Consider the following 223,297-nt stretch of genomic DNA (forward strand, 5'->3'; position numbering starts at 1 on the left):
GCCGAAACCGGCGAGATTAACCAGCTGCTCGTCACGCTCGAAATCGGTGATCCAGTTGTTGAACAGCTGAACGGTGAAGAACGACGGACGGCTGGTGCCCAGGAAATCCTGCAGGTCCAGCTGCTTGTCGATGCGGAACATGGAGCGCACCAGGCTTTTCTCGGCAATGCCGCAGAAGCCCGGGAAGAAGCCACAAGCCTCGCCGGCACCCAGCCCGGCGGCACCGCCAGCAATACCAACGTTGTAGGGAGCATCCGGGATGTAAGCAATCTCGGTGCTGAACACCAGATCCGGACCCGCAAAATAGTTGTTCGCGGTCACACCAAAGATGTCGATGTAGGGATAGATAAACTCACCAGCCGCAGAAGGGTTGCCTTCATACTCGTACGGATTGGTCTGAAGGTCAGGCCGCCCCGGATTGGTGGCCGGATTGGGGTTCGCCACAGGATTGGGGTTAGGACCGTGGAACCAGGCCACCGAATAGCCCCAGTCGCCGGCCAATCCATTCCACCGCAGGCCGTAGGAGTCGTCATCCATGTCGGCTTCGGAGTGGTCGTAGTTGTAGGGTACGTTGGCGGCGAAGGGTGCGGAGGCAAACGTAATGCCCTTGTTCGGATTGTTGGCCCAGCGGCCCCCCTCCACATCGTAGCTATTGCCACGGTTTTCACCGTCGTTGAGCTGCCCGGGGATGTAAAGCAGCTGCAGGCTGCCATCGAGATCATCCACCCGCTGTACGAGGTTGACCAGATTCAGCGGCTTACGAAGCTCCTCGTTTTCAGGCTCGAGGAAAGACCGCCAGCGGAAGTCATAGCCATGCACCACATCCAGCAGCTGGAAGAAGTCGGTCTCGCCCCAGACCACCTGTTGACGACCGACTTTCAGGTTCGTGGTATCGGTAATATCACCCTGAATCCAGAGCTCACGGATCTCCTCATCGTCGTAAACGTCGTCGCGCAGATTCACCGAAGAGCCAGACGCACCGCCGGTTTGTGCCCACTCATCGGCAACCTCCTGCAGGTCCTTCAGATAGTCCGTCGGAGACTCCCGGGAGATGCGGCCGGTAAACTTGAAACGGGCGTTGCCAAAATCACGGAACAGGTTGAGCTTGCCGACGGTCCGCGCCATGGAGAGGTCGTAGCGATAGTCATCCCGCTGCTCGCCATCAAAGATATTGGGGCCCGGGCCGATCAGCGTGGGGTTCTCCAGATTCCACGAGAGATACTCGCGAATGTAGCCGGACACTTCCCAGTCTTTGGTCAACCAGTCCTCCTCACTTGCGAACACGGTTTGGGGAACGCCAGCCATCGTCGCAGCCACAATGCCAGCTGCCAGAAGCGTCTGCTTACGATAGCGCCCCTTCAACTCCAGGTTGTTTTTCGTTGTCATAGTTTTACCCATTTCATTGAGTGGATTGAGCTAGCGGCCCTGCGCCATGCTTGGCTTCGGTGCCGGAGGGGCGATCACCGAAAATGAACTTCGGCTGCAGCACCCGGACAAGGGATGGCATCACGAACAACGATGTGAACGCTGAGACGAGGAGCCAGAGCCCGATCAACGTGCCCATCTCCGCCTGGAATCGCAGCGAAGACAGGGACCAGAACAGAACGCCCGCGGCAAGCGTCACTGATGTGAGCAGCACACCGCGGCCGGCAGAAAACAGGGATTGACGAATGGCCTCGACGGGGTCGGCATCCGGCTCTTTCTCCAGATACTCTTTCACCGAATCGACGATGTAGAACGCGTAGTCGACTCCCAGGCCGATCCCCAGAGCGACCACCGGCAGGGTACTGATGCTCATGCCAATGCCCTGCCAGGCCATGAAGGCAAAGGTCACTACGTTGGAGATAAGCACCGGTACGATGAAGAAGATGCCGCTCGCCGAGGAACGGTAAACCGCGAGGCAGGACAGGATGACCACCAGCAATGCCAGGGCAATCGCTTCAATCTGGTCGGAAAGCAGAATCTCGTTCACTGCGGCAATGATCCCGAGCGACCCGCCCGCCAGCCGGACCTCGACACCATCCAGCGGGTTTGCCGCAATGAACTGCTTGATCTGATAGGTGGCCTGACGCAGCGTCTCGCCCTGACGATCCCGAAAGAACAGGATGACCGAGCCGTTCTTGAACAGCGGGTCGGCAAACTGGGCCAGGTCGTCCGGAGCCGCGCCCTGCATGTAGAAGCTGATCAGCTCACCGTTCTCGAGCTGGCTTGAACCCAGTTCCCGGTAGCGGGGATTACCCTCGTAGAGGTTCCGGCGAACATCCACCACAATGTCAGCCAGGGAAATGCTGCCCCCGACTTGCGGCAGCCGTTCCATCCGCCGCTGGAAACTCTGCATCCACGCCAGCACGTCCGGGCGCTTCAGGGCATCCCGTTCCTCGGCCTCCAGCACCACAAACATCTGCTCGGTGCCGGGATAGCTGGCGTTGATCAACGCGCTGTCCCGGTTAAACGAGGAATCCTCCCAGAGGATGGGCGAGCCGGTGGTGGCATCGCCGATGGTCAGGTCGGTGGCCTTGAACACCAGAAGGCCCACAGCCACCAGCGTCAACGGCAACACAAAGAAGCGGGCGCGGGTTTCTACCACTTTGACCGCCAGCCCGAGCACCGCATTCAGCAGGAACCGGAGGTTCAGGGGATGGGCATTGCGCAGCGGCGCCTTAACCCAGCTGAGCATCACCGGCGTCAGGATCACCGCCGAAAAGCCGATGGTCATCACCCAGATCGCACCGATGATCGATACTTTCTGCAGCAGCGGAATCGGGGTCAGCACCACACACAGGATGGCGCCCGCATCGGACACCAGCCCCAGCAGCCCGGGCCGGAACAGTTCCCGCATGGTCTGCTCCGCTGCTTTACGTGGGGCCACGCCCTCGCCGTCACACAGATCATCGAAACGGGTGATCAGCTGAACTGCGTGGCTGAAGCAGCGGGCGGTAATGATGAAGGCAACCACAATGACCAGTGGGTCGAAATTGAAGCCCAGAAGTACACCAATGCCCAGGGCCCAGATGGTGGACACCACGCCACTGAGCAACGGCAGCAGCGTACCGCGCCAGGTGCGGTTCAGCAGGAACAGCGCCAGCAGCATCGCACCGAGTGAAATCAGGGAGATGGCGACGGTCTCTTCCAGGAAGAAATCGACCCAGCCGTAGAGAATCGGCTCGCCCACCACATGATGGCTTACCTGGTCCTTGATCGGAGAAGCATCGAGAATGGCCTGCACCTGCGGGAAGATCTTGCTGTAGTCCACCAGGTGATCGTAGAAATCCATCTGGATCAGCGTGGACGACAGGTCAGGCTCCACGTAAATACCGTAGACAAGCGGGTTATTGAGAATAGCTTCGCGCAGTTCTTCGATGCCCTGGGCTGTTTCGGGGACATCCGGCCACATCAGAGGCACACTTTCTATGCCCATCGACGAGGCACTAACCGACTTCAGCTTGCGGGACGCCAGCGACACCACCTGAAACGGATTGACACCGCTGACCTTGGCCAGCTCGCGGGTGATGCGCTGAACTTCGGTCAGGATGGGACGAGTCATGATGTCGCCTGACTTCGCCTGTACGAGAATGGAAACCTTGTTACTCCCGCCAAAGGTCTCCTTGTAGGTTTCATGGACATCCACGTATTCGTGATCGCTGGGCACCATGTCGCTGAACACGGTCCGCACATCCATTTTCAGCAAGGTGAGCGCCATTAACAGCGTGCTGATCAGAATCAGGAAGGCGACCACACCGCGGTGACGGATGCAGAGTTCTGACAGGGAGCGTGCAAACTGACTAACCATGTCTATTTCTCCTCACCGCGGGTGGCAGGCCAGGTGTTCCAGTGTTCGCCATCCAGTTGACCGATCTCTTTACCGGCAACCACGACACCGTCGCTAGCCGGCAGCAGGCGAGCGACATACCCGGTGGTCCCGCTCTCGGGGGTCAGCAAGTTCCATTCGTCGCCATTGGCCGACTCCAGGAGCACTCCGCCATTGCCACCGGCAAGCCAGCGAGAGCCATCATGGATAACGTCGTAGAGGTGCTCAGAGGTGGGCGACGGGACCGATGTCCAGCTGTTTCCGCCATCGGTAGAGCGGAAAATCACGCCACCGTTGCCCACGATGACGCCGGTGCCATCAACAAACTCAACCGACCGGAGACTCTCGTAACCAAGCTCTTCCCCGGACCAGCTTTTGCCGTTGTCGTCGGACTGGTAGACGGTCCCGAATTCAGCCGTAATCCAGAGCACACCGGCGCCGTCCCGGGTGATGTCGTTCAGCCCCACATCGCCGTCGATACTCAGGTTCGTCCAGTCCTGCGCTTCGGCATTGCTGCGAAAGACCGCGCCCATCTCGCCAATGGCAAAGAACCCATCGCCCAGCCAGGCCACTTCGATCAGCTTTCCAGCAATGTCTGAAACCGGGAGTTGCGTCGATTCCCACTGCCCTTCGCCTTCCCGACGGAAGGTCCAGCCTTCGTTACCAACCGCCAGCACCAGGCCGTCGTCCGAGGTGGCAATCCCCTGAAGATTGATGTTGTGGGGCATGGAATGACGGGCCCAGGACGACGGGTCCGTGCCGCCTTCCAGCACAACCCCGTTGTTGCCCGCGAACCAGAAATGATCGGAACCGGTCGCGCTCACGTCGTAGAAAGTATCTCTCGACTCGGTGAGCGGCTGGGGCAGCGGCAGGGGCTCCACGGAGGGCTTTACGAAAGCGGCGGCGTAGGCCAGTCCGCTGACCACCGCCCAGGGCGCAACCTGCGCTGCGAATCCGAGCACCTTACCCACCATGGCCGGCCTCTCCATGCAGCTTCGCGAACTGCTGATCCAGCCATTTGAAACTCTTGCCGCCCAACGTCACGCCTGTCAGATCCTCGGCGAACTTGACGACCGGTACCAGGTCCAGCGGATCAATGCCGGCCTGGTAGCCCATGCTGTTCAGCAGCAGGACCACGTCCTCTGTCGCCACATTTCCGGTTGCGCCCGGCGAGAAGGGACACCCGCCCAGACCGCCGATGGATGCGTCAAATTCCCGCACACCCAGGTCCAGAGCCGCGGTGATATTCGCCAGGGCCATGCCCCGGGTATCGTGGAAATGACAGGACAGCTTTTCGGAAGGGACAAACGCGCTCAGTTCGCCCAGAACCGCCCGGACCTGAGCCGGATTCGCCGCGCCAATGGTGTCAGCGACAATGATTTTGCTGGCGCCGGCCTGCTGCATCTGGCGGCCATAGTCGGCAACCACACTGGGCGAAACCTGGCCTTCAAAGGGGCATTCATACGCGACAGCAAGATACGCTTGAACCTCAACCCCCTCACTCCGGCCGCGTTCCACAATGGCAGCGCACACCTGAGCCGTCTGATCGAGACTCATGCGAATGTTTTTCTGGTTCATAGTCTCGGTGACGGACAACACCACGTTCACTACCTGGGCGCCAGCCTCAACTGCCAGTTCATAGCCCTTCATGTTGGGCACCAGCCCCGCATACCGCACGGTGTCCGGATCCGGTAACTGTCCAAAGAGTTCGGCCGTTCCCGCCATTTGAGGGACTGCCTTCGGCGATACGAAACTGCCCGCCTCGACATTCCGCACACCAGCACGAACCATGGCGCGAATCAGGTCCAGACGCGCATCCGTTGTCAGGGTCTTACCCTGACTCTGGAGGCCGTCTCGCGGCCCCACTTCGTTGACTCGAATCTCGATGGACATTGCCTTACCCCACAATCTTCTTGGCTTTCAGATCAGCAATGCGCTGATCGTCGTACCCCATACTCCGGAGCACCTCTTCCGTGTGCTGGCCCAGTAACGGCGGCGCTGTGTAGCTGTCGGAGGAGTCAATGCTCAGCTTGATCGGGTTACCCGGCGCCTTGACGACACCGCCGCCGGCCTGGGGAATGTCCACCACCATGTTGCGGAACAGCACCTGGGGATCAGTCAGTGCGTCGGAGAATTTATTGACGGGCGCACAGGGAATCCGGGCGCTGGAGAGCAGATCAACCCAGTGCTGCGTAGTATTGGTCTGAAGCAGCTTAGTGAGGATGGTGTTGATCTTGTGTTTGTCGGCAAAACGCCCTGGCTGGGTTTTGTACTTCGGATCGCGGAATTCGTCGATATCCAGCAACTCGACCAGGTTGTCCCAGAAGCTGTCGAAGATGACCGCAATAATCACGAAGCCATCGCTGGTCTTGTAGGCGTCGTAAGGAACGTGAACGAAGTGGCCATTACCGATAGGCGTTGGATTATCGCCACTGAGCATGTGCATCGTGGCCATGTAGTTGAGCATGCTGATCTGACAATCGAGCATCGATATATCAACGTGCTGCCCATAGCCGTTAACCGCCCGGGAGTGCAGCGCAGCCAGCACGCCCATCACGGCAAACATACCGCCACCCAGATCGCCAATCGGGATGCCCGCCCGGGCCGGATGCTCCTCATCGTGGCCGGTGATCGACATGCCACCGCCAATACCCTGCACCACCTGGTCGAATGCCGGGCGCTTGAAATTCGGGCCGGCCTGGCCAAAACCCGTCACAGAGCAGGTGATAATGCGCGGATTAATGCGGGAAAGGTGCTCGTGATCGATCTTGAGCTTGCTGGGAACGCCGGCCGAGAAATTATCCAGCACAATGTCGGCATCCCTTACCAGGTCATAGAAGGTTTCCAGACCTTCCTCGGTTTTCAGGTCGATGCAGACGCTTTTCTTGTTGCGGTTAAGAGTGATGAAGTAGGCGCCCTGGCCGTTGTAGGAGTTTTTCGGATCACTGGCCAACAGGGCTCTGGTGCCCTCGCCTTTGAGCGGCTCTACCTTGATCGACTCGGCCCCCATATCGGCTAGCAGCATGCCCGCATAGGGGCCGGAAAGCATGTGCGTGAGATCGATAATTCGAACGCCTTCTAATGGTTTGGTCATTTTCGTCAGCACACTGTTGTTGGATGGAGTGTTATTGCCCAAATCATGTGGGCCTTTTCACTACGCATCGCAAAGGGAGTGCCAACTCAGCCAAAATCAGAAGGATCAAATTTTAACCATCTGTTTTTACAATGTTTTTCTGTAGGTGGAAACCGAAACACACAGAACAAGACAGCCGCAAACAGCGTTTCAACATGAAATACACACTTCAGGTTGAAATACTTTTTCATGGGAGATTTCAGAATGAAATAGCCACTGGGAAGTGGGGCGAAGTCAAGATTGCCTTCGCCCGCGGGGCAGGTCGGCCGCAGCCGAAACTTAAAGGGGAGGTATGGAGTCACCAGAAACGCACGCCTTCCACGTCTGGCGAGGGGCCGTTATCAGCCCCCTGAACGCTTCACCGTCCAGCCTTTTTCCTGCATGAGGGGCACCAGAATATCCCGCTGATCGCCCTGAATCTCCACGACACCGTCTTTCACCGTTCCACCGGTGCCGCACTTGGCTTTCAGGACTTTGACATAAGCCTTGAGTTCTTTGTCATCCATGGGGATGCCCGTCACCAAGGTCACGCCCTTGCCCTTCCGGCCCTTGGTTTCACGGCTTACCCGCACAATACCATCGCCCTTCGGCCTTTCGGGCTCGCCACAGGCGCATTCAGACACTGGGTTCTTACAGCCGGGGCACATACGGCCGTGCTCGGTGGAAAACACCAGTCCACCTTCATTTCGCTTCTTCATTCCGGTCCTCTGTTCTGCTCCGGTTTATGACTCAGGGGCCGGAGGGTACTGGGAAAACATTTCCGCGACCACCTCGTCGATCAGTTCGCGGCGTTCGTCGGACGACTGGAATTCCTTTAGATAACGGCGGCTGACGGCTCGCCAGACCACCTCATTGGCGGAGGTATCCACCAGTTCCAGGACCAGCTTGCCCTCTTTCACTTCCCGCACCGGCGGCGGTGCAGCCATGCCCCAGCCAAAGGGGCCGCGGCCAAACCCGATACCTACGCCAACACCCACCTGCTCCAGCCGCTCTTCTTCAACAATCTGCCAGTTCACCAGCAGGTCCGCCTCGGCTTCGGGCACCTGGCGCAGGGCTTCGCGTTTCATTTCCCGCTCCACAGCAGCACGAACACGGCTGCCATCCAGGGAAACGAACGAGCCTGCCCCGGCATTGGGCGCAAAAGCCCAGGTGCCATAACTGCCGAACATGGCGGTGTCCTTGTAGTCGGTTACCACGTTGGCCGTGCAACCGGCCAACGCCAGCAACAGGGCAGTGATCATCAGAAAACGCATGCAAGATCCTCCTTGTGGAGCTCACGTCCTTTCAGTATACGTCCGCCAGAGACCTACAGCTGTCCTTACGGGTCAGTTATCGAAATGGTAGTCCAATCGCTGGGCATCGCAGAACGCGGCAAAGGCATCGGCCTGCTCTTCCGGAACCTGCAGTTGCGCTGTGACCCGATTGCCATAGTCAACGGAGGCCACCTCGGCACCGTGGACCTCACACCAGTGCCTTACCGGCTGTTCGTCGGCGAACTGCATGGTCACGGTTACGGGCGCCATGGGCCGCTGGACCACACGGTCCACGGCCGACAGCACACTCTCGGCGGCACCGGCGTAGGCACGCACCAGACCGCCAGCGCCCAGTTTGATGCCGCCAAAGTAGCGGATCACCATCACCAGCACATCGCCCATGTCCTTGTGCTGAATAACATTAAGAATGGGCTTTCCGGCGGTGCCGGAGGGCTCGCCATCATCGCTCATGCCCGCCTCTGCGGCGGAGCCAGGCCGTCCCAGCTGATAAGCCCAGCAAACATGCCGGGCATCGGGATGATCGTTATGGGCCTCGTCCAGCCACGCCTTGACCTCCTCACGAGAGGAAACGGGCGCGATGCGGGCGATGAAGCGGCTTTTCTTCACTTCCGTTTCCCGCTCAAGGTATCCTGCGGGGACCGGGTAATCCTTGCTCATCAGTAGGTAAACCTTATGTCTGAAGACAGCGATCGTACCAGTCCGGGCGCAGCCAGCCCAGCCAGGATCCAGAAGGCCGCCTGCGGTATCCGGTTCGCAGACGATGAACTGCAGGAAGGCATCGATTTTTCCGGCGCCGAACGCCTAATGCCAGAGGACGACGCGGCACCGGACGAACCGGAATCAGGTGCCGATAAAGACCGGCAGGCGGATCGTCACCCGTAAGCCGCCCGAAGCGCCCCGATCGGCGCGGATTGAGCCATCGTGGGCCGCGACAATGTCCCGGGCAATGGCCAGGCCAAGACCCCAGCCCGGCCCCCCGCGGGATTTGTCGGCGCGGTAGAAGGGCTCGAACAGGTGCGGCAGGTGTTCGTCATCCACGCCCGGGCCTTCATCCTCGAAAGCGATCTCGAGAAATTGCCCCGATGTCCCGACACTCACCTGAACGGCATGCCCCGGCGAGGTGTGGTCAAGGGCATTCTGCAGGATGTTTTCAAACGCCCGGCGCAACAGTTCGCCATCGCCCAGCACAGAACTCTTGAGCAACTCTGGCCTGGCCGTGAGCTGACAGTCTACCCCCTGGTGTTCCGCATAGTCCGCCGCATCCCGGAGCACTTCGTTGATCAACGTCAGCAGCGCAACCGGCTCCCGCTCGATGTCATTGCCCTGCTCGGCCACCCGGTACAAGGTCAGGATCTGGGAGGTCATGGCCTCCAGCCGTTCGTTTTGTCGCAGAATACTGGCCATGAGTTGTTCGTCCTCACCGGCATCGATCGCCAACTCAATGGCAATTCGCTGGCGAGTCAGGGGCGTTCGAAGGTCGTGGGAGATATCCCTCAGCAAATGTTTCTGCCGTTCCAGCAGGGTGCACAGCTGGTCGGTCATGGCATTGAACGCCGTAGCCAGCTGGCCAACCTCATCGCCCCGCCCGGCAATATCCTCACTGACCCGAAGCTCGGTCCGCCCACCGGCGATTTGCCGTGCGGTCTGTTCCATGTGATTCATCGGGCGCGAAACCATACGGGCAATCCACCAGCACGCCAGGGTAATCAGTACGGCGGCCAGAGCCAGCTCGATGAAACGGAACACACCGGGGTCCAGCCAGCCTTCCCCTGAGGCCCGGGGCCAGGCCACCAGCTGATACCTTTCATTGATATCAATCAGTGCCGGTTTCTGGGGATACCAGCTGGACTCCATGCGTTCCCGCACGAAAGACGGCAGGCGCCGCTCCTTATCATCCAGATCAATCAGAATAAGGTGCAGATCCATCTGTTCGCCCTGTTCACGCAGAAAACGCCAGGGCGCCCATTTGCCGCTCTCCTCGCGAATCGCGATAGCTTCCAAGCCAAGGTCATGAAGCCCGGCCTGCCGCTCAATGGCTTGTCGCTCACGATCCAACAAAACCCGGCTCGCCAGATTACTGGCCACCACCGTCACGGCCATCGCCAGCCAGATCGACAGGAAAATCCGCCAGAACAGCGGCACGGACGGCAGCCATTTCATGCCAGCACCTTGTAGCTGTAACCCAGCCCCCGAACCGTCTCTATTCGTTCCTGCCCGTCCGGCCCCAGTTTCCGGCGGAGGTTACTGATGTGCATATCCAGGGTGCGGTCGTACGCCTCCAGACGTCGCCCAAGCGCCCACTGCATCAGGTCCGGTTTGCGCACCACACTGCCGGCGTGGGACAGCAGCACTTGCAGGACTTCGTACTCGGTGGCGGTAAGGTCCAGCGGTTGGTCGTTCTGCAGGATACGGCGGTGCTCCGGTTCCACCTTGAGGTCGCCATAGATCCGGGCAGCATTGACCTCGGCTCGCTGATCCCACGCCACACGACGCAACAGGGCTTGCAGCCGGGCCACCAGTTCCCGCGGATTGCAGGGCTTTGGAATGTAATCATCGGCGCCCACTTCAAAGCCGACGATACGGTCGGTTTCATCGCCTCGGGCGGTAAGCAGAACAACCGGCAAATGAGTGTCGGCGCGTAGTTCACGCAGCACTTCCAGGCCATTGATGTCCGGCAGCATGATATCCAGCACCACCAGATCACAGTTCTGCCCCCGGGCCAGGGCCAGCCCATCGTTACCGTTGGCCGCTTCACGAACCGTAAACCCCTGATTACTCAGATAACGGGCCAGCAGGCTCCGCAATTCCTCGTCATCTTCAACCAGCAACACCCGGTTCTGCATCTTGTGCCTCCTGAACAATGATCCCGAGTCTACCACGGCTGATTCAAGCCGCTGATTCCTGTCGCTTTCCTTTGCAGAACCTTTACATTTTCAGAACTTGCCGGCGTCTTCTGACCCAGAGTTCGTGATGAAAGCGAAGTTCTGACCTATGGTATGACCAAGGACACCCAAAAAAGCCTGTAACGGATGCCTGATACACAAACCCTCTCCCTGACTCTGGACACCTGCTACTCGGTGGAAGACATTCCACGGGCAGACTGGGATCGCCTGGCTGGCCAGGACAACCCGTTTTTGCGCTACGAGTTCTTTCAGGCTCTGGAGCGTTCCGGCTGTACCAGCCGCTCAACCGGCTGGGAGCCCAGCCACCTGATTTTCCGATTGGATGGAGAGATCGCCGGCCTTGCGCCCGCTTACCTGAAGACCCATTCCATGGGCGAGTATGTGTTCGACTGGTCCTGGGCCCAGGCCTATCACCAGCACGGACTGGATTATTACCCCAAGTTGCTGATGGCCATTCCGTTCACGCCGTCCCAGGGGCCGCGCCTGCTGCTTTCCCGGGAGCTTCGGGGGTTGCTGGACGCGCGCCAACTCCATGAGTTGTTCGACAACCTGATGCATCAACTGGGTGGCCACTCCTGGCACCTGCTGTTCCCGGATGCCCGGGACCGAAAGCTCCTGGGCTACCCACAGGAACTTCGCCGGCTCGGCTGTCAGTTTCACTGGCACAATCGCAAGTACGAAACCTTTGACGGTTTTCTGGAACAGCTTACCTCCCGCAAGCGCAAGTCCATCCGGCGCGAGCGCCGTCAGGTGGCTGAACAGGGCATTGTGTTCAGCCGTTTTCACGGCGAGGATATTCCGGATGATGTCATGGAGGCTTTTTACACGTTCTATCAGGCCACCTATCTCAAGCGCGGGCAGCGCCCCTATCTGAACCGGCAGTTTTTCGAACTGATTCGAGTCAACCTGCCCGAACATCTGCACCTGGTTATGGCCCGGAAAAACCGCGAATGGGTTGGCGGCGCCCTGTTCCTGACCAGTAAGAACACACTCTACGGGCGTTACTGGGGTTGCCTGGAAGAATACCCCCACCTGCACTTTGAAACCTGCTATTACCAGGGCATCGAACTGGCGATTGAACTCGGCCTGAGCCGCTTCGATGCAGGCGCCCAGGGCGAACACAAACTGGTAAGGGGATTTGAACCGCAGCTCACCCACTCCTGGCACGGCATCAGCCACCCGGGTTTCCGGGATGCCATCCGAACCTTTATCCGCGACGAAGCGGCCCAGGTGGACGCCTATTTTCAGGAATCGTTCAGCTTTTTGCCGTACAAACAACAGGATCAGGATTAACTTCTATACTGAAACCTTGACGAGGCTCAAACGGATTCTGACCGAATGGAAACGGACCCACTACTCAGTTTTCTGGAAGGTAACCAAACCGCGCTTATTCTTGCTGCCATTGCACTGCTGGTTGGCATTATCGCTCTGGTAATGGCCTTTACGCTGTCCCGCAGTGCCAATCGGGAAGCCGACTCCTTGCGCCAGCAGGCCCGCTCACTGGGGCGTGAACTGGAAGAACTCCGCATCGGTCAATTCTCAGGCGGCGGCCATCGCCCGCCTCCCACTCTGGGTGCCGATCCGGGAGCCGCCCGATATGACACGGAAAAAGAAGCCTACAGCAAAATATGGCCCCAGCTTTGGCAGTTACATGATCGCGTAGGCATTTTTATACGAGCCATCGAGAATGGAGAATCCGCCGGCGACCTGCGGCTCGATGCCCGCAACGCGGCGCTCGAAGCCCGCCAGTTAATGAACCTGAATCGTCCGTTCTGCAACGAGACGGTCGAAGAACTGGTGACCCGCCTGATTGATACCGAGATCAAGGTTCACCTCGCTGCCTGCCAGCATATGGATGTGTCAAAGGAAGTGTCTGACTCGTCCTCCGACCACGAACGCCGGGTACTGAAAGACAAATGCCAGGCCCTTTACGATGGCGAGGCCCGGGATCTGATGAACCGACTGGCGGATGCCATCCGAACCCGGGTGATCAACGTTAACTATCCATGATGCGGAAGCCGATCTTCAGCACCACCTGGTAGTGGCCGACCCTGGAGTCGACGATATGGCCGCGGGTTTCCACCACCTCGAACCACTCCATGTTGTGAATCGACTTGGCACACTCGCCCAGGGCGTTCTCTATGGCATCTTCGATGCTATTCTTGGACGAACCCACAATCTCCACTTTCTTGTACGTGTGGTGGTCAGTCATGATTGCTTCCTCCGGATTTGCTGAAAACAGCGTGGCTGAAGATACTCTTGAGCCTAGAAGACAAGCCCGGTGCCGGCAAACCAGGAGCCCTGGAACATATCAGTCCGATTTCTGATGAGTTGAAATGCTCATTGATCAGGCCCCTATACCAATGAGGCGCGGCACCCGATTCAGGTGCCACGCCCCTCTAGATTCCTGGATCGCCTGCAGCTTCCCTTTTTTGCCTGTCATGACTCACGTGCAGATAGCCTTGGCGTACAGGATATTCATCTTGATGGTCCAACTGGTTCCCTCTGGGACCCAAGCGATGAGTTTAAGCAGCGACTTCAAAACATCGGTTGGCTTCACCCCTACCGTCGCTGAGGCAGTTGCGTTGGCAACCCCGGCACCGGCGGATGCACCTCCCTCCGCCTCGATGGACACGTCCGGGATCAGATCAGCACTCTTTTTAAGGACCCAGGCACTCATGTTCAGGCTTTCCCGGATCAGTTCAAACTTCGGCTCGCTCTCTTCCACAGCCCACTCACACACCTCACCAGATGGCGCGCGGTTCAAGTTCCCGGAACTCACCGCCTGGAACCCATAGCGCGCTGGTTCCAGCAAAGGCGGCAGCGATGCCAGCATTTGGCGAATGTCACTTACTGTCGATTCCAGCTGCTGCATTTGCGCACCTACCGTTTGCCACATGAGGTACAGCGGGCGGGGTGGCACATAATCGATGACGACGCTCATACGTTGAAGGTTTTCCAGCAAGTCCTGGCGGCTGCTCAGGGCCGGAATCTCAGAAGCCAGATTCAGAAAATCGTTAAGGATGTATTTAATGCGACTACGGAAACCGGCACAGATCGCAGAACACCCAGAACCACCAGTGAAATACTCATACTCCGTCTGCATCTGCCTGATCATACCCATTGTCTGCTTCAGCTGATCCAGGACGTTCATATCTTTGATGTCCGCAAAGATATCGGGGGAACCGTTCTGAACCTTTTCAGCAATGGATTGGATCGGAGCCTTTTCCCGCACATTGGTTATCAGCGTACTCGTATTGGACTTCACGGTCTCAATCCGGGAAGAGAGACCTCCCCCCCAACGGGCATGGCCCAAAACAGGGGCGGCGAGAATAACAGCGGTTAAAGCACAAATAAGAGGCTTGCGGATTCGCGCGGTAGCGTTTGTTGGTTTCATGACCCTTTCTCCGTTCTTCTTGTACTGCTCGTATGGTTTGGTGATGCCGCTGCGGTGTTTCTCTGCAGTAGATTCACTTTACGAGGCAGGGCCGGGTGAAAACTGTTAAGGATTGGCGCGAAAAATGTGACTTATTCACACATCGCTGAAGCGAGTAAGGACACGGGAAAGGCCACAAACATGACGGTGGCAGCAGGCTGATAGTGGCACCTGACAGGCGGTTAGCTTTTGTTCATTACCTCGAACAGGCGGGCATCAGAATCACGCAGACGTCGGCAGATTTCGCGCCCCAGGTTCATCTGAATCAGTGTGAATTGTTCCAGGTTTTCCTGGTAGCAATCGAACAGTGCAGACAGGGGCAGTTCAATGGCAAGGCAAGGGGTATCCGCCCTGACGGTCGCACTGCGGGGCATCATTGCCATCAAAGCGATCTCGCCAAAACAGTCTCCAGCCGTTAGCTGATGCAGCGTGACCGGGTTTCCCTGCCAGTGTTTAATAATGCTGACGACTCCCGTTTCCAGCACATAAAGGGCATGGGCTTCATCATTTTCGCAGAAAAAATTCTCCCCAGCCGCTACCTCGATGACACGAGAACGTTCCAAAAGGAACGTCAGGGTCTCGTCGGAAACGCCACCAAACAAAGGCATGGCCTGGAGAAGCCGGATACGTTCAGTATTCATTGTCCAATTGAGTCAGGAATTGGTGCCTTTCGGACTCCGTGTCAAGTTCATCTGCCAGCATCTGCCGAAAGCTGCGTTCATCCAGCGCCCGTTCCACGGCGTTTTTAACCAGAAGGGTTCCGATGGGGCCAAGGGTGCCGCATAGCAGGCGTTCTGCCCGACGTACCAATGCGCCATCGAACGGAACCGGCACTCCGGCGCCAGGACTGGGCGCGAGTGTTAACGGGTGATCTGCTTCCGCCAGCATTCGATCAAGCTCTTCCAGAGTTTCTGCCTGCTGAGCCGCCTGCTGCACCAGAACTCGAGCCATGGGCCCCCACTCATCAGTCAACCGGGCAATTCGACTATTCAATGCTTCGGGCTCCCAGTCCGGGCGAGCTGGGTTTTCTCTGTCTGCAGTACCCAGGTCAACCGGGCTTGGCACATGATGGACAGCTAATGCGATCTCATAGACTTCGAACTCGCGGACGTGCTTATCCGCTCTTTTTCCACAGTAGGAAAACAGTTCCGCGTACTCCTGCCCAAGACAGCAAACAACTTCATAAAAAGAGCGAGAGACCAATATCTGGCCGGGACCGGCAAAATCCATAATGCGGGCTGCGGAGTTGATACCCTCTCCGAGAGTTGTTTTCTCGCCTTTCACATCGAATATGATTTTTATCGGACCCATATGTATGCCGGTTCGAATCTCATAGGGGACGGTGCTGTCGCCCTGTGCGCGCACGGCTTCGCGAAGATCCAGGGCAAAATAGAGCGCTGTTTCGGGCTCCAGCAAAAAGCACACAGCAGCGCCGTCCCCGCGATCCAGAAGAATATATTCGTCCCTTGGCCGATTAATCAGAAGCTTTCGGATCTGCTCATCCAGATGGGATTTGATGGCCATCTGTGCCTGCATATGGCGTTTGGTTGAAGCGACTACATCCAGGAAAACAACACAACACAGCCAAGTCCGGTTGTGATTGGCCATGGCTCAGCTTCGCTCCGAATCCAGCATGGCCATCGCCTTGTCGAGGCTTCGACGCATGCGGTTGAAGGACTTTGCCAATACCGACAGTTCATCCTTGCCATTGGTCTCAAACTCAGGCACTTCCATGTTGCCCTGACTAACTTCATTGGCAGTCTGCGACATTCGCTGAATAGGCCGTGTGACGAACACCCTGAGAAGCACATTAGCCAGCAGAATAATGACGCCACAGATGGCGGCCAGCATCACCATCAACAGTTGGGAAATAGACTGTGCTTTTGCAATCGGAACATCCGCTGGCACCGATACAATCTGCGCGCCAACGACTTTGCCCATCTCCCATCCAAACCCATTGTCATTGCCGTATCGTTCGATCATCGTCGCGGGAGCCGCCGACGGGAGTCCGTGGCAAGCCAAGCAACCTTCGTCGGTAACACGGATAGGCCGAGCCAGATACAGTGCCTGCCCTCCCGGGGTATCACGCATCCCGGAGAACTCCTCAAGGTCTGGCTTGTTCCTGAACATCCGGATGATGTCCGCTTCCCAGTCGAGTGCCCGGTCCCTGGGATTGGTTGGATTTGTCGAAGCCTCTTTGTAGCTGTATTCGGGATTGTTTTTGCGCAACTGCATGAAGCTCTGGGTGGCGGCATACGCAGGCACGATCTGAGGAGGGAAGGCTACTGTTAGCTGGGGCTTGAGCAGTGGCCGGATTTCACGCTCCGTGTAGCTTCGCAAGGCCATGGAACTGTCCATCATCAGGCCGGCCTGCGCGACCACCTCACGATAGGCATTGTCGTAGAGCGCACGATGGGTCATGGCACTGAACACCGCAAACCCGAGCCCCAGGACGCCAATGAGAATAAGATTGAACTTTGTGGTGATACCCATCACGTTCATCTTCCGTGAAACGAGCGAAGCCCCACCGGCAGGTACAGTTAACTCCATCACTTCTGAATTCAGCATAGGCCATTCTGATCAAAACATGAACGGCAGCAGGGATAGGCGGTTTCCCACGCCAAATGGCTTTCGTCTAAGCTCTACAGATGTCTGTCGAAACATTACGCACAGTTCCTTTATTCGCCACTGTTGACGACCATGATCTGAAGCAGTTAATGGCCGCATCGGTACGCCATACCTATGGCAAGAACAGCATCATCGTTACCGAGGGCGAGTTATCCCACTCGCTCTACGTGATCCTGCAAGGTGAAGTGATTGCGTATGTCAGTGACGAGGATGGAAACATCAATATCGTTAATCGTCTCAACGAGGGCGACTACTTTGGCGAGCTGTCTCTGATCGATGGAGGGCCGAGGTCCGCGTCCGTTGAAGCAGTGACCCAGTGCCAGATGCTGATTCTCTCACGCACCGATTTCCTCACGTACCTGGAGGCGAATCCCAAAGTAGCCATTCGTTTGCTCGAAGGTATGGGGCAGCGTATGCGCAACACAACGCTTCACGCCAAAGAGCTGGCGTTGATGGATGTGTTCGGGCGGATCGCGAGCGTGCTCCGGAAATCAGCCACCGAAGAGGACGGCGTTTTAATCACTCCGCCACTGACCCAACAGGCGATCGCCGACGAGGTAGGAGCATCCCGTGAAATGGTCAGTCGAATTCTCAAGGATTTGCGTATTGGAGGTTATATCGACACGATCGAAAAACGAATCGTGATCAAGAAGCGGATTCCTGACCGCTGGTAAGGGACCTGAATATCACGCCATTATGAGGCAACAAAGCAAGAACCCGCCTGCAAAAATGGTTGGATGAGCTAGCAACCCGACGCGGACTAACGAATACGGTAACCGGAACGCCTGAAAACTAGTTTTATCATGAAAAAAGTATCGAAAATCAGCCTCTGGCTACTGGCCGGAGTCGCACTGATCCTTTCAGGGCCACTGCTGATGGCCACCAGTGGCAGCCTGCAAGGTGCAGAAAGCTGGCAAACCGCCAGCCGGGAAAGTGCTGGCCTTGCGCCGGCACCAGAGGACTATGACGGTGCGGTCGTGCAGGTTTATGGCGCACGGGCCTGGAGTTGGCGGGGGTACTTTGCCGTGCACACCTGGATAGCCACCAAGAACCAGGGCGCCAGCGACTACCACGTTCACGAAGTGCTGGGCTGGCGCCACAAGGTGGTGAGGTCGCACCCGAGCGTGCCCGACCGCCACTGGTTCGGCGCCCGGCCGCAACTCTATGCAGACATCCGTGGTGAGGAGGCAGAGAAACTCATCCCCGCCATCTCCGACGCCGTCGAATCCTACCCCTACCCCACCGAATACAAAGCCTGGCCAGGTCCCAACAGCAACACCTTTGTCGCCTGGGTGATCCGCGAAGTACCCGGGCTTGATGTGGCGCTGCCCAACCACGCGATCGGCAAGGACTACCTGGGCGAAAACTGGGTTGCGGAAGTACCGGGTGGCGCGGGCTACCAACTGTCGGTTGGCGGCTACTTCGGCCTGCTGGCCGGCGTCCGGGAGGGGCTGGAGCTGAATGTGCTGGGCCTGTCACTGGGAGTAAACCCGATGGCGCTGGGCATCAAACTGCCGGGCATTGGCGAGCTGGCTCTGCGAAACCCGAATCCGATGGCAGAAGACAGCCAGTGATGGGGCATGCGGCCGTCTAAACACCAGAGGCAGTTTCAACATGAAAAAAGGGCCCCTTTGTTCTTATGGACCCCGTTGACCTGTATTCGAGCCGCGTCGCTACCTACACCAGGTTCGTAAATGTCGTCCGCTATCCGCAAGGTATCCGTGCGTACTTTCTGCGCGCCTCCTGGCTCCGGCCAGGCCTTCATGTGCTCGATGCCGGATGCGGCACTGGATTCGCGACGCTCGCACTCAGGGACGCGTTACTTAAGCGGCGAATGGTTCCCGGATCCTTCCACGCGTTCGATCTGACGCCGGCGATGATTGACCGCTTTCGCGCAATACTTCACAAGCGTGCTATCACGGACGTCGAACTTACACAGGCCGATGTTCTTGAATCAGAGACGTTGCCAGCGGAATGGACCAACTACGATCTGATCATTTCCGCCTCGATGTTCGAGTACCTTCCCCCGCACCGCGTGAGTGAAGGGTTTCAAAGACTGCGCTCGCGGCTGAACGAAGGTGGGCGATTCGTCCTTTTCATCACACGCCGAAACTGGCTTACACGCCCTCTTATCGGCCAGTGGTGGCAAGCGAACCTGTATAGCGAGAAGGAACTGAAAGAGGCACTGTACAAGGCTGGTTTCACTTCCCTGACGGTTTCCCGATTCCCTATCCAGTACCGATGGTTGTCGCTCTGGGGCTTCGTTATCGAAGCGACGACATAATTTGCCCCAGGCGGATATTTTCGCGAGATAAACGTAGAAACTTCACTCCGCTTCGAGAGTCCTACCAAGAGCGACAGGGGATCGATCTTTTGCCCGGGGAGGACACCAACATGATGCATTTCAAAAACCTCAACGAGGTCGTTGAATCGCTAAAAACAGATGAGTCGACTAAAAATGATCCTATCAAAAGGGTGTTCGTTTTCGATGGAGCGCATTTAACGGCGAATGTCGGGGTGGTTCGTGACAGTGGCAATGCCCTTCATACTCAAAATCACCACGATGAGATACTCGTTATCATCGAGGGCAACGTCGATTTCAAAGTTGGCGATGAGATAAAGCAAGTCAGTCAGGGAGACCTGGTCTTCATTCCACAACACACCCTCCACGGGCCAATATTGAAGGAGGGGCAAAGCTTCGCAGCACTGTCCGTGTTCGCCCCTTATTTTGACAGGTCGAAGAACAACATCGTGTGGGACAGGGATTCCGCTTAGCTGTCGTTGCTTGTGCGATTGACATCAAGTGATTTTGGATGGCGCGGCCATGTCACGCCAAGACAAGAAAATGAACCTAGCGAACCGAACGTACATAGCCGCTTGTAAGATGATTTACCGGCCGGTTTTCCGTCGATCAGCTCGACAGATTCTGAAGGGTCGGCTGTTTGATCTTACCCAGCCAGAAAAGGGACGGTGGCTTGAATCCGACATCAATGACTATCTCAGGCAAACATGGGCGCGTTCCGAACAGTTGATGCCAATGGCAGAACTCGACACTTTGCCAACCTATGGCAATCGTCAAACGGTCTTTCTGGCGGTAATCACGACCGCTGCCTATCAGGTGATGATAAGCCGTGGTGTGCCTTCGGAGTACGCCAGGACATTGGTGGCCGATGTAGGCTGGAAAGTTTATAACTGGATGCTAACGGCCGTATCCATACCTTTTCGTGTCACCAGCCGCGACCCTGCAATACGTATAGCAAGGACACTCCGAGCGCTCATGGTTTTCCCGTTCAGCGCGCCCGGACCTCCGGGGTATACGGTGAAAGCGTGGACCGAGGGAGGCAACACCTACACATACTGGACGCACTGCCCACCACAAACCTTTGTTCGTCGTGTGATTGAACGGCATGGTGATCATGGCGAACTGGATGCGTTCTTCCAGTCCTGGTGTCTATACGATTGGCCGGGGGCCGATGTCATTGCCAGCGATGGGCAACACGGGCATTACAGTCGTCCGCATACACTCTCAAGGGACGATTCGGTGTGCGACATGTGCTGGCATGGTTGTGCCCGGACGGGCGAGGCACCTGAAGCCTGAGGCAATGGGGTTAAAAAATGGGTTCGCCGGTGGCTTTGACCGCATAAAACAGACAGTCGCTCTTCGCAATCACCGGATTGGTAGTGATCATAAAGGCTTTGATCGCCTGGGCGGGGTAGATCTGTCCATCCTTGATGCGGAGCACCTGTTCCAGGTTCTCGGTCCGGTTGTGGCCGATGGCTGTGAGTATGCTGAGGCCCTTGTTACCAATCCAGCCCAGGGGCTCATCCGGGGAAACCACGCCAAAATTGCGGTGCTCAATGTCAGGAGGAAACGTCAGATCCGCATGGCCGGAGGGTTCAGGCCGGTATTCGATGGTCGCTTCAGGCGCGAGCTCCACCCGAATCGGATTTCGCAGTACAGCGACCTCCCATTCCGCCTTTTCCAGCGACAACACGTCCGGTTTTGAGGTGTACCGGACAAGCCCCTCATACGCCAGTTGATGAGCGTGTTCGTCCTGGGCGCCACCACACTCGATGGTTACCGTCGGTACCTCCTGCTCGGAATATTCCATCAACGCACCCAGGCGAAGGTCCGTCATGATCAGCCGGTCGGTAAAGAGCGAGGTCAGTGCCTGGTGAGCGGCGTCATTGGTAATGGTCACCGCAAAGGCAGGCCCCGTGCCTGAGGTGTTGTGCACATCCAGCAGGCACTCGGGCCTTGCATTGCGAAGCTCAGCCAGCATGGCCTGGGCGATGGCACCCTCTTCCCCCTCGAACGGTTCCTTGAAACACCGGTTCAGATCGAGCCCCTCGGGCAGCTGGCGCAGCGAAAACATGGGTGGAATCTTCGCGGGATATACCCCTCCCAGGACAAACAGCATGTTGACCTCGGGGGTGCGCTGTTCGAGCAGCCACCGGTGAAGCGCAAACAGGCCCGAAGGCTCATTACCGTGTAGAAGCGTTGCCATGGCCCGGGTGCGGGAACGATCACGACCGGCAACACGAACCACCGTGGGCTTGTTCAGTCGGTCCAGCCACTCAAGGGGGGAGCGGCCCAATGTGCGGGGCGACGGATTGTTCAGATAATCCAGTACGTTCAGATTGCTCACGTCAACAAAGACCATTCGTGCAGCGGCCGGTTTTCCTTCTGGTTGGCCATGTATATAGACAGCATGCTCCGGAACGCCTCATCGGGGGTCTGGGACACCTGGAATGACTCGGTGATATGGCGCTGCCAGCGGGCGCCAGACATGTTGGATTCAATCCGGCCCTCGATGATTCCCAGCAGGCGGTGTATTTCCGCCTCGTCCACATCGGTCTGTTTCAGGGCTTCCCGAGCCCGCGGCAGCAGTTCGCGGGCTACGGTTAACAACGGCGTGTCCTGCAACTGAACCTGATTCTTGTGTGGCCAGATGATCTCAGCGCCGATGCCGTACTTGGCGGCCCGATAGAAATTGTGCTCGGTGTAGTGGAAAGGGAGTATCGAGGTCAGGTGATGAATGTCATCGAGCACCGCCAACGCCGCCCCGATCACGAACAGCCCGTTCGCACACATATCAACGGCGGTGGGCCCTGCCGGCATGGAACGAATCTCGATGCGCAGATGCCCCCCTTCAGTGTGATCGTAGATGGCCCGGTTCCAGGGCCAGGTGGTGCCCTGGTGCAAGCGCAGCTCGGTTAGTTTGGGCACTTCCCCGCGGTCAATCACGGCCATCGGGTCTTCGTCCGACATCAGCGGAATGATGGGGGGATACAGCGATGCCGAAGCAGCGAACAACTCCCAGGCGCTCCTGGCCCAGCCGTTTCCATAATACACCCTGGGTGGGTGGCGCCAGGTTTTATGATTGGGGGATCGGCTGTCGATGGATTGCTTGAACAGCGCAATACGGGTTTCGTCCCATAAATGATGACCAAACAGGCTGGGGGAATTGCTGGACAGCGCGAGGGCAATCGGCGTGACGAGCTGGACCGCATTGAAATAATCGGCGAAGCGGTTAGCGGGCACCCGCCAATGCAGCTGAAACGAGGTATTGGCGCCCTCCATGTACACATCGTCGACCTCCAGATCAATGACATCGTTACCGCCGATGTGGATGCTGAACGGCTCACCTCGTTGCTCGATCAGCGCTTTGGATAACGCATGGTAGCGGGGTTCGTCCGTCATCACCTCCGGTCCCATATCGGCCTGGCGAAGCGTGGGCAAGATGCCGATTGGCACCAGTTCCCCGTCGAGTGATGCAGCGTGCTGGTTTATTCGTTGAATGGCCGACAGCAGCTCCTGCTCTGTCCGGGCGAACGGATCGCCTTTGAAAGCCTGGGGGCTGAGGTTGTATTCGAGATTGAAGCGGTTGAGTTCAACCGTCAGTTGGGGATCCTGAACCCTGGCCGCAATTTCCGTGTTGATAGGCTGAACCCGAAGATCCGGGTTGACGATGTAGAACTCGACCTCGGCACCAATGGAAGCCTTTCCCTCACCAAAGCCGGGCCGGTTCAGAAGACGAGTCAGTGCGCTGAGATCCGTCCGGACCTTGGCCGCAAAACGCTCAAACTCCTCCGCCGAAAACTCCGTTCTGTTAATCGACAGTCCCACGGTTACTTTGCCCCTCGCACTGACTTATCTTGATAGTAGTGGAAGGGACGCGCCATCCCAAAACCGTTAATCCGCGGATGACAAGGGCGGCGGGAAATCCAGGACACGGGTGTCTATCGATGCAGGCGGTTCACAAGAGCGGCCCTGATGCAGCAGGACCTGCTGCAATTCCAGAACCGAGTCGTACATCATTGCCTGAATTTCCAATAACGCCTTCATGGGACTACCAGCGACCCGCCGCTTGGCTTCAATCACGAACTGAAGTCCACGCAGCCGGGTCTGGTTGGCCTCGGAACTGCCGCGGATGCAGTCCTCAATCAGTTCGGATCGTAATTTTTCGAAGCCTTCCGGATCACGCTGAGCCAGGTCCTTGAGCTCATCAAATGATGGCAACTCCATAACTTTCCTCCTTCCCTGGATTCAAGTAACAGGTACTGCACCATTCCTGTCCAAGGCTCCGCTTTGGCAGAGATCAAGCGGAGACCACTCATTTCAGTTAAGTCCTGGCGGGTGACGAAATCAAGGGAGTTCAGTTTGAAGCGCGGGATTCCGCCCGCCTGATGTAGTAGTTGATGGAGAATGCGGTCGCACCGTCCAGGTCCTGGTCGCCATCCCGCACTTCGGCCAGTGCATCGGCGAAGCGCCAGTCGTTCCAGGAGGCCAGATCCCGTGCCGCCCAACCTGCCAGCAACGGATGGGTTTGAATCAGCAGCGCATAGCTGTCTGCAATTCGTTGCCGCAGACTGGAACGGTTACGGGCACCTTGTACCGACAGCGCTTTGACGACTTCCACCACGGCATCGGACTCGCGGTCGGCAGCGCCAAGATAATGCTGTTCCAGCCATTCGACGGCCTCTTCACCATCAATTTCGATCAGCGCCGTCGCCCACGCCGAAAGATTGAGTGTGATGCCGAGCTGCGCCCGGCTCTCCATGGCCTGGCGTATGATTTGCTCTTCCTCCGGCCGCGCATCCACACCCAGCAGCAGAATGTAGAGCGCATGCCACTCGATATACTTCAGGTTGCCCAGGAAACGATGAACCTGAGTGGCGGGCACGACACTGTCAGCCTCACGGATCGTATCGTAGGAAGACTGCCCGACTTCCAGATAGGCAAGTTTGTGAATACTTTCATCTTCGCTGGCAAGATACGGCACAAAGAACCTGGCCCGACTCTCCACTCGTGCCGTCCGGTTCCAGGCTGGCGCCCGCTTCACGATTTTCCTCACAATGTCCTGGTAGGCAGGGGTTGCGTAACCAGCCGATCGCCACTCGTTTTTCGAGGCGTCGAAGACCAATGCCACGGAGTCCCCGGGCCTGAGCGCCAGGCGTTTGCGTGTCGTACTTGGGAGGAACAGATCAATCGGTGGTGCTTCAACGTCATCTTTGAGTACTTCAACCACCGAGTACGAAAACGGCTTGTCCGGGTTTTCACGGGCAAAAACGACCACCTCGGCGTGCAGCAGCCGGTCGGTCGCGGTTTCCTCAGGATATGGAATGCAGACCATGCACGCTTCGACACGGCCCACCATGAGCGGCAGGCAGATCAGTGCCAGAGTGACAAAGTAAGGTGAGAGGCGACTCGCCCTCGGCATCACGGCGCTCCCTGGATGAAAGGACCTAATCGTGGCTAACAAAATGTGACTGAGACTGGACAGGCCCGCCTGAAAGAGAGAGCCTCGGGCCAAAACCAGTCACACCAAGTTTAGGCAGAAAATCCACTCCGGGTTCCCAGGGGAGACGTATATTTCTCATGAACACCGCACCGGGGCCCATCAGGGCTGTTCCAACCAATATCATTACCGGCTTTCTCGGCGTCGGAAAAACTTCCGCAATACTGAACTTGCTGAAGCACAAGCCTGAAGACGAGCGATGGGCCGTGCTGGTCAATGAATTCGGGGAGATTGGTGTCGATGGCAGTCTGTTTGAGGGCCAGCATGAACGGGACCAGGATGTCTTCATCCGCGAGGTGCCGGGTGGCTGCATGTGCTGTGCTTCCGGCCTGCCCATGCAAATTGCCCTGAACCAGCTGCTGGCCCGGGCGCAGCCGGACAGGTTGCTGGTTGAACCAACCGGTCTGGGTCATCCCATCGAAGTGCTACAGGTTCTGTCGGCGGACCATTACCGGGATGTCCTTACCCTGCAGAAAACCCTGACCCTGGTCGATGCCCGGAAGCTTGCGGATCCGCGCTATACGCAACACGAGACCTTTAACCAGCAGATTTCCATTGCCGATATCGTGATCGGCAATAAACGCGATCTGTACCAACCGGGTGATGAGGAGCGGCTGACCGAATACACCCGTATTCATGTCAGTGCAGAGACACCGACAGTGCTTACCGAGCACGGCATTATCGATATCGACTTACTGCACGGCGCGACACGCTCGCTGCGGACAGGCGAAACCCACCACCACGCCCATAAGCCTGCCGAACGGCTCTCGGAGGCCCCAATCCCGGATTGTGGTTATCTGAAGGCGCACAATCGTGGCGAAGGATACGAGAGCATCGGCTGGCGATTCTCGCCGGAAAAATCGTTCAATCACGACAAATTACTCGCCTTCCTGAAGGGGATCGACGCCGACCGTGTGAAAGCGGTGTTTATCACCGACAGTGGCGTTTTTGGCTACAACGCAACGTCTGACGCCTTAACAGAAACGCCTCTGGAAGATTGCCCGGAAAGCCGCATAGAGATTATCGGGGCGGGGCTGAGCGATAGCCTTGAAACGGAGCTCATGTCTTGCCTGTCGGATCGATAAACGACCCGTTTTACTGGCCCAACGACTGAAGGCTGTCCTCGGTTATTTGCTGCCTGAAAGTCCTGGGCGTCACCTCAAACCAATCCTTACAGGCCCGATTAAAGGCGGATTGTTCAGAGTAGCCCAATAGGCCGGCGATCTGACTGAGTTTCAGGTTGGGCTCCGCCAGGTACTGGCGGGCCAGTTTCTGTCGTTCCTCATTCAGCAGCTGCTCATAGGTCACCCCCTCCTGGCCCAGTCGTCGCTGAAGGGTTCGTTTGTGCATGTTCAGATGTGAAGCAATGGTTTCGCTGCTGCATTTACCCGTGGGTAACAGGGTGTTGACCAGGCGCGTCACATCCTCGGCCAGGGTCATGGCATTGGGGGCCTGCTGGGAGGCAAGGTACTGCTCAGCCAGCTGCCAGGTCTGGTGATCGGCGCTGGCCAGAGGGATATCGAACACATCAGGGCTCAGACAAAACCCACACCAGCTGTCGTTAAAATGGGGCGTACAATGAAAAACTTCCCGGTAGGCCGCTTCGGCACCGGCCCTCGGATGTTTGAAGTGTACGCTGAGGGGGTCAAAACACTCCCCGCACAGCAGCTTCATCGCGTGCATGGAGTTGGAGAGGCTGAGTTCGTAGGCCTGGGGGCGATAGCCGCCGGCATCGGCGTCATCGATGAGGAAGGCAAATCGAACACGTTGATCTTCACCGCTTCCCTCCACCGTTTTGCTCAGTCCCAACGCCGGGCTGTGCAAATGCAGGTAGCGTGCGATGCTGTTGATGGCATCGCCCACGGTATCGGCGCTGCGGGCAATGACGCTGACCGGCCCGAGAATATCCATACCCTGGTATTCCGCCAGTTTCAGACCAAACTCCGGGTAGTTGAGTTCACGGGCAGTGTCCTCGAGCAGTGCCGACAGATGCCGGTAGACGATGAACGAGCGGTCATCACGATGCTCCGACGGAGGAATGCGGTACTTGCCAAGCAACGGCAATGGGTCCCCGCCCCGCAGCCGGACCAGCTGGTCAAATCCTCTGAGATTGGTTGCCCGAATCAGATGGGTCACGATGCCTCCTGTCCCAATATGTCAAAAAAATGTCCCGATTCGTCAATCTTGTCAAGGGCCCCTTTGCCATAGTAAGCACTCATCCGTCGGAAAATTAACAAAAAGGAGACGACCATGAGTGCGGAGCACTACGACATCATCATCATCGGTGCCGGCCTTTCCGGGGTTGGCACGGCCTGCCGTATCGCCCAGCAGCACCCGGACAAAAGCCTGGCCATTCTCGAGCGCCGGGACCGGATGGGGGGCACCTGGGATCTGTTCCGCTACCCAGGCATCCGCTCTGACTCCGACATGGCCAGCTTCGGCTACAACTTCAAGCCGTGGTACTCCGACACGGTGCTGGCCAAGGGCCCGGACATTCGTAGCTATGTGGTGGAAACCGCACAGGAGTTCGGCCTTTACGACAAAGTGAAGTTCGGCCTCAAGCTGGACACCGCAGACTGGTCCAGCACAGACCAGCAATGGACAGTGTCTGCCCTGCACGAACCCAGCGGCAAAACCCGAACCTTTACCTGCAACTTCATCGTCAACTGTGCCGGCTACTACAACTTCGATCACGGTTACCGGCCGCACTTCGACGGTGAGGAATCCTTCAAGGGCGAAATACTCCACCCCCAGCAGTGGCCTGAAAATCTCGATTACACGGGCAAAAAAGTGGTGGTGATCGGCAGTGGCGCCACGGCCATCACTGTGGTGCCAGCCATGGCAGACAAAGCCGCCAAGGTGACCATGTTGCAGCGTTCCCCCAGCTACATCATGGCCATGCCCGACACGGATAAAATCTCCATGTTTCTGGGTAAGATACTGCCCAAACGCTGGGTCTTCCTGCTGGCCCGCAAGCGCAACATCCTGATCCAGCGCGCCCTGTACCTGGCCTGCCAGCGCTGGCCAGAGCGTGCCCGCAAGCTGCTGATCAACCACATGCACAAGCAGGCACCAAACGTCGATATCCGCCACTTCACCCCGGATTACATGCCCTGGGATCAACGACTGTGCGCAGCGCCGGACGGCGACTTTTTTGAAAGCCTGAAGTCCGGTAAAGCTGAGATGGTGACAGACCAAATCGAGCGTTTTGACGAAACCGGCATTGTGTTGAAGTCCGGTGATCACCTGGACGCCGACATCATCGTCGCCGCCACTGGCCTGGATGTTCAGTTGATGGGCGGGCTGAAGCTGGAAATGGATGGCGTGCCCGTGCCCCTGCCCCAGAAACTGAGCTACAAGAGCATCATGATCCAGGACGTGCCCAACTATGGCTGGATTTTCGGGTACACCAACGCCCCTTGGACACTGAAGTGCGACATCGGCGGTCAGTATTTGTGCCGGCTGTTCGAGCACATGGATGAACATGGCTTTACCGTGGCGACCGCGGTGGACGAGCACAACAGCTGGACGGACACTGGTGTGCTGGATAACTTCGCCCCCGGTTACATCCGTCGTGCCACCGACAGAATGCCACGCCAGGGCAAGGCGCCCCCCTGGCAGGTGACCATGCACTACGGCAAGGACAAGAAAATGCTGGTTGAGGACCCGGTGGACGATGGCGTGCTGGTATTCCAGACGGAGTCCGAGGCGGCCGCAAAGACCGACAGTGACCAGTGGGCGGCAACGGCATGACAAGGAATCCACAAAAACTCGATGGTCTCGCGAGGCCCGACGATGACAAGCCCCCGGTGCTGCTCGTGCATGGCATGTGGAGCACCGATGAGACGCTCCATGAGCTGCGTGACGCCTTCGCACAGGAGGGCTATCCGGTAACAGCCCTGCGCCTGCCTTACCATTGCCCCAAGGCCGAACACACTGAAGTCACCCGGGCGAAACTGGCACGAACCCGGGTTGAAGATTATGTGGAGTGCATCGTTAAGGCAGTGCAAAAGCTGCCAGCCCCCCCGATTCTGGTGGGGCATTCCATGGGGGCCTTGCTGGCGCAGCTGGCCGCCGCACAGGTGCCCTGTGAACGGCTGATTTTACTGTCATCGGCAGCACCGGCTGGCATCAATGGGTGGGGCCTATCGGTATTCCGTACGCTTGGGGTCAACTTGCTGCGCTTCCCAATGTGGGAACGCGTGACAGAGATTGGGCTGGAGAACGTCCGTTACGGCGTTGCCAACACCCAGAGCCCTGAGCTGCAGCAAGAGATCTACGACAGCACCACCTACGAATCGGGCATGGCCACGTTCCAGATCAGCATGGGGCCCATCCTTCGCAGCCGCTCGGCCGCTCACGTTCAGGTGGAGCGTATTCATTGCCCAGTACTGATCTTTGGTGGCACAGAGGATCGAATCACCCCAATTCGCGTTCAGCGCAGCATCGCGAAGCGTTTTGGGGATCAAGCCACGACAATCGAAATCAAAAGCTGCTGCCACTGGACGATTGGAGGAAAGCACTTCCCGCAGATCCGGGCATCCATGTTCCACTGGCTGGAGTCCGAGGCTGTCATCTGACAGCCCACTCTCCGGGCCATACAGCGAAAAATTTCATTGCGTTTCCTCCTCCTCGCCTAAACTCTACAAAACTGAACCTGAGCAGAATCAAGTTAGTTGTCTGACTCTGCCTCTGTCGCCCGTTGTTGAAATGACATGGAGCTGAGGGGCAAACATGAATCCACTAACCATCTGGTTTGTTGCACCGCTTACTTTGGCGCTCGCTTCTGCGGCCGGCGCTCAGGAACACTTCTCGGAGAAAAACCCCGACCAAGTGTACTCACCTTATCCGGAACAGACCTTCCCTAACACGGTCTATTTTGGCGACACCCACCTTCACACATCCTACTCAGTGGATGCCGGGATGGCAGGCAACACGGTCACACCGGAAGGCGCTTATCGCTTTGCTCTGGGTTACGAAGTCGAAAGCAGCACCGGCCTGCGGGCCAAGCTCAAACGGCCGCTGGATTTTCTGGTGGTGGCGGATCATGCGGAAAATCTCGGCCTGGCACCGCTGATCGATAAAAGCGCGCCGGTGGTTTTAGACAACCCGCAAGCCAAGCGATACCACGACATGGTGAAAGCCGGAAACGGCTACGAGGCCTTCCTGGACTGGCTGAGTTATCAGGGCCGAGCAGAAGACCCCATCAAGGATCCGTCCATGTCCCGCACCGCCTGGAACGAAATCATTGCGATGGCGGAAAAGTACAACCAGCCGGGCAGTTTCACCGCGATCATTGGCTTTGAGTGGACCACGAACGTCGACGGCAACAACCTCCATCGCAATGTCCTTTTCCGGGGCGGCAAGGAGGCGGCTTCCCAGATCGTGCCGTTCTCTCAGTATGACAGCCGGGACCCGGAGGACCTCTGGGCCTGGATGTCAGAGTATGAAAAGAAGACAGGCGACAGAGCCCTCGCCATTCCCCACAACGGCAATCTGTCGAACGGAATGATGTTCGCGGCAACGACGTAAACCACGCAGGAGCCGCTGGATGCCGACTATGCCGATCGCCGGAGTGAATGGGAGCCTATAGTCGAGGTTATCCAGCCCAAAGGTTACGGTGAAGCCCATCCGTTTCTCTCGCCAAACGATGAGTTCGCAGATTTTGCCTTGATCGACGGTACCAATCTAAACGGCACTGAAGCCAAAACCGACGACATGCTGCAGTACGAGTACGCCCGAGAAGCCCTGAAGAGAGGACTGGCCTATGAGGAAGAGCTGGGTGAGAACCCTTTCAAATTTGGGATGATTGGCAGTACCGATGCTCATGGTGGCCTGGCCTCCACGGAAGAGAACAACTGGTTCGGCAAAGCCAACATCGTGGAACCCAGCCCGGAGCGCTGGAAAGATGTGCTGATCAAGTCGCCGGTCGACGACAGCCTTTCCATCAGCGCACTCAACCTCAACGCCTCTGGTTTGGCGGCAGTGTGGGCCCGAGAGAACACCCGGGAAGCGATATGGGATGCGTTCAAGCGCCGCGAGGTCTATGCGACCTCCGGCACCCGGATCCGGGTAAGGGTCTTTGGAGGCTTCGATTTCACCGAGGACGATCTTTATAAGTCGAATTTAGCCGAACACGCCTACGAACTCGGGGTTCCAATGGGTGGTGATCTGTCAGAGGCACCCGCGGGTAAATCGCCCGGGTTCCTGGTACGAGCACTGCGCGATCCGGATGGTGCCAATCTGGACCGAATACAGGTCATCAAGGGCTGGCTGGACGCTGAAGGCAAAACCCAAGAGCGGATCTACGATATCGCCGTTTCCGGCGATCGCACGGTCAACAACCAGGGCCGGGCAGAAGAACCCGTTGGTAACACGGTTGATGTTGATGATGCGAGCTACGATAACTCGATTGGTTCAGCCACTCTCGGAGCCTACTGGGAAGATCCGGACTTCGATCCGGATCGGCGGGCCTTTTATTATGTGCGCGTGATCGAGATCCCGACACCGACCTTCCTGGCCTATGACCGGAAATTCTATGGCCTAAAGGATGAGATGCCCGAGGATGCAACTTACGTGTCTCAGGAGCGGGCCATTACCAGTCCGATCTGGTACACCCCTTAATCCTAGCCTTCATGCAGTGAAACAGACGCAGAGACCAGATCACATCAGATAACGCACCAGACCGGCCGCCGCGATACCCGCGGCGATCGCCGGCAGGGGCTTTTTCAAAGCCAGCATCATGATGGCCGTAACGGAGAGCGCCGCCAGCGCGCCGGCATCCCCCGCAAACGCCATGGGAACCACAATCGCAATCAGCACCGAGCTGGCCATGGTGTTAATGAAGCTTTCCACCCTTGGGCTGATACGCAGGTAGGACATGATAAACACGCCCCCGAAACGGGTGGCGATAGTGACGGCGGTCATGATGGCAATGAGCGCCAATGTGCCGGCGGCGGTGGTTTCGATGGTCACTCGGAGTCACCTCCCGCATCCGCTTTTACGGCCGCAGGCTTTTCCAGCCAGAAGTAACCCACCAGTCCTCCAGCCAATGCACCCGCCACCACATGCGTGTGCGGAGGCAGCCACTTCCATGCAGCCAAGGAAGCCGCAGCCGCCACGGCCCAGGCTGTCAGGGTCCGAACCGATTTCTGCTTGCCGCCCAGAGCCATGGCCAACAGGAAACAGCCCAGCACCATGTCCAGCCCCAGAGTTTGAGGATCTGCCAGCAAGCCACCGAAGTAAACGCCCAACCAGGTACCGACAATCCAGGCCAGCCAGAGCACAAGGCCGCCCCCAAGTATGACCTCCAGGTTACGACGGCCATTCTGGTAATCCTGGGCCGACACGGCCCAGTTGGCATCGGTTAACAACAGCAGCACGCCATAGCGCTTGCCGGGGCTCAGGTCTTTGAGCATGGGGTACAGGGAGGCCCCCATCAGCAGGTGACGGGAGTTGATGGCAAACACCACCGCTATCAACGGCAGCACTGAAACCTCGCCATTCCACATATCAATGGCCGCAAACTGGGAAGCCCCCGCAAACACCGCCGAACTCATCAACAGTGCTTCCAGCGGAAGAATTCCTTTCTGGGTGGCCGCAAGACCAAAGGCAGCACCGAACGCCACCACGAACAGAGAGATGGGAAAGAGGCGGACAAACTCCTGACCGATCCGATGCGGCTGGAGTTGATAGGAAAACAAGGATGCAGTCATCACGGGACGTTATGTGAGATCACGTAGGGAGCGAATAGGTAAATGCCGAACTTTATCCCGACTCGATGGAACCAAACGGAAAAAACCAGTTACAAAATCGTTCGCAAAAATTATTTTTCCGTTTAACAGTGAGTTACAAAGCCCGCCCCGGAACATCGACCAATTGATTAACTTTTGTTCGTTGACCTCGCCAAAAAAAGTGAATAGCTTGTCGATCGTCCGGCCCCAAAAGGGCAAACCCGGAACACCGGGTGGACCAATGAAATCAGTGAACCGGCCAAAAGCCGGAAGACAACAACAAGATAGCCACTCAAGTCGTGATCCGGCCAGGTGGAAAGGATTTCAGTCATGTCAAAAACAACAGTCCTCGTACGTCCTACGGGCAGCCCTGCGTCTGCAGCACGCTCCCGGTTCCAACCGTTTCCAATGGCCGTCCCGGCCACCAGCTCTTCGAGTATCGATCGCCCCCGGGCCTGTATTTCGATTTAACGGCTACCTGACCAAAGCCTGAACTCGAACCGAATTCGCATCCGGCGCACTCTGACTCTGCGCCCGTGCCCTCATTTTGTCTGGAAACGGTGAACACCATGCAAGAGAAACAACTGCGTAACGCCAGTCTGAGCGATGTCTGGGAAAAAGAATCCGGCGCCGTCTACATGAACGGCAGTCAGGCGCTGGCACGCCTGCCCCTGCTTCAGGCCCAGCTCGACAAGGCCAACGGCCAGAACACCGCCGGCTTCATCTCCGGTTATCGCGGCTCGCCACTGGGCGGCTTCGACAAGGTCCTCTGGACCGCGCGCGACTACCTCAAACAGAAGAACATCCACTTCCTGCCGGGCATCAACGAAGACCTCGGCGCGACCGCCGTGTGGGGTTCCCAGCAGGTGAATATTTTCGAAGGCGCCGAGTACGATGGCGTCTTTGGTCTGTGGTACGGCAAGGGCCCGGGCGTTGACCGCACCGGAGACGTTTTCAAGCACGCCAATGCTGCAGGCACTTCCCGCTTTGGCGGTGTTCTGGCGGTAGCGGGCGACGACCATGCTTGCAAATCCTCCACCCTGCCTCACCAGAGCGACTACGCCTTCATGGATGCGGGCATGCCGGTACTGAACCCGGCCGGCATCCAGGACATTCTGGACATGGGCCTGTATGGCTGGGCCATGTCCCGCTTCAGCGGCTGCTGGGTCGGCTTCAAGGCACTGGCTGAAAACATGGATTCCTCCATTTCCGCCAATCTGGACCTGAGTCGCATCGATATCAAAATCCCCCGGGATTTCCAGATGCCCGAAGGCGGCCTGAACTCCCGCTGGCCGGACAAGCCCATGCAGCAGGAAGAACGCCTGCACCGCTTCAAGCTGGAAGCGGCCAAGGCCTTCTGCCGCGCCAACCGCCTGGACAAAACCGTTCTGTCCGCCAGCCAGCCCAAGCTCGGCATTGTGACCACCGGCAAGGCCTATCTGGACGTTATCCAGGCGCTGGCCGACCTGGGTCTGGGTGAGCAGGAACGTGAGGCCATTGGCCTGTCCGTCTACAAGGTGGCCATGCCCTGGCCGCTGGAGCCAGAGGGTATTTACGAATTCGCGTCCGGCCTGGAAGAAATTCTGGTGGTTGAGGAGAAACGCGGCCTGATCGAGGACCAGCTCAAGACCCAGCTCTACAGCTGGCAGGACGCTCAGCGCCCGCTGGTAATCGGCAAGTGCAACGAGAAAGGCGAAGAGCTGCTGCCGGTGATTTCCGAACTGACGCCGGCCATGGTGGCCCGTGCCATCGCCTCCCGCCTGGGTGACCGCGTATGTAACGACCAGCTGCATCGTCGCCTGAACTTCCTGACCGAAAAGGAAAACAGCCTGGCCCAGCCGAAAGATCGTCTGGACCGGACACCGCACTTCTGCTCCGGCTGCCCCCACAACACCTCTACCCAAGTGCCTGAAGGCAGCCGTGCCCTCGGCGGTATTGGTTGCCATTACATGGCCACCTGGATGGAACGGGGCACCGACACCTTTACCCAGATGGGCGGTGAAGGCGTCACCTGGCTTGGCCAGGCGCCGTTCACCAAAGAAAAGCACGTGTTCCAGAACCTGGGTGACGGCACCTATTTCCACTCTGGCCTGCTGGCCATCCGTGCCGCGATCGCCTCCGGTTCCAACATCACCTACAAGATTCTGTACAACGATGCGGTGGCCATGACCGGCGGTCAGCCGGTGGACGGCACCCTGACGGTTCAGCAGATCAGCCACCAGCTCTACGGTGAAGGTGTTCGCCGCATTGCGGTGGTGAGCGACGAGCCGGACAAGTACCCGTCCCGGGCGGATTTTGCCGATCGCACCACCTTCCACCACCGGGATGACCTGGATGCACTCCAGCGCGAAATGCGTGAGATCGAGGGCTGCTCCGTCATCATCTACGACCAGACCTGTGCCGCTGAGAAGCGTCGTCGCCGCAAGCGCGGCACCATGGAGGATCCGGATCAGCGCGTGATGATCCACTCCGATGTGTGCGAAGGCTGTGGTGATTGCGGCATCCAGTCCAACTGCCTGTCCATCCTGCCGAAGGAAACCGGGGAAGGCCGCAAGCGCACCATCGACCAGTCCGCCTGTAACAAGGACTTCTCGTGTGTGCGGGGCTTCTGCCCCAGCTTCGTCACCGTCAAGGGCGGCAAGCTGAAGAAGCCGGCCGGTGTCAGCGCTGATGTGGATTTCCCGGAACTCCCTGAGCCGGTGGCCGTGGATGGCAACAACCCTTACGGCATCCTGCTGACCGGCGTGGGCGGTACCGGTGTGGTGACCGTCAGTGCCCTGCTGGGTATGGCCGCGCACCTGGAAGGCAAAGGCGTATCGGTGCTGGACCAGACTGGCCTGGCGCAGAAGTTCGGCGCTGTGGTCAGCCACATCCGAATCAGCGACAAGCAGGAAGACATCCACGCCGTGCGCATCCCGGCCGGCGAAGCCGACCTGATGCTGGCGTTCGACCTGATGGTTGCGGCTACTGACGATGCCCTGGCCAAGCTGGACAACCGTTTCTCCCGCTGCGTGGTCAACGTGGAAGAAGCCATGCCGGCGGCCTTCACCCGTAACCCGGACATCCAGTTCCCGGGCGAGTCCATGGAGCAGAGCATCCGCGAAGCCTGCCGCGAAGACGGCGGCCACTTCCTGGACGCCGGCAAGCTCGCCAAGGCCCTGATGGGTGACAACATGGCGGTGAACCTGTTCACCGTTGGCTTCGCTTACCAGAAAGGCCTGCTGCCATTGAGCGCCGCTTCTATTGAGCGGGCCGTTGAGTTGAACAACGCCGCCGTTGAAAAGAACAAGCAGGCGTTCCTGTGGGGCCGCCGGGCGGCTCACGATCTGGACCGGGTCAAAGAGCTGGCCTTCCCGAAGCCCAAGGGCGACGTGGTGCAGATCATGGAAACCACCGACCAGCTGATCCGTCGCAAGATGGACTTCCTGACCGAGTACCAGAACGCTGCGCTGGCCAAGCGCTACGAGAAGCTGGTGCGCCAGGCGGAAACCCGCATTGCCAAGCAGCTGGGGAGTGACCCGGTACTGCTGCGCACCATCGCGGAAAACTACGCCAAGGTGCTCGCCTACAAGGACGAGTACGAAGTCGCGCGCCTGTTCAGCAACGGCAGCCTGCGCAAACAACTGGCGGAAGAGTTCGAGGGTGACGTGGAACTGGAGTTCAACCTGGCTCCGCCCATCTTCAGCCGCGCCAAAAACGGCGAGCGCCCCAAGAAGATCAAGTTCGGCCCCTGGATGGAAAAAGTGTTTGCCCTGCTCGCCAGAGCAAAAGGTCTGCGCGGCACGCCGCTGGATCCGTTTGGCTACACCGCCGATCGCCGCCTGGAACGCAAACTCATTCGCGAATACGAAGCCGATGTCAGCTGGGTACTGAAGCACCTGAGCAAGGACCACGCCGACGCCGCCCGTGCCCTGGCCAACCTGCCCGCGAAGATCCGCGGCTATGGCCCGGTGAAGGAAAAAGCCTATGAGGCCACCCGCAAGGAGCGGTCCCAGCTGCGAGCGGAGCTGAACCCGAACGCACGGGAACATCAACAAATCGCAAACGCTGCGGTCTAACAACAAGAACCAGCCACCGCAGGCCCCACAAGGGTAGCGGTGGCATTACGAGAAAGGTGAAACGACATGAACGTATTCAGCCATCCCGAATTCGACAACCATGAGCATCTGTCCTTTTTCTGTGATCCGGAAACCGGACTGAAAGCCATCGTTGCCGTTCACAACACCTCTCGCGGCCCTGCCCTCGGCGGCTGCCGGATGTTCCCCTACGCCTCGGACGAGGAAGCCCTGCGCGACGTACTGCGTCTGTCCAAGGGCATGACCTACAAGTCCGCCCTGGCCAACCTGGACCTGGGCGGCGGCAAGTCCGTGATCATCGGCGACCCACGCAAGCACAAGACCGAAGCGCTGCTGGAAGCCATGGGCAAGCACCTGGACGGCCTTGGCGGCCAGTACATTGCCGCCGAAGATTCCGGCACCAGCGTCGCGGACCTGAAAGTCATGGGCCGTCACACCCGGCACGTGGCCGGCATCGTTGAGCGCACGGGCATCGATGGTCGCCCGTGCAACGGTGATCCGTCACCGGCGACCGCCTACGGTACCTTCATCGGCCTGAAGGCGGCGGTGAAGCACAAGCTTGGCCGTGACGACCTGAACGGTCTGAAAGTCGCCATTCAGGGTATCGGCAACGTGGGCTTCCGCCTGGCCAAGCATCTGGCCGAGGCCGGTGCCCAGCTGTGGGTGTACGACATCCATGAGGACAACATGAAGCGTGCGGTAGACGAACTGGGTGCCAAGCCGGCTGCGGCTGAGGACATCCTGACCCTGCCGGTGGACGTGATCGCGCCCTGTGCCATGGGTGCCGTCCTGAACGACAACAGCATCCCCGAGATCAAGGCCTCTGTGATCGCCGGTGCAGCCAACAACCTGCTGGAGCGTCCGGATCACGACCAGGCCCTGAAAGACCGTGGCATTCTGTATGCCCCGGATTACGCAATCAATGCCGGCGGCATTATCGATGTGTTCTACGAGCGCACTTCCGGCTCCGCCGAGAAGTCCCGCGCCCACGTGGAAACCATCGGTGACACCCTGGCGGAGATCTTCCGTCGCTCCGACGACAGCGGCCGCCCGACGGGCGCGATCGCCAATGAACTCGCTGAAGAGCGATTCAAGAAGCACGTTGCCCGTGTCAGCACCCTGCCCGAGCGCCTCGCTCGCGCAGGCTAATCACCGGTAACTAAATCTTTGAGGCTGTGTCCGTCACAGCCTCTGTTTCCCCCTACAAAAACAAGTACTAGCAGGAGACATTTATGTCCGTTTCACAATCCGGCAGCACTACCTATACCGGAGCGCAGGAAGGCGCCAATGCCGCGCGTGGCCTCTGGTCCTCACGCCTGGCCTTTATCCTGGCGGCCACCGGTTCCGCGGTAGGCCTTGGTAACATCTGGAAGTTCCCCTACATCACCGGTGAACACGGTGGCGGTGCGTTTGTCCTGGTTTATCTGCTCTGTATTGCGGTAGTCGGTATCCCCATCATGATGGGTGAAGTGCTGATTGGTCGCCGTGGCGGTCGCAGCCCGGTGAACAGCATTCGCTTGATCGCCGAGCGCGACAAACTCAACCCCATGTGGCGCATGATCGGTGCCGTGGGTGTACTCGCCGGCTTCCTGATCCTGTCCTTCTACTCCGTGATTGGCGGCTGGGCTGCCTCCTACGTTGGCACGGCGGCCAGCGGCCAGCTGGTGGGCCAGTCCGCGGACGCCATCGGCGCCATCTTCTCCGGCCTGCTGAGCGACCCGCTCACCCTGCTGATGTGGCATACCGTATTCATGGCGCTGGTCATGGTGGTGGTAGCCCGCGGCGTTCGTTCTGGTCTTGAGCGTGCTGTCAGCATCCTGATGCCCGGCCTGTTCGTGCTGCTGCTGATGGTGGTTGGCTATGCCATGACCACCGGTGAGTTTGGCCGTGCAGCGGCGTTCCTCTTCCAGCCGGACTTCTCCAAGCTGACCACCTCCGGTGTTCTGGTTGCCCTTGGCCACGCCTTCTTCACCCTCAGCCTGGGTATGGCGGTGATGATGGCCTACGGCTCTTACCTGCCGAAGAAAGTGTCCATCGCCAAGACCTCCATCACCGTGTCCATCATCGACACCGGTGTGGCGCTTCTGGCTGGCCTGGCGATCTTCCCGATCGTGTTCGCCAACGGCCTGGAGCCGGGCGCTGGTCCTGGCCTGATCTTCCAGACCCTGCCGCTGGCGTTTGGCCAGATGCCGATGGGCAGCCTGTTCGGCACCCTGTTCTTCGTGCTGCTGATCTTCGCCGCATGGACGTCTGGCATCTCCCTGCTGGAGCCGATTGTTGAGTGGCTGGAAGAGCAAAAAGGCATGAACCGCACCGTGAGCACCCTGGGTGCTGGCCTGGTGTGCTGGGCGCTGGGTATTGCGTCGATCCTGTCGCTGAACCTGTGGTCCGACTTCACACCGCTGGGCGCGTTCGCCATGTTCGAAGGCAAGACCATCTTCGACCTGCTCGACTTCTTCACCGCCAACATCCTGCTGCCGCTGGGTGGCCTGATGGTCGCTGTCTTCGTCGGCTGGGTCATGTCCAGCCAGGCTGTGAAGAACGAGCTGTCACTGTCCGAACCGATGTTCCGTCTGTGGTACACCACTGTTCGGTACTTCACCCCGGTCGCGGTTGCAGCGGTGTTTATCTACAACCTGCTGTAAGCCTCCCGGCCATGAAAAAGCCCGCTTTCGAGCGGGCTTTTTTGATTGGGCTGACGCGGTAAATGTTTCGGTTCGAATGGTCATGTCACCATCACGTCGCCGAGAACTGACTCAATAAATTGGCTGCTCGGGTCGCAAAGCGGGCATTCGGATCTGAGCGGCACAGTCACTTGTTAAATGGTCTTTCGGTATACAACCTCGTGAGCCTCATAACCACGTTTTTCGTAAAACCGCCGTGCAACCTCGTTCGCCCGCAATACCGACAACTTGATGATCGACAAGCTGAGCGACTTACAAAAACCCTCTGCCAGACTCAAGAGTTCGCTCGCAACGCCCGAACCTCGGTGAGTCTCTGCGACCACGAAATCAGTGACCAAACCAAATTGCCGATACTGCTCGTAAACGTGCTGCGTGCCCTCGTGCTCGTGGTCGAGAAACACCACGATAAGACCAACCACCCTCTCCGCATCTAAGGCTATGAATATCTTCCCAACCGCCCGAGCACAAGCCAAAACCAGATAGTCGAGCTGAGCCGCTGAAACCTCTGACGCAGGCGGACGATCATTGCTAATTGCTCGCTCATGCTCCTGCAACTGGCACATCAACTCTATTGCCGACAGCCTATATCTGGACTCGTACTCGGTATAAGTCATAACCACTTAACGCTGAACGCACCGGCGGCCGCTTTCAGGCTGTCCAAGTGCCGTGACTTGTTAGGAATCGGTTGCACAGAGTGCCACAACTTTTTTGAGTTTCATGTTTCGAAACACGCTCTCACTATGAGCGTAGGAATTCTTAACAGCAGAGACTTGAGCACTTCCCGCATTACTTTTAGAGGTGCCGGTTCCCTGAACTCCGACAGGAATTTGTACGCTCATTGCGACCTGCTGCTCGAATTCTGAGACAGACCTGAGCTCAATAAGAGGCGTAGTAGATGTCGGGCCAAGAGTTTCATCGCAAACTTCTGCAATGTAGGAAAGTATTCTCTCATTGCTGTTGTCTGCCTCATCGACATACGTAACCTGGACTCCCTCAGGTAGCGGTTCAGTGCGATAACCAAGAACGCCGTCGTACGATCTTGGCCCCATTGCACAACCCGAGACTAGAAGAGTGAGCACTATGAAGTGATGGATTCTCATGTTGATGACTTCCCTGTATTTAATCCCTAACGCCTGCATAAGCGGCGCCCGACTAGGGCGTCCGGTGGAGGCCCATCGGTCCGGAACGAATTTAATGCACTGGTTATGTGGTGGTTCACGTTGGCAGCCCCTCAAACTTCGGTACCTCCGCCAACCACTCATCCCAAACGGCTTTGCTGGATGAGAATATATGCGCCGTTGGCAACATCGTTAATTGAGAATCCAAACACCCTGCGGGAACAACGACTAAACCCGCGACTGGCGAATTCGGCAATGCTGAACCACACAACTTACAAAAGCTCCGGCTATGACGAGTACCTGGAAGCGTAAAGGAGGTCACGGTATCTGCACCCGATTGCCAGACCAATTTAGCAGAATGCGAGAATAAATTTGCCGCATGGGCCGAGCCCGTATCTTTTTGGCAATGCCGACAATGGCACAGGTAGAAGCTATCGAATTCACCTTTGACCTGAAAGCTCACCGTGCCGCACAGACAAGAACCGAAATGATCAGTCATCAGAACCTCTTCTGTGGCCTAGAGGTGAAATGCACCTAACGCTTGCATAAACGGCGCCCGACTAGGGCGTCCGGTGGAGGCCCATCGGGCCGGAACAGATTTAATGCACTTGTTAGAACAGTACTACCCATGACGAATGGGCGCTGTGAAGTAGGAAGAAATAACAAAGATCAGAAGCCCGAAAATTACAGAAGCCACCACGACCTCAGGGCTAAACCCGCCAAAGATCTTCCCCAAAAAATATCCACCTGTAGAGCCAATTCCAAAAGAAGCCCACATACTGGCCCCACCCTGTACCGAGATAGTTGATTTACAGTGAGGGCATTCGATGGCCTTCTGCTCGGATGGAGTAAGCCTCTGACGAATCAGATTGAAATACGGCAGGGTTTCAGAGCAATAGGGACAGGTTTTGATACTGCTACCTCACGTTCTAACGCCAGCCATAAGCGGCGCCCTGAAAAGGGCGTCCGGTGGAGGGCCATCGGCCCGAAACAACCTTAATGGCCTTGTTAGGTCCCATCCCGGAGACTCCCAATAAATGCTTTGAGCTCATCCCGGATATACCACGATCCGCCCAGCATTATGGCACCCGCTATTAATGAGAAATGGAATACAAGCAAAGCGAATGCCGCAAAGAAAGCCCAAAGAGCATACTTGGTCAAGTTCCTTACCCTTTCAGCCCCGAGGGCAGCTTCGATTTTCTTTGCCGGAGTTTGGTCCTCAATAAGGTAGGCGTGCGCAAATGTGAAACCAGCAAAAACTGGGAGAAGGCCAGCAAACAGACAAGTTGCGAGGAAAAGTAGAAGCGAATCAGATACAGGCTGGTTCGAGCTCAGCAAAGCCAAAAAGTAGGTCACGCATGCCCCTGTGAATGCGCCATACAGCCACTTTAGCTGTTCAACTTTATGCTTCATTACTCACTACTCCCTGTGAACCTAACAGCTTATTAGTTTGAATTCGCATTAAACCGCAACGCCATCGCCCCGTCCAAACCTAGATCACAGCGCCAATTCCTAATCTAATTCATAGAGATAGAGAAACACCAGGACGGATTTTCCGCCGTCCCGTCCTGCAAAAAATGTGCATCGCGCTAAACGTGCAAGCTCGTGCAAGTTAAAACCAAGCCCTAGAGATTTTTGCACATTAAAACATAGAGTTACAGAGACCCCTCGGGAAAAACGTGCACGCCCTGCAAATAAAACCGCACGAAATTGGCCGATTATGAGCGAATTACATTATACGCCCGGTAAAGCTACAGACGGGTTTGTGTGCCGAATTCGCTACTCAGAATCAGGTCTGCCGTTCGAGTTTTTGAAATCGTGAAGGAAGGAATTTCTGTCCGTCTCAGTGAAGAAAAACGGGGGCCCAGGGTGCAATGCGAATGTCCGCTTTTCTTTATTCAGTTCGAAAATGGAGGGACGGCCAAAATATGGTTACAAGAACACGAAGGAGGCTGCTGTCACGAAAGCGCAGGCAGTGACGCTTCCAGGGTCTCGGCAATGCGTGCATTAAGCTTGAGATCCGCCAGATCATCTGCCCGCGTCCGGCCAAGATTCAGCGTTGCGATGGGTTTTCCCCACTCCTTTGCGTACCGACAAAACCGAAATCCGGAGTACACCATCAACGAGGAACCCACGACCAGCAAACCGTCACTCTCGCGCAGACTATCGAGTGCGGCATCAACTCGCTGCTTCGGCACGAAATCCCCGAAGAACACCACGTCCGGTTTCAGGATGCCCGCGCACTGGGGGCAGTCTGCGGGTTTGAAATCGGAGAAGTCCACATCCAGGTCGGCATCCCCGTCTGGCGCGGTCGCGGCCTGGTACTGCCGGAAGCGCGGGTTGAGTGTGTCGCATTGGTTGTGCACCTCATCCCGGGAACACCGGAACCCGCACCCCATGCAGATCACCTCATCCGCCCGGCCGTGCAGGTCAACGACACCCTGGGTGCCCGCCTTCTGGTGCAGCCGGTCGACATTTTGTGTGACCACCAGGCTGGTGTGATTGAGCAGTTCCAGTTGGGCGATGTGGTGATGCGACGGGTTAGGCGAGGCATTGCGCATAACCGGCCAACCGATCAGGCTCCGGCCCCAGTAGCGCTGCCGGGTTTCAAAGCTTTCCATAAAGGCCTGGTGCTGCACCGGTTGCTTGCGTTTCCAGGCACCGTCGCCATCGCGGTAATCGGGGATGCCCGAATCGGTACTCACACCCGCCCCGGTAAGCACCAGTAGCCTGGGGTGCTTTCGAATGAAATCCACCAGCATGTCCCCGGCCTGTTCCGGCTCATGTTGCACCGGCACCTCATCGGTCTCCGGCAATCGCTGGCTGGTACTGAAAGGTCGGGTGCGATGGGTCATCACAGGCATAGGCCTCCCGGTTTTGTTAGCCCGGTTTTCGGGCCACGTATACGGTATTAAACGATTCCCTGTTCTGAAACGGATTAAAAAAGGTCACCACGTGGCAGGCCACATCGGTAAACACCTCCCGCAGAACTGCCATGAATTCCTCATCTTCCCCTTCGTTGGACCACATGGCAAAAATACCCTGGGGTTTGATCTGCCGGGCCATCTGGCGAATGTTGTTTACGGTATAGAAGCTGGCATTGGAATCGTGCAGCAGAGCCCGGGGTGAGTGATCGATGTCCAATAGAATGGCATCGAAGGTTTTTCCGGGCGACTCGGGATCGAAACCACCTTCTGCAGGTTCGGCTATCGCCAGATCAAAGAAGCTCCCATGCACGTAGCGGCTGCGGGCATCGGCGTTTATATCCTTTCCCAATGGCACCAGTTCCTTTTGGTGCCAGCGAATGACCGGCTCCAGGTACTCGACAATCAGCAGCTCCCCCACCCGTTCGTGCTTGAGCGCAGCCACGGCGGTATACCCAAGGCCCAGACCACCAACGACCACACTTAGGTTATCGCCCGGGGTTGCATTCAGGCCGATGTCGGACAGCGCCACTTCGGCGTCCACGAACATGCTGGACATCAGGAACTCTTCGCCGAGCTTCACTTCGAAAATATCCCGGTTACCGATCGCCGGAATCCGGCGCCGACGCAGGGTGATCTCTCCGATTTCGGAGGGCTGGCTGTCAATTTGCTCGAAAAGAAGTCCCAAAGTTGTGCCTCTATCTTGTCAGGGTGAAGGTGCGGCCGCTCGACCGATGCGGGTGTGGGTGGGTAGTCCGTGCCAAAACTGTGCGGAGCCATGGATGGCGGAGCTCAAGCGTCACAGGGATGTGCTTGAGCGGGTTTTGGCAGGGACTACCCACCCGCCCAACCCAGCCATCGAGTTACTCCGAAACCTTCAAACAACCGAGCAGGATATTCCGCATTTTCTCGGCGCCGAGATTTTCCATCAGCTCAATATTTCTCTCAGGGATCCCATCCACATCCGGGTAGCCATCAATGGCCGCCTCCAGACTGGCTTCCCGCAACAGGTGAAGCATCGGGTACGGAGACCGATTGGTGTAATTCTCCGCAGCTTCCGGTTCCGTTCCTTCGAACTGGTAGTCCGGGTGGAAACTGGCGATCTGGTATACGCCTTCCATCTCAAGGTACGCGAGTAGCCCGTCAGCCGCATCCAGGAATTCATTGTAGGGTCCGAATGCCTGCAATACATCCGGGTGGATCAGCAGGGTGGTTTCAATCTCCGGCTCATCGTCCAGGCGGCGAAGCTCAGCATGCAACGCCTGCAGCAACGCATCTTCATCACTGGCATCGGAAACCACAAATCGAACCCGGTTCCGGACCAGCTCGCGCTTGGCAAACGGACACAGGTTGTAGCCGACCACCACGTCTTCGACCCATTGTCGGGTTGCTGAAACTACGGCCGATTCGTTCAAATTCAAATCCCCTTTTTGCTGGTATTGGCCGGACCCAGATTGGACGAGCGAATAGTGCTGTCCAAAACTGTGCGGAGCCATGAATGGCGGAGCCCAAGCGTCACAGGGATGTGCTTGAGCGTGTTTTGGACAGCACTATTCGCTCGGCCACCCCCAAATTCATCTATCAAAAGTAACCCTGACTCCGCAGATAATCATCATAGGAACCACTAAAGTCCGTTACCCCGTCGGCTCTCAACTCAATAATTCGCGTCGCCAACGACGAAACAAACTCCCGGTCATGGCTCACAAAAATCAGCGTACCCGGGTAATTTTCCAGCGCGAGGTTCAGCGCCTCAATGGATTCCATATCCAGGTGGTTGGTCGGCTCGTCCATCAGCAACACATTCGGTTTCTGCAGGATCAGCTTGCCAAACAGCATGCGCCCCTGTTCACCACCGGAAAGAACCTGCACGGATTTGCCGATGTCATCACCGGAAAACAGCATACGACCCAAGGTGCCACGAACCAGCTGCTCACCGCCCTTGGTCCACTGGGCCATCCAGTCAGTCAGCGTTTCATCGGCAGCAAAATCCGCGGTGTGATCCTGGTTGAAGTATCCAACCTCGGCGCTGTCCGTCCATTTCACTTCCCCACTGTCTGGCTCATAGGCGCCCGCCAAGCACTGCAACAATGTGGTTTTGCCAATGCCGTTCGGGCCGATGATAGCAACCCGCTCGCCGGCCTCGATTTGAAGGTTCAGTTTGTTGAACAACGATTCGCCGTCGAAGCCCTTGCTCAGGTCCTTGAGCGTGACCGCCTGGCGATGCAGTTTCTTACCCTGTTCGAAACGGATAAACGGACTGACGCGGCTGGAGGGTTTCACCTCTTCCAGCTGGATTTTATCGATCTGGCGCGCCCGGGACGTGGCCTGCTTGGCCTTGGAGGCATTGGCCGAGAATCGGCTGACAAACTGCTGAAGCTCGGCAATCTGGGCCTTTTTCTTGGCGTTGTCCGCCAGCATACGCTCACGAGCCTGAGTTGCTGCAGTCATGTACTCATCGTAGTTACCTGGAAACAGGCGCAACTCGCCATAATCCAGGTCCGCCATGTGTGTACACACGCTATTCAGGAAGTGACGGTCGTGGGAGATGATAATCATGGTGCTGTTGCGCGACACCAGGATGTTCTCCAGCCAGCGAATCGTATTGATATCAAGGTGGTTCGTGGGCTCGTCCAGCAACAATACATCTGGGTCAGAGAACAGCGCCTGGGCCAGCAACACACGCAGTTTCCAGCCCGGTGCCAGGGCACTCATCGGCCCATTGTGCTCCTCCAGCGGAATATCCAGGCCGAGCAACAACTCACCCGCACGGGATTCGGCGGTGTAACCGTCCATTTCGGCGAACTGGACTTCGAGGTCGGCCACGGCCATGCCGTCTTCCTCGCTCATTTCAGCCAGGGAATAAATACGGTCCCGCTCATTTTTCACCCGCCAGAGCTCTTCGTGGCCCATAATCACGGTATCCATCACCGTGAACTCTTCATAGGCGAACTGGTCCTGGCGCAGCTTGCCCAGCCGGCTGTTCGGCTCCAGCATCACCTGGCCAGCGGAGGGTTCAAGATCGCCACCGAGGATTTTCATCAGCGTGGATTTTCCGCAGCCGTTGGCCCCAATGAGGCCGTAACGGTTGCCATTGCCAAACTTGGCAGACACATTTTCAAAGAGGGGCCTGGCCCCGAACTGCATGGTGATGTTGGCGGTGGAGATCAAGAAAAAACCTATAGGAGTAAAGGGCGGCCGTGCTTGAACAAACAGGCACCTGCGGGAAAAGGCGGCATTGTACAGGTTTGCGGTTTCAACCGTGAGACAGCAAAAGCACGGATAAAAAGAGCTTGCCTCGAAGCGAGGGGCACGGCAGCATTCCCGTTCCGAAGTACCCATACACAGAAAGGAGACCAACCATGGCACAGGCCACTGCACGTCACATTCTCGTAGACAGCGAAGCCAAATGCGAAGAACTGAAGAAAGCCATTGAAGGTGGTCAGGACTTCGCCGAAGTGGCGAAACAACACTCTTCCTGCCCGTCCGGCCGTAACGGCGGCGAACTGGGCAGCTTCGGCCCGGGCCAGATGGTTCCGGAGTTCGACAAGGCGGTGTTCAACAGCGAACTGAACACAGTGATCGGGCCGATCAAGACCCAATTCGGCTATCACCTGCTGGAAGTAACCAGCCGCAGCTAATGGAAGCGGTGTCTTCCCCGAACCGACCAGGCTGGCTGGGGCCTCGTTCCCTGGCCTTCCTGGTTGTTCTGATTGTTACTCCCTTACTGTTTTTCGGTGGCCCCGATTGGTTCAATGGCCCGTTCGGAAGCGCCGTCTGGAATCTGGGGCACATTGGTTTCTTCGGTCTGGTGACACTGGCCGCCCATCCCTGGCGACGGCTGAGCGGCTGGCAGTTATGGATTTTGCCAACGGTCGTGGTGCTGCTGATCGGTGGTGCTATTGAGGTAATCCAGTCGGATATGGGTCGCGAGGCCAGCTGGCACGATATGCTGCGAAACCTCATCGGCGTCTGGTTTGTGCTTGCCTGGCACCCTCTGCTGGATGAGAACAGATCAGCCAGTCCCACGACGCCGCCCGCCCTGATCATTGCCAGCACGCTGCTGCTTCTGTTCGAACTGGGAACCACTGCCGCTGTTGGCGTCCAGCAGTTTAAGGTCGCACACCAGTTACCACTGCTGTACGACTTCCGCCACGACGACCCCACTCCCTACTGGTACGGGGAATTAACACCATCCCAGGAACACGCCAGCCCCCATGGACAGAGCCTTCGGCTCGATTTTGACACCAAGCTTTACTCCGGCGGTTCGCTCAGTAACCTCCCTTCAGATTGGCGCGACTACGAGCAGCTGAGCATGACGCTGTTCAATCCCAACGCACATCCTCTTCAGATGACCCTGAGAATCAACGACTGGACTCACTCGCTTGGCAACAACGCCCACAGCGATCGGTACAACATCCGGTTGACACTGCAACCCGGTTCTCAAACCTTCACTATTGAGCTGGACGATATCGAAAAGGCACCGCGCACGCGGCGAATGGAAATGGACAACATATCCCAATTCAAGGTGTTCGTATCCCGGTTGCCTGAGCCTGCCACCATCTACATTCAGGACCTCAGGCTGGAGTAAGCGTCCACGGGTTGTCGGTCAGCACTTCCGTTCCCTGATCCGTGACCAGGATGGTTTCGCTGCAGCCAATCCCCCACTGACCGGGAATACGCAAACAGATAGGCAGATGGAAGACCATGCCCGGCTTGAACGTCGTATTGCCTCCACGGGCGATAAAACCGGACCCCTCGACCCAGGAAGGTGGGAACTGAGCCCCCACGGTGTATCCAAACACCCCGGAAAAAAACACCTTGTCGCCCAGCGGCGCCAGGGCCCTATCCGCAGCCTGCGCGGCTGACTCGAACGTGTTACCCGGTTTAACGGCCGTCAGAAGCGTGTCCACCACTTTACGGCATCCTTCGAACACCCGCTGCATCTCGGCCGAGGGTTTGCCTGCAATGACGGTTTGCATCATCGGTGCCGTGTACCGATGCCAGGCGGCACCAAATTCCAGGAACACGGGCTCGTCGGGTTCAATCGGGCAACGCTTGTGGTTGGTGTGAATCACGCTGCTGCGCATGCCCGTGGTCACGATGGGTTGCATGCTCATGAATTCACTGCCCGCATCCAGCAACGCCCGAGCCCCGGCAGCGGCCACTTCGTTATCGGTGATTCCCGGGCGAACGCTGGCAACCGCAGCCCTCAAGCCCTCCGCCGTTACGCTGGCACTGCGACGAAGGAAGGCAATCTCCCTCTCGGATTTGACGATCCGGACTTTTTTCACCAGCCCGCCAGCGTCCACGAAACGAACACCCGGCAACCGGGCTTTCAGCCCTTCCACAACCCCGAGGCGCAAAGAGCCGTGCCACGCATCGATACCAACGGTGTCCGCGGCGTCGCTCAACGCATCGATCAGGGGCAGCATCACTTCCCCAATGCCTTCCCAGCGGTAACCGGTCACATTGTCCACACGAGTGGTCACGATGGCCGGGCCCATCTCGATGGAAGGTACCTGAAGCAGCAGAGAGGAGGCGGTAACAACCAGCGCGATATGCACAGAAACTTCGAAGGTGCTGTAGCCGGTCAGGTAGAAGATATCGGAGCTGTCAGTCAGCAGGAGTGCATCGATGTCATCGGCTTCCATCAACTGACGGACGCGCGCAAGCCGATGATCATACTCCTCTGGCGGAAAGGGACATTCGCTTCCCCTGGACAGGAGAGTCAGAGCCTTCTGGTACGCGTTGAAATCCATGACAGCAACTCCACCGTTGCACATGTGTATAACATGGACCCAAATTCGGATCCGAACAAATTTTTGCTCAAATTCTTTCACCAATCCGTTGGTGTGAGTGGGTTGACAAGTTTCTGCAAACAGAGCCACTGATTCGGGCGATACAGTGGCTTTTCATACTACTGGCTGCCGCCCGTTGGCGAGAGCAGGCGAGCCATCTGCGCACTGACCGATTCAATCGGTTCCGAGATCGCCTGCTGGATGCTGCTTGCGACGGTCCGGGAGAAGGCGACCCCCGGTGGGCTTTCCAGGAAGTCCAGGTACAGATTCATTTCCTGGGCGCTGATGTCTTCATAGGTGTACAGGTAGCTATCGAAAACCTGCTGCCCAACCACACCCCGCAGAGTACTCCTCTGACTCTCAATGGCCTGGCGCAGTTCGTCCTGACTCATTGAATTCGGGCTGAGCGATACCATGGCGCTGGCCAGCCCGAGCTGCACAGCCATGGTGGTGTCCACCGCACTTTCTGTGGCGCGGGCCGCGCGGTCGTAGCGCTCGAACATCCGGCTGCGCTCGGTATTACGGTATTTCCGGCTCAATTCCGGCCCCTGAGCCTGAATGTCTTTCCAGACCGAGGGCGCGGAAGCGGCAATTTCAGCCTCGGCGATCTTCCGGGCGACCGGTGTTTCATACCAGCTATGAACCGAGGCCAGCTGTTCAGACGTCAGATTATTTTCCAGGTTCTCAACAATCTGCTGTTCGATGTCCGCATCCCGAAAACTGAGGCTGACCACCTGACCAATGGTCGCGGTGACCGCTGGTGGCAAGTGCCCAACCTGCGCGAGACCATCCTGAATGCCCTGCTTCAGCATTGCGGGGTATTGGGCCACGATATCGTCGATGGGTGACGCGGTCACAACCTGCTGGGCACTGGGTGCAGCCACGGCCTGGCCAGCAACAAATACCGCCGCATATAAAAGAGGTTTAATTAGAGCGCGAGGCTTCATAACACTATCATCCCATTTCATGCCTTACTTTGTTTATGGCACGAGATATGCCAAATCGGCAAGTGATCGCCGACATTGGGAGATGACAGTTTGGTAGGGAAGCGGTCCACAAAACGGCGCAGGCAGCGCGTCTCGCAATGGCGATCCCGGCTCACCTGGTTTGTCCTTCCGGTGGCCGGCGTACTCATTGGCATCTGGGCGACTATCCGTTTCAGCCTGTTTGCTCCGGCCCCGCCAGCGAATGCAGAACACCTGTGCGAAATCTTCCGGGAACACCCGGCCTGGTACGACTATGCCCGCAGTTCCCAGGACCGCTGGGGCACTCCGATCGCAACCCAGATGGCGTTCGTTTATTACGAATCGTCATTCCGCAGCCATGCCCAGCCACCCCGTAAACGTCTGTGGGGCTGGCTGCCCTGGTTCCGGATCAGTTCGGCTTACGGATACGCCCAGGCACTGGACCCGGCCTGGCAGGATTACCTCAGGGCAAATGACGGCAGCTGGTATGCGGTACGAACCGATATGGAATACGCGCTGGATTTCATCGGCTGGTACAACCACCTGACCAACCGACACCTGGACGTTGCCTATTCCGATCCCTATCAGCTGTACCTGGCCTACCACGAAGGCCGGGGTGGCTTCAGCCGACGCACCTTCGACGAAAAACCCGCCATTGTCGGGCTCGCCAAACGGGTCAGGAACCGGGCGTTCCGGTACGACAACCAGCTCAGTACCTGCGAGCAAGAATTCCAGTGCTGGCGCTGGTACCAGTTCTGGCCATTCTGCTCTGTGCCTGGCTAGCCGGTCTGCTCAGAACGACGCGCTGATCTCGATGGCGCCAGCGTGTTCCCGCAACCGCTCCACCAGGTACTCCATGACGAGCCGGACCCGGGCCATTTGCTGGGTGTCCTGATTCACGTGCAGCCACAGGTCCACGCTTTCCCCGTCCAGCGGATCGCTCAGTCGCCTCAGTTCCCGCGCGCTCTCCCCCAGATAACAGGGCAAGACGGCCAGTCCGGCGCCAGCTCTGGCAAGGGCCACCATGGACTGCAGGCTATTGCATCGAATCAGGGATTCCGCGTGTTTCAGGTTACGCCGGTACCAGCGTCCCGTAGCCAGCTGGGTAAAGGTTTCGTCCGGTATCAGCCAGCGAAAGTCTTCCGGACGACTCAGCATTTCGATATCGCGGTGCCGACGGCAATAACCGATCGAGCCGTACACCGCCGACTCAATCGCCGCGATTCGCTCGCCTGACAGCGTTTCCTGGGGGTCGTTTTCCGGCCGAACGGTAATGTCCGCCTCCCGGTGACTCAGGTTGGCAACGTCGTTATCGGTGAGTACTTCCAGCTCAATGCCTGGATAGTCCCGCACCAGTGCCGACAGAATCGGGGCCAGCAGCTCGTTGAGCAGGACATCCTCAGCAGCAACCCGGACTTTGCCCACCGGATCGTCCCCCTGCCCCACCAGCTTGCGCTCGAGGTTTTCCATGGCCACGGCGAGCTTTTCCGCCTCGCGGAAGGCGGTCTCCCCCACCGGCGTTAACTGAAACCCGTCCCGGCTGCGCTCAAAGAATTGCACCCCCATGGACTCCTCCACCTGATCGAGCCGACGAAGAACCGTGGTTTGGTGCACCCCCAGCAGTTGGCCCGCTTTAGCAAGGGTTCCGCCCTGGGCCAGGGCGCGAATAAATCTCAGATAATCCCAGTCCATCTTTCACTGCATTTTTGCAACATGAGTACGGATTTTAACTTATTTATGCTGCGAATTAGAAACTCTAGAATTCATCCCGCAGTTTAAGGTAGATCGCTAACTATTTCGCACCTACTTGGAGGAAAGCGTAATGACTAACAGATACAGTGTTACAGATCAGCCGCTTCCATCAGCGCTCCTCCACAACGGCGCTGAGACGCGGAGACAGTACACCCGCGCAGCCATCAAAGGACTGGTGCAACGGCTCAGCCGCAAGGCGCAGGCCGTTCAGACTCAGGCGGAAACCGCTATTGAGATGCCCGGAATGCAGGGCAGCGTGTAAGGAATGTTGGCCTGTAGTTGAAGATCAGGCCCGACAGGAAGAAATTCTAAGGCGCCGATGCCCCGATGGGACATCGGCGTTTTTCTTTGGAAATCAGCTTTCCCAGATGACCGTTTGGGACTGCTCGAACCAGTGGTCCATTTTCGGCGCGTAGTAGTCTTCGATGATATTACGCTTGATCTTCATGGTCGGCGTCAGCATGCCGTTTTCCATGGTCCACGGATCGTTCACGATGATCATGCGGGCAAGCTTCTCATGGGGCTCGCACTTCGCGTTGACCGCATCGAACACCTCACGCAGTTCCCGCTCCAGTTCCGCGCGGTCGCCACCGTTTGCCAGCTCCTCCCTCGCCTCATCCGACAGCAACACCAGCAGACAGGGCTGGGGCTGGTTGGCACCGGCGACACACGCCACTTCCACCTTGGGGTGATTGAAGCGGTTCTCGATGGGCACCGGAACCACGTATTTGCCCTTGGCGGTCTTGAACAGGTCCTTCACCCGCCCGGTGATTTTCAGGAAACCCTCCGAGTCGATTTCACCCATGTCACCGGTTCTCAGGTACCCGTCCTCGGTGATGTCTTCCTTGGTTTTCTCTTCATTCTTGTAGTAACCCAGCATCAGCCCCGGGCTCTTCACTTCAATCTCGCCGTTGTCCGCGATGCGGTGATCTACCCCCGGGTTCGCGAGCCCGACAGTTCCAACGCGGGTTCTGCCCGGCCGGTTGGCGTGGGAGTAAGCGAAGTTCTCGGACATGCCATACACCTCAAGCAGCTCGAGCCCGAGGTTCCGGTACCATTCGATGATCGGAGCAGACAGCGGTGCCGCTCCCGTGAGCGCTGCACGGCAATGATCCAGCCCCAGTTGCTTCAACACCTTCTTCTTGACCAGTGAGTTGAGCACCGGGATCTTGAACAGCACCTTCTGCTTCTTGGGAGGCAGCTTGGCACTCACACCCAGATAGAATTTCATCCACAGCCGCGGAACGGAGAAGAATACGGTCGGGCGAGCCCGTTGCAGGTCCTCCTGGAAGGTGTCCAGGGAGTTGGCAAAGTACAGGTGGAAGCCGTAGTACAGAACCTGCGTTTCCACAGCCGCCCGCTCGGCGACATGCGCAAGCGGCAGGTACGACAGCATGCGCTCACTTGAATCCACCGGGAAAATCTGCTGCAGGCCTTCGGCCACCGAAATCATAGTCCGGAAGCTGTGCATGACCCCTTTCGGGCGACCGGTGCTGCCCGAGGTATAGACCAGCGTTGCCAGCCTGTCCGGGTCCGGCAACTTCGGCTCCGCAGGCTCCGTCCTGGCCACAATCTCATCCCACTGTGGCGTATCCTGCCGGGGCGACATGGGCAGGGAGATGATCGGCAGGTCAGCCGGGAGATGCCCCTTAATGTCATTCCAGCCATCCGCCTTGCCATCGAGCTTGCCGAGGAACAGCAACGTTGCCTCGCTGTGATCCAGCACGTAGGCCGCAGTCTCGCCGTTGAGCGTCGGATACAGCGGCACAGAAACATGGCCGGCAGCCCAGATAGCCAGATCCGCCAGAATCCAGTGAGCGCTGTTCTTGCCCAGCAGTGCAATCTTGCTTTGGTCCGGGAAGTTCAGCCCATTCAGGTGCCCCGCCATTCTGGAGACCTGATCGGCCGCCTGTTTCCAGGTGATGTCCTCAACCCGACCATCCGGATAAGGCTGGGTCATGAACACGGTATCGGGGGTTTCCTTGGCCCAGTAGTAAAGGCAATGGAGGGAGGTCTGCTTGCGAGAATCCGTTGCCATCGATGGCTCCTTATTATTTTAGCGATTCAATCCTGAGGTTCGATTCTGTATTCATAGTAGCGGTATTCGGGAGTGCCTCAATAGCAACACACATCTGTCTGGCTGACAATATTTACCACCGGCGTGAACCAGTTCACAGAACCAGACCACCCCGTTCGGGGCTTTGCTCTAGATTGACACTGAAGGCAACGCGAATTGCTCGCCAATCGGAGGACTCCGTGAAATCATCATCCCGTTCTTTTCTGATTTTCCCCGCCTGGGGCATCATCCTGCTGGGTTCCGCTGCATTCCTCTATTGTGCGTCCGTGGGTCTGCTGGGGAACTGACTTCGGCAAGAAAAGGCCTGCGCAGCCGGTGCCCGGGCCTGTAACCCAACGCATCCTCCTGTAAACTAGTCGTTTTTCCAACGAACGGATGCGTCTGTATGTCTGAACTGGTGCTGTTTCACTACCCCATGTCTCCCTTTTCCGAAAAGGCGCGCGCCATGCTCGGCTACGCCGGCCTTGCCTGGCAATCGGTTCAGGTAGAGGAGATGCCGCCTCGCCCCGTTCTTGAGACCCTCGCCGGCGGTTACCGGAAAATCCCGGTCGCTCAGCTGGGCGCCGATGTGTTTTGCGATACACGAACCATCGCCACGGAAATTGCCCGCCTCGCTAATAAGCCGGAACTGTCGCTGAGCGAACAGCCCGAAAACGTACAGGCATTTGTCGAAAAGGTGGATCTGGAGATTTTTCTGGCCTGCGTGATCGCCTCCAGTGACGCACGGCTGATGATCAAGCTGGTCCGTGAAACCTCCCTGCTCCATACCCTCCGTTTCCTGAAGGACCGTGTGGCGATGGGCCGAAAGGCCAGGGTGCGCGCAATGGGAGCGGGCGAGGCCAAAAAAGTAGCTCGTGCCTTTATCGCCGATCTGGACGAGCAACTAACACAGGACTTTCTGTTCGGGAATCAGCCCTGTGTTGCCGACTTTTCCGCCTACCATTGCCTCTGGTACGCCTGCGACCTGGCCAACAAACCCTGGCTTCGCGATTACCCGAAAGTGGCGGACTGGATGGCGCGGATCAAGGCGTTTGGCCACGGCACACCGACTGAGATCACGCAGGATGACGCCGTTGAGCAGGCCCGCCAGGCAGAACCACGGGCCTTGCCAGCCGCGGTGGATACGCAGCACGCGGGGCAAACCGTCAGCATTGCGCCTACCGACTATGGCCGAGACCCGGTCATTGGAATACTGGTCTATTCAGGTGCCACCGAAACCGTTCTCGCCCGCGAGATGCCTGCCGTCGGCCGGGTCCACATCCATTTTCCGAAACAGGGCTTCCGGCTGAAGCCTGTCTGACATCAGCGCCGGAAGCGAGTCTCCAGCACCACCGCCGAGTTGGTGCGTTCAACCCCTTCCAGATTGCCAATTTCATCCAGTACCGCGCTCAGTTCCTCCAGGGACTGGGCCTGTACGATGGCAATCAGGTCGTACTCGCCGCTGACGGCGAACAGCTGAGCCACCTGGGAGATGTCCTCCAGCTCCAGGTTGGTTTTGGCTGTCAGCTTCTGCAGCACCTTGATGGACACATGGGCCTCGACCAGGTTTTCGGAAAACTCCCCACCCAGCATCACCGAATAGCCCCGAATCACCCCACTGGCCTCGAGTTTGGCAATGCGATTCTGCACTGTGGAGCGGGAGACATGCAGCTCCCGGGCAAGGTCACTGATGCTGGTTCGGGCGTTCTGACGCAACAGCATCAGTAGCTTCTGGTCCTGCTTACTAATCATTTTGATATCTCAACCTTTCAATTTGATCTAATTCTATCCCGATTCGCTCATTTTGCATCTGCAATTTGACACACCAAGTCATCATACTTTGTGCCAAATCAACACAGGAATTTCGGACATGCTGATTCGCCCGATTGCACATTCAGATCTGGACACGCTCTATCAGATCGCCGTTGAATCCGGCCCGGGCTTTACTTCCCTGATGCCGGACCGCGAGGCACTGACCCGCAAGATCGAGCACTCCGTTGCCAGTTTTAACCGGACGGTATCGACGCCCGAAAACGAGCATTACCTGTTCGTGCTGGAAGACGAAGTCACCGGCGAGATCATGGGCACCACCGGGATCGAGGCGGCCGTTGGCCACGACCACCCTCTGTACCATTTCCATCGCAATACGGTGACCCATCACTCCCGTGATCTAGGCCTGCGCCACAGCGTGGAAACCCTGTCCCGTTGTAACCATTACTCCGGCTGCTCCGAAATCTGCTCGCTGTATCTGCGCCCCGAATTCCGTCGCCCCAATGCCGGCAAACTGCTGTCCCGCGTTCGTTTCCTGTTTATGGGCCTGCACCCCGAGCGCTTTGCCGATACGGTGATTGCTGAAATGCGTGGCGTTTCCGATGACGAGGGCCGCTCGCCGTTCTGGGACTGGATGCAAGCGCATTTTGTCGATATGGAGTTTGCCGAGGTCACTCGTCTGATCAGTAGCGGCAATACCGATTTCATTGAAGAGCTGATGCCCTCGCATCCGCTCTATACCTGCCTGCTGAGCCCGGAAGCCCAGAGCGTGCTGAGTGAGGTTCATGAGAAAACCCGTCCGGCGCTGCATATGCTCAAGAGCGAGGGTTTCCGGCACAAGGGGTATGTAGACCTGTTTGATGGCGGCCCGACCGTCGAATGTAAGCTGTCGGGTATTCGCAGCGTGCAGGAATCTGAACACTGGTCGGTTGAAATTGACCGTGCGCCGACCAATGATTTCCAGAAGCGTAGCCGGACACAGTTTGATTCACCGCTGCTGGTGACCAATACCGAAACCGCCGGTTTCCGGGCAACGGTGCTGAATGACGCAATTACCCGGGCAGGTTCCCGAACCCTGTTTTTGACACCAGCCCAGGCCGAGCAGCTGAACCTTCAAAACGGCAGCGTTTGCCGGGTTCTGCCTCTGACCAGTCAATCCCGGACTATGCCGGCTCCAAAAGAACATACTCGTGCGGAGGTAAGTTATGCACACCAATCATAAAGATCTGTTTGAAAAACTGTGGGACAACTACAAATCGGTAACCCCGTCGGCGGAAGAAATCCATCGCATCCTGGGTGCCGAGGAAGGCCAGGCCATCGTGAACGATCACATTGCCCTGCGTACCTTCAACCTGGCGCCAGTAGGTCTGGACGCTCTGGCTGAGCATTTCACCAGCATCGGCTACAAGCCCTGCGGCGAATACCACTTCGAAGCCAAGAAGCTGTTTGCCCGCCACTTCGAGCATCCGGATCCGGAAGCGCCCAAGGTGTTTATCTCTGAACTGCTGGTGGAAGAATTCTCTCCGGAACTGCAGGCCATTGTGAAAGACATGGTTGCCCAGGTTAAGCCGGAAGACGTCACCGCCGACAACTTCCTGTACTCCGGCCGTCACTGGGACGTGGACTACGACACCTACCGCAAGCTGCTGGAAGAAAGCGAGTACGCGGCGTGGATGGCGGCGTGGGGCTACCGTTCCAACCACTTCACCGTCAGCATCAACCACCTGACCCAGTACAAGACGGTTCCGGAAGTGAACCAGCTGCTGAAGGACAACGGCTACACCGTGAACGCATCCGGTGGTGAGGTGAAAGGTTCCCCGGCCGACCTGCTGGAGCAGTCTTCCACCATGGCAGACCGCATTCCGGTTCAGTTCGCTGACCGCGAGGAAACCATTCCGAGCTGCTTCTACGAGTTCGCCCTGCGTTACCCGAAAGAAGACGGAACCCTGTACACCGGGTTCGTGGCGGCTTCCGCCGACAAGATCTTCGAGAGCACTAACGCGGCCTAAGTCGTAACAGTCTCCCGAAAACAGAACAGGGCTGGTTTATGACCAGCCCTGTTCGCCTTTCAGGGGGACGAATCTGACGCCCCCCAGATCCTCAGTCCGAAACTCTGTTTCCGATACCCGGGTCACCCGCCTCAGCGACTGAGAGGTATGCTCTGACCCCACCGGCACCACCAGGTGACCACCAATAGCCAGTTGCTGCTTCAACGCATCCGGCACTGCCGGCGCACCTGCCGCGACACAAATACCATCGAAAGGCGCTTTCTCCGGCCACCCCATGGTGCCGTCACCACAGCGCACGTCCACGTTATCGTAGCCTTCGGCTGCCAACACACGGGCCGCTTTTTCAGCCAGCGACTCAATACGCTCGATGCTGTAAACCCGCCCGGCGATAGACGCCATCACCGCAGCGGCATAGCCCGAGCCGGTGCCGATATCCAGCACAGTTTCCCCACCTTTCAAATCCAACGCATCCGCCATCAATGCAACAATATAGGGCTGGGAAATGGTTTGCCCTTCGCCAATGGGCAACGGGCCATCGTCATAGGCGCAGTCCCTGAGATCCGGTGGCACAAAACGCTCACGCGGCACACGCCGCATGGCCTCGATCACCAGCGGAGACAGAATGTCCCGACCCATAATCTGCTGGTCGACCATCCAGTTCCGTAGTCGGCTGTATTCTGCTTGCTCACTCATGAGGTATGCCCTCCCTATGAGTACCCAACACCAAGTGTTGGCCGCTGGAGGGCATGACACAAGTTCATATCAACCTACGCAGCAACGCTGAAAATCCCAACCGTGCTGACGATCAGTAACACCGTGCCCAGCACCCGGAAAAAGACCGGTGTTTCCGCCCGAAGCATGCGATCGTGAACCGCCAGGCCGATGACATGGCCTACCGCCGCGCAGGGCAACAACCAGAGGTGATGAATTAACTGCAGATCAACCCCCGCCCAGATGAACGCCGCCATCTTGATGGTCACCAGAATAAACCAGAGCGCGAACAGCGTATCCCTGAGCTTTTCCTTCGGCAGGTGCTGGGCGACCACGGCAATGATCAGGGGCGCCCCGATCAGCGATGTGCCGCTGATGTATCCGCCAAGCATCAGGAACAGGGTGTCCACCGACTTGCTGCCACTTCGGAATGGGCGATTGATGATGTACGAAATGGAGTACAGCGCCACGATGACGAAAATGATGGCGCTGAGTACCTTCGAAGGCAAGGTAATCAGCCCCAGCACCCCAATCAGTTTCGGCACAATCATGATGGCCAATATGCGCCGTAGGTATTGCCAGTCGACGGTGCTCTCTCTCGCCCCACGACCGGGCGTCTGACGGCCCGATTCATCGGTGGCTGGCTGCGTCTTGCGGTTATTGATCCATATGGTCAGGGAGGAAAACACCAGAAGATGGACCGAAATCAGCGGCAGGAAGACCAGCGGCTGATCCAGCACCAGCAACAGAAACGGCAGTGACAGCACCGCCCCGCCAAACCCCAGCCCGGATCGCACAAAGCCGCTCCAGACAAAGATCAGGCCTATCAAACCATACTGGACCATTGTCAGGTCAGACATCACTACTCCCTTCACCGATTAACGCCGAAACACCGCCGGCACCCTTGCGCTCCGATACATTCAGAGCTAGCATCAGACTACTGTACATTTAACCAGTACCGAGGCCCATGAAAACCCGTGGCACCAGCCTGAATCCCCACAACCGATACCAGCCACGAGTGATCGCACGCTCGCGAGATGGCGAATGGTACCAGTCGGAGGAGGACGAGCCGAATCCGGACTCGATCGCAACGGAAGTCATCGATGAACGGGTCCGCTCCATCATCAGCCGGAACCGCTCACCGGATGTGCCGTTTGACCAGTCCATCAACCCCTACCGGGGTTGCGAGCATGCCTGTATTTACTGCTTTGCCCGGCCTACCCACGCTTACTGGGACATGTCCCCGGGACTGGACTTTGAAACCCGGCTGATTGCCAAGCCGAACGCAGACCATCAGCTTCGCCGGGAACTGGACCGGCCTGGCTACACCCCTTCGCCCATCGCCCTGGGGGTGAACACCGACGCCTACCAGCCCATCGAGCGCGAACGGCGCATCACCCGTTCCCTGCTGGAAGTCATGCTGGAATACCGCCATCCGGTGTCCATCATCACCAAAGGGGCGCTGATCCTGAGGGACCTGGACCTGCTCTCCGAACTGGCCAGGCAGGGCCTGTGCTCAGTGCGCATCAGCCTGACCACACTGAGCAACGACCTGAAACGGCGTATGGAACCGCGCACCGCCGCACCGGCCACCCGCCTTAAGGTGATCCGGCAACTGGCCTCGGCCGGCGTGCCTACCGGCATTATCCTCGGGCCAGTGATTCCGTTCATCAATGACCACGAGATCGAAGAGATTCTGACCTCCGCCGCCTCGGCCGGCGCCACCCGGGCCAGCTGGATCATGCTCAGGCTGCCCCTGGAGCTGGACGAACTGTTCCAGGACTGGCTGCAACGGCATTTCCCGGACCGGGCCGAGCGGGTGCTGGGCCGGATTCGGGACCTACGGGGCGGAAAACACAACGACAGCCAGTTTGGCCGCCGGATGACCGGCACCGGCCCCTATGCCGAACTGATTCGCCAGCGTTTCAACAACCGGGCCCGCAAGCTCGGCTTTTCCCTACACGCCAGCGAGCCCTTGCGAACAGACCTGTTCCGCCGGCCCGGCGGGGAACAAATGGGGTTGTGGTGACATCCAAAGGGCACGCCCGTTTCTCAACTATGCTGTTTGTTCAGTAAAAAGCCGGAGATACTGCATGCCCGCATTCAAGATGCGCATACAAGCCCTACTGCTGAGCTTAAGCCTGTTAACCCTGAGCTGGGTTTCTCCATCGCTGGCAGCCAGTGAGGCTATCGTGTCCCGGGTGGAAGCACTGGATGCCGGTTTCCCGGTGGAAGTCCTTGGCAAGCCGCTGTTTGCCCGTGAAGCCCTGTCGCGTTTCTACAACGCCCGGGAATACCAGCCCGCCTGGCACTCGCCCATCGCCCGGCGGCAATTGATCGAGGCCGTGCATGCGGTCAGCCGGGAAGGCCTGTCGCCCGAGGATTACCACGTTACCCTCCTGACCGAGCTGGCATACGGAGACATACACCAGCACTCCCCCGAGCTGCAGGCGGACCTGGACATGCTGCTGTCCGATGCCTTCCTTCTGCTGGGTGCTCATCTTCTGGACGGCAAGGTGGATCCCCATACCCGTCAACCCGACTGGTCGGTTTCAGACCAGCAACCGCATCTTATCAAAAAGCTGGCCACCGCCCTGGCAACCAACGATGTGACCGGTGAGCTGGCGTCTCTCCGTCCAGACCACCCGGGCTACAGGCAACTGGTTGAAGCCCGGGCCGAGCTGACAAAGCTGCTGGGGAGACCCTGGCTGTCGATTCCCCCGGGCGACATTATCCGGCCCGGAGATTCCGACGACCGTCTGCTGGAAATTCGTCGGCGCCTGAGAGTGCTCACTGACCTGTCGGAGCGGGAGCAACGATCTCCTCCTGTGAATCTGGGCATGTACACCCCGGAGATGAAACCCGCCCTGATGACCTTCCAGGCCCGCCACGGGCTGGCACCGGACGGGCTGATTGGCCGGCACACACTGGAAGCCCTGAACATGCTGCCGATCGAGCGTGTACGACAAATCGACGCCAGCCTGGAACGGTGGCGCTGGCTGCCGCAGTCGCTGGGAGATCGTTATGTGCTGGTGAACATTGCCGGTTTCAGCCTGACCATGGTGGAGGACGGTCTGGATGCCTTCCAGCAGAAGGTCATCGTCGGCCAACCCTTCCGGCAGACGCCGGTGTTCAGTGATCGCATTCGCTACCTGGTCCTGAACCCGACCTGGACTATCCCCCGGAAGCTCGTCATTGCCGACCAGTTACCCAGGATCATTCGCGATCCCGGTTATCTGGATCGAATGGACATCCGGGTATACGAGGGCTGGGGCAGCAACCAGCGACAGGTAGACCCGGCAACCATTCCCTGGGCCGATCTGACCCCGGAGGAGTTTCCCTATCACCTGATCCAGCAACCCGGGCCCCAGAATGCCCTTGGGCGCATCAAGTTCATGTTCCCCAACCGCTACGCGGTCTACCTGCACGACACCCCGGGGCAGTCGCTGTTCGGCAGGATCGACCGGACCTTCAGTTCTGGCTGCATCCGGGTTGAGAGACCCTTTGAGCTGGCCGAGTGGCTGATGTCTGGCGATCCGGAATGGTCCCGGGGAACCCTGGATGAAGCCGTTACCGCCCAGAAAACCCAGACAGTGATGCTACCCACCCCGGTTCCGGTCTACATTGAATATTGGACGGCCTGGGTGGACAACGGCGGGCAGCTTCAGATCCGCAGCGACATCTACCACCGTGACAGCACACTGATCCGTGCACTGCGCCAGACACCCTCCGGCGACGGCCAACGAATGACGCCGGTTTACCTTGGCATGGCAAACGACCCGGGGGAGCACCCATGAAGCACCTCATCACAGCGCTGACCATCCTCCTGCTGCTGGCTGCCGGATGCCAGTCGCTGCCCGATAACGAGGAAGGCATCGAACGTAACGTGGTGTTCCTCAGCGCGGAACACTGTCTCAGCGAGGAGATCGAGGACCTGGACAAAATCCATTATGGTCCCTGCCTGAAGATCGTCGCTGTTGAGGGGCAGCCACCTCAACCCAGGGAAGACGGTTTTATCGAATTGCCGCCAGCCACACCGATCACCCTTACGGCTGGCTGTGTATACCGTCACGCCGATGGCACACCCATACCCCAGACCTTCGAGACCGTCGACATCGCCATTACCGAACGTACCTTTACCGAGGCCGGAGTGCGCTGGTACCTTCACGCCCACGAGCGGGCACAACGGGTGACAGGCTGTGAACCCACACTCTCACGATCCGTTTTCCCCACTTACAAAACCGACTGACACTCCGTCGCCAAGGACACTTTTTGCCAGGACGCCCCCAGCCAACATCCAGTGCCACCGTTTCTGTCGATCACACCATCCGGCTTCAGGACGGGCGCAACTTCGCCTACACCGATATGGGCGCAAGGGATGGCTACCCGGTCTTCTTCGGCCACGGGATGCCCGGATCGCGGCTGGAAGGCCGCTTCTTTCACCAGCGAGCAAGGCGCCACGGCTTTCGCATCATTACTCCGGACCGCCCCGGTATCGGGCTGTCGGACTTCCATCGGCGACGTTCGTTGCTGGACTACCCGGTTGATATCCTGCACCTGGCGAACGCTCTGGGGTTCAAGCGATTCAGCCACATTGGCTGGTCGAGCGGCGGCTCCCGGACCCTCGCCTGCGCCTTCGCCCTGCGCAGACGGATGGACCTGGGGGTGTGCCTGTCCGGCTACACCAGTTTCGACGAGTATCATCAACCCCAGCGTTTCGTGGAAGGTACGCGCTGGCCCGGCCCTCGCCTGGCACGGCTGAGCCCGGCACTGACCAAGGCCGCCGTTGGCGTCGCCGCCTGGATGTTCCGTCGCAGTCCCGGCCTGTACATGCGCGAAGCCGAGCAACTGGTCAGTGCGGAGGACCGGGAACTGCTGCGCCACTTCCTCCGTGGCAAGGTCTTCCGGCGGGATCAGATGGTGTGTCTGGCCAGCGGCGGCACAGCCATCGCCACCGATCTGCTGACCGAACTGGAAAGCTGGGGCTTCCGGCTGGCAGATGTCAGAATACCGATCATGATTTACCAGGGAGAGCAGGACCCGTTCATTCCCGTGGACTACGCCTGCCACCTGGCCAGCAAGCTGCCCATAGCATCCCTGAGGCTGCTGCCGGATGCCGGCCACCTCTACCCGCTGGCCGAGCACTTCCAGGACGAGCTGTTCAGCAGGATGTGGCATCACCTGACCAAGACAACAGAGATGTGAACGCATGACAAACCGAGTTGATATCCACTACTGCACCGGCTGCCGCTGGCTGCTTCGCTCCGCCTGGATGGCCCAGGAACTGCTGACCACCTTTGAAGGTACTCTGGACGAACTCACCCTGCACCCGGGAAGCGGAGGCATCTTTGAAGTGTGGGTAAACGACACGCGCATCTGGTCGCGCAAGGAGCAACGGGGCTTCCCGGAAATTACCCAGCTCAAGCAACTGGTACGGGACCAGATTGATCCGGATCGATCACTGGGCCATTCGGACAAGACCGGCAAGACGGCAGAAGAAGACGCAGGGAAAGCCTGAAAACCCCGCTGCCCCCAAACGCACGGGTGTCAACTCAACCGGTGCTGAACTGCCGCCCACAAATTGTCGTACCTGTTAATTGAGTTGGCCAAAGAGGCCAGGACGCAAGGAATGCGATCTACGGGAGGAAACCGCCCGTCCCGTTCGTCCTCACTTCCCTTGATTGAGCTAGCCATGACACGCAACCCCGCTGCCGATCACAGAAGACGCGCCCGACATGGCCACTGACGTCAGCATCATCTGGCAAGGCACCATGGCTAGCCTGGCTGCCGGGCTAGCCAGCGGCGTGGGTGCGATGGCGATTTTCTTCGTCAGGTCGGTGTCAGACAAGCTTCAGGACAGCATGCTGGCAGGGGCCGCCGGGGTCATGCTGGCAGCCTCGTTTTTCTCCCTGCTGCTGCCAGGGCTGGAGTACGGCGAGGCGCTACTCGGAACCACATGGGCGGCTGCGGCCGTGGTCATTTTCGGAGTAATGTCCGGCGCCTGGGTGCTGTATTACCTGCACCAGAAACTGCCACACGAACACTTCAGCCTCGGCCGCGAGGGCCCCCATGCGGAGCACATCCGCCGTATCTGGCTGTTTATCATTGCCATCACCCTGCACAATTTTCCGGAGGGTATGGCGGTGGGCGTCGGGTTTGCCGGCGGCGATGTGCGCAATGGCTATGTGCTGGCCACCGGTATCGGGCTTCAGAATATTCCGGAGGGGCTGGCCGTGGCCTTTTCCCTGCTGGCCATCAATTACTCGCGTGTGAAAGCCTTCACCATCGCGCTGATGACCGGCCTTGCCGAGCCCATCGGCGGACTGTTCGGCGCCACCATGGTGTGGATCGCCGAGCCCATCATGCCCTGGACCCTGGGCTTTGCTGCCGGCGCCATGCTGTTTATCATCAGCAATGAAATCATTCCCGAAACCCACCGCAACAGTTACAAGACGATTGCCACCTTCTCGTTGCTGACGGGCTTCGTGGTGATGATGTCGCTGGATGCCACCCTGGGTTAGATCTCGCCTGCCAGCCTGCAGATCTCCGGGTAGGTCCAGACCTGCCGGCCAACCACCGGATCGGCGGTGGTCGCCAGGCCGCAAACCTCATTGACCATGGCCCGGGCCACGGTGGCCGCTTCAATCCCCCGATATTGCACCAGCGGCCCCAGCAACGCGCGGTTGACCAGCGGCATGACTTTGATGCCCAGAGCTTCCGCAGTCCGGTGCTCCTGACGCTGCCCCAGCAATAAGCCAGGGTGGTAGATGGAGAGGTACGGATACCCCAGTTCGCGCACCGCGTCTTCCAGTTCCCCTTTCACCCGGTTGTAAAAAATCTTCGAGTTGGCCGAAGCGCCGACGGCGGACATCAGGATAAACGCCCTGGCACCGGCTGAACGACCCAGCCCGGCGGCCTTCAGGCTGTAACCAAAATCGACCTTGCGAAACTGTTCCTGCGAGCCGGCCTTCTTGATGGTGGTGCCAAGGCAGCACACGATGACATCCACATCAAACAATTCGGAGTGTGCCGCCAGGTCATCGAAATCCACCACCGGCTGGGTAAGCTTGGGGTGGTCTACGCCGGTTGGCCTTCGCACCGGTGCCACCACCTCGGCCACCTCGGACCGTTCAAGCAGGCCGTTGACGACCTTCCCACCGGTCAGGCCCGTCGCTCCCAGCACCAACACCCTCAATGGTTGTGTTTCGGCCATTATTCATCCTTTTTCTGATTGGTTGTTTCCAGACCCTGTCGGCGCCGATGGAGATCCCGCACCCGCTCCGCCAGTTGGGGATCAGGTCCCTCAACCGGTACTCCGGGCGCGATTTTCTGAATCGGAAGTGGCCGCACCGGCGGAGCACCCACACCCATCTCAGCCAGCCAGCGACTCAACTGTTCTGACGAACTGGCGTACACAATGCGCCCAAGCCCCACCCAGGCATGGGCGGCGGCACACATGGGACAATGCTCGCCGGAGGTATACACGGTCGCCGCGGCGCGCTGCTGAAACGTCAGATTCTCCGCCGACCACTGGGCAATGGCCAGCTCCGGATGCCGGGTATGATTACCACCGGCAACGTGATTGTGATCTTCAAACAGAATCTCGCCATCGGCCGAAACCAGCACCGAGCCAAAGGGTTCGTCCCCGCTCTCAAGGGCCTGCTCTGCCTGGGTGACGGCTCGTGCCAGCATGCTGCGGTCAAAGTCACTGATCATGGTTACGCCTTCGATCTACTCTTCGTTGAACAGGAACACCAGGGTGCCACCCCGGAGCACGCTACCATAATTGAGGTTGATGCCCACGGCGACGCTCTCGAAATAGCCGAACCAGCCGGGCAATTCCATCTGCCAGCCGCCGCCCACCTCGTAGTAATGGTTGTTGCCCAGCTGGCCATCGAGATCACCGCCCAGATCCACCCGATAGGCTTCCAGCCACAGGCTCTGGTCCCGCCAGAAGGGCAGCATGGAGGGGTCTTTGATACGCACACCCGCACGGCTGAACCAGGCTTCTGGCTGGGTATCGTGCGCGGGAATATCCGTGTCGTAGGTATCTCCGGCCAGATAATGGATATCCGCCGTCCAGTTCCAGATCGAATTGTTCCAGTAACTGAGATAACGCGTACCCAGCGCCGTTTCCGACATCAGCGCCTTGACCGAAATGTTGGTCACCAGGTTATCCAGTATGGGCCGGACATTACGAGAGGCGGGCGAGCGGAAATCTGTGTCGTTACGATACCGCATCCAGCGGCCCTCCAGCCTGGCACGCAGATGCCACCGAGGACGAAAAAAGTAGTCCCACAGGGCGTGAGCGCCCACCGAAAACACCCGATTGGTCACCCTGTCGACCGGGCTGTTCTCATCCTCCGCTACGATCAGCCGGCCCTCCTGCTTCACCTCCAGAAACGACAGGCTGCCACCCCAGGTCAGACTGGAGTTCCATTCCGGCAGCCCGGTTTCAACGGTGAGCGGCATCAACACATTCTGGATAGAACGTCGTAACTCAGAGGACTCCGCAGAGCCGAATTCGGGATCTTCCAGTTTAATAAAGTCGTTCGGATTAAAATCCCAGACACCGAACCGGAGCGTTTCACCGTTGGTCAGAAAGGATGCCAGCGAGAAGGTTTCGGCCAGCTCCGTGCGAACAATGTCTTCCAACTCATCGGCATGCACCGAAAACACAAGAAGGCTGATCAAGCACAGAACCGTCGTTTTCATAGGCTTGCTCTCGCTAGCGCGCCCAGTCTTGCAGGTACGCCAATCCAGACAACTGGCGCATCTGACCACGAATCCAGTTCACCCGCCCGACCACATAGGGAGATGGGCGAACCACGCTCAGCACGTTCGGATTGGGCAACACCGCCGCCAGGCGCGCGGACTGGTACGCCGAAAGCTGACTGGCCGGAATGCCGAAGTAGTGGCGACTGGCCGCCTCGGCCCCATAAATCCCGGGCCCAAATTCGGCGATGTTCAGATAAACCTCCAGTATGCGCTGCTTGGACCAGACCAGCTCGATCCCCAGCGCCAGGGCCGCCTCGAGTGCCTTGCGAACAAAACTGCGCCCACTCCAGAGAAACAGGTTCTTGGCGGTCTGCTGGGTTATGGTGCTGGCGCCCCGCAGCCCATCCCCTGCCCGGTAGTCACTCACTGCCTGCCGGATGGCGTCCAGGTCCACGCCCCAGTGCTGGGGAAATCGCTGATCCTCACTGGCGATCACGGCCAGCGACATCCAGGGGGATATTTTCTCGCCATCCACCCATTCCTGCTGCAACGGTGGGTCATGGTCACCCCACTGATAGGCAAGCATGAAGGCCGAGGTGGGCGGATCAACGAAGCGAAACAGCACCAGTACCCCGAGCACCAGCAACACCACCGCCAGGCAGGCGGACACCAGCCAGGTCAGTGTTTTTCTCAGCAGGGATTTACGTGCCACGGCGCCTCCCGTTGCCAATCTCGTCTATCATCAAACCCATGTAATCCAGTATGTCGTGCTTTTCGCCGCGAGTGCATTACCCGTGCTTCATCAGGCTGCATTCATCGGCATCGCGCAGCGGGTCGTATTTACGACTAACTGATGAGCAAGGCCCGTTCTATGGTTCAGCACCTGAAACACGCAGAGGGTGTCCGCCTTCTGCTCACCCCCAACCGCTCCCTGAGCTGGCGCGGCAATGTCCGTATCTGGCTGTGCGTGGTGGCGGTGACCGCCATCATCGCAACCGGCATGGCCCTGGCTGGCGCTTGGGTGATTATTCCCTTTGCCGGCGCCGAAGTGCTGGCGCTGGCTGCGGGCGTTTATCTGACGTCCAAAGCGTGCCAGCGCCAGGAAGTACTGACCATCAATGACGGCGACATTCGCCTGGAGAAGGGCCGGACCCGAAAGCTGTCTGAATGGACACTTCCATTACGCTACGCGCGCCTGCGAATGAACCCACCGGCGCACCCTTTCGCCCCCCCGAAGCTGGCACTCATTCACCGCGATGTCCACGTGTCGCTGGGTTCGTTCCTGAATCTGGAAGACACCGAAGCGCTGGTCAGTTTTCTGGAATCCCGAGGCCTGACCGTTGAGCGAAAACAACCGGAACCCGAGGGCGGGCTCTGGTTCTAGGATGCCGTTTTTCTCGGTGCTGTGCTCACCACGGTTTTCCCGATCACCCTGAGACAACGCGGCCGGCAAACCACCTGCAACGGGGTTTCCCCGGCCACATCACCATCGGCGGTCACGGTTTTGGCTTTCCCAGTCATGACACTGCAACGCTGCCCGGTCATCTGAACAACGGTACCCGTGCGGTCGCGCGAACGATTCAGGCGAACCGTTAAAAAAGCCAGCAGCAGTTGCCCGAGCGACCGGGGCTTGATGGCGACCATCGTGAGTTGACCGTCATTAGCGCTGGCTTCCGGAATCTCATTACCACCCCCGAAAAAGGCCCCGCTGGCGATGGCGACGGACAACCAGCGCCCCTCCACCTCGGATTTGTCACAACGGATCTCCGCCCGGAATCCGCGTGCAGCGTTCAGCCGGCGCAACAGCTCCAGACCATAACTGAAGCGCCCGAAGAGCTTCTTGCCGGCGCGTTCGGATTTTCGCACCGGCAGTGTGCCCAGGCCCACGTGCGCCACGTTGAGAAACAACCGGTCACCGAATTCAGCAACGTCCACCAGTTGCGACCTGCCCTCGGCAATCAGAGCGCACAGTGCATCGGGGTCCTGCGGCAATGCCAGGTTGCGGGCAAAATCGTTCGCCGTTCCCGACGGAAGAACGGCCAGCGTGGCGTCCTTTTCCAGGCATAGTTGTGCCCCGAAGTTCGCAGAGCCATCGCCCCCGGCCACCAAGAGGACATCGCCCCGGCAGACCAGATCCGTCCATGCCTGATCATCAAAACCCACCGGTCGAGGCTCGCTGATGCCGGCGCGTTCCAGGGCGGCCAGCCAGAAATCCTTGCCTCGTGCTCCATCGCCCGCTTTGGGGTTGGCGACCAGCCAATAGGTCATCAATGCAGCTCCCGCGCTTTCCTTCCGGTGAACATCGTCAGTTTCACTCACTCAACCATAAGCCACGAACGGGGCTTTCGCCCCTTACAAAGGCCGTTATGGAATTGACGGTCCTGAAGGGGCTGGGCACACTGCGGAAAAGCCAATAACAAATAACCAGACTCAGCGAGACCCACGCCATGGACTTCCTCCGCACCCCCGAGCACCGGTTTCACAACCTGCCCGATTACCCGTTTGACCCGCGCTATGTAGAGGTTGAAGGCCTGCGGATGCACTACGTGGACGAGGGGCCCGCCGATGCAAGGCCCATTCTGATGCTCCATGGCGAGCCTTCGTGGTCTTACCTGTACCGTCACATGATTGCGCTGTGTGTCGCCAAGGGGCACCGGGTAGTCGCCCCGGACCTGATCGGCTTCGGCAAATCGGACAAACCGACCGACATCAACGCCTACAGCTACCAGCGACACATGGACTGGATGCAGTCGTTCCTGGATCAGACGGAGCTGACCGACATTACCCTGGTGTGCCAGGACTGGGGTTCCCTGCTCGGGCTTCGGCTGGCAGCGGAGAATTCAGACCGGTTCCGCGCCATCGTGGTGGGCAATGGCATGCTGCCTACCGGCGACCAGAAGGTGCCACCGGTGTTCAAATTGTGGAAAGGCTTTGCCCTGAACACGCCGTGGTTTCCCGTGGCCCGAATCGTCAACCTGGGATCTGCCCGAACACTCACCAAAGATGAGATGCGGGCCTACGACGCCCCATTTCCGGACAAGACCTACAAGGCCGGCGCACGGGCCTTCCCCGCGCTGGTGCCGATCGCACCGGATGACCCGGCCGCGCCCGCGAATCGTGCAGCATGGAAGGTACTGGAAACGTGGGACAAACCCTTCCTGACAACCTTCAGTAGCGGCGACCCGATCACCCGGGGCGGTGATGCCTACATGCAGGGCCGAGTTCCGGGCGCGGAAGGCCAGCCACACACCACCCTCCAGGGCGGGCACTTTCTGCAGGAAGACTCACCGATGGCATTCTCGAACGCCATCATCGATCTGATGGCGCGCATGGACAGTTGAGCGCTGGCTCGGACACTAGACCAGGTGATTAATGAGGGGCCCTTAGTACCTGTCTCGTGTTGCTGCCATAACAATGACAAACGACCGTATTCGTTTCCATGAGTTCGCCATAGTAATTCCGGGTCACGTACCGCCGTGGAAACGAGCGCGATCAACGCGCCAGCACCGCTCGTCTGGCCTGACTGCGCCACGACGACCAGCTGTATAGCGCCAGCGCAATCCAGATCATGGTGAAGCTGGCCAGCTGGATCTGGCTGAGGGGTTCGCCAAACACCCACAGGGCGAGGAAGAACTGCAGCGTGGGGTTGATGTACATGAGAAAGCCCAGGGTCGCCAGGCGCAGCCGTCTTGCCGCGCCGGCAAACAGCAGCAGTGGAATGGCCGTGACGATGCCGCTGGCCATCAGCAAGGTGGCGTGGAGGGTGTCGCCGCCATAATGGGACTGACCGCTGGTACTGAGCCAGCTGAACGCCAGCAAACCCACCGGCAACAGCAACAGCGTCTCGACAAACAGGCCGGACAGCCCGTCCAGGGCCACCTGTTTGCGCAACAGACCATAAGTACCAAAGGTGAGCGCCAGCGCCAGCGCCATCCACGGCAGTTCACCCAGGGTGACCAGCTGAACCAGAATGGCCACGCCGGCCAGCCCCACCGCCACCACCTGCAACACGGCCATTCGCTCTCTGAGCACAAACAAGCCAAGCGCCACGTTCACCAGCGGCGTGAGGAAATAACCCAGGCTGGCCTGTAGCACATGGCGGGTTTCGACTGCGTAGATGTAAATGCCCCAGTTGGAGGCAATGAGCACCGCGCACGCCAGCACCCGCCACAGTTTGGCAGGCTCGGCCAGCGCCAGCTTTACCGGCCGCCAGCGCCTGAGTGCGGTGATCACCAGCGAGAGGAAGACACAGGACCAGATGATCCGGTGCACCAGAACCTCATACGCGGGAATGCCCTCAAACAAGGCAAAGAACAGCGGGAAACAGCCCCAGATCAGATAGGCAGACAATCCGTACCAGACGCCCCGGGTGACATCGTTCATGGCTTACCCCCGGCAACGGGTGTTTTCGGCGCAGGCCGGTTCTGGGTGACGACCAGCGCCACCCCCACAATGGCCACCAGACCTCCGGCCATGGCCAGGCCACCGAGTTGTTCGCCAAACAGAAGGTAGGCTTCAAACGCCGTCACCGGTGGCACCAGATAAAACAGACTGGCCACCTGCGATGCCGCGCCGCGGCGGATCAGCCACATCAGCAGCAGGATCGCACCGATGGATACCCCCAGCACCAGCCAGGCCATGGAGAGCTTCAGTTGCAGGCTCCACTCCACTTCCCGGGTTTCCAGCGCAAAGGCACCGATCGCAAAAAAGGTTGCCGCGGCGGCGTACTGGATAAACGTACCAGTCACCAGATCGGCGCCCGTGCCGAAGCGTTTCTGATACACGGTGCCCACGGAAATGCCGACCAGGGCAAACACCGCCCAGACGATGGCCCACAACGACAGGTCCACGCCGGTGTAGTCGGTGCCGTATTTCTCGAACAGCACCAGGGCGACACCAAACAGCCCCAACGCAAGCCCGATCCATTGCCGGAATGTCACCCGTTCCCGCAATACCATTACCGCCACCGCGGCCGTCACCAGGGGCTGGAGCCCGACAATCAGCGACACAATGCCAGAGGCCATGCCCGTGTATATCGCGTAGAACACGCCGCCCAGATAGCAGCCATGCACCAGCACCCCGGTCACCGCCAGGTGCCCCGCCGCCCGCCATCCCGGCCAGCGTGCATTCAGCAACCGGACCAGCATCGCCAGCAGACCGAGGGTGATCAGCATACGGATCAGCAACAGGGTGAATGGCTCCGCGTAGGGCAGGCCGTAATTGGCACCGATGAAGCCGGTGCTCCACAGCCAGACAAACAGGGCCGGAATGAGGTAGGACGAAACGACCGGATGCATGGGCAACAACCAGACTGAACAATGGATGAATGGCTGCAGGCTAAAGGTTAGCAGCCGAACGAAATAAGCCGGTCAGTATCGTTCAATCCAAAAGGTTCGGCAATCAGACCTGTGGCTGGTCAGACCAGATAGTGAGGCGGGGAACCGCTGTTGCCGTCCCCGGACCCGGTGCAACTGGCGTCTAGGAACCGCCAAGAATGGACTGCAGTTTCTGGGTCAGTTCGACTGCCTCAGCCCCCAGGGGCGTCAGATAACCGCCGTCTTTCTGGCTGATCAGACCCTTGGAAAACAGGTTTTCAGCCGCCTGAATGGTTTCGGGTGCGGCTGTGTGGGCATGTACCTTGATGCCCTCCTGAGTGGATGACGAGGGGAATTGGGCTAGAAGGTTCAGTTCGGACAGGTGATCGGCGGAGAACGGCATGGCAGAACCTCGTTTTATTGTGATGATTTCAGCATAGTCCATCGGCATCCGCGGATTCGCACTCATTATTGATTCAGCTCAGGGCTGAGAGTCGGGTCTCATTATCCAATACCCTATACTTCCCGTAGCCCACCGCACACGGACGACTGACTGGCATGGAAAACAACGGCTATTACCCCCAACAACTCCGCCATTTAAGCGGTTACCTGTCCGGTCTGGTCAAGGGCAGGCTGTGGCTGAAGGTGTTGATCGGCATGCTGATGGGGCTTGTCACCGGCACCCTGCTGGGGCCGTCCGTGGGTCTGGTGGAGCCTGCGACGGGCAGCCTGGTCGGCAACTGGCTCGCGTTTCCCGGCCAGCTGTTCCTGGCCACCATTCAGATGATTGTGATTCCGCTGGTCATTGCCTCGGTGGTGCGTGGTCTCGCCGCCAGCGAAGACCTGGCACAGTTACGAACGCTGGGCGTCCGGGTCACGATTTTCTTTGTCATTACGACGGCGGTTGCTGCCGTCATTGGCCTGTGGATCGGCGGTGTTATGAACCCGGGCGCCATGATGACCGGGCTGGCCGCCACCGCGCCCTCCCCGTCAGTCGCCGCCGCATCCGCCAGCTCTGACTTTCCGGACGTTCTGGAACTGCCGCAAACCCTGATCGGCCTGCTGCCGGGCAATCCGCTGGACGCCATGGTGGAAGGGCAAATGCTGCAGGTGGTGATTTTTTCCATCATTGTGGGTGTGGCGCTGGTCAGCATGGACCCAAAGAAATCCCGCCCGATGCTGGACCTGCTGGATTCCCTGCAACAGATCTGCATGACGGTAGTCGGCTGGGCCATGCGCCTGGCGCCCATCGCGGTGTTCGGACTGATGGCTCAACTGACCACCACCCTCGGTTTTCAGGCGATGCTAGGCATGGCCTCCTACGTGCTGACGGTCATCATCGGCCTGCTGCTGATGCTGGTTGTGTACATGCTGATCCTGAAGCTCGTTGTTGGTGACTCACCCAAACGGTTCCTGAAAGACACCCGGGATGTGCTGTTGCTGGCGTTTTCCACCTCCAGCTCCGCGGCAGTCATGCCACTTTCGATTCGCACCGCTGAGGACAAGCTCGGCGTTCGGCCGTCCGTATCCCAGTTCGTGATTCCACTCGGGGCCACGATCAACATGAACGGCACGGCGCTGTATCAGGCCGTCGCAACGGTGTTTCTGGCCCAGGTGTATGGCGTGGACTTGAGTGTCGGCAGCCTGGCCCTGGTGGTGGCCATGGCGGTAGGTGCCTCAGTGGGGTCCCCGGCCACGCCGGGTGTCGGCATCGTGATACTGGCGATGGTGCTTCAGACGGTGGGCGTACCTCCCAGCGGCATTGCATTGATCATGGGAGTGGACCGGATTCTGGACATGTGCCGTACTGCCATTAACGTTACCGGTGATCTCATCACCTGCCGCCTGATGGAGAACTGGTCCGGCACTCGCCTGGTTAGTGAACCGGAAGCCAGCACCCCGACGTAAGGACGACAACCCCAAGCCAGTTACGTTAGGCTGTGCAGCCAGGTTGTTAACGGGAGGTGCCATGACCAAGGTAAATATCGACATTGTTTCGGACATCGCATGCCCATGGTGCGCCATCGGCTACAAGCGGCTGGAAAAAGCCATGACCGAGTTGCAGGACGAACTGGAATTTGACGTCCAGTGGCGGGCGTTTGAGTTGAACCCGGACTCCTCAGGTGACGGCGAACCCATCCTGCCGGCACTGGCACGGAAGTACGGCCGAAGTGAAGAAGAAATGAAGGCCAACCAGGCCCAGATGACGGCGATTGCGGCGGAGTTAGGGCTTAACTTCGATAAGCTTCAGGAGCGTCACACCCGCAACACCTTCGACGCACACCGCCTGCTCAAGTGGGCCGCTGAACAAGGCGATCAGACCGCACTGAAACTGGCCTTTTTCGAGTCCTACTTCGGACGGGCAGAGAACATTTCGAACACTGACGTGCTGCTTGCCTGCGTTGAACAGGTAGGGCTGGACGCCGAAGAGGCAAAAGCCGTTCTGAGTTCCAATCGCTATGCAGACGCAGTGCGCGAGGAAGAGCTTCGCTACCAGCAGGCCGGGGTATCTGCGGTGCCCGCTTACATCATCAACCAGAAGTACCTGATCTCCGGTGCCCAGGAACCGACAGTGTTGATGGAAGCGTTGCGAGAAATCGCGGCTGAAAGCTAGCTTTCTGGTGGCCTTCTCCTAGAGTTACAACGTAGCTCCAGCAGGAGAAAAACCATGCTCTATTGGACGATAGTCTGTCTCGTTGTAGCAATAATCGCTGGTGTTCTGGGCTTTGGCGGTATCGCCGGCGCGGCGACAGAATTTGCGAAAATTCTGTTTTTTATTTTCATTGTTCTTCTGGTGATTTCCCTCATAGCGAACGTCGTTCGAGGGCGCGGACCAAAGGTTTAGTGAGTCACCACCGTTCGGGTCTTTGCATCAGTTGCAATCGACCCGAACGGGCTTAAAGTCTCGTCCGGTTAAAGCGCCATGTTCTTACCGGAACAAATCTGTTCAACGACCGCTTCGCAGACTTCATCCTGGCTTCGGCCCTCGCCTTTTATCGAGATATCCGCATATCGGCTGTACAGCGCAAACCGCTCGTCAAACAGGTCATCCAGTGACTGGTCCGGCCTGCGGGAAATACCCCGGGCGCTGTAATCTCCAATACGCTGGATCACCAGGTCCAAAGGAATATCCAAAAACACCACCACACCGTTGCCTTTCAGGCGCGCCATGGCCGCGTCACTGTAGACCGCGCTGCCGCCGGTGCTGATGATCTGGTGGTGCACATCCAGCTCCAGCAGCACTTCCTCCTCAATGTGGCGAAGCGCCTGGTAGCCATCTTCATCAACGATGTCCTGCAGGGTGCGCCCGGCCTTTTCCTGAATCAGCAGGTCAGTGTCTACAAAGCCCATACCAAGCCGCTTGGCCAGCAGAACCCCAACGGTGCTCTTGCCGCTGCCGGGCATACCGATGAGAACAATGTTTTGATTCGTCTTGAGGAAGGGCATGTTTACTCCGGGGAAATTGTTTGGCGGCCGATTGTAACAAGTCCGTCTAACCTTGGTCTGAAAACTATAATCAATGTCTCAAGGAGGACACCATGCTTCAGACAGCTTATCGTTTTCTACCCCATTTCTTTGCCGTGTCATTGGCGCTGATCCTGAGTTCGGCGGCAGCCGTCGCCGCCGAGGATCCGGTTTACACAGGCCTTCTCTCCAATACCGGCGCCGGCGGTTATGACGTTGTTAGTTACTTCGAGGATGGCGAGGCAACCGAAGGCTCCAGCAACCACTCAGCCGAATACCTGGGCGTCAGCTGGCGCTTTGCAAGTGCCGAACACAAGGCGAAGTTTGAGGCCGATCCTGATGCCTATGTACCCCAATACGGTGGCTATTGTGCCTGGGCGGTCAGCCAGGGTTACCTCGCCAAGGGCGACCCGGAGCACTGGACCGTCAAGGATGGCAAGCTGTACCTGAATTACAACCAGTCCGTTCAGGACCAGTGGCTGGAAGATACCGAGAACTTCATCCGCACGGCGAATGAGAACTGGCCGGCAGTACTCGAAAAGTAACAGTTTTCCGACAATCCGTGCGGTTTCAAGGCTGGCACAAAGCCGTATAATCCGGCAAAAAGAATGACGCTTTTTCTTTCAGTCAGCCTGCAGTAGCCGCACGGATAACGAATGACAACTGGCCAGACGCGATCAGCTTTTCCGCTTGCCACACTCACCTTTGTGACCTGTATGCTCACGGCTGCCGTGGCTCAGGCAGAGATTGCCCGCATCGTGCACCCCGATGGCACGGTCGAATTCACCAATGTTAAAAAGAGCCAGCCCCGCGCCTCGACCGGTAACGACACAGTGTATCGCTACAAGGATGACCACGGCGTTGTGGCCTACAGCAGCGTTCGCCCCAGCAGTGACCAGTTCGAAGTCATCCGGTTCTACTGCTATGCCTGCGATCCGGAATCCAGCGTCGACTGGCGCAGAACCCCTCTGTTCAAGCAACGCTATCGTGATGAAATCCTGACCGCGGCCCGCGAGTACGGCGTTGACCCTGCGTTGATCCGGGCCGTTATCCACGCCGAATCCGCGTTCAATGAAAAGGCGCTGTCTCCAGTGGGAGCTCAGGGGTTAATGCAATTGATGCCGGGTACGGCCCGGGAACTGGGCGTCGTGAATCCACTCGTTGCGTCCGAGAACATTCGCGGGGGTGCCAATTACCTGGCCAAAATGCTGCAGCGCTTCAACGGCGACATTCGCCTGGCAACCGCCGCATACAACGCCGGCCCCGGTGCGGTCTCCCGTTATCAGGGCGTGCCACCCTATGCGGAAACCAAGGCTTACGTGCATCGCGTTGGTATCCTGCACGAGCGCTACGCCGGCACGTTCTGATATCGGGCGTTACCCGAACGCCAGCCAGATCCCCACCGCGATCATCAGGCTTCCGGCCACCCGGTTTACCGTGCGAACACCATTGCCCTGACGCAACAATGCCCTCAAGCCACGCCCACCGTGGGCGTAGAGCTGCAAGCAGATGAATTCCAGCAGCAGAATAATCAGGATCAGCGCCGCCAACTGGGACGTCATCGGCAGACTGTTATCAATAAACGGCGGCAACAGGGCTACAAAGAAGGCCCACCCCTTGGGGTTGGCGATGGCCGTCACGAAGCCCTGAAACGCCAGTTGCCAGCGTGACAGGTCAACCGCCGACTGATCCTCCTCCGGCATCGCCATTCGACCTTTGGAAAACCACATCTGAATACCCAGCCAGGCCAGGTAGGCACCACCGGCATACTTGAACACGGCAAACGCGGTGGGGTATTTCAGCATGAAGGCCGCCACACCAATAGCCGCCGACGTTGCCACGATCGCCACCCCCAGCAGCTCACCGGCCATCATCCACAGGGCCCGGCGCACACCAATAGTGATACCCATGGACAGCGCCAGGGTCATGCACATACCGGGTGTAATGGACACCACAAAGAACGTGGGAATGAAGGCAGATAATAACGACCAGTTGAGTGACAACACAGCACGGCTCCGCAACGCTGGGTGGCGAGTACCCATAAAATTAGTATGAATGTACTACTTTGGATCGGTAGGATGCTCTCTATTGGACGAAAACTGCAAGCTTTTCAGGTGCTTTTTCGTTTCAACAGGAGATGTTCAACTACGCAAGGATAGCAGTATGCCCCGTAATACATGGCGTCAATTACCCGTTCTTCTTTTTACCGTTACCGTGCTGATTGCCTGCAGGGCCACCATCACCCCTGAGTGGGTCGCGACCTTTAACCCGAAAGCCAGTGAAGAGCCGGATCGTCTTGCCTGGTTCGACGACATGGCCGTCGACAGCTACGGCAACATCTTCGTTGCGGCCAGCACCATCAGAGCGTCCATGGAGCTTCACATCCACGACGTTGCGCTGGTGAAGTTTGATGCCTCCGGCAATCGAGTCTGGTCCCGAGTTCTGGACCTGTCCACCACTGGTTATGACAGTGACGACAGCCCTCTGAAGCTGGTATTGGATTCATCCGACAACAGCTACATGCTGCTGGAGCAGTTCCGGGTGGTCAGTGATCAGGAGTCGGCAAGCGGCAACTATCTGATCAGCTTCGACGCCAACGGCAATGAACGCTGGCGAAAGGACCTGGGGGAGAACACCGAGTACCGCACGCTGACCCTGGAAAACGACAAACTCTACGTCACGGGTGCCCAGACCCGGGTGTTCAACCTGGCCGGCAACCAGCTGCTTGCCATAGAACACCCCTACCATGTGGCCCGCTCCGTGGACGTGAACATGAACGGCGATATGGCTCTGGGTGGCGGCTCCGCCGTAACCCTTTTTAACGCCAGTGGCGCGCAGCTCTGGCACCAGCGAATTTCCGATCGGGACTGGGCCTTTGGCGAAACCCGTTTTACCCAGCAGGGTGATCTGGTTGCCATCAATGCGCTGGAAGATAATGGCGCGTCGCACTTGTCCCGTTTCTCCGCGAGCGGCCAGCTGCTGTGGTCCAGGTCTTTCTCGCCCGCTTACGAGAGCTACGGTTTGCCCGGCCGACCGGCGGTGTTCGAAGACAACCGTGGAGACCTCCTGCTGACGACATCCAATGAAGACGGCCATCGAATCGTCAAGCTCGATGCCGCAGGCCGGGTCATCTGGAACAAGCGGGAGAAGGGCATTGTCAGTGATGCGGAGCTGTCCAACGGCGAGCTGTTCATCGTGGGTGACGGCATGAACGCCAAATACGATTCCGATGGCAACCGGGTGGCAGAATCCAGCCTTCGGGAGTATGTGCAGATCACCACCGGCAGCGTCGCAATCAATGGCAACCGCCTGTACGCCGGCTACAGCGTCAACCAGGACGGCACCTTCGTGCTGCACCTTTCCCAATACCTCAACCAGTAGCCACGAATCTGACCGGCGCTTTCTACGAGGAAAGCACCGGCCAGGGTGTTTCGGTCAGCCCGGAAGCGTTTTCAGAAACGCCTGAAGAGCAACCGGATCGGTGACCGTCACCCGGCCGTACTCCAGTTTCAGCAGCCCGGCCTCTTCGTACTGCTTGATCGCTCCATGAACGCCCTGCCGGGTCATGCCCATCATGTTGGCGATGTGCTCCCGGGTGAGCTGAAACGTGACCGGATGGGACGTCAGCCCATCGGCGCCCTGAAGCTGTGCCAGGAACAACAGACGTCGGCCGATCCGGGTGGCAATGCCCTGCAGGGCGTCGTCCGCAATGATGGACATGACCGACCACAGCCGCTGACTGATCAGATCCAGCACCTTCGGATAGGCTTGCGGGTAGGTTTCCAGCAGCCGGCGAAACCCTTCACCCGGCAACTCCACCAGTCGGGTTTTCTCGTGGGCGGTGGCGCCATACACCCTGGGCATTCCCGGTGAAAAGACCGCATCGCCGATCCAGGCCGGGGCCCCGAAAATAATCAGCGTGGCCTCCCGGCCTTCCGAGTTCACCGAACTGATGCGCACCTGCCCCTGCGCGATCACACACAATGACGACTGCATGGAGCCCTTCTCATAGATGGGCTCGCCTTCGCCAAAGTTGCGCCAGCGGGCCATCATCTCGGCCTCCGCGAAGCCTTTATCGGGCAGGCCACCCAACAGCGGGCAGGCTCTTAAAACATCGCTTAATTCAGACATGATCAAAACCTACGAACACCTGAACCAAATGTAAACCATTTGACAGTGGATCGCTCCCTCCACGACCTAAACTGACGTCAGGAATCCCACAAGGGCAAACGAACAATGAAGGAGACCGCCATGTCTGAGCGTATCGAAATCCCCTCCAAGAAAGACCAGGTCAGTGCCGAAGAGTGGCAGCTGCGTGTGGACCTGGCTGCCGCCTATCGCCTGATTGCGATGTACGGCTGGGACGATCTGATTTTTACCCACATCTCCGTGCGCATCCCGGGACCGGACCACCAGTTCCTGATCAACCCCTACGGCATGATGTTCGATGAAATCACCGCATCCAGCCTGGTGCGCATCGACCAGGAAGGCAACAAGATCAACCCGGACGATTTCGATGTAAACCCAGCCGGTTTCACCATCCACAGCGCGGTTCATGCCGTTCGCGAAGACGCCGCCTGCGTGATGCACACCCATACCCGCGCAGGGGTTGCCGTTTCCGCCCAGTCGGAAGGGCTGCTTCCGCTGTCCCAGCAGAGCCTGTTCCCGCTCTCCAACCTGTCGTACCACGACTACGAAGGTGTGGCGCTGCGGGAAGATGAAAAGGCGCGCCTGCAGGCAGACCTGGGCACCAACAACTTCATGATCCTGCGCAACCATGGCCTGCTGACCACCGGTTCCAGCGTGGCCGATGCGTTCCTGGGCATGTATGTCCTGCAGACAGCCTGCGAAATCCAGATTCAGGCACTGTCGGGCAACCGGGAACTGACACCGGTACCTGCCGGTATTGTCGATACGATTCAGCAGCAGGCCTCGCAGGCAACTCGCGGCCTGGGTGGCAAACTGGCTTGGCCGGGACTGCTTCGCAAGCTGGACCGGGTGAACCCCGGCTACGAGAAGTAAAGGAGATTTCTGATGAGTGACGTTACTGCACCCCAGGCCACCTTCACCCACATGAAGGACGGCACCGCCGAAGACTGGAAGATCATTGCCGATTCCTTTGGAAAATTTGCCCAGACCCTGCCCGACCGCATCCTGGAACATCTCCAGCTGCTGAAGGGCGATTTTGGCGGCTTTCAGGTAGACAGGCTGACCCATTGCCTGCAAACCGCCACCCTGGCCCACCGGGATGGCAAAGATGACGAGTACGTCGTGTGCGCCCTGCTGCACGACATCGGTGACACCCTCGGTACCTATAACCATGCCGACGTTGCCGCCGTGCTGCTGGAACCATTCGTGAGCGACGCTAACCACTGGATGATCAAGCACCACGCCATCTTCCAGGGCTACCACTTCTTCCATTACCTGGGCATGGACCGTGACATGCGGAACGAATACAAAGAACATCCGCACTTCAAGCGGACAATCGAATTCGTCAGCAAGTACGACTCTCCGGCCTTTGATCCGGAGGCGGAAACCCTGCCTCTGTCCTACTTCGAACCAATGGTTCGCAAAGTGTTCGCAGAGCCAAGAAAGTCCCTGTACAAGGACGCTCACACCGACTGAGTGAACAACCGAAGGGGCAAAATGCCCCTTCGGATCTTTTTCCTTCATCCCCCACAAGCCCCACCAGCGGTCGACAGCCACCCCTGACCGGACTAGAGTTAAATCAGGTTGTGGGGCGTTTTATCACTGCACCCCACCAAGAGAACGATGCTCGGGGGGCCGCACCATGCCGGACTTAACACCAGAGCAACTCGAACAGGTCGCGCAGGAGTACGACCGACGCCTCACCCCAACACTGTTTGTTCCCTGGAATTTCCAGACCCTCGAACACGCTCACCTGAAACCGGGTTTCAACGTGCTCGATGTGGCCTGCGGCCCGGGCGAACTAACCCTCGGCGCTGCACGACAGGTCGCCCCAGACGGGCAAGTCATCGGTTATGACCTGAATCCGGGCATGCTCGCGGTAGCCCGCCGAAAATCCGCCGACATAACGTGGCAACAGGGTGACGCAGAAGTCCTTCCCTTCGACGACAACCAGTTTGATGCCGTGCTCTGCCAGTTCGGGCTGATGCTGCTTGAGCATCCGGCAACCGCGTTACGAGAAATGATTCGGGTGCTCAAACCCAAACACCATCTGGTGGTGACGGTGTTTGATGGTTTCGACCAGCAGCCGGTCTACCGGACCCTTTCTGAAATCTACACACAGGTCGTATCACCCGAAGTCGGCCATCTATTGGCGGCCCCCTTTTCACTCGGCGACCCGGACACGCTGGACGACCTCTTCACCCAGGCCGGCATTCACGATTACAGCAGGATACGCCTGATGGAGACGGCCCGATTCCCGAGCCTGACCGATCTGGTGCAGGCCGATATCCGGGGCTGGTTTCCGTTTGCCGGTGTGGCGCTGACGGACGAGCAGACCGAAGCGGTCATTCGAGAGGCCGAATCCGCGCTGTCTGCATATCAGCTTCCGGATGGCACCGTGGAGTTTAGCGTGCCGGCGCACATCATCACGGCAACCAAGGCGCTGGCACCGGACGATGGCGAACGTCTGGCGATCTAAGTTCGTTGTTTGACAGAAAACGACGGGGAAAGGTGTTGGTCACGGGAATGGGTCAGGAAGAGACCAGCCGGTATCCTGCCGAAGTCAGACGATTGGCCAAAGCCTCAATATGCGCCGGACTCACTTCGCAACAGCCTCCAACGAGGGTCGCGCCTTGCTCTACCCAGCGAAGCGCGTGCTCAGCGTAGGCGTCGGGACCGAGATCCGAGCGTGCCGTAAGGATATCCACGGTGCCGCCCGCTTGCAGCTTGGGCGCAGATTCGAAGCCATTGGCGTAACCGCCAAACGGAATGCCGAGCCCGGCCAGTTCGGCCATGGCGGTGGTGACTGCCTCGGGGGCCGAGCAATTGACCAGGACCCGCTCGGCACCGACAGCCGCGACCTCCCGGGCCGCCTCGACCAACGATTCGCCGGAGCGGAGGCGACTGCCGTCCTCGTCGTCCACGGTGAAAGCGGTCCACACCGGCAGATTGCTTTCCGCTGCGGCGACGGTCGCCATCCGCGCCTCCCGTGCCAGAGAGAGGGTCTCACAGATAAAACAATCGACGCCTTTGGCCTGGGCCGCCACGATGCGGCGATAATCCCGCAGGCAGGTGGCATCGTCAGGCACCAGTTCATAATGGTAACTCGCCACCAGCGGCGGCAGGCAGCCAGCAATGCGCACGTCCTTTCCGCTTTCTTCACGGGCCCGGGCGGCGGCGATGAGCGCCGCGGCCTGCAGCGGCTCGAACCAACCGGACTCACCATCGCGGGTCAGACGCTGCGGCGTGGCACTGTAGCTGTTGAGCGTGATGACACGGGCGCCCGCCTCGATGAATTCCCGATGGACGGTTTGAACCAGGTCCGGCTCATCCAGCATCACCTGAGCCGACCAGAGAGGCGAAACCGGGTGGCGACTGCGCCGCACAAACTCCTGTCCCATGCCTCCGTCCAACAGTACGATTTGCCGATTGTGAGCAGTCATCAAGTAGGGTTACCTGTCGTCATTGGGGAAACGGAGTCGATCGTTTTATAGCTGCCTGACTACACCTTCTTAACAAACTTGGCTGTCACCATCATTTCGCCCGCCCCCGGCAGTTTGCAGTCAAGTTCGTGATCCTTGCCTTCGACAATTCTTCGAATCACTGTCTTGGTGCCGATTTTCAGCACTTGCGAGCTGCCCTTTACCTTCAGGTCTTTGATCAAAGTGACTTTATCGCCCTCTTCCAGGACAGTCCCGTTGGCATCCCGGACAACGAATGCGTCTTCCGCAGCTACCTCCGATGGATTCCACTCGTGTGCGCATTCGGGGCAGACAAGATTCGATTGGTCTTCATACACGTACACGGATTGGCATTTGGGGCAAGGTGGAAGTGACATAGCGGTTGTTTCTCTCATCTCTGGGTACATGAATGTGTATGCGGCGCCTGCTGAAACTGAACGCCGCAGGCCCCGGTCTGCGGCTCAGTCGGGAAGATGCTCGCGGATAATCTCGTAGATGGCAGGCCGGTTCTCGGCGATTTCTTCCCGGGTCAGCCCTTCCAGCGAATGCGGGTACTTCAGCCACGCTTCGGTTTCATGCATATAGTAGTCCGGGATTCGGTCCGTCTGGTTCCGACTGGGCTTGTAATAGGGAACCGCAACACGAATGTCGGCCGGCGTATTGAGGCGGGCCCGGGTGCGCAGCTCGTTGATAATGGCTTCAATCGAGCGCCCGGTGTCGTAGACATCGTCCACGATCAGCAGGCGGTCCTCATGCCGTACGTTCTTGACCAGGTAGTTCAGACCAAATACCTTGACCTCCCGACTCTGCTCATCAATTCCGCTGTAGGACGACGTGCGGATGGCAATGTTGTCCGTGCTGATACCGTGGAAGTCGAGGAACTCCTGAACGGCGGTTCCGATGGGGGCTCCGCCACGCCACACGGCAATCATGAAGGTAGGCCGGAATCCGCTGGCAACGATGTTGGCAGCCAGACGATAGGAGTCCTCCAGAAGTCCCTGCGCGGTCAGATACTGTTTCTTGCTCATGTGCCGATGGGTCTCTCACGAGTCGCAATTTCGGGGCGATCGGGTATATTCTCGCTCCAGTGCCCACTTGGCAACCGTCAGACGAAAAAAGGGGCAACCAGGATTAGCATGAACAAACACTATCTGGAAGAAGAAGACTTGATCCTCGATGCCTTCAGGCTGGGCGTAGAGATATTCAAGAGTGGTTTCCGCCCCACCTTTATCGTGGGTCTGTGGCGCGGGGGCAGCTCCATCGGCATCTACGTCCAGGAATGCCTGCAGACACTTGGCGTCCAGACAGACCACATCGCCGTACGCACGTCCTACCGGGGGCAACCCTACTACCACAACATGGTGGCCTCTCCGAACACGGAAATCCGGGTGCACGGCACCCAGTACCTGCTGGAAAACCTGAACGCGGACGACGGTCTGCTGATTGTGGATGACGTCTTCAGCACGGGCCTGAACATCAAGGCTGTGATCGACAAGCTGGAGCGCAACTGCAAGCGCAACATGGCCCGGGAGCTGAAAGTCGCCACTCTGTGGCAGCGTCCCGCGTACAACCAAACCAACCTGCAGCCTGATTACTGCCTGCACCGCACCGATGACTGGCTGGTGTTTCCTTACGAGTTGAATGGCCTGACCATGGAGGAGATTCGGGAACACAAGCCCTTTGTGGAGCCGATACTGGATACCTGCAAAAAACGCCCGGGGGCATAACCACCGGGCGTTTTTTTATCTGCCGACTGAGCTTATTCGGCAGCCGCAATCAGGCTGGCGTTACCACCGGCTGCGGTGGTGTCCACACACAGGTGACGCTCAATCACGAAGCGCTGATCCAGCTTGTGCTCGGTTATCAACGGCAGCAGAGCACCATCACGCTTGGACAGGGCCAGACGATATTCCCGCAGCAGGGACTGATCCGCACAGCTCACCACCGCTTCGAAACCGCTCGCCTGCGTCAGCGCATCCGATGCCAGCAAGCCCTCGGCGCCCGTGATCGGCAGGCCAGCCCTGGCGGCATCCTTCACAGCACCTTCGATACCGGACGCAATGACCACCACCTGGTTGCCCTGTGACAGGGCCGTGCCGGCCTGCTCAAGAGCTGTTGCCCGATCCGGACCAAGACACAGGACCACACCACGCGCGTGGTTAGACAAACGGTTCAGCTCACCGGTCGGCCCGGGCAACTCTTCCTTGTGCGCGTCCAGCGGGGCCGGAACAGCGCCAAAAATCGGCTTGATCAGAGCTTCGCGAGCCTCCGGCCTCGGTGCCTTCATGGCCCCTACCTGATCAATCAGCTTTTGCAGCTTGCTCGCGCCAATGCTCTTGGCGCCGGTGTCGGCTGAAACCACGGTCGTTTCGCCCTTCATAAAGCGACGAACGTACTGAGGACCACCCGCTTTCGGGCCTGTGCCAGACAACCCCTCACCACCAAACGGCTGGGAGCCGACGATGGCACCGATCTGGTTCCGGTTGATGTAGGTGTTACCGACCTTGATGCGGCTGGCCACGTGCTCGACCCGGCGATCCACCCGGCTGTGCATACCAAAGGTCAGGCCGTAGCCCTTGGCATTGATGCTATCAACCACCTTGTCCAGATCCTTGGCTTCGAAGGTGGCCACGTGCAGTACCGGACCGAAGATCTCCTCTTCCAGCTCTTCGATACCGGACACCTTCAGCACCGCCGGCGACACAAACAGGCCGTTATCGGGCACCGGCAGTTTCTTCAGCAGTTTGCCCTGATCCTCGAACTTTTTGCAGTGGTCGACGATCTTCTTGCGAGCGGTTTCATCAATGACCGGGCCCACGTCTGTGGACAACAGCCACGGGTCACCGATGCCCAGCTCCTCCATGGCGCCGTAAAGCATTTCCAGCAGGTGATCGGCGATGTCCTTCTGCACATACAGCATGCGCAGGGCGGAACAGCGCTGGCCCGCACTCTGGAAGGAGGACGCCAGGACATCACGCACCACCTGCTCCGGCAGCGCGGTGGAGTCGACGATCATGGCGTTCAGACCACCGGTTTCGGCCACCAGTGGCGCATCCGGCGCCATGTTTTCAGACATGACCTTGTTGATGCGCTGGGCCGTCGCAGTGGAGCCGGTGAAGCACACACCGGTCACCCGGGAGTCGGAAGTCAGTGCCGCACCCACAGTGGCACCGGTGCCCGGTACCAGCTGGATGGCGTCTTTCGGGATACCCGCTTCGTACATCAGCTCAACCGCCCGGTAGGCGATCAGCGCGGTCTGCTCGGCCGGCTTGGCCAGCACGGTGTTACCCACCGCCAGGTTGGCCAGGATCTGGCCGGTGAAGATGGCCAGCGGGAAGTTCCACGGTGAAATACAGCAGATAACGCCGCGGGCTTCACCGTCATCTTTGTAGCGAACACATTCGTCGGCATAGAACTGGGCAAAGTCTACCGCCTCGCGAATCTCAGCCACGGCATCCAGCAGGGACTTGCCAGCTTCCCGGGTGGTCAGGGCAAAGAGTTCGTGGGCGTGTTCTTCATACAGGTCACCAACCTTGCGAACACAGGCGGCGCGTTCTTCGGCGGACACTCCAGACCAGCCTTTAAAGCCGTCCTGTGCAGCCTTGATCGCAGTATCCACATCGGCGTCGGAAGCCTGGGTCATGTGGCCCACCAGGTCGTCCGGGTTGGCCGGGTTACGAACCACCTGAACCTCGCCACCGGCAACCTCACCGGCGATCAGCGGGCCACCTTTCCAGCGATGATCCTTGAAGGCACCACGGCCGGCTTCGACCTCTTCCACGGTAACCGGGTCAGTAATGTCCCAGCCCTTGGAGTTGCGACGCTTGTCGCCAAACAGCTTGAACGGATGAACGATCGCCTTGCTGGAAATGTTGTCCCCCATCGCCACGACCACATCAATGGGATCCTTGGCGATTTCCTCCGGCGTAATGCTGGTGTCGACAATCTGGTTCACGAAGGAACTGTTGGCCCCGTTTTCCAGCAGTCGGCGAACCAGGTACGCCAGCAGATCTTTGTGGGGGCCAACCGGTGCATAGATCCGGCAGGGAACACCACTGACAGCGATCACCTCATCGTGCAGGGACTCGCCCATCCCGTGCAGGCGCTGAAACTCGTAGTTCTTCACGCCCTTGGCGTTCGCCAGCTCCAGGATGGCGGACACCGAGTGCGCGTTGTGGGTGGCGAACTGCGGGTAGATGCGGTCGGCCATGTTGAGCAACTGGGTTGCGCAGGACATGTAGGACACGTCACTGCAGGCCTTGCGGGTAAAGACCGGAAATCCGTCCAGACCCATCACCTGGGAGCGTTTGATCTCGGCATCCCAGTAGGCGCCTTTGACCAGGCGCACCATGATCTTGCGGTCGTACTTCTCGGACAGGGCATACAACCAGTCCAGAACAAAGGAGGCTCGCTTGCCGTAGGCCTGCACCACCACACCGAAGCCATCCCAGCCGGCCAGTTCGGGATCGGAAACCAGTGCTTCGATGATGTCCAGTGACAGGTCCAGCCGGTCCTGTTCCTCGGCGTCAATATTGAAGCCCATGTTAGCGGCTTTGGCCTTGCGCACCAGATCGCGGGCACGGGGCACCAACTCATTCATGACCCGCTCTTTATTGCCGTACTCGTAGCGAGCCAGCAAGGCGGACAGCTTGACGGAGATACCGGCGTTCTTGCGAACATCGTCCTTGCAGGATTTGGCGATGCTTTCGATCGCCTTGGAGTAGGCGTCGTAGTAACGCTTGGCATCGTCGTCGGTGCGAGCCGCTTCGCCCAGCATGTCGTAGGAGTAGGTGTAGCCCTTGGCGGTGTATTCCCGAGCTTCTTCCTGGGCTTCTTCAATATCGCGACCGAGCACGAACTGACGGCCCATCTCCTTCATGGCCTGACCTGCCACGGTGCGGATCACCGGTTCACCGAAGCGCTTGAGCAGCTTGCGCAGGGTGTCGCCGACACCACCACGCTCTGAATCTTTCAGCAGGTTGCTGGTCATCAACAGCGCAATGGTGGCGGTGTTGATCAGCTGGGACGAGGCCTTGCCAATGTGGCTGCCCCAAGCCCCGGAGGTGATCTTGTCTTCGATCAGGTCATTGATGGTCATGCTGTCCGGAACCCGCAGGAGGGCCTCGGCCAGACACATCAGGGCAACACCTTCTTTGGTGGTGAGACCGTACTGTGCGAGGAACTTTTCCATGATCGTGGGCTTGGCGTTCTTGCGAACACTGCGTACCAGGTCGGCCGCACGTTTGGAAATAGCGTCGCGCTCGGCTTGAGACAGTTCCGCGCCAGCAATCAGTTCATGAATGACCTTGTGCTCGTCAGCAAGGTAATAATCACGAACCGCCTGACGGCTGTCTTCAAGAGCAGGAATTTCTGATCGCTGCGGTCTCATAGTCTCACCCTCTTATATGTTATTCGTCTGCCGGAAATTCTACCGGGATGAACAAAGACGATTTTCCTATTAGAGCCTCCAAAACGTGACAAAAGGTCGTTTTACAGCGCCTGGAATTTATTTTATTTCTTGATCTTACTCATTTTAGGCGTTTTACCTTCAAGGCACTCCGGTACCGGACCTTTCTACAACTTACACGAATCAGGGTACTCCTCATGATAGTGGTCAAAGCAAGAACTTTCAGGGGCTCTCGGACTGTACCGCGCCAATATTGAAGTCATTTCGACCATGGTATACAGATAGACAGGACAATTGGTTATAGTTTCAGGGCTAACCAGTCATTCATTTCATTGAGAACCCGAGCTATGGTCGAACTGGACCGAATTGATCACTCGATCATTCGTGAATTGCAGAAAAATGCCCGAATAACAGTGACCGAGCTGGCTTCCCGGGTGGGGCTATCCAAAACCCCGTGCCAGGTCAGAATGCGCAGGCTGGAAGAGAATGGCTACATCACCGGCTACACGGCACTGGTTAACCAGAGCAAGCTCGGGCAGTCACACATTGCGTTTGCCCAGGTAACACTTGGGGACACCAGCAGTGCCGCATTGTCTGCCTTTAATGACGCCGTGCGAAAAATCTCGGCGGTGGAGCAGTGCCACATGATAGCCAGCCACTTCGATTACCTGCTGAAGGTTCGCACCAGGGATATGGCCGAATACCGAAAGGTGTTTGGCGAACAGATTTCCGCCCTGCCCCACGTGCAACAAACCAGCACCTTTGTGGTGATGGAGAACGTTAAAGACGCGGGTATCTGAGCCTCAACCGGCGGTTAGCTGTTCCCGGGTTTTCAGTCGCCCTTCCCGGCGAATGCCCGCGTTACTGAAGCGGCGTTTCTGCGCGTCCGTTTCCGGAATCACCTGGGGTACATCCACAGGCTTGCCGATCTCATCCAGCGCCACGAAGGTGAAATAGGCCGACAGAATATGGCGGACCTCGCCGGTGTAGCTGTTTTCCGCCTCGACCCGGGCACCGATTTCCATCGATGATCCCCAACTGCGGTTCAGGGAAAGATTGAACAGCAGGGTATCGTTTCCCTTGGCCGGTGCGCGGAAGTGGATGGAATCCACCGCTGCGGTCACACACACATGGGCCGAGTGCCTCTCTGCCACCACTAACGCCAGCCGGTCACACTTCGCCATGATCATTCCGCCAAACACCGTGTTGTGGGAATTCATGTCGTTGGGAAACACCTTGTAGACGTGCTGCTCCACCGCAGAGGCGGACACCGGCTTGGCGGGACGATCGGGCATGCTTTCATCTCCATCTGAAAGGAATTCAGGCGTACTGTACCGCAACTCCGCGCCTGGCGCCGCTCCGGCAAAATCTGGTCTAAGCTGAATTAGGCTCCGACGCCGTTCTTCGGAACCACTCACACACGCTACCGGACACGCGCCACCTGCCTCGGAGAACTTTCTATGGCCGCTTCCTCTAGCCTGAGCAGTCTCATAGGGCGTTGGATTTTTGCCGCAGCACTCGTCTTCGGCACCTATAACCCCACACAGTATTCCTATATTTCCTGGGCCTTTGGCCCGGATGCCACCATGGGGCCCGTTATTGCCATCGTGGGCATTATTCTGCTGATTGGCTGGATCGTATTCCTTCGCGCAACCTTCCTGTCACTGGGCTGGCTGGGGATTTCCCTGGGGGCAGCACTGCTGGGCTGCCTGGTATGGCTGATGGTGGATATGGGCTGGCTCAGCCTGGAAGGCGAAGGCACGATGACCTGGGTGATCCTGCTGGTTATCTCTGTGCTGCTGGCCTTTGGCTTGTCCTGGTCGCACATTCGCCGGCGCCTGACTGGCCAGGTAGATGTGGATGATGTCGAGGATGGGCGGGGATAATCCTGCCCACCAGCGCTTAGCCAGAAACAACCAGACCTAGCCCGAAGGCGATGGCGAGGACGCCGATGGTTTTCCCCCACCATTCACCGTGGGGCACCAGCTTTTCCAGCAGCACCACACCGGCAATGGCCGCGATCACGGTAAGGTCCATCACACCGCCTGCAAATAACAGCAGCATTAATGCCCCGCAACACCCCACACAGAAGGCACCATGCCGGAGCCCCATCGTGAACGCCCCCTTCACACCCGGTTGCCAGTAACAGGTAATGAACAGAAGGGGTCCACGGCATCGTTTCAGGCAGGCCTGCTTGAATGAGGAAAGCTGGTAAATTCCTGCGGCCATCAGCAGCGCCCCGCTGAACAAAACGCTCTGACTGCGCATCATGGGGCTAAGCAATGCCCACTCTTCCAACAACCACTGAAGGAGCGTCGCGGCCAGGCTAAACAGTGCCCAAACCAGAACATAGCCCCCCGTGAACGCAATCGTTCCTCGCACCGCAGGAAGGTGGTTTTTACGTACGACTTGCCGGTACAAAAGCACCATCGGCGCTGCGCTCGGCATCATCATGGCCACCATCATGATGCTCCACATCACGAACATCAGGGCAAAATACCCCAGCGTCCAGTGATGGAACGCTATCATCGAACCCGATGACATACCCTCCATGTCCGACGCCATGCCGATCAAATACAGCCAGGCCAGTGCAGCAATGGCCAGTAATCCAGCCAGGGTCAGCAAGCTTCCCCGCAGCCATTCCCCTGAGAACGCCCCGTGTCTAGCGCGCATCCCATTGTCCCGGGTCAGTGATAGACGCCGGTCGGCCCGATATCCAGATGCGCCAGGTGACTGTGGCTGGCACTCAACTCCATGGGCACATCCGCATGAGCACTCGTTTTTCCTGTCGCCACTTCAGCCACTGCGTATTCAAAGCCCCTGGGCAGATCGATCCGCGCTCTATGCTCTGAACCATCTATCGGACTGAGTATCGGGCTGGCACTGGCCTCGATCAGGTCAGCGACACGCACCGTGGCATGCCGGCCTTCAACGTCACAACTGATTTCAATGGGGCAAAACACCGGGTCGTGCATCGTGGTGAGCGTGCTTGCGAACACGTTGAAGAACGTCGCGCCTGGCTCGGATGTTTCGCCAGACAAAATAGCCATGAGTGCTTCACGCTGCTCCGGAGTCGCCCGTTCATCCACAAAAGCCTGAGCGGTGCCGTTACCCTCGTGAATGGCACCCGGCCACTTCAGTGTCATCGCAAAAGCCAATCCATCCAGCCGGGTGTCGCCAAAATAACCATCTTCGATTTTGACTGCGGCAAACGCCTCACAGTCACCATGACTTGGCCGCCCCATAAATTGGCATGGGCAGCCGAGGTCGCAGTTGCAGTTCACATACTCCAACCCCTTGAGTCGCCAATCTACCTTTTCCATCGCTGCAGCTCCTCTTCCGCATCGCAGCCTCTGTATTAAGAATAAAACAGGCGGGTCAGAGCGTTAGATCAATAAAGAGCCAAAATACATCGAATATTCGTCAGGAGCTTAAAACTCCGGACGGAAGCAGAAAAGAAGAGGAATTGTCCGGTGAACAGTGTCAGGCCTGCCCATCCAGCCTTCGGCTAACCCAGGCGTGGTACCACCGGGCAAGGGCCGGCCGGATCACCGGCAAACCGATCAGCCAGGCCAGCGGTTTGAGCACCGGCACCCGTGACATCAGCAGAATGTAGGCATCCATTTCCCGGTGGATCTGCCCTTCAGCATCCTTGACGTGCAGTTCACGCAGGGCACTGTCAGGGTCGATGCCCTGCTGACGCAACAGGGCGTCCTGGCCGGTGATGTCCAGCCACTCCACCGAATCGCCGCCTTTGCCGGCCAGCTTCTCGTACCAGCGTCGGTCCTTGATGCAGGCCGGGCAGGACCCATCGTAAAACACCACCAGTTTGTCGTTGTTCCTGCCCATCATTGCCCTCCAGTCGGATAAGATCAGGCCCGACTCAGGAACTTGCGCTCTTCCACGTTTACCTTGATTCGGTCACCTGTGGAAATGTGTTCCGGCACCTGAACCACCAGGCCGGTAGACAGTGTGGCCGGCTTGGTACGGGCCGTTGCGGAACCGCCCTTGATGGATGGGTCGGTCTCGGTAATTTCCAACTCCACCGTCGGCGGCAGGGCCAGGGAGACCGGAGAGTCATTGAGCAAAATAGCCATGAGGCCTTCGGTGTCTTCGCTGATGAACAACAACTCGTCCTCAATGGCCTCCTTGTTCAGGCTGTACTGGGAATAGTCTTCGCTGTCCATGAACACATACTCCTCACCATCAGTGTAGGAGAAGGTCACCGGGCGGCGCACCAGATCCGCCAGGTTCAGCATGTCGGAGTCCTTGAAGGTATGATCCACCTTGTTGTTGGTAACCACATCGTACATCCGCATCCGGTACAGGCTGCCTCCGGCGCGCCCCTGAGGCACCGAGCGCTCAATGTCCTTGACGAAATACACGCGTCCTTCAAATTCCACCGCTGAATTCTTTTTGATCTCACTTGCTTTTGGCATGACTTGAAACTCCGGGTTGACTCTTAATACCGTGCTCCGGGACAGGAACGCCCGCCCCCATAAAAACGATGTGCTGGTATACCATGAAGTTTATCAGCATGCGATAACACAGCTTGATCCGGCAGCACCTGCGCGCCAGCACATCAGTAAACCCTCCCTCGATTGGCGATTTCAGCCAACTTTGTGTCATAAACGCCAATACCAATCCTTGGGCCGCCGTGCGAATCTTTTAACCATCTTATTCAAAACACGCCGTCGCCCTCTGCCCCATTGAGCATGCGAATTGGCAGCCTTTACTACGGAGTGATTCGATGTCCTTGGTTAACGTTGAGCAACGCGGGCACATCCTGCTCATGGGCCTGAACCGGCCGGAAAAAATGAATGCCATGAACCGCGCCATGTACCATGAGATTGCCGCGGCCTATCACCACCTGCAGACAACAGACGACCTGCGAGTTGGCCTGCTGTACGCAGAGGGCGACCACTTCACCAGCGGCTTGCAGCTGGATGACTGGGCTGGCGTTTTTGCCAACGGCAAGGGCATAGAACCAAACGACGGTGAACTGGACCCGTTCAACGTTGTGGGCGACGCCCTGACCAAACCTGTGGTCTTTGCCACTCAGGGTATCTGCTTCACCTGCGGTGTCGAATTGATGCTGAATACCGACATCCGGGTGGCGGCCAAGGGCACCCGATTTGCCCAGCTGGAAGTAAAGCGAGGCATTTTCCCCTGTGGTGGCGCCACGATTCGGATGCAACGGGAGATCGGCTGGGGCAACGCCCAGCGCTACCTGCTCACCGGGGACGAATGGAATGCAGAACAGGCCTACCAGTGGGGCTTGATTCAGGAGCTGGTGGAGCCTGGCGAACAGTTCAGCACGGCATTGGCCATCGCGGAAAAAATTGCCAAAGCGGCTCCCCTGGGGGTCAGTGGCAGCCTCGCTTCCTCGAAGCTCGCCATTCAGCAAGGCGAGATGACCGCCAAAGAGCACCTCTTTACCTCCCTGCAACCGGTGATGGCCAGCGAGGACGTCAAGGAAGGGATCCAGTCGTTCCTCGAACGTCGAGAGGCCGTGTTCAAAGGTCGCTGACTCCACCCGACCGACTGGCGTTGAGGCTCCGGAAGGAGTAAAAGGGCCTAATCAATTCGAGCAACAGAAAACGGGCCGCGACGTTAGTCGTCTGGCGCGCGTTCCTGTGGATATGCTCAGATAGGCCCTGCCATTGCCAATTTAAGGAGTCATTCATGCAACACATTGTCCGGGGCGTGCTGGATTTCCGCCAGAACGTCTATCCGAAGCGTAAAGACCTGTTCGGAGCGCTTGCCGATGGGCAAAACCCGGACGTGCTGTTCATCACCTGTTCGGACTCACGCATTGACCCCAACCTGGTCACGGGGACCAACCCGGGCGACCTGTTCATCTGCCGGAACGCCGGTAACATCATCCCGCCCCACAGCAATGAGACCGGTGGAATGACCGCGTCCATCGAGTACGCCGTTGCCGTGCTGCAGGTTCGCCACATTATCATCTGCGGCCATACCGATTGCGGGGCGGTGAAAGGGGCTATGAACATCTCGGCGCTCAAGGGCCTGCCCCACGTCAAGGAGTGGCTGGGGCATTGCCGATCGGCCATGGAGATTGTCCGTGAACGCAATAATGTGCCTACTGAATTCAGTCTGGACAGTCAGTACCTGAACGAGGCAATCGAGGAAAACGTGCTGCAACAGGTCCAGCACCTGCGCACCCACCCGGTGGTCGCGGTGAAACTGGCCATGCAGAAGGTCCAGATTCACGGCTGGGTTTACAACATCAAAACCGGTGATATCCGTTGCTGCGGCCGTGACAGTATGGATTTTAAGAGCTTCGACGAATTCTATGCCGAGGAAATCGCTAGGCTTTCTTTGGAATCCTGATTGTCTCACATGCCAGCACTGGCGTCGGCCACATGCACTGCCGGACCGTCAGGCTCGGAGAACCGTTTCCCTGTGGCGACATTCCCTAGCCTGAGAGCATCGCAATAAACATAAAGTCCGTTTGGGTCGGCGCCTCCCCCAGCGTCCAGGTGGACACCCTGAATGAGTTCGCATCGAGGCTCTCAACCACCGCAGTGCACAACGGAGTCATGGGGGTGACCACAACATGCAAATCCCTGTCAGGGGACGACAGGTTCAGGTTGTGGTTGATCACATAAATCTCGGTCTGAGACTGTTTGTCGACGGTCCAACCCGGAATGTCGGCCAGGGGAGCTGGTGAATCAAACCCATCACCAGCATTCACTTTTGCGGAGAATAATGAAACCGCGCTCATAGCAAGCTCCCGTTATCTCTGGTCAATCTTCAAGCGACGGACGCCTAAACTCACCGCTGGCAGGTCATAGCCAGTTAGCGATCGCATACTTTTACTGGCTTGACGTACCCATACTAGAACAATTCCAGAGACAGACAGGAAAAACTCTGCCAAATCAAAAAGAAGTGTAGGGTTTGGCGGCACTGGGAAACTGGATCTCCCCCGAAAAGACTTTCTCAAAGAAGCTGATGACACGGCGCCAGCTATCTTCCGAGGCCTCTTCGTCATACCTGGCCCGCATGGGTGAAACGGCTGCGAGCTTCTCGAAAACGAACCCCGGGTGCTGATTCATGTAGGAGTGGCCGACACCTTCATAGGTCTTGATGTCGTGAGGGACCCCAAGGCGGTCAAGATGGCTCGCCAGTCGCTCGCCATGACTGCCATACACCAGGTCAGTCTTGCCCCAACCACCCACAGCGGGACAAATGCCTTGCAGTTTCTCGTGGTCCTTCGGGATTTCGCCATAGAAAGGCGCCACCACCTGCACCGGTGCCTGGACTGCGTAGAGCACGGCAAACCGCCCCCCCATGCAGAATCCCATCACGCCAACCTGGGTCACCAGTTCTTCCGGTTGATTCAGCAACCACTGCCTGCAGGCTTCCAGTTGTTCAAAGGCCTCCCCCTTGCCCATCTCATGGGCCTTGAGAGTCTTGACCACGCAAAGGGGCTTGCTGCCCGGCAGGTCGTAGAGGTCCGGCACCAGCACGGGATAACCGTTCGCGGCCAGGCGGTGGCCGATCCGCTCAATATCATCGGTGTACCCGAAGATATCGTGGATAGCGATAATGCCTGCCTGATGGGGATTTGCGTTCTTCGGGCAAAACCAGTGGGCCCGCATTCGATGCCCTGAAGGCAGTGGAATTTCAACCTGTCGATCCATTGGGGGAAACCCTCCCTGGCCGGATTGCCGTCACAATAAGGGGCCATGATCACACAGCGCCAATTCGCTGGTGTATGGCCCTTTCTGTTTGCGGATGCGGGCAGATCGACCAGCCCTCGGGGCTCTCAGGCCACCGATTGTTCAAACTCCTGAGCCGAAAGCTGCCACTCCTCTCCTTCATAATAGGCCTTAACCCGGGGATTCATAATCCAGAACCAGAGTGGTGGTATCAGAGCCATAACATACATACCCGCGTAACCGGTCGGCAGCTGCGGAGAACCCTCGTAATGCCGCAGGACCTGGTAGCGACGAGTCGGGAACGCATGGTGGTCGGAATGGCGCTGCAGGTGAAACAGACCCAGGTTGGTGATCAGGTAGTTGCTGTTCCATGAGTGGGCCGGCGTGGTGCGCTCATAGCCTCCGTTTGGCAGCTTCCGCCGATGAAGGCCGTAGTGCTCGATGTAATTGATGATTTCCAGGGTGGTGAAGCTCATCCAGCTCACCCCAAGGTAAAACACCAGACCAGCCCAACCGAAGATCAGCAAGGCCGCCACGGCAAATCCAACGCTCACCGCGTTCCACCAGATCAGCTCATTGCGCCAATGCAAAGCCGGCAGCCCCAGTGTTTTCAGCCGCTTGGCCTCCAGCTTCCAGGCGTTCCGTACGTTGCCCAGATAAGCGCGCGGCAGGAAATGGTAGAGGCTCTGGCCGAAGCGAGCAGAGGAGGCATCGTCCGATGTGGAGACCGTGACGTGATGCCCCCGGACATGCTCCACTTTGAAGCCGGCATAGCATACGGAAGCGTAGAGGAGGCCACCAGCCCAGTTCTCCAGCCTGCTGCGGCGGTGAATCAGTTCATGCCCGACGTTAATGGACAAAATGGCGCTGATAATCCCGCATGACAGAATCCAGCCAATCTGCCCGGCCAACGAAAACTGCTCCGTGGTCACGAAGACCCAGGCTCCGAAAGCCAGCACGGCCAACTGGGTGGGGACCGCCAAGAGCGTGAGCAGCGAGTACCAACGCTGCCCAGCCAGGCGTTCAACCTCATCCTCCTGAGGGTTCGAGGAGTCCTTGCCCACCAGATGATCGACCACCGGGATAATCCCGAAGATGACGAACAGGGGCCACCAGGCGTACAGATTCCAGTTTCCATTCTCCTGCATCATCTGCCAGGCGTTATAGGGCAACATCGCGACGAAAAACACGAGCAGGAACATGACTTTCTTGAGGGCAATCATTACCCGAGGCGGTATCCGTTCAAACATGGCGGTCTCCCTTTTTCACGCCAAACCGGTTATTTCGCCTACTGTGCGACGGTTCCTGAATCTGTGCAGGTCAGCAATTGACAGTTGGCTGTCATTTTCAGACACTGATCAGATAATCAACAAGAATATGAACACATGAAACCGGGTATCCCCCACACACCAACCTCGACTCGATACGTTCACCTCCTCTGTGAGCAACTGGAGCGAGATAACCTGTCAACAGCCAGGTTATTGGCCGGCACAGGGCTGCACCCCGAAGACCTGCGGGTATCTAACGGGTGGGTCAGCCATCACGCACTGGATCGCTTTCTGGGCAACGTTGAACAGCTTGCCAACGAGCCGCTACCGGGCGTCCGACTGGGACATCACCTGAACGTAAGTGCTCACGGTGCCGCCGGCTATGCGGGCCTGACGGCAGCAAACGCTGAACAAGCCATTGCGGTAGCGGTTCGTTTTTTTCCATTAATCACCGCTCTGGCGGTGCTGCGGCTTGAACGCCGGGGCGACCGATCCTATCTGTTCATCTCTCCGGCAACGGGCATTTCAGAGCGGACGGAAAAGTTCGTGGTGCACACCCTTCTCGCCAGTTTCGATGTGATGGGGAGTTTTCTGGTGGGTAATCTGGGCTTACATGCGAGCCTGGCATTCCCCGAAGAACCAGCCCTGAAACAGCGGCTTGGCCCCTCGGTTGAAAAGATCGAGTTTGGGCAACCGCAACATTACCTGTCACTGCCAACGGAGAAACTCGCCATTCCCTTTGCCCTGGCCGATCAGGCAGCACACAGTCAGGCACTGGCCCAATGTCAGGAAGACATGGAACAACTGCAGCGACACCGGGGATTGGCGGGACTGGTGATGCAACGACTGCAGAACGGTGGGCCCGCGCTGCCCAGCCAGCAAAGCATTGCAGCCGATCTGGGCATGTCCTCAAGGACACTGCACCGCCGGTTGCTAAAGGATGGCATTAGCTTTCGGGAACTGGTGCTGCGCGAGCGTATGGATAGGGCCAGGCACTACCTGGCCCATGAACAACTCAGCGTGACCGAAACGGCCTACCGGCTGGGTTATCAGGACTCCGCAAACTTCACCCGCGCGTTTCGGCAGGCGACCGGGCAAACCCCTACGCAGTATGCAAAATCTGGTCAGCCGGGAACTGCTCCATCAACTCCCGGACATCGGCAATAAACTGGTCGACGCGCTCGTGGGTCGTCGCCCAGGAACACATCAGGCGCGCCGCCCCACCGATAAAGTTGTAGAACCGCCAGCCCCTGGCGCGCAGGGCTTCCTGAACCGGCTCCGGCATCTCCACGAAAAGACCGTTCGCCTGGCGGGGGTATCGGAAGGCAACTCCCGGGATATCTTTCAAACCGTTAGCGAGCCGCGCGGCACAAGCGTTGGCATGGCGGGCATTATCCAGCCAGGTGTCGTTCTCCAGCAGGCCGCACCAGGGGGCAGAAATGTAGCGCATCTTGGACGCCAACTGGCCTGCCTGCTTGCAGCGCCATTCAAAGTCCTCCGCCAGCGACCGGTTGAAGAAAACCACCGCTTCGCCCATCGCCAGGCCATTCTTGGTGCCGGAGAAACACAGAACATCCACACCGGCCTTCCAGGTGATGTCCGCCGGGTGCACATCCAGCGCTGCAACCGCGTTGGCAAAACGCGCCCCATCCATGTGGATATTCAGCCGGTGCTTATCCGCAACGGATTTGATCACCTTCAGCTCTTCCGGGGTGTAGATGGTGCCTACCTCGGTGGCCTGGGTGAGGCTCAGGGCTTTTGGTTTGGGGTAGTGAATATCCGTGCGCTTGGTCACGAGGTGCTCAATGCTCTCGGGCGTCAGCTTTCCCTCCGGGCCCTGCCCCAGAAGCAGCTTGGATCCGTTCGACGCGAACTCCGGTCCACCGCATTCGTCGGTTTCAATGTGCGCCAACTCATGGCAGATGACGCTGTGGAAAGACTGGCCGATGGACGCCAGCGACAGAGAATTCGCGGCAGTTCCGTTAAACACGAAATAGACTTCGCAGTCGGTATCAAACAATGCCCGCAAAGAGTCCGCCGCGCGCAGCGTCCAGCTGTCTTCACCGTAGGCCGGCTCAGGCTTTGCGTTGGCGGCCTCCATCGCCTTCCATGCCTGTGGACAAACTCCGCTGTAATTATCACTGGCGAACTGCTCGAACTGGGACACGACGTGGCTCCTCGTTAGTATAAAAAAGAACCGGATTCTCCAGCCTTGGCTAACAGCCGTCAATTACCAGAAAAGCCGAGAACTCTGGGCCTGGATACCTGCAACTTCAAAATAGTCGCTGTAACAGGAGGTTGCCTGCACCCAGTGTAATAACAATATTTCGACCACAGCCCGATAGATACATGCCTTATACTCGCAAAGACCCAAGACACTACACGCAGGACGCTGTGTCCATGAGCAGACCCCGCCAATCAAGTCTTACCAAGCGCCTGTTTCCGGCCTTCTTTGGCCTCGTTGCTCTGGTCGGCGCCTATCTTCTTATGCAAAACGGCCTGAGCCAGCTGGCTGAAGCCCGCCAGATGGAACGCCTGCCCTACACCCCCCTGGCAGGCGTGACCCGGGGGGCCTATATGGTGAGGGGGCAAGTGGAGGACGCAGGCAGTACGGTAAAAACGCCCTACACCGGAACACCTGCGGTGTATTTCCGCTATGCGCTTGAAGAGGAATACCGGGACAGCGACGGTGATCGGCGCACCCGAACCCTGGACTCGGGACAAAAAGCCGTTCCGTTTCTGATGCGCGACAACACCGGCAGTATCACCATCGCACCGGATTCTGTGAGCGATCTCCAATGGCGAATCAAACGCTCCTTCCAGCGCCGGGAAGGAGATCGGATCTACTCGGAATGGGCCCTTTCTCCGGGCGATACGGTCAATGTGCTCGGGCGATATGACAGCGCCAATCAGCAGTTGGTATTTTCGGGTCTTGAGCCCTTTAACCTGTCGCCACAAATATCCAGCCGACCCTTTGACATTGCAGGAGGTGACCGGCTGTTAGACGTCGCCATAAGGGTTTCGGCCGCGACCGGGTTACTCGCGCTGGGCGTGGCGCTTTTGCTGACCTTCGCACGGGTACACCGGTTCTGGGTATTCGTTGTGACAATGCTCGTTGCCGTGACGGGCACGCTCTCGGTGATGGGTGCAGCCAAGCTCAGCAAAGAATGGTCGTCGGTCGCCACGCTGTATCAGGCACGTCAACAAGGTGCCCAAGCCGCCCCCGACAACCTGCCCGCCCGGGCGGATGTGGCAGCGCTTAAGCAGTTGATTCGACGAAACACCAGTGGCTGGCTCGACAACTGGATGTACCAGCGAACAACCGCATCTTCGTCTACAGAAGTCGCGCTCGATGCCGCAACACAGACGCTCACGCAACAACTGGTTCACTCAAAGCCCCAGACCCGTTATCAGCACACCTGGATTGGCTGGGGACTCAGCGTGGCCGCTGCAGTGGCAGCCCTACTCTTGCTTATTGCCGCCATACGAAAGGTCAAATTCAAGCGTCTGATCGAAGCGGTTCCGACCAGCAGCACGGCGGGACTGAGTTATGGCTTGGCGGAAGTAGAAGGAGCCGTCACCCCCCACGAGACATTTGGCACGTTAACCGCCCCTCTCAGAAACGAACCCTGCGTGGCCTTCAACTACCGGATTGAAGAAAAACGGGGCTCGGATAAAGACAACCAGTGGCGGACCATCGAACATAAGCACAAACACCTTCCTTTCTGGCTTGAGGACACCTACGGACGGGCCCTGATTGATCCGGATGGGGCCAAGATCGCCTTTCCCGAACGACACTCGGAAACACGGGGCAACCAGCGTCACACGGTGCGCCTGCTTCCTCCCGGCTCCCGTTTGTTTTGCCTCGGTTTTGCCGGCCTGAATCACGAACACCCCGAACGTCTCACCCTGCAGGCAGACAAAGACAGCCCTTTCCTGCTCAGCGCAAAAACCGAAGCTGAGATCGTCGAAAGCAGCGGTTCCAAAGGTTTCCTGATCACCGCGGTTGCCCTGGCACTGGCGCTGTTCTCCGCCACTTCCCTGCTGGCCGCCGATGGCAACTTCAGCCCGGGCAACCTGCTCGCGGCAGCGGTGGTGGTGCCCGCAATGCTCTGCCTCTATCTGGGCATCCTGCATTACAACGACATGATTTTTCTGAAAAGGCGCGTGGACCGTGCCGAAGCCAATATCGACACTATTTTGCAGCAGCGTTATGACCTGTGGCCAAGCCTCGAAACAGCAGTTAAGGCTTTGCTGGCTCACGAAAAGCATCTGCAGAAAACGCTGGCCAGCTTGAGAGCCGCCAATCCATCGGATCTGGCGGGGACTCAGCAAACGGGTAATCGACTGGCGGAGGAGAAACAGTTTACTGACGCGCTGCAGGCCCGGATCGAGGATTATCCGGACCTGAAGAGCCACCCCGTGGTCAGCCGTTTCATGGACATCATGGCAGAGACGGAAAACTACCTGGCCCTGCTGCGCAACAGCCAGACGGACAGCGCAACCCTTTACAATACCCGGATTCAGTCGTTTCCTGACCTTATCCTTGCCAGGCTGTTCGGGTTTCGGGAGGTTGCGCCGCTGGGGAAAACAACCGACTCAGCCTGACAGCCCCAGATGCTCTGCGTCTTTCTCGATACAGCGATCAAGCAGGGCAAGATACTCTGCCTTGGCCTTGACCTTGGTTTCACTGTGGGCTCGCATATTCAGCTGCTTGAACTGCTGTGCCAGTTCGTTGGCACGAGTCATCAGGTCCGATGCAGGTACCACTTCGTCCAGGAATCCGGCGGCAACGGCTCCTTCCGGGCTGTAGATCTCCGCATTCACCACCGAACGATAGAAATGGGCCGGCGCCAGGCGATGACGGGCGATCTCAATACCGGCGTGGTGCATGGTCATACCGATAGCCACTTCGTTCAGACCCAGCTTGAACGGCCCTTCGGTGCCGATGCGGTAATCCACAGACAGCAGAACGAACGCCCCCTTGGCAATGGCATGTCCATTACAGGCAGCAATCACCGGCAGCGGGAAAGCGGCCAGGCGGCGAGTAAAGGTCGAGCCAACAGTCACCAGTGCGGTCGCCGCTTCCGGCCCTTTCTGCATTTCTTTGAGGTCGTAGCCTCCGGAAAAAATTCCGGCCTGCCCCGTCAGGATCACGACGGCTTTGTCCTGCTCGGCTCGGTCCAGTGCGCCATTAAGGGCTTCAAACACTTCATGGCTCAACGCATTCGCCTTGCCATTTGAAATAGTGACAGTGGCCACACCATCGTTCAGTTCATAGGTTACAAGCTCGCTCACCAGCCGCTCCTTATTCTGTTGTTCGGTTAAACCGGACGAACTGTGCCAGCTTCCTGAGCCTGAGGCCATACTTTGTGCAGACTGGGGATAAAACCAAACCAGAATTTTGCCCACAAAAACTGTGGATAACTCTGTGAGCACCGGCGGGAAAGGAGGGACGAAGCGCCTGTTATCAAGCCTCCGCCCAAAGTGACTGGAAAACAACCAGGTCAGAAAGCGATCGAAAATCAGTTTTCACCGTGTGGAGAAAAACGGGTCTGCGCCCAGACCAGCCAGGCCACGGTGAAACTGCAAGAATACGAGTGGACTGGTCGAGGCTTTCCATGGCAGACAATGAGATCGGGACTATTCTCTGAATCAGGCCACATTCGCCAGCACAGAGGTCAGCCATGGTTCTCGATCTGCCGAAATTACCCGAACTGAAAATCGACACGGACCACCGGGTGCCCGCAGCCTGGGATTTCGATACCAGTGTTAGTCTGGTGCTACTGGTTCCTGAATCTGACCGCAAAGCCTTGCTGAGGGCTCCGTGGGGAGATTTCCTGACCCTTCGGCTGACGGATTTCCCCACGTCCACCAACCCAGTTTTCCTGAGTGGCCCTAGAGGCCACCGCACAGCAATCCTGTTTGTCCCGGACACGAAAACGACCTTTAGCTACGGCACCCTGGCCCGTAAAACTCTCGGCCCACTGGTTAAGGAACGTGCCATCACCGTCAATGTGATTTCGCTGTTCGCCGACGTCGAAAAAGTCAGCACCATGGCCGATGCTCTGGTCGCCTCAGGCATGGCTCATCTGTTTCAGCTTCCAAGAATGACCGGCAAGGCAGCGGATCCCATGGCACTGCGGGCGATGAACTTCTATGGCAATTTCGATGACGCCGACTTTTCTACAACCAGAGCAACGGCCGAGGGCAACAACCTGGCTCGCTGGCTCACCCAGTTGCCCGGCAACTACCTGACTCCCGGGCTCTACCAGCAATACGCGGAAACGCTTGCAACAAGAGAAGGTTGGGCCACCCGGTTTTATGGCATCGACGAACTCAAAGAACTGGGCGCCGGCGCGTTTCTCTCGGTGGTTCAGGCAAGCCCCACACCGGACGCTGGCATCCTGCACCTGCAGTACCGACCACCCGGAGTTGATGCCCCCCCTCTGGCGCTGGCCGGAAAGGGTGTCTGCTTCGATACCGGTGGCAGCGACCTGAAAGTGAGTGGTCACATGCGTGGCATGAACGGCGACATGCAGGGCAGCGCGGTGGCACTGGGCACCCTGCTCGCGTTGACCAGGCTGAAATTTCCCCACCCGGTTGACTGCTGGCTGGCGCTGGCCGAAAACCACATTGGTCCAAAGGCCGTCAAGAGCAATGATGTGGTCACCGCCATGAACGGCACCACGATCGAAATCGTGAACACCGATGCCGAGGGCCGCATGGTACTGGCCGATACCCTCGCCCTCGCCTCCCGCTCAAAACCACGGGCAATACTAAACTACGCCACACTGACAGGCTCCTGCGTTTCTGCCCTCGGGCAACGGGTCGCCGGGGGCTTTAGCAATCGACGTGACTGGATCGAGCCCATCATCCAGGCGGGCGAACGCTGTGGAGAACGAGTCTGGCCATTCCCATTCGAAACCGATTATGACGAGGACCTGGAGTCCGACCTTGCCGATACCTTGCAATGCCGGGTGGAAGGAGCGGGCGACCATATCTACGCCGCGCGTTTCTTAAGTAAGTTCGTGGACGGCAACATCGGTTGGCTGCATGTCGATATTGCCCCGACAGGTTCTCACAAAGGAGGTCTGGGCGTTATTCCCACTGAGGTTCAAGGATTTGGGGTTCGTTTTGGTGTGGAGTGGCTCAAGCGGATTGCTGAGTCATAAGCAAATGTTACTTTCCCACAAAAACTGTGGATAACGTTGTGAGCACAGGCTTGAAAGGCGCCTCCTGCCCCCGTCATTCAAGCCCTCTCCGAGAGTGGCGATATTTTGATCGTGCAGGCGCTTATGTATTGTTCGGTGCGATATCGTCGTTCGCCTGTCGAGCTGACTAATCTTTTCGGCGCTGACTGTAAGCGACCTTAAAATCAGAGAACCATCTAAAAACAAGCCTTAAACCGGACCTATTAATCTGCAAGAAACTTATCCAGAGCAAACCTTCTGCCCGCACCATGTTGGCGCGGCCACTTACACACATAATCTGTGGATAACTTTGTGAGCACAGCTTTGAAAGGTGCCCTCTTGCCCTGTAAATCAAGCCTTCCCACACTGTGGCGATATTTTGATCGCCGAATTGCCTATACGCGCCCGTCTGGTGAAGCTTTATTAGGCAAAACTAATGGGGTGATTATCAATCGATACGCTTATCATGTCCTGCCGTCCGAAAACACCTGCAATACCAGAGCGATAATAAAAATTTTATAGGGAACTCGGGGCAGAAATTATCCCCCTCGCTCAAACTCTGCCACAGCCTCGAGATATTCCCTCAGAAAGACGTTAATGAGCACGGCTGCGTAGCTGACGACCAAGATAAAAACCGCCATTCCTGCACCAAAAATAAACGTTGCAACTAGATGCCCCAAGTTACTTGATTTTTCTGGATCCAGAAAACCGCTGATGGCGGTACCAACGAGTATGACGAAAGCACCCCAGCGTATGGCCTTTAGCTTTGTCTCGGTGGGGATAGATAGACTTCTCCGGAACATGATCGTTGTAATAGCGGTTACGAACAGGAGGCCGAGCATGACATTACCAATGATGCCCTCAAACACCACCCAGCCATCAATGCTGTTTGATCCGATCTCACTGGCCTCTGTACTGACAACAACTGAGCGCCCCTCTCTCATCGGGGCCAATTCATCGACGCCGAGATCAATCAACGCCTCAAACACGGTCCGAGTGATGTCACTGGAGTACAAATCCAGAACCATCAAACCAAAGACACTCCAGCCAACCATGGAAAAGACAGTCACCGAATGTGCTACGTATTGAAGAACGAATCGCAACACAAACCTTTCAGAGGGAGAACTCGGAACCCTTAAATCGATACTAGCCAAAATACTCCACCATCCATTCGCACAGTTTTTTCACACTCACGTCCCCCAGTGCAATGCCCTGAAAGTTATCTCCTACCTCTTCCTCAATGGTGATGAACTGGTAAAGCAGTACGCCCGGCTGTTCGTCGTGCAGGATCAGGGTAATGCGGCGACGGGTTCGCAGGCAGTCAATGGTGATGACATCCGCCGGGATGCCTGAATTACGCATACCACGGCGCACTTCCACCACCGGGTTAATATGCTCATGGGCAGCCTGAATGCTGGCATGAGCATCGCTGACCATATCGGACAGGGACTTGAGAGGATCTTCAGACATTGGACTGGCCTTTATTGGAATTGTCAGGATGCCGGCTGAACCACCCCGGACTGGGGCATCAGACAATTCATCATATTGATCGACAGGTCTCGGAACATCTTTTCGGAGGCAATGATCTCAGGGAAACGGTCGTAGACGGCCCGGCGACAGGATGAGGTTCTACTTTCACTTTGCTGCATACAAGCCTCCCGCGCATCGGAGCTTTCCGTGGTTTGTTCGCACAGCGATGGGATCTGATCGACCACATAATCCACAACCACGCCGCGCTCGGCAGGATTGGCCGGGAGGTTCTGAAAACGGCTCGCATCCAGCGGTTCAGACGGCGACTGAGATTGTTCCCACAGAACAAACGCAAGGGCAGCTGTGACCAGAATGATCGTGACTTTGGGGAATTTCATGGAATAGCTTCCGTAGCTGGCAATGGCCCGAGATCATATCGGTTCATGCACCATGACTCAAAAGCGGCCTCACAACCGTACCAGCTCGTCGTCCTCGTATTCCCGGTCCGCACCGAGCACCATCCGGGCTTCATCATCCCTGCGCTTGAGCAACCCTGGCAATCCCTTGTTTTCCCACAGTCGCTTCATCGCTTTGATTTCATCCGCTATCGCCTTGTAATCCTGTTTCACTACCCAGGCTTGAATCGCCTTCATTTCGCGCCGGTGACTCCCGGACATCCTGGTTCCCCGGTTATACACCAGCGACAAAAGCGCGGCCTGGGCATCGGGAAAAAGCTTCTCAACGCCTGGGTAGGCCCGCGCGGTGTTTTTCGCGTAGCGGGGCAAGGTGCACTGATAGAAAACCCGCTCCGCCGCATCCAGGGGGATATCCAGATCACCGAGATTCTTTACAACGGATTTCGCGGAACTGCCCTTCAGCCCGCAAACCACGAGCAACTGTTCCAGAGTCGCGTCACCAATCATGCCTGCCCAATCGTTGCGGACCTGGTTGGCCGTGTTGTATCCAAGGTCATAACCAATACCGATGGTCACGCCGGACTGGCCACCGGGATGCACCGGCGAGCAAAGAAACTTCCGGTAATAAGCCTCCGAGCTGATTTCATGCTTGACCAGAAACTTGAGCCCCTGTTGCGATACGACAAGGGATTCACCGGCCTCCCGATCAACTGCTTTTGGCGGGGCAAATAACCGGTTTTCCAGGGCGGTCAGAGTTTCCACACCGATAACGCCATCCGGGGTAATCCCAAGGTGCCGCTGAATACGTTGAATGCGAGGCTTGAGGTACGCCGCCATGGTTGCCCTCCTGGAGCTCATCGTCTGAAGGTCGACGGGCCTTTCATTTGCAGAATTCCCGACACTGCCCAATACTCCGGGATTAAGTGAAGCTGCGGATCAGGCTGTACTGTCGCTTCGGGACACCGAATGAGGCCTACACCATGAAACCGCTACGCTCCTTTGTCCTGACCGCGCTTACTCCGTTTCTAGGCGCGGCCATCATGCCATCGACTGCGTTCGCAGAAGACACTGAAAACAATGGATTCCCTGACAAGATAATGCTTCAAGTCGGTGCATTTTCCGTGTTCGACTCCTCTACCAGCCTCACCGCCAACGGCGTCCAAACAGGCCTGGGCACCACCATCGATTTTGAACGGGACCTGGATGGTGATACCCGCGTCACCACCCCTTTTTTCGATGCTTATTATCGATTTAACGACCGACACCGTATCGAGCTGGGCACCTTTCAACTGGATCGAAAAGGCAGCCAGACCATCACCCGCGAAATCAAATTCCTCGACCGCACTTTCAGCGCCACGGCCCAAGTAAACAGCCGAATCAAAAATAACTTCTACAAGATTGCCTATGCCTACAGTTTTTACCACCTGGACAAAGTGGAACTGGCCATCTCAGCAGGCTTCAACGTCCTTGATTACGAAGCGGAACTGAAGGGGTCGGGCAACCGTGTCGCCGAAACAGCCTCAACGACTGCCCCTATGCCGATTTTCGGCTTTCGAATGGACTATGCCGTAACCCCCGCTTGACCACCCGAGTTCGAATGGACAGTTTCTATTTTGATTTCAGAGATGAAATTCGCGGCTCTCTTCTGGAGCTGCAGGTTGGCGCGGAATATCGGTTGCTGGAAAGCTTTTCCATCGGAGCTTCCTTGTCCCGGCTCGCCATAGACGTTGACGTGAACGACGACGATCTGAATGGCACCGTGAAAGACCTGTATCGGGGAGCCCGGCTCTACGGCGCCTTCTTTTTCTGAGCATTCACTACGTTCTTTGCCCCTCAAGCGGGCGGATCGGTCTTGGGAGCCCCCGTCAGGTCCGGCCGTTTCATCAATTCGAAGCCGCCCTGGAGCAGAACGGACCTGAGCTTCGGGTCCGTCTGCTGCACGACGCCCATGGCAAACGCCGTCATGGCGCATTCCATCGGGTGCTCACGGATGATGGCCCGCACCGAATCGACGGACAGTCCACTTCTGTCACCGCTCGTTTTTTTGGTCTTCGAAGACGATCTTGGTGCAATCAACCCCCAGAAGAACAACACCAGAATCAACCCACAGCTCCCCCCCACTATCGCCATAGCTTCGGTGTTACCCACCAGCGGCGTCAGCGCCTGTACCGAAGCTTGAACAAGCAGGTAGAAGGAGGTGATCAGAAGTGCGCACAGAAGAATGACAGCGACGATCAGCCCGACAACCCCTGCAATGATTTTTCGAACGGCATTCTTGAGTACCGTGGAGTCGATCATGAGGCTAACGATCGAGCAACTTGCCAACCAGAACGCCAATCAGAAACATAATGATGACGCTCAGCAAAGGCCGCTCTTCAATCTTCCGTTCTACGTCGCTAATGGCTTTGTCACCGGCATTCTTGGCACGGTCAACGGCGTCGCTCCCTTTCTGCCGAACCTGATCAAAAGCCGCCTGGCTTTCCCGTCGGATTTCATCACGCAGACTACTGATGTTGCCTTTCTGGTCCTCTGTCACCGCCCGTGTGAGTTTTGCAAAATCGTCACGAAGTTCCTGCAAATCCTGTTTTACCTGGTTGTATTCGTCCTGACCGGATTTCGCTTGCATTTGTCTGCCTCCTCTCGTTTGAAGTCACTACCAATGAGGTACAGCCAAACCGGGAGCCCGAATCCGAGTGCGACTCAACCAGTCACCATCATCGAATGAGCTTAGCACATTGGCACCGAACCGCCGGCTGGGGCGACACGCAAACCATCACCCCGCGCATTGCGCGAATAGCCACTAGACTCACTAACGACACTGCCAACAACAAGAGTGTTTTCGCTCATGGAATCAAACGGACGAAACGGCCAAAGCAACGCAAAGAGCCCAGAACCTGACAGCAGGAATCCACCCCTGCTGGAGGCCGTTAACATTCGAAGCGTTGCGCTGCTTGTTGTGGCCAGCATCGTTACCCTGTACTTCATAGAGTGGGCCAAGGCGGTGCTTCTGCCACTGGTGGTGGCGATACTCATCAGCTTTACGCTGGACCCACTGGTATCAGGCCTCAGCCGTCTCAGGATTCCCCGCCCTCTGGGCGCGGCCATTGTCCTGACGTTGCTGGTAAGCATCGTCGGGTTCGCCAGCATTCCCCTGAAAAACGAAGCCATCACCATGCTCGACCGTATTCCAGCAGCTTTCGACAAGTTCCAGCGAAAGCAGCTGAATACACCAGACGAGGAAAGCATCGTCGAGAAGGCACAGAAAGTTGCCAAGGAAATCAAGGACACCGCATCAAACGGGTCTGAGGAGTCCGCTCGCCCTCCAGTGGGTGTCACTCGGGTTCAGCAAGTGGAAAAGCCGTTTGATATCCAGCAATACGTCATCGAAAGCACACCGGCAGCGCTGGTGCTGATTTCACAGCTTTTCTCGGTGCTGTTTCTGGTCTACTTCCTGCTGTCCGCCGGATCGCTCTACAAACGGAAAGTGGTCAAAATATCCGGACCCTCCATCGCCCGCATGCGCAAGGCGGAGCGGATCATAGCGGATGTCCACCGGCAGGTGCGTCGGTTCCTGTTCGTGACCGTACTCAGTGGCCTGGTAGTCGGTATTGCCACATGGCTGGCCTTCCTGTCAGTGAATCTCGATCAGGCGGCACTCTGGGGCGTGCTGGCCGGGATAGCCAGCGGCATTCCCTACCTCGGTCCCTTCCTGGTATTTCTGGGGTCGGGCCTTGCCGCATTTGTGCAATTCGGCGAACTGAACATGGCCGTTATCGTTGGCGGCCTCTCCCTGATCATCAGCAGCCTGCAGGGCTACTTTTTGACGCCCTGGCTGACCAGTTTCATTACCAGTCTCAATGCGGTGACCATTTTTGTCGGGCTGTTGTTCTGGGGCTGGTTGTGGGGGCCGGTCGGCCTGATCGTTGCCACACCGATTCTGATGATCACCAAGTCGATTTGCGATCACGTCGCGAACCTCCGTGTCCTGGGAGCGATACTCGGAAAATAGCGTCGCCGTCACTGACAACCCAACAAAAATAAGCTCAAATAGATTGGCAATACGTCTGGACGACCCGGTGGTCTCAACTTCTGAGACCAATGACGCACGGAAGACCTGTGAAGAAACTATTCCTGATCAGCAGCATCGCTTTGATACTGGCACTCTGTATCAGCCTGGCGATCAAGCCGGTGCCCATCGAGCAACGGCTGATACAGGTTCATGCCGGCGATGTGCTGGAAGACTTTCCGGAGTTGGACGAGCAGCCCGTCGAGGTTCAAGCGTTTCTTATAGATATCGCCGACGACCGCTTGCTGCTCCTGAAAGCCGAGGCGGCCTTGATGCGCTACCCGGAGATGGCCCGCTCGCTCTTCCCGCTTTACGGCTCCGAACCAGAGTTCCAGAACATCCTGAGGCGCTACGGAGAGCATGCCCTACCGCCGATTCAGTACTTTGTGAACCACCCCATCCGCTCGATTGAATGGATGCGGGACGCCGCGGAGCAGTATGAAGCGATCAAACGTTTCTTCTACGGAGAACCCGATACTGAAGTGTCTGAGGAGCAAGCAGTTACCTTCAGCGAACCAATGCCCCCGCAAGAGCGTGGCTGGTACGCGGTGAATTTCATTCAGAGCGAAGGCCATGACTTCATTGGTCAGTTTAAGGTGGATGCTCAGGGCAATACCCACTGGATTGCAACCGAACGAGTGCTGGAGGGGCTGAACCAGTTTTTCACCAGCGGCATTCGGGATCTTGAAATCAAATACCGGGCGGAAGAAGCCATCTCTGCCGGTGATATCGGTTGGGCCTCGGTGGATGTACTGCTATTTGCCAGCGCAACCAAGGTTCTACGTTTAGGCCGCGCAACTGCGGTGACCACCCGTGGCGCCAGCCGGAGCACCCGTACCGCTGCCCTCACTACCCGCGCAAGCCAGAGCGCGCGGTGGGTGCTGAGCAGTGCCCGATACGCCAAATGGCCAGCGATCATCGGGGCCGGGTACCTGGTGCTATCCCACCCCAGCATCATCAACGATCTGTTTGCGGAACTGGCGGAAGTCTTCAATGTGCCGGCCCTGGCATTTCAGATCGTCGGCTGGTTCCTGCTGCTGCTACCCGCCATCTATCTGGCCCGATGGATGCTCTGGTTGCTTGCTCCCCTGCTCTCCGGAGCGCTCAGGCTGACCCAACACCTGATCACTGTACTCAGTGGACGAAATCACCGAGCAGTGGCGGCTGACCCCAGGAAGTGAAACCTGTGTGATGGCCAGATCATTCAAACACGTCATGCAACGCCAGTGCCGAGAAATCCGGTTCTACCCCCAGGCCCGGCCGATCACTCAGGCTCATCCGGCCACCGGCAACCTCCGGCGCACCTGTGGCCAGCTGTGACGTGTTGTAGTTATGCAGATCCGTGGTGTTCAGTAATGCCTGCGCTGGCGTGCTGGCTGCCAGGTGAGCGTAGGCAGCGGTCGCTATGCCGCTGCCCCAGGCATCTTCGATGGTCATGGGAATACCGGCATCCGCGCAGACATCCCGTATAACCCGTGACCGGGTCAGGCCACCAAACTTGCTGACCTTCAGGGCCATGGCATCCATGGCGTCATCCCGTATCGCCCGCTGAACATCCGCCAGCGAATTCAGCCCTTCATCCAGCTTGATGGGGTGCCGGGAGCGCCGCCGTACCGACAGACATTCGTCATAACCGCGGCAAGGTTGTTCCAGGAAGACATCGATATCCTCGACCGCCCTGGAGAACCGCAGTGCCTGATCCCGACGCCACGCGGCGTTTACATCGCCAACCCAGAGTTCGTCCGGCTGTTTGAGCCGGCCAAGCCCTTGCATCAGCGCGATGTCCGCCTCAACCTCATGTCCCAGCTTGATCTGGATATGCCGAAAGCCCTCTGCACGGTATTGATGTAAAGAAGCCTCCATTTCCCCGGGTTCCGCCAGGGGCACGATCCGGTGCAACGGCATAGACGGGTTCAACAGGCCACCCAGCAGGGTGTACACCGGTAACCCCGCTGCCTTACCCAGCAGATCCCAGCACGCGATATCAATCGCCGCCTTGGCAACGGCGTGACCGGTCAGCGCCTGATCCATTCGCTCGTTGATGCGGGCAACCTGCCGTGGATCTTGCCCAATGACGGTGGGGGCCAGTACCTCGAGACATGAGGGCAGCCCCTCCGAAAACGCTGCCATGTAATTCGGACCGCAGGGGCACACTTCCCCGTATCCCGCCAGACCGGTATCGGTCTCCAGGGCCACGACTGTCGCGGTGAACACCGTATGGGATCGCCCACCCGCGAACGCGTAGGCCTTGCCGGCGTATTCCAGCTCTGCTGTGTATACCGCCATGGACTCGACACGCATAGTTGGGGTCTCCTGAAAACCAAAATTCCATCTTCAGCATAGCGCGGACTTGGCAGGGGAAGGGAACCACCTTCACACGCGGGTCACATTCTCGGGAATTCCTGAATACAAGCTGGCAACCAGCTATCTGGCGTGTCGAGACACTGGAAGAACCGGCGTGATAATCCGGTGGCTTTCTGGCAGCGAGAGAAGCTGGTATCCACCTTCATCTGCCGATAGGTGTCCAGAAGATAGTCCGGACCATCATTGCTGTTGCTGTTGCTGTTGCTGTTGCTGTTGCTGTTTACGAGGCGGCTTTCAATTCGTGGATTGATCCATTGATACGCCCTTCTCGTTGCTTGCTCACAATTGAGCGTTCCGACATCAGGCACATCCGGCTGGACCTCTGCGCACTCCGTTTTGCCGTTCTCGAACGTGCACTTCGCCTTCCAGGACATGCTTGTCTGCGTGTTTGAAGGTGCACGGCTGGTGGAATCTGTCCGGGTTAACCGGGTCTCTGATTTGGTGGATGCGCCGGGGGGCGTCACATCAACCAGGTTGTCAGTCACCCTTGCCGATGGGCAAGGACGATCGGTAAACATCAACTCCCCGTCCTCTCCAACACACTTGTAAACCGCAGCCTGCGCTATTTCGGCTTCACCGAGACAGAGAACGAAAAGTACAACGGGTGCCAGCGAAGAGCGAGACAACGACTGCTTTCGAGCCACGGAAGGCGCGAAAAAAGAAATCAGGAAGCCAGTAACGATCACCTGAAGGGCGAAAACAAGATCCATTTGTTGTCCTCTATATCCGTAAAATCCATCTCTACTGCACTGTACTGTAAAGCAAAAAATGAAACCCTCCCCCATCTGGACAAGTAAAAATTTGCAAAAAGCGAGAGTCGGGGCCGCGGTAAAACGCTTCGCAAGAGGCGGCCATAGACTAACTTGAGGTTATTAAGCTCAAACAAAGTTCGGATCCAGAACAAACACTCATGTTCCAGCCCCACCCGATCACTGGATGAGCCACGAAAAAGGAGGGAAGCATGCCCCGCATACAGCCCGCCAGACTGGGCTTCCTCTACCCCGGCCACGCGGCCGAAGATGACTTTCCCCTGATGGGTACCATGATCGAACCGCCAGCCGAGGTTCATCTGGTCCACACCGGGTTTCTGGAAGACGCCCACACGGTCGAAGCGCTGAGCGAAATGGGCAGCGTGAGCCGGCTGTTACAGGGCGCAACGTCCCTCGAAGGCTTCGGCATCGAATCGGTGATGTGGACATCCACCAGCGCAAGTTTCGTTCTGGGACTGGATGGAATCCGCCAGCAGATCGACGCTTTGGAAAAGCAGCTCGGGGTGCCGGCATCCACAACCGCCATGGCGTTTGCCCGGGCCGTGAAAGCGGTTGATGCCAAGCGCGTCGCCATCGCTGCCACCTACCCGGAAGATGTGGCGCTTCTGTTTTGCCAGTTCCTCAATCATTTCGATATCGATGTGGTTCACCATTCGAGTCGGGGAATTGTGACCGCCGTTGAGGTGGGAACTCTTGGGAAAGAGGACGTCATCGAACTCGCGTTCCAGAATACCCCCAGAGAGGTTGATGCCCTTCTTATTCCCGACACCGCCCTGCACTCTGTCGCCTGGCTGGCGGAACTTGAAGAAATCACGGACACCACGGTGCTCACCGCCAATCAGGTGAGTTTCTGGGAAGCCCTTCGGTTATGCGGGAAACTGACACCACAGCCAAGGTTGGGTACATTATTTGAAGAGATACCCTGAGCACCCAACAGGAAACCATGGAATTCACCTTTCTGGGCACATCCGCCGGTACGCCGACACGGTCGCGAAACGTGACGGGGCTGGCTTTGTGCCGGTCTGGCCCCAAGCCATGGTATCTGGTGGACTGCGGTGAAGGCACCCAGCACCAGTTGTTGCGTACCCGCTACTCGGTGATGCAGCTACGGGCGATCTTCATTACCCATATTCACGGTGACCATACCTTCGGCCTGCCAGGGCTACTCACCAGCGCCTCCATGCTTGGCCGTACTGAACCGTTGGATATTATTGCCCCCACCCAGGTTCAGCGCCTGATCCATGCTGTAATCAACAGCAGTGATTCCAGCCTCAGTTATTCCCTGAACTTTATTGACTCCGAAGCACCCGACTTTTACTGGCAGGACGACTATTTCAGCGTCACCAATGTGGCCCTGTCCCACCGCGTACCCTGCCGTGCCTACAAGTTCACCGAGCGCCATCTGGAGCGCCAGCTCCTTCAGGCAGAATTGAGGCAGGACGGAATCGAGCCAGGACCGAGCTGGGGCGAATTGCAGAAAGGCAATGACGTGCTGCTCGATGACGGGCGGTTGATCAGAAGCGACGATTACACACACCTCCCCCGCACGGCACGCCGACTCATCGTCGCGGGCGACAACGACACCCCCGAACTGCTGGCAGAGGCCGCCAGGGACAGCCATGTGCTGGTCCACGAATCCACCTACACCCAGGAAGTGGCCGACCGGGTCGGCCCCTGGCCACAACACAGCTCAGCCGAACAGGTAGCCCGCTTTGCCCAGCAGGTAAAGCTGCCCAACCTGGTGCTCACCCACTTCAGTTCCCGTTACCAGTCCGGCCCGGTTGGCACGCCCCACATCAGCCAGGTAGCAGCCGAAGCCATGCAGCACTACCAGGGCAACCTGTTTCTTGCGCGTGATTTCGAGACTTATCGGCTGGAGAAGGATCTTTCCCTGGTGCCCTTGAGTGAAGGCACCTGATCCGCCCGAACGGGCTTAAAGCGGAGACCTGCGGGCAAATTCAGAAAGCGGTTTGCCTCACCGCAGGGTCATCAGTGCCGACGCAGCATTAAAAACACCACGACCGACAGCAGGATCAATGCTATCGAGGAGGGCTCAGCAATGGATACAGGCCCTACCTGCCCCCGAATCTCACCCGAGGGATGGGCTTCAGTATGCACGTTGGCGTACAAGCTTCCGGTGTTCAGCGCATCGATAAAAAGGCTAAACGCCCCCGTCAAGGTTCCAACGAGGTCCGCCTCTTCCAGGGTGCCGGTTGCAAGTGGCCCATTCACCACACCACCGGGAACAGCAGACGCCAATAAATTCGCGACTACGCCGCCGTTCTGGCCGGTCGGCGCCAGGTGCAGGTGTGCCGCAATCACGTCACTGAGGCCCGATACGTCAACCCGATAGTCCAACCGGGTCTGCGTAGCATCGAGTTCGAAACTGGCTACACCAGAAGCTTGCGTTTGTACCGGCGGCACTTCGTTTTCCCCGGCAAGGGTAGCTGTGTAGATGGCCGAGGCGTAGACCGACGCAACCGAAAAGACGAGCAGTAGGGCCGCAAACAGATACCTCAACAGCATCAGACCTCCTCCAACGAATGGACGAACCATTCTGGTTATCAACACACCAACTCTAGTCGCTCTCGATGAATCTTCCATGCTTCAGGAGGAAAGCCTTAGATCAATCTGATTGGCTCTTACCATCCGTCATTCCCTTTGATGACGGCCAGACTGGGCGACTGGCTGACTCACAAAGCCGTGATGATGAAAGAAGCAGATGGATATGCCTTACGACAGCTGTCGCCTATAGGTTGTTTTCCTTATAAAAAAAGCTGGTCATTCACAACCAACAGGGGTACAGTGGTCGCCGTTGGAAAGAGTTAGCAAAGCAGTTCACGAATAAGACGTTTGGCAGTAATAGTACCCGTCCTGTTTTTGATCCCGCGTGTTTCTTAGTTTCCGCACCCGGTTGCATGCCCGGCACAAGTCTGGCCTGCAATTCATTAAAAAATTGATTCAGGAATATCTAATATGTCTACTGTTACTGGCACCGTTAAGTTCTTCAACGAAACTAAAGGTTTTGGCTTCATCACTCGCGAAGGCGGCCCTGACGTATTCGTTCACTACAGCGCTATTCAAGGCGGCGGATTCAAGACCCTGGCTGAAGGCCAGCAGGTTGAGTTCACCGTAACTCAGGGCCAGAAAGGTCCTCAGGCGGAGAACGTTGTCGCTCTGTAATTCAGACGACTAACGTTTCGTAAAAAAGGCAGCTTCGGCTGCCTTTTTTTGTTCAAGCTTTCAGCAGTGAGCGGAAGAGAATGTTCCGTGAACCCTTCCCACCCAGGAACAGTCTCTGACAGTGCGGTTCCAGAACGCATCCCTGCCACCGAAAACGCCCAATTTGCAACTATTCGGATTGCCTGTTCGAGGACGTCCCAAGATGTAATAAGAACTTCCGTTGACTGAGTCCGCTCCTCATGTGATCGTCAAGAAATTACCCAAACTTATTTCATCAGAATCCAAGGAGTACTCGATGAGCCTTTCCCCCTTTCATCTGGCGATCCCCGTATACGATCTGGTAGCCGCCCGGCAGTTCTATAACGATGTCTTCGGGTTGGAGGAAGGCCGCTCCAGCGACCACTGGGTTGATTTCAATTTCTTCGGCCATCAACTGGTTATTCACGAGCATCCGAAGACAGCCTCCCAGAAAGCCGCGCACACTAACCCGGTCGACGGGCACGATGTTCCTGTTCCCCATTTCGGCGTAATCCTCGAGTGGAACCAGTGGCAAGCGCTCGCAGAGCGTCTGAAATCACTGGGAACAAAATTTGTGATCGAGCCCTATGTTCGCTTCGAAGGGCAGGTGGGGGAACAGGCAACGATGTTCTTGTTCGATCCCTGCGGTAACGCGCTTGAATTCAAGGCGTTCAAGGACATGAACGAGCTTTTCAGGAAGGACTGATCCGCTCATCCACGGCCTGCGAAGCAATTTATCGGCGGCGGAGCGCTCAAATTGTCGGTGTTTAGAATGGCGCCGGAACATAGGCTCCAGCTAGAAAGCCGGCCCGGACAGCACTTCCTGCAAATCCCGCTTCAGTTCCTCCGGCTCGGTGATCCAGAGCTCGATTTGCGCACCGGGAAACACCCCGATATCAATGCCATCCCGGGTTAATCCCGGTACCCATTTCTTGAAAAAGTCCGGCAGGGAAATCGCTTTTGGCGACAAATCCCCTGCCCCTTCTGCGTAATCGGCGGCAAACGCATCGCTGGGCCAGACCGGCAAATACGCCACGCGATCTTCTTCAGAGACAATCTTCAGAAACTGACTGGCCTCATTGACCAGAATCCAGATTTCCCGTTCTTCCGCCACTGCATCCAGAAAGTAGTCGTAGCGTTCTTCGCCATCCATGCCAAGCACATGATCGGACGGATGTTCACTCATAGTGACTTTGCTCCACTGCGACACGCTTCAAACGGCGTGTCTGTATTTTGGTAAATGAGTTTGCCGGGTAATGGTTCCATCAGCCGGAACGCCCCTTCAGAAGCTTGGGCCGCCATAATGCCGTGCACAAAACGAGCGCAAAGGCCGCCAGCACAAACACCTTGTTCACAAACCAGTTAGTGCGCCAGATGGACCACTCCGGGTCAGCAAGAAACCGGGTGAACAGGGTAACGATAATCAGGATCGCGACAACCGACATACCGATTGCCAGAACCCGCGTGTATCTCGGTTGCCTGAGCAGGCTCCACGCCAGCCAGAGGTGGGCGAGCGGCCACAGATCCCAGTAGATATAGGTTGACCAGACTTCCCCGGCGGCCCATGCAAAACCCATCGGGAACAGGTATTTGATGAACAATGTCCAGGCCACGAGGATCAGAAACAAGTGCGCCAGAAAACTGATCCAGGGGCTCGGTGCGCTTTCGGGGGAGGTCATCATAACAGCAGTCCTGCCGTCCTGGTGAGCTGAAATATGTCCTGCGGTCACGCCTGCCAGACTATTAAAAAATGAGTGTTAACCCGCCGGTAATAAGGGCAAACAAGAGGGACAAGCCAATCACGGTTTTCCAGGGGAAAGGCGGTGGCGGCGGTTCGACCGCCAGCTGCTCTTCCAGGTAGTTTTTCAGCAGCCGGGTGTTGCGGGTATTCGCCTTGAACACCGCATCAAAGCCATCCCCCACCACCGGCAACAGGCCACCAAAAAAGTCGATGGCCATGTTGCGCAACATACGCAGCTTCACGTTTTTGCTGGCACCGGCACGCTGCGCCTCAATCAAAACGTAACTTGCCAGCGCCAGACCAGCCACATCACCCACCACTGGCACCAGACCAATCACCGCCTCGGCACCAATAGTGGTGTTGGTGAACGGTATTCGGATACTGCTGTCGGTAAAGCGGCTGAATTTTTCCAGCCGGGCCAGCGTTGCCCGTTGTTGCGCTTCAAGCTCTGACATAAATACTCCGCGATCCATCATGGGAAGCTTTGTTGTATCACAACACCGAATGACACTCGTACCTTGCCTTAACTGTGATAGTGTATTTTGCTAAAGATAACCTTGGGACACGAACGTCAGGTGTGCATGGGGCAACGGACTGGCTCAAAAATGCCGCATTCCAGAACTCTAGCAGGACCGTGCCATGATGTATTTCGCCCACGAGATGAGCCGCGCCGCGCTGATGCCCCTGCGCATGCTGACCGGTGCCCAGAGCCAGCTGCTTCGGCATCCGGACAGTCCCTTGTCCAATATCCCGGGAGCACGCAGCATCGCGTCCGCCTCCGAGGTCTTCGGAGACCTTACCCGACGTTATCCAAAACCTGCCTTCAACCTGAACTCGACCGTCTGTGATGACAAACGGGTTGATGTGCAGGAAGTCATCGTCAAGCGCCACCCCTTTGCCCAGCTCAAGCATTTTAAACGCAGCACGGAGCGCCCGGATGACCCGAAACTGCTGATCGTTGCGCCGTTATCCGGGCACTTCGCTTCGCTGCTGAGAGGCACTGTCGAAGCCATGCTGCCGGATCATGATGTGTACATTACCGACTGGCGGGACGCCTGTCGCGTTCCAGTGACCATGGGCGACTTTGGCCTCGATGACTACATCGACTACGTCATCGATTTCATGGAACACCTTGGGCCGGATACCCACGTACTGGCCGTGTGCCAACCTGTGGTACCGGTGCTCGCAGCCACCGCCCTTATGGCGGAAGACGGCCATCCGGCAACACCCAGCTCTCTTGCATTGATGAGCGGTCCCATTGACGCTCGTATTGATCCCACCGAGCCCTGCAAGCTGGCCACCAAGCACAGCCTGGGCTGGTTCAAGCGTAACCTGGTTCATCCGGTGCCCGCGCCCTACCCCGGGGCGATGCGCAAGGTGTATCCGGGTTTTTTGCAGCTGGCCGGGTTCATAAACATGAACTTCGACCGCCACCTTGGCGCCTATCGTGAGCTGTTCAAATCGCTGCGCGCAGGTGACCATGACAGGATCAGCCGCCATCGGGAATTTTACGACGAGTACCTGGCGGTGATGGACCTGCCAGCCACCTATTACCTCGATACCATTCAGCGCGTGTTCCAGGAATTCCATCTGGCCCGGGGCTGCTTGCGGCACCGGGGCCGCCCGGTGAACCCGGCCGCCATCCGCAACACCGCCCTGATGACCATCGAGGGGGCAAAGGACGACATCTCCAGCCCCGGGCAAACCCGGGCCGCCCACGACCTATGTATAAATGTGCCCAGCGCCCGAAGGGTCCATCATATCCAGCAGGGTGCAGGCCACTACGGTGTGTTCAACGGACGCCACTGGCGGGAGGAAATTTCTCCAAAATTACGGACTTTCATCCGTTCTGCCTGACAACCCGGGGCTGGGCCGGTTTCTTGTGAGCCCACCGAAGCGCTGCTAACTTCAGAGTGATCATTTAACACGAAAAATGATTACCCGGCAGACAGTCACATGATTCAAGGAGAGTATCATGCAAGACCTCAAAGGTAAGGTCGCCATCGTTACAGGCGCCTCTCGTGGTATCGGCCGACACATCGCCCTCCAACTCGCCCAGCGTGGCGCGGATGTTGCCATCAACTACCGATCGCGTCAGTCGGAAGGGGACGAAGTTGCCAGGGAGATTGAAGCACTGGGCGTCCGCTCCCTGGCCATCCAGGCGGACCTCTCGAAGATGCCGGAAGCCCGCAGCCTGGTAGATCAGGTCTATGACACCTGGGGCCGCATCGACATTCTGGTCAACAACGCCGGCATCACCCGTGACAAGTCCATGAAGAAACTCACGGATGATGACTGGAATGACGTGCTAGATACCAATCTCGGAAGCGTCTACGCCACCTGCTCCGAAGTGCTGAAAATCATGATGGAACAGAACTTCGGCCGGATCATCAATATCACCTCGTTCGTCGGTCAGGCCGGTAACTTCGGGCAGGCCAACTACGCGGCCAGCAAGGGCGGCATTATCGCGTTCACCAAGACCCTCGCACTGGAAATGGCCAGGTACAACATCACCGTCAATGCCATTGCCCCGGGGTTCACCGAAACCGAGATGCTTGAGCAGGTGCCTGAAAACATCCGCGAACAGATCATTGCCCGTATTCCCATGGGTCGCTTTGGCCAGCCGGAGGAAATTGCCCGCGCGGTGGTGTTCCTCGCAGCGGAAGGCGACTACATCACCGGCCAGCAGATCAACGTGAACGGCGGTGTCTACATGTAGTAAGGGGGTCGGTAACCCCGAAGCGGAGCGTGTGAGCATGTCCAAACAACCGGTAAAGACCACATCCGCGTCAGAGTTTGAGCCCAACGTCGTGCGACGCTCTGTCGCGCGGGCCGGGGCTCATGCCGGCCACCTGATCAAACGCTCCATCATGCGCCGGCTACGCGGCGCACCGCCCAATCCGGCCAGCACCAAAAGCCTGGTCACCCCCTTCGCAGTACTGACAGGCAAGCTCGCCACCCAGCCCGACACACTGCTGTTCGCCCAGATGCGCCTGGCCCGGGACGCGAGCAACTTCTGGATGAGTTTGCTGACCAGCAGCATCGGCAACAAGCCACTGCAGGTGGCGGAACCCGAACCCGGAGACGGGCGGTTTCGCGACCAGGCCTGGAACGAAACCATGGCCTTCAACGCCATCAAACAGGCCTACCTGCTATACAACCGCTGGCTCATGGACACCATTGATGATGTTCGGGGGCTGGACGATCACACCCGGCACAAACTGCACTTTTTCATCGGACAGATGACCGATGCCATGGCCCCGAGCAACTTCATCCTGAGCAACCCGGAGGTACTGCGTGCCACCCTCAAGACCCGGGGCAGGAACCTGCTTCGTGGCATGGCCAATCTGCTGAGAGACCTGGATGAGGGAGAGGGCCCGATGCCTTTCCGCATGTCCGACCCGGATGCGTTTGCCGTGGGTGACAACCTGGCCAACACACCGGGGGACATTATCTTCCAGAACGATCTGATGCAGCTCATCCAATACCGGCCAACCACCGAATCGGTGCACCGCCGGCCCTTGCTGGTCATCCCGCCGTGGATCAACAAGTACTACATTCTGGATCTGGGCGAGCGAAAGTCGTTCATCCGCTACTGGGTCGAACAGGGCCACACGGTCTTTGTCGTTTCCTGGGTGAACCCCGGCCCGGAACTGGCCAACAAGGGCTTTGAAGACTATATGCTCGAGGGGCCGGTCGCCGCCATGGACGCCATCGAACGCGCTACCGGCGAGCGAGAGGTCAACACCGTGGGCTACTGCATTGGTGGCACCCTGCTGGGTTGCACGCTGGCCTGGCTGGCCGCGCGGGGCGATGATCGGGTCAAGAGCGCGACCTTCCTCAACAGCCTGATGGATTTCTCGGACGTCGGGGACCTGAAGGTGTTTATCGACGAAGACGCCATCCGGTCCATCGAAAAGGCCATGGACAAGCAGGGCTACCTTGATGGCTCTTCTATGGCCATCGCCTTCAACATGCTCAGGGCCAACAGTCTGATCTGGTCTTTTTACATCAACAATTACCTGCTCGGACGGGATACTGCCCCTTTCGACCTGCTTTACTGGAACTGCGACACCACCCGCATGCCCGCCGCCATGCACAGTTTTTACCTGCGCAACATGTACCTGGAAAACCGGCTGAAAGAGCCGGGCGGAATTGAACTGGCGGGCACCCCGATTGATCTGGGCAAGGTGACGATTCCCTGTTACTTTGCCTCGGCTATTGAGGACCACATCGCGCCCTGGACCTCCTGCTACCGGGGCTCCCGAAACCTGGGCGGGCCGGTGCGATTTGTTCTCGGCGGCTCCGGGCACATTGCGGGTATCATCAACCCGCCGGACAAGAAAAAGTACGGATACCGGGTGAACGAGGACACGGATCTGGATACCGAGTCCTGGCTCAAAGGAGCGAAGCAGTTTGAGGGTTCCTGGTGGCCCGACTGGGTCGAATGGGCCGAGGCCTTTGGCGGTGGCGAGGTGAAAGCTCGAACCGCAGAGCAAGGTCATCTGCCGGTGATTGAGCCGGCACCCGGTGCCTATGTTAAGAACCTGCCGGCACCGCCTGCGCCGGCGATCAGAAAACGCCCTCAGCGCGAGCGCAAAAAAGCGACCACCCAGAAAGCGGCGCCAGCAAAAGTAACCCAGTAGGTGCCGCTATCTGGATGTCAACGATACTCAGGCCCGGGCACGAACGATCCGGAACAGGGCTTCCGGCGCGGCTCGTTTGATCCAGAGCGCGGCCATTTCCTTGCCCTTGCCCACCGGGATTTCCCGCTTTTTCGCCTGAAGGCCTTTGAACACCACCTCGGCGCACTCGGTCACGTCCATACCGCCGGCGATATCCTCATCCACTTTGCCGAAAGCTGAGCCATCGCCAGCCAGGGCGTTGCGAGAGATATCCGTTCGAATAAAACCAGGCACAATCGTGGACACATGAATACCCTGGCCTTCCACCTCGGCCCGCAGGGCGTCAAAGAAGCCCATGACCGCATGCTTGGCAGCACAGTAACCCGTGCGCTGGGGGACACCAACCTTGCCGGCCACACTGGCTGTTACCGCTAGATGCCCGGAGCCCCGCTCCAGCATGTGGGGCAACACTGCCTTGGTCAGCGCGATCTGCCCCATCACATCCACATCCATCAGTTTCTGGTACACCGCCATGTCGGTGTCCTTGCACAGGGAGCGTTGGGAAACGCCGGCGTTGTTCACCAGCAAATCAATGGTGCCAAAGGTATCCAGCACCGTCTGAACCGCCGCGGGCAAGGAAACCCAGTCGGTTACGTCCAGGGGTAGCACCAGCACGCTGTCTTCCGACAGGCCGGCATCACAGCAAAGACCGGCCACCCGTTCCAGTTCCTCTTTGCGTCGGGCGGAGAGCACGACACGGGCACCATCCCTTGCGTATTGAATGGCCAGGGCTTCGCCGATGCCAGAGGAGGCGCCGGTAATCCAGACGGTTTGAGCGGGCATATTAGTTCCTTGTTTGTTGTTTAACGTATCAAAGCAAACGAGCTATCCATCGCAATGAAGGTTACGGAGAGCGCGATGAGAAAAGGGTAACAGATAACCTGTCTGCCCTGATATTTCAAGCACTTAAAGCAGAGCGAGCAACCATGTCAGATAAGCCCTCACTTCAATCCCTGCTGGACACCGTGCCCCAGTGCGGGCGCGTCGAGTGGATCGGCATCCGCCCGGCCCGGGGCGAGGCGATGACCACCCTCAACCAGGTAGCCGTCACTCCCGGCAAGGGCCTTGAAGGTGACCGCTTCAAAGGCCGGGAAACCAGTAAGCGGCAGGTGACCCTGATTCAGCAAGAGCACCTGCACGCCATCGCCTCCTGCCTGCAACGTGAGGCTATCCCGCCAGAAGTGTTCCGGCGCAACATTGTGGTCTCGGGTCTGAATCTTCTGGCACTGAAAGGGAAACGCTTCCGGGTCGGCAGCGTGGTGCTGGAATACACCGGCCTGTGCCATCCCTGCAGCAAGATGGAGACGGCCCTGGGGCCAGGCGGCTACAACGCCATGCGGGGGCACGGCGGTATCACAGCCCGCGTGGTGGAAGGGGGTGAACTGGCCATTGGTGACGCCGTGCAGATGTGCCTCTGACGCATTGCAGGCCAGTGCGCCAGCGAGACCGGTAAAGCTCGCCCTAGAGCTTTACCATCAACTTGCCCTTGTTGTCCCCGGTCAGGAACAACCCCAGCCCGCTCATGGCCGATTCCAGGCCCTCCAGCACATGCGCACGGTATTTGATCTGTCCCTTCTGAACGTAGGGGGTGAGTTTGGCCTGCAGTTCTTTGGTTTTGTCCCAGTGATCCGGCATGGTAAAGCCCTGTATCGACAAGCGCTTCTTGATGATGCGCATCCAGTTGGGACCGGGGCGCGGATTTGCCGAGGTGTAATCCGCAATAAGGCCGCACACCACGATGCGACCATGAGCATTCATTCGCTCAAACACATAATCCAGGATTGGGCCACCGGTGTTCTCGAAATACACATCGATACCGTCCGGAGCCAATTCATCCAGCTTTGCCCCCAGATCATCGGTCTTGTAATTCACCGCACCGTCAAAGCCGAGTTCATTGACAATCCAGTCCGCCTTTTCGTCCGTGCCGACCACACCAATAACCCTGAGTCCATCGGCCTTGGCCAACTGCCCGACGATGGAACCGACAGAGCCGGCAGCACCGGACACGACCAGCGTCTCCCCCGCCCTGGGATAGCCATAGCCATACAGCCCCTGCGTGGCAGTCAGCCCCGGCAGGGCAAAGACCGCAAGAACCATTTCCGGTGGCAACGATTTGTCCACCTTGTTCACGCCCGTGCCATCGGTCAGAACCATCTCCTGCCAGCCAAACAGCCCCATGACCTGATCACCCTCGTTGAAGTCCGGGTGCCTGGAAGCGATCACCTCGCCAATGCCCGATGAGCGCATGACATCGCCAAGCTCGACCCGGGGAATGTAGCTGTCGGTGTCCTCACTCATCCAGCCCATCATGGCCGGATCCAGGGACATATAGGTTTGCCGGATCAGAAACTCGCCCTCAGCAGGCTCTGGAACGGTTTTCTCCTCCACCTCGAACAGCTCCGGCCCGATGGATCCTGCAGGCCGCTTCACCAGCTTGATTGCCTTGTAGGTACTCATGTCAGATATCTCCTGTAATCGAGGATGGAATCGCCGCTTAACGTAACCTGCGCGCCTGCCTGCATACAGGCAAACGGCAGAGCGTGAACCCTCAGCCTAGCAGGCGCAGCTTCGCTTCGTTGATACGGGCAGCCAGATAGTTGCTGCCGCCGTGATCGGGATGGACTTTTTGCATCATCCGTCGATGGGCCTGGATGATCTCTTCCCGGCTGGCACCGGGCTCCAGACCAAGAATATCCAGCGCTTCGCTTTCCGTCAGATTCGCGCTGCCATTACCTCTGTCAGTGGACCCGCCCTCTTCCGTGCCTCCGCCGCTCCCGGCGTCATCGTCAGCGCGCCAGGAGTCACCGAACCGCCGATCGAGATAGGTTTCCAGAAGTCGGGCGGAGTCCTCATCCTGCGTGCGGCAGTACCTGAGCAACTCCAGAAATTCGCTTTCGCTCAGTTCCGCCAGCACCCTGCCGGCCATGGGGCCCTTCAGGATCTTGCCGGTCATGGATCCGGAGTCGTGATCCAGGGTCATTTCAAGAATGTCGCTGGAAACCTGCGACTGTCGGCCGGTTTTTGCCTGACCATTGTCATCGGATGCCAGACTCGCCAACCACGAGGAAAACATTTTTCTCAGCAGGGGATACAGTAACGCCAGCAGGGCAAACACGAAATGCAGACGACCGGTCGCGGCCAGCAATACCACGATGAAGGTGCCAACCACCAACGTCAGTTTCATGATGGCCGGCTTGCGCTGACTGGCCGGCATGCTGCGCAGCCAGACCCAGGCAATAAATCCCAGGCCAATTAGCAGTAACGTCAGTGGCACTCACACTCCTTGGTCTTGGTCGGTCATCAATGGATGGGCAACAGCGTTATCGGATTTGCCGGGTCAGACGTTTGACCTCTGCAGAGCTGCGGCTGGAAAAATCCTCCAGCGCCTTGGCACCCCCGGAAGCATAGACCGCCACTGCGGCCATAAGATCCTTCAGAACCTGAGGGCTGTTGCGGTCAAACGGAGCATAGGCTCCCCCAGAAAGCTTGCTCACTTGCTGAAACACCGCTCGGGCATGGGGATCGCCGCCTTCGTGAAACATGAACACCGGCGTTCTCAGCATACCCAGCTCTCCCGCGCTGTGGCACAGCTCATCCACCGGTTCCTCGCAACAATCCCCGATAAACACCACTGCTCTGACCGGCTCAACGCGGGTTTCTTTCACCGCATGGGCAAGAACACGGCTGATCTGGGTGCGGCCGCCCCGACAGGAAACCCCGTTCATCAGGTTCAGCAACTGGCCGGTCTCGGTCACAAAACCCGTTGCTTTGAATTCACGGAAGCCCCGGTAGTAGGCGAGCTGAATAGCGAGCCCTCCCAGATCACGGGTGGCCAGGAACAGCTCACTCTGCAAGTGGCAGGCCTGATCCCAGGTTGCCTCGCGACTGGCGGTGGCATCCAGGGCAAAGATCAGTCGCCCCCGACTTCCGCCGCCGGCCTGCGTGGGCAGGTTGCGAACCTGTTGGATAAACTGATCAATAGATTGTTTATCGGATCTGGTGCGAAGCTCTTTGTCGGACATAGGCGTCTGGAATCCGTTTGGGCTGACCACGTTATGGCTACAAGCGTAGGGCAAAGACCATGCAATTCACAGGGTGGCGGACTTGCTCGCATCTGTCTCAAGGTGTTCTTTTGCTCACCGCCCTGGCTCTGCCGGTAGCCGCTCACACGTCTGACGACTTTTATCTGCTGTACCGCCAGTGGCAGCCCTACGACTGGCCGGTCGATGAGCCCTCGGCAACCGAAGTCACCCGCTCCCAGCGAGGCGTTGGCTGGCGCAGGGAGGTTACCCGGGGAGACATTGGGCTTGACTACGATTACCAGCCCCTGCGCATCCGCACCGGAGAACCGGCCCACAATGGTCATCTGCACCGACTGACTGTCGATGGCCAGTGGCAGCACCGGCGCTTTCGCGTGCAGGCCAGGGCTGGCGTCGCCGGCACCTCCAACATGTTCAAATACAGGGACTTTCACAGCGACGTGATCACCGGGCGAGTTGCCTTGTTACGGTCCGTCGGCCGGCACTCGCCGGTGAGTCTGGGGATTGGCGGCGATCACCGCTTCGGGTCCTTCCGGTGGCTGCCCAGACTGCGTTGGGAAGATACCAGCAAGACCGGTCACTGGCTGGTGGACCTCCCGGTTTTGCTGCGCTGGCAGGGCCCCGGGAACCGCTGGGTGTTCCGGGTAGGACGAGACGGTGATCGCTGGGCCACGCTCGACAAAGCACGGGCGGTGGAGAGCTCGCTCTATCTGCGGGAATGGCGAGCCGAACTGAGCTACCGGATCCGCCCGGGCAGGGATGCATGGCCAGCCCTGGAGCTTGGGATTGGCGCGAGCGCGGATACCCGCGTTCGCTATCAGGACCTGCAGGCGGGTACCCAGGATGTCCGATTGGGGGATGCCCTTCTGGGCAGTATCAAGCTCAACTGGTAGGCCGAGACATCCATTGCGGATGAACGACCGGGTCGGTTATCGACCTGCCAACACCGCCCGAACCTTTTTGCTCAACTGCCCCATATCAACCCGGCCGGTGACCTGGGGGCGCAGCTCGTTCATCACGCGTCCCATGTCCTGCATGCCCTGGGCGTCGGTGGCGCTGATGGCTGAACGAATCAGCCCTTCCAGCTCCTCATCACTGAGGGCCGCCGGCATGAACTCTTCAATGATCGCCATTTCCGCCCGTTCCTTATCGGCCAGTTCCTGGCGTCCGGCATCGTCGTACTGGCTGGCTGCATCACGGCGCTGCTTAAGCATTTTGTCCAGCACCTTCAGCACGTCGTCGTCCCCCAGCTCCCGCCGCTCATCAACCTCAATCTGTTTCACCGCAGCCTGTGCCATCCGCAGCGTGACAAGTCGATCTTTCTCCTTGTTCCGCATGGCATTTTTTACCGCGTTATTCAGCTGTTCCTTAAGTGTTGTGTCTGTCATGGTGGGCCTCCCGTTGCATGAATGAATAGCCCTGTAGAATGCAGTAAATAAGATTAATTACAAGGCAATACCACCATGATCGATTTCCGCAGCGGACATCATTGCCCGCCCTTCCATTGCCATGCGCGAGGCCAGCGCCGCAGCAGGCAACAGCGTCTATGCCGAACATTGCTTTTCTGAGGATTTCGTTCCGAAAGTGAAGGCAATCGATGGGCCACACTCGATGAGGCCCGGGAGGTTGAAGACACGCAGTGTCTGCAGGAGTGGAGAATGAAGCTGCCCCACCGGGGCAGCCATCAAATGGCCAGATAGTCCTGCCGAAGCTGCTCGTTCTCCAGAACCTCACTCGCAAGACCGTCAAACACCACCTGACCGGACTCCAGAATGACTGCCCGGTCCGCCAGCTTCAGTGCTGCAATCGCGTTTTGCTCGACGATGACGGTAGTCATCCCCAGCGACTTGATTTCTTTCAGCGTACGTTCGATTTCCTGCACTATGATGGGAGCCAGCCCCTCGTATGGCTCGTCCAGCAGTAATAGCTTGATATCCCGGGCCAGCGCCCGACCGATGGCCAGCATTTGCTGCTCACCGCCCGACAGGGTGGTGCCCTCCTGATTACGCCGCTCGCCCAGGCGGGGAAACAGCTCGAAGATCCGATCAATGGACCAGCCGGAAGGCGGTGCCAGCTGAGCCAGCTTCAGGTTCTCCAAAACGCTCAGGCCGGGAATGATGCGACGATCTTCGGGAACCAGAGACAAGCCACTCTGAGCCGCCTGGTAGGCTTTCATTGAGTGCAAGGGCTGATGATCCAGCCAGATTTCGCCATGAGTAACCATGGGAGAATCCGCCCGGGCGATGGCTCGCAGGGTCGAGGTTTTCCCAGCCCCGTTTCGGCCGAGCAACGCGAGGATTTCCCCCTCATGGATATTCATCGTTACGCCCTGGACGATGTAGCTTTCTCCGTAATAGGCGTGCAGGTCCCAAACCGAAAAATAGGCAGGTTTTGCTGATTCGGAGCTGGACTGATGAGTAACATGGGTCGCCGATTGTTCCGCCATTATTTCCATTCCTTCGCTGTAAGCACGATATTCACTCCGACTCCGCCGTGCCCAGATAGGCTTCCTGAACCTCGGGGTGGCCTTTGATCTTGTCAGGGTAATCTTCCACAATCACATGCCCCTGTGACAGCACGCTGATCCGGTCAGCCAGGCTGAACACGACGTGCATATCATGCTCGATGACGACGAACGTGATGTTGTGGGCCTCATTGATGGTTTTCAGCAAATCAATGGTGTTATTGGTGTCGGATCGCGACATACCGGCCGTCGGCTCATCCAGCAGCAACAGTTTGGGCTGCTGGACCAGACACATCGCCATCTCAAGCCTTCGTTTGTTGCCACGAGACATAGCAGACGCGGTGTGGTGACGCTCATCAATCAACCCCACATCCTGGAGTATCTTCTCGGCCTGCTCGCGTATGGAGGTCTCCCTGGCCAGGGACTTGAAGGGCGAGAGATGAAACGCGCCGTCCCGATGTGCAAAGGCCGGAATCATCACGTTTTCCAGAATGCTTAACTCGGAGAACACCTCCGGCGTCTGGAACACACGGCTGATGCCCGCCTGGTTGATCTGGTACGGAGCCAGCCCCAGCAGGCTTTTGTTGTTGAACATGACCGTGCCGGTGTCTGGCAACAGCTTGCCGATAAAGCAGTTCAACAACGTGGACTTGCCCGCACCGTTCGGTCCGATGATGGCATGGACGGTGTTCTGTTGAATTGACAGATTGACGTCATCCAACGCCAGAAGACCGCCGAAGTGCTTGCTAACACCCTTTACTTCGAGTATCCCCACGATTAAGACTCCCTCGTGTTGACGGAACGGTGCGACACTTCTTCAGCCGGGGTGACGCCATCCGCGGGGCCGGTGTCACTCTGAGAGGCGCCGGTTTTACGGGACTGCCACAACCGCACAACCAGATTCATCAACCGACCAGCACCTTCCACCAGGCCACCGGGCAGAAAAATCACCACCAGCATGAAAATCAACCCCAGGGAGATATGCCAGCCGCTGCCCAGGAATGGCGAAACCACAGCGACCAGTACATCCGTCACGCCCTCTGGTAATGCCGAGAACCACCCCTCAACCACGGATTCGTTAATGCGGCTGAAAATGTTCTCGAAGTACTTGATGATGCCGGCACCGAGTACCGGCCCAATTAACGTCCCGGCGCCCCCCATAATGGTCATCAGTACCACCTCACCCGAGGCGGTCCATTGCATGCGCTCTGCCCCCGCGAGAGGATCCATACAGACGAGCAAGGCACCCGCCAGCCCCGCATACATGCCGGAGATGACAAAAGCCGTCAGCGCATAGGGCCGGGAGTTGAAGCCCGTATAGTTAAGCCGGGTCTGATTGCTTTTGATCGCCCTCAGCATCATCCCGAACGGCGACCGGAATATGCGCAACGACAGGTAGAACATGCCTATCAGTATCAGCGCGCTGACATAAAACCCGACGTTAAACTGCAAATCCATTCCGAGAAACGGCACGACCGCCGTATCGGACATTTCAAACCCGAATAAAGAGGGCGATGCCACCTGGCCGGACTCACTGGCGCCATCCAGAATCCGGGGGTCATCGAGCTCGAGTTGCAGCCCGGTTTCGCCGTTGGTGATGGGGGTCAATACCGAGTAGGCCAGGTTATAAGACATCTGAGCGAACGCCAGCGTCAGGATCGAAAAATAGATCCCGGACCGCCGCAACGAGATATACCCTATCAATAGCGCGAACAGGCCCGACACCACGACAGAAAAAATAATAGCGGGCACGATGTTGACGCTGAGCAACTTCAGCATCCAGATCGCGGAGTAGCTGCCTACGCCCAAAAACGCTGCATGGCCAAATGACAGGTAGCCGGTCAAGCCAAACAGGATGTTGAAACCAATGGCAAAGATGCCGTAGATGACGAACCGCTGCATCAGGTCCGGGTAACCGGCCCCCACCGGCGCCAGAATCAGCGGCCCGGCCAGCACCAGAATGGTGAATACAATCATCAGAGTTCGGTCGCTGGTATGTGGCGTTTTCAACATAACATCAAGTCTCCATTACGCCTTTGCGCCCCATGAGTCCACGGGGACGGGTCAGCAGAATAATGACTGCCACCAGGTAGATGATGACCTGATCAATCGAAAATCCGAACAGGAAAGCTTTCACCTCCGGCATGGAAGCGAAGCTCTGCAGAATGCCCAGCAGAAAACCCGCCGCCACCGCACCAGCCAGCGAGCCCATACCGCCAACGACCACCACCACAAAGCACAACACGAGGAAGTCCATGCCCATGTGGTAATTTGGCGACAGGATCGGGGTATACATCACGCCCGCCAAACCGGTGACAACAGCAGCCAGACCAAACATCGCCGTAAACCGTTTGTCGATATCGATACCCAGTAAACCAACGGTTTCCCGATCGGCCATGCCAGCCCGCACCACCATGCCGAAGGTGGTGTAGCGCAAAAACGCAAAAATACCGCCGATAACGACGACCGCGAACAGAAAATACACCATCCGCCAGATTGGATAGAGCACGGAATTTTCCGTCATACCGATCAACGCCCCGACATCAATGGAGCCGACAAAGGCCTCCGGTGCCGGCTGGGGAATCGGGTTGGCACCGTAAACGGACTTGATCACCTCCTGCAGCACAATGGCCAAGCCGAAGGTAACCAGGATCTGATCCGCATGGGGGCGCTTGTAGAAGTGCTTTATCAGGCCGCGCTCCATCACGATGCCAAGCAACAGCATCACCGGAATAGCAAACAGAATGGACCAGAACACCGAGTAATCGATCATCATCGCGCCGAAATCACCGAACCAGAGCTCGACATACGGAGTCTCGATTTCCAGTGGGGTACCCCAGGGACTCACTTCGGTCTCGGAAATCGTAACTTTCTCGTAGGACAACAGATTGTTGAATGTGACTGTGCAGAATGCACCAATCATGAAGAGAGCGCCGTGGGCGAAATTCACCACGCCCAGGGTGCCAAATATCAAGGTCAGCCCCAACGCGATCAATGCATAGGCACTGCCCTTATCGAGCCCATTCAGTATTTGCAGAAGGATGGCATCCATCGGTATTTACCTTGTCTAACAACAGGCGTCTGTAGTGGGACAGACATAACAAGACCGGGCTGTCGGAGAGGCGCACTGGCCGGGGACGGCCAGTGCGCTACTTAACAGAGGAAGCCCAGGTGCCTGAAATCAGGCGCCTGGATTACACTTGCCGAGTGAGCCACCGGCAAACATCGGATGGTCTGGCTCGTAGGTGACCTTGTCTGCAGAGGTCACATTGACTACCTCTAGCAGGTCAAACTCCGACGATGGATTTTCCTTACCTCGAACCACGAGTACATCCTTGAAGCACTGATGGTCCTCGGCGCGATAGAGCGTCTTGCCATTGCCCAGGCCGTCAAACTCATAGCCTTCCAGCGCCTCTACGATGGCACAGGGGTTGAAGCTGCCCGCTCGTTCGGCGGCATCGGCGTACAACAGGGTTTGCACATAACAGGTATGCGCAGCCTGCGACGGGGGCTGGCCATACTCTTTACCAAAGGATTCGACAAACGCCTTCGAGCCCTCATCCTGCAACGACCAATGCCAGTTGGTAGACCCGAAAATGCCTTTCACGGAGTCTCCGGCACCACGAGCCATGAGGCGGGAATACAGCGGTACAACAATTTCGAATTGCTTGCCGTTGACCATCTTCTCACGAAGGCCGAATTGAACCGCATTGGTCAATGAGTTCACCATGTTGCCGCCATAGTGATTCAGGATCAGCACGTCCGCTCCGGAGTTGGTCACTGGCGCAATGTAGGACGAGAAATCCGTTGCCGACAGAGGCGTACGAACGGTATTCACGGTTTCCCAGCCGAGCTCTTCAGTCGCCGCCATCATGGACTGTTCCTGAGTCCAGCCCCAGGTGTAGTCCGCAGTCAGATGGTAGGCTTTGCGATCATTCCCATAGTGCTCGGACAACACCGGCGCCAGCGCCGCAGCCGACATGTAGGCGTTGAAGAAATGTCGGAAACCGTTGGCTTTTCTATCTTTGCCGGTGGTGTCGTTGGAGTGGGTCAGACCGGCCATGAAAATGACACCCGCGTCCTGGCAAAGCGACTGAACAGCAACTGCGACCCCGGAAGAAGAGCCGCCGGTAATCATGATGGCACCGTCTTTTTCAATCATTGCACGGGCAGACGCACGAGCCGCGTCCGATTTGGTCTGGGTGTCGCCAGTGACGTATTCGACCTTCCGGCCGAGAATACCGGTGCCTTTGAGCACCTGCGATGAAAACGTCTTCAGCATGCCACCGTCGCCTTCACCGTTAAGATGCTTGACGGCCAGTTTGTAGGCACGCAACTCATCGGCACCCTCATCGGCATAAGGCCCGGATTGAGGAACGTTGAATCCAAGTACCACGCTGCCTGAACCGGGTTCGTTGGTATAGGCACTGGCGGCTCTGGTAAAGATTGTTGGGGCAACAAGTCCAGCGCCGAGAACAGCGCTGCCTTGGAGGAACTTTCGGCGGTTCAGATAATAATTTGACATGTGCTTCTCCTTGGATTGTTCTTGTTCTTTCCTAGCTGAACACCACTGACGCTTTTTTAAACAGGTGTCCCCATAGATTCAAGTTCACAGAGGTTGGTCAAATAAGCAACAAAAGCTCACCAAATTTACAACCAATGTCTAATAGCGAGGGATCGCCAATTCACACTTTCAATCGATTGAAAATGCAAGCTATGTGACGCCTGGAACTTCAGGTCCGTGTCCATCCTGTCTCCCGGCTTCCCTCCGGCCCCCTGCCCTGTAGAATGCAGCAAATCAGATCCATTACATGGCAGTACTCTCATGCTTGATTTTCGCAGTGACACCGTTACCCGGCCTTCCCGAGAAATGCGCAATGCGATGGCCCACGCCGAGGTCGGGGATGATGTCTATGGTGACGACCCGACCGTGAACAGCCTGCAGGCCTTTGCCGCCGAGCGGTTCGGTTTCGAAGCCGCCCTGTTTACCGCAACCGGAACCCAGGCCAACCTGCTGGCGATCATGAGTCACTGTGGCCGGGGCGACGAATACCTGTGCGGCCAGTCGGCCCACAATTACCGCTATGAGGGCGGTGGCGCCGCGGTGCTGGGCAGCGTGCAACCGCAGCCGATCGAGAACGAGCCGGACGGAAGTATCTGCCTCGACAAGGCCCGCGCTGCCATCAAAGCCGATGACTTTCATTTCGCGGTGACTCGCCTGCTCTCTCTGGAAAACACCATTGGCGGCCAGGCACTGTCCCTCGACTATCAGCGTGATGCCCGTGCCTTCTGTGACAGGCACGGACTGCTGCTGCACCTGGACGGCGCCCGGGTATTCAACGCCGCAGTGACATCCAACTGCGACGTGACCGAGATCACCCGACACTACGATTCAGTCAGCGTGTGCCTATCGAAAGGCCTGGGCGCGCCGGCCGGGTCACTTCTGCTGGGCTCGAAAGCTTTTATCGACCGCGCGACACGTCTGCGCAAGATGGTGGGTGGCGGCATGCGCCAGGCAGGCATTCTGGCGGCGGCCGGGCGAATTGCGCTGGAGCAGGGTCCACTCCGTCTGCAGGACGACCATGAAAACGCTGCTTATATGAGCACTGGCCTTTCGGAGATTCCGGAGCTGGAGGTTAACCCAGCCAGCACCCAGACCAATATTGTCTATGCCCGCTGCCGGGCCGGCAGAGCCGGACAGCTGCGCGATTACCTCGCCGAGCGCAACATCCTGATCAATGCCGGTGACCCGATCCGCTTCGTCACCCATCTGGATGTGAACCGGCAGGATGTCGACACGCTGATTGATACCGTCCGCCGGTTCTACCGCGCCTAGTCACGATCAAGCACTACGCAGCTGAGTGCCGCCCCTGGGCTCAAACGAACGTCAGCGGGCGGTATCGGCGGGCTCAGGCAGTGCCTCCTCGTCAATGCCAGGACGCTCTTCGTCGTCTGTGTCATAGGTATATGGTTCGCCTTCCTCATCCTGCAACTGGTAGTCGTACGCTGCCTGGAGGCCCGTTTCTTCCTCCTCAGGCTCGTCCGTGCCGAAGTCGATGTAATGGGGATAAAGCGGTGACAGAAGCGCCACCACAATGCCAATAACGGAAAAGGTCGCAAACGCACTGCTGTACCCCAGGTTGTCCACCAGCGTACCCACCAGGGGGGAACCTGATGCCTGCCCCAGCGACACCGCCATGAACGGCAGAACGGGTCCCATGGACAACCGCCCGGGCAATAACCGAATGCCCGTCATCAGGTACAGCCCGGTCAGGCTCATATAGGCCAGACCAAACACCAGTGCCGAAAACGCCGCCAGTACAATCTGTCCGGGCGTTGCCGCCAGCAAGGCCAGGCTGGCGGCCAGCATCATCAGCATCAGCGCCTGGGTTATTGGCGGGTTGTTTCGATCCGCCAGGTCAGCCACCACCGCGCCTCCCAACCCGGCAATCCCCACCGCCAGCCAGAGCCAACCGGTTTCGCTGTCGGGCAGTTCGCCCAGGTTCACCACCAGATCGGGCGCAAAGATCCAGTACGCGGAGGAAATGAATCCCATGACGAAGGCGAACAGTGACAGTCTGAGAAGACGCCACCACTGCAGGGCGCTGATCGGTGCTGGTGGTGCCGCGTCCGATGGCATCACCCGGGAGACCGATGGAATGATAAACCAGGCTGCAATCACGCCGATGAAGGCCAGCGCCGCAAACGCCAGGTAGGCGGAGCGCCAGATACCGGCCATGAACAGAACCGCCGGCACCGCCAGGGCAACCCCCACGCTGGTACCGGCGTTCATGATGGAGCTGACCCGCCCATGCACGGAACGATCCACCAGCACCTGCATCGCGGCCGACAGAGCCGGCATCATCAGCCCGGTGCAGATACCGCAGGCAAACACTCCCAGACCGAGGGAAACCGCACCGGTCGACTGACTGATCAGCGCCAGCCCGGCAACGCCAAAGCCACCGGACAGCACCGCCGCGTTGCGTGCCCCCAGGCGAATCGCCAACCAGGGCGCCACCAGTGACGCCAGCAGAAAGCTGATGAGTGGCAAGGCACCAATGATACCGATCAGGTAGGGCGTCAATTCCAGGTCATTTCGGATAGGAGGGACGAACAGACCGAAGGCGAAACGGGCCAGGCCAAAACTGATCGCGGTCAGCGCCGCTCCAAACAGGGCAAATCCGATGTTTGAAACCGACTTCACGATGTCGCCTCCGGGGCTGGGTATTTGTATTCCAGTCTCCCGAGACTAGAAGCTGCAGACTCTCACTTCAAACACGCTGGGCTGGAGCGCCCGTCCGAAGCTTTGGCAGGCCGCATTGTCGGCACCGACACTCCAGAGCCTAGCCAAAGTAGTGGTGCAGCAACTGTAACACCAGGATCAACATAATCATTGGAATGAACCAGCGCGTAAGATGGCCGTAGTTCTTCGGTTCGCCACCCTTGGCTGCAAACTTTTCCAGCAAAGGAATAATGACGATCAGCGTCAGAAACAAAATCGCCAGAATCGTCAGCAAGGTACCCATGGCCAGCCCTCCCTACCGTCGGCCCGGAATTCAGTCTGACAGTAAAGCTGCATTGGTCCCCCGTCAAAAATGCGTGCAGTTTGCCGGGCATTTTTTTGCGCTTCTGCGGCATCGTTCCTTGAATTCCGGGGGCTTACCAAGCAGCCTGTCCGCAACACCAGCAGTAGACTGACATACCCCACTATGGACACCGCATTACTGGTTTCGGGGCTGATCTTCAGCGCCATTGGCATCGGATACTTTGTTTACGGACGGCGCCAGGACAACATGGCCGCGCGCTGGAGCGGCCTTGCGCTGGTTCTCTATCCCTACCTGATGACCGATGTCTACACCATGGTGGCCGTGGGCATCAGCCTTATGTTGATTCCAAGGTTTGTCGACCTGTAGGAATATTTTAGAATTGAATCAAGGTGCTTTTCTTCGCAATGGCAAAAGGCTCTCGAACATGACGTTCAATCCGTTTAATACCCGAATTGGTCTGGCGCTAGGCGGCGGTGCCGCCAGGGGTATTGCTCACATTGGCGTGTTGAAGGCCTTCGAAGAAGAGCAGATTCCGATCCATTGTATTGCGGGCACCAGCTCAGGCGCGCTGGTCGCCAGTTACTACGCCTTTGGCCGCCCGATCGACTCGATCCTCTCCATCGGTTCGACCCTCAACCTGTCCAAAATCACCAAATTCACCCTTGAGCGTGGTGGCCTGTTCAGTACCAAGCCGATCCGGGAAATGATCCTTCGGGACCTCGGGGATTGCCGCATCGAAGACGCCCATATTCCCCTGGCGATCTGCGCCACGGATATCGAAACCGGAGAGCAGCTGATCTTTCGCAAGGGAAATCTGGCGGACGCTGTCTGTGCCTCCATGGCCGTGCCGGGGTTGTATGTTCCGGTTGAAATCGACGGCCGGACACTGGTGGACGGCGGACTGGTCGAGAACGTTCCGATTTCGCCGTTGGCGGGCATGGGCGCAGGCATCACCGTGGCCGTGGACCTGAGTCACGTCAGCCGGTACCCGAAGCCGGAAGACACCTTCGATGTCATCAGCAACGCCATTAACATCGGCATCGACTTCAACACCCGCAAGCAGCTTAAAAAGGCTGACATCGCCGTACCGCTGGATTTGAGCCGCTACAGCCTGACCAACAATGCCAAATGCGTGGATGACCTGGTCATGGAAGGCTACTACCCGATGAAGAAAAGGATCGGTCGGCTGCTCTGGTACAAGCGAATGAATGTCTTTATCAATCTGGTCAGAACGGCAAAAGACCTGCTGCCGCTTAAAGTGCCGGAGATCATCAAGGACCTGAAACGCCAGGCCCAAGCGGTTCGTCATCGTAGCTGAACGGACTGCGTATATCGAAAAGACCTCAAGCAACCCCAAAATGTGTAATCAGCTCATCGCAACTGCAGTCGATGATACTGACGTTACGGAAGCCCATGTGCTTCAGGGCCGCGGCAGACAGCGCGGCGCGTCCTCCGGTGGCACAGTGCAGGAGGATGAGGCGGTCCGGATCCGTAGTGTGATCGGTGATCTTCATTTCCAGCACACCGCGGGGAATATTGATCGTGCCGGCGGCACGCTTCTCGGCCACTTCACCCGGCTCACGCACATCAATCACCAGCGCATTGCTGCTTTCGGAAAGCAGGTCTTTGGCCGCCTGGGGTGTAAGGCAATGCAGGGAGGACTTGGTGTCTGCGACGATTTCCTGCAGGTTTTTCAAACTCATGATGCGTTACTCCTGTTTGACCGGTGGTCCGGCCATGTCAATTAGGGTCTAATGAGCCAGACATTCACTTGCCGATAAATACGCGCACTATGCCCGTTGTTGCACCACCCCCGCAAATGATCTCAGAAGCAGAAATAGCGCTGGCTATCCGCTCAGGCGTGGAGCGCTACTTCGATGATTGCAGGGCGAGGGTTCCCGGGTTTATCGACCGCCATTTCCGCCTCCCCGGAGCAATCGCCACCAACCAGAAGGCACTGGGCTGGGATCTGCTGCGGGCACCGGTCAACCTGCTCTGGGCTCCGGTGTACGCCCTGGCATGCCTGATAAAAATCCTGACACGTGGGCAACCCGGCATGAAATGGCTGTCGAGACTGGCCGCTCTTGCACCGGCCGGGTTCACTACCCGGGTGCAGCAGCACATCTCTGACCTGATTCTGGTAGAACTGCTGAACAACGATCAGCAAGACCAATTGCTGGAGCGTTATCTGATTGAGGCGCTGGAAGAAGTCTACGACCGCCATACCCGTGAGCCGGTGGATCATCAGCAATTCAGCTCGCTGGTTGAACCTCTGGTGTCGGACGCACTGAGTCAGTACCGGGTGACCCGTACAGCCTCTGCAGACATCACCAACAGCATCTCATGCACCGTACTGGGGGCATTTGCCTTCCAGAAGTTTACCCCCGGCGGGATTGGCATCGGCATGGTGCTCTCCGCCATGGTGGCGAAAGCCTTGGCAGCCCGGGACTTCATCCTGGGCGAAACCATCGGTGGCTGGTATTACGACCTGTTTCCTCCCGAGCCGTCATTCCTCACAACCGCCCTGACGGTCGTCGGAGTCATGGCAGTTCTGGCGGTATTTGCCGCCTTTTCCGGCATGATCACCGATCCGATTCAGGCGGCCGTCGGTTTGCATCGCCGCCGCCTGAACAAGCTGCTGGATCACCTTCAGCAAGACTTCGCAAAAAACACCCAAAGCAGCTTCCGCCCGAAAGACCAGTTCGTTGCGCGGGTTATGGATGCTTTTGACATGATCCGCTCGGGATTGCTGTAGGCAGCTGCCTCCGCCCTCGCTTTTCTATCTAAAAAAGCGACTCAAAGCACACGGAAAGTGAACCGAACAATCATTTGCAGCCTACCCTTCTAACTACCCCATTCATTCGATGCAAAGGGAGTTCTGCATGATTACCGTTCACCACCTCAACAATTCCCGTTCACAGCGAGTGCTCTGGATGCTGGAAGAATTGGGGGTGCCTTACGAGATCCAGCGTTACGAACGTGATCCTAAAACCATGCTGGCGCCCGAGAGCCTCAAGAAGGTCCACCCGCTGGGCAAATCCCCGGTGATCACCGACGGAGATCTGACCGTGGCCGAATCGGGCGCCATTATCGAATACCTGGCCCACACCTATGGCAAAGACACCATGCTGCCACCCAGTGGCAATCAGGCCTGGCTGGATTACACCTACTGGCTGCATTACGCTGAGGGTTCACTGATGCCGCCGCTAGTGATGCGCCTGGTTTTTGAAAAGGTGAAAACCAGTCCGATGCCGTTCTTCATCAAACCCGTGGCCAAGGGTATTTCCGATAAAACCAACCAGATGTTCATCGGCCCCATGATCAAAACCCATCTGGACTTTATCGAGTCCCATCTTGCTGAAAACACCTGGTTCCTTGGGGACAACCTGAGCGGGGCGGATATCCAGATGAGTTTTCCGCTGGAAGCGTCCGTAGCCCGAGGCATCGTCGGCGACAGCAGGCCTCACATCACCGCCTGGGTCGAACAGGTGCATGCACGGCCAGCGTACAGGCGGGCCCTTGAGAAAGGCGGCGACTATGAGTTTGCCTGAGCAGCCCCTTGGCACACCGTGAACACCAACCCGCAGCGTCCAGTCGCTGGCGCCTGCGCCCCCGGGAGATCCCCTTCCGGCGCCGCCTGACCCGGGCTGCCGTCGCATTAATCTATCGTCGGACAGACCACGGCGGCACTGAGTTGCTGTTCATCCAGCGCGCCCGCCGGGAAGGCGATCCCTGGTCCGGCGACATGGCCTTCCCTGGCGGCCGCCTGCAACCGGAGGACGCCACGCCCCGCGCGGCCGCCGAACGGGAAACCCTGGAGGAAACCGGTATTGACCTGGTGCGTCATGGCCGTTTCCAGGCCCGCCTCTCTGACCTGCTGACCCGTCACCACAGCCGCTGGCGTCCCATGGTGGTCACGCCCTACGTTTACGAATGGAAAGGGCCAAAAGCCGTTACGCTCAACCATGAAGTCGAGACATTGGTCTGGGTTCCTCTCGACTACCTGGCGGACAAAGAGAACCAGAGTAAACGTCCCTGGCGCACGCCGCTGGGTACCCTGAATATGCCCTGTTGTCGATATCAGGAGTACTGCATCTGGGGGCTGAGCTATAGCATGTTGCAGGAGTTACTCGCGCAACCTCTTACGCAACCCCGGCAGTAACCCCTTCTTTCCCCGCTTATCTGCTACGTTTTTAGAGACAATGCTCGCGCTTCGACGGGAGGCAGGTTTTGGACAAACCTGAACGCTGGTCGCAGAAGGTGACCGATTCCAGCGATGCCCTGGAGCTGGAGAGTGGCGTCTTTACCCTTGACGATCCCCGGGATATCGCACGTTCCCTCAAGCGGTCCGCTGAACAGAGCAAACGCCGTAAATCCGATCCCTACCGGTCGGCCATGTCGATGCTGACGTTCTATATCAATCGAGCTGGCAAGCAACTTTCGGCCGAACAAAAGGAACGGCTCGAGGCGGCCAAGGACGAATTGCGCGTCCTTTTCGGAAAACCTCGCAAAGGGCCTGTCCCAGCGCCAAGGACGGATTCCAGACAATGAAACTCACAAGGAAGGGTATGATTGGCCTACTCGTAACAGGCTTCTATGCCATGGGCATCATCATGGCGCTGCATGCGGCCCTGACCACACGGACATCAACGGGTGCGGTGGCCTGGACCCTGTCCCTCGTTACTATGCCATTCGTCGCGGTTCCCGCGTACGCAGTGTTCGGCCGGAACCAGTTCGAGGGCATGGCCGATGCCTACGAAGAGAGGGCCAATGAGATCGACCCGATCCTGGATGGGTATCGCGAGTTGCTCGGCCCGTGGACGGTACCCAGGAGTGAGGCACCGTCCTGGTATAACGTCGTTCACCAACTGGCAGAGTTTGGCCTGGTCCGAGGCAACACGGTGGAATTGCTGATCAATGGGGAGGCCACCTTCGACAGCATCCTCAGGGGCATCGCCGAGGCAGAGCGGTATATTCTGTTCCAGTTCTACATGATCCACGACGATGGACTGGGAAGGCGGGTGAAAGACGCACTGGCCGAGCGAGCGCGGGCGGGCGTCAAGGTTATGGTGCTCTACGACGAAGTGGGCAGTTCCCGCCTGACCGAAGCCTACCTGGCCGATATGCAGGCCGCCGGTATTCAGGTCAGCTCATTCAAACCCAACCAGGGTGTCGGGAACCGGTTCCAGCTCAACTTTCGCAATCACCGGAAAATGGTGGTGGTCGATGGTCGCACAGCCTGGGTCGGTGGCCACAATGTGGGAGACGAATATCTGGGGCTGGACCCGGACTTCAGCCCCTGGCGCGATACCCACGTCAAAATCGAAGGGCCGGCCGCGATACAGGTCCAGCTGACGATCCTCTGGGACTGGTACTGGGCCACCCGGGAACTTCCGGAACTGGTATGGACGCCGACACCTGTCACCAACGCTGACCAGCAGGTGATGATCCTGCCCACTGCCCCAATCGGCCATCTGGAAAAAGCCAGCCTGTTTTTTGTCTCCGCACTGAGCGCTGCCCGCGAGCGAATCTGGCTGTCCGCCCCCTATTTCGTGCCCGACGAAGCCGTCATGAAAGCGCTGCAACTGGCCGCCCTCCGGGGCGTCGACGTGCGGATCATCACCACCGGCAAGCCCGACAGTTGGCCCGTCTACCTGGCAGCTTTCCACTACATCGAGGAACTGCGCGGACTCGGCATTCGCTTCTACGCCTACCAGCCCGGGTTCCTCCACGAAAAGGTAGCGCTGATTGACGATCGCATCTCCAGTGTCGGCACCCACAACTTCGACAACCGGTCCTTCCGCCTCAACTTTGAGGTGGCCGCGGTGATTGTCGATGAGGGATTCGCCCAGCAAATGGAAGCCATGTTCGAGCAGGACTTCGACCACGCCGAGCCGATCGACCCGGAGAGTCTGGAAGATCGCCCGCTCTGGTGGCGGCTCGGGGTGAAACTATCGAGGCTGGCCGCCCCGGTGCTGTAAGTGAAAAAGTGGTGTAAGCAACTGAAATCCTGCCATATTAAAGGTATGGCAGTCTGATTTCCGGAGCCAATCTTATGCCGATAGCGGAAAGCGTGAGCCAATGACCTACCGCCAACTCGTCCTCACCGGAGTATTCGGGCTTCTGGCCTTTGCGCTCTGGGCGAGCCCTGAGTTCAAGCAGATTGCTGCCGGGGTTGCGATCTTCCTGTTTGGCATGCTCTCGCTGGAGAACGGGTTCCGGCAGTTCACCGGTGGGCTGTTGGAACGGTTGCTGCAGGGGACAACCGATACGATTCCGAAAAGCCTCGGTTTCGGCATTGTCAGCACCGCCATCATGCAATCCAGTTCTCTGGTGTCGGTGATTACCATTTCCTTCCTGAGTGCCGGCCTGCTGCCCCTGATCACCGGCATCGGCATCATTTTCGGAGCCAACCTGGGCACCACAACCGGCGCCTGGCTGTTCGCCACCATCGGCATGAAGATGAGTCTATCGGCCTTTGCGCTGCCGATGCTGGTGTTCGGTGTTGTGATGAATTTCCAGCATTACCGCACCCTGAAAGCCTCCGGCGCGATTCTGGCCGGCCTGGGGTTCCTGTTTCTTGGCATTGACTTCATGAAGGCGGGGTTCGAGGGCTACCAGTCGGCGGTGGACCTGCGGGAATACGCCATGACGGGCGTTACCGGACTGCTGGTGTATACCGGGCTCGGCATCCTGGCAACAGTCATCATGCAATCAAGCCACGCAACGCTGGCCCTCACCCTGGCGGGCATTACCACGGGCCAGATCACCTACGAGAACGCCCTGGCACTGGCCATTGGCGCCAACATCGGCACCACGGTGACCGCCGTGATCGGTGGTCTTGGCGCGAACATCGCGGGTAAACGCCTGGCCGGCGCCCACCTGCTGTTCAACGTAGCAACAGCGGCCATTGCGCTGATCCTGATCGAGCCCCTGCGCTGGACCGTCGACAGCCTCTCGGCGCTTATGTCGATCGCTGACGATGACTACACGGTCAAGCTCGCCCTGTTCCACACCCTGTTCAACTGTCTCGGTGTTGCCGTCATGCTGCCACTGATCTCTCAACTGGCGCGAGCACTGGAGCGCTGGTTGCCGGAAAAAGCAGAAGAGGCTGCAGCCAGACCCAAGTACCTGAACCGCGCCGCGATGGACTCTGCCGATAGCGCCAATGCCGCGGTTCGCCGGGAAGTCTGGCACCTGTTTGACCAGGCCTTCATTATCCTCGCCCACGGTCTGCATCTGCACCGCGAACATATTTGCACCAGCGATGACCTCGAAGGGATGATTAACAATAGCCGGGAGCGTATCGATATCGACATGGACCTGGTCTACCGGCAGCGCGTCAAAGAACTCTACAACGCCATACTGGATTTCATCTCCGGCCGGATGACGCGCATGTCGCCCGCCAGTTCAACCGAATCACTCTATCGCCTGCAACACGCCGCCGCCGAGATGGTCGAAGCCATCAAGCATGTGAAACACCTGCGTAAAAACCTGACAACGTACATGGCGTGTAATAATCCTGCCATTCGTCATGAGTACAACGACTTGCGGCTGCGGGTGGCCATGGTGCTCCGCGAAACCCATCGGATTTACGAGGGCCAGTTTGAAGACCCCAGCACGGCCTTGCTTGAGCTTGACGAGATCGCCATGGGTGCCCGGGTAGACCGGGAATCCATGGTTGCGCGGGTCACAAAGCTTCTGGGCACCAAGCGAATCGATTCGGCGATGGCGACATCCCTTCTCAACGATTCGGCCTATGCCAGCGAAACCGTCGATGCGATTCTGACCGCGACCCGTGAGCTGCTTACGGCCCTGGATGTGGACGCAGCACGAACCACCGAGGCACTGTCGGTGAGTGATGAGGGCCAGGCCGGTGTCACACTCTGATGCACCATGAGCGACGATGATTCAAACCTGAAGGAGCCGGACAATGGGATTCAAGGATCTGGTAGCAAAGCTCGACGATATTCTGGGTGAACACGACAAGGGGCTCTCTCCCAAACTGGAAGAGCTGGAGCGCCTGGAAGAGGCACTGGAGAGAAAGCAGGCGAAATACCGGGACCGGCTGAGTTCCGGCACTTTAGAGGAAACACCTGCCCAGACCGAGGTTCGTCTGCGCGTGGTCGAGGCTCAGCTGGCCAAGCTGCGTGAACTGGTGAAGGAAATCAGCGACAGTGCCAAAGGCCACAACGATAACAGTTGACGACACCCCCGGCCCTGCGCATCAGGGCAGCAGCATCCCCCGGATGGTAAAGAACAGAATAGCCGCCAACACCCCCGATAACGGCACCGTAATCAACCAGGCAGCCACAATCTTCAACACGGCTGAGCGCTTGACGAGTTCCTGCCGGTAAACCTTTTTCAGGCCCTTTCGTTCGCTTTTCGAGATCGGCGTGGGGGTACCGCTTTTACTTTTTAGATTTTTGAGAATAGTTCCCTTCTCTTCGAACGAAGCTGCTTCGAATTCCTCAAGTATGCGCTCTACGACGGCCCGATCTTTTCCGGCATGGTGCGCCTCGATCTCATCAATTTTCTTGCGGTAGGTGGTCTTTAGATGCTCCCGCAGAAAGCCGACACCGAAGACACCGCCAATGGCGATATGGGTCGAACTTACCGGAAGCCCCAGCTGACTGGCGATGATGACCGTAATCGCCGCCGCCATGGCAATGCAAAAGGCACGCATCCGGTCGAGTTCCGTGATCTCCGACCCTACGGTGCGAATAAGCTTGGGGCCGAACAATGCCAGGCCGAGCGCAATCCCAAGTGCACCTACCAACATCACCCAGGTAGGGATCGCCGCCTTCGTCGCGACGCCGCCTTGCAAGACAGCTTCATTGATCGCAGCCAGCGGGCCGACTGCGTTTGCGACATCGTTTGCCCCGTGAGCGAAACTCAACAATGCGGCAGAAAATATAAGTGGGAAAGTGAAGAGGCTGTCGACGCCCGCTTTACTGTTTTCGACCTCGGAGGGAAGGCGGGCGATAAACCATTTGGTCAGACGCCATACGAGGATACCGCCGATCGCGCCGATAAAGACCGCAGGCAGTAACCCGATATCAACAACCTTGCCCAACCCCTTTATCACCAGATAGGTGGCGAACGCCCAGGCCATCATGGCAACGAACAGGGGTACGTTGTATTTGGCGGCCTCAGCAATGTCACGCTGGTAGGTTATGCGGCGTTTTATCAGATACAGGGTCAGTGCAGCGATGGCCCCACCCAGAACCGGCGATATCACCCAACTGGCGACGATCTGACCAAACTGCCCCCAATCCACGATGTCCGTGCCACCGGCTGCGATACCCGCGCCCATGACACCGCCGACGATGGAGTGGGTCGTGGACACAGGCGCGCCCACGTATGTCGCCGCATTCAGCCAAAGCGCCGCGGCAAGTAGCGCAGCAATCATCAACCAGATGAACGTATTGGAGTCCCCGATCAGTGCCGGATCGATAATCCCCTTCTTGATGGTGCTGACCACATCGCCGCCGGCAATCAGGGCGCCGCTCGCCTCAAAGATCGCCGCTATGGCGATGGCACCAGCCAAAGTGAGCGCTTTGGAACCGACTGCAGGCCCCACATTATTGGCAACATCGTTGGCGCCGATGTTCATCGCCATGTAGCCGCCAATCATGGCTGCCGCCACAAGAATGACCATGTTCGGAGTATCCGCCCCGATCGAGCGGACATACAACATGATCCCCACAAGGAATAATACCGCCAGACCAAAGCGGAAAACCTCGGCGCGGCCATAGCGGGTTGCTCGTTCTATGGCATTGATTTGTTCTAATTCCATAAGTCTGCCGCCATCCAGTTCTTAATTGGTGACAGCCTCCGAGCCAGTGTAAAGAAGGTCACCATTTCACAGCCCAATACACTGTAGTCCAAAGCCACAGGTTTTGGGTGCCAGAGCCCTGACGGCGCCATCCGAATGATATGAATCAAGAAATGCAGCACTTGTGGAAGGGAAAGAACCACCCCGTTTCACAAACGGGTAGGTATTAAACGAATAATTGAAAACTTTGCTATGCAGTGCCCGTTAATTAGCGTACTGTCTCGTTCGTTGGAAACGATTTAGCTAAGCATCTCACGAATAAGACCTTTTGTGTTGACACACCTTTTGTCCTGTTTTTGATCCTGCCCGTTGTTTTATTTCCCGCATATCGCTGATCACCGATCACAACGATCTTTTGACGGCACAATGATGATTAATTTCAGGATATTTATTATGTCTACAGTTACTGGCAACGTTAAATTCTTCAGTGAAGAAAAAGGTTTTGGTTTTATCACTCGTGAAAGCGGCCCGGACGTTTTCGTTCACTACAGCGCTATTCAAGGTGGCGGTTTCAAAACTCTGGCCGAAGGCCAAGAAGTTGAATTTACCGTGACCCAGGGCCAGAAAGGCCCGCAGGCAGAGAACGTTATTGGTCTGTAATTAGCAGCCAAAACGTGAAGAAAAAGGCAGCCTCTGGCTGCCTTTTTTTATGCCACTTGATTTTATAACCCTGAATCCGAGAAGCCATGTTCGAGCAGGGTTGACGAAACCGCCAACGCAGGCCTCAATAAAGACGACATCATTGAGAGCAGGATGCGGGCATGAAATGGATCATACTGATTATTATCATCGTGGCTTTAGCCTACTGGCTTAACCGGGGTCGTCTCAAGAACAACGTCGAAGACCCTGAGCTGAAAACCTTTGAGAAAAAGAATTACTACCTCACACCGGACGACAACTCATCAGATGACGACTCGTCTTCTGGTAACAGTAACCCGCGGCATTGAATCGGCTGCCTGTGATTTAAACCTATGCCTACCGAATTACCCTTTTCTCAAGCGTGCGAGAACAACAAAGACCCGATCCTGACCAGGCTGCGTGAGATTTTCGATACGCCGGGAACGGTGCTGGAGGTGGGCTCGGGGACCGGGCAGCATGCGGTGCATTTTGCAAAAGCCCTGCCCCATCTGCAGTGGCAACCCACCGACCATCCGGATGCTGCTGGTCTGTGCCGCCCCAGGCTGGAACAAGCTTCGCTACCCAATATCCTGCCAGTGATGGAGCTGGACGTCAGTACGGCTGACTGGCCCATTGAATCCTTCACCTGGGCGTTCTCAGCGAACACCGTCCACATCATGGCATGGCGAGAAGTCGAAGAGATGTTCCGCCGTATCGGTGAGCGCTTGTCTGCAGACGGGGCCTTTTGCCTTTATGGCCCTTTCAATAACGACGGTCAGTATTCCAGCGACAGCAACCGACAGTTTGACCAGCATCTGCGAGCCCGGGCACCTCATATGGGCATCCGGGATTTGCGAGATCTTCGCGAATTGGCAGAAGCGGTGGGGCTGACTCTAGCGGCAAACCACGCCATGCCAGCCAACAACCGGTTGCTGGTGTTTCAGCGAATACCTGTCGACTGCAACCACTGACTGATCTGCGCCTGGTTCATGGCTCCACTCTGACGGGCCACTTCCCGGCCATTCTGAAACAGAATCATGGTCGGTATGCTGCGAATCCCATACTGACCGGCCGGGCCCTGGGCCTGCTCGGTGTTCAGCTTGGCAAAGCGCACTTTGCCCTGCCACGCCCTTGCCGCTTGCTCGAACTGGGGCGCCATGGCCTGGCAGGGGCCACACCAGCTGGCCCAGAAGTCCACCAGCACCGGCACATCACTGCGCCCGGTATGGGCCGCAAAGTTTTGCCCCGACAGCTCCAGAACCTTATCCGGCCAAAGCGGTTGTTTGCAGGCACCGCAGTTACCACCAGCGGATAGCTTGTCCGCTGGCACACGATTCACTTTATGGCAGTGGGGACACACCAGGTGTCGAACGTCCGTCATGGAGATTTTCCTGTGCTGAGCTGTTTGAAAGAAACATCAGGGCATAAGGAAAGAAATCAAGCTGCAGCGTTCATGAAGTAGCAATCAGGAAGACTTTGCGGCTTGCGGAACCGATGTGGTCTAATTTGGCCAGACTGCAACCGGCTTAAGCCACTGACTGGAACCCTCCGTAATGATCGTACGTGATCGCCCCGGTGCCCTGGCACTGATGCTGGCCTGGAAAGGGTCTGTTGTTCCTCACATTTTGCCGCACATTCTTCTGACCGCAGCGTTTGCGTTCATCGTTACCTGGTTCTCCCGCCATGACCACCTCGGTGGCATTGTCGAATACACACTGCTGCCATTCACCATCATCGGTATTGCCCTGTCCATCTTTCTGAGCGTACGAAATACCGCCACGTACGATCGCTGGTGGGAGGCACGAAAGCATTGGGGCAATATGGTCACTGAGATCCGGAGCCTGGCCAGAGCGGCTGGCATTTACCTTCAGAAGGAGCCGCGACGGGAGCTACTGATAAGAAGCCTGGCGCACGTCCACCTGCTGCGGGGCCAGCTGCGCGGCGAAGATATCAGCGCCGATCTGCCGGCATCGTTGTCACCAGACTTGATAAAACACGCCTTGAACACCCGCAATCCGGCGGAGTTCATGCTTCAGAGAGCCGGAGACATCGTCGCCACAGCACACAAGGCAGGCGATGTGGACTCGGTGGCAGCCGCCTCGCTGGACAAGCACCTGCATGGTCTGGCCAGCATCCAGGCAGCGTCAGAACGAATCGCGAACACGCCAATGCCTTTCGCCTATACCCTGCTGGTACACCGTACCGCTTATATCTACTGTTACCTGCTGCCGTTCGGTCTGGTGGATGCTGCTGGCTGGTTTACGCCGGTTTTCACTGCAATTGTGGCCTACACCTTCTTTGGGTTGGATCGCCTGTCAGAACAGCTTGAGTTTCCATTCGGCCGTGAAGCCAATGATCTACCGCTGGATTCCCTCTGCCGGGTACATGACATCAGCGTTGCTGAAGCCCTGGGTGACACCGCACCCGAGCCTATGCAGCCAGTGGATTATTTATTGCAGTAGAGCGGCGCCTGACACGTCAGCGCTGACGCCGATCTTTATAGGGAATGCCGGATCCTGATAAGGACAGATTAATCCGTCAGAGATAATACCCATCTGACGGTCCGTCAGGACTTTTGACGTTCGCTGAACACGGGCAACCTAGCCTAGAGCCGCTCAATCGCCTTGAGCAGGGACCGGAAAGCCTTGGTGAAGCTGCGCTCAGCCACCCGGTCCATCACCCGGCCAAGCAATGGAACCTTCACATGTCCTTCAGAAATCCAGATTACCCGAGTTTTGTCACCTTCCGGCTGTAAAACGATTTCCCCTCGTGTGTGATCAACGGAGAACGGCTTCGATTGTTCGATGCGATAGTCCATTCTACTGGGCCGATCGAACCGGATAATGCGCTCGGTCAATTCAAGCTTACCCGCGCCAATAATCCGCAGGGCTCCGGTGCCATTTTTCTCATCCTGGCCTTCTTCCACCAGCACCGATTTGCCCACCCCCGGAAACCGCTCATAGCGAGCGTGATCGGAGATAGCCTCAAACACCGTGTCGATATCCCTGGCCAGCACCTGCTCTACATGAATGCGAAACATAAGCTCTCCTCAATTTCGATCCTGCTATCACTTCGGGTCAGCCGAAAACAATCGCATATTTAAAGCATGCTAGGATGCTCTTTCACAATCGCAGATAAGGAAAGCTCAAGGAAGATGAATAACAACTATAAGATTGCCCTTCTGATCGACTGTGACAATGTCAGCCATCAGTCTATCGAAGGAGTGCTTCAGGAGCTTGCCAAGTACGGTGCTGTCAATGTTCGCCATGCCCATGGAAACTGGAATGGTCCGCAACTGAGCGGCTGGATTGAAAAACTGCACGCTAATGCCATCCGGCCAGTTCAGCAATTTGCCTACACTACCGGCAAAAACGCCACCGATGCATCAATGATCATCGACGCCATGGATTTGCTCTACAGTGGAAACGTAGATGCCTTCGCGCTCATGACGAGTGACTCCGACTTTACTCCGTTAGTCATGCGCATTCTTGAAGCTGGTCTTCCGGTCTTCGGCTTCGGCGAGCGCAAGACCCCGATGCCATTTGTGAATGCCTGCTCTCAGTTCATTTACACAGAGAATTTGCGCGAAGACAGCGAGGAACTTGAGAATCTCAACGACGGGGCAACTCCCAAGCCAACTGTTGAAAAAAAGCGAGGACGCAACGAACTACGGGGCGATTCTGTCTTGGTAAGAACTTTTAGAACGGCTGTAGAACAAACTGCTGATGATGATGGCTGGGCACATCTCGGCAAAGTGGGTCAGTACATTTCGAATAACAGCTCCTTTTCCCCAGTGAACTACGGATATAAAAAATTGAGCGACCTCATCCGCGCCAGTGAATTGTTCGAGATGAGCGTTCGAGACAAGAACGTGTTTTACATCAAGAGCCCCGAGAAATAGTTCAGTCCAGGCGTTTCCCAGTTGGGCAGGTGTAATATTTGAGAAATGAATTTTCCAGATAAACGCTTCACCAACGAGCCCGATTCATGACCATCGACCGTGAACGCCTCGCGGCCCTCGCCGCGGAACCCCATTTCTACCGGGGCAAGTATCGAAATCGGGAGCGGGTGCCCCGCCGTGGCCTGGGGGATCTCCTGCGCTGGCAAATGGCACCGGGTCGCCGCTTCCCGAAGGGTAAACGCTACACGCTGCTGCGGCCGGATGGTCACTTGCTGATAGACCCGCCGGCACAGCCACAGCTGGTCTGGCTGGGGCATGCCTCATTCCTGTTTCAGTATCGGGGCCTGAACGTTTTGACCGACCCGGTGTTATCAGAGCGCGCCAGTCCCTTCCGACTGGTCGGTCCTAAGCGTTACACCCCGCCTGCCCTGACGGTATCGGAAATGCCACCGATCCACCTGGTACTGATTTCCCACAATCACTACGACCATCTCGACGAAGCAACGGTGCGCCAGTTGCACCGACGGTTCGGAGATAAGCTTCGCTTCTGCATTCCCATGGGCCTTCGGCGCTGGTTCGAAAAGCGTGGCATCCACAACCTGGTGGAACTGGACTGGTGGCAGTCGGCATCCCTTTCCGCCAACAACGAAGTGTTCTGCCTGCCCGCCCAGCACTTCAGCGGGCGAACCGCAACCGACACAAACACCTCGCTCTGGTGCAGCTGGCTCCTGGACATGGATAGCTTCCGGTTCTATTTCGGCGGTGATACCGGTTACGGAAGGGTGTTTCAGGACATTGGCGAACTGTTTGCGCCCATTGATCTGGCGCTTCTTCCCATCGGCGCGTATGACCCGCGCTGGTTCATGGCCCCGGTGCACGTAGCGCCGGAGGAAGCCGTCAAAATTCACCAGGACATCGGCGCCCGCCAGTCAGTTGCCATGCACTGGGGCACCTTCGTGCTGACCGATGAACCGATGGACGAACCACCGCGGCGACTGCGGATGGCGCTGGAAAACCAAGGCCTCGGCGAGTCGGTGTTCCGGGTGATGCAGCATGGTGAGGTGTGGTCTCCGTCATGAGTCCTGTCGATACCAGATCGGCGTGGCCTGCGACTGTGGCTCGCTATCACGCCCAGGCCAGAGTTACGATAATGATAACTTGAGGATGAAGGATTTCGCGGGCAATGGAGGCAACTGAAGCAATGAAACACAATCGGACAAGGAAGGTATGGCTGCTTGCCGTTGCCGCGATGGGGGTGTCCGGATGCATGGACGCCAACAACGCCCATTTCGGCATTGAGAACATGCCTTCAAACTTCAGCAGCGAAGGGGAGCGCCTTTATTTCACCGGCACATCGAGTTCCGGTGAGCGGATCATCCCGGTTGGTGGGCACCATCACATGCAGATGCACGGAGGCAGTTGTGCCACCTGTCACGGTGCTGACAAAGAAGGCGGCGCGATCATGTGGCCACGGTTCTGGGTTGTGGCTCCGGCGTTAACTCATGGGGCATTAGAGAAAGAGCACAACGACGGCCACGACCATGCATCCTACGACGAATCATCGCTTAAAAGCGCCATCGTGAAAGGCATTGGTCCAGATGGAAAGCCACTGCACGATACGATGCCACGGTGGCGAATGTCGGAAGAAAGCCTGGATGCGCTGGTTCACTACCTGCTTGGTGGACACTCTCACTAAGCCGCAGGGTGAGAGTGCAGACAAACCAGCATCAGAACGGAACTGGCGCGGCGGGTCCAAGGAATCAAAAGAGATCAAACCGCCAGTTCGATAATCTCTCCCACCACCCCCTCCTCGCTCACTGCCAGCCGCCCCACCGTGATCGGCAGGGTGAAACGCCGTGGCCCGGCACCACCGGGGTTGAAGTACAGCACATCGCCGACCCATTCATTGCGGGGCTTGTGGGAATGGCCGGCGATCACCACCCGGAATCGGCCTTGCGGATCGAAATCTAGGCTTTTGACGTCGTGGAGCAGGTAGAAGGCGTGGCCGAGGAATTCCAGTTCCTGAACATCGGGCAGCTCCGACGCACGGCCGGTTTTATCGATATTGCCGCGAATGGCAATCACCGGGGCGATGGCCTCCAGCGCGTCCAGAACCTCGTCCCGCCCGACGTCACCGGCGTGCAGGATCAGCTCCGAGCCTTTCAGTGCCTCGAGGGCTTCGGGGCGCATTTTGCTGTGGGTGTCTGCGATGACGCCGATGAGCATGCCTGCGCCCCTTCATCTCTCAGTGGTGATGACCACCCGGCCCATGGGCGTGGCCGTGGGCGATCTCTTCGGGATCAGCATCGCGGACGTCGATGATCTCAATATCGAAGGTCAGGGTTTTGCCGGCCATCGGATGGTTGGTGTCGACATCGGCAAACTTGTGGCCGACCTTGGCGACGACCACATGGCGCGGGCCCTGCTCAGTTTGCACCTGGGCAATCATGCCCGGCTTCCAGCGCTTGGCGCCCATCAGATGCTTGATGGGCACGCGCTGAATGGCACCTTCCTTGCGCGGACCGTAGGCTTTGTCCGGGGTGACGGTAACGCTGAAGGTATCCCCGGCATCACGGCCTTCAATAGCCTCTTCCACCCCCGGGATAACGCCGCCGTGGCCATGGAGGTAGGCGTTGGGTTCACCACCGTGGGAGTCTTCAATGGCGTTGCCCTGTTCATCACGAACACTGTAGTGAAACAAGACCACCTGATTCTTTTCGATTGGCATAAATGTTCTCTGCAACGGTTGAAAGTACGCCATTATAGCCAGCAGTAGCGCTGACTGCAGGAGCAAAAAAAGATACTACCTACCCCTGCCAATACGCCTTGCTGCGCTCATCCATCGGAAAGAAATGCTCGATCCGCAAATTCTGGGCGGTGACATCCAGAGGCGTACCGATGGTTGCGATGGTGGAAAAGATATTGAGCTGCTGATCCCCAAGATTCAGGGTAAAGGGAATTGCCGGGTAGTCCAGGTGTTCCACCACATGGTTTTTCCAGTGTTGCGGGACGCCGGGCACCGTCAGGGCCTGGTCCAGCAACCGGTTGGGCTGGTCCCGGAAGGGGCCGGCGAGGTGCTCATGGTAGACCCGCTGCAACATGTGGCAGGCGATGTTCTCCCAGTCGCCCACGAAGGGCTTGATGCCCGCTTCATCAAGCAACGCCAACAGAAAATTTGGCCTTGCCGGCAACTGAGCGCCCAGCTGCACCATTCTTAACATCAAAGCCTGCATGGCCTCGTTGGCCATCACCAGATTGTACTCGTGGTCGAACACCACCGCCGGGTATGGCAGGTGCCCCTTCAGCAGGTGCTCAAGGGCCTCCCTGATCATGGCCATGCCAGGCGCGCTCAGATCCTGATGGGAGTAAACCTGGCTGTAACCCGCCGCCGACAGCAGCCGGTTGGTCCCGGCCAGATCCGTTTTCAGCATTTGCGCCAGATGCAGCACCATGCCTTTGCTGGGCTGGCTGCGGCCGGTTTCCAGAAAACTGATGTGCTTCGCCGACACCTCGCACGCCAGGGCAAAATCCATCTGGCTCAGGCGTTTCCCCTGCCGCATTTCTCTGAACAACGTACCGAAGGCGCTCATTGGGTTTCCTGTTTATTCCGAGTATTCCGTCATTATTGCTGTCGAGAGTAAGGCGCACCATTACCTCACAGGTAATTGAGCCTATCACCGCCCGGGTAGAAGCTTTGTAGCGTAGTCCCAAACATTGCGAAATCCGATTGAGGTGACCCTATGAAAAACTTCATCCGCCAATTCAGTCTGAAACAAATCATCCTGAGCGATATTTTCCTCTCCACGCCCCTGGCGCTGGCCCTTATTCTGGCTGCTGAGCCCATCGCCCATTGGGCGGGCGGCCCCGGCGCCACCTTCTACCTCGTGGTCGGTGTTGTGATGCTGCTGTGGTGCGTGGATATGGCCGCCATGGCCATGAATACACGGTGGCGGGAGAAATACTACAACCTGATGATTGCTGTGGATGTGACCTGGGCTCTGGTGGCCCTGGGACTGATGGTGTGGTTTGCCCCAACTCTGCAGCCGCTGGGCTGGGTACTGTTCGCCCTGAACGTACTGGTACCGCTGGACATGGCGTGGATGAAACGGGTTGCCGCCAGCAAGCCGCAGCAGCCTGCCTTCAGTTAGGAGCACGCTCTCCCGGCTGTTCGTGTGTGGCTGCGCGAACCCCGCCGGACACACTTTCCAAACGGCCCGCCTGCCCCCTGGCGGGTCAAACCTTTAATACGCCTTTCGATAATTGCCCTGATAATCAAACATCCGTTCCTGCACCTGCCAGTAATGCTTCTGCTTGCGGGCAATCACAAAATCCGGTGCCGACAACAAAGCCTGCAGCTCCAGAACTTCCTCCGCCTTGCTGAACTCTTTCGGCACCTGGCTGTTGGCGAAACGACGCCCGAACAGTTTGTTAAACACGGTGCGCTGTGCCGGTTTGCTGAAATCAAACGACTCGCTAAGTTCTTCTCCGTCCTCGCCGTGGTAGGTGATCTTCAACTTGCTGCCAGCGACACCCAGAGTAATGCCCGCGCAGCGGATCACCATGGCGTTCTTGAGTTTCAGGGCGTCACGCAGTTGATCGTCCGGGTCGATGATGGCCTGGTGGCACTGGTGGCAGTTGCGGGCCGCGATGTCATTCTCGCCGCCGCAGTGGGGGCACTCCTTGAAGCGAAAACGGTAATCGCACTGTTCCGGGCGCTGCTTCTGCCCTGCAGCCCCCTCCTCTTCCGCAGGCTCCAACAGGCCCTGGCAGCGACGCCCGTAGTGTTCGATCACCCGGCCGTCGCTGTCGGTCTTGCCCCAGAAGATGTTGGCAAAGCCACAGCCCGGGCAGAACACCTGCACCGGCTCGCTGTCCGGATTTGGTTTCGGCTCCCCCACCTCCGGATGATGCAGGTTCACACTGTTGCCCGCGTAATCAATCACCAGGCAATCCTGCTTGCCATCGTCCAGACGAAGGCCGCGGCCCACGATCTGCTGATACAGGCTGACCGACTGGGTGGGGCGAAGAATGGCGATAAAGTCCACGTGGGGCGCATCGAAGCCGGTGGTGAGCACGGACACATTCACCAGATACTTCAACTGCCGCTGTTTGAAGCGCTGGATCAGAAAATCCCGATCTTTCAGATCGGTGGCGCCAGTTACCAGGGCGGTCTGATGCTCCGGCAGATAGCCGGTGATCTCCCGGGCATGCTCCACCGTGGCCGCAAAGATCATCACCCCCTGGCGTTCGGCGGCCAGTTCCATCACCTGCTCGATGATAGCGCGGGTGACCCGCTTGTGTTTGCTCAGCAGCTGGTTAACGTCCTTCTCGGCATACTCGCCAAAGCGGTCCTGAGCCAGCGCGGAGAAGTCGTATTGCGCCACCGCCGCGTTCACCAGCTCGGGTTTTGTGAGATAGCCCCGGTTGATCATGTAGCTCAGCGGCAGTTCATAAATGCAGTGCAAAAAGGGCTTGTCTTCTTCGCTGCGAACAAAGCCCCGGTAGTGATAGCGATAGATCCAGCCCATGGCCAGCCGGTATGGCGTGGCGGTGAGCCCGAGTACTTTAAGGGCATCATTCTGTTGCCGCAGCAGCTCGATGATCCGTTGGTACTGACTGGTGTCCTCACCACTGACCCGATGGCACTCATCGATGATCACCAGCGAGTATTCATCCCGGAACTGATCCAAGTTCGCCGCCACGGACTGCACACTGGCAAAGGTGACCTGGTGCCGGCTTTCCTTGCGCTTCAGCCCGGCGGAGAAGATGCCACCGGCTAAACCGTAACTCTCGTATTTGGCGTGGTTCTGCTCCACCAGCTCCTTGACGTGAGTCAGCACCAGAATCTTGCGCCGGGCAAGGCGGGCGAGCTCGGCAATGACCAGGCTTTTTCCTGCGCCGGTTGGCAGCACGATGACGGCAGACTCATCGGATTGGAGGAAGTGCCTGAGCGTAGCTTCGACGGCTTCTTGCTGGTAGGGACGGAGTTTGAAGTGGGCGTTCATTTGCAGAGCTAAATCGCTATCCGGATGAAAAGGCGGCCATACTAGCAAAAACCGGTGCCATTACCGGTGCGCCCCCATAAATCCGGCGCAGGCATCATCAGGAACGGCGCGGGTCGCGCGTCTCTTCATTAAGCCAGGTACCACAGTGTTTGCAATATTTGGCGTCGACTTCATGTCGATGTTTACCGCATCCCGGGCAGGCTTCATCAGAGTAACGCTCCTCACGCAGGGCGCGAATCACTTCCGCGGAAAACACCCCAACGGGAAGCGCAATGATCGAGTAACCCGTCAGCATGATCATCATGGAAATGAACTGACCCAAGGCCGTCACCGGCGCTATATCGCCATAGCCCACGGTTGTCAGTGTCACGATTCCCCAATAGATCGATGTGGGAATACTGGTGAAACCTGCCTCAGCCGGCTCGATCAGATAGAGCAAAGAAGAGAAGATGGTCACGACTATCAGCACAGCAAACAGAAAAAGCAGGATCTGGTGCCGGCTGCGAATCAAGGCATCCAGCAGCAGGCGGCCCTCGCCAACTACTGTCATCATTTCCAGTACCCGGAACAGACGCAGAGTCCGAAGCAGACGCACTACGACGAGAGTCTGCGCACCTGGAAACAACAGCGCCAGCCAGGTAGGTAAGACGGCCAGGACATCGATAACACCGAAAAAGCTCTTCAGGTAAAGCTTCGGTTTCTCCAGGCAATAGATGCGCAGAGCCAGCTCAACGGTGAAGAGCAGCGTTATGCCCCACTCCACACCATAAAAAATCTCACCGAAGCGGGCGTGATATTCCGGGACACTGTCCAGGAGGATAATCCCGACACTGAGGAATATCAGGAACGCCAAAAAAATATCAAAGCCCTTGGCCAAGCGGGTATCGGATTCGAAAATGACCTGAAACAGGCGGGTTTTAATTCCCAGACCACCAGGCTTTATCGTCGCCATCCAAGCTCCCTCGCCAGGCGTCTCCGAAAATCGAACATCCTCCGATTACGTTTAACTCAGGGCCACTCATTCTGCAAATCACCCTCTCACGATCGGCAGTCCGTTCTGCATCATTAAATTCTCAAAAGCATGACTGGTTTAATCTCCAGCGCCTGCCGGGCGAACTCGGCATCCGGCCACACCAACAACCAGCCCAAAACCGCGAGATTGAGAATTACGTTGAACCAAAATGCCGCCTGAAAGGAGGTCTTTCGGGTTTTATGGCGAAAGAATTGCTGGCCCACCAGCGCCCCCGGCCAGCCACACAGTAGTTCGAACAGATGCAACCGCCCCTCGGGTACCCGCCGGTTGCCGCGTTCTGCGGCCCCTTTGTCGACCGCATACATCAAGAAAGTAACCAGGCTCATCGCGCCATAGGCGACCGGCAAAAGCAGCGGCACATACCCCAGGATATATAAAACCGAGATCGCCCCTCCTACTGCGGCTGCAATCAACAGAGCGACCCAAACGCCAGTCGCTAATGCTGCGCGGTGTCGGACCACCCCGGCGTATTGGAAACTGGCTGCCCTTAACCGGCCCTTCTCGTCTTTTGTTTGCGCGTAAACCACCTTGTCTCCGGCCGAAGGCCTGCCCCGCCCCTGATAGGCGCTGATGTGGGCAAATAAACGCTTACCTTCGTTTTCCGGAGTTATAAAGCCGAAACCCTTGGCATCGTTCCATGAGGAGAGTAAGCCTTTCTGATTCACGTAATGCTTCCCTGAAAAGTCTGTTTTGGCGCCTTGCAGAAAAAAAGCTGCCCCGGTTTACCTTTAGCTCCAACGCGGCACCGACCGCTTCCCGCTGGTAAGCGCGCAGTTTGAACGGAACATTTATCTTCATACAAAGACCGGATCTTCCGTCATTCTACGGCTGACTTACAGATACCGGCCGCCCGCACCAATCACCACCACGATCAGTCCAAGAATCAGGTTGATCCCCACCAGCTTGCGGATCTGCCCTACCTGCCGCCCGCCCTCTTGAGGATCCTGATTGGCAACGGCCTGTTTCAGCCGCCTGAAGGGGGCAAAATAGACATGAAAATAGAGCAGCATCATCACAATCCCCAATCCCTGCATGACATGAATGTGCCAGCCGGCACCCGCCATGTCACCGAATACGTTGAAGACCATCCAGTAACCGGTTACCAGCAACAGGATCACAGCCGCCCACACCCACCGGAAAAACCGGGAAAGGGTGCGGCACCACAGCACGCCCCGCTGCGACGTATCAATCACTTCAACCACCGCTGGCCGCATGGCCATGTAGGCGAAAAACATACCGCCAACCCAAATAACGGCGGCGAGAACATGCAGTGCAATGGCCAGACTCATAAAGCGCCCCTCTGAAAACGTGTGGGGTGAGCATAAGCTTCAGCCACATCAAAACCAACTCCTGTAGACGGACTGACAGGTAAACTGATGCACCCTGACCCATCTATCCTGTCTGTTGGCTCGTGAGTGTTGGATCCCAACGAAAACGAAAGATCATGCCGAATTGATACACATCAAATAAAAGGGCCAAATCATTGGCCCCCCGCGTTGCTGTCTTGACGGAGAGCGAGGGCAGAACTATCCCAAACACCGGAAACTCTGAAAAAGGTAACCCCGCCGAAATTCGGGTGCACAAAGCCAAGGGGCTTCCCTCCCTACCAGCCCTATCGAGAAAGCCAGCCAAGCCGCCAAAAAGTTTCCGGTCAACCAACAAGAAGTGGTTGCACGGTAGGGCGGCAAGCGCACATCTAACTACACTGCCCTCACAAGGACACCGATGTAGGCCTCCGCTGCAACCGGCCAACAGCACAAATGGGCGGGCTTGCACGCCCAGGTTTTCAGGGGATTCAGCCATGATTACCAGGCGTCGTTTCCTACAAGGCAGTACCCTCACCACATTGGGGCTCGCTTTACCTTTCAATCCCTTCCTTCAGCGAGCACATGCGATCGCATATCTTTCCAATGTCGGACCGCTGAGCGATCCCGCCCTGCAGCCCAAGTTTATCGACCTGGCACCGAACGCACTCGATCCCGGTTTTCTTTTCAAGGACCTCAACGACAACGGGGGGCCCGCCCAACAACCGAACTTCAGTTTACGCGCAAGGGAAACCGTGCAGGAGACCGGGCTTATCAACCCGAAGAATGGCAAACGGCTAAAAACCAAGGTCTGGGGCTATGGCGCTGACACCGTGTCCTGGCCGGGGCAGACGTTTCAGGTGAAGAGCGTCTCGGCCGGTGGAGCCCCTGAGACCGTTGTTCGATGGGAGAACGAACTCAATGGAGGGCAGCACCTTCTCCCGGTGGATACCAGCCTGCACTGGTGCTACTCGCTCCATGGTGCGGGTTCGGCCAACGGTGTCGATTACCGGCAGTTCAATATCAAAAAGAATGGGGTGCCCATCATTACGCACCTCCATGGTGGGAAAAGCGACTTCCAGTTCGATGGCAACCCGGAGTTCTTCTTCAGCCCTGATGGAAACGTCAAGGGCCCGCAGTGGGACTTCGTGCCGGGCGGCTTTACCAACACCTTCCGTTATGACAATAACGTCCGCGCCGGGAACCTGTGGTACCACGATCATGCGCTCGGGATTACACGGCTTAACGTGTATGCGGGCCTGGCGGGGTTCTACTTTGTGCGGGATGAGTACGATACGGGCCAGGCCAACAACCTGCTGGGCCTGCCAGCCTTCCCCTACGAACTGGCGTATGCCATCCAGGATCGAATGTTCACGGAAAAAGGCGATCTGTTCTATCCGGCTTTCCCGGGCGACCCTTTCTACGATGACTTCATCACCGGTGAGGGCGCCATTCTGCCACCCGATCTGTTTCCCGGCGGCGGGCCAACGGCGCTTGCGGAGTTCTTCGGCGATCACATGGTGGTTAATGGCAAAATCTGGCCGAAGACCAACGTCGAGCCGCGACACTACCGCCTGCGCCTGCTCAACGGCTGTGACTCGCGGTTTGTGGCGATCCGTTTCCGGGTTGCAGCCTCACCAGGGGCGACAGACCTGAATGGCGCCAGCGCTCCCCTGCCCTTCTACGTGATCGGCAGCGACCAGGGCCTGGCCTCCAGTGCCAGCATGACCGACACACTGGTGATAGAGCCGGGCGGGCGTTATGACGTTATCGTCGATTTCTCCGGACTGGAGGACGCCCGGATTATCATGGAGAACATCGGTGGAGACGCACCCTTCGGTGGTGACCTTGGCGAAGACCTCGCGCCGGAGGACCTCTTCCCGGACCGCCAGACTGACCGCATCATGGCGTTCGACGTGGTCCTTCCGTTCAATAATGCCATCGCCGACAGTTTTGATCCGGTGACGTTCGACGGCTGGGCGGCAGACCTGGGGTTCGGTCCACCTCCAGTGAACCCTGGAGCAACGATTCGCAGGGTCGCCCTGTTCGAGGGGCTGGACGAATTCGGCCGGTTGCAGCCGCTGCTGGGAATCGTAGACCAGGACAGTACCGCGACGGCGTTCACCTGGTTCCAGCCGACGACCGAAGTCCCGGCACTCAGTTCAACCGAGGTGTGGGAGATCTACAACTTCACCGGCGATGCCCACCCCATTCACCTGCATTTGGTGAATTTCAATATTCTCGGGCGTAACGAGATCAGCTTCACCGAAGGTGCCCCGGTGCCAGTGCTTCAGCACAACGGAACGCTCGGACAGGTAGCCGGAATATCGGGGGTCACCGAGGGTGGCGCCGTTGGCCTGGGGCCAACCGACGGGTACGTGGAAAACGCGCCCAAGGACATGGTCACGGCCCTGCCAGGCCAGGTCACGCGCATCAGCGCGACCTTTGAAAAGCCGGGGCGCTATGTCTGGCACTGCCACATCCTGTCCCACGAGGACCATGAGATGATGAGGGTGATGCAAGTCAGTTGACCCACTGAGATGATCGGGACAGATCCGATTTCTGAAAGCGGGATCTGTCCCGGTTTTCTCATCACCCGTCGTAAACCTGTCGCTGTTCAATCCGCCACGACAGGAGTAAATTTGAGTTTGTAAGCTGCGCATGCAGAGCCAGCAACTGGCAGTTCGTATTCAGCTTCTGACCCGAATAAACATGCCGGCTCCACCACCACTGGAGTCATGTCATGAACACACTCTCTCGTTTAACACTCGCTGTTTCTCTAGGTTTTATCCCCCCCGCAGTCGCACATCAGGACACCATGAATGATGGTCATGCCCATAGCGCCGGGGATGACGTCGGCACCGTCGATTTTCAGGCCGACTGTGATGACGATGTGCGCGCTGACGTCGATCACGCACTCGGCCTGATACATCACATGATGTACACCCAGGCCCGCGCCGAGTTCGACGCCATTACCCAGGCCGATCCCGACTGTGCCATGGCCCACTGGGGTGTCGCCATGTCGCTGTTCCAGCCGCTATGGGGCACCACTCCCAGTACTGACGATATCACCCTCGGTCGCCAGGAAATCCAGCAAGCCCGAGACGCTGCCGAAGAGGATCGTGAACGGCTGCTGATAGATGCCACCGCCGCGTTCTTCGAGCCGGATACCGACCAGGTCAACGAGCGGCTGGCCGGCTGGATTGAGGGTATGGAGCAGGCCTATCAAGCCTTCCCGGAGGACGCCAACGTCGCTACCCTTTATGCCTTGTCCCGCCTGACGCTGGCGCGGTCCGCTGAAGACCGCAAGACACTGCACAACGAAGCGGAAAAGGTACTGCGTGCGACCTGGGAGACCGAGCCCACCCATCCCGGGGCCGTGCATTACTCCATACACGCCACGGATGCCGATGGCCGCGCTGGCAACGCCACTGAAATCGTGGATTCCTATGCCGGGATAGCCCCCAGCGTTCCCCATGCTCTGCACATGCCGTCTCACATTTACGTGCGGCTCGGTGACTGGCCCCGGATGATTGAATGGAACAGCCAGTCCGCAGACGTGGCGGTCGATCACCAGGTCGATGGCGCCACATCCTTCCACTATATTCATGCCCTTGATTATCTGGTGTATGGCCACCTCCAGCGGGGTGAAGACAGCGCTGCACACAGTGTCTGGGAGTCGGCCCAGGCCAACGGACCACACCAGCCCAATTTCCCCGGGGCATTCCACCTGGCATCCATCCCCGCACGGTTGGCCGTTGAAGAACACGATTGGGAAGCGGCCGCCGCCATTACCCCCCGTGCTGACGACTACATTGGCTGGGACACGTTCCCCTGGCCCGAAGCTCTGAGCTGGTTTGCACGCGGGCTTGGGGCCGTCCACACCGGCGATCTGGAAACCGCCCGCGAGGCTGAACAGCGGCTGGAGACCCTGGCGGAAGCCGCCCGGTCCGCTCCCGATCCGCGTTTCCCGACCTACATTGAGGTGGACCTGAGGATCCTTGCCGGTTGGATTGCCAAGGCAGAGGGTGAACCCGACCGAGCCATCGAACTGATGCGGTCCGCCGGAGAGCTGGAAGCCACCGTAGAGAAGCATCCGGTCAGCCCCGGAACCCTGCTCCCGCCCTACGAGGCGCTTGGCGATCTGCTACTCGCCCTGGATCGCCCGGCCGAGGCCCTCACCGCTTATCAGCAGTCCGATCGCACCTGGCCGAATCGGTATAACACCCTGGAAGGAGCGGCCCGTGCGGCCAAGTTGGCCGGCGATACCGGAGCCGCCGAGCAGTGGTCCCGTCGACTGGTAGAGACAGCCCCGGAATCAGAGCGCGACTCTATGAAACAAATACAAAAAACGGCGGAGAGAAGCTAGAAGACTATGAGGGTGTTGGCCTGGTAATTGATCTGAGCGAAGGGACAGTGAAACGCCGGTTCTTTCCGGGCCAAAGCTCTCGTACTTGACGTGCTCCTGCTCCATCAGAAGATCAGTCCCGCTTTTCCCTATATCACCGTTCCAGCAAGCATGCTAAAAGACTGCTCCCGGCAATAGCTTGGGGCTTCTCTCCATCAGGAACTCAGCATGTCAGATAAATTTTTCTACAAAGGTCGGCAGGACGCTCGCCAGCATCACACCGCTTACGGCGGTTTTGAGACAAACGCCAGCAAAAAAAGTGGCAGTAAAAAATACCCGCTGAATCTGGTGGTTACCAGTGAGGCTCGCAAGCAGGAAGTTGAAGCACAAGTCGCCGAGGCGAAGCTGTATGCCAATCTATCCGTTGATACCCGCGAGGGCGCCGTTGAATCCATCAACGAACTCACCGCTATCCTGAACAAGGGCGGAACGGTCACCACCGTAAAACCACCCTCCCGGAACGATTTATGTCACTGTGGTAGTGGAATCAAATTCAAGAAGTGCTGTGGCTAACGACAACCGGTGTGCAGAGGACAATGGCTATGATTGTTTGTGGGGTGGAACTGACTGGCAGCGATGCAGTGGTGTGTTTGCTGAATATGGACAGAGGGCAGTTCAACCTGCCGGAGTGCAAGGTTCGCAAAGTGTCACTGCCGAAAAATCATGGCCGTGACGATCTGAAGCAATTCCAGACGACCTTTGCGGAGTTGATGGCCGAGTACGGAGTCACCTGTGTCGCGATAAAAGAACGGATGCAAAAAGGCAAATTTGCCGGCGGCGCCATCAGCTTCAAAATGGAAGCGGCCATTCAACTAATCAACAGTGCTGAGCTTACGGTCACCTTGCTGTCACCCCAACTGATCAAGTCCACCCTGGCATCCAACCCGCTGCCCATTGCGTTTGCCGATACGGGATTGAAGGTTTTTCAGGAAACGGCCTTTATCGCCGCCTATGTAGGACAGTTGCAAGGTGGTGCCGGCTCTAACTGAGAACGGAAATTCCGTCGATCTCAGTCACCGTTTTGGCATCCGCCCGCTCGATGATTTTCAGAAGGGCGGATTGAATGGTTTCATCTTCCCGGGCGTCCCCACCACTCACAAACCTTTGTTTCTGAGGCTCTGCGCCCTCTTTCTCGGTAAAATAAATAACGACTTCAGTGGCTGAGTCTGGCGTCTTACCAAAGTACTCCAGCGCAACTAACGGATAGCCGTGAAAGCCTTTCTTAACCTGCTTTGCAATACGCTTTTTTGCTTTATCCAATTGCATCATAAAGGCCTGTCGCTGGGATTGTTCTCAGAGTGCCACATGAACGACAGTTCAACAACTTATGCTCGTTTTGCTTACGCACATCGAAATTCTCAGCGATAAAAAAGCTGCACAGTCTCCCGTACAGCCTTCATTCTTTGGCAATAAGGAAAGGCTTTGCGCTCAGTCCTCGTTTCGCTCACTCACCTTCCGGTAGGCTGTCAGCACAATCGCACCAACGATCCCGGCCGCAAATATATACTCAACGTGCAGTACGTTACCAATAGCCTCATGCCCTGAATGTGCGAGCACGTTTGCAGAAGCTAATAGCAGTCCAGCACTGGCACCAATCTTTTGAATTCTTCTCATGTTTGTCTCTCCGTGAACGGTTTAAACCAAAACTGTTTGATCAGGCGGAAGCGGCCACTTTCTCAGGCCGGCGTTCCGGCAGCATGCCTCGCTCCAAAATAAAGCTGATGATGGTGTCCAGCCCTACGCCGTCGTACAGGTTGGTGAACACGAAGGGGCGTTCGCCACGCATTTTTTTGGAGTCCCGCTCCATCACTTCCAGGGAGGCGTGAACCTGTTCGGCGATATCGATCTTGTTGATGATCAGCAGGTCGGATTTGGTGATGCCCGGGCCGCCTTTGCGGGGGATTTTGTCGCCGGCGGAGACGTCGATCACGTACAGAGTGAGGTCGGACAGTTCGGGGCTGAAGGTGGCGGAGAGGTTGTCGCCGCCGGATTCCACCAGCACCAATTCCAGGCCCGGGTGGCGGGACTGGAGGTCGTCGATGGCTGCCAGGTTCATGGAGGCGTCTTCGCGGATGGCGGTGTGTGGGCAGCCGCCGGTTTCTACACCGAGGATGCGGTCTGCCGGCAGGGCTTCGTGGCGCAGCAGGAAGTCGGCGTCTTCACGGGTGTAGATGTCGTTGGTGACCACGGCGATGTTGTAGTGATCCCGCAGGGCTTTACACAGCTGGCGCAGGAGGGCTGTCTTGCCGGAACCGACGGGGCCGCCGACGCCTACTCGCAAACAATGTGTCATGGTTAACTCCTTTTCGTCGTTGTTTCTCTTGTCTCTATCACTCCGAGCACAGCGGCAATCGGGGAGTCCCTTCCGAGACTCGCTCAAGCACATCCCTGTGGCGCTCGAGCTCCGCCATCCATGGCTCCGCACGGTCCCGAAAGGGACTCCCCGCTCACCGCTCCATGCTTCAGAGTGGCGTTCAATCTGTTACTAGCTTCGGAACAATCTCGAATACTGGGTTTCATGTAACGCACTGCCGAGGGCTAACCCGGGCAGCACCGGTCCTAATTCGTCGTCTTCCAGGCTCAGGGCCTTGTCCACTGCGGTGACTAGTTTGGGCCGCAGTTGTTCGGTTAACCGCTGGGCGGCGGTGTGGCCCACGGGCATGGCCTTGCACGCCACCGCCAGCTGGTTTTCGAGCCAGGCCCAGGCGAAGCCCAGCAGGGTCTGGCGAACGGGTACGCCCCGGCTGTAGGCCGCCCACGCGAACATCGTGGGGTAACCGGGTTCCGCTGGCAGTGTGGCGTTGCCTTGTTCCGGTTCGGGCAGCAGGTTCAGGCTGCCGAGCAGGCGTACCAGCGCGCCGCCGAGGCGGACGTCTTCGTCGCTTAGTTCAGCGGTTTCCCGGGTGGCGTGGAGCCACTGGTTCCACTGGGCGATGCTCTCGCTGTCCGCCTCACTCCAGGCTCTCTGGAGCCGGGCCAGAAGAGGTAGTTCGCATCGGGTCAGGCCGTCTTCCAGCACGCCTTCCAACCAGTCGCCCAGTTCGGCTTCGGTGGTTACCCACTGCAGCTCGAAGGCGCTTTCCAGGCCCTGGGACCAGGCGAAGGCGCCGATGGGCAGTGCCGGGCTGACCAGTTGCAGCAGGCCCAGCAGGGCCAGGTCGCCGGAGGCCGGATCAGTGGGTGTGACCATGGTGATGCCCGTGGTTGTGGCTATGACCGTGACTATCACTGTGTCCGTGGGTATGGCCGTGGGAATGTCCCTGCCCTGCCTGGGCGTAGGCGCCGGGTTCTGGATCGAACTGGGCGGTGTGGTGGGTGAGTTTGGCCCCCTGGCGCTCGGCCAGTTCTTCCAGTACGTGATCTGGTGGGAAGCGTACCCAGCCGCCTTTGTCGTCGTGGCCGATGGCAAGGGTGACGTGGCGGTTGCCCAGGTGATAGCACAGGCGCGCCAGCGGCAGGCCAGCTTCGATTCGGGCGGTCACCACCGGTTCTTCAGCAGCACGGATGCGGATGATCTCGCCGGTTTTGGCTTGCAGCAGGTCGCCGTCCCGCAGTACCTGGCCCCGTTCCAGAAACAGGCCCACGTCCAGGTTGGTGACGGTGGTGGCACGCAGCCGGCCCCGGATGCGCAGCTCGTAGGGCAGGATGAGGCTATCGTGGATTTCGGTGCTGTCTACGTCGTTGATGCGTTGTGTCAGTTCCAACATGTTGTTTTTCTCCTTCGTCCCGGCTCAGAACAAGTGGTAACGCTGGGCCAGGGGTAGTTCTGTGGCGGGCTCGCAGGTGAGCAGCTCGCCATCGGCGTGTACTTCGTAGGTTTGCGGGTCCACAGTCAGGTGTGGGCACGCGTCGTTCAGTTTCATGTCGCTCTTGCGCACTTCGCGCACGCCTTTGCAGGCGGACAAAGGGCTGTCCAACCCCAGTTCCTTGCCAATGTCGGCATCCAGCGCGGCCTGGCTAACAAACGTCAGGCGGGTGGCGCTGGCGGCTTTGCCGAAGGCACCAAACATCGGGCGGTAGTGAACCGGTTGCGGTGTGGGGATGGAGGCATTCGGGTCACCCATGGGGGCGGCGGCGATCATGCCGCCTTTGATGATGCAGGCCGGCTTCACGCCGAAGAACGCGGGGCTCCACAAGCACAGGTCCGCCAGCTTGCCCACTTCCACCGAGCCCACTTCATGCGCCAGGCCGTGGGTGATGGCGGAGTTGATGGTGTACTTGGCGATGTAGCGCTTGGCGCGGAAGTTGTCAGCACCCAGTTCTTCGTCTTCCGGCAACAGGCCGCGCTGGACTTTCATTTTGTGGGCGGTTTGCCAGGTACGGCAGACCACTTCGCCCACCCGGCCCATGGCCTGGGAGTCGGAGGAAATCATGGAGATCACGCCCATGTCGTGCAGGATGTCCTCGGCGGCGATGGTTTCCCGGCGGATGCGGGAATCGGCGAAGGCGACGTCTTCCGGGATGTTCGGGTCCAGGTGGTGGCACACCATCAGCATGTCGAGGTGCTCGTCCACGGTGTTGATGGTGTAGGGCCGTGTCGGGTTGGTGGACGACGGCAGCACGTAATCCTTCGAGCAGGCGGTGATAATATCCGGCGCGTGTCCGCCGCCGGCACCTTCGGTGTGGAAGGTGTGGATGCAGCGGCCCTTGAAGGCGGCCAGGGTGTCTTCCACGAAGCCGGATTCGTTCAGGGTGTCGGTGTGAATGGCCACCTGCACGTCGTACTGGTCGGCAACGGTGAGGCAGTTGTCGATGGCCGCCGGGGTGGTTCCCCAGTCTTCGTGCAGCTTGAGGCCGATGACGCCAGCTTTGATCTGGTCTTCAAGCGCATCCGGCAGCGAGGTGTTGCCCTTGCCAAGGAAGCCGATGTTCATGGGCAGCTCATCCACGGCTTGCAGCATTTTGCCAATGTGCCAGGCACCCGGAGTACAGGTAGTGGCGTTGGTGCCGGTGGCCGGGCCGGTGCCGCCGCCGAGCATGGTGGTGATGCCGCTCATCAGGGCTTCTTCAACCTGCTGGGGGCAGATGAAGTGAATGTGGGGGTCGATGCCACCGGCGGTGAGGATTTTGCCTTCACCAGCGATAACTTCGGTGCCTGGGCCGATAACAATGTGGACGTCTGGCTGGGTGTCCGGGTTGCCGGCTTTGCCGATGGCGGCGATGCGGCCCTTCTGGATGCCCACGTCGGCTTTGACGATGCCCCACCAGTCGAGGATGAGGGCGTTGGTGATGACGGTGTCCATCACGGTGTCGTCGTTGCGCTGGCTCTGGCCCATGCCGTCGCGGATGACTTTGCCGCCGCCGAATTTTACTTCGTCGCCGTAGTGGGTGTAGTCCTGCTCGACTTCAATCCACAGTTCGGTGTCGCCCAGGCGCACCCGGTCGCCCACGGTGGGGCCGTACATGTCGGCGTAGGCTTGTCTGCTGATTTTCATGCTTTCCCTCATTTTCCTTTTGGGAGCAAGAGCCAGCGGGACTGGCCTTCCGAAACACGCTCAAGCACATCCATGTGGCGCTTGAGCTTCACCATCCATGGCTCAGCACAGTTTCGGAAGGCCACTCCCACTCACTCCCCAAATTCCGATTTAGCTGTCCAGTTTTCCCATGACTTCGCCGCGGAAGCCGTAGATTTCGCGGCCGCCAGCGAAGGGAATCAGGGTGACTTCGCGGGTCTGGCCCGGTTCGAAACGGATGGCCGTTCCGGCTGCGATGTCCAGCCGCAGGCCACGGGCCTTGGCGCGGTCAAAGTCGAGCGCCGGGTTGGCTTCGGCAAAGTGGTAGTGGGAACCGATCTGCACGGGGCGGTCGCCGGTGTTGGCCACTTCGATGGTGGTGCGTTCGCGGCCGGCGCAGAGTTCGATGTCGCCGTCCTGGATCTGGTATTCGCCGGGAATCATCTCAGCCACTCCTCAAACAATAGGGTTATGAACCGTCACGAGTTTCGTGCCGTCGGGGAATGTCGCTTCCACCTGCACTTCGTGGATCATGTCGGCTACGCCGTCCATGACGTCATCCCGGGTGAGGATTTCGGTGCCGGAGCTCATCAGTTCGGCCACGGAGCGGCCTTCGCGGGCGCCTTCCATGATTTCGGCGCTGATCAGGGCGATGGCTTCCGGGTAGTTCAGCTTCAGGCCTTTGGCCTTGCGGCGTTCGGCGAGCAGTGCTGCGGTGAACAGCAGCAGCTTGTCTTTGTCTCTGGGCGTTAGCTCCATTGCTCTACTCCGTTGTTTGTTCTTTTAAATGCGAATAACTCACAGGATCGAGAGAAGTGGGCAGGTTCGTCCATTCGGGACCATCGGCAGCATGGATGCTGCCGCTGAGCTTACATGGACGTATTCACAGCGTGTCCCGGAGGGACGTACCTGCCCGCTTCCCACTCCTAAAGTCACGTCAGCCAAATCCTTGGTATATGCGCTTCCAGCCCCGTAAGGCGCGGCCGCAGGATTTCCCAGGCCTGCTGACACAGGGCCCAGGCTTCGTTTCGTTCGTTGCCGAGATAACGCAACAGCACCACGCCCCGGCGCCGGGTAATCGCCCAGCGGTGATTCTCGGGCAGAGCCTCGCGCACCGCTTCGATGGCTTCGACTTCGTCTTCCAGCCCCACTGCCCAAAGCGTGGCCTGTACGGTGGCGCCACCCTGCCCCCATTTGCCGGCGAAACGCGGATGGTTGGGGTCAAGGGGCTGGCGCTCCAGCCACAGGGGCTGGCCGTCCATGGTCAGGCGGAATTGCTGTTCCAGGTGGCCAGACACAAACGGCAGGCGGCTGGCCGGGCGACCCAGGGCGAGGATTTCCCAGCCCAGTGTGCGGGCGCCCGTTTTCAATTCGATGGTGGTACTTTGCTCACCCCGGGAACCGTCAAAGGCCAGGGTTTCCTGGGGCAGGTATTCGAGAATGGCGTCTTTAGCCACGGTTAACTTGGTGTGCTGGCCCCAGGCCACGCCGTGGCTGTCAGCCTTGTAGAGCTTGGCGGCGGCGGGGGTGGTCAGCAGGGCGTGGGCACCCTCGCCTACCTCGGCTTCGATGCGCAGAACGTCGCCACTGACCAGACCACCGGGCGGGTGCAGCAGGTACACGTGGCAACAGCCTTCCGGGCCTTCCGGGTAGAACGGGCGCTGAACCCGCAACGGCCCATGATGGTGCCGGCGGGTCAGGCGGGTAACGTTCCGTTCGCCCTCTTCCCGGGCAATAAACCCCAGGGACAGGGACGCGGCCCATTGCCGGTCGGTATCGAAGCGATGGCCCGAATCGTTGGCGGCTTCCTGGTTGCCGATGGGTTGAAACGCGGTCATACGGTCAGGTGTTTTTTGATGAGTTCATCGGACAGCTCGGTAATCTCGCCCTGGGCTACCGGGCGGCCTCGGTCGAGGATCGCAAAGCGGTCGGCGTATTTGCGGGCAAACGGCAGTTTCTGCTCCACCAGCAGCACCGTCAGGCCGTCCTCGTCGATCAGCTTACGGATGACTTCACCGATCTGGGCGACGATGTTGGGCTGAATGCCTTCACCGGGTTCGTCCAGAATCAGCAGGCGGGGTTCAATCACCAGAGCCCGGCCAATGGCCAGTTGCTGTTGCTGGCCGCCCGAGAGGTCACCGCCGCGGCGGTTTTTCATTTCTTTGAGCACGGGAAAGAGTTCGTACACCCGCTCCGGGATTTTCTTGCTGCCGTCGGCGCGAACCGCCAGGCCGGTGCGCAGGTTTTCTTCCACAGTCAGCAACGGGAATATCTGCCGGCCCTGGGGTACGTAGCCGATGCCTAGGCGCGGGCGGTCTTCCATTTTGCGGTTGGTGAGTTCCACATCCTGGGCGAATTCGATGGAGCCGCTTTTCGGGGTTTCTTCACCCATGATGCATTTCATCAGGGTGGTCTTGCCCACTCCATTCCGGCCCATCACGCAGGTGCATTTGCCCTGGGGCACATCCAGATACAGATCCCAGAGGGTATGGCTTTCGCCGTAGAAATGGTTTAACTGGTCGATCTTCAGCATCAGGCTTCCTCCCCCAGATACACCTTGACGACTTCCGGGTCATTGGAGACCTGATCCATGGTGCCTTCCGCCAGCACACTGCCCTGGTGCAACACCGTCACCTTACGGGCGATGGAGCGGACGAAGCCCATGTCGTGCTCAACCACCACCACCGATTGCTTGCCGGCCAAGCTGGTGAGCAGTTCGGCAGTGCGTTCCATTTCCTGTTCGGTCATACCCGCCACCGGCTCGTCCACCAGCAACAGGCGGGGCTTCTGCATCAGCAGCATGCCGATTTCCAACCACTGTTTCTGGCCGTGGGAGAGAATGCCTGCTTCACGATCACGCAGCGGAGCCAGCCCAATCAGGGTCAGCACTTCGTCGATGCGATCACGCTGTTCGCCGGCCAGCTTCGAGGTGAGTGTCGGTAGTACCCGTTTGTCGGTAGCCATCGCCAGTTCAAGGTTTTCGAACACGGTGAGGGCTTCGAACACGGTAGGCTTCTGGAATTTGCGGCCGATGCCGAGGCTGGCGATGTCCGGCTCGTTCATCCTGAGCAGGTTATGACGACTGCCAAACCAGACTGAGCCAGTATCCGGGCGGGTTTTACCGGTGATGATGTCCATCATGGTGGTTTTGCCCGCGCCGTTGGGGCCGATAATGCAGCGCAGTTCGCCGTCGTCGATGGTGAGGTTCAGGTTATTGATGGCCTTGAAGCCATCGAAACTGACGCTGACGTCTTCCAGGTACAGAATGCCGCCATGCCGGACGTCCACCGGGGAATGCTCTGGCACCAGGAATTCGAACACCCGGTCCCGGTTGGTCATTTCCTGGAAAATACTCATGCGGTGGCCTCCTGCGCTGCGCCTGACGCATCCTTATCGTCGCTGTCATCCCGGCGGTCTGCTTTCTTTCGTTTGCTGAGCAGACCCGCAATACCTTTGGGCAGGAACACGGTCACGAGCACAAACAACCCGCCCAGGGCGAACAGCCAAGCATCCGGCATGACTCCAGTAAAGACGGTCTTGGCGTAGTTCACCAGCAACGCGCCGATCACCGCACCATACAGCGTTGCCCGGCCACCCAACGCGACCCACACCACAATCTCAATGGAGAACAGGGGCGAGAACTCGCTCGGGTTGATAATGCCCACCTGAGGCACGTACAGGGCACCGGCCACACCCGCCAGCATCGCGGAGATGACAAACACGAACAGCTGCACCCGCTCGACCCGGTAGCCGAGGAAGCGGGTTCTGGCTTCGGCATCCCGGCAGGCGACACTGACTCGCCCCAGCTTGCTGGTGACGATGGCGCGGCAGATCACGTAACCGATGGCGAGGGCGATACCGCTTGCGATGAACAAGCCGAGCCGCGTGGCGTTGGTGCGCAGGTCAAAGCCGAGGATGTCTTTGAAGTCGGTCAGGCCGTTGTTGCCGCCAAAGCCCATTTCGTTGCGGAAGAAGGCCAGCATCAGGGCAAAGGTGAGCGCCTGGGTGATGATGGAGAGATACACCCCGGTGACCCGGGAGCGGAAGGCCAGGAAGCCGAACACCAGCGCCAGCAGGCCCGGGGCCAGCAGCACCATGATGAAGGCGAACCAGGCCATGTCGAAGCCGTGCCAGTACCAGGGCAACTCCTGCCAGTTCAGGAACACCATGAAGTCCGGCAGGATCGGATCGCCGTACACGCCCCGGTCGCCGATCTGGCGCATCAGGTACATGCCCATGGCGTAGCCGCCGAGGGCGAAGAAGGCACCGTGCCCCAGGCTGAGGATACCCAGGTAACCCCAGACCAGATCCACCGCCACCGCCAGCAGCGCGTAGCAGAGGTATTTACCCAACAGCGTGACGGTGTAGGAGCTGACGTACAGGGCGCTGTCCTTGGGCATGGTGAGGTGCAGCACCGTCACCACCGCCAGCGCTGCGAACAGAACGCCAAGGAAGATTTGCGTGGAGCGTTCCTGGAAAGGTTTAGTTAGCCACATAGCGGTGTCCCTTCTGGCTAATTATTTGATTCGCTGAGCCTCTGGGCACCTTGAGAGCAAGGCGCAGGGGCGAAGATTTGGTGGTTCCAAATCGAGACATTGCAACGCCGCTATCGAGGTGCACAGTGGCTCCCGCTAGCGCCTCGCAGTGGATTAAATAATTGGCTAGATGGGACACCTTATCCCTCCGCCGCACGGCCTTTCTGGGGAAAGAGTCCCCGGGGCCGCTTCTGGATGAACAGGATGATCAGGACCAGCACCATAATCTTGGCCAGCACGGCGCCCGCCCAGGGCTCCAGCAGCTGGTTGATGGTGCCCAGGGAAAGGCCCGCCAGCAAGGTGCCCCACAGGTTTCCGACACCGCCGAACACCACCACCATGAACGAATCGATGATGTAGCTCTGGCCCAGGTTCGGGCCGACGTTGGTGATCTGCGACAGCGCCACGCCTGCCAATCCGGCGACGCCAGAACCCAGTCCGAAGGTCAGGATGTCCACGCGGGTGGCGCGGATGCCCATAGACCGAGCCATAGCCCGATTCTGGGTGACGGCCCGCACTTCCAGGCCGAGGCGGGTTTTACGCATGATCAGCATCAGGCCGGCGAATACCACCAGCGCAAAGCCAATGACGTACATGCGGTTGAGGGTCAGGGACAGGGCTTCGTTGATCATCACCGAACCGCTCATCCAGTCGGGGGTGACCACGGTGCGGTTGAGCGGGGAAATCACGGTGCGGACAAGCTGCTGCAGGATCAGGCTAATGCCGAATGTCGCCAGCAGGGTTTCCAGCGGGCGGCCTTTGAGATGCTGGATCACCGACCGTTCGATGGCGATGCCAGCCATGGCCGCCACCAGGAAACCGGCGGGAATCGACAGAATCAGCGCAAGGCCCGGCTGGCCCGGCAACAGTTGCTGCATGCCCCAGGTGGTGTAGGCTCCCAGCATGATGAGTTCGCCGTGGGCCATATTGATCACGCCCATGACCCCGAAGGTAATAGCCAGGCCGATGGCCGCCAGCACCAGCACCGAACCCAGCGACAGACCGAAATACAGGGTTTCGGCCGCCCGGTTCAGTTTGAGTTTCTGTTCGATACTTTTCAGCGCGATCTTAGCCGCTGAAACCAGCTGCGGGTCGTCGCTGCGTGTGGCCTGCTGCAGCGCCGCTCGGGCCTCGGAGTTGAGGCTGCCGGACAATACCGCCACAGCGGCCACGTCGCCCAGCTCTTCCACCTGATAGATGGCCAGTGCTTCTGTCAGCGCCGCCTGAACCGATCCACTCTCTTCAGCTTCGATCAGCTCCGGAAGGCGCTCGGCCAGGGAGCCGTCCACGCTGCCTTTAAGGGCGCGGGCGGCGGATAAACGTTTGCCCTTGTCGGGACTTTTCAGGTCAATGACTGACAGGATGCCTTCCAGCTCATTCCGCAGTGAGTTATTGACCCGAATGGTGTCGATGTCGCGGCGGGACAATTCACCCAGATTCTCGCCGGTCAGGGCGCTGGCGACGGTCCAGTTCCGGCCACGATTCTTGAGAACGATGATGAAGTCGCCGCTCGATTCAATGCGGCCCAGTTTGTTGGCCGCGAAGGCTTCAAGCCAGCCTCGGGCACGCTCATCGCCGCTGCCGGCGATTTGATTGATCACGTCCTTTTTAGCGGCGAAGGAGGATTCCGCCAGTTGCGTCAGCAGCTGCTGGGCCTCCGAATCCTCCACTTGCGCGGAAACCAGACCGGGAGCGAATAAGAACCAGACAAGCAGAAGCTGACTGAGCCATCGGATGATGCCCATGGGTTGCGTCCTGTCCATGAGAGTTGGAGGGGCTGAGTTGCGAACGGGGCCAAAGCCCCGCCCGCAGTCAGGTCAGGCTTCGGCTATTAGTTGGAAGCAACGTCAGCCTTGCCGCCACAAGTGCCGGTAACCACATTGAAGTTTCCGCACTCGAGAGGCTTGCGCCAGTCACTGATCAGGTCCTTGGAGTCTGGCAGGAAGTCAGACCAGGCATCGCCGGCAACGGTGGATGGAGTTTCCCAGACGACGGAGAACTGACCGTTATCCTGAATCTCACCAATCAGCACCGGCTTGGTGATGTGGTGGTTCGGCATCATGGTGGCGTAACCACCGGTCAGGTTCGGTACGGCAACACCGATGATGGCGTCTTTCACCGCGTCTACGTCTGCAGTACCGGCCTTCTTGACCGCTTCGATGTACATGTTGAAGCCGATGTAGTGCGCTTCCATCGGGTCGTTGGTCACGGCGTCCTCTTTGCCGGTGTAATCAACCCAGGCATCGATGAAGTCGTAGTTGGCATCCGCATCCACGCTCATGAAGTAGTTCCAGGCGGCCAGGTGCCCCACCAGAGGACCGGTATCGATACCGGACAGCTCCTGCTCGCCTACCGAGAACGCAACAACCGGGATGTCAGCGGCGTCGATGCCCTGGTTACCCAGTTCGCGGTAGAAAGGCACGTTGGCGTCACCGTTGATGGTAGACACCACCGCAGTCTTCTTGCCGGCGCTACCGAACTTCTTGATGTCGGACACGATGGACTGCCAGTTGGAGTGACCGAACGGCGTGTAGTTGATCATGATGTCGTCCGCGGCCACGCCCTTGTCCTTCAGGTAGGTCTCAAGGATCTTGTTGGTGGTACGTGGGTAGACGTAGTCGGTACCGGCCAGCACCCAGCGCTCAACGCCGATATCGTTCATCAGGTAATCCACGGCAGGAATGGCTTGCTGGTTGGGCGCGGCACCGGTGTAAAACACATTTTCGGAGGATTCTTCACCCTCGTACTGAACCGGGTAGAACAGCAGGCCGTTCAGCTCTTCAACCACAGGAAGAACGGACTTGCGAGATACAGACGTCCAGTTACCGAAGATAACGTCTACTTCTTCTTTTTCCAGCAATTCACGGGCTTTCTCGGCGAACAGCGGCCAGTTGGAGGCCGGGTCTACAACGACCGGCTCAAGCTGACGTCCCAGAACACCACCAGCTTCGTTCTGTTTTTCGATCAGCATCAGCATGGTGTCCTTCAATGTGGACTCACTGATGGCCATGGTGCCTGACAGGGAGTGCAGAATACCCACCTTGATGGGATCTTCAGCAGCAACAGAGTGCATAGACACTGACAGAGCCAGTGCCGAGAGACCTACCTTCACGTGTTTTTTGATGTTCATTGTGCGTCATCCTTCCAGTGGTTGTCGTGAGATTGTTAGTTCTTCTTTAACGCACACCGAAGACTGCATTAGCCGTTCCACATTTAAAATTTCACATTAATTTTCATAAGCTTAACTGGTATACAAGGCTGTATTCACCGCCTCAGAACCATTTTCCATACCCTGTAGCGCACCAAAACCGGATAAAAAGTAACCGCATGCGCCCTATTGGTGCGCCAGTATTCTGCCTGCCCCATCACCAATCCTGTAAACCAATGAAAAACATAGAGATAAAACACAAATCACTGGTGGCATGAGCTTTGCGGACCGAAGGTAGAGATCCAGTCAGCTCGCCCAATCACGACCTCACGTCACGGAGAAACCGTGCAATGCCAAATGACACGGACGCAAGAAGGGGCAGTATGTCGGAGCAGGTCTATGACGGCCTGAAAGCTGATTTCTTCGCTTTTCGGCTGATGCCAGGGGACCGGTTCAGTGAAGGCGAAGTGGCCACCCGACTGCATGCCAGCCGAACGCCGGTGCGGGAAGCCCTGTACCGGCTTCAGCGGGAAGGCTACGTTGAGGTGTTGTTCCGGAGTGGCTGGCGGGTCAGGCCATTCGACCCGCAGCAACTGGACGAACTGTTCGAACTGAGGCTCACCATCGAACTGGCGGCGCTGGAAAAACTCTGCTCTGGGCCGAAGATGGGCACGCCACTCCGCGCACTGCTGCGGTTTCATGCCCACACAACGGCTTCCGAACGACCCGGACCTGACGGACGGCCGGACACCTGCTTTCACCGCGCACTGGTCACGTCAGCGGGTAACCGGGAAATGATCCGTATTCACGGCGAAGTCACGGAGCGGTTGCGCCTGGCACTCACCCTTGGGCTGAGTCAGTGCGGCGACACCAGCGACCGGACCACGACTCATTCCGATATTCTCTCTGCCCTGCTCAACAGGGATACCGAGCTTGCCCGAACACGCCTGACCCAACACATCCGCGACGCGCAAAGGCGGGTTCAGGAGACTTTCAAAACAAACGATTCCAGAAACTCCGCTGAGCCACCGCTTCAGAACGAATCCCGCTGGAGAGCCCGAAAATACTGAACTCCCGTTCATTTTTGGTACGCAGTATCACCTACAAAACCGTAGGAAATATCGCACAACGCCCCAAGCGTTTTTCCGATGCTGCGCGGGTAATTGCCAGGACTAGAATGGAAAGCGTCAAGGATGACACGCCAGCAAGGAACGTTGGCTCAAGGATGAGAGTTCCAGGTACTGGAGCCGCCCCATGGACCGGGGTTACAGGGAAGATAGCAAGGATGAAGTGCTCAGGACGAGCGCACGCCTGAAGGACCAGGCAGGGGTCAGCCACGGGGCGCAGGATCACACGGATGATGATCCTGCCCGTGCACCCTCCCCACCAAGAGCACTTTCCCGCACCGGCCTTCCGGAACACCAGACTAAAGACGATCTCAACCAGCACTCGAGCACATCGCCCGGTCGTGCGTCCTGACTTCACTCTCAACCCTTAATGATGACAGGAACGTCCGATCATGAAACGCTTACCCATTCTCGCCACTCTGGTTCTGCTACTCAGCCTGCTGACTTCGTTTGCCCACGCCAATCCGGCGGCCATCAATATCAACACCGCCGACGTCGCCACCCTGGTGGAACTGAACGGCATCGGCCCCAGCAAGGCGGAAGCCATCGTGGCCTATCGTGAAGCCAACGGTCCATTCTCCAGCCCTGAAGAGCTTGCAAAAGTGAAAGGCATTGGCGAGCGGACGCTTGAGAAGAATGCGGATCTGATTACTGTGGAGTCAGCTGAGTAACTGCTTCTCGGGGCAGTGCCACGGGTGCTGCCCCGGTTCCCCTCTGACCTGAAATAACCCCCTAACCGAAAGTCGCCTGGCAACACACCGATCCCCACCCTATCATTGATTGAAAACTCTCAGTGACTCAAGCGGTTGTGCCATGGCTGATCCCATCAAGGTTTACCCTTCCAGGCCGGAAAAGGTCTATTTTTTCGGAACCTGCCTGATCGATATGTTCTATCCGGACGCCGGTATGGCCGGCATCCAGCTTCTGGAGCGCGAAGGTATCGAGGTTATCTTCCCACAGGACCAGACCTGTTGTGGGCAGCCCGCGTTCACGTCCGGCTATCACGACGAAGCCCGCAGCGTGGCACGAGCGCAACTGGAGCTTTTTCCCGAAGACTGGCCCATTGTCGTGCCGTCCGGCTCCTGTGGCGGCATGATACGCAAACACTACCCTGACCTGTTCAAGGACACCCCGGATGAACTCAAGGCCGCCGAAGTGGCCGGCCGGGTCTGGGAATTGACCGACTTTCTTCTGAATGTCTGCCATGTCAAGCTGGACGACCTTGGAGAACCCACCACTGTGGCCATGCACACCTCCTGTTCCGCCCGTCGGGAAATGGGTGTTGCCGAGGTCGGGCCCGCACTGCTTGGGCAACTGAACAACGTCACGCTGGTGGAGCAGGTACGGGCCGAAGAGTGCTGTGGTTTCGGCGGTACCTTCGCGGTTCGGCACCCGGAGATCTCCGGCGCCATGGTGGAGGAAAAGGTCGAAGCGCTGGTTGATACCGGTGCCCGAGCCTTTGTCACCACCGACTGCGGCTGCTTGATGAATATCAACGGCTTTGCGGAAAAGAACCGACACCCTATCGCGGGTAAGCACATCCTCAGTTTTCTCTGGGAGCGCACGAACGAGAACAAAGGAGGCGGGCTATGAGCGAGGCCACCCAGCACCCGCACATCGATGTAAAGGAATTTCACCCCAGAGCCCACGAGGCCTTGCATAACCCGCAGATTCGCCAGAACTTCCGCAAGGCGATGGATGGCCTGATGTCCAAACGCAAGGCCGCGTTTGAAGGCTGGGATCTGGAAACTCTGAGAGAACTCGGTGCCAACGTGCGCCTGCGGGCACTGGCCAATTTGCCGGACCTGCTGGAACAGCTGGAGCAGAAGCTGACAGAGAACGGTATTAAGGTGCACTGGGCCCTGGATGGCGATGAAGCCTGCCGCATCGTCCGGGATATCTGCGTTGCGCGGGACGCCAAGACTGTCATCAAGGGTAAATCCATGGTGTCCGAGGAAATGGAACTCAACCATTTTCTGGAACGCGAGGGCATCGAAGCGCTGGAGTCGGATCTGGGTGAGTACATCGTTCAGCTGGCGAACGAAACACCGTCCCATATCATCATGCCGGCCATCCACAAGAACACCGGGGAAATCTCCGAACTCATGCATGAGAAGACGGGCACCGATCTGTCTCATGATGTCGAGTACCTGACCGCGGCGGCCCGTCAGCAGCTGCGCGAGAAATTCATGAATGCCGACGTCGGCGTTTCCGGCGTGAACTTCGCGGTAGCGGAAACCGGCACCCTGTGCCTGGTGGAGAACGAGGGCAATGGCCGGATGACCACCACGGTGCCGCGCTGCCACATCGCCGTGACCGGCATCGAAAAGGTGGTGCCCAATCTGGAGGACGTCTCCGCCCTGCTGGCCCTGTTGACCCGCTCCGCGACCGGGCAGCACATTACCACCTACTTCAACATGATTTCCGGGCCCCGAAAGGCCGATGAGCTCGATGGCCCGGAAGAGGTGCACCTGGTGCTGGTGGATAACGGTCGCTCCTCTATCTATCAGGACGACGAACTGCTCGATACCCTGCGCTGCATCCGCTGCGGGGCCTGCATGAATCATTGTCCGGTCTACACCCGGGTCGGCGGGCATACTTATGGCACCACCTACCCTGGCCCCATCGGCAAGATTCTGATGCCACACCTGATCGGCCTTGATGAAGGCCGGCATCTACCCAGCGCCTCCAGCCTGTGCGGAGCATGCGGTGAAGTCTGCCCGGTGAAAATTCCAATCCCGGATTTGCTGGTGCGCCTGCGGCGGGAATCCGTCGATGGCGACAAACTGCACCCGGCCAAGGTACGAGGGCACGGATCCAAACGGACACCGCTGGAAGCCGCAATCTGGAAGTGCTGGAGCTGGATGCACAGCCGCCCGGGCCTCTACCGTACGGGCACCCGTCTGGCCTCCCGTTTCCGGAAACTGCAACCGGGACGCGCCGGTGCCTGGACCGATTTCCGCACGGCCCCCAAACTGGCGGGCAAAACCCTCCATGAACAACTCAGGGAGCGCGGCAAGTGAGTTCACGAGAGACGATCCTGCAACGCCTGAGAAACCGAACCGGCGGCGAATTGGTGGCCCCCGTCAGCGACTTTTCCGTTCTGGAGAGGCCGAACTGGAGCACCGAGGAGCGCATCGAACGCTTCGAAAGAACCATCGAATCGGTGCATGGTGAGGTGCACCGATGCACACGGGAAAACTGGATTGACCGGGTGGCAGAAATCCTGTCAGCACGAAAGGCCCGCAACCTGCTCATTTCCAGCCAGCACCAGATCGGCCGGGAGTTGCGCGCCGTGGCAGAACGGGACGACCTGCCCAACCTGCTGATCTATGACGAACCCATTGATAGCTGGCAGCCTGCGCTGTTCAACGACGTGGACGCCGGCATCACCTCCACCCGCGGTGGCATTGCCGAGACCGGTTCGCTGATTCTGTGGCCCACGCCGGATGAACCTCGCCTGATGAGTCTGGTGCCGCCCATTCACATTGCCGTGCTGGAGGCCAGCAAACTCTATACAACCCTGTACGAAGCCATGCATGCCCAAAACTGGAAAACGGGCATGCCAACCAACGCTCTGCTAATATCCGGCCCTTCGAAAACGGCGGACATCGAGCAGACGCTCGCTTACGGTGTTCATGGCCCCAAAGAGCTGATTGTGTTGGTTATTGAATGATTCAAGGCGCCCTGCTGATTGCCCTGGCAGCCCTGCTCTGGGCAACCACTGGCATCGTCGCAAAATTCCTGTTCACCGGCACCGAGCTGCAGCCCATCACGTTGGGTTTTCTCCGGCTGGTGGTGGCTCTGCCATTTTTCTGGCTGCTGATGCAGCGGGAGCGAAAACGCCTGGCTGCCACATCCGGCGCATCCCACAGCCCGACTCTAAAGACCCTTTTGCCCTTGGCTGCGCTCGGGCTGTTCCAAGCGTTCTACCAGAGCAGCTACCTGCTGGCTGTTGATCTTACGGGTGCCGGAATAGCCACGCTTATCGCCCTGTGCCTGCCGCCCGTGCTGGTTGCCATACTGGCGGCCCCATTGCTGGGCGAGAAACCAGGCTTACTCACCATCCTTTCTCTGATGGCTGCGATTGCCGGCACAGCCATGCTGGTGCTCAGCGATATGGAAACCACTGGCTCCCTGCGCCTGGCCGGTATTCTGATGGCTCTGTTGGCGGCCGCGGTCTATACCGGCTTTACCCTGACCAGTCGCTACAGTGCCGCTGGTACACCCGCCTTTACCACGGCATTCTTCTGCTTTGCGACCGCATCACTCATTCTGTTGCCGGTGGTCGCCGGTACCGGCGGGTTTGACGGCCTCAACACCCTGGGCCTGCATCATTGGCTGATGGTGGTCTACATCGGCATCGTTCCGACCTGCATCGGCTACGTCAGTTTCTTTTCCGGCATGAGAACCACCCCGGCCACTCTGTCCAGCATCATTGTCACGCTGGAACCACTGTTCGTGGCGCTCATGGCTTGGGTATTCCTGAGTGAAGTGCTGGGGCCGACCGGGCTGGCCGGCGCCCTGATTCTGACGGTGGCGGTAATTGTTGCCTCACGCTATGGCAACAGTCCCGGCACCCGCAGCAATGCCGATGCCGGAAACAAAGCCAGGGAGGCTTAGCTATCCTTACTCTGCTTCTGCATCATGTTCGGCTGGAGGATTTCGATCCAGTAGCCGTCTGGGTCCCTGATAAACGCCAGCCCCCTCATCTTTCCATCATCGGGTTTCTTCACAAACTCAACGCCGAGTTCTTCAAAGCGCTCGCACGCAGCATACACATCCGGCACGGCGATACCGATATGGCCGAAGCCCTGCGGCTCGTCGTTGCCATTATGGTAGCTGAAGTCATTATCTTCTTCCGTACCCCAGTTGTGTGTCAGTTCGAGCATAGCTTCACGGCCGAAGGTGTAGGTGGTGCGGTAATCGTCGTCCGTCGGCACCTGCGCGGCCTGGCGGTCATCCAGATAAGCCAGGAAGTAGAGGGAGAACTTCATCTCGGGGAAGTCGAGCTTGCGAACCAGACGCATGCCCAGAACCCGAGTGTAGAAATCCATGGAGCGCTCGGGATCCTTGATGCGCATCATGGTCTGGTTGAAAACGAAACCTTCCGTCTCGGGAACCGGTGCTTCATGCAACCCCGGGGCTTGCTCAAAATGCTTGGGCATGACGTTGTCCCTTTCAAATGAACTTGAGCCTTGTACCTGTGTGCATGACCGGGCAATTTCAAGGGCAAAAAAAGACCCCACGGCCAGAGACGCACCGGTGGGGTCGGAGAGCCGGCTGTTACCCCGGCGGCTTCAGAGACGCTCTTCTGAAGTCTGGAACGATGGTTTCGGCAATCAGGAAGCCAGTTGATGCTCCTCGCCGCGATAATAGGCTTCCACCCTTGGATTCATGATGCGCTTCCACAGCGGTGGGATCATTGCTACCACAATCATCGCGGCGTAGCCGGCGGGTAGCTGGGGCGCAATGTCGTGGTGGCGGAGCACCTGGTACCGACGCTTGGCAAAGGCGTGATGATCACTGTGGCGCTGCAGATGGAACAGGAACACATTGGTCAGGAAGTAATTGCTGTTCCAACTGTGCTCCGGCGTGGTGCGCTCGTAGCGGCCATTGTCCAGCATACGACGGTGCAGGCCGTAGTGTTCGAGGTAATTCACGATCTCCAGCAGGGTAAAGGCGACAAAACTCTGCCCCAGGAAAAAGGCCGCACCCAGCCAGCCAAAGGCGACAGTGAACGCCACACACCCCATCAGGCTGATGCCATACAACCAGATGAGTTCGTTGCGCCAGGACAGGGCCTTGTGACCCTTGCGCTTCAGACGTTCAGCCTCCAGCTTCCAGGCATTGATGAAGTTGCGCACATAGGCTTGCGGCAGGAAGCTGTACAGGGACTGGTTATAGCGTGACGACGAGGCGTCTTCAGGAGTAGACACATGAACATGGTGGCCACGCACGTGTTCCACCTTGAAACCGCCGTAGCAGACCAGCGACAACATAAAGCCGCCAATACGGCTTTCAAGCTTGCTGTCCTTGTGGATCAGCTCGTGAGCCACATTTATACCCAGCCCGCCAACAATACCCACAGACAGCACCCAGCCAATGCCACCCGCCACGCTGAACGTGCCGGAGGCAAGCTCCAGCATGCTCCAGACCAGCAGCACCACGAAAGCGGCAACCCAGCCCAGGGTGACAACCCGGTAGAACAACGCCTTGTTCATGGCCGGGACATCGACGTCTTCATCCGGATTCAGGGAATCCTTGCCAAGAATCATATCCAGCACAGGGATGATGCCAAACACCACCACTGGCACGCCCCAGGAAAACAGGTTCACCAGATCCGTTGCCTGACCGGCGGCCAACAACAGGGGGGGCAGCACCAGAGGAACCATGGCAATCAGGTAACTGAACTTCTTCAATGTCAGCAGCACCTTCCGGCGAGCAGCTTCCGGACTGACGGCTAGTTGTCGGGTACTCATTTCGCTCTCTCCTTGGCAGTCAAACGGCGGCACAGTTGCCGCTTCTGGTTTTTGAATTATTGTCCTACAATACATCAGTCGTCAACATGGCCGGGAGAATTTTTTTGCGTTCTTGAGAACCCTCTTGGAATCAACGCGTTGCAGATTGCCTTTGTAGAGGCTGTGATACACTCATGCGCATATCAACAGAGCCCTACCCGCCTGCGTGGCAGAGCGGAGTGTGGTTTTCACCTGGTCAGAGAACAGCGATGGATTTTCAGGTACCCAACACACTGGCCGAGCAGATAGCCAATTACCTTGCCGAACGAATCATGACCGGCCAGATTCCTCCCGGTAAACGCATTCAGGAGGTGACCCTGGCTGCCGAGCTCAATGTCAGCAGAGCCTCCGTCAAAGAGGCGTTGTACACGCTGGAGCGCTGGCACCTGGTGGATATCACGCCGCGAAAAGGCGCCGCAGCCACACAACTGGATGCCGAACATGCCTCCGAGTTGTACGACGTGTATATGCACCTTCTGATGATGCTGGCTGCCCGGCTGTGCGAACGCTGGCAGGAGTCGGATAAGGTCCTTCTGTTGAAGGCGGTGGAAACCGTTCTGGCAAAAATCCGCCAACCCGACATCCCGACAACGGCCGTCGTCGAAGCCAGCTTCGGTGTCATGGAGGCCTGCTGCCAGGTGGTCAACAACCCCTATCTCACCGAAGCGCTCTCGAACTTCAAGCCAGCGGTCAGCCGCACCTATTTCCTGGGCGCCGACCGCTACCGTCAGGATCTGGAAAAAACCGGCAAATTCTTCGACCAGTTACCCCAGGCCATCCTGGCGCGGGACAGCGCCCGGGCACAGGAACTGATTCGGGAGTTTGCGGAACACCAGAAAGTACTGATCCGACACGCGCTGGCCTGATAAGAGGCATCGTGAGGGCCAACTCCACCCGGCAGAGGTCGTACCACTCTATCCAGGCGTCCGACCGGTTTCGCCTTACCGCCCTGATCGGTTTAGACTGAAAACACGTACACAAAACGCGACTTCACGATCGGAGAAAAGCGGTGAGCCAGATCCCTGTTGGTATCAGCACCTGCCTGCTGGGCAAAGAGGTTCGACACGATGGCGGGCACAAACACTCCCGCTACTGTACCCAGGTATTGTCCAAACACTTTGAATTCCGTTCCATCTGCCCGGAGCTGGAAGCGGGTCTGGGCGTGCCTCGCCCCGCCATTCACCTGCGGGAATACGACGATGGTCTGCGGCTGATTGAAAGCAAGGGCACGGCGGACCACACCGAGGCCATGAACACGTTTATCGAACGCATCATGCCGAGCCTGTCCGACCTGCGCGGCTACATCCTGATGGCGAAATCTCCCAGCTGTGGCATGGAGCGCATCAAGGTTCACAACGAGGAAGGCCGGGTCACCCGACGGGATGGTCGGGGACTGTTCGCCGAAGCGTTGATGAAGGCCTACCCGTTGATGCCGGTGGAAGAAGAAGGGCGGCTGCACGATGACATGCTGCGTGAAAACTTCATCGAGCGGGTGTTTGCCTACGATGACTGGATGCAAAACGTGGCGGGCGACAACCTGACCCCCAAGGCGCTGATCGAATTCCACACCCGGCACAAGTTTCAGTTGCTGGCTCACTCAGAGAAAATTTACCGGCAACTGGGCCCCCTTCTCTCGGATCTCAAGTCCTCCCCCCTGGAAGACACCGCCGACCAGTACCTGCAATTGTTCATGGAAGCGATGAGTCAGAAAGTCAGCCGGGGTTCCCACACCAACGCCATGCAACACCTCATGGGTTACTTGCGAGATTCGTTGGGTGATGAAGAACGCAAAGTCCTGATTGAACAGATGGAAGCCTACCGTCGGGGCGAGGTGCCTCTGGTGGTTCCCATGACGCTCCTCAGGATGGCACAGCGGCGGGAGCCCGTAGATTACCTGAACGTACAGCAGTACCTGACGCCCTACCCGGATGAGCTGGGGCTTCGTAACAAGGTCTGAATCAGTAGGTGTAGAGCACTGACAGCGCAGTGACCGTGTCGGTCCGCTCGGCATCGTCTGGCGGGTTCGACACATGCTTTACCCGATAGGAAAGCTTTAGCGCAAGATTACCAACGACCGTCGTTTGTAGAGACGTTTCGGACTCGGTGATGGTGTTGGTTTCTTCCAGACCAACTTCAGTAGCCAACTTCTGCCGGAACAGGGAACGGTCTGAAATTTCGTACGCCAACTCCGCCGCGAAACGGGCAATGGCCGACTCTTCTTCATCGGTGCCATCGGGCTCGGGCTCATCCAGCCGGTTATACCGGTAACCGAGACCGGTTGACACGCTCAGGAACGACACGTCTCCCACTTCCCAGATCCGGTTACCGTAACCGGCGGTAACGGATGTTTCGAAGGCATAGCCTGAGAAACGATCGTCTTCCCAGGCACCACGGAGAAACCAGTACTGCTGTTCATCGAATTTGTAGTTGGTTTCCCCCTGCGCCCGGTACTGCTCCGCGGTGGTCTCATCCTCGGCTTCGATGTGACGGGCCGTGAACTCACCGGTGTTGCGCCAGCGCCTGAATTCCCGTGTTAGCCCGATACGGCCACTGATATTCCGTTCATCGGTGTTGCCGGTGGCCACCAGAACCCCGAGTTCAAATTCGGCCTGCAGGCCCGGGTTATTCTGGGCCTGAACCAGAGGAGCCACGCTCAACAAGAGCGCAGCGACTGCCGTTTTCAGTTTCACGAAGCCTTCTCCCTGGCCGGGCGGTTTCAGGCTTCCGCTGTGTTACGGGCCTGCTCTCCCGCCTGGCTTTTTTGTGCCTGACGCTCACGCTCCGCCTTCTTTCGGGCTTTGCGTTCAGCAATGATCCGGGCGGCCTCACCACCAACGTGAACCTCGCCACGCTGCTCCGCAAGGCGCATCTGGTGTTCGCGTTCCTTGAAGCGTGCCTTCTGTTCCTCGGTCAGCGAATCGATACACTGGTGACAGCTGACACCCTGCTCGTATTCCGGACGTTGCTTGTCGTCTTCGGTAATGGGTCGCCGGCAGGCATGGCACTGGTCATAGTCACCGCGTTCCAGCCGGTGATTCACGGTCACCCGGTCATCAAACACGAAGCACTCACCATGCCACAGAGTGTTTTCCTCCGGCACTTCTTCCAGGTACTTCAGAATGCCACCCTTCAGGTGATAGACCTCTTCGAAGCCCTGCTCCTTCAGGTACGCCGTCGACTTCTCGCAACGAATGCCCCCGGTGCAGAACATGGCCACCTTCTTGTGCTTGGCCGGATCCAGGTTTTCCTTTACGTAGTCGGGGAACTCGCGGAAGGTATCAGTCGCCGGGTTGACCGCATTCTGGAAGGTGCCGATTTCCACCTCGTACTGGTTTCGGGTGTCGATCAGAACCACCTCTGGGTCAGAAATCAGGTTGTTCCAGTCCTTCGGATCAACGTAGGTGCCTACCACGCGCTTCGGGTCAATGCCCTCAACCCCCATGGTGACGATCTCTTTCTTCAGCTTCACTTTGGTGCGCTTGAACGGCTGGATGTCCACAAAGGACTCTTTGTAGTCCACACCTTTGAAGCGCTCATCGGCGGCCAACCAGGCTTTTACGGCATCGATACCGTCACGGCTGCCAGCGATGGTTCCGTTGATGCCTTCACGGGCCAGCAACAGGGTGCCTCGGACATCGTGCCCCAGCATAGTGTCCAGAAGGGACTGGCGAAGGTCGGCGTAATTATTCAGATCTACGAACTTGTAAAGTGCGCAGACAACAACGTCATGACTCATTAACTTCTCCTGCGGGCCGGATCGTAAATCCGGAGCATGGTTTTTGACTATAGCTCTTCAGAAAGACCGAGAGGGCGCAAATTTTAACCAACTTTGCGCCCTGTTCAAGTGCGGGGTGTCCGAAGCGTGGGTAACGGCGCTCAACGCCTGGATGCCAGCTCCCGCTCGACAACGGCAGACATCTGGCCCCAGCCGGGACGTGTCAGCAGGATATTATCGACCAGGACACTGGGGGTACTGGTCAGGCGGAGCTGCATGGCAACGCGGCGGCTCTGTTCAATGTCTTCGAGGTGCAACGCGGTATTCATACAGCGTTCGAACCGGCGCTCCTCCAGCCCCAGATCGACGGCATAGCGGGTGAATGTCGCCACAGGGTCACCGGAGCCACTCCACTCAGTCTGCGCATCAAACAGGCGATCGTGCATGGCCCAGTAGGCGTCCTGATCCCCCGCGCACCGGGCTGCCATGGCTGCCGGCATGGCATTGGCGTGCTGCTTCAGGGGCAGGTCGTAGAACACGAACCGCACCTTGCCGGCGTCAACGTATTCCTCCTTCAGCCGGCGGGCTGCCTCGGAAAACCGACCGCAGGCCGGGCACTGATAGTCGGCAAACTCACGAACCACCACCGGGGCATCTTCGGCGCCCACGGATATACCGAACCGATCCAGTTCGGCGGGAAAGGGATCAGCGTTGGCAGCCGCCACCGGTAACCCTTCTGCGTCGGGTTGCGGTGGGGCTGTCACAAAAAACAGTCCAATGACGACGGCCGCCGCCAGCGCAACAGCGGCACCAATCCAGACAGCCTTACCACGCTTGCCCCGCGGCGCATTGGATCCGGAGGTTTTCCGGCGCTTGGCTTCTCCCATTACGAACTCCTTCCTGTCTGTTTGTAATTCATTCCCGGCTAGAAAACAGCTTTGTCTCGCGCGCACTCGGCACAGAGGGGTTGCCTGTCGGCCGGCTCCCACAGTTTACCAATCTGCTGAACGGCTGTATCGGAACAATACACCCGCTTCTATGGGTCCGGAAGCATACTGATCGTCCGGAAGCATGAACTTTTTGCCAACGCTAACGTACGTTTTTTTGGATAGGTAACCGACGGAGTGAACGTGCATGCTGGGATTTCTGAAGCGAGCCCCGAAGAAGAAACTGCAAAAAGACTACGAGTACACCCTGGGCAAAGCCATGCACGCCCAGCGCAACGGGGATCTGCGAACCCACGGCACGCTGATGGAAGAGGCCGAGAAAATCTACGAAGAAATCAGAAAGCTCGAGAAATCAGGTTAACGTCACAGGGAATCAGTCCTTCTCCGGCGCACCCGAGAAGTGGCGCAACTGGCGGCGAAGCGCCGTGATCTCCCGGCGCATCTCATCCACTTCATCCAACAGGTCGAGCGACATCGCCAGCCCGGGCAGGTTCATCTTGAGATCCCGTTGCAGCCGAATCGCCTTGCGAAGCCGCATCAAGGCGGCTTGATCAAACAGCCAGCGGGCCCTCCCGGCATCATCGGCAAGATTAACCGGCTCGATAATGCCGTAACTCACCATCTTCAACACCAACTCCCCGTGGCATTCCCCCTGCTCGCAGATTTCACGGAACGTGAAGCGAATCTGAGGATCGGTGATCTCGACCACCAGCACGTCGTCATCTCTGCTCATGCGATCACTCCCTGTCTAGACGTGCAGCTTGCTGCGTGGATTGAATGCTTTTTCGGATTCGGCCAACTTCTCGTATAGCTTTTCAGCCTCCGGATTGTGCTGCTCGGGCATTACGATCTGCAGCACAACGATCTGATCCCCCGAATGCTTACCCGGGAATCCCTTGCCCTTGAGACGCAGCTTCCGACCGCTGGATGAACCCTTTGGCACCTTGACGCTCACCTTGCCACCAACGGTTGGCACGGTGACAGACGCCCCCAGGGCCGCTTCCCAGGGTGCAATCGGTACGGTCACCAGTATGTCCCGACCTTCGACGGCGAACGTCGGATGGGGTGCCAGCTCAATCTCCAGTAGCAGGTCACCGGCTTCAGCACCGCCAATGCCCGGCGAGCCCTGCCCCTTGAGGCGCAAATGCTGACCTTCCCGCATGCCGGCCGGAATTTTCACGTTCAGGGTTTTCTTTCTTGGCATCAGCCGGCCATGCTCGTCCGGCTCATGAACGGTAAACGACACCTGCTTGTCGCAGCCGTGAAACACCTCTTCCAGAAACAGCGCCAGCCGGGCGTGAACATCCTCACCACGCATACGCATCGACTGACGGAATCCGTGACTGCCGCCGCCAAAGCCACCCCCGCGGGCTCCGCCTCCGAAGATTTCCTCGAAGAAATCGCTGAACTGGCGGGCATCGGCGTCGGTATAGCCACCGCGCCCGAACCCGGACGCACTTTGCCAGCCAGGTGGGGGTTCAAACGAACCGTCAGGCCGGGCGCCATACTTACGCAGCTGATCGTATTCGGCGCGCTTTTCAGGGTCCTTCAGAACCTCATAGGCCTCGCCAAGGTCCTTGAACTTTTCATCGGCGCCTTCTTCCTTGCTCACATCCGGATGATATTTCCGGGCCAGCTTGCGGTAGGCCTTTTTAATGTCCTCGGGAGAGGCAGACTCGCTCACACCGAGCACGGCGTAATAGTCTTTAAAATCCATTCGGGTCCTCACCACTGATTAACGATGACGAGCTTTTGCTCATTTGTTAATCACTATATTTGATGAGGTTTGGAAAATTACAAGGGAGGGTTTGCTCTCACTTGAGGCAAGTCAGGATTGGATGTGAGGGAGGCAAACGAAAGACTTCGAGTAATCGTCGGAGGGGCGGTGGTGTTCAAAACACGCCCGCAAGTACATCCCTGTAGGGCTTGGCTGTGGCCATCCATGGCCACAGACAGTTTTGAACACCACCGCCACTCCAACTCGGCTCAACCACTCAGATATATCGGTGCGGTTGGACCAAGCCTGGTGGGCAGGCTGATCGGAAATCTGTCGCGCCAGGGATGGCGCGACGAAGCCCTACAGGGATGTATTTACGGGCGGTTTCCGATCGGGCTGGCCACCGGGCGCCACGATGCAACCATCAGGCTACACAATGACAAATGAGCGACCTTACTTAACCTTCGGGTCCAGCTCGCCAGCAGCGTAACGCTCGAACATCTGGTCCAGGTTAAGCGGCTTGATCTTGCTGGCGTTGCCGGCAGTGCCAAATGCCTCGTAGCGAGCGACACAGATGTCGGTCATCGCCTTCATGGTTTCCTTGAGGAATTTACGAGGATCGAATTCGGACGGCTTCTCGCTCAGGAAGCGACGAACCGCACCAGTGCTGGCCAGACGCAGGTCGGTATCGATGTTGACCTTGCGCACGCCGTGCTTGATACCCTCAACGATTTCTTCAACCGGCACACCGTAGGTTTCCGGGATTTCGCCACCGAACTCGTTGATCACCTTCAGCCACTCCTGAGGTACGGAGCTGGAGCCGTGCATGACCAGGTGGGTGTCCGGAATCCGGGCGTGGATGGCCTTGATCTGGTCGATGGCCAGGATGTCGCCCGTGGGCGGACGGGTGAACTTGTAGGCACCGTGGCTGGTACCGATGGCGATAGCCAGGGCATCGACGTGAGTCTTCTTAACGAAGTCAGCCGCTTCTTCCGGGTCGGTCAGCATCTGGCTGTGATCCAGGGTGCCCTCGGCACCAATGCCGTCCTCTTCACCGGCCTGACCGGTTTCCAGGGAGCCCAGGCAACCCAGCTCACCTTCCACAGACACACCACAGGCGTGCGCCATCTCTACGGTGCGACGGGTTACGTCAACGTTGTACTCGTAGTCGGTCGGAGTCTTACCGTCTTCGCCCAGGGAACCGTCCATCATGACCGAGCTGAAGCCCAGCTGGATGGAGCGCTGGCACACAGACGGGCTGGTGCCGTGATCCTGGTGCATGACCACCGGAATATGGGGAAACTCTTCAATGGCCGCCAGAATCAGGTGACGCAGGAAGGGCGCACCGGCGTACTTACGGGCACCGGCAGAAGCCTGGACAATCACCGGGGAATCGGTCTTGTCAGCCGCTTCCATGATGGCGCGCATCTGCTCCAGGTTGTTGACGTTAAAGGCTGGCACACCGTAACCGTGCTCGGCGGCGTGATCCAGCAGTTGCCGCATCGAAATCAGGGCCATGGGTAGTCTCCTCGATTGGATTTAGAATGATTAATTGCTGTTCGTTACCAGGCTCGTACCTATCGACTCTTGAGCCTGCTTCGCGATTCGTAATATCGCGTGGGGCTTATGCTCCACGCTCTTCCAGTACCGCGACGGCTGGCAGGGTTTTCCCCTCAACGAATTCCAGGAAAGCGCCGCCGCCGGTGGAGATGTAGGAAATTTTGTCAGCCACGCCGTACTTGTCAACGGCCGCGACGGTGTCACCACCACCGGCCAGTGAGAAGGCGTCACTCTCAGCGATGGCGTCAGCCAGGGCCTTTGTGCCATTACCGAACTGATCAAACTCGAACACGCCAACCGGGCCGTTCCACAGGATGGTCCTGGCGTTTTTCAGCAGTTCGGCAAACAGGCCGGCGGTTTCCGGGCCCACATCCAGAATCATGTCATTGTCGGTGACATCCGCGATGTTCTTCGTGGTAGCCGTCGCAGTTTCGGCAAATTCACTGGCTACAACCACATCCACCGGCAGGGGAATCTCGACGCGGCCTGCGATGTCCTTTGCGGTATCCACCAGGTCATGCTCGCACAGGGACTTGCCCACCGGGTGGCCAGCAGCCGCCAGGAAAGTGTTGGCAATGCCACCACCGACGATGATCTGATCACAGACTTTTTCCAGCGCGTTCAGTACGTCCAGCTTGGTGGACACCTTGGAGCCACCGACAATGGCCACTACCGGCTTGGCCGGGTTATCCAGTGCCTTGCCCAGGGCTTCCAGCTCAGCAGCCAGCAGCGGGCCTGCACAGGCTTCCGGCGCGAAACGGGCAACACCGTGGGTGGACGCCTGGGCGCGGTGCGCGGTGCCGAAGGCATCCATCACAAACACATCACACAGGGCGGCGTACTGCTTGGCCAGGGTTTCGTCGTCTTTTTTCTCGCCCTTGTTGAAGCGGACGTTCTCAAACAGCACCACTTCACCATCGGCAAGCTCGACGCCATCCAGGTAATCCTGCACCAGGCGTACATCCTGCCCTAGCACGGTAGAAAGATGATCGGCCACCGGCTTCATGGAGGAAGCCTCATCGTAGACACCCTCTTCCGGACGTCCCAGGTGGGACATCAGCATGACCTTGGCACCGGCGTCCATGGCCGCCTTGATGGTCGGCAAGGACGCACGGATACGAGCATCGCTGGTTACCTTGCCGCCTTTCACTGGCACGTTCAGGTCTTCGCGGATCAGCACTCGCTTGCCAGCGAGGTTCAGGTCGGTCATTTTCTTGATGGCCATAACGTTCGTCCCTTCAACTAATAGACAGATTAAGCTTGTTGCTTCAGCCAGCTGTTGCTGACATCCAGCATTCGGTTGGCAAATCCCCACTCGTTATCAAACCAGCACAGCACCTTGACCATGGTGCCGCCGGTGACCCGGGTCTGGCCGCCGTCCACAACCCCGGAATGGGCATCGTGATTGAAATCGGAACTGGCGAGCAGCTCGTCGGTATAACCGAGGATGCCTTTCAGTGGGCCATTGGCCGCTGTCTGGATAACTTCGTTGACCGCACCCACATCGGTGGTCTGCCGGACATTGACCACCATATCAATGGCGGAGACATTCAGCGTGGGCACCCGCATGGCAACCGAACTGAAACGATCTTTCATTTGCGGCAGCAGGCGTTCAATGCCAACCGCCAGCCCGGTATCCACCGGCACAATGTTGTGCAGGGCGCTGCGGGTGCGCCGCAGATCCTGATGGTGATAGGCGTCGATCACCGGCTGATCGTTCATGGCTGCATGAATGGTGGTCGTACTGCCCCGCTCGACACCAAAGGCGTCGTCCAGAACTCGGATGACCGGCACCAGGCAATTGGTGGTGCAGGAGCCCGCGGCGACGATACGGTCGTCAGCGCTGAGCTGGTCATCGTTAATGCCAAACACCACCGTGCGATCCACATCCGGCTCGGCCGGCTGGGAAAACAACAGGCGCTTCGCGCCTGCGTCGAGGTGCCTTTGGGCCGTCTGACGATCCGTGTACGCACCGGAGCATTCGAGCACGAGATCAATATTCAGCAGATCCCATGGCAGCTCGGCAGGCTCAGAATGACGCAGCACGTGGATCTGGTCACCATTCACCCAGAGATCGCCCCCCCGGGCTTCAACGTCACCCTGAAAACGACCGTGGGTGGAGTCATAGCGGGTCAGGTGGGCGATGGTGTCCAGGTCCGACAGTTCATTGATCGCGACCACCTGAAGGCGGTCGCGAAAGCCGTTTTCGTAGAGCGCACGCAACACGCACTGCCCGATACGGCCGTACCCGTTGATGGCAATCCGAAAAGGCGCGGCGTCGGTCATCAGGCGTCCAACAGTTCGGAGGCCACTTCCAGAATGTTGTCGACAGTGAAGCCGAACTCCTTGAACAGCTCGCCTGCCGGTGCAGACTCACCGAAGGTGGTCATGCCGATGACACGGCCATCCAGGCCAACGTACTTGTACCAGTAGTCCGCGATCGCCGCTTCAATGGCGATACGGTTAGTGACTTCCAGCGGCAACACCTGCTGCTTGTACTCGGCGCTCTGGGCGTCGAAGGCGTCGGTCGACGGCATGGAAACCACACGCACCTTCTTGCCTCCGTCGCGCAGCTTGGCGGCAGCGTCCTGGGCCAGAGCCACTTCGGAGCCGGTGGCAATCAGGATCAGGTCAGGAGTGCCTTCGCTGTCGGACAGGATGTAACCACCCTTGGCGACATTGGCCAGCTGCTCGTCGGAACGCGCCTGATGAGGCAGTCCCTGGCGGGAGAACACCATGGCGGTCGGGCCGTCCTGACGCTCCAGTGCGTATTTCCAGGCTACCGCAGATTCAACGGTATCGGCCGGACGCCAGGTGCTCATGTTCGGCGTGGTGCGCAGGCTTGCCAGCTGTTCGATCGGCTGGTGGGTCGGACCGTCTTCGCCCAGACCAATGGAGTCGTGGGTAAACACGAAGATGGAACGCTGCTTCATCAGGGCCGCCATACGCACGGCGTTGCGGCAGTATTCCATGAAGATCAGGAAGGTAGCGCCATAGGGCACAAAGCCACCGTGCAGGGCGATACCGTTCATGATCGCCGCCATGCCGAACTCACGCACACCGTAGAAGATGTAGTTGCCGCTGGCGTCTTCTTTGGTCAGGCCCTTGGTGCCGCCCCAGATGGTCAGGTTGGAACCGGCCAGATCCGCAGAGCCACCCATCAGTTCCGGCAACAGTGGGCCGTAGGCGTTCAGGGTGTTCTGGGACGCCTTACGGCTGGCGATGGTTTCGCCCTTGTCCTGACACTCCTGAATGTAAGCCTGGGCTTTTTCGGCAAAGTCGGCCGGCAGGTCGCCCGCCATACGGCGCTTGAACTCGGCAGCCAGTTCGGGTTCTGCCTTTTCGTAGGCCGCGAACTTCTCGTCCCACGCACTCTGGGCAGCAGCGCCTTTGTCGCGAGCGCTCCAGGCAGCGTAAATATCGTCTGGCATTTCGAACGGGCCATGCTCCCAACCCAGCTGCTCGCGGGTCAGGGCGATTTCGTCATCACCCAGCGGTGCACCGTGACAGCTTTCCTTACCTTGCTTGTTCGGGGAACCGAAGCCGATGATGGTCTTGCAGCAAATCAGTGTCGGCTGACTGGTGTTGGCGCGGCCAGCTTCAATCGCAGCACGGATGGCATCGGCATTGTGACCGTCAACGGCCGGAATAACCTGCCAGCCGTAGGATTCAAAGCGCTGCGGGGTGTTGTCTGTGAACCAGCCTTCGACTTCGCCGTCGATGGATATGCCGTTGTCGTCGTAGAAGAAGATCAGCTTACCCAGTCCCAGCGTGCCTGCCAGAGACGCAACCTCATGGGAGATACCTTCCATCAGGCAGCCATCGCCCAGGAAGGCGTAGGTGTAGTGATCCACGATGTCGTGACCCGGGCGGTTGAACTGTGCCGCCATGGCTTTTTCAGCGATCGCGAAGCCAACGGCGTTGGCAATGCCCTGCCCCAGCGGGCCAGTGGTGGTTTCGACACCCGGGGTGTAGCCGTACTCAGGATGGCCCGGGGTTTTGGAATGCAGTTGGCGGAAGTTCTTGAGGTCTTCCATGGAAACGTCGTAGCCGCTCAGGTGCAGCAGAGCGTACTGAAGCATGGAGCCGTGACCGTTGGACAGCACAAAGCGGTCACGGTTAGACCACTTGGGATCGGCAGGGTTGTGGGTCAGGTAATCGTTCCACAGCACCTCGGCGATATCCGCCATACCCATTGGCGCTCCAGGGTGGCCGGACTTGGCTTTCTGCACCGCATCCATGCTCAGCGCGCGAATGGCGTTGGCGAGATCTTTACGAGACGGCATTGACGTTTCTCCAGTTTGGTCGGGAAAAGAATTCGGACTGCAAAAAAAGAGGCGCGTATTTTCGCCGATTACGGTATGCCGGGGCAAATCGACGTACCTGCAATACGGCAATCCCTTCCTGTGGATTCCCGAAACATGACACTCCGACCAAAAATAAAACCTATATCAACTTTTTTTGATATGGCTATTGCCTGATCAATTATTCCCCCCTACACTCCCCAACCATGACATCCATGAACGCACACGCAGAGCAACTCGCATCCGTCGCCACGCTGGCCCCGATCTTCAAGGCCAGCGGCGATCCCATGCGACTTGAAATTCTGCGCGTGCTGCGCCGGGACACGTTTGGCGTGCTCGAACTGAGCCAGCTGTTTGATATGCGCCAGTCGGGCATGAGTCATCACCTGAAGGTGCTGCACAAGGCGGGATTGCTGGAACCCCAGCGTGAAGGCAACGCGATTTTCTATCGCCGCCCACTGCACCTGGATAGCGACAAACCAACGGACCAGATCATCCGCCAGATCTTTGAAACAGTGGATCAGGTAGCCCTGCCGCCCCACCTGCAGGAGAAGATTGACGCCATCCGCACCCAGCGGGCGGACCAGTCGCAGGCGTTTTTCGCCCGGCACGCCGAACAGTTCCGGGAACAGCAAGAGCTGATTGCCTCCTTCGAACTTTACGCAAAGCCGGTCGCAAAGCTGCTCCGCCAGCGGTCGACCAAGCAGAACTGGCAGACCGCCCTTGAGATCGGTCCCGGTGAAGGCGCCTTTCTGAAGGTAATGTCGGAACTGGCCGCGCATGTGGTGGCACTGGATAACAGCAAAGACATGCTGGCCAAGGCGACCCGCACCTGCATTGATGAGCACCTGCACAACGTGGACCTGATCGAGGGTGTGACCGATACCCTGCTGGGCCGGGGAGATGCCTTTGATCTGGTGGTGGCGAACATGGTGCTGCACCACGTGCCCAGCCCGGCGGACATTTTTCTGGATGCGGCTGCCCTGATGAACAGCGGTGGCTGCCTGGTGATCAGCGAACTGTGCAGCCACGACCAGGACTGGGCCAAGCAGAACTGTGGCGACCTGTGGCTGGGTTTTGAGCCCGAGGAACTGACCGCCTGGGGGGCGGATGCCGGCCTTACCGCTGGCGAACAGCTGTTTATCGGCCTGCGCAACGGTTTCCAGATTCAGGTTCGTGAGTTCTGGAAGGCTTCAAGCCTTGCGTAAACCAATGACCTTAAAGGCATATCAAAAACTTTTGATACGCAGTAAGTAGAAGTACGTACAATCGAACGACGCAAAACAACATGGACGCCGGCGATTGATGTACAAACCGGCACGATTTGAATCGCTCAACGAGGAGCAACGCTATGTCTGACTACAGCATCTTTACTTCCGAATCTGTTTCCGAGGGCCATCCGGACAAGCTGGCCGATCAGATTTCTGATGCCGTTCTGGATGCCATCCTGACCGACGATCCGCACGCGCGGGTTGCTTGTGAAACCATGGTGAAGACCGGCGTAGCCATCGTTGGCGGCGAAATCACCACCAGCGCCTGGGTCGACCTGGAAGACCTGGTGCGGGGCGTTATCAAGGACATCGGCTATACCTCCTCCGACGTTGGCTACGACGGAGACACCTGTGGTGTGATCAACATCATCGGCAAACAGTCTGTCGACATTGCCCAGGGCGTTGACCGCCAGAAGCCGGAAGATCAGGGTGCCGGCGATCAGGGGCTGATGTTTGGCTACGCCAGTAACGAAACCGACGTTCTGATGCCCGCTCCGATTACCTTTGCCCACCGTCTGGTAGAGCGCCAGGCCGAGGCCCGCAAGAGCGGCCTGCTGCCATGGCTGCGTCCGGACGCCAAGAGCCAGGTCACCTGCCGGTACGAGGACGGCAAGGTCGTCGGCATCGATGCCGTGGTTCTGTCCACCCAGCACGACGAGGACGTGACCCAGACCGACCTGAAAGAAGCGGTGATGGAGTTGATCGTGAAGAACGTGCTGCCCGCCGAGCTTCTGCACAGTGGCACCCAGTTCCACATCAACCCGACCGGCAAGTTTGTGATCGGTGGCCCGGTGGGCGACTGCGGCCTGACCGGCCGCAAGATCATCGTCGACACCTACGGCGGCATGGCCCGTCACGGTGGTGGCGCGTTCTCCGGCAAAGATCCGTCCAAGGTAGACCGCTCTGCAGCCTACGCCGGCCGTTACGTTGCCAAGAACATTGTGGCCGCCGGCCTGGCCGACAAGTGCGAAATCCAGGTGTCCTACGCGATTGGTGTCGCCCAGCCGACGTCCATTTCCCTGAACACCTTCGGTACCGGCAAGATCAGCGACGACCAGATCATTCAGCTGGTGCGCGAGCACTTTGACCTGCGCCCGTATGCCATCACCAACATGCTGGATCTTCTGCACCCCATGTACCGGGCGACCGCCGCTTACGGCCACTTTGGTCGAGACCCGTACGAGATGACCGTGAACGGCAAGACCTTCACCGCGTTCCCATGGGAAAAGACCGATCGTGCCGCTGCCCTGAAGGACGCCGCGAGTATCTAAATCACGTTGCCGGGCGTATTCCTGACGGCATACGCTCAATACCATTTAAATCGAAGGCCCTGAGAGCAACTGGCTCCGGAAGCCGAAAACGAACAGGAGAACACCCATGAGCACTCCGGCAGAACAACTGAACAGCTTCAGCGACTACAAAGTCCGCGACATTTCCCTGGCCGACTGGGGACGTAAGGAAATCAGCATTGCCGAAGGCGAGATGCCGGCGCTGATGAAACTGCGGGAAAAGTACAAGGCTGAGCAGCCGTTGAAAGGCGCCAACATCATGGGCTGCATCCACATGACCGTACAGACTGCGGTACTGATCGAAACCCTGGTGGAACTGGGCGCGAACGTTCGCTGGTCCTCATGCAACATTTTCTCTACCCAGGACCACGCGGCCGCAGCCATTGCCGCCCAGGGCATCCCGGTGTTCGCCTGGAAAGGTGAAACCGAGGAAGAATACGAATGGTGCCTGGAGCGTACCGTCGGTGCCGATGTTGACGGCTGGGAACCGAACATGATCCTGGACGACGGCGGCGACCTGACCGCCCTGCTGCACGACAGCTACTCGGAAATCCTGTCCAGGTGCCACGGTGTAACCGAAGAAACCACCACCGGTGTGCACCGTCTGCAGGAAATGCTGCGGGAAGGCACTCTGAAAGTACCGGCCATCAACGTTAATGACGCGGTGACCAAGTCCAAGAACGACAACAAATACGGTTGTCGTCACAGTCTGAACGACGCCATCAAGCGCGCGACCGACCACCTCCTGGCCGGCAAGAAGGCGCTGGTGATCGGTTACGGGGATGTGGGTAAAGGCTCTGCCGCTTCCCTGCGCCAGGAAGGCATGATTGTGAAGGTCACCGAAGCGGACCCGATCTGCGCTATGCAGGCCTGCATGGATGGCTTCGAAGTTGTGTCTCCGTATGCCGACGGCGTGAACAGCGGCACCGAAGCTTCCATCAACACCGAACTGCTGCAGAACACGGACCTGCTGGTCACCACCACCGGTAACGTGAACGTGTGCGACGCCAACATGCTGAAGGCACTGAAATCTGGCGCCGTGGTGTGCAATATCGGTCACTTCGACAACGAAATCGACACCGCCTACATGCGCAAGAACTGGGAGTGGGACGAGGTTAAGCCTCAGGTGCACGTGATCTACCGTGACAAGGCCAGCAACGATCACCTGATCCTGCTGTCCGAAGGCCGACTGGTAAATCTGGGTAACGCCACGGGCCACCCGTCACGGATCATGGACGGTTCTTTCGCCAACCAGGTGCTGGCCCAGATGTACCTGTTCGAGCGCAAGTTCGCCGACCTGCCGGAAGACGGCAAGGCCAAGGGCGTGTACGTTCAGGTCCTGCCCAAGCAGCTGGACGAAGAAGTGGCCCGTGCCATGGTGGAAGGCTTTGGTGGCGTGATCACCAAGCTGACGCCTGACCAGGCAAAATACATCGGCGTACCGGTCGAAGGCCCGTACAAGCCAGAAAGCTACAAGTACTGATCGGACACACACATGGATAGTCAAAAACAATTCAAGCGCCGTTTTAGCTTCGAGTTTTTCCCGCCCAAGACCGACCAGGGCAAGGAAAAACTTCAGGTTGTGCGCGACCAGCTGGCCGAGGTGAATCCGGACTTCTTCTCGGTCACCTTTGGCGCCGGCGGTTCGACACGTGACCGCACCATCGACACCGTGCTGACCCTGCAGAAACAGGGCATTTCCACAGCGCCGCACCTGTCCTGTGTCGGGGGCACCCGCGAGGAAATCGGCGAACTGCTGGACCTGTACAAGCAGCAGGGGATCAGCCGCATCGTCGCCCTGCGGGGTGATCTGCCCTCCGGTATGGGGGCTTCGGGTGAACTTCGCTATGCCAACGAGCTTGTGGAATTTATCCGCGAGCACAGCGGCGACACCTTCAACCTGGAAGTGGCAGCCTATCCGGAGTTCCACCCCCAGGCGCGCAGCGCGGAAGAAGACCTGCAGAACTTCGCCCGCAAGGTGAAGGCCGGCGCCAACAGCGCCATCACGCAGTACTTCTTCAACGCCGACAGCTACTTCTACTTCATCGATCGCCTGGAGAAGATGGACGTTACGGTACCGGTGGTGCCCGGCATCATGCCGATCGTCAACTTCTCCAGCCTGGTGCGGTTCTCCGACATGTGCGGGGCGGAAATTCCGCGCTGGATCCGGAAACAGCTGGAAGCCTACGGTGATGACACCGACAGCATCCGCAAGTTTGGTGAAGAGGTGGTCACGGATATGTGTGAGAGACTGCTGAAAGCCGGCGCCCCCGGCCTGCACTTCTACACGCTGAACCAGGCCCAGCCGAGCCTGAATATCTGGAAAAACCTGGGGATCAATGAGAAGGAACGGATTTCGTTCTAGTGATCCCTTAAGACTGCCGGTAGGGCCTCCCCTTGCCGGCGGTCTGGGTATAAAGGTCAATCATCAGTTGGAAGTTGGAAGTCGCTCACGGCTTTCTCCTCAAACAGGGACAGTGCGGCATGGGAAGCTAGCTCGTCGGGAAAATACGTCTATTGCAGATCATTCGGAAACGACGAAATTCCTGCCCATGACGAATCACACATTGTTCTTCAACCACCTCAAAGCCCTGGCGTTCGAAGAACGGTCGAGCTTCCAAACTGGCTTCGGTGCTAATCAGATTAGCTGAGTCAGGAAGCTGCTCGATGGCATGGCGGTACAGTTCGGTCGCCACACCCTGACGGGCAAAATCCGGATGGGTATACAAGAGTTCAATGTGATCTGATTCCTGAATCGATAGGAACCCCACTGGCCTGGAACCGACATCAGCAACATAGGTTGTCATTTCATCGAACCGGGCCTGCCATACCGACAGATCAGGTTCCATCGGCGCCCAGGCGTGACGCTGATCCGGAGTGTAGCTGGCAGCGAGTTCATGGACTGAGCGGGTAAATAAGGCCACCAAAGCCGCCAAATCCGTTACGTCGGCCCGCCGGATCAGGTATCTCACAATACGTGCACAAAATCAGACATTGACCGGGCGCAACGCGCTTCGGTTTCCTCCCGTTCAAGGCCGGCTTTGACGCCAGCCCGGTTTCGTTCCGGCTGGTTCTGGCTCGCTTTTACTTTTCCGATCAGTGTTTCAATCGAAACCTCAATGCCAACTATCGCCCTCACTAACCCCTCGGTGAAATCCGCCGGCGCATCCTCAACCCCCCAGGGTTCGCTCCTGCCTGACTCGTGACGGTTGGTCAGGTCTCGCAGCAGCTGATGCAGCCAGGCGGAATCTTCAATTACCCGGGCCTGCCCTTCGGCATGAACAGCCACGTAGTTCCATGTAGGCACCACCCGACCGGTTTCCGACTTGGTTGCGTACCAGGACGGAGAGACATAGCCATCAGGCCCCTGAAATACCACCAGAACCTTCGCGCCATCTTGCAGGCGTTTCCAGACCGGATTGCTTCGGGCCACATGACATCGCAAGCTACCCGGGGCTTCGCCCCCTTCGTAGCTCAGGTGAAAGGGCAAATGGTTAGCCTCGATGCCCTCCTCATCCGCCACGATCAGCAATCCGAAACTGTGTTCCTGTATCAGTTGGCGCAGCTCATCGCTGTCGTCTTCTCTGAAGTGGTTGGGTACGTACACTGAAGGGGGCTCCCTGAAAGGCCATGAAGATACTGATCAAACAGCAGGTTCGCCCGTCGATCAAGCCCACAAGTGAGAACAGGACCGACAGGCAGCGCACTCTTTTCTCCTGAATTGCAGAAAACCTAGCAATTGCCGACCATCAAGTTGTCCATTGGACATGCGACAGACTCCAGATATTGAACCAGGTGACTTGAGAGTTCCCGGGCATCCTCCCCGGCGCCATGAATAAAACTCGAATTCCGGCGGCGCATGAACGGCAACCCCATCACGTACAGTCCTTCGATGTCTGCAATACCTCCGTCGTGCTTGAGCCTGCCTTTATCATCGAAGGCGGGCATGTCCAGCCAGCGGTAATCCGGCTGCAGTCCGTTGGCCCAGATCACACTCCGGATGTTCCTCTGTGCCAGATTCAGTTTCAGAAGCGGTGACGACTCTATCTGTGTCGGGCCGAAGGGGACCGGGTCATCAATGTCCATAAGCAGGTCCTGCCGATCCGCCCAGTCATCAATGCGACGAACCAGTCGCTGAAGCTTGAGATCCGCCAGCGCACAGTGATTGCGCAGCGAGCCGGAAAACTGGACGGTCTGGCCATGGGCCGACACCAGACGCCCCGCCAACTGAACCCCAAGCGAGCGGACGTGATTGAGATCGAAGATGCGCTGTGCGACGTCGCCAATCAACTGGGGTGATGACAACCGTCTCAGACGCTTCAGATCCTCCACCTGATCGTATCGTTCGTTGTGCATCCCCATCAGATGCAGCCACCGCTGGATATCCAACCCCCGGTAGGTGCGGGGCATACGCACGTGTTCACCCGCACACAACACCACACCCCGACCGCTTTGTGCGAGTTCCGCAGCAATCTGAAGACCACTTGCAGAGGCCCCCACCACCATCACGTCTCCGTACGGCAGTTGCCGCGGATTACGATAATGCAGGCAACTGAACTGGCTGATGGCCGGCGACAACTGGGAGGAAAACACCGGCAATTTCGGCCGGGCAAAGGCGCCACTGGCCACCACCAGCGACCGGCACTGCCAGTCGCCCCGGCTGGTCTCCACCTTGAAGCCTTCCCCATGGATCGTCGCCCGCCGAACCGCCGTGGAGGTCTGCACCGGCGCGTTGATCGCGCCGGCGTAGCCACTGATGAAACGAGCGGTTTCCTGAGCCGTCATAAAGGCATCCGGCGAGTCTCCCCGGTAGGCGTAACCGGGTAGTTGCGATTGCCAGTTGGGTGTCAGCAGGCGCAGGGAGTCCCAACGCTGGCTAAGCCAGGCGTTAGCCACTTCGCCGCGTTCCAGCAGTACATGGTCAATCTGCTGTTCCTGCAGGCAGGCACTGAAAGCCAGTCCTGCGTGACCGGCACCAACGATCACGCAATCTACCCGGTTAACGCCGCTCACTTTACGACAACTGAAACGTTGGTGGGGTTGGTCAGGATGTCGAACACCGCTGAACGCTTCTGGGACTGAGCCACCAGCGCTTCGATATCCTCCTGGCTGGCATCGGCGTCGATGTCGAAGCACACTCGAACATCACCAAAACCATTGCGGACATCGCCATCCGCCCCCAGGATGCCCCGCAGGTCCATATCCCCTTCCAGGGACGCCTTCACAGAGTGCAGCTGGATATTCCTGTACTGGGCCACCGAGGCGATGCCTGCGGTCAGGCAGCTGGCCAGACCCACCAGGATGTATTCGACCGGTGTGATGCCGTTGTCTTCGGAGGCAAACACTTCCGGATGATCCGCATCAAAGGTGGCTTTCTGTTTGTGGTTCTGTTCCTCGCCCAGACCAAAAAAGCCTTCCACAGAGGTGTTACAGTGAGTGCCGTTTACCCATTCACAATGGGCGCGCCATTGGAACTGGGCAGCGGCCGGCATCTGGGTAACCGCATCGCGGGCGCCTACCAGGGCTTCAACATTGATACCGTTGTGGACAGATTTCTGAGTAGCGATCATGTTCATGACTTTCTCCTGATTCAGCTCGTTAAGTTGGCTGAGCTGTTGGTCGACCGGTATTGGTCGATGGAGAAAGTGTCTCGCCTTACCGTGGAAACCACCGTGGTAAGAAGCGTGGTATTTCGACAAAAATCGTCATGGATGGAAATGTTTGAACGCCCAGATGCTTTCTACGGGCATACCGGCCTGATACTGGGCATGGCGGACCGCCTCCGCATCGGGCGCCGCGTAGAGGCACAACATCCGGGTCTTGTCCTGTGAAAAGTAGGAATGCACAAAGCGGACATTGTGCGCTTTCAGGCATCCACCGTGGGCATCCTCCCGGGCCTGAAGGTCTTCAATTTTCACCGGCTCATCGAACCGGCGGCTGACCATCACGGTCGGGGCCTCCTCTATCCCGGCCGGGTGCATGCTGCTGCTCCAGGAGGTCAGGAAATTACTCCCAGACTGGCGCAGTGCCCGGCGGAGTGATTCAAGGTCGGGTGCCCGGAAGTGGCAGATCATATCCTTACTATTGCTACCCAGGAAGCTTTGTTGCCACTCGATACCATAGAGTGACAGACAGCCGTCTAACTCCCTGGCAAGTTGCATGACGTCCTCATCAGACAGCGGCGTTTCGTAAAATCGCTCTACAATGACATCAATCAAAGCGCATCCTCTCCCATGGGTTGGCTGGAGATCGTTAGCCTCCAGCGGTATCGCATCCTGCATTGCATTCGTCTGGTATCAGCAGCTCAATGCGTTCAAGAGCCCACTGGGCTACTGCATGGGGCATTTCTGACAACGCCGCGTCACGATGAGATTTACTGGCGTCCATATCGCCCTTCTGCGCCAGGCAATAGGCCAGAACCGCATTGGCCAGCGTGCGCTCGGTGGGGCGATCCAGCAGATTCGCGTAGCCCAGAGCTTCCTGCCCCCGTGCACTGGCCGAGGTGCAGTCTCCACGCTCAATGCTCTGAAACGCACTGCGTGTTAACACATAGGCCAGGCGAAACTTGGCGTCGGCCTCGCGCAACTGCTCGATGGCCTCATTCAACCCGACATCGGCCCCGCCCTGTGCGATTTGGCACAGGGCGGCGAAGCAGCGGGCAAACGGTGCTTCGCTGCCTTCGGGAAGCTTCTCGCCAAGCTGCAGCAACTCCTCACAACAGGCACTGGCGGCGACATAATTGCCAGATTCATACTCCAGCATCGCCAGATATTCCAAAGTCTGGAACTCCCCGTGGCGCATGCCTTCCTTGCGGTACAGTGCCTTGCCTTCCTGCAGCAACGCCCGCGCATCGTCAAACCGGTGTTCGTGGAATCGCAACATACCCAACGAAGCCGGAATGGCCGGTGGTCGCATCCGGCTCCTTTCCGCCAGCGCAGACGCTTCCATCAGCATGGCATCGGCCTGCGGCAGATCCCGTTCCAAAAGCGCCAGGCATCGGGCCGCCTCCGCCAGACCGGAAACTGCCTCCCGCTCCGTTCCGCTGCGGGTGGCCCGCTCGGCCTGCTCCATGCTTTCCCAGGCCTGAATACCCTGGCCGTGGGACCATCGAAGATTACTTGCCAACTGGTATCCCCGACGGGCGTGATCAATGGCGTCGTATTCCAGAGCATGCTCGGCCAATACCACCAGCTGGTCGGAAGCTTTTTCCCAGTCGTCCACGCAGGTGGCCGACAGCAGAATGTCGTTCAGTTCGATGGAGTAGCAGACACGATCGACCTCCGACAACGACTCGACCATCTGAAGCCCTCGAGTGGCCAGCTGACGGGCATCTTCATTGGCAAAAAACCGTGCACACAAGCGCCCTGCACTGATGCAGGCCCGCACCGCCAGCGCGGTGTCTCCGCTTAGGCTGGCGTGGTGGGCCAGGTCGGAGGCGTAATCCAGATCAATGGCGGATTCCTGCTCCAGCAACAGCGCAATGTGCCGATGCATCACTGCACGACGGGTGGGTGACAAGGCATTGTAGATACTCCGGGCGATCAGGTTGTGCACAAACTCGAATCCGCCGGCTCTGGTCTGAATAAGGGATTGCCGCTCGGCGGTTTCCAGGGCGGTTCCGGCATCCAGGGCAGACTGGCCAGAAAGCTGACAGAGGCGTTCAATAGAGATCCTTGGTGCCAGCAACGCCGCCCAGCGGATCACTTCCGCCTCATCGACATCAATTCGCGACATCCTGTCCAGCACCAGCTCTTGCAGGGAACCGCCTGCGCCGCCCGATAATTCGGCCCGGGCCAGCTCAACCGCCAGCAGCGGATTCCCCCTGCACCGCTGGCACAACTCGTCGCTGTCTGCGCCGGGCGCGCGCTGCTCTATGATGCGCCTGACGTCGGCATCGGCCAGTGGCTTCAATCGCTGCTCATACAGCAGGCGATCGTGCCGCAAGCCCCTCAGCACACGTTGCATGGCCCGGTTGTCTTCCAGTTCGGCCTCCCTGGATGCCAGCAGAATCATGAGTGGCCGATCCCGGTTCATCCGGGCGACGTAATGCAGCGCCTCGGCACTGGACTCGTCACTCCACTGCACATCATCAAAGAATAGGGCCAGCGGCTTCTGGGTCAGCTGTGCCTGGACAGCGGTGTTGATTTGCTCAAGCAGCTGTTCCCGACTGGTCGCCGGTGCGAATGCGGCATTGCCTTCCCCCTTATTCTGGCGCAGGGCATCCAGCCAGAGCGCAAAGGGACGCAGGGTTTCAGCCTCAAAGGCAGCCGCAGACAAGGACGCAAATCCGGTCTCGGTCGTTAGCCTGGCCGCTTCCTTTAACAGGGTGCTCTTGCCAATGCCCGGCTCCCCCCGCATGAGAATGACCATCGCGCAGGACTGGTCAACGGAGGTCCGTATGGCGGTTGAGAACTGGCTGATTTCGTCGTCGCGTCCCACCAGCTGCGTCCTGGGTCGCGGGAACATCGGCTCGGCCACGGGTTCAGGCTCGGGCGAACGGGGCACCTCCGGGCGCTGGCGGCCAGCACCCGGGGCTCCGTGCAGGGCCTGAACAAGCGCCGGACTGGACTCAACCCCCACCTCCTTCAGCAGACGATTGCCCAATCGGTACTGCTGCTCTGCTTCATCGCCAAGGCCATTGGCCACCAGCAGGCGAATCAGCTGGGCTCGCTTGCTCTCATCATAGGGCGAACTCACCGCCAGGGTGCGGGCATAGGGCAAGGCCCTGGCCAGCTCATCGGCTTGACTGCGCCGGTCGACAATCTCCTGCAAAAGCGTCGAACGCGCCTCATTGATGCGGTCCCGTTCACTGACACACCAGGCGTGGAAGTGGTGAAAGTTAGGCAGCTCCAAGCCTTCCAGCAGGTTGCCCTGAAAGCTACTGGCGGCATGTTCAAGGGCGTCCAGCGGCTGGTCACTGAGATCCCCCTCCACCAGGCGATACAACTCAAGGACATCGATATGGGCGCCGGCGGGGGTGAAGCGAACCTGGTTGCGGTCAGCGAGAATGCGGGTGTCGTGCTGGGAATCCACCAGATTGCGAATCTTGGACAGACTCCAGCGCAGGGAGCCACGGGGATCATCCGGGATTTCCCACAGCAATTCGCACAGGGACTGGCGATGGAAGGCGCGATCCTGGATAGCCAGGTACACCAGCAGGGCCCGGGTTTTTCGGGATGGTGGCAAGGCCAGCACTTTACCGCCGCGCATCACCTTCATGTCACCAAGGAAATGCAGATAGAGGTCCATCGTATGAGTCGGCCTTTGCCCTGATCGTCAAATCATTATAGGAACCGCCAGAAAACAAACTCAAGGCAAAGCCGTTGGGTTTGAGTCGTCATTGGAACAAATTCCACGGTGGCTACCACGGTGGCTCCATTGCTTCCCACTTACCGTGGGTACCTGGATCAGCAATCAGGAGATGACCCATGACCCGATACAACTCCATTCTCGACACCATCGGCAACACCCCTCTAGTGAAACTCAACCGGTTAGCCCCCGAGGGGGTGAACGTGTACGTCAAGGTAGAAGCTTTCAACCCCATGGGTTCAGTCAAAGACCGGATGGCACGGGAAGTTATGGAACAGGCAGAACGCAGTGGCGACCTGAAACCCGGGCAAACCGTGATCGAAGCCACCAGCGGCAACACAGGAATAGGTCTTGCGATGGTCTGCGCGGCGAAGGGCTACCCACTGGTGGTGGTGATGTCGGAAAACTTCAGTGTGGAGCGTCGCAAGTTGCTGCGTTTCCTTGGCGCCAAAGTCATCCTGACGCCGGCGGCGGAAAAGGGCACCGGCATGCTCAACAAGGCCGTTGAACTGGCGGAGGCACATGGCTACTACCTGTGCCGGCAGTTCGACAATGACGCCAATGCCGAGATACACCGCAAGACCACCTCCCGGGAAATCCTGGCCGACTTTGCGGATGAGCCTTTGCATTTCTGGGTCTCCGGTTATGGCACCGGCGGCACCTTGAAAGGCGTGGCGGATGTGCTGAGAGCCGAGAGCCGCCAAACCCAGATCATCGTCGCCGAACCGGATAACTCTCCGGTACTGGCCAGCGGTATCCCCCAGGTCAGGAACCAGGACGGCTCGGTGGCCAGGAGTCACCCCCGGTTCCGCCCCCACCTGATGCAAGGCTGGGCACCGGATTTTATTTCCTCCCTGACGGAGGGTGCCGTCACCGACGGCTGTATCGACGAGATCATCCCGGTAAACGGACAGGACGCACTGACACTGTCCCGGCGCCTCGCCCGGGAGGAAGGCATCTTCGCCGGTATTTCCAGTGGCGCAACTCTGGCGGCCGCCCTGACCATTGCCGAGCGCAGTGAGCCGGGCACCAACATCGTCTGCATGCTGCCGGATACCGGCGAGCGCTATCTGTCGACCCCCCTGTTTGCCGATATCACCGAAGATATGACGGAAGAAGAGATAGCGCTGTCACGATCAACCCAGGGCTACAGGTTCGATTTGCCGCCAGCCCCCAAGGCTCCGCCTGCCCCCGCAGCCGTGCCCGTCCAGATCGTTACCGATGCCTCCGTTAAGGACTACACCGAGCGACTGATCGACAACGAACCCGTGGTGATGTTTGCGCTCGAATGGTGCGAGTTCTGCTGGGCGGTTCGGAAGCTGTTCACGAGCCTGGGTGTGCCCTACCGCAGCGTTGACCTCGATTCGGTGGAATACCAGGCCAACGATCGGGGCGGCAAGATTCGCTCCGTACTCAGCGAGAGCCTGGGCGTCTCCACCATCCCACAAGTCTTTATTGGCGGCGAATGGATCGGAGGCTGCTCTGAGGTCTTCGCCGCCCTTCAGGATGGTTCGCTAAAGGAAAGACTTTCCCGCAGCGGCATTGCCATCACCTCTGTTCCTAAGCACCCCGAGAAATTGCTGCCCCAGTGGATACAGCCCCGTTGCGCCAGCTAACTGATACAGGAGATTCGCCATGACATTCATCAACATCATCGACCCGGCCGAGGCCAACGCTGACGTCCTCGCCATGTACGACACTGAACTGAAGGGAAACGGGTTTCTGCCCAGTTATGCCAAGGTGTTTTGCCATCGCCCCAAAACCATGGATCTGTGGGCCGACTTGCACCGGGGCATACGGGAACAGCTGGATCGCAGACTTTACGAACTGGCGACGGTCGCCGCAGCCGTCGAACTGAAAAGTACAGCCTGCAGCCTTGCCCATGGTGCGAAGCTGGCGCGGTTCTACAGTGCGGACGACGTATTAGCGATTGCCAGCGGTGAGGAAGCGAGCGCGCCCGGTTTCTCTGAACAGGATGTAGCCGTCATGGCATTGGCCCGGAAAGTAGCCCGTGATGCAGGGAGTGTGGAAGCCGACGATATTCAGCGCCTGAAAGCCTCGGGCCTGACCGATGGAGAGGTGTTCGACATTGTCGCTACCGCCGCTGGCCGGGCCTTTTTCACCAAGCTGGTCGAAGGGCTCGGAGCTCTGCCGGATGCTGAAATGGCGGCAGTCGGGCTGCCCCTGTGTGAAGGCATGGTGGTGGGCAAGCCGATTGACGGGACCTACGGAAGCTATCAGAACTAAACGTCCCTCCAGAGCGCGGAGCCCCTTTTGGGGGCTCCTGCCTCACACTCCGGCCATCCATGTTTCAATGACAGTGATGGCTGATTTCCCCGATGTGCCTGTGGTCGGTGCCACAACAGCCCCCCAGGATGGAGAAACTCGGGAACGCGCTCCGAAGCTGTTTGTATTGCAGGCCCAGCTCCTCGGGATTCCCATCATCCAGCTCTTCGCAGGCATCCAGCTCGTCATGACTCAGGCGGGAGGCATTTGCCCGGATTCCCTGTATCCGTTTCACCCAGTCTTCTCCGGCCTCCAGAGCCTGGCTGAAATGATCCGGATGAGCGCAGTTAATCATGTAGTAGGCAGGGCCGTTATCCGTCGCCTCGTCGACCCGTTCAATGGCGTCCTTCAGGATGGTTCCATCGGGCAGACGACCGTCTGTCTCTGTGGTGAACGAAATAACAGCCGGAATACCCGCATGCTGCGCCGCCAGGGTAATCCCGATGGCCTCTTCCGGGTAGGTCATGGTGATCGCCGACACCATGTCCGCGTTGGTGTCTGCAAAGGTGGCAATCTGGTGTGAGTGGTACTGCCTTGCCTCCTCGCCGGACATGCGACTGGTCACCTGGTAGCCATCACCCCTGGGTCCGATGCACCCACTAATGACGATTGGGCTTTCAGGTACTGAAAATTCTTTGCGCAACGACTCGAGAAGCTCAATCGCCAGGCGGTTATAGCAATCAAGATCGGACTCGCTATGCCCCAGTTCAGCGCCCCAATCCCGGTTGGCCCTCCAGGTCGGGCTCTCCAGAACAAAGCCCTGATGGCCGTGAACGGCGATGGCGAGATAAGACTCATAGTATTCACGTAACGCTGTCCGCCCCGGTGCGCTGTCCAGAAGCGGATAGGCCGCAAAAAACGGCAAATCAAAGCCATTATGGAAAATGAGTGTAGTCTCGATGCCACCATCGGTCAGGAACAGAGTGCCCCTGGATTGCGGAAGTTGTTCCCGGTAGATGCTCATGCTGCCCTCCTTCAGAATGCGTCATAGCAAGTTTTAAAGGACAGTCTATGCCCCTCCGTCACCAAAAGCAGTGGACCATCAGTGCGGAAATAAAGATTACTTAAATCAACCATTTCAACAACTTAAAACAAACCTAAAAATTTCAGGCGCATCCTCGGGAATTAGCTATACCCTTGGTATAGCTAAGAGGAGGTCAAAACCATGACAACCCGAAGCAACAGCAGCCACGACCGGATACTGGAGGTTGCACAGAGCGTCATTCTGCAAAAGGGATTTGCCGGCACGTCCATTGACGACATTCTCGAAAAGGCGGCCATCACCAAAGGCGGTTTTTTCTACCACTTCAGCGGGAAAAGTGATCTTGCGAAGGCGCTGGTGAACAACTACCTCGATGGCGACAAAGCCATCTTTAAAAACCTGTTCACGCAGGCCGATGCCCTCAGCGAAGACCCGCTGCACCAGCTACTGATTTTCCTGAAACTGTTCGCGGACCTGATGAGCGACCTTGCCGAAGCACACCCCGGATGCCTTGTGGCGGGCTTCACCTACGAAAGCCAGCAGTTCGACGATGAAGTGCGGAATCTCATAAAGAGCGGCGTACTGAGCTGGCGAAAGATGATTGCCGAACGGCTTGAAGCGGCCAAGGAGAAATACCCTGCGGTCTGTGAAATCGACACTGAAACGCTGGCAGATATGTTCACAACCACTATTGAGGGAGGGATTATTTTGTCCCGGATTTTTCAGGACAAAACCATCCTGGTGAAGCAGGTGCTGGCCTATCGCACACATTTACGGCTGGTGTTTGGGGATCTTGGGTGAGCTTCGCCAACCACTCCCTCACGAGGAGTGCGATATTTTACCGATCAGGGAGGGAGTCACTGGCCCGAACCTTAGACCCTGCAGGAGTCATCGCGAGTGAGTTCCTTGACCCGGGCATTGCGGGAGCCAAGGGGGGCGTTTTTCTCCAAAATGTTCGTCTCGCATAAGAAACCATCCGGTACCTGTTCAATTCCAGCATCGTAGGGATGGCTCAGTTCCAGCTCCATGATCAGGTCCTTATTGGAACTTTCGGGGATTGTTAAGGCGCAGGATCACGCCAGCATTGGCCGCATGATCCTCCCCCCATTGGCAGGGTGGCCAGCCAGCGCTGTTAACTGTATTATCCGCCGAGGTTAACAGCCCCCATTCAGCAGTAAACAGCGTGACCGGAGACCCTACATGCGCAACGCCGATCTTGTCGCTCGCGATCTCAAATCCGTTTGGCACCCCTGCACCCAGATGAAAGATCACGAAAGTCTGGCACCCGTCCCCATCAAAAAAGGCACTGGTGTGTGGCTGGAAGATTTCGACGGCAATCGCTACATCGACGCGGTGAGTTCCTGGTGGGTGAATCTGTTTGGCCATTCCAACCCGCGCATAAACGCAGCCATTCAGGAGCAAATGGGTCAACTGGAGCACGTTATCCTGGCGGGCTTCACTCATGAGCCGGTGGTCAACCTGTCGGAACGGCTGATCGAAGTCACACCGGAAGGCCTGAACAAGTGTTTCTACGCAGACAACGGTTCTTCGGCCATCGAAGCCGCGCTCAAGATGAGCTACCACTACTGGAAGAACCACGGCAAGCCGGGCAAGAAGAACTTCGTCAACCTGAGCAACAGCTACCATGGCGAAACCCTGGGCGCCCTGGCGCTGGGTGATGTGGCCCTGTACAAGGACACCTACCAGCCACTGCTGATGGAAGTCCTCACGGCGCCCTCCCCCGATGCTTACAACAAGGAGCCGGGTGAGACCGACGAAGCCTACGCGCTGCGCCAGTTTGAAGCCATGGACAAACTCCTGGCGGAAAAGCACGACGACATCTGCGCCGTCGTGGTGGAACCGCTGATTCAGTGCGCCGGTGGTATGCGGATGCACCATCCGATTTACCACACCAAGCTGCGTGAAGCCTGTGACAAGTATGGCGTGCACCTGATCGCCGATGAAATTGCCGTCGGCTTTGGCCGAACCGGCACCCTGTTTGCCTGCGAGCAATCCGGCATCACACCGGATTTCATGTGTTTGTCCAAGGGACTGACCGCCGGTTACCTGCCGTTGTCGGTGGTGCTGACCACCGACAACGTCTACGATGCGTTCTACGACGACTACGAAACCCTGAAGGCCTTCCTGCATTCCCACAGCTACACAGGCAACCCGCTTGGCTGTGCGGTGGCGCTGGCCACCCTGGACATCTTCCGGGATGACAACGTGATCGAGAACAACCGCCGTTTGTCCGCCTGTATGGCAGACAGCGTCGCCCACCTGGCCGACCATCCGAACGTTGGGGACATCCGCCAGCACGGCATGACCATGGCGGTGGAAATGGTCAAAGATAAGGCCGCGAAAACGCCGTTTCCATGGCAGGAACGCCGGGGCATCCGGGTATTCAAGCATGCATTAACCCGCGAGTCCTTGCTTCGCCCCCTGGGTAATGTGATTTACTTCATGCCGCCTTACGTCATCACCGAGGAACAGATCCGGCATCTGGCTCAGGTGGCGACGGAAGGCATTGAAATCGCCGTTCGAGACTGACACAGGACCCGACCACCATGCGCATCCCCCGCATCTATACGGATTCCCCCCTGGGCGAAGGCGTGACTACGGATCTGGATGACAACGCGGCCCAGCACGTGGGCCGCGTATTGCGCATGCAACCCGGGCAGGAACTGCTTCTGTTCAACGGGGACGGCAAGGACTATCCGGCCACCATCGCCGAATCCGGCAAGAAGCGGGTCGCGGTGTCCGTGGGCACACCGGTCGACAATCCGACAGAATCCTCACTTTCCATTGTTCTTGGCCAATCCCTCTCCAAGGGCGACCGCATGGATTACGCCGTGCAGAAAGCCGTTGAAATGGGCGTGACGCAGATCGTGCCGCTGACCACCGAACGGTGCGATGTAAAGCTCAAGGGTGACCGGGAAGAAAAACGCCTGCGGCATTGGCAGTCGGTGGCCATCAGTGCCGCCGAACAATGTGGCCGCGCCCGGGTTCCTGACATCCTGCCGGTCATGACCATTGACCAGTGGCTGGAACACAGCCGCGAATGCAATCTGCGCCTGGTTCTTCACCACCGGACCGAACAATCCCTGTCATCGATGACGCCGCCGGCCAGTGTTGCCCTGATGGTGGGCCCCGAGGGTGGGCTGACTGCCGACGAAATTGCCATGGCCGAGCAGTCCGGTTTCCACCCGGTCGCTCTGGGGCCGCGCGTCCTGCGCACCGAAACCGCTCCTGTTGCCGCCATCGCCCTGTGTCAGTGGTTGTGGGGTGATTACGGCAATCCTACCTGACCGGTACAGCCGTCTCAGACTGGCGCCCAAGTCATTGACAGGCCTGAGGTTGACACACATGATGCTGAGTCAATCGCCTGCCTGACGGGCTCAAAAACGATACGAAAGAACCACCTAGCGCGAGTTACGGATGACGAGTTTGTTCACCAACCCTGAGTTCTGGCAATACCTCAGTATCCCTGTGATTGCCGCCCTGATTGGCTGGACCACCAACTGGCTGGCCATCAAAATGACCTTCTACCCTCTGGAATTCGTCGGCAAACCGCCCATCTTTGGCTGGCAGGGCATCATCCCGTCCAAGGCCCGGAAAATGGCGGCCAAGAGCGTCGACGCCACCATCGCGAAAATTGGCACCGTGGATGAAATTTTCCAGCAGATCGACCCGAAGGTGCTGGCCACACACATCGTCAGCTCGGTGGACCCCCGTATCGAGGAATACGTGGATGAAATGATGGCAAAGGAGCACCCGACCTTCTGGGAAAACCTGCCCTCCTCCGCGCGCAAGATGGTGTACGAGCGAGTCAGAAAGGCGACCCCTCAGCTGGTCGACAATCTGGTGGAAGATCTATCGGACAACATTGAGGATCTCCTCGACATCAAAGGCATGGTCATTGACCGCCTGGCCAGGGACAAGCGGCTTCTGAACCGGATCTTTCTGGAATGCGGCGAGGTGGAGTTCCGCTTCATCATCAACTCCGGCCTGTATTTCGGTTTCCTGTTCGGTCTCATCCAGATGGCCGTCTGGTATTTCTATCCGGTCTGGTGGGTGCTGCCCTTCTTCGGCTTGCTCGTGGGCTGGGCCACCAACTGGATTGCCCTGAACGTCATCTTCCGGCCACTGCATGCCAGGAAAGTTGGGCCACTCAAGATTCAGGGACTGTTCCTAAAGCGCCAGCCGGAAGTGGCCGAATCCTTTTGCCACATCGTGACCCATGAAATCCTGACGGTGGGAAATATTATTCGCGCCATTCTGGATGGCCCAAAAGGCGACCGCGCCCGAAACATGGTCAAGAAACACATCAAACCTCTGGTGGACGAAACCGCTGGCATGGGCAAGGCACTGACCCAGGTGGCGTTCGGCCCCACCGGATTTGCCACCCTGAAGAACCAGGTTGGGGAAAAGGCCATCGAGATTTCAAAGACGTCGTTCAACAACCCGGTGTTCGAGCAGGACCGGGCGCGGGCGGTGGAATCGATTATGGTGGAACGCATGACGGCGTTGTCGTCTGAGGAATTCCAGGACCTGTTGCGGCCCTGTTTCCAGGAAGATGAAATCAAGTTGATTCTAGTGGGCGCTTTCCTGGGGATGACCGCGGGTATCTTCCAGCTGGTGTTCGTATTCGGTCAGGCGGTGCTCTGACCGCCCGCCTTATCCGACGGCACCACCCTTATTACGGTCGGGCCGTCTCTTCACCTTGCGGAGTCAACTTTTCGGCCGGCTCAGTAGACTCTTCATCTTGCCCGTCAGCCTCTTCACCATCCTTCACCGCGCGGTCCACCAGGTCAGGATCCCTGGCAAGTTCGGCAAAGGTTTTGTCAAACAGATCGTGCTCTCCGCGAATCTCCTTGAGCGGGATCGGAAAGGGCAAACGATCGACCACCCGATCCTCATCCTGACGAACCGCAGAAAGCACATCATTAATGGTGATGCGATCCAGCACCCGGCCAGGCACCAGCTGGTCTCCCTGACGACCCGCCAGCGATAACAATCCAGCCCGGATGAGTTTGTCACTCACCCCGCGTGTGACCTCGCCCGGCACTCGCAACCGTTGCTCCAGTTCCTCTTGCTGAGGCGCAGCCTCACCTTTGGTGAACGGCACGGACACCAGCCACATGAGCGACAGTGCCACCTTTTCCTGCAACTCGGGCGCCAGCTGAACCTGCCGACGCTTGGCCACCGATCCCGGGTTCTGCAAATAGAAGGTCAGGCTGGCACCCAGCAACAGGATCAGCCAGTTAAGGTATGTCCAGATCAACAGGATGATACCGATGGCAAAGCTGGAATAGATGGCTGCGTACTTCGCTGACCCGGCAACGAAGGAGGCGAACAACATGCCGGCCGCCTGCCAGGACACCCCGGCCACCAGCCCGCCAATAAAGGCGTACTTGAGTTTGACCCGGGTATTGGGCATGAAAATGTAGACGAAGGTGAAGGCACCGACCACCAGGAAGAATGGCGTTAACCGGCTCAACATCAGGATGGCCGACCCGAACGGTTCGATGGCGATGAGTTTCTGAACGAACGTGGAGGAGAAAATGGTGGCACTGACACCAATGGCCGACACCATCAGCAGCGGCCCCACCATGATCACGCTCAGGTAATTGCTGAAACGCTGCCCCAGCGAACGCATATCCGGCACTCGCCAGATCATGTTGAAGGAACGTTCGATCTTTTGCAGCAGGGAGATCACGGTGTAAACCAGCAGGGCCAGGCCGAGAGAACCCAGGACCCCCACCTTCATATTGTCCACGAAGCCGAGAATCTGTTCGGCTATTTCCAGCCCCTGGGGCCCCATGGGCTCGAAAAACTGAAACAGGAAAGGCTCGATTCGCTGGTGCACCCCCATTGCCTTCAGTACCGAGAAACTGAGCGCCAGCAAGGGCACGATACTCAGCAAGGTGGTGTAGACCAGCCCCATGGCGTGAAGGGTCAGGTGACCACTGAGGACATCCCGGATTAACGCATAGGAGGTGCGCCCGGATTTATAGAGCCAGGTCCACGGCCACTGCGTCGGTGGATTGGGGTTGGCGAGTATCCACGTTTCTACGGCCTTCAGCCGGTCTTTCATTTGGGAAGAAGCCACTCAACATCCTGTTGTCACGGTTTTACACAGAATATCAGGCAGATACCTGACACAACAGAGTATGGCCAATTCCAGGCCAATTGCGAACCTAACCAGACTGCATAACCATATGGCATGAATTTACTTCCAGTTATATAGCGATTCCTGTAGAAATGTCTGCGAAATTGACGAATTTTTCCGAACAGGTGTTCCTTTATGCGTCTGCAGTATTCTCTGGCCCTCGTTGCGGCCACCGCCATCGCTCCGGGTGCCGCCCTGGCAACCAACGGTTACTTTGCCCACGGCTACGGCACCATCAACAAAGGCATGGCCGGTGCCGGAACAGCCCTGGGACAGGACAGCATTGCCGCCGCGACCAACCCCGCCGGTATGGCGTTTGTAGGTGACCGGATGGACGGTGGATTCGAGATCTTCTCGCCCAGACGCCAGTATGAAGTTGAGGGAACGGTTCAGGCGCCTCCCGCCTTTTCACTGCAGCCGGGCACCTATAAAAGCAGCCGTAACGGTTTCGTGATTCCGCACCTCGGCTTTAACCGGCAGGTCACCGACGAGCACACACTCGGCGTATCGGTGTTTGCCAACGGTGGCATGAACACCTCGTACCCCGGCAAGAACGGCGGTCCCTTTTATGGTGGCCGCACCGGTGTCGACCTCAAGCAGGTATTTATCGCGCCGACCTGGTCCTGGGAATTCGCGGACAATCAGGCCTTCGGTATTTCCCCCCTGATTGCCTATCAGCAGTTCGAGGCCAAGGGACTGAGCCAGTTTGCGCCCTTCTCTTCCGACCCTGACGCGCTGACCGACAACGGCACCGACGATGCCTGGGGTTACGGTTTCCAGATCGGATGGCAGGGTGAAATCACCGACACCCTGCGCGGCGGCGTCAGCTGGCGCAACATCCTGCACATGAACGAATTCGACAAGTATCAGGGCCTCTTTGCCAGGCAGGGGGACTTCGATATTCCCCAGATGTTCAAGGCGGGCATAGCCTGGTCTGGGATTCAGGATCACTGGATCCTGCTGGATGTTCAGCACATCCGCTACAGCGAAATTGACAGTGTGGGTAACCCGCTGCTGCCGAACCTGCAGACCGCCCAGCTGGGCAACGATGACGGCGCCGGTTTTGGCTGGGACGACATGACTGCCTACAAGCTGGGCTGGCAGTGGCAGCAGACCAGGGAGCATGCCTGGCGCGCTGGCATAAGCTACGGCAAGAACCCGATTTCCAGTGAAGATGTGCTGTTCAACATCCTGGCCCCGGGCGTTCAGGAGTGGCATGTCACTGGTGGTTTCACTCACAACCTCACCGCAGATCTGCAGTTGTCCGGCATGGTGTTCTATTCACCAGCCAAAGAAGTGAAGGGCCCCAATCCGCTGTCACCTAACCAGACCATTGCTCTGGAGATGTACCAGGTCGGCGCCTCCGCCAGCGTCGGCTGGAGCTTCTAGGACGGTATAGAAATTGAGATAAACAACGGACGATCTCACTCGCCCCGGCACTGCCGGGGCTTTTTTATTTGGGCGGCGTCTAGGCGACGGAATTGAGATTGCCCGCTGTGATATTCACGATGCGCTGTCGTGCCTCCCGGCTTGCCCAGGCTGAGTGCGGTGTAACGATGAGATTGGGGATGTCATCCGCCAGCAACGGATTCCCATTGCGGGGCGGCTCTTCGGTCAGCACATCAAATCCTGCACCACCGATCTGGCCTGAACGAAGCGCATCGGCCAGCGCCTGCTCGTCCACTAACCCACCGCGGCTGGTGTTGATCAGCAACGCGTCGTTTTTCATCATGCCCAGCTCACGGGCGCCGATAAGATTGCGGGTCTCCTCTGTCAGCAAGCAATGCAGTGACAGTACATCCACTTTCGGCAACAGCTCGTCCAGGGGAACCCGTGGAATGCCATCCACTTCCCCGGCCTCCTGCCCCGGCCTGGCCCCAAGCAGAATATTCATTCCGAAGGCCCTGGCTCGTTCGACCACGCCCTGCCCCAGATCACCGTAACCAATGACCCCCAGTGTCCGGCCTTCCAGCTCTAGAATGGGATGGTCCATCAAACAGAACATATCGCTTTTGGCCCATCGCCCTTCGCGAACGTCCCGGTCGTAATCCAGTAGACGAGTCGCCAATGCCAGCATAAGCGCCAGGGTGTGCTGGGCGACCGTCGAACGGCCATAGTTGGTCACGTTCATCACGCGAATGTCATGGTCCCTGGCGGCCGCCTGATCGATGTTATTCAGACCGGTGGCGACCACGGCGATGTGCTTCAATTCGGGACAGGTTTCGAAATGGGATCGCTGCAACACCACTTTGTTGGTGATAACAGTGTCGAATCCGCGAATTCGATCCAACACCTGCTCCGGTGTCGTTCGTCCATGTTTCACCAGCGAACCGGTGGCCTGCTCGATGGGCGACAGGTCGACGTCGCTTCCCAGTGTATCGGCGTCGAGAAAGACGGCTTTCATGCTTTTCTTTTCTCCTCCATTCAGACACGCACAGATTAGGTTAGACTGAAGCAAACGTGCAAATGAGGGCCTCGATCATGGAGCATCAATTCTGGCACGAGCGCTGGGCTAAAAAGGAAATCGGTTTTCACGAAGGAACGGTGAACCAGTACCTTCACGACCACTGGCCGGATCTGGCCGGAGCCTCGTCCGATGCGGTTCTTGTTCCACTCTGTGGCAAAGCCCACGACATGTGGTGGCTGCACGACAGGGGCCATCCGGTGATTGGTGTCGAGCTGAGCCCGGTCGCCTGCAAGGACTTTTTTGAGGAGGGACAGGAGAAAGCCAGGGTGCATCCCGGCGAACCCTTCACCACCTTCAAGCACGATGATCTCGAACTCTGGTGCGGTGATTTTTTCCAACTGGTGCCGTCGGACCTCAAGCACGTTCGTCTGGTCTATGACCGAGCCGCGCTGATTGCCCTGCCACCCAATATGCGCAGGGGCTACGTTGAGCATCTGACCGCCATCATTCCGGACGGCACCCGCATCCTGCTGATCACCCTGGACTACGACGGGCAACTGCAAGGCCCTCCGTTCAATGTCAGTGACGATGAAGTCCGGGAACTCTACGCCGACGATTACGACATTGAACTCCTGCTCACCAACACCCTGCCCCGGGACCACCCGTTCACCAAGCGCAAAGGGCTGGATGGCGCTACGGAAAGCGTGTTCCGGCTGATCAAGCAGTAGTCCCCTTCGGCGACAGTTTGTCGGGGCGCAGGAATTTTTTGTGCGCCCCGGCCACAGCGCTACAAAAAGGCGCCGCGCCTAACATATTTTAATGAACCTTAACCACTTCCCTGCTGTCCTAATTTTCGAGCGTGAACTAAGCTCAGGATAAGTAGCTGCCACAAGAGCAAAAACGCCAGGCAGCTCGTAAACACCTTCCTTTTCACCCATAACGAAACAGACCGCCCTGAACGGCGGAACCGATGCAACGGGGATATTGCGTGAACTGAGTACTGACTTTTTCAGAGAGCAAGCGAGGCGCCATCTATGACCATCATGCAGCACTTCAAGGACCGGTATGCCAGCACCCAGGAGGAAGAATTTACCCTGGAGGAGTACCTGGAAATCTGCAAAAAGGACCCAACGGCCTATGCCACGGCCGCTGAACGAATGCTGATTGCCATCGGCGAACCCGAACTGATTGACACCTCACGTGACTCCCGCCTGTCGCGCATCTTTTCCAACAAGGTCATCAAGCGCTACCCGGAGTTTTCCGAGTTCTACGGGATGGAGGAAGCAGTCGAAAACATCGTGTCCTTCTTCCGGCATGCTGCCCAGGGCCTGGAAGAAAAGAAACAGATTCTGTATCTGCTTGGCCCCGTCGGCGGCGGTAAGTCCTCTCTGGCTGAAAAGCTCAAGGCACTCATGCAGAAGGTCCCCTTCTACGCCATCAAA

The 223,297-nt window shown here is 58.1% G+C and carries 235 protein-coding genes, 2 pseudogenes and 1 riboswitch (2 of these 238 only partly in view); of the genes and pseudogenes, 105 read left to right on the top strand and 132 right to left on the bottom strand.

What is annotated here, in order from left to right:
- The 8 genes from K8I84_RS07530 to K8I84_RS07565 form a co-directional block, all read right to left on the bottom strand.
- On the bottom strand, positions 1–1,386 hold the 5' portion of the coding sequence (locus tag K8I84_RS07530) for a DUF1302 family protein (RefSeq protein WP_223794126.1). Its footprint begins 294 nt before the window's first position; the window shows 1,386 of its 1,680 coding nt (coding positions 1–1,386); its start codon is at positions 1,384–1,386; the stop codon falls past the left edge of the window.
- Between the two features lie 13 nt (positions 1,387–1,399).
- Positions 1,400–3,790, bottom strand: a complete 2,391-nt coding sequence (locus K8I84_RS07535) for an efflux RND transporter permease subunit (protein ID WP_223794127.1) — start codon at positions 3,788–3,790, stop codon at positions 1,400–1,402.
- Between the two features lie 2 nt (positions 3,791–3,792).
- Positions 3,793–4,782 carry a WD40/YVTN/BNR-like repeat-containing protein gene (locus K8I84_RS07540; protein ID WP_223794128.1) on the bottom strand — a complete coding sequence of 330 codons (990 nt, stop codon included), beginning with the start codon at positions 4,780–4,782 and terminating at the stop codon, positions 3,793–3,795.
- Positions 4,772–5,701, bottom strand: coding sequence for a hydroxymethylglutaryl-CoA lyase (locus K8I84_RS07545; RefSeq protein WP_223794129.1), 930 nt, complete (start codon positions 5,699–5,701; stop codon positions 4,772–4,774). Before K8I84_RS07545 ends, K8I84_RS07540 begins: the two co-directional genes overlap by 11 nt.
- A gap of 4 nt (positions 5,702–5,705) precedes the next feature.
- A complete protein-coding gene (locus tag K8I84_RS07550; RefSeq protein ID WP_223794130.1) occupies positions 5,706–6,902 on the bottom strand; it encodes a CaiB/BaiF CoA transferase family protein in 1,197 nt (398 codons plus the stop codon).
- A 380-nt stretch (positions 6,903–7,282) separates the two neighbouring features.
- Complete coding sequence (locus K8I84_RS07555; RefSeq protein ID WP_223794131.1) at positions 7,283–7,639, bottom strand: translation initiation factor Sui1; 357 nt, start codon at positions 7,637–7,639, stop codon at positions 7,283–7,285.
- A 24-nt stretch (positions 7,640–7,663) separates the two neighbouring features.
- Positions 7,664–8,194: a DUF4136 domain-containing protein gene (locus K8I84_RS07560; RefSeq protein ID WP_223794132.1), complete on the bottom strand. Its 531-nt coding sequence runs from the start codon at positions 8,192–8,194 to the stop codon at positions 7,664–7,666.
- Positions 8,195–8,266: 72 nt separating this feature from the next.
- Positions 8,267–8,872: a YigZ family protein gene (locus tag K8I84_RS07565; RefSeq protein WP_223794133.1), complete on the bottom strand. Its 606-nt coding sequence runs from the start codon at positions 8,870–8,872 to the stop codon at positions 8,267–8,269.
- A gap of 15 nt (positions 8,873–8,887) precedes the next feature.
- Between K8I84_RS07565 and K8I84_RS07570 the strand changes: the two genes are divergently transcribed.
- Positions 8,888–9,097, top strand: a complete 210-nt coding sequence (locus K8I84_RS07570; protein ID WP_223794134.1) for a hypothetical protein — start codon at positions 8,888–8,890, stop codon at positions 9,095–9,097.
- Here the strand turns inward: K8I84_RS07570 and K8I84_RS07575 are convergent.
- Complete coding sequence (locus tag K8I84_RS07575; RefSeq protein WP_223794135.1) at positions 9,056–10,375, bottom strand: sensor histidine kinase; 1,320 nt, start codon at positions 10,373–10,375, stop codon at positions 9,056–9,058. The genes K8I84_RS07570 and K8I84_RS07575 overlap by 42 nt on opposite strands.
- Positions 10,372–11,058: a response regulator transcription factor gene (locus tag K8I84_RS07580; RefSeq protein WP_223794136.1), complete on the bottom strand. Its 687-nt coding sequence runs from the start codon at positions 11,056–11,058 to the stop codon at positions 10,372–10,374. Before K8I84_RS07580 ends, K8I84_RS07575 begins: the two co-directional genes overlap by 4 nt.
- A 186-nt stretch (positions 11,059–11,244) precedes the next feature.
- On the opposite strand from K8I84_RS07580, the gene K8I84_RS07585 reads away from it, so the two are divergent.
- Positions 11,245–12,411 carry a GNAT family N-acetyltransferase gene (locus K8I84_RS07585; protein WP_223794137.1) on the top strand — a complete coding sequence of 389 codons (1,167 nt, stop codon included), beginning with the start codon at positions 11,245–11,247 and terminating at the stop codon, positions 12,409–12,411.
- 45 nt (positions 12,412–12,456) lie between these two features.
- Positions 12,457–13,128 (top strand): hypothetical protein, encoded by a 672-nt coding sequence (locus tag K8I84_RS07590; RefSeq protein ID WP_223794138.1) that lies wholly within the window; start codon positions 12,457–12,459, stop codon positions 13,126–13,128.
- Here K8I84_RS07590 and K8I84_RS07595 read toward each other — a convergent pair.
- From K8I84_RS07595 to K8I84_RS07615, 5 genes are all read right to left on the bottom strand, one after another.
- Positions 13,115–13,330: a dodecin gene (locus K8I84_RS07595; protein WP_223794139.1), complete on the bottom strand. Its 216-nt coding sequence runs from the start codon at positions 13,328–13,330 to the stop codon at positions 13,115–13,117. The two genes, K8I84_RS07590 and K8I84_RS07595, sit on opposite strands and share 14 nt — an antisense overlap.
- Before the next feature lie 234 nt (positions 13,331–13,564).
- On the bottom strand, positions 13,565–14,515 hold the full coding sequence (locus tag K8I84_RS07600) for a hypothetical protein (protein WP_223794140.1): 951 nt from the start codon (positions 14,513–14,515) through the stop codon (positions 13,565–13,567).
- A 221-nt stretch (positions 14,516–14,736) separates the two neighbouring features.
- Positions 14,737–15,195, bottom strand: a complete 459-nt coding sequence (locus K8I84_RS07605) for a Crp/Fnr family transcriptional regulator (RefSeq protein ID WP_223794141.1) — start codon at positions 15,193–15,195, stop codon at positions 14,737–14,739.
- A complete protein-coding gene (locus K8I84_RS07610) occupies positions 15,185–16,078 on the bottom strand; it encodes a hypothetical protein (RefSeq protein ID WP_223794142.1) in 894 nt (297 codons plus the stop codon). The genes K8I84_RS07605 and K8I84_RS07610 overlap by 11 nt, the downstream gene beginning before the upstream one ends.
- 87 nt (positions 16,079–16,165) lie before the next feature.
- Complete coding sequence (locus K8I84_RS07615) at positions 16,166–17,122, bottom strand: DUF3365 domain-containing protein (RefSeq protein WP_223794143.1); 957 nt, start codon at positions 17,120–17,122, stop codon at positions 16,166–16,168.
- A gap of 149 nt (positions 17,123–17,271) precedes the next feature.
- Between K8I84_RS07615 and K8I84_RS07620 the strand changes: the two genes are divergently transcribed.
- From K8I84_RS07620 to K8I84_RS07640, 5 genes are all read left to right on the top strand, one after another.
- Positions 17,272–17,856 carry a Crp/Fnr family transcriptional regulator gene (locus K8I84_RS07620; protein WP_223794144.1) on the top strand — a complete coding sequence of 195 codons (585 nt, stop codon included), beginning with the start codon at positions 17,272–17,274 and terminating at the stop codon, positions 17,854–17,856.
- A gap of 129 nt (positions 17,857–17,985) precedes the next feature.
- Positions 17,986–18,756, top strand: a complete 771-nt coding sequence (locus tag K8I84_RS07625; RefSeq protein WP_223794145.1) for a DUF3750 domain-containing protein — start codon at positions 17,986–17,988, stop codon at positions 18,754–18,756.
- A 65-nt stretch (positions 18,757–18,821) separates the two neighbouring features.
- On the top strand, positions 18,822–19,466 hold the full coding sequence (locus K8I84_RS07630; protein ID WP_223794146.1) for a class I SAM-dependent methyltransferase: 645 nt from the start codon (positions 18,822–18,824) through the stop codon (positions 19,464–19,466).
- Positions 19,467–19,576: 110 nt separating this feature from the next.
- Positions 19,577–19,957 (top strand): cupin domain-containing protein, encoded by a 381-nt coding sequence (locus K8I84_RS07635; protein WP_223794147.1) that lies wholly within the window; start codon positions 19,577–19,579, stop codon positions 19,955–19,957.
- 70 nt (positions 19,958–20,027) lie between these two features.
- Positions 20,028–20,780, top strand: a complete 753-nt coding sequence (locus K8I84_RS07640) for a hypothetical protein (RefSeq protein ID WP_223794148.1) — start codon at positions 20,028–20,030, stop codon at positions 20,778–20,780.
- A gap of 10 nt (positions 20,781–20,790) precedes the next feature.
- Here the strand turns inward: K8I84_RS07640 and K8I84_RS07645 are convergent, their stop codons facing one another.
- The 4 genes from K8I84_RS07645 to K8I84_RS07660 form a co-directional block, all read right to left on the bottom strand.
- Entirely contained in the window at positions 20,791–21,831 is a 1,041-nt protein-coding gene (locus tag K8I84_RS07645) for a succinylglutamate desuccinylase (RefSeq protein WP_223794149.1), read from the bottom strand.
- Positions 21,828–23,312, bottom strand: a complete 1,485-nt coding sequence (locus tag K8I84_RS07650; RefSeq protein WP_223794150.1) for a hypothetical protein — start codon at positions 23,310–23,312, stop codon at positions 21,828–21,830. Before K8I84_RS07650 ends, K8I84_RS07645 begins: the two co-directional genes overlap by 4 nt.
- A 66-nt stretch (positions 23,313–23,378) precedes the next feature.
- Complete coding sequence (locus K8I84_RS07655) at positions 23,379–23,711, bottom strand: DUF3135 domain-containing protein (protein ID WP_223794151.1); 333 nt, start codon at positions 23,709–23,711, stop codon at positions 23,379–23,381.
- Positions 23,712–23,841: 130 nt separating this feature from the next.
- Positions 23,842–24,906, bottom strand: coding sequence for a hypothetical protein (locus K8I84_RS07660; RefSeq protein WP_223794152.1), 1,065 nt, complete (start codon positions 24,904–24,906; stop codon positions 23,842–23,844).
- Positions 24,907–25,064: 158 nt separating this feature from the next.
- On the opposite strand from K8I84_RS07660, the gene K8I84_RS07665 reads away from it, so the two are divergent.
- Positions 25,065–26,069 carry a CobW family GTP-binding protein gene (locus K8I84_RS07665; protein ID WP_223794153.1) on the top strand — a complete coding sequence of 335 codons (1,005 nt, stop codon included), beginning with the start codon at positions 25,065–25,067 and terminating at the stop codon, positions 26,067–26,069.
- A 10-nt stretch (positions 26,070–26,079) separates the two neighbouring features.
- On the opposite strand, the gene K8I84_RS07670 is transcribed toward K8I84_RS07665, so the two are convergent.
- Complete coding sequence (locus tag K8I84_RS07670) at positions 26,080–27,120, bottom strand: AraC family transcriptional regulator (protein ID WP_223794154.1); 1,041 nt, start codon at positions 27,118–27,120, stop codon at positions 26,080–26,082.
- Positions 27,121–27,234: 114 nt separating this feature from the next.
- On the opposite strand from K8I84_RS07670, the gene K8I84_RS07675 reads away from it, so the two are divergent.
- The 3 genes and pseudogenes from K8I84_RS07675 to K8I84_RS07685 all read left to right on the top strand — a co-directional run bounded on the left by K8I84_RS07675 (position 27,235) and on the right by K8I84_RS07685 (position 31,608).
- A complete protein-coding gene (locus tag K8I84_RS07675; protein ID WP_223794155.1) occupies positions 27,235–28,737 on the top strand; it encodes a flavin-containing monooxygenase in 1,503 nt (500 codons plus the stop codon).
- Positions 28,734–29,564 (top strand): alpha/beta hydrolase, encoded by an 831-nt coding sequence (locus tag K8I84_RS07680; RefSeq protein ID WP_223794156.1) that lies wholly within the window; start codon positions 28,734–28,736, stop codon positions 29,562–29,564. Before K8I84_RS07675 ends, K8I84_RS07680 begins: the two co-directional genes overlap by 4 nt.
- Positions 29,565–29,718: 154 nt before the next feature.
- Positions 29,719–31,608, top strand: a pseudogene (locus tag K8I84_RS07685) (DUF3604 domain-containing protein).
- Positions 31,609–31,647: 39 nt separating this feature from the next.
- On the opposite strand, the gene K8I84_RS07690 reads toward K8I84_RS07685, so the two are convergent.
- Both K8I84_RS07690 and K8I84_RS07695 read right to left on the bottom strand, forming a co-directional pair.
- Positions 31,648–31,959, bottom strand: a complete 312-nt coding sequence (locus K8I84_RS07690; protein WP_223794157.1) for an AzlD family protein — start codon at positions 31,957–31,959, stop codon at positions 31,648–31,650.
- A complete protein-coding gene (locus K8I84_RS07695) occupies positions 31,956–32,699 on the bottom strand; it encodes an AzlC family ABC transporter permease (protein ID WP_223794158.1) in 744 nt (247 codons plus the stop codon). The genes K8I84_RS07690 and K8I84_RS07695 overlap by 4 nt, the downstream gene beginning before the upstream one ends.
- 587 nt (positions 32,700–33,286) lie before the next feature.
- Between K8I84_RS07695 and K8I84_RS07700 the strand changes: the two genes are divergently transcribed.
- The 3 genes from K8I84_RS07700 (at position 33,287) to K8I84_RS07710 (ending at position 39,438) form a co-directional block, all read left to right on the top strand.
- The gene (locus tag K8I84_RS07700) at positions 33,287–36,775 is read left to right on the top strand and encodes an indolepyruvate ferredoxin oxidoreductase family protein (RefSeq protein WP_223794159.1); all 3,489 of its coding nucleotides are present in this window, start codon (positions 33,287–33,289) and stop codon (positions 36,773–36,775) included.
- A gap of 66 nt (positions 36,776–36,841) precedes the next feature.
- Positions 36,842–37,942 carry a Glu/Leu/Phe/Val family dehydrogenase gene (locus K8I84_RS07705; protein WP_223794160.1) on the top strand — a complete coding sequence of 367 codons (1,101 nt, stop codon included), beginning with the start codon at positions 36,842–36,844 and terminating at the stop codon, positions 37,940–37,942.
- Positions 37,943–38,025: 83 nt separating this feature from the next.
- Complete coding sequence (locus K8I84_RS07710; RefSeq protein WP_223794161.1) at positions 38,026–39,438, top strand: sodium-dependent transporter; 1,413 nt, start codon at positions 38,026–38,028, stop codon at positions 39,436–39,438.
- Between the two features lie 173 nt (positions 39,439–39,611).
- On the opposite strand, the gene K8I84_RS07715 is transcribed toward K8I84_RS07710, so the two are convergent.
- The 8 genes from K8I84_RS07715 to K8I84_RS07750 form a co-directional block, all read right to left on the bottom strand.
- Complete coding sequence (locus K8I84_RS07715; RefSeq protein WP_223794162.1) at positions 39,612–40,091, bottom strand: GNAT family N-acetyltransferase; 480 nt, start codon at positions 40,089–40,091, stop codon at positions 39,612–39,614.
- 60 nt (positions 40,092–40,151) lie between these two features.
- Positions 40,152–40,577 carry a hypothetical protein gene (locus K8I84_RS07720; protein ID WP_223794163.1) on the bottom strand — a complete coding sequence of 142 codons (426 nt, stop codon included), beginning with the start codon at positions 40,575–40,577 and terminating at the stop codon, positions 40,152–40,154.
- A 115-nt stretch (positions 40,578–40,692) separates the two neighbouring features.
- A complete protein-coding gene (locus tag K8I84_RS07725; RefSeq protein WP_223794164.1) occupies positions 40,693–41,094 on the bottom strand; it encodes a GFA family protein in 402 nt (133 codons plus the stop codon).
- A gap of 509 nt (positions 41,095–41,603) precedes the next feature.
- Entirely contained in the window at positions 41,604–42,008 is a 405-nt protein-coding gene (locus K8I84_RS07730) for a hypothetical protein (RefSeq protein WP_223794165.1), read from the bottom strand.
- Between the two features lie 545 nt (positions 42,009–42,553).
- Complete coding sequence (locus K8I84_RS07735; RefSeq protein WP_223794166.1) at positions 42,554–43,459, bottom strand: NAD-dependent protein deacetylase; 906 nt, start codon at positions 43,457–43,459, stop codon at positions 42,554–42,556.
- A 16-nt stretch (positions 43,460–43,475) separates the two neighbouring features.
- Positions 43,476–44,207: a spermidine synthase gene (locus K8I84_RS07740; RefSeq protein WP_223794167.1), complete on the bottom strand. Its 732-nt coding sequence runs from the start codon at positions 44,205–44,207 to the stop codon at positions 43,476–43,478.
- Between the two features lie 175 nt (positions 44,208–44,382).
- On the bottom strand, positions 44,383–44,934 hold the full coding sequence (locus K8I84_RS07745; RefSeq protein WP_223794168.1) for a DUF1415 domain-containing protein: 552 nt from the start codon (positions 44,932–44,934) through the stop codon (positions 44,383–44,385).
- Positions 44,935–45,100: 166 nt separating this feature from the next.
- Positions 45,101–46,687, bottom strand: coding sequence for an ABC-F family ATPase (locus K8I84_RS07750; protein ID WP_223794169.1), 1,587 nt, complete (start codon positions 46,685–46,687; stop codon positions 45,101–45,103).
- A 191-nt stretch (positions 46,688–46,878) separates the two neighbouring features.
- On the opposite strand from K8I84_RS07750, the gene K8I84_RS07755 reads away from it, so the two are divergent.
- Both K8I84_RS07755 and K8I84_RS07760 read left to right on the top strand, forming a co-directional pair.
- On the top strand, positions 46,879–47,157 hold the full coding sequence (locus K8I84_RS07755) for a peptidylprolyl isomerase (RefSeq protein WP_223794170.1): 279 nt from the start codon (positions 46,879–46,881) through the stop codon (positions 47,155–47,157).
- Positions 47,157–48,107 carry a succinyl-CoA synthetase subunit beta gene (locus K8I84_RS07760; RefSeq protein ID WP_223794171.1) on the top strand — a complete coding sequence of 317 codons (951 nt, stop codon included), beginning with the start codon at positions 47,157–47,159 and terminating at the stop codon, positions 48,105–48,107. Before K8I84_RS07755 ends, K8I84_RS07760 begins: the two co-directional genes overlap by 1 nt.
- On the opposite strand, the gene K8I84_RS07765 is transcribed toward K8I84_RS07760, so the two are convergent.
- Positions 48,094–49,278 (bottom strand): M24 family metallopeptidase, encoded by a 1,185-nt coding sequence (locus K8I84_RS07765; RefSeq protein WP_223794172.1) that lies wholly within the window; start codon positions 49,276–49,278, stop codon positions 48,094–48,096. The two genes, K8I84_RS07760 and K8I84_RS07765, sit on opposite strands and share 14 nt — an antisense overlap.
- A gap of 158 nt (positions 49,279–49,436) precedes the next feature.
- The gene (locus tag K8I84_RS07770; RefSeq protein ID WP_223794173.1) at positions 49,437–50,264 is read right to left on the bottom strand and encodes a DUF2059 domain-containing protein; all 828 of its coding nucleotides are present in this window, start codon (positions 50,262–50,264) and stop codon (positions 49,437–49,439) included.
- 171 nt (positions 50,265–50,435) lie between these two features.
- Between K8I84_RS07770 and K8I84_RS07775 the strand changes: the two genes are divergently transcribed.
- Complete coding sequence (locus tag K8I84_RS07775) at positions 50,436–51,065, top strand: lysozyme-like domain containing protein (protein ID WP_223794174.1); 630 nt, start codon at positions 50,436–50,438, stop codon at positions 51,063–51,065.
- Positions 51,066–51,074: 9 nt separating this feature from the next.
- Here K8I84_RS07775 and K8I84_RS07780 read toward each other — a convergent pair whose 3' ends face one another.
- A complete protein-coding gene (locus tag K8I84_RS07780) occupies positions 51,075–51,974 on the bottom strand; it encodes a LysR family transcriptional regulator (RefSeq protein WP_223794175.1) in 900 nt (299 codons plus the stop codon).
- A 130-nt stretch (positions 51,975–52,104) separates the two neighbouring features.
- Here K8I84_RS07780 and K8I84_RS07785 point away from each other — a divergent pair, with 130 nt between their 5' ends.
- Positions 52,105–52,296, top strand: coding sequence for a hypothetical protein (locus K8I84_RS07785; RefSeq protein WP_223794176.1), 192 nt, complete (start codon positions 52,105–52,107; stop codon positions 52,294–52,296).
- Positions 52,297–52,389: 93 nt separating this feature from the next.
- Here K8I84_RS07785 and K8I84_RS07790 read toward each other — a convergent pair whose 3' ends face one another.
- Positions 52,390–54,072, bottom strand: a complete 1,683-nt coding sequence (locus K8I84_RS07790) for an AMP-binding protein (protein WP_223794177.1) — start codon at positions 54,070–54,072, stop codon at positions 52,390–52,392.
- Positions 54,073–54,496: 424 nt separating this feature from the next.
- Here K8I84_RS07790 and K8I84_RS07795 point away from each other — a divergent pair, with 424 nt between their 5' ends.
- Positions 54,497–55,411, top strand: a complete 915-nt coding sequence (locus K8I84_RS07795) for a glutathione S-transferase family protein (protein ID WP_223794178.1) — start codon at positions 54,497–54,499, stop codon at positions 55,409–55,411.
- 2 nt (positions 55,412–55,413) lie between these two features.
- On the opposite strand, the gene K8I84_RS07800 is transcribed toward K8I84_RS07795, so the two are convergent.
- A complete protein-coding gene (locus K8I84_RS07800; protein ID WP_223794179.1) occupies positions 55,414–55,842 on the bottom strand; it encodes an Lrp/AsnC family transcriptional regulator in 429 nt (142 codons plus the stop codon).
- Between the two features lie 118 nt (positions 55,843–55,960).
- Between K8I84_RS07800 and K8I84_RS07805 the strand changes: the two genes are divergently transcribed.
- Together K8I84_RS07805 and K8I84_RS07810 are read left to right on the top strand one after the other, a co-directional pair.
- Positions 55,961–57,082 carry an arginine N-succinyltransferase gene (locus K8I84_RS07805; protein WP_223794180.1) on the top strand — a complete coding sequence of 374 codons (1,122 nt, stop codon included), beginning with the start codon at positions 55,961–55,963 and terminating at the stop codon, positions 57,080–57,082.
- Positions 57,066–57,869, top strand: a complete 804-nt coding sequence (locus K8I84_RS07810; RefSeq protein WP_223794181.1) for a DUF1338 domain-containing protein — start codon at positions 57,066–57,068, stop codon at positions 57,867–57,869. Before K8I84_RS07805 ends, K8I84_RS07810 begins: the two co-directional genes overlap by 17 nt.
- Positions 57,870–57,905: 36 nt before the next feature.
- On the opposite strand, the gene K8I84_RS07815 is transcribed toward K8I84_RS07810, so the two are convergent.
- Positions 57,906–58,562, bottom strand: coding sequence for a protein-L-isoaspartate(D-aspartate) O-methyltransferase (locus K8I84_RS07815; RefSeq protein ID WP_223794182.1), 657 nt, complete (start codon positions 58,560–58,562; stop codon positions 57,906–57,908).
- 74 nt (positions 58,563–58,636) lie between these two features.
- Positions 58,637–59,440, bottom strand: a complete 804-nt coding sequence (locus K8I84_RS07820) for a TSUP family transporter (RefSeq protein ID WP_223794183.1) — start codon at positions 59,438–59,440, stop codon at positions 58,637–58,639.
- A gap of 107 nt (positions 59,441–59,547) precedes the next feature.
- Between K8I84_RS07820 and K8I84_RS07825 the strand changes: the two genes are divergently transcribed.
- The 6 genes from K8I84_RS07825 (at position 59,548) to K8I84_RS07850 (ending at position 65,101) form a co-directional block, all read left to right on the top strand.
- A complete protein-coding gene (locus K8I84_RS07825; protein ID WP_223794184.1) occupies positions 59,548–60,609 on the top strand; it encodes a PA0069 family radical SAM protein in 1,062 nt (353 codons plus the stop codon).
- A gap of 64 nt (positions 60,610–60,673) precedes the next feature.
- Positions 60,674–62,377 (top strand): murein L,D-transpeptidase, encoded by a 1,704-nt coding sequence (locus K8I84_RS07830; RefSeq protein ID WP_223794185.1) that lies wholly within the window; start codon positions 60,674–60,676, stop codon positions 62,375–62,377.
- Positions 62,374–62,829 carry a hypothetical protein gene (locus K8I84_RS07835; RefSeq protein ID WP_223794186.1) on the top strand — a complete coding sequence of 152 codons (456 nt, stop codon included), beginning with the start codon at positions 62,374–62,376 and terminating at the stop codon, positions 62,827–62,829. The genes K8I84_RS07830 and K8I84_RS07835 overlap by 4 nt, the downstream gene beginning before the upstream one ends.
- A gap of 23 nt (positions 62,830–62,852) precedes the next feature.
- Positions 62,853–63,785: an alpha/beta fold hydrolase gene (locus K8I84_RS07840; protein ID WP_223794187.1), complete on the top strand. Its 933-nt coding sequence runs from the start codon at positions 62,853–62,855 to the stop codon at positions 63,783–63,785.
- 4 nt (positions 63,786–63,789) lie between these two features.
- Positions 63,790–64,098, top strand: coding sequence for a SelT/SelW/SelH family protein (locus K8I84_RS07845; protein ID WP_223794188.1), 309 nt, complete (start codon positions 63,790–63,792; stop codon positions 64,096–64,098).
- A gap of 217 nt (positions 64,099–64,315) precedes the next feature.
- Positions 64,316–65,101, top strand: coding sequence for a ZIP family metal transporter (locus tag K8I84_RS07850; RefSeq protein WP_223794189.1), 786 nt, complete (start codon positions 64,316–64,318; stop codon positions 65,099–65,101).
- Here K8I84_RS07850 and K8I84_RS07855 read toward each other — a convergent pair.
- Genes K8I84_RS07855 through mtgA form a run of 4 tightly spaced genes read right to left on the bottom strand, consistent with a single transcriptional unit; the run spans position 65,098 to position 68,010 of the window.
- Positions 65,098–65,793, bottom strand: a complete 696-nt coding sequence (locus K8I84_RS07855) for an NAD(P)H-binding protein (protein ID WP_223794190.1) — start codon at positions 65,791–65,793, stop codon at positions 65,098–65,100. The genes K8I84_RS07850 and K8I84_RS07855 overlap by 4 nt on opposite strands.
- Positions 65,793–66,296, bottom strand: a complete 504-nt coding sequence (locus tag K8I84_RS07860) for a nucleoside deaminase (RefSeq protein WP_223794191.1) — start codon at positions 66,294–66,296, stop codon at positions 65,793–65,795. Before K8I84_RS07860 ends, K8I84_RS07855 begins: the two co-directional genes overlap by 1 nt.
- A 15-nt stretch (positions 66,297–66,311) precedes the next feature.
- The gene (locus K8I84_RS07865; RefSeq protein ID WP_223794192.1) at positions 66,312–67,295 is read right to left on the bottom strand and encodes a Solitary outer membrane autotransporter beta-barrel domain; all 984 of its coding nucleotides are present in this window, start codon (positions 67,293–67,295) and stop codon (positions 66,312–66,314) included.
- 13 nt (positions 67,296–67,308) lie between these two features.
- Positions 67,309–68,010, bottom strand: coding sequence for a monofunctional biosynthetic peptidoglycan transglycosylase (gene mtgA, locus K8I84_RS07870; protein ID WP_223794193.1), 702 nt, complete (start codon positions 68,008–68,010; stop codon positions 67,309–67,311).
- Positions 68,011–68,151: 141 nt separating this feature from the next.
- Here mtgA and K8I84_RS07875 point away from each other — a divergent pair, with 141 nt between their 5' ends.
- On the top strand, positions 68,152–68,682 hold the full coding sequence (locus K8I84_RS07875) for a DUF2244 domain-containing protein (protein ID WP_223794194.1): 531 nt from the start codon (positions 68,152–68,154) through the stop codon (positions 68,680–68,682).
- Here the strand turns inward: K8I84_RS07875 and K8I84_RS07880 are convergent.
- Positions 68,679–69,566 (bottom strand): diacylglycerol/lipid kinase family protein, encoded by an 888-nt coding sequence (locus K8I84_RS07880; protein ID WP_223794195.1) that lies wholly within the window; start codon positions 69,564–69,566, stop codon positions 68,679–68,681. The genes K8I84_RS07875 and K8I84_RS07880 overlap by 4 nt on opposite strands.
- Positions 69,567–69,745: 179 nt before the next feature.
- Here K8I84_RS07880 and K8I84_RS07885 point away from each other — a divergent pair, with 179 nt between their 5' ends.
- Positions 69,746–70,639, top strand: a complete 894-nt coding sequence (locus K8I84_RS07885; protein WP_223794196.1) for a haloalkane dehalogenase — start codon at positions 69,746–69,748, stop codon at positions 70,637–70,639.
- Between the two features lie 151 nt (positions 70,640–70,790).
- Here K8I84_RS07885 and rarD read toward each other — a convergent pair whose 3' ends face one another.
- The 3 genes from rarD to K8I84_RS07900 form a co-directional block, all read right to left on the bottom strand.
- Positions 70,791–71,681 (bottom strand): EamA family transporter RarD, encoded by an 891-nt coding sequence (gene rarD, locus K8I84_RS07890; RefSeq protein ID WP_223794197.1) that lies wholly within the window; start codon positions 71,679–71,681, stop codon positions 70,791–70,793.
- Complete coding sequence (locus tag K8I84_RS07895) at positions 71,678–72,595, bottom strand: DMT family transporter (RefSeq protein WP_223794198.1); 918 nt, start codon at positions 72,593–72,595, stop codon at positions 71,678–71,680. Before K8I84_RS07895 ends, rarD begins: the two co-directional genes overlap by 4 nt.
- A gap of 181 nt (positions 72,596–72,776) precedes the next feature.
- Positions 72,777–73,016 (bottom strand): TIGR02647 family protein, encoded by a 240-nt coding sequence (locus tag K8I84_RS07900; RefSeq protein ID WP_223794503.1) that lies wholly within the window; start codon positions 73,014–73,016, stop codon positions 72,777–72,779.
- Between the two features lie 155 nt (positions 73,017–73,171).
- On the opposite strand from K8I84_RS07900, the gene K8I84_RS07905 reads away from it, so the two are divergent.
- The 3 genes from K8I84_RS07905 to K8I84_RS07915 all read left to right on the top strand — a co-directional run bounded on the left by K8I84_RS07905 (position 73,172) and on the right by K8I84_RS07915 (position 75,458).
- Entirely contained in the window at positions 73,172–74,521 is a 1,350-nt protein-coding gene (locus K8I84_RS07905; RefSeq protein ID WP_223794199.1) for a dicarboxylate/amino acid:cation symporter, read from the top strand.
- Positions 74,522–74,582: 61 nt separating this feature from the next.
- The gene (locus K8I84_RS07910) at positions 74,583–75,227 is read left to right on the top strand and encodes a DsbA family oxidoreductase (protein WP_223794200.1); all 645 of its coding nucleotides are present in this window, start codon (positions 74,583–74,585) and stop codon (positions 75,225–75,227) included.
- Between the two features lie 54 nt (positions 75,228–75,281).
- Positions 75,282–75,458, top strand: coding sequence for a DUF1328 domain-containing protein (locus K8I84_RS07915; RefSeq protein WP_223794201.1), 177 nt, complete (start codon positions 75,282–75,284; stop codon positions 75,456–75,458).
- 68 nt (positions 75,459–75,526) lie between these two features.
- Here the strand turns inward: K8I84_RS07915 and K8I84_RS07920 are convergent, their stop codons facing one another.
- Positions 75,527–76,060 (bottom strand): shikimate kinase, encoded by a 534-nt coding sequence (locus K8I84_RS07920; protein WP_223794202.1) that lies wholly within the window; start codon positions 76,058–76,060, stop codon positions 75,527–75,529.
- 92 nt (positions 76,061–76,152) lie between these two features.
- Between K8I84_RS07920 and K8I84_RS07925 the strand changes: the two genes are divergently transcribed.
- Both K8I84_RS07925 and K8I84_RS07930 read left to right on the top strand, forming a co-directional pair.
- On the top strand, positions 76,153–76,623 hold the full coding sequence (locus tag K8I84_RS07925; protein WP_223794203.1) for a YHS domain-containing (seleno)protein: 471 nt from the start codon (positions 76,153–76,155) through the stop codon (positions 76,621–76,623).
- 171 nt (positions 76,624–76,794) lie between these two features.
- On the top strand, positions 76,795–77,445 hold the full coding sequence (locus K8I84_RS07930; RefSeq protein WP_223794504.1) for a lytic transglycosylase domain-containing protein: 651 nt from the start codon (positions 76,795–76,797) through the stop codon (positions 77,443–77,445).
- Positions 77,446–77,454: 9 nt separating this feature from the next.
- Here the strand turns inward: K8I84_RS07930 and K8I84_RS07935 are convergent, their stop codons facing one another.
- Positions 77,455–78,084, bottom strand: a complete 630-nt coding sequence (locus tag K8I84_RS07935; protein WP_223794204.1) for a LysE family translocator — start codon at positions 78,082–78,084, stop codon at positions 77,455–77,457.
- A 157-nt stretch (positions 78,085–78,241) separates the two neighbouring features.
- On the opposite strand from K8I84_RS07935, the gene K8I84_RS07940 reads away from it, so the two are divergent.
- The gene (locus K8I84_RS07940; protein ID WP_223794205.1) at positions 78,242–79,459 is read left to right on the top strand and encodes a PQQ-like beta-propeller repeat protein; all 1,218 of its coding nucleotides are present in this window, start codon (positions 78,242–78,244) and stop codon (positions 79,457–79,459) included.
- Between the two features lie 54 nt (positions 79,460–79,513).
- On the opposite strand, the gene K8I84_RS07945 is transcribed toward K8I84_RS07940, so the two are convergent.
- Complete coding sequence (locus K8I84_RS07945; protein WP_223794206.1) at positions 79,514–80,209, bottom strand: Crp/Fnr family transcriptional regulator; 696 nt, start codon at positions 80,207–80,209, stop codon at positions 79,514–79,516.
- A 120-nt stretch (positions 80,210–80,329) separates the two neighbouring features.
- Here K8I84_RS07945 and K8I84_RS07950 point away from each other — a divergent pair, with 120 nt between their 5' ends.
- From K8I84_RS07950 to K8I84_RS07960, 3 genes are all read left to right on the top strand, one after another.
- The gene (locus K8I84_RS07950) at positions 80,330–81,100 is read left to right on the top strand and encodes a class II aldolase/adducin family protein (RefSeq protein WP_223794207.1); all 771 of its coding nucleotides are present in this window, start codon (positions 80,330–80,332) and stop codon (positions 81,098–81,100) included.
- A gap of 12 nt (positions 81,101–81,112) precedes the next feature.
- Positions 81,113–81,703 (top strand): HD domain-containing protein, encoded by a 591-nt coding sequence (locus K8I84_RS07955; RefSeq protein WP_223794208.1) that lies wholly within the window; start codon positions 81,113–81,115, stop codon positions 81,701–81,703.
- Between the two features lie 166 nt (positions 81,704–81,869).
- Complete coding sequence (locus K8I84_RS07960; RefSeq protein WP_223794209.1) at positions 81,870–82,706, top strand: class I SAM-dependent methyltransferase; 837 nt, start codon at positions 81,870–81,872, stop codon at positions 82,704–82,706.
- Positions 82,707–82,758: 52 nt separating this feature from the next.
- On the opposite strand, the gene K8I84_RS07965 is transcribed toward K8I84_RS07960, so the two are convergent.
- The 3 genes from K8I84_RS07965 to K8I84_RS07975 form a co-directional block, all read right to left on the bottom strand.
- Entirely contained in the window at positions 82,759–83,670 is a 912-nt protein-coding gene (locus K8I84_RS07965) for a homocysteine S-methyltransferase family protein (RefSeq protein WP_223794210.1), read from the bottom strand.
- Positions 83,671–83,729: 59 nt separating this feature from the next.
- On the bottom strand, positions 83,730–84,065 hold the full coding sequence (locus K8I84_RS07970; protein ID WP_223794211.1) for a zinc ribbon domain-containing protein YjdM: 336 nt from the start codon (positions 84,063–84,065) through the stop codon (positions 83,730–83,732).
- Positions 84,066–84,149: 84 nt separating this feature from the next.
- A complete protein-coding gene (locus K8I84_RS07975) occupies positions 84,150–84,716 on the bottom strand; it encodes a phosphoribosyltransferase (protein ID WP_223794212.1) in 567 nt (188 codons plus the stop codon).
- A gap of 108 nt (positions 84,717–84,824) precedes the next feature.
- Here K8I84_RS07975 and K8I84_RS07980 point away from each other — a divergent pair, with 108 nt between their 5' ends.
- The gene (locus tag K8I84_RS07980; RefSeq protein WP_223794213.1) at positions 84,825–85,415 is read left to right on the top strand and encodes a phosphoribosyltransferase; all 591 of its coding nucleotides are present in this window, start codon (positions 84,825–84,827) and stop codon (positions 85,413–85,415) included.
- A gap of 32 nt (positions 85,416–85,447) precedes the next feature.
- On the opposite strand, the gene putA is transcribed toward K8I84_RS07980, so the two are convergent.
- Positions 85,448–89,077 (bottom strand): bifunctional proline dehydrogenase/L-glutamate gamma-semialdehyde dehydrogenase PutA, encoded by a 3,630-nt coding sequence (gene putA, locus K8I84_RS07985; protein ID WP_223794214.1) that lies wholly within the window; start codon positions 89,075–89,077, stop codon positions 85,448–85,450.
- 365 nt (positions 89,078–89,442) lie between these two features.
- Between putA and K8I84_RS07990 the strand changes: the two genes are divergently transcribed.
- A complete protein-coding gene (locus K8I84_RS07990) occupies positions 89,443–89,895 on the top strand; it encodes an Lrp/AsnC family transcriptional regulator (protein WP_223794215.1) in 453 nt (150 codons plus the stop codon).
- Between the two features lie 3 nt (positions 89,896–89,898).
- On the opposite strand, the gene K8I84_RS07995 is transcribed toward K8I84_RS07990, so the two are convergent.
- Positions 89,899–90,390: an acyl-CoA thioesterase gene (locus K8I84_RS07995; protein WP_223794216.1), complete on the bottom strand. Its 492-nt coding sequence runs from the start codon at positions 90,388–90,390 to the stop codon at positions 89,899–89,901.
- A gap of 165 nt (positions 90,391–90,555) precedes the next feature.
- Between K8I84_RS07995 and K8I84_RS08000 the strand changes: the two genes are divergently transcribed.
- Positions 90,556–90,981 carry a DUF6524 family protein gene (locus tag K8I84_RS08000; RefSeq protein ID WP_223794217.1) on the top strand — a complete coding sequence of 142 codons (426 nt, stop codon included), beginning with the start codon at positions 90,556–90,558 and terminating at the stop codon, positions 90,979–90,981.
- A 16-nt stretch (positions 90,982–90,997) separates the two neighbouring features.
- Here the strand turns inward: K8I84_RS08000 and K8I84_RS08005 are convergent, their stop codons facing one another.
- The 4 genes from K8I84_RS08005 to yeiP form a co-directional block, all read right to left on the bottom strand.
- Positions 90,998–91,768, bottom strand: coding sequence for a DUF2182 domain-containing protein (locus K8I84_RS08005; protein WP_223794218.1), 771 nt, complete (start codon positions 91,766–91,768; stop codon positions 90,998–91,000).
- A 14-nt stretch (positions 91,769–91,782) separates the two neighbouring features.
- Positions 91,783–92,418 (bottom strand): DUF1326 domain-containing protein, encoded by a 636-nt coding sequence (locus K8I84_RS08010; RefSeq protein ID WP_223794219.1) that lies wholly within the window; start codon positions 92,416–92,418, stop codon positions 91,783–91,785.
- A 160-nt stretch (positions 92,419–92,578) separates the two neighbouring features.
- Positions 92,579–92,944 carry a thiol-disulfide oxidoreductase DCC family protein gene (locus tag K8I84_RS08015; protein ID WP_223794220.1) on the bottom strand — a complete coding sequence of 122 codons (366 nt, stop codon included), beginning with the start codon at positions 92,942–92,944 and terminating at the stop codon, positions 92,579–92,581.
- A gap of 23 nt (positions 92,945–92,967) precedes the next feature.
- Entirely contained in the window at positions 92,968–93,534 is a 567-nt protein-coding gene (gene yeiP / locus K8I84_RS08020; protein WP_223794221.1) for an elongation factor P-like protein YeiP, read from the bottom strand.
- Positions 93,535–93,845: 311 nt separating this feature from the next.
- Between yeiP and K8I84_RS08025 the strand changes: the two genes are divergently transcribed.
- Both K8I84_RS08025 and K8I84_RS08030 read left to right on the top strand, forming a co-directional pair.
- Complete coding sequence (locus tag K8I84_RS08025) at positions 93,846–94,625, top strand: crotonase/enoyl-CoA hydratase family protein (protein WP_223794222.1); 780 nt, start codon at positions 93,846–93,848, stop codon at positions 94,623–94,625.
- 155 nt (positions 94,626–94,780) lie between these two features.
- On the top strand, positions 94,781–95,449 hold the full coding sequence (locus K8I84_RS08030) for a carbonic anhydrase (protein WP_223794223.1): 669 nt from the start codon (positions 94,781–94,783) through the stop codon (positions 95,447–95,449).
- Between the two features lie 85 nt (positions 95,450–95,534).
- On the opposite strand, the gene K8I84_RS08035 is transcribed toward K8I84_RS08030, so the two are convergent.
- The 3 genes from K8I84_RS08035 to K8I84_RS08045 form a co-directional block, all read right to left on the bottom strand.
- Positions 95,535–95,843: a hypothetical protein gene (locus K8I84_RS08035; RefSeq protein ID WP_223794224.1), complete on the bottom strand. Its 309-nt coding sequence runs from the start codon at positions 95,841–95,843 to the stop codon at positions 95,535–95,537.
- Positions 95,844–95,997: 154 nt separating this feature from the next.
- Complete coding sequence (locus K8I84_RS08040) at positions 95,998–96,762, bottom strand: dienelactone hydrolase family protein (protein ID WP_223794225.1); 765 nt, start codon at positions 96,760–96,762, stop codon at positions 95,998–96,000.
- A gap of 125 nt (positions 96,763–96,887) precedes the next feature.
- Positions 96,888–98,030 (bottom strand): alkane 1-monooxygenase, encoded by a 1,143-nt coding sequence (locus K8I84_RS08045; RefSeq protein WP_223794226.1) that lies wholly within the window; start codon positions 98,028–98,030, stop codon positions 96,888–96,890.
- A 135-nt stretch (positions 98,031–98,165) separates the two neighbouring features.
- Here K8I84_RS08045 and K8I84_RS08050 point away from each other — a divergent pair, with 135 nt between their 5' ends.
- A complete protein-coding gene (locus tag K8I84_RS08050; RefSeq protein ID WP_223794227.1) occupies positions 98,166–99,215 on the top strand; it encodes a helix-turn-helix transcriptional regulator in 1,050 nt (349 codons plus the stop codon).
- Here the strand turns inward: K8I84_RS08050 and K8I84_RS08055 are convergent.
- The gene (locus K8I84_RS08055) at positions 99,151–100,215 is read right to left on the bottom strand and encodes a threonine aldolase family protein (RefSeq protein WP_223794228.1); all 1,065 of its coding nucleotides are present in this window, start codon (positions 100,213–100,215) and stop codon (positions 99,151–99,153) included. The genes K8I84_RS08050 and K8I84_RS08055 overlap by 65 nt on opposite strands.
- Positions 100,216–100,448: 233 nt before the next feature.
- Here K8I84_RS08055 and K8I84_RS08060 point away from each other — a divergent pair, with 233 nt between their 5' ends.
- Complete coding sequence (locus tag K8I84_RS08060) at positions 100,449–102,656, top strand: LemA family protein (protein WP_223794229.1); 2,208 nt, start codon at positions 100,449–100,451, stop codon at positions 102,654–102,656.
- On the opposite strand, the gene K8I84_RS08065 is transcribed toward K8I84_RS08060, so the two are convergent.
- Positions 102,648–103,346 (bottom strand): crotonase/enoyl-CoA hydratase family protein, encoded by a 699-nt coding sequence (locus K8I84_RS08065; RefSeq protein ID WP_223794230.1) that lies wholly within the window; start codon positions 103,344–103,346, stop codon positions 102,648–102,650. The two genes, K8I84_RS08060 and K8I84_RS08065, sit on opposite strands and share 9 nt — an antisense overlap.
- A 389-nt stretch (positions 103,347–103,735) precedes the next feature.
- On the opposite strand from K8I84_RS08065, the gene K8I84_RS08070 reads away from it, so the two are divergent.
- Positions 103,736–105,223 (top strand): M17 family metallopeptidase, encoded by a 1,488-nt coding sequence (locus K8I84_RS08070; RefSeq protein ID WP_223794231.1) that lies wholly within the window; start codon positions 103,736–103,738, stop codon positions 105,221–105,223.
- Between the two features lie 557 nt (positions 105,224–105,780).
- Here K8I84_RS08070 and K8I84_RS08075 read toward each other — a convergent pair.
- The 4 genes from K8I84_RS08075 to K8I84_RS08090 all read right to left on the bottom strand — a co-directional run bounded on the left by K8I84_RS08075 (position 105,781) and on the right by K8I84_RS08090 (position 107,964).
- Positions 105,781–106,296 (bottom strand): hypothetical protein, encoded by a 516-nt coding sequence (locus K8I84_RS08075; protein ID WP_223794232.1) that lies wholly within the window; start codon positions 106,294–106,296, stop codon positions 105,781–105,783.
- Positions 106,297–106,387: 91 nt separating this feature from the next.
- Positions 106,388–106,711 (bottom strand): hypothetical protein, encoded by a 324-nt coding sequence (locus tag K8I84_RS08080; protein ID WP_223794233.1) that lies wholly within the window; start codon positions 106,709–106,711, stop codon positions 106,388–106,390.
- A gap of 23 nt (positions 106,712–106,734) precedes the next feature.
- On the bottom strand, positions 106,735–107,109 hold the full coding sequence (locus tag K8I84_RS08085; RefSeq protein WP_223794234.1) for a hypothetical protein: 375 nt from the start codon (positions 107,107–107,109) through the stop codon (positions 106,735–106,737).
- Positions 107,110–107,178: 69 nt separating this feature from the next.
- Complete coding sequence (locus K8I84_RS08090) at positions 107,179–107,964, bottom strand: glycoside hydrolase family protein (RefSeq protein ID WP_223794235.1); 786 nt, start codon at positions 107,962–107,964, stop codon at positions 107,179–107,181.
- Between the two features lie 86 nt (positions 107,965–108,050).
- Between K8I84_RS08090 and K8I84_RS08095 the strand changes: the two genes are divergently transcribed.
- Both K8I84_RS08095 and K8I84_RS08100 read left to right on the top strand, forming a co-directional pair.
- The gene (locus K8I84_RS08095; RefSeq protein WP_223794236.1) at positions 108,051–108,710 is read left to right on the top strand and encodes a hypothetical protein; all 660 of its coding nucleotides are present in this window, start codon (positions 108,051–108,053) and stop codon (positions 108,708–108,710) included.
- 14 nt (positions 108,711–108,724) lie between these two features.
- Positions 108,725–108,937 (top strand): hypothetical protein, encoded by a 213-nt coding sequence (locus K8I84_RS08100; protein ID WP_223794237.1) that lies wholly within the window; start codon positions 108,725–108,727, stop codon positions 108,935–108,937.
- A gap of 23 nt (positions 108,938–108,960) precedes the next feature.
- Here the strand turns inward: K8I84_RS08100 and K8I84_RS08105 are convergent, their stop codons facing one another.
- Entirely contained in the window at positions 108,961–109,425 is a 465-nt protein-coding gene (locus tag K8I84_RS08105; RefSeq protein WP_223794238.1) for a hypothetical protein, read from the bottom strand.
- Between the two features lie 4 nt (positions 109,426–109,429).
- The gene (locus K8I84_RS08110; RefSeq protein WP_223794239.1) at positions 109,430–109,753 is read right to left on the bottom strand and encodes a YqjD family protein; all 324 of its coding nucleotides are present in this window, start codon (positions 109,751–109,753) and stop codon (positions 109,430–109,432) included.
- Between the two features lie 219 nt (positions 109,754–109,972).
- On the opposite strand from K8I84_RS08110, the gene K8I84_RS08115 reads away from it, so the two are divergent.
- Positions 109,973–111,136: an AI-2E family transporter gene (locus K8I84_RS08115; protein ID WP_223794240.1), complete on the top strand. Its 1,164-nt coding sequence runs from the start codon at positions 109,973–109,975 to the stop codon at positions 111,134–111,136.
- Between the two features lie 107 nt (positions 111,137–111,243).
- Positions 111,244–112,374: a hypothetical protein gene (locus K8I84_RS08120; RefSeq protein WP_223794241.1), complete on the top strand. Its 1,131-nt coding sequence runs from the start codon at positions 111,244–111,246 to the stop codon at positions 112,372–112,374.
- 19 nt (positions 112,375–112,393) lie between these two features.
- On the opposite strand, the gene K8I84_RS08125 is transcribed toward K8I84_RS08120, so the two are convergent.
- Both K8I84_RS08125 and K8I84_RS08130 read right to left on the bottom strand, forming a co-directional pair.
- Positions 112,394–113,494 (bottom strand): mandelate racemase/muconate lactonizing enzyme family protein, encoded by a 1,101-nt coding sequence (locus tag K8I84_RS08125; RefSeq protein ID WP_223794242.1) that lies wholly within the window; start codon positions 113,492–113,494, stop codon positions 112,394–112,396.
- 83 nt (positions 113,495–113,577) lie between these two features.
- Positions 113,578–114,267, bottom strand: a complete 690-nt coding sequence (locus K8I84_RS08130; RefSeq protein ID WP_223794243.1) for a DUF4124 domain-containing protein — start codon at positions 114,265–114,267, stop codon at positions 113,578–113,580.
- Positions 114,268–114,518: 251 nt separating this feature from the next.
- Here K8I84_RS08130 and K8I84_RS08135 point away from each other — a divergent pair, with 251 nt between their 5' ends.
- Entirely contained in the window at positions 114,519–115,253 is a 735-nt protein-coding gene (locus K8I84_RS08135) for a maleate cis-trans isomerase (protein WP_223794244.1), read from the top strand.
- A gap of 17 nt (positions 115,254–115,270) precedes the next feature.
- Positions 115,271–116,245 carry a ribonuclease Z gene (locus tag K8I84_RS08140; protein WP_223794245.1) on the top strand — a complete coding sequence of 325 codons (975 nt, stop codon included), beginning with the start codon at positions 115,271–115,273 and terminating at the stop codon, positions 116,243–116,245.
- Between the two features lie 71 nt (positions 116,246–116,316).
- Here the strand turns inward: K8I84_RS08140 and K8I84_RS08145 are convergent, their stop codons facing one another.
- On the bottom strand, positions 116,317–116,853 hold the full coding sequence (locus K8I84_RS08145; protein ID WP_223794246.1) for a CHRD domain-containing protein: 537 nt from the start codon (positions 116,851–116,853) through the stop codon (positions 116,317–116,319).
- A 450-nt stretch (positions 116,854–117,303) separates the two neighbouring features.
- Between K8I84_RS08145 and K8I84_RS08150 the strand changes: the two genes are divergently transcribed.
- Both K8I84_RS08150 and K8I84_RS08155 read left to right on the top strand, forming a co-directional pair.
- On the top strand, positions 117,304–117,510 hold the full coding sequence (locus K8I84_RS08150) for a cold-shock protein (RefSeq protein ID WP_223794247.1): 207 nt from the start codon (positions 117,304–117,306) through the stop codon (positions 117,508–117,510).
- A 295-nt stretch (positions 117,511–117,805) separates the two neighbouring features.
- Positions 117,806–118,234 (top strand): VOC family protein, encoded by a 429-nt coding sequence (locus K8I84_RS08155; protein WP_223794248.1) that lies wholly within the window; start codon positions 117,806–117,808, stop codon positions 118,232–118,234.
- Between the two features lie 90 nt (positions 118,235–118,324).
- Here K8I84_RS08155 and K8I84_RS08160 read toward each other — a convergent pair whose 3' ends face one another.
- From K8I84_RS08160 to K8I84_RS08170, 3 genes are all read right to left on the bottom strand, one after another.
- Positions 118,325–118,714 (bottom strand): DUF2750 domain-containing protein, encoded by a 390-nt coding sequence (locus K8I84_RS08160; protein WP_223794249.1) that lies wholly within the window; start codon positions 118,712–118,714, stop codon positions 118,325–118,327.
- 79 nt (positions 118,715–118,793) lie between these two features.
- Positions 118,794–119,210, bottom strand: coding sequence for a hypothetical protein (locus tag K8I84_RS08165; protein WP_223794250.1), 417 nt, complete (start codon positions 119,208–119,210; stop codon positions 118,794–118,796).
- A 61-nt stretch (positions 119,211–119,271) separates the two neighbouring features.
- A complete protein-coding gene (locus tag K8I84_RS08170) occupies positions 119,272–119,724 on the bottom strand; it encodes a DUF4112 domain-containing protein (protein ID WP_223794251.1) in 453 nt (150 codons plus the stop codon).
- Between the two features lie 184 nt (positions 119,725–119,908).
- Here K8I84_RS08170 and K8I84_RS08175 point away from each other — a divergent pair, with 184 nt between their 5' ends.
- The 3 genes from K8I84_RS08175 (at position 119,909) to K8I84_RS08185 (ending at position 123,915) form a co-directional block, all read left to right on the top strand.
- Positions 119,909–121,126: a polyhydroxyalkanoate depolymerase gene (locus K8I84_RS08175; protein WP_223794252.1), complete on the top strand. Its 1,218-nt coding sequence runs from the start codon at positions 119,909–119,911 to the stop codon at positions 121,124–121,126.
- A 118-nt stretch (positions 121,127–121,244) separates the two neighbouring features.
- A complete protein-coding gene (fabG, locus tag K8I84_RS08180; RefSeq protein WP_223794253.1) occupies positions 121,245–121,988 on the top strand; it encodes a 3-oxoacyl-[acyl-carrier-protein] reductase in 744 nt (247 codons plus the stop codon).
- Between the two features lie 37 nt (positions 121,989–122,025).
- Positions 122,026–123,915, top strand: coding sequence for a PHA/PHB synthase family protein (locus tag K8I84_RS08185; RefSeq protein WP_223794254.1), 1,890 nt, complete (start codon positions 122,026–122,028; stop codon positions 123,913–123,915).
- A gap of 27 nt (positions 123,916–123,942) precedes the next feature.
- Here K8I84_RS08185 and K8I84_RS08190 read toward each other — a convergent pair whose 3' ends face one another.
- Entirely contained in the window at positions 123,943–124,737 is a 795-nt protein-coding gene (locus K8I84_RS08190) for an SDR family oxidoreductase (protein WP_223794255.1), read from the bottom strand.
- Positions 124,738–124,880: 143 nt separating this feature from the next.
- Between K8I84_RS08190 and K8I84_RS08195 the strand changes: the two genes are divergently transcribed.
- A complete protein-coding gene (locus K8I84_RS08195; protein WP_223794256.1) occupies positions 124,881–125,372 on the top strand; it encodes an MOSC domain-containing protein in 492 nt (163 codons plus the stop codon).
- A 43-nt stretch (positions 125,373–125,415) separates the two neighbouring features.
- Here K8I84_RS08195 and K8I84_RS08200 read toward each other — a convergent pair whose 3' ends face one another.
- The 3 genes from K8I84_RS08200 to K8I84_RS08210 form a co-directional block, all read right to left on the bottom strand.
- Positions 125,416–126,411, bottom strand: a complete 996-nt coding sequence (locus K8I84_RS08200; protein ID WP_223794257.1) for an NADP-dependent oxidoreductase — start codon at positions 126,409–126,411, stop codon at positions 125,416–125,418.
- A 91-nt stretch (positions 126,412–126,502) separates the two neighbouring features.
- Positions 126,503–127,228, bottom strand: a complete 726-nt coding sequence (locus K8I84_RS08205; protein ID WP_223794258.1) for a molecular chaperone DnaJ — start codon at positions 127,226–127,228, stop codon at positions 126,503–126,505.
- Between the two features lie 46 nt (positions 127,229–127,274).
- A complete protein-coding gene (locus tag K8I84_RS08210; RefSeq protein ID WP_223794259.1) occupies positions 127,275–127,976 on the bottom strand; it encodes a VWA domain-containing protein in 702 nt (233 codons plus the stop codon).
- 110 nt (positions 127,977–128,086) lie between these two features.
- On the opposite strand from K8I84_RS08210, the gene K8I84_RS08215 reads away from it, so the two are divergent.
- Positions 128,087–128,887, top strand: coding sequence for a hypothetical protein (locus K8I84_RS08215; RefSeq protein WP_223794260.1), 801 nt, complete (start codon positions 128,087–128,089; stop codon positions 128,885–128,887).
- A 36-nt stretch (positions 128,888–128,923) separates the two neighbouring features.
- On the opposite strand, the gene K8I84_RS08220 is transcribed toward K8I84_RS08215, so the two are convergent.
- The 6 genes from K8I84_RS08220 to K8I84_RS08245 all read right to left on the bottom strand — a co-directional run bounded on the left by K8I84_RS08220 (position 128,924) and on the right by K8I84_RS08245 (position 134,983).
- Positions 128,924–129,382: a GatB/YqeY domain-containing protein gene (locus K8I84_RS08220; protein WP_223794261.1), complete on the bottom strand. Its 459-nt coding sequence runs from the start codon at positions 129,380–129,382 to the stop codon at positions 128,924–128,926.
- Between the two features lie 296 nt (positions 129,383–129,678).
- On the bottom strand, positions 129,679–130,440 hold the full coding sequence (locus K8I84_RS08225; RefSeq protein WP_223794262.1) for an ABC transporter ATP-binding protein: 762 nt from the start codon (positions 130,438–130,440) through the stop codon (positions 129,679–129,681).
- A 31-nt stretch (positions 130,441–130,471) separates the two neighbouring features.
- Positions 130,472–131,233 carry an ABC transporter ATP-binding protein gene (locus K8I84_RS08230; protein ID WP_223794263.1) on the bottom strand — a complete coding sequence of 254 codons (762 nt, stop codon included), beginning with the start codon at positions 131,231–131,233 and terminating at the stop codon, positions 130,472–130,474.
- Between the two features lie 2 nt (positions 131,234–131,235).
- Positions 131,236–132,471, bottom strand: coding sequence for a branched-chain amino acid ABC transporter permease (locus K8I84_RS08235; RefSeq protein WP_223794264.1), 1,236 nt, complete (start codon positions 132,469–132,471; stop codon positions 131,236–131,238).
- Between the two features lie 4 nt (positions 132,472–132,475).
- Positions 132,476–133,510, bottom strand: coding sequence for a branched-chain amino acid ABC transporter permease (locus tag K8I84_RS08240; RefSeq protein ID WP_223794265.1), 1,035 nt, complete (start codon positions 133,508–133,510; stop codon positions 132,476–132,478).
- A 129-nt stretch (positions 133,511–133,639) separates the two neighbouring features.
- Positions 133,640–134,983 (bottom strand): substrate-binding protein, encoded by a 1,344-nt coding sequence (locus tag K8I84_RS08245; RefSeq protein ID WP_223794266.1) that lies wholly within the window; start codon positions 134,981–134,983, stop codon positions 133,640–133,642.
- Between the two features lie 300 nt (positions 134,984–135,283).
- Here K8I84_RS08245 and ltaE point away from each other — a divergent pair, with 300 nt between their 5' ends.
- Positions 135,284–136,294, top strand: a complete 1,011-nt coding sequence (ltaE, locus tag K8I84_RS08250; RefSeq protein ID WP_223794267.1) for a low-specificity L-threonine aldolase — start codon at positions 135,284–135,286, stop codon at positions 136,292–136,294.
- 51 nt (positions 136,295–136,345) lie between these two features.
- On the opposite strand, the gene K8I84_RS08255 is transcribed toward ltaE, so the two are convergent.
- Positions 136,346–137,662 carry an MFS transporter gene (locus K8I84_RS08255; protein WP_223794268.1) on the bottom strand — a complete coding sequence of 439 codons (1,317 nt, stop codon included), beginning with the start codon at positions 137,660–137,662 and terminating at the stop codon, positions 136,346–136,348.
- 139 nt (positions 137,663–137,801) lie between these two features.
- On the bottom strand, positions 137,802–137,984 hold the full coding sequence (locus K8I84_RS08260) for a hypothetical protein (RefSeq protein WP_223794269.1): 183 nt from the start codon (positions 137,982–137,984) through the stop codon (positions 137,802–137,804).
- Positions 137,985–138,167: 183 nt separating this feature from the next.
- On the opposite strand from K8I84_RS08260, the gene K8I84_RS08265 reads away from it, so the two are divergent.
- Together K8I84_RS08265 and K8I84_RS08270 are read left to right on the top strand one after the other, a co-directional pair.
- A complete protein-coding gene (locus K8I84_RS08265; RefSeq protein WP_223794270.1) occupies positions 138,168–138,371 on the top strand; it encodes a hypothetical protein in 204 nt (67 codons plus the stop codon).
- Positions 138,372–138,453: 82 nt separating this feature from the next.
- A pseudogene (locus tag K8I84_RS08270) lies at positions 138,454–139,323 on the top strand (patatin-like phospholipase family protein); the annotation flags it as partial.
- Positions 139,324–139,348: 25 nt separating this feature from the next.
- On the opposite strand, the gene K8I84_RS08275 reads toward K8I84_RS08270, so the two are convergent.
- Positions 139,349–139,708 carry a rhodanese-like domain-containing protein gene (locus K8I84_RS08275; protein ID WP_223794272.1) on the bottom strand — a complete coding sequence of 120 codons (360 nt, stop codon included), beginning with the start codon at positions 139,706–139,708 and terminating at the stop codon, positions 139,349–139,351.
- A 116-nt stretch (positions 139,709–139,824) separates the two neighbouring features.
- Here K8I84_RS08275 and K8I84_RS08280 point away from each other — a divergent pair, with 116 nt between their 5' ends.
- The 7 genes from K8I84_RS08280 (at position 139,825) to K8I84_RS08310 (ending at position 146,211) form a co-directional block, all read left to right on the top strand.
- A complete protein-coding gene (locus tag K8I84_RS08280) occupies positions 139,825–140,760 on the top strand; it encodes a DUF6635 family protein (protein ID WP_223794273.1) in 936 nt (311 codons plus the stop codon).
- A 127-nt stretch (positions 140,761–140,887) separates the two neighbouring features.
- On the top strand, positions 140,888–141,556 hold the full coding sequence (locus tag K8I84_RS08285; RefSeq protein WP_223794274.1) for a glutathione S-transferase family protein: 669 nt from the start codon (positions 140,888–140,890) through the stop codon (positions 141,554–141,556).
- 8 nt (positions 141,557–141,564) lie between these two features.
- A complete protein-coding gene (locus tag K8I84_RS08290) occupies positions 141,565–142,167 on the top strand; it encodes an NUDIX hydrolase (protein ID WP_223794275.1) in 603 nt (200 codons plus the stop codon).
- 68 nt (positions 142,168–142,235) lie between these two features.
- Complete coding sequence (locus tag K8I84_RS08295) at positions 142,236–142,556, top strand: DUF3175 domain-containing protein (RefSeq protein ID WP_223794276.1); 321 nt, start codon at positions 142,236–142,238, stop codon at positions 142,554–142,556.
- A 17-nt stretch (positions 142,557–142,573) separates the two neighbouring features.
- A complete protein-coding gene (cls, locus tag K8I84_RS08300; protein WP_223794277.1) occupies positions 142,574–143,986 on the top strand; it encodes a cardiolipin synthase in 1,413 nt (470 codons plus the stop codon).
- Positions 143,987–144,086: 100 nt separating this feature from the next.
- The gene (locus K8I84_RS08305) at positions 144,087–145,895 is read left to right on the top strand and encodes a Na/Pi cotransporter family protein (protein WP_223794278.1); all 1,809 of its coding nucleotides are present in this window, start codon (positions 144,087–144,089) and stop codon (positions 145,893–145,895) included.
- A gap of 43 nt (positions 145,896–145,938) precedes the next feature.
- Positions 145,939–146,211, top strand: coding sequence for a hypothetical protein (locus K8I84_RS08310; RefSeq protein WP_223794279.1), 273 nt, complete (start codon positions 145,939–145,941; stop codon positions 146,209–146,211).
- Between the two features lie 21 nt (positions 146,212–146,232).
- Here K8I84_RS08310 and K8I84_RS08315 read toward each other — a convergent pair whose 3' ends face one another.
- A complete protein-coding gene (locus K8I84_RS08315; protein WP_223794280.1) occupies positions 146,233–147,804 on the bottom strand; it encodes an inorganic phosphate transporter in 1,572 nt (523 codons plus the stop codon).
- Between the two features lie 432 nt (positions 147,805–148,236).
- On the opposite strand from K8I84_RS08315, the gene K8I84_RS08320 reads away from it, so the two are divergent.
- The 3 genes from K8I84_RS08320 (at position 148,237) to K8I84_RS08330 (ending at position 149,432) form a co-directional block, all read left to right on the top strand.
- Positions 148,237–148,443 (top strand): cold-shock protein, encoded by a 207-nt coding sequence (locus K8I84_RS08320; protein ID WP_223794505.1) that lies wholly within the window; start codon positions 148,237–148,239, stop codon positions 148,441–148,443.
- Positions 148,444–148,604: 161 nt separating this feature from the next.
- A complete protein-coding gene (locus tag K8I84_RS08325) occupies positions 148,605–148,790 on the top strand; it encodes a hypothetical protein (protein WP_223794281.1) in 186 nt (61 codons plus the stop codon).
- A 24-nt stretch (positions 148,791–148,814) separates the two neighbouring features.
- Positions 148,815–149,432 (top strand): DUF938 domain-containing protein, encoded by a 618-nt coding sequence (locus K8I84_RS08330; RefSeq protein ID WP_223794282.1) that lies wholly within the window; start codon positions 148,815–148,817, stop codon positions 149,430–149,432.
- Here K8I84_RS08330 and trxC read toward each other — a convergent pair.
- Complete coding sequence (gene trxC / locus K8I84_RS08335) at positions 149,402–149,842, bottom strand: thioredoxin TrxC (protein ID WP_223794283.1); 441 nt, start codon at positions 149,840–149,842, stop codon at positions 149,402–149,404. The two genes, K8I84_RS08330 and trxC, sit on opposite strands and share 31 nt — an antisense overlap.
- A gap of 172 nt (positions 149,843–150,014) precedes the next feature.
- Here trxC and K8I84_RS08340 point away from each other — a divergent pair, with 172 nt between their 5' ends.
- Positions 150,015–150,923 carry a bestrophin family protein gene (locus tag K8I84_RS08340; protein WP_223794284.1) on the top strand — a complete coding sequence of 303 codons (909 nt, stop codon included), beginning with the start codon at positions 150,015–150,017 and terminating at the stop codon, positions 150,921–150,923.
- A 143-nt stretch (positions 150,924–151,066) separates the two neighbouring features.
- On the opposite strand, the gene K8I84_RS08345 is transcribed toward K8I84_RS08340, so the two are convergent.
- The gene (locus K8I84_RS08345; protein WP_223794285.1) at positions 151,067–151,501 is read right to left on the bottom strand and encodes an SRPBCC family protein; all 435 of its coding nucleotides are present in this window, start codon (positions 151,499–151,501) and stop codon (positions 151,067–151,069) included.
- A gap of 114 nt (positions 151,502–151,615) precedes the next feature.
- Between K8I84_RS08345 and K8I84_RS08350 the strand changes: the two genes are divergently transcribed.
- The 3 genes from K8I84_RS08350 (at position 151,616) to K8I84_RS08360 (ending at position 154,058) form a co-directional block, all read left to right on the top strand.
- Complete coding sequence (locus K8I84_RS08350) at positions 151,616–152,362, top strand: NYN domain-containing protein (protein ID WP_223794286.1); 747 nt, start codon at positions 151,616–151,618, stop codon at positions 152,360–152,362.
- Between the two features lie 86 nt (positions 152,363–152,448).
- Positions 152,449–153,441: an MBL fold metallo-hydrolase gene (locus K8I84_RS08355; RefSeq protein WP_223794287.1), complete on the top strand. Its 993-nt coding sequence runs from the start codon at positions 152,449–152,451 to the stop codon at positions 153,439–153,441.
- 122 nt (positions 153,442–153,563) lie between these two features.
- A complete protein-coding gene (locus K8I84_RS08360; protein WP_223794288.1) occupies positions 153,564–154,058 on the top strand; it encodes a c-type cytochrome in 495 nt (164 codons plus the stop codon).
- A gap of 74 nt (positions 154,059–154,132) precedes the next feature.
- Here K8I84_RS08360 and K8I84_RS08365 read toward each other — a convergent pair whose 3' ends face one another.
- The 3 genes from K8I84_RS08365 to K8I84_RS08375 all read right to left on the bottom strand — a co-directional run bounded on the left by K8I84_RS08365 (position 154,133) and on the right by K8I84_RS08375 (position 155,952).
- Entirely contained in the window at positions 154,133–154,588 is a 456-nt protein-coding gene (locus K8I84_RS08365) for a metallophosphoesterase family protein (RefSeq protein WP_223794289.1), read from the bottom strand.
- A 19-nt stretch (positions 154,589–154,607) separates the two neighbouring features.
- On the bottom strand, positions 154,608–155,090 hold the full coding sequence (locus tag K8I84_RS08370; protein ID WP_223794290.1) for a peptidylprolyl isomerase: 483 nt from the start codon (positions 155,088–155,090) through the stop codon (positions 154,608–154,610).
- Between the two features lie 79 nt (positions 155,091–155,169).
- Entirely contained in the window at positions 155,170–155,952 is a 783-nt protein-coding gene (locus tag K8I84_RS08375) for a helix-turn-helix domain-containing protein (RefSeq protein WP_223794291.1), read from the bottom strand.
- Between the two features lie 150 nt (positions 155,953–156,102).
- Between K8I84_RS08375 and K8I84_RS08380 the strand changes: the two genes are divergently transcribed.
- Positions 156,103–156,510 carry a hypothetical protein gene (locus tag K8I84_RS08380; protein WP_223794292.1) on the top strand — a complete coding sequence of 136 codons (408 nt, stop codon included), beginning with the start codon at positions 156,103–156,105 and terminating at the stop codon, positions 156,508–156,510.
- A 93-nt stretch (positions 156,511–156,603) separates the two neighbouring features.
- On the opposite strand, the gene K8I84_RS08385 is transcribed toward K8I84_RS08380, so the two are convergent.
- The 4 genes from K8I84_RS08385 to K8I84_RS08400 form a co-directional block, all read right to left on the bottom strand.
- The gene (locus K8I84_RS08385; protein ID WP_223794293.1) at positions 156,604–158,367 is read right to left on the bottom strand and encodes a DEAD/DEAH box helicase; all 1,764 of its coding nucleotides are present in this window, start codon (positions 158,365–158,367) and stop codon (positions 156,604–156,606) included.
- A gap of 97 nt (positions 158,368–158,464) precedes the next feature.
- Positions 158,465–159,319 (bottom strand): ion transporter, encoded by an 855-nt coding sequence (locus K8I84_RS08390; RefSeq protein ID WP_223794294.1) that lies wholly within the window; start codon positions 159,317–159,319, stop codon positions 158,465–158,467.
- Positions 159,320–159,432: 113 nt separating this feature from the next.
- Entirely contained in the window at positions 159,433–160,065 is a 633-nt protein-coding gene (locus K8I84_RS08395) for a DUF1294 domain-containing protein (RefSeq protein WP_223794295.1), read from the bottom strand.
- 168 nt (positions 160,066–160,233) lie between these two features.
- Positions 160,234–160,689: a CopD family protein gene (locus K8I84_RS08400; RefSeq protein ID WP_223794296.1), complete on the bottom strand. Its 456-nt coding sequence runs from the start codon at positions 160,687–160,689 to the stop codon at positions 160,234–160,236.
- A gap of 256 nt (positions 160,690–160,945) precedes the next feature.
- Positions 160,946–161,041: riboswitch (cyclic di-GMP riboswitch) on the top strand.
- 160 nt (positions 161,042–161,201) lie between these two features.
- Between K8I84_RS08400 and K8I84_RS08405 the strand changes: the two genes are divergently transcribed.
- The 4 genes from K8I84_RS08405 (at position 161,202) to K8I84_RS08420 (ending at position 166,101) form a co-directional block, all read left to right on the top strand.
- Entirely contained in the window at positions 161,202–163,235 is a 2,034-nt protein-coding gene (locus K8I84_RS08405) for a multicopper oxidase family protein (RefSeq protein ID WP_223794297.1), read from the top strand.
- A 212-nt stretch (positions 163,236–163,447) separates the two neighbouring features.
- Entirely contained in the window at positions 163,448–165,073 is a 1,626-nt protein-coding gene (locus tag K8I84_RS08410) for a hypothetical protein (protein WP_223794298.1), read from the top strand.
- A gap of 207 nt (positions 165,074–165,280) precedes the next feature.
- The gene (locus K8I84_RS08415; RefSeq protein ID WP_223794299.1) at positions 165,281–165,625 is read left to right on the top strand and encodes a PBPRA1643 family SWIM/SEC-C metal-binding motif protein; all 345 of its coding nucleotides are present in this window, start codon (positions 165,281–165,283) and stop codon (positions 165,623–165,625) included.
- A 29-nt stretch (positions 165,626–165,654) separates the two neighbouring features.
- The gene (locus K8I84_RS08420; RefSeq protein ID WP_223794506.1) at positions 165,655–166,101 is read left to right on the top strand and encodes a DUF3010 family protein; all 447 of its coding nucleotides are present in this window, start codon (positions 165,655–165,657) and stop codon (positions 166,099–166,101) included.
- On the opposite strand, the gene K8I84_RS08425 is transcribed toward K8I84_RS08420, so the two are convergent.
- From K8I84_RS08425 to urtA, 14 genes are all read right to left on the bottom strand, one after another.
- Positions 166,094–166,381, bottom strand: a complete 288-nt coding sequence (locus K8I84_RS08425; protein WP_263283017.1) for a hypothetical protein — start codon at positions 166,379–166,381, stop codon at positions 166,094–166,096. The two genes, K8I84_RS08420 and K8I84_RS08425, sit on opposite strands and share 8 nt — an antisense overlap.
- 159 nt (positions 166,382–166,540) lie before the next feature.
- Positions 166,541–166,726 (bottom strand): hypothetical protein, encoded by a 186-nt coding sequence (locus K8I84_RS08430; RefSeq protein WP_223794300.1) that lies wholly within the window; start codon positions 166,724–166,726, stop codon positions 166,541–166,543.
- A gap of 40 nt (positions 166,727–166,766) precedes the next feature.
- Positions 166,767–167,405, bottom strand: coding sequence for an urease accessory protein UreG (gene ureG / locus K8I84_RS08435; protein WP_223794301.1), 639 nt, complete (start codon positions 167,403–167,405; stop codon positions 166,767–166,769).
- A 192-nt stretch (positions 167,406–167,597) separates the two neighbouring features.
- A complete protein-coding gene (locus K8I84_RS08440; protein WP_223794302.1) occupies positions 167,598–168,302 on the bottom strand; it encodes an urease accessory protein UreF in 705 nt (234 codons plus the stop codon).
- On the bottom strand, positions 168,286–168,819 hold the full coding sequence (ureE, locus tag K8I84_RS08445; RefSeq protein ID WP_223794303.1) for an urease accessory protein UreE: 534 nt from the start codon (positions 168,817–168,819) through the stop codon (positions 168,286–168,288). The genes K8I84_RS08440 and ureE overlap by 17 nt, the downstream gene beginning before the upstream one ends.
- A 24-nt stretch (positions 168,820–168,843) precedes the next feature.
- Complete coding sequence (gene ureC, locus K8I84_RS08450; RefSeq protein WP_223794304.1) at positions 168,844–170,547, bottom strand: urease subunit alpha; 1,704 nt, start codon at positions 170,545–170,547, stop codon at positions 168,844–168,846.
- Between the two features lie 150 nt (positions 170,548–170,697).
- Positions 170,698–171,009, bottom strand: a complete 312-nt coding sequence (locus K8I84_RS08455; protein ID WP_223794305.1) for an urease subunit beta — start codon at positions 171,007–171,009, stop codon at positions 170,698–170,700.
- Positions 171,010–171,021: 12 nt separating this feature from the next.
- Positions 171,022–171,324 carry an urease subunit gamma gene (gene ureA / locus K8I84_RS08460; protein ID WP_206644057.1) on the bottom strand — a complete coding sequence of 101 codons (303 nt, stop codon included), beginning with the start codon at positions 171,322–171,324 and terminating at the stop codon, positions 171,022–171,024.
- Positions 171,325–171,497: 173 nt separating this feature from the next.
- Complete coding sequence (locus K8I84_RS08465; RefSeq protein ID WP_223794306.1) at positions 171,498–172,403, bottom strand: urease accessory protein UreD; 906 nt, start codon at positions 172,401–172,403, stop codon at positions 171,498–171,500.
- Positions 172,400–173,098, bottom strand: coding sequence for an urea ABC transporter ATP-binding subunit UrtE (gene urtE / locus K8I84_RS08470; protein ID WP_223794307.1), 699 nt, complete (start codon positions 173,096–173,098; stop codon positions 172,400–172,402). The genes K8I84_RS08465 and urtE overlap by 4 nt, the downstream gene beginning before the upstream one ends.
- On the bottom strand, positions 173,098–173,904 hold the full coding sequence (gene urtD / locus K8I84_RS08475) for an urea ABC transporter ATP-binding protein UrtD (RefSeq protein WP_263283058.1): 807 nt from the start codon (positions 173,902–173,904) through the stop codon (positions 173,098–173,100). Before urtD ends, urtE begins: the two co-directional genes overlap by 1 nt.
- A 14-nt stretch (positions 173,905–173,918) precedes the next feature.
- Positions 173,919–175,061 carry an urea ABC transporter permease subunit UrtC gene (gene urtC / locus K8I84_RS08480; RefSeq protein WP_223794309.1) on the bottom strand — a complete coding sequence of 381 codons (1,143 nt, stop codon included), beginning with the start codon at positions 175,059–175,061 and terminating at the stop codon, positions 173,919–173,921.
- Positions 175,062–175,240: 179 nt separating this feature from the next.
- A complete protein-coding gene (gene urtB, locus K8I84_RS08485) occupies positions 175,241–176,845 on the bottom strand; it encodes an urea ABC transporter permease subunit UrtB (protein WP_223794310.1) in 1,605 nt (534 codons plus the stop codon).
- Between the two features lie 86 nt (positions 176,846–176,931).
- A complete protein-coding gene (gene urtA, locus K8I84_RS08490; protein WP_223794311.1) occupies positions 176,932–178,230 on the bottom strand; it encodes an urea ABC transporter substrate-binding protein in 1,299 nt (432 codons plus the stop codon).
- Between the two features lie 368 nt (positions 178,231–178,598).
- Between urtA and K8I84_RS08495 the strand changes: the two genes are divergently transcribed.
- The 7 genes from K8I84_RS08495 to K8I84_RS08525 all read left to right on the top strand — a co-directional run bounded on the left by K8I84_RS08495 (position 178,599) and on the right by K8I84_RS08525 (position 183,998).
- Positions 178,599–179,318 (top strand): GntR family transcriptional regulator, encoded by a 720-nt coding sequence (locus tag K8I84_RS08495; protein WP_223794312.1) that lies wholly within the window; start codon positions 178,599–178,601, stop codon positions 179,316–179,318.
- Between the two features lie 184 nt (positions 179,319–179,502).
- The gene (locus K8I84_RS08500) at positions 179,503–179,727 is read left to right on the top strand and encodes a hypothetical protein (protein ID WP_223794313.1); all 225 of its coding nucleotides are present in this window, start codon (positions 179,503–179,505) and stop codon (positions 179,725–179,727) included.
- Between the two features lie 40 nt (positions 179,728–179,767).
- Positions 179,768–180,046 (top strand): ComEA family DNA-binding protein, encoded by a 279-nt coding sequence (locus K8I84_RS08505; protein ID WP_223794314.1) that lies wholly within the window; start codon positions 179,768–179,770, stop codon positions 180,044–180,046.
- A gap of 142 nt (positions 180,047–180,188) precedes the next feature.
- On the top strand, positions 180,189–180,968 hold the full coding sequence (locus K8I84_RS08510; RefSeq protein WP_223794315.1) for a (Fe-S)-binding protein: 780 nt from the start codon (positions 180,189–180,191) through the stop codon (positions 180,966–180,968).
- Positions 180,965–182,398, top strand: a complete 1,434-nt coding sequence (locus tag K8I84_RS08515; protein WP_223794316.1) for a LutB/LldF family L-lactate oxidation iron-sulfur protein — start codon at positions 180,965–180,967, stop codon at positions 182,396–182,398. Before K8I84_RS08510 ends, K8I84_RS08515 begins: the two co-directional genes overlap by 4 nt.
- Complete coding sequence (locus K8I84_RS08520) at positions 182,395–183,051, top strand: lactate utilization protein C (protein WP_223794317.1); 657 nt, start codon at positions 182,395–182,397, stop codon at positions 183,049–183,051. The genes K8I84_RS08515 and K8I84_RS08520 overlap by 4 nt, the downstream gene beginning before the upstream one ends.
- Complete coding sequence (locus K8I84_RS08525) at positions 183,048–183,998, top strand: DMT family transporter (protein WP_223794318.1); 951 nt, start codon at positions 183,048–183,050, stop codon at positions 183,996–183,998. Before K8I84_RS08520 ends, K8I84_RS08525 begins: the two co-directional genes overlap by 4 nt.
- Here the strand turns inward: K8I84_RS08525 and gloA are convergent.
- Together gloA and K8I84_RS08535 are read right to left on the bottom strand one after the other, a co-directional pair.
- Positions 183,995–184,543, bottom strand: a complete 549-nt coding sequence (gene gloA, locus K8I84_RS08530) for a lactoylglutathione lyase (RefSeq protein WP_223794319.1) — start codon at positions 184,541–184,543, stop codon at positions 183,995–183,997. The genes K8I84_RS08525 and gloA overlap by 4 nt on opposite strands.
- 174 nt (positions 184,544–184,717) lie before the next feature.
- Complete coding sequence (locus K8I84_RS08535) at positions 184,718–185,857, bottom strand: alkane 1-monooxygenase (RefSeq protein ID WP_223794320.1); 1,140 nt, start codon at positions 185,855–185,857, stop codon at positions 184,718–184,720.
- A gap of 248 nt (positions 185,858–186,105) precedes the next feature.
- On the opposite strand from K8I84_RS08535, the gene K8I84_RS08540 reads away from it, so the two are divergent.
- Positions 186,106–186,762 (top strand): GntR family transcriptional regulator, encoded by a 657-nt coding sequence (locus K8I84_RS08540; RefSeq protein ID WP_223794321.1) that lies wholly within the window; start codon positions 186,106–186,108, stop codon positions 186,760–186,762.
- 143 nt (positions 186,763–186,905) lie between these two features.
- Positions 186,906–187,853, top strand: a complete 948-nt coding sequence (locus tag K8I84_RS16995; protein WP_223794322.1) for a YbgA family protein — start codon at positions 186,906–186,908, stop codon at positions 187,851–187,853.
- Between the two features lies 1 nt (position 187,854).
- Here the strand turns inward: K8I84_RS16995 and K8I84_RS08550 are convergent, their stop codons facing one another.
- The 3 genes from K8I84_RS08550 to K8I84_RS08560 all read right to left on the bottom strand — a co-directional run bounded on the left by K8I84_RS08550 (position 187,855) and on the right by K8I84_RS08560 (position 190,498).
- On the bottom strand, positions 187,855–188,586 hold the full coding sequence (locus K8I84_RS08550; protein ID WP_223794323.1) for a YdiY family protein: 732 nt from the start codon (positions 188,584–188,586) through the stop codon (positions 187,855–187,857).
- A 26-nt stretch (positions 188,587–188,612) separates the two neighbouring features.
- The gene (locus tag K8I84_RS08555) at positions 188,613–189,632 is read right to left on the bottom strand and encodes a rhodanese-related sulfurtransferase (RefSeq protein ID WP_223794324.1); all 1,020 of its coding nucleotides are present in this window, start codon (positions 189,630–189,632) and stop codon (positions 188,613–188,615) included.
- Between the two features lie 140 nt (positions 189,633–189,772).
- Positions 189,773–190,498: a DsbA family protein gene (locus K8I84_RS08560; RefSeq protein ID WP_223794325.1), complete on the bottom strand. Its 726-nt coding sequence runs from the start codon at positions 190,496–190,498 to the stop codon at positions 189,773–189,775.
- A gap of 247 nt (positions 190,499–190,745) precedes the next feature.
- Between K8I84_RS08560 and K8I84_RS08565 the strand changes: the two genes are divergently transcribed.
- Positions 190,746–190,919 (top strand): DUF6435 family protein, encoded by a 174-nt coding sequence (locus tag K8I84_RS08565; protein ID WP_223794326.1) that lies wholly within the window; start codon positions 190,746–190,748, stop codon positions 190,917–190,919.
- Positions 190,920–190,931: 12 nt separating this feature from the next.
- On the opposite strand, the gene K8I84_RS08570 is transcribed toward K8I84_RS08565, so the two are convergent.
- From K8I84_RS08570 to tkt, 6 genes are all read right to left on the bottom strand, one after another.
- Positions 190,932–191,291, bottom strand: a complete 360-nt coding sequence (locus K8I84_RS08570) for a chaperone modulator CbpM (RefSeq protein WP_223794327.1) — start codon at positions 191,289–191,291, stop codon at positions 190,932–190,934.
- A gap of 15 nt (positions 191,292–191,306) precedes the next feature.
- A complete protein-coding gene (locus tag K8I84_RS08575) occupies positions 191,307–192,275 on the bottom strand; it encodes a DnaJ C-terminal domain-containing protein (RefSeq protein WP_223794328.1) in 969 nt (322 codons plus the stop codon).
- A gap of 453 nt (positions 192,276–192,728) precedes the next feature.
- Positions 192,729–193,793 (bottom strand): class II fructose-bisphosphate aldolase, encoded by a 1,065-nt coding sequence (fba, locus tag K8I84_RS08580; protein WP_223794329.1) that lies wholly within the window; start codon positions 193,791–193,793, stop codon positions 192,729–192,731.
- A gap of 106 nt (positions 193,794–193,899) precedes the next feature.
- Entirely contained in the window at positions 193,900–195,060 is a 1,161-nt protein-coding gene (locus tag K8I84_RS08585) for a phosphoglycerate kinase (RefSeq protein ID WP_223794330.1), read from the bottom strand.
- Between the two features lie 29 nt (positions 195,061–195,089).
- On the bottom strand, positions 195,090–196,121 hold the full coding sequence (locus K8I84_RS08590; RefSeq protein ID WP_223794331.1) for a type I glyceraldehyde-3-phosphate dehydrogenase: 1,032 nt from the start codon (positions 196,119–196,121) through the stop codon (positions 195,090–195,092).
- Positions 196,121–198,121 carry a transketolase gene (gene tkt, locus K8I84_RS08595; protein ID WP_223794332.1) on the bottom strand — a complete coding sequence of 667 codons (2,001 nt, stop codon included), beginning with the start codon at positions 198,119–198,121 and terminating at the stop codon, positions 196,121–196,123. Before tkt ends, K8I84_RS08590 begins: the two co-directional genes overlap by 1 nt.
- 224 nt (positions 198,122–198,345) lie before the next feature.
- On the opposite strand from tkt, the gene K8I84_RS08600 reads away from it, so the two are divergent.
- From K8I84_RS08600 to metF, 4 genes are all read left to right on the top strand, one after another.
- Positions 198,346–199,347, top strand: coding sequence for a metalloregulator ArsR/SmtB family transcription factor (locus K8I84_RS08600; RefSeq protein WP_223794333.1), 1,002 nt, complete (start codon positions 198,346–198,348; stop codon positions 199,345–199,347).
- Between the two features lie 143 nt (positions 199,348–199,490).
- Positions 199,491–200,681 (top strand): methionine adenosyltransferase, encoded by a 1,191-nt coding sequence (gene metK / locus K8I84_RS08605; RefSeq protein WP_223794334.1) that lies wholly within the window; start codon positions 199,491–199,493, stop codon positions 200,679–200,681.
- A 106-nt stretch (positions 200,682–200,787) separates the two neighbouring features.
- Positions 200,788–202,182 carry an adenosylhomocysteinase gene (gene ahcY / locus K8I84_RS08610; RefSeq protein WP_223794335.1) on the top strand — a complete coding sequence of 465 codons (1,395 nt, stop codon included), beginning with the start codon at positions 200,788–200,790 and terminating at the stop codon, positions 202,180–202,182.
- Positions 202,183–202,194: 12 nt separating this feature from the next.
- Complete coding sequence (metF, locus tag K8I84_RS08615; RefSeq protein WP_223794336.1) at positions 202,195–203,064, top strand: methylenetetrahydrofolate reductase [NAD(P)H]; 870 nt, start codon at positions 202,195–202,197, stop codon at positions 203,062–203,064.
- A 127-nt stretch (positions 203,065–203,191) separates the two neighbouring features.
- Here the strand turns inward: metF and K8I84_RS08620 are convergent, their stop codons facing one another.
- The 6 genes from K8I84_RS08620 to K8I84_RS08645 all read right to left on the bottom strand — a co-directional run bounded on the left by K8I84_RS08620 (position 203,192) and on the right by K8I84_RS08645 (position 209,948).
- A complete protein-coding gene (locus tag K8I84_RS08620) occupies positions 203,192–203,623 on the bottom strand; it encodes a GNAT family N-acetyltransferase (protein WP_223794337.1) in 432 nt (143 codons plus the stop codon).
- A gap of 44 nt (positions 203,624–203,667) precedes the next feature.
- Positions 203,668–204,306, bottom strand: a complete 639-nt coding sequence (locus K8I84_RS08625) for an FMN-binding negative transcriptional regulator (RefSeq protein WP_223794338.1) — start codon at positions 204,304–204,306, stop codon at positions 203,668–203,670.
- 125 nt (positions 204,307–204,431) lie between these two features.
- Positions 204,432–205,712 carry an NAD(P)-binding domain-containing protein gene (locus K8I84_RS08630; RefSeq protein WP_223794339.1) on the bottom strand — a complete coding sequence of 427 codons (1,281 nt, stop codon included), beginning with the start codon at positions 205,710–205,712 and terminating at the stop codon, positions 204,432–204,434.
- Positions 205,709–206,275, bottom strand: a complete 567-nt coding sequence (locus K8I84_RS08635; protein WP_223794340.1) for an OsmC family protein — start codon at positions 206,273–206,275, stop codon at positions 205,709–205,711. The genes K8I84_RS08630 and K8I84_RS08635 overlap by 4 nt, the downstream gene beginning before the upstream one ends.
- 129 nt (positions 206,276–206,404) lie before the next feature.
- On the bottom strand, positions 206,405–206,917 hold the full coding sequence (locus tag K8I84_RS08640) for a DUF4242 domain-containing protein (RefSeq protein WP_223794341.1): 513 nt from the start codon (positions 206,915–206,917) through the stop codon (positions 206,405–206,407).
- Between the two features lie 34 nt (positions 206,918–206,951).
- The gene (locus K8I84_RS08645; protein WP_223794342.1) at positions 206,952–209,948 is read right to left on the bottom strand and encodes an ATP-binding protein; all 2,997 of its coding nucleotides are present in this window, start codon (positions 209,946–209,948) and stop codon (positions 206,952–206,954) included.
- Positions 209,949–210,127: 179 nt separating this feature from the next.
- Between K8I84_RS08645 and cysK the strand changes: the two genes are divergently transcribed.
- Positions 210,128–211,624, top strand: a complete 1,497-nt coding sequence (cysK, locus tag K8I84_RS08650) for a cysteine synthase A (protein ID WP_223794343.1) — start codon at positions 210,128–210,130, stop codon at positions 211,622–211,624.
- Between the two features lie 19 nt (positions 211,625–211,643).
- Positions 211,644–212,255: a carboxymuconolactone decarboxylase family protein gene (locus K8I84_RS08655; RefSeq protein ID WP_223794344.1), complete on the top strand. Its 612-nt coding sequence runs from the start codon at positions 211,644–211,646 to the stop codon at positions 212,253–212,255.
- Between the two features lie 64 nt (positions 212,256–212,319).
- On the opposite strand, the gene K8I84_RS08660 is transcribed toward K8I84_RS08655, so the two are convergent.
- A complete protein-coding gene (locus K8I84_RS08660) occupies positions 212,320–213,258 on the bottom strand; it encodes a homocysteine S-methyltransferase family protein (protein WP_223794345.1) in 939 nt (312 codons plus the stop codon).
- A 201-nt stretch (positions 213,259–213,459) separates the two neighbouring features.
- On the opposite strand from K8I84_RS08660, the gene K8I84_RS08665 reads away from it, so the two are divergent.
- Positions 213,460–214,077, top strand: coding sequence for a TetR/AcrR family transcriptional regulator (locus K8I84_RS08665; RefSeq protein WP_223794346.1), 618 nt, complete (start codon positions 213,460–213,462; stop codon positions 214,075–214,077).
- 71 nt (positions 214,078–214,148) lie between these two features.
- Here the strand turns inward: K8I84_RS08665 and K8I84_RS08670 are convergent, their stop codons facing one another.
- Positions 214,149–214,304, bottom strand: a complete 156-nt coding sequence (locus K8I84_RS08670; RefSeq protein ID WP_223794347.1) for a hypothetical protein — start codon at positions 214,302–214,304, stop codon at positions 214,149–214,151.
- A gap of 172 nt (positions 214,305–214,476) precedes the next feature.
- On the opposite strand from K8I84_RS08670, the gene K8I84_RS08675 reads away from it, so the two are divergent.
- From K8I84_RS08675 to K8I84_RS08685, 3 genes are all read left to right on the top strand, one after another.
- Positions 214,477–215,826 carry an adenosylmethionine--8-amino-7-oxononanoate transaminase gene (locus K8I84_RS08675; RefSeq protein WP_223794348.1) on the top strand — a complete coding sequence of 450 codons (1,350 nt, stop codon included), beginning with the start codon at positions 214,477–214,479 and terminating at the stop codon, positions 215,824–215,826.
- Between the two features lie 17 nt (positions 215,827–215,843).
- A complete protein-coding gene (locus K8I84_RS08680) occupies positions 215,844–216,584 on the top strand; it encodes a 16S rRNA (uracil(1498)-N(3))-methyltransferase (protein ID WP_223794349.1) in 741 nt (246 codons plus the stop codon).
- Between the two features lie 130 nt (positions 216,585–216,714).
- On the top strand, positions 216,715–217,944 hold the full coding sequence (locus tag K8I84_RS08685) for a DUF445 domain-containing protein (protein ID WP_223794350.1): 1,230 nt from the start codon (positions 216,715–216,717) through the stop codon (positions 217,942–217,944).
- 31 nt (positions 217,945–217,975) lie between these two features.
- Here the strand turns inward: K8I84_RS08685 and K8I84_RS08690 are convergent, their stop codons facing one another.
- On the bottom strand, positions 217,976–219,388 hold the full coding sequence (locus K8I84_RS08690; RefSeq protein ID WP_223794351.1) for a YihY/virulence factor BrkB family protein: 1,413 nt from the start codon (positions 219,386–219,388) through the stop codon (positions 217,976–217,978).
- A 195-nt stretch (positions 219,389–219,583) separates the two neighbouring features.
- On the opposite strand from K8I84_RS08690, the gene K8I84_RS08695 reads away from it, so the two are divergent.
- Complete coding sequence (locus K8I84_RS08695) at positions 219,584–220,837, top strand: OmpP1/FadL family transporter (protein WP_223794352.1); 1,254 nt, start codon at positions 219,584–219,586, stop codon at positions 220,835–220,837.
- A 79-nt stretch (positions 220,838–220,916) separates the two neighbouring features.
- Here the strand turns inward: K8I84_RS08695 and K8I84_RS08700 are convergent, their stop codons facing one another.
- A complete protein-coding gene (locus tag K8I84_RS08700) occupies positions 220,917–221,852 on the bottom strand; it encodes a D-2-hydroxyacid dehydrogenase (RefSeq protein WP_223794353.1) in 936 nt (311 codons plus the stop codon).
- Between the two features lie 77 nt (positions 221,853–221,929).
- Here K8I84_RS08700 and tmpT point away from each other — a divergent pair, with 77 nt between their 5' ends.
- The gene (gene tmpT / locus K8I84_RS08705) at positions 221,930–222,583 is read left to right on the top strand and encodes a thiopurine S-methyltransferase (RefSeq protein ID WP_223794354.1); all 654 of its coding nucleotides are present in this window, start codon (positions 221,930–221,932) and stop codon (positions 222,581–222,583) included.
- Between the two features lie 306 nt (positions 222,584–222,889).
- Positions 222,890–223,297: the 5' end (the start) of a PrkA family serine protein kinase gene (locus tag K8I84_RS08710; protein ID WP_223794355.1), read on the top strand. The gene runs 1,515 nt beyond the window's last position; the window shows 408 of its 1,923 coding nt (coding positions 1–408); it begins with the start codon at positions 222,890–222,892; its stop codon lies off the right edge, out of view.

Source organism: Marinobacter sp. F4216 (assembly GCF_019931195.1).
GTDB classification, from domain to species: domain Bacteria; phylum Pseudomonadota; class Gammaproteobacteria; order Pseudomonadales; family Oleiphilaceae; genus Marinobacter; species Marinobacter suaedae.

What these genes read in the sequence shown, in the direction of transcription:
- K8I84_RS07535 (WP_223794127.1), bottom strand. Translation starts at nt 3,790, where the DNA reads ATGGTTAGTCAGTTTGCACGCTCCCTGTCAGAACTCTGCATCCGTCAC.
- K8I84_RS07540 (WP_223794128.1), bottom strand. Translation starts at nt 4,782, where the DNA reads ATGGTGGGTAAGGTGCTCGGATTCGCAGCGCAGGTTGCGCCCTGGGCG.
- K8I84_RS07545 (WP_223794129.1), bottom strand. Translation starts at nt 5,701, where the DNA reads ATGTCCATCGAGATTCGAGTCAACGAAGTGGGGCCGCGAGACGGCCTC.
- K8I84_RS07550 (WP_223794130.1), bottom strand. Translation starts at nt 6,902, where the DNA reads ATGACCAAACCATTAGAAGGCGTTCGAATTATCGATCTCACGCACATG.
- K8I84_RS07555 (WP_223794131.1), bottom strand. Translation starts at nt 7,639, where the DNA reads ATGAAGAAGCGAAATGAAGGTGGACTGGTGTTTTCCACCGAGCACGGC.
- K8I84_RS07560 (WP_223794132.1), bottom strand. Translation starts at nt 8,194, where the DNA reads ATGCGTTTTCTGATGATCACTGCCCTGTTGCTGGCGTTGGCCGGTTGC.
- K8I84_RS07565 (WP_223794133.1), bottom strand. Translation starts at nt 8,872, where the DNA reads ATGAGCAAGGATTACCCGGTCCCCGCAGGATACCTTGAGCGGGAAACG.
- K8I84_RS07570 (WP_223794134.1), top strand. Translation starts at nt 8,888, where the DNA reads ATGTCTGAAGACAGCGATCGTACCAGTCCGGGCGCAGCCAGCCCAGCC.
- K8I84_RS07575 (WP_223794135.1), bottom strand. Translation starts at nt 10,375, where the DNA reads ATGAAATGGCTGCCGTCCGTGCCGCTGTTCTGGCGGATTTTCCTGTCG.
- K8I84_RS07580 (WP_223794136.1), bottom strand. Translation starts at nt 11,058, where the DNA reads ATGCAGAACCGGGTGTTGCTGGTTGAAGATGACGAGGAATTGCGGAGC.
- K8I84_RS07585 (WP_223794137.1), top strand. Translation starts at nt 11,245, where the DNA reads ATGCCTGATACACAAACCCTCTCCCTGACTCTGGACACCTGCTACTCG.
- K8I84_RS07590 (WP_223794138.1), top strand. Translation starts at nt 12,457, where the DNA reads ATGGAAACGGACCCACTACTCAGTTTTCTGGAAGGTAACCAAACCGCG.
- K8I84_RS07595 (WP_223794139.1), bottom strand. Translation starts at nt 13,330, where the DNA reads ATGACTGACCACCACACGTACAAGAAAGTGGAGATTGTGGGTTCGTCC.
- K8I84_RS07600 (WP_223794140.1), bottom strand. Translation starts at nt 14,515, where the DNA reads ATGAAACCAACAAACGCTACCGCGCGAATCCGCAAGCCTCTTATTTGT.
- K8I84_RS07605 (WP_223794141.1), bottom strand. Translation starts at nt 15,195, where the DNA reads ATGAATACTGAACGTATCCGGCTTCTCCAGGCCATGCCTTTGTTTGGT.
- K8I84_RS07610 (WP_223794142.1), bottom strand. Translation starts at nt 16,078, where the DNA reads ATGGCCATCAAATCCCATCTGGATGAGCAGATCCGAAAGCTTCTGATT.
- K8I84_RS07615 (WP_223794143.1), bottom strand. Translation starts at nt 17,122, where the DNA reads ATGCTGAATTCAGAAGTGATGGAGTTAACTGTACCTGCCGGTGGGGCT.
- K8I84_RS07620 (WP_223794144.1), top strand. Translation starts at nt 17,272, where the DNA reads ATGGCCGCATCGGTACGCCATACCTATGGCAAGAACAGCATCATCGTT.
- K8I84_RS07625 (WP_223794145.1), top strand. Translation starts at nt 17,986, where the DNA reads ATGAAAAAAGTATCGAAAATCAGCCTCTGGCTACTGGCCGGAGTCGCA.
- K8I84_RS07630 (WP_223794146.1), top strand. Translation starts at nt 18,822, where the DNA reads ATGGACCCCGTTGACCTGTATTCGAGCCGCGTCGCTACCTACACCAGG.
- K8I84_RS07635 (WP_223794147.1), top strand. Translation starts at nt 19,577, where the DNA reads ATGATGCATTTCAAAAACCTCAACGAGGTCGTTGAATCGCTAAAAACA.
- K8I84_RS07640 (WP_223794148.1), top strand. Translation starts at nt 20,028, where the DNA reads ATGAACCTAGCGAACCGAACGTACATAGCCGCTTGTAAGATGATTTAC.
- K8I84_RS07655 (WP_223794151.1), bottom strand. Translation starts at nt 23,711, where the DNA reads ATGGAGTTGCCATCATTTGATGAGCTCAAGGACCTGGCTCAGCGTGAT.
- K8I84_RS07660 (WP_223794152.1), bottom strand. Translation starts at nt 24,906, where the DNA reads ATGCCGAGGGCGAGTCGCCTCTCACCTTACTTTGTCACTCTGGCACTG.
- K8I84_RS07665 (WP_223794153.1), top strand. Translation starts at nt 25,065, where the DNA reads ATGAACACCGCACCGGGGCCCATCAGGGCTGTTCCAACCAATATCATT.
- K8I84_RS07675 (WP_223794155.1), top strand. Translation starts at nt 27,235, where the DNA reads ATGAGTGCGGAGCACTACGACATCATCATCATCGGTGCCGGCCTTTCC.
- K8I84_RS07680 (WP_223794156.1), top strand. Translation starts at nt 28,734, where the DNA reads ATGACAAGGAATCCACAAAAACTCGATGGTCTCGCGAGGCCCGACGAT.
- K8I84_RS07695 (WP_223794158.1), bottom strand. Translation starts at nt 32,699, where the DNA reads ATGACTGCATCCTTGTTTTCCTATCAACTCCAGCCGCATCGGATCGGT.
- K8I84_RS07700 (WP_223794159.1), top strand. Translation starts at nt 33,287, where the DNA reads ATGCAAGAGAAACAACTGCGTAACGCCAGTCTGAGCGATGTCTGGGAA.
- K8I84_RS07705 (WP_223794160.1), top strand. Translation starts at nt 36,842, where the DNA reads ATGAACGTATTCAGCCATCCCGAATTCGACAACCATGAGCATCTGTCC.
- K8I84_RS07710 (WP_223794161.1), top strand. Translation starts at nt 38,026, where the DNA reads ATGTCCGTTTCACAATCCGGCAGCACTACCTATACCGGAGCGCAGGAA.
- K8I84_RS07715 (WP_223794162.1), bottom strand. Translation starts at nt 40,091, where the DNA reads ATGACTTATACCGAGTACGAGTCCAGATATAGGCTGTCGGCAATAGAG.
- K8I84_RS07720 (WP_223794163.1), bottom strand. Translation starts at nt 40,577, where the DNA reads ATGAGAATCCATCACTTCATAGTGCTCACTCTTCTAGTCTCGGGTTGT.
- K8I84_RS07725 (WP_223794164.1), bottom strand. Translation starts at nt 41,094, where the DNA reads ATGACTGATCATTTCGGTTCTTGTCTGTGCGGCACGGTGAGCTTTCAG.
- K8I84_RS07730 (WP_223794165.1), bottom strand. Translation starts at nt 42,008, where the DNA reads ATGAAGCATAAAGTTGAACAGCTAAAGTGGCTGTATGGCGCATTCACA.
- K8I84_RS07735 (WP_223794166.1), bottom strand. Translation starts at nt 43,459, where the DNA reads ATGCCTGTGATGACCCATCGCACCCGACCTTTCAGTACCAGCCAGCGA.
- K8I84_RS07755 (WP_223794170.1), top strand. Translation starts at nt 46,879, where the DNA reads ATGGCACAGGCCACTGCACGTCACATTCTCGTAGACAGCGAAGCCAAA.
- K8I84_RS07760 (WP_223794171.1), top strand. Translation starts at nt 47,157, where the DNA reads ATGGAAGCGGTGTCTTCCCCGAACCGACCAGGCTGGCTGGGGCCTCGT.
- K8I84_RS07765 (WP_223794172.1), bottom strand. Translation starts at nt 49,278, where the DNA reads ATGGATTTCAACGCGTACCAGAAGGCTCTGACTCTCCTGTCCAGGGGA.
- K8I84_RS07770 (WP_223794173.1), bottom strand. Translation starts at nt 50,264, where the DNA reads ATGAAGCCTCGCGCTCTAATTAAACCTCTTTTATATGCGGCGGTATTT.
- K8I84_RS07780 (WP_223794175.1), bottom strand. Translation starts at nt 51,974, where the DNA reads ATGGACTGGGATTATCTGAGATTTATTCGCGCCCTGGCCCAGGGCGGA.
- K8I84_RS07785 (WP_223794176.1), top strand. Translation starts at nt 52,105, where the DNA reads ATGACTAACAGATACAGTGTTACAGATCAGCCGCTTCCATCAGCGCTC.
- K8I84_RS07790 (WP_223794177.1), bottom strand. Translation starts at nt 54,072, where the DNA reads ATGGCAACGGATTCTCGCAAGCAGACCTCCCTCCATTGCCTTTACTAC.
- K8I84_RS07795 (WP_223794178.1), top strand. Translation starts at nt 54,497, where the DNA reads ATGTCTGAACTGGTGCTGTTTCACTACCCCATGTCTCCCTTTTCCGAA.
- K8I84_RS07800 (WP_223794179.1), bottom strand. Translation starts at nt 55,842, where the DNA reads ATGATTAGTAAGCAGGACCAGAAGCTACTGATGCTGTTGCGTCAGAAC.
- K8I84_RS07805 (WP_223794180.1), top strand. Translation starts at nt 55,961, where the DNA reads ATGCTGATTCGCCCGATTGCACATTCAGATCTGGACACGCTCTATCAG.
- K8I84_RS07810 (WP_223794181.1), top strand. Translation starts at nt 57,066, where the DNA reads ATGCACACCAATCATAAAGATCTGTTTGAAAAACTGTGGGACAACTAC.
- K8I84_RS07815 (WP_223794182.1), bottom strand. Translation starts at nt 58,562, where the DNA reads ATGAGTGAGCAAGCAGAATACAGCCGACTACGGAACTGGATGGTCGAC.
- K8I84_RS07820 (WP_223794183.1), bottom strand. Translation starts at nt 59,440, where the DNA reads ATGTCTGACCTGACAATGGTCCAGTATGGTTTGATAGGCCTGATCTTT.
- K8I84_RS07825 (WP_223794184.1), top strand. Translation starts at nt 59,548, where the DNA reads ATGAAAACCCGTGGCACCAGCCTGAATCCCCACAACCGATACCAGCCA.
- K8I84_RS07830 (WP_223794185.1), top strand. Translation starts at nt 60,674, where the DNA reads ATGCCCGCATTCAAGATGCGCATACAAGCCCTACTGCTGAGCTTAAGC.
- K8I84_RS07835 (WP_223794186.1), top strand. Translation starts at nt 62,374, where the DNA reads ATGAAGCACCTCATCACAGCGCTGACCATCCTCCTGCTGCTGGCTGCC.
- K8I84_RS07845 (WP_223794188.1), top strand. Translation starts at nt 63,790, where the DNA reads ATGACAAACCGAGTTGATATCCACTACTGCACCGGCTGCCGCTGGCTG.
- K8I84_RS07850 (WP_223794189.1), top strand. Translation starts at nt 64,316, where the DNA reads ATGGCCACTGACGTCAGCATCATCTGGCAAGGCACCATGGCTAGCCTG.
- K8I84_RS07855 (WP_223794190.1), bottom strand. Translation starts at nt 65,793, where the DNA reads ATGGCCGAAACACAACCATTGAGGGTGTTGGTGCTGGGAGCGACGGGC.
- K8I84_RS07860 (WP_223794191.1), bottom strand. Translation starts at nt 66,296, where the DNA reads ATGATCAGTGACTTTGACCGCAGCATGCTGGCACGAGCCGTCACCCAG.
- K8I84_RS07865 (WP_223794192.1), bottom strand. Translation starts at nt 67,295, where the DNA reads ATGAAAACGACGGTTCTGTGCTTGATCAGCCTTCTTGTGTTTTCGGTG.
- K8I84_RS07875 (WP_223794194.1), top strand. Translation starts at nt 68,152, where the DNA reads ATGAGCAAGGCCCGTTCTATGGTTCAGCACCTGAAACACGCAGAGGGT.
- K8I84_RS07880 (WP_223794195.1), bottom strand. Translation starts at nt 69,566, where the DNA reads ATGACCTATTGGCTGGTCGCCAACCCCAAAGCGGGCGATGGAGCACGA.
- K8I84_RS07885 (WP_223794196.1), top strand. Translation starts at nt 69,746, where the DNA reads ATGGACTTCCTCCGCACCCCCGAGCACCGGTTTCACAACCTGCCCGAT.
- rarD (WP_223794197.1), bottom strand. Translation starts at nt 71,681, where the DNA reads ATGAACGATGTCACCCGGGGCGTCTGGTACGGATTGTCTGCCTATCTG.
- K8I84_RS07895 (WP_223794198.1), bottom strand. Translation starts at nt 72,595, where the DNA reads ATGCATCCGGTCGTTTCGTCCTACCTCATTCCGGCCCTGTTTGTCTGG.
- K8I84_RS07900 (WP_223794503.1), bottom strand. Translation starts at nt 73,016, where the DNA reads ATGCCGTTCTCCGCCGATCACCTGTCCGAACTGAACCTTCTAGCCCAA.
- K8I84_RS07905 (WP_223794199.1), top strand. Translation starts at nt 73,172, where the DNA reads ATGGAAAACAACGGCTATTACCCCCAACAACTCCGCCATTTAAGCGGT.
- K8I84_RS07910 (WP_223794200.1), top strand. Translation starts at nt 74,583, where the DNA reads ATGACCAAGGTAAATATCGACATTGTTTCGGACATCGCATGCCCATGG.
- K8I84_RS07915 (WP_223794201.1), top strand. Translation starts at nt 75,282, where the DNA reads ATGCTCTATTGGACGATAGTCTGTCTCGTTGTAGCAATAATCGCTGGT.
- K8I84_RS07920 (WP_223794202.1), bottom strand. Translation starts at nt 76,060, where the DNA reads ATGCCCTTCCTCAAGACGAATCAAAACATTGTTCTCATCGGTATGCCC.
- K8I84_RS07925 (WP_223794203.1), top strand. Translation starts at nt 76,153, where the DNA reads ATGCTTCAGACAGCTTATCGTTTTCTACCCCATTTCTTTGCCGTGTCA.
- K8I84_RS07930 (WP_223794504.1), top strand. Translation starts at nt 76,795, where the DNA reads ATGCTCACGGCTGCCGTGGCTCAGGCAGAGATTGCCCGCATCGTGCAC.
- K8I84_RS07940 (WP_223794205.1), top strand. Translation starts at nt 78,242, where the DNA reads ATGCCCCGTAATACATGGCGTCAATTACCCGTTCTTCTTTTTACCGTT.
- K8I84_RS07945 (WP_223794206.1), bottom strand. Translation starts at nt 80,209, where the DNA reads ATGTCTGAATTAAGCGATGTTTTAAGAGCCTGCCCGCTGTTGGGTGGC.
- K8I84_RS07950 (WP_223794207.1), top strand. Translation starts at nt 80,330, where the DNA reads ATGTCTGAGCGTATCGAAATCCCCTCCAAGAAAGACCAGGTCAGTGCC.
- K8I84_RS07955 (WP_223794208.1), top strand. Translation starts at nt 81,113, where the DNA reads ATGAGTGACGTTACTGCACCCCAGGCCACCTTCACCCACATGAAGGAC.
- K8I84_RS07960 (WP_223794209.1), top strand. Translation starts at nt 81,870, where the DNA reads ATGCCGGACTTAACACCAGAGCAACTCGAACAGGTCGCGCAGGAGTAC.
- K8I84_RS07965 (WP_223794210.1), bottom strand. Translation starts at nt 83,670, where the DNA reads ATGACTGCTCACAATCGGCAAATCGTACTGTTGGACGGAGGCATGGGA.
- K8I84_RS07970 (WP_223794211.1), bottom strand. Translation starts at nt 84,065, where the DNA reads ATGTCACTTCCACCTTGCCCCAAATGCCAATCCGTGTACGTGTATGAA.
- K8I84_RS07975 (WP_223794212.1), bottom strand. Translation starts at nt 84,716, where the DNA reads ATGAGCAAGAAACAGTATCTGACCGCGCAGGGACTTCTGGAGGACTCC.
- K8I84_RS07980 (WP_223794213.1), top strand. Translation starts at nt 84,825, where the DNA reads ATGAACAAACACTATCTGGAAGAAGAAGACTTGATCCTCGATGCCTTC.
- putA (WP_223794214.1), bottom strand. Translation starts at nt 89,077, where the DNA reads ATGAGACCGCAGCGATCAGAAATTCCTGCTCTTGAAGACAGCCGTCAG.
- K8I84_RS07990 (WP_223794215.1), top strand. Translation starts at nt 89,443, where the DNA reads ATGGTCGAACTGGACCGAATTGATCACTCGATCATTCGTGAATTGCAG.
- K8I84_RS07995 (WP_223794216.1), bottom strand. Translation starts at nt 90,390, where the DNA reads ATGCCCGATCGTCCCGCCAAGCCGGTGTCCGCCTCTGCGGTGGAGCAG.
- K8I84_RS08000 (WP_223794217.1), top strand. Translation starts at nt 90,556, where the DNA reads ATGGCCGCTTCCTCTAGCCTGAGCAGTCTCATAGGGCGTTGGATTTTT.
- K8I84_RS08005 (WP_223794218.1), bottom strand. Translation starts at nt 91,768, where the DNA reads ATGCGCGCTAGACACGGGGCGTTCTCAGGGGAATGGCTGCGGGGAAGC.
- K8I84_RS08010 (WP_223794219.1), bottom strand. Translation starts at nt 92,418, where the DNA reads ATGGAAAAGGTAGATTGGCGACTCAAGGGGTTGGAGTATGTGAACTGC.
- K8I84_RS08015 (WP_223794220.1), bottom strand. Translation starts at nt 92,944, where the DNA reads ATGGGCAGGAACAACGACAAACTGGTGGTGTTTTACGATGGGTCCTGC.
- yeiP (WP_223794221.1), bottom strand. Translation starts at nt 93,534, where the DNA reads ATGCCAAAAGCAAGTGAGATCAAAAAGAATTCAGCGGTGGAATTTGAA.
- K8I84_RS08025 (WP_223794222.1), top strand. Translation starts at nt 93,846, where the DNA reads ATGTCCTTGGTTAACGTTGAGCAACGCGGGCACATCCTGCTCATGGGC.
- K8I84_RS08030 (WP_223794223.1), top strand. Translation starts at nt 94,781, where the DNA reads ATGCAACACATTGTCCGGGGCGTGCTGGATTTCCGCCAGAACGTCTAT.
- K8I84_RS08035 (WP_223794224.1), bottom strand. Translation starts at nt 95,843, where the DNA reads ATGAGCGCGGTTTCATTATTCTCCGCAAAAGTGAATGCTGGTGATGGG.
- K8I84_RS08040 (WP_223794225.1), bottom strand. Translation starts at nt 96,762, where the DNA reads ATGGATCGACAGGTTGAAATTCCACTGCCTTCAGGGCATCGAATGCGG.
- K8I84_RS08045 (WP_223794226.1), bottom strand. Translation starts at nt 98,030, where the DNA reads ATGTTTGAACGGATACCGCCTCGGGTAATGATTGCCCTCAAGAAAGTC.
- K8I84_RS08050 (WP_223794227.1), top strand. Translation starts at nt 98,166, where the DNA reads ATGAAACCGGGTATCCCCCACACACCAACCTCGACTCGATACGTTCAC.
- K8I84_RS08060 (WP_223794229.1), top strand. Translation starts at nt 100,449, where the DNA reads ATGAGCAGACCCCGCCAATCAAGTCTTACCAAGCGCCTGTTTCCGGCC.
- K8I84_RS08070 (WP_223794231.1), top strand. Translation starts at nt 103,736, where the DNA reads ATGGTTCTCGATCTGCCGAAATTACCCGAACTGAAAATCGACACGGAC.
- K8I84_RS08075 (WP_223794232.1), bottom strand. Translation starts at nt 106,296, where the DNA reads ATGGTTGGCTGGAGTGTCTTTGGTTTGATGGTTCTGGATTTGTACTCC.
- K8I84_RS08080 (WP_223794233.1), bottom strand. Translation starts at nt 106,711, where the DNA reads ATGTCTGAAGATCCTCTCAAGTCCCTGTCCGATATGGTCAGCGATGCT.
- K8I84_RS08085 (WP_223794234.1), bottom strand. Translation starts at nt 107,109, where the DNA reads ATGAAATTCCCCAAAGTCACGATCATTCTGGTCACAGCTGCCCTTGCG.
- K8I84_RS08090 (WP_223794235.1), bottom strand. Translation starts at nt 107,964, where the DNA reads ATGGCGGCGTACCTCAAGCCTCGCATTCAACGTATTCAGCGGCACCTT.
- K8I84_RS08100 (WP_223794237.1), top strand. Translation starts at nt 108,725, where the DNA reads ATGGACAGTTTCTATTTTGATTTCAGAGATGAAATTCGCGGCTCTCTT.
- K8I84_RS08105 (WP_223794238.1), bottom strand. Translation starts at nt 109,425, where the DNA reads ATGATCGACTCCACGGTACTCAAGAATGCCGTTCGAAAAATCATTGCA.
- K8I84_RS08110 (WP_223794239.1), bottom strand. Translation starts at nt 109,753, where the DNA reads ATGCAAGCGAAATCCGGTCAGGACGAATACAACCAGGTAAAACAGGAT.
- K8I84_RS08115 (WP_223794240.1), top strand. Translation starts at nt 109,973, where the DNA reads ATGGAATCAAACGGACGAAACGGCCAAAGCAACGCAAAGAGCCCAGAA.
- K8I84_RS08125 (WP_223794242.1), bottom strand. Translation starts at nt 113,494, where the DNA reads ATGCGTGTCGAGTCCATGGCGGTATACACAGCAGAGCTGGAATACGCC.
- K8I84_RS08130 (WP_223794243.1), bottom strand. Translation starts at nt 114,267, where the DNA reads ATGGATCTTGTTTTCGCCCTTCAGGTGATCGTTACTGGCTTCCTGATT.
- K8I84_RS08135 (WP_223794244.1), top strand. Translation starts at nt 114,519, where the DNA reads ATGCCCCGCATACAGCCCGCCAGACTGGGCTTCCTCTACCCCGGCCAC.
- K8I84_RS08140 (WP_223794245.1), top strand. Translation starts at nt 115,271, where the DNA reads ATGGAATTCACCTTTCTGGGCACATCCGCCGGTACGCCGACACGGTCG.
- K8I84_RS08145 (WP_223794246.1), bottom strand. Translation starts at nt 116,853, where the DNA reads ATGCTGTTGAGGTATCTGTTTGCGGCCCTACTGCTCGTCTTTTCGGTT.
- K8I84_RS08150 (WP_223794247.1), top strand. Translation starts at nt 117,304, where the DNA reads ATGTCTACTGTTACTGGCACCGTTAAGTTCTTCAACGAAACTAAAGGT.
- K8I84_RS08155 (WP_223794248.1), top strand. Translation starts at nt 117,806, where the DNA reads ATGAGCCTTTCCCCCTTTCATCTGGCGATCCCCGTATACGATCTGGTA.
- K8I84_RS08160 (WP_223794249.1), bottom strand. Translation starts at nt 118,714, where the DNA reads ATGAGTGAACATCCGTCCGATCATGTGCTTGGCATGGATGGCGAAGAA.
- K8I84_RS08165 (WP_223794250.1), bottom strand. Translation starts at nt 119,210, where the DNA reads ATGATGACCTCCCCCGAAAGCGCACCGAGCCCCTGGATCAGTTTTCTG.
- K8I84_RS08170 (WP_223794251.1), bottom strand. Translation starts at nt 119,724, where the DNA reads ATGTCAGAGCTTGAAGCGCAACAACGGGCAACGCTGGCCCGGCTGGAA.
- K8I84_RS08175 (WP_223794252.1), top strand. Translation starts at nt 119,909, where the DNA reads ATGATGTATTTCGCCCACGAGATGAGCCGCGCCGCGCTGATGCCCCTG.
- fabG (WP_223794253.1), top strand. Translation starts at nt 121,245, where the DNA reads ATGCAAGACCTCAAAGGTAAGGTCGCCATCGTTACAGGCGCCTCTCGT.
- K8I84_RS08185 (WP_223794254.1), top strand. Translation starts at nt 122,026, where the DNA reads ATGTCCAAACAACCGGTAAAGACCACATCCGCGTCAGAGTTTGAGCCC.
- K8I84_RS08190 (WP_223794255.1), bottom strand. Translation starts at nt 124,737, where the DNA reads ATGCCCGCTCAAACCGTCTGGATTACCGGCGCCTCCTCTGGCATCGGC.
- K8I84_RS08195 (WP_223794256.1), top strand. Translation starts at nt 124,881, where the DNA reads ATGTCAGATAAGCCCTCACTTCAATCCCTGCTGGACACCGTGCCCCAG.
- K8I84_RS08200 (WP_223794257.1), bottom strand. Translation starts at nt 126,411, where the DNA reads ATGAGTACCTACAAGGCAATCAAGCTGGTGAAGCGGCCTGCAGGATCC.
- K8I84_RS08210 (WP_223794259.1), bottom strand. Translation starts at nt 127,976, where the DNA reads ATGTCCGACAAAGAGCTTCGCACCAGATCCGATAAACAATCTATTGAT.
- K8I84_RS08220 (WP_223794261.1), bottom strand. Translation starts at nt 129,382, where the DNA reads ATGACAGACACAACACTTAAGGAACAGCTGAATAACGCGGTAAAAAAT.
- K8I84_RS08225 (WP_223794262.1), bottom strand. Translation starts at nt 130,440, where the DNA reads ATGGCGGAACAATCGGCGACCCATGTTACTCATCAGTCCAGCTCCGAA.
- K8I84_RS08235 (WP_223794264.1), bottom strand. Translation starts at nt 132,471, where the DNA reads ATGTTGAAAACGCCACATACCAGCGACCGAACTCTGATGATTGTATTC.
- K8I84_RS08240 (WP_223794265.1), bottom strand. Translation starts at nt 133,510, where the DNA reads ATGGATGCCATCCTTCTGCAAATACTGAATGGGCTCGATAAGGGCAGT.
- K8I84_RS08245 (WP_223794266.1), bottom strand. Translation starts at nt 134,983, where the DNA reads ATGTCAAATTATTATCTGAACCGCCGAAAGTTCCTCCAAGGCAGCGCT.
- ltaE (WP_223794267.1), top strand. Translation starts at nt 135,284, where the DNA reads ATGCTTGATTTTCGCAGTGACACCGTTACCCGGCCTTCCCGAGAAATG.
- K8I84_RS08260 (WP_223794269.1), bottom strand. Translation starts at nt 137,984, where the DNA reads ATGGGTACCTTGCTGACGATTCTGGCGATTTTGTTTCTGACGCTGATC.
- K8I84_RS08265 (WP_223794270.1), top strand. Translation starts at nt 138,168, where the DNA reads ATGGACACCGCATTACTGGTTTCGGGGCTGATCTTCAGCGCCATTGGC.
- K8I84_RS08275 (WP_223794272.1), bottom strand. Translation starts at nt 139,708, where the DNA reads ATGAGTTTGAAAAACCTGCAGGAAATCGTCGCAGACACCAAGTCCTCC.
- K8I84_RS08280 (WP_223794273.1), top strand. Translation starts at nt 139,825, where the DNA reads ATGATCTCAGAAGCAGAAATAGCGCTGGCTATCCGCTCAGGCGTGGAG.
- K8I84_RS08285 (WP_223794274.1), top strand. Translation starts at nt 140,888, where the DNA reads ATGATTACCGTTCACCACCTCAACAATTCCCGTTCACAGCGAGTGCTC.
- cls (WP_223794277.1), top strand. Translation starts at nt 142,574, where the DNA reads ATGATTGGCCTACTCGTAACAGGCTTCTATGCCATGGGCATCATCATG.
- K8I84_RS08305 (WP_223794278.1), top strand. Translation starts at nt 144,087, where the DNA reads ATGACCTACCGCCAACTCGTCCTCACCGGAGTATTCGGGCTTCTGGCC.
- K8I84_RS08310 (WP_223794279.1), top strand. Translation starts at nt 145,939, where the DNA reads ATGGGATTCAAGGATCTGGTAGCAAAGCTCGACGATATTCTGGGTGAA.
- K8I84_RS08315 (WP_223794280.1), bottom strand. Translation starts at nt 147,804, where the DNA reads ATGGAATTAGAACAAATCAATGCCATAGAACGAGCAACCCGCTATGGC.
- K8I84_RS08320 (WP_223794505.1), top strand. Translation starts at nt 148,237, where the DNA reads ATGTCTACAGTTACTGGCAACGTTAAATTCTTCAGTGAAGAAAAAGGT.
- K8I84_RS08325 (WP_223794281.1), top strand. Translation starts at nt 148,605, where the DNA reads ATGAAATGGATCATACTGATTATTATCATCGTGGCTTTAGCCTACTGG.
- K8I84_RS08330 (WP_223794282.1), top strand. Translation starts at nt 148,815, where the DNA reads ATGCCTACCGAATTACCCTTTTCTCAAGCGTGCGAGAACAACAAAGAC.
- trxC (WP_223794283.1), bottom strand. Translation starts at nt 149,842, where the DNA reads ATGACGGACGTTCGACACCTGGTGTGTCCCCACTGCCATAAAGTGAAT.
- K8I84_RS08340 (WP_223794284.1), top strand. Translation starts at nt 150,015, where the DNA reads ATGATCGTACGTGATCGCCCCGGTGCCCTGGCACTGATGCTGGCCTGG.
- K8I84_RS08345 (WP_223794285.1), bottom strand. Translation starts at nt 151,501, where the DNA reads ATGTTTCGCATTCATGTAGAGCAGGTGCTGGCCAGGGATATCGACACG.
- K8I84_RS08350 (WP_223794286.1), top strand. Translation starts at nt 151,616, where the DNA reads ATGAATAACAACTATAAGATTGCCCTTCTGATCGACTGTGACAATGTC.
- K8I84_RS08355 (WP_223794287.1), top strand. Translation starts at nt 152,449, where the DNA reads ATGACCATCGACCGTGAACGCCTCGCGGCCCTCGCCGCGGAACCCCAT.
- K8I84_RS08360 (WP_223794288.1), top strand. Translation starts at nt 153,564, where the DNA reads ATGAAACACAATCGGACAAGGAAGGTATGGCTGCTTGCCGTTGCCGCG.
- K8I84_RS08365 (WP_223794289.1), bottom strand. Translation starts at nt 154,588, where the DNA reads ATGCTCATCGGCGTCATCGCAGACACCCACAGCAAAATGCGCCCCGAA.
- K8I84_RS08370 (WP_223794290.1), bottom strand. Translation starts at nt 155,090, where the DNA reads ATGCCAATCGAAAAGAATCAGGTGGTCTTGTTTCACTACAGTGTTCGT.
- K8I84_RS08375 (WP_223794291.1), bottom strand. Translation starts at nt 155,952, where the DNA reads ATGAGCGCCTTCGGTACGTTGTTCAGAGAAATGCGGCAGGGGAAACGC.
- K8I84_RS08380 (WP_223794292.1), top strand. Translation starts at nt 156,103, where the DNA reads ATGAAAAACTTCATCCGCCAATTCAGTCTGAAACAAATCATCCTGAGC.
- K8I84_RS08385 (WP_223794293.1), bottom strand. Translation starts at nt 158,367, where the DNA reads ATGAACGCCCACTTCAAACTCCGTCCCTACCAGCAAGAAGCCGTCGAA.
- K8I84_RS08390 (WP_223794294.1), bottom strand. Translation starts at nt 159,319, where the DNA reads ATGGCGACGATAAAGCCTGGTGGTCTGGGAATTAAAACCCGCCTGTTT.
- K8I84_RS08400 (WP_223794296.1), bottom strand. Translation starts at nt 160,689, where the DNA reads ATGAGTCTGGCCATTGCACTGCATGTTCTCGCCGCCGTTATTTGGGTT.
- K8I84_RS08405 (WP_223794297.1), top strand. Translation starts at nt 161,202, where the DNA reads ATGATTACCAGGCGTCGTTTCCTACAAGGCAGTACCCTCACCACATTG.
- K8I84_RS08410 (WP_223794298.1), top strand. Translation starts at nt 163,448, where the DNA reads ATGAACACACTCTCTCGTTTAACACTCGCTGTTTCTCTAGGTTTTATC.
- K8I84_RS08415 (WP_223794299.1), top strand. Translation starts at nt 165,281, where the DNA reads ATGTCAGATAAATTTTTCTACAAAGGTCGGCAGGACGCTCGCCAGCAT.
- K8I84_RS08420 (WP_223794506.1), top strand. Translation starts at nt 165,655, where the DNA reads ATGATTGTTTGTGGGGTGGAACTGACTGGCAGCGATGCAGTGGTGTGT.
- K8I84_RS08425 (WP_263283017.1), bottom strand. Translation starts at nt 166,381, where the DNA reads ATGATGCAATTGGATAAAGCAAAAAAGCGTATTGCAAAGCAGGTTAAG.
- K8I84_RS08430 (WP_223794300.1), bottom strand. Translation starts at nt 166,726, where the DNA reads ATGAGAAGAATTCAAAAGATTGGTGCCAGTGCTGGACTGCTATTAGCT.
- ureG (WP_223794301.1), bottom strand. Translation starts at nt 167,405, where the DNA reads ATGACACATTGTTTGCGAGTAGGCGTCGGCGGCCCCGTCGGTTCCGGC.
- K8I84_RS08440 (WP_223794302.1), bottom strand. Translation starts at nt 168,302, where the DNA reads ATGGTCACACCCACTGATCCGGCCTCCGGCGACCTGGCCCTGCTGGGC.
- ureE (WP_223794303.1), bottom strand. Translation starts at nt 168,819, where the DNA reads ATGTTGGAACTGACACAACGCATCAACGACGTAGACAGCACCGAAATC.
- ureC (WP_223794304.1), bottom strand. Translation starts at nt 170,547, where the DNA reads ATGAAAATCAGCAGACAAGCCTACGCCGACATGTACGGCCCCACCGTG.
- K8I84_RS08455 (WP_223794305.1), bottom strand. Translation starts at nt 171,009, where the DNA reads ATGATTCCCGGCGAATACCAGATCCAGGACGGCGACATCGAACTCTGC.
- ureA (WP_206644057.1), bottom strand. Translation starts at nt 171,324, where the DNA reads ATGGAGCTAACGCCCAGAGACAAAGACAAGCTGCTGCTGTTCACCGCA.
- K8I84_RS08465 (WP_223794306.1), bottom strand. Translation starts at nt 172,403, where the DNA reads ATGACCGCGTTTCAACCCATCGGCAACCAGGAAGCCGCCAACGATTCG.
- urtE (WP_223794307.1), bottom strand. Translation starts at nt 173,098, where the DNA reads ATGCTGAAGATCGACCAGTTAAACCATTTCTACGGCGAAAGCCATACC.
- urtD (WP_263283058.1), bottom strand. Translation starts at nt 173,904, where the DNA reads ATGACCAACCGGGACCGGGTGTTCGAATTCCTGGTGCCAGAGCATTCC.
- urtC (WP_223794309.1), bottom strand. Translation starts at nt 175,061, where the DNA reads ATGTGGCTAACTAAACCTTTCCAGGAACGCTCCACGCAAATCTTCCTT.
- urtB (WP_223794310.1), bottom strand. Translation starts at nt 176,845, where the DNA reads ATGGGCATCATCCGATGGCTCAGTCAGCTTCTGCTTGTCTGGTTCTTA.
- urtA (WP_223794311.1), bottom strand. Translation starts at nt 178,230, where the DNA reads ATGAACATCAAAAAACACGTGAAGGTAGGTCTCTCGGCACTGGCTCTG.
- K8I84_RS08495 (WP_223794312.1), top strand. Translation starts at nt 178,599, where the DNA reads ATGCCAAATGACACGGACGCAAGAAGGGGCAGTATGTCGGAGCAGGTC.
- K8I84_RS08500 (WP_223794313.1), top strand. Translation starts at nt 179,503, where the DNA reads ATGGACCGGGGTTACAGGGAAGATAGCAAGGATGAAGTGCTCAGGACG.
- K8I84_RS08505 (WP_223794314.1), top strand. Translation starts at nt 179,768, where the DNA reads ATGAAACGCTTACCCATTCTCGCCACTCTGGTTCTGCTACTCAGCCTG.
- K8I84_RS08510 (WP_223794315.1), top strand. Translation starts at nt 180,189, where the DNA reads ATGGCTGATCCCATCAAGGTTTACCCTTCCAGGCCGGAAAAGGTCTAT.
- K8I84_RS08515 (WP_223794316.1), top strand. Translation starts at nt 180,965, where the DNA reads ATGAGCGAGGCCACCCAGCACCCGCACATCGATGTAAAGGAATTTCAC.
- K8I84_RS08525 (WP_223794318.1), top strand. Translation starts at nt 183,048, where the DNA reads ATGATTCAAGGCGCCCTGCTGATTGCCCTGGCAGCCCTGCTCTGGGCA.
- gloA (WP_223794319.1), bottom strand. Translation starts at nt 184,543, where the DNA reads ATGCCCAAGCATTTTGAGCAAGCCCCGGGGTTGCATGAAGCACCGGTT.
- K8I84_RS08535 (WP_223794320.1), bottom strand. Translation starts at nt 185,857, where the DNA reads ATGAGTACCCGACAACTAGCCGTCAGTCCGGAAGCTGCTCGCCGGAAG.
- K8I84_RS08540 (WP_223794321.1), top strand. Translation starts at nt 186,106, where the DNA reads ATGGATTTTCAGGTACCCAACACACTGGCCGAGCAGATAGCCAATTAC.
- K8I84_RS08555 (WP_223794324.1), bottom strand. Translation starts at nt 189,632, where the DNA reads ATGAGTCATGACGTTGTTGTCTGCGCACTTTACAAGTTCGTAGATCTG.
- K8I84_RS08560 (WP_223794325.1), bottom strand. Translation starts at nt 190,498, where the DNA reads ATGGGAGAAGCCAAGCGCCGGAAAACCTCCGGATCCAATGCGCCGCGG.
- K8I84_RS08565 (WP_223794326.1), top strand. Translation starts at nt 190,746, where the DNA reads ATGCTGGGATTTCTGAAGCGAGCCCCGAAGAAGAAACTGCAAAAAGAC.
- K8I84_RS08570 (WP_223794327.1), bottom strand. Translation starts at nt 191,291, where the DNA reads ATGAGCAGAGATGACGACGTGCTGGTGGTCGAGATCACCGATCCTCAG.
- K8I84_RS08575 (WP_223794328.1), bottom strand. Translation starts at nt 192,275, where the DNA reads ATGGATTTTAAAGACTATTACGCCGTGCTCGGTGTGAGCGAGTCTGCC.
- fba (WP_223794329.1), bottom strand. Translation starts at nt 193,793, where the DNA reads ATGGCCCTGATTTCGATGCGGCAACTGCTGGATCACGCCGCCGAGCAC.
- K8I84_RS08585 (WP_223794330.1), bottom strand. Translation starts at nt 195,060, where the DNA reads ATGGCCATCAAGAAAATGACCGACCTGAACCTCGCTGGCAAGCGAGTG.
- K8I84_RS08590 (WP_223794331.1), bottom strand. Translation starts at nt 196,121, where the DNA reads ATGACCGACGCCGCGCCTTTTCGGATTGCCATCAACGGGTACGGCCGT.
- tkt (WP_223794332.1), bottom strand. Translation starts at nt 198,121, where the DNA reads ATGCCGTCTCGTAAAGATCTCGCCAACGCCATTCGCGCGCTGAGCATG.
- K8I84_RS08600 (WP_223794333.1), top strand. Translation starts at nt 198,346, where the DNA reads ATGACATCCATGAACGCACACGCAGAGCAACTCGCATCCGTCGCCACG.
- metK (WP_223794334.1), top strand. Translation starts at nt 199,491, where the DNA reads ATGTCTGACTACAGCATCTTTACTTCCGAATCTGTTTCCGAGGGCCAT.
- ahcY (WP_223794335.1), top strand. Translation starts at nt 200,788, where the DNA reads ATGAGCACTCCGGCAGAACAACTGAACAGCTTCAGCGACTACAAAGTC.
- metF (WP_223794336.1), top strand. Translation starts at nt 202,195, where the DNA reads ATGGATAGTCAAAAACAATTCAAGCGCCGTTTTAGCTTCGAGTTTTTC.
- K8I84_RS08635 (WP_223794340.1), bottom strand. Translation starts at nt 206,275, where the DNA reads ATGAACATGATCGCTACTCAGAAATCTGTCCACAACGGTATCAATGTT.
- K8I84_RS08645 (WP_223794342.1), bottom strand. Translation starts at nt 209,948, where the DNA reads ATGGACCTCTATCTGCATTTCCTTGGTGACATGAAGGTGATGCGCGGC.
- cysK (WP_223794343.1), top strand. Translation starts at nt 210,128, where the DNA reads ATGACCCGATACAACTCCATTCTCGACACCATCGGCAACACCCCTCTA.
- K8I84_RS08655 (WP_223794344.1), top strand. Translation starts at nt 211,644, where the DNA reads ATGACATTCATCAACATCATCGACCCGGCCGAGGCCAACGCTGACGTC.
- K8I84_RS08660 (WP_223794345.1), bottom strand. Translation starts at nt 213,258, where the DNA reads ATGAGCATCTACCGGGAACAACTTCCGCAATCCAGGGGCACTCTGTTC.
- K8I84_RS08665 (WP_223794346.1), top strand. Translation starts at nt 213,460, where the DNA reads ATGACAACCCGAAGCAACAGCAGCCACGACCGGATACTGGAGGTTGCA.
- K8I84_RS08670 (WP_223794347.1), bottom strand. Translation starts at nt 214,304, where the DNA reads ATGGAGCTGGAACTGAGCCATCCCTACGATGCTGGAATTGAACAGGTA.
- K8I84_RS08675 (WP_223794348.1), top strand. Translation starts at nt 214,477, where the DNA reads ATGCGCAACGCCGATCTTGTCGCTCGCGATCTCAAATCCGTTTGGCAC.
- K8I84_RS08680 (WP_223794349.1), top strand. Translation starts at nt 215,844, where the DNA reads ATGCGCATCCCCCGCATCTATACGGATTCCCCCCTGGGCGAAGGCGTG.
- K8I84_RS08685 (WP_223794350.1), top strand. Translation starts at nt 216,715, where the DNA reads ATGACGAGTTTGTTCACCAACCCTGAGTTCTGGCAATACCTCAGTATC.
- K8I84_RS08695 (WP_223794352.1), top strand. Translation starts at nt 219,584, where the DNA reads ATGCGTCTGCAGTATTCTCTGGCCCTCGTTGCGGCCACCGCCATCGCT.
- K8I84_RS08700 (WP_223794353.1), bottom strand. Translation starts at nt 221,852, where the DNA reads ATGAAAGCCGTCTTTCTCGACGCCGATACACTGGGAAGCGACGTCGAC.
- tmpT (WP_223794354.1), top strand. Translation starts at nt 221,930, where the DNA reads ATGGAGCATCAATTCTGGCACGAGCGCTGGGCTAAAAAGGAAATCGGT.